Consider the following 164,022-nt stretch of genomic DNA (forward strand, 5'->3'; position numbering starts at 1 on the left):
ATTTTTTAATATCAATAATATATAAGACATATCACATTAAAAAAACCAAAAGCACATTGATGCTTTGTGACCATTCTCAACACACTATTATGTTAAAAATAATACAAAAAATTACTATCACTATACCGCCTTATGATTTACTAAATTCACATTACAAAAGGCTTTAAAATTATGAATATATAATGCTGATAAAATATTTTTCTAGATTTAAAAGCCAATGTTCATATATTTTTTATGATTAACGTGTTTGACCACACAATATATTTTAATCCTAAAAAATCATCTACAAGAAACATAACAAATAAATACTAGCTACAAACTAAATATCACATTAAAACCCAAATACTAAACCAGAATAAGGAGTTTAGAATGAGTAATGAAACAAAAATAGTCTCAGCCAATAATGGTGATTCAAATAATAGTGCAAAGCTTGGTTTATTAGCATTAATCGCAATTGTAGTTGGTTCAATGCTCGGTGGTGGGGTATTTAGCTTGCCACAAAATACTGCAGAATCATCTGCTGTTGGTCCAGTCATTATCGCGTGGTTAATTGCAGGCATTGGCATATATTTTATTGCTAACTCATTCCGCTTGTTATCAGATTTAAGACCTGATTTACAAGCTGGTGTTTATATGTATGCTCAAGAAGGATTTGGTTCATTTATTGGGTTTAACGTTGCTTGGGGTTATTGGTTAATGACCTGCTTCGGAAACGTCGCATTTGCAATTATTTTAATGGATGCATTTAATGAGTTTTTCCCTGGTGTCTTTACAGGAGGTAATAACCTAACCTCCATTATTTGTGGTTCAGTTCTTATTTGGGGTTATAACTTTTTAGTACTTTCAGGTACTCGCGTTGCAGGTGCAATTAATACCATTGGTACAATTGCTAAATTAGTTCCTTTAATTCTTTTCGTCCTAATTTTAGGATTCCTGATTAACTACACACAATTATTTAATAACTTCTGGGGAACTGATCCTGCTATTACAGTTAGCAGTACAGATTCCACACCTGTATCACTAATGACACAAATTCTTGCACCAATGACCGTTACACTTTGGGCATTTATTGGTGTTGAAGGCGCCGTTGTACTTTCAGGCAGAGCAAAGAAAAAATCGGATGTAGGTAAAGCAACTTTAATCGGATTTATCCTTGCATTAATTATTTATATTTTACTTTCATTATTACCTTTTGGCGCTATGCCTCAAACAGAACTAGCTCAAGTAGCTAACCCTTCAACTGCAGGTGTTTTACAATCTCTAGTTGGTGACTGGGGCAACTGGCTCATGAGTGTTGGGCTTATCATCTCTGTATTAGCAGGCTGGTTAGCATGGACAATGCTTTGTGCTGAAATTCCAATGGCAGCAGGTCAAAATGGCGCATTTCCAAAAGCATTTGCTAAAACCAATAAAAAACATGCTGCATCTGTATCGTTATGGGTCAGTAGTTTTGTTATGCAAGCAGCAATGTTATTGGTTTATTTTTCAAATAACGCTTGGGAAACGATGTACAACATTAGTGCGTTAATGGTAGTACCCGCTTATTTCACAACAACATTATTCATGGCAAAAATTTGCCTAAATAAACAGTATGATCAATACGCTCAATCAGGTAAAAAACTTGCACTATGGAGCGGAATTCTAGGTGCTTTATTCTGTGCATTTATTTTATATGCTAGTGACTTTAAATATGTTGCTTTAATTCCAGTATTACTGACTTGTGGTCTACCAGTATATATATGGTCTAGAAAAGAAAAGCATGATGGTCAACCAATATTTAATAGTCGAGAAAAATGGTATTTATTGATTTTACTCGGACTAGATTTACTTATTTTACTATTATTTTTCACGACAGATATTTTTAAATAATTGATTTTAGTTGCCTTGATTTATATCAAGGCAACTTATATTCAAAGGACAATCATATGAAAATAAGAAATATTGTAGTAGCTACATGTATCATTGGATTTACATGCCATATATCTGCTGAAGAATTTGTTAAAAATGGTTCTGTAAATTACACCCAAACCTTCTACGGAAACGCCGGTTCTTACAAAACCGCGACATCACACCCTTCTATCACCCTCAGCTATAACTTTGCTCCAAAATGGAATATACAATTAGAGTGGGATAGAACATGGAATATGTACAATTATACAGGAGCTACAAACCAGCAAGATAATAGTTACAGTGCTCCAGAACTTAGCTTAACCAATAATTATGGAACTTTGAGTAATTCCAAAGTGAACTGGTCAACAACATTAACAGCTAAATATGAAAATGATTATGATCATATTGACCAAACATTTATCATGGCACAAACTAGCTTTGATTTTTCAGACTATATTCCTAAAAAGAAATATTTCAATATGACTCAATTGGCAATAATGCCAATGTATTACTACGGCTGGAATACAACTGGTCCATCAGGTCACACCAATACTGCTGTTTTAAGCCTACAAACCGACACACAATTTACCTCTAATCTTTCATGGGCATTTAATGCCTATGGTATTCGCAGTTGGAATCAGGGTAATTCTTTTGTTACCAACCCTAATGATAAAAATGAAACAGCAAATTATTTTATGATTATTTCATATTTAGATTATGGAAAAGAAATTTATAAATTTAATGATAAAGCATCATTAGACTTTAATTTCATAACAGGATTTGATCCTTGGATTTCTTCTAATAAACATACTACTGTTCAACCTTTTCTTGTGGGTGAAGAAATGTATGAATGGTTAAGCCCGACCATTTTAAATGGTACTTATCATAATACTTTTACTTTTTTTGCATTACCTCAAATTGAATTCAATTATGAAGTATCAAAAAACTTATCTCTCAATATGTTTGTTCAAACAAAATATTCAAATCAAATGTGGGGAGATAATGAAAAAGGTTGGAAATTTCAACCCCAAGGTGGTTTTGGTATTACCCATAATTTTTAAAAAAATATTATTAATTCCCAAAAAAATATCAGGTAATAAAATAGTATTACCTGATATTTTATTACTTATCTAAAATCAAAAAACTAAATCACCAATATCCCTTTAAAAAATAATGACAAAACCACCACATCCAAAATTAATAATACTCCAACACTATATTTTTCAAATGTTGTGAATATCTGTTTATTAGATTGTGCTTTCTTAGCCCATATAAACAAAGGTAAACCAAGAGTAAGTAATAATGGTGTTAATGCAACATAACGAATATCACTGGCATACAGCATAAATCCACAAAAAACTATACTAATTACACTTGTGATAATTGCGATAATTCTACCTGTTGTAAAATATTTATTTGCTAACGTAGGATGTACACTCATTTTGAATAAGTATGCAGCCGATGCAAAATAAGCAGGCAAAACAGTAATTGCAGAAATTGCCAATAAAGTTAACCAAGCATTTTTTGAAAAATAAATCAGTAATACCACAGCCTGCATAATAAAACTGCTCACCCATAACGATACAGAAGCAGCTTCATTTTCATTTTTCTTTGCAAATGATTTTGGAAATGTTCCGTCCTTAGCCGCAATCATTGGTACTTCAGCACAAATCATCGTCCATGCCAACCAACTTGCTAAAATTGAAACAAGAACCCCAATATTAATGAGCCATTCTCCCCAATCACCCGTGATAGACTTCAATACCCCTGCTGTCGAGGGTGTGGCAATTTGACTTAATACATGCTGTGACAAAACACCAAATGGTAATATAGAAACTAAGATACAAATACTTAAAGAAATCATAAAACCAATAAAAGTGGCTTTACTAATATCCTTTTTATTTTTCGCTCGATCTGATAATGCTACGGCACTTTCTACACCAATAAAACACCACAATGCGACATCTAGCGGTTCAATGACTTGTTTTACAATAGGTCCCAATTGCCTTGAGCCATCGACCGTCTCTGCTCCCCAGATATTTGTTGTAAACTGTGTCCAACTTAATGAAAAAAGCACGAAAAAAACAAAGATAACTAGTGGAATCATTTTTGCAAATGTGCCAACCAAGTTAATTGATCCAGCAACTTTAGTACCCGACAATACTAAAAAGTTAAACCCCCAAATTAATATTGAAGCACCAATTAAAGATGGAATATTGTTTCCACCCTTAAAATCACCAGGTAAAAAATAATTTAATACGTCCATCACCATAATAGCAAATGCCACATTACTAAACATGGTCATAAACCAATATCCCCAACCTGACATAAATGCGGTAAAGGGTCCAAATCCCTCACGTGCATACATATAAATACCAGAGGGTAAATCCGATCTTACGTTTGATAAAGTCATAAATGTTCTTGCAATGAAGAACATACCAAACCCACAAATTAACCACGCAATAAGAACAGGTGCTAAAGCAGAGTTAGCAGCCATATTTTGAGGTAAACCGTCTACTCCACTTCCAATCATAGAACTGACGACAATTGCAGTTAAAGCTACTAACCCTAATTTTTTTCTACTCTCAGAATCTTTATCAGACATTGCCTGCCTCTCCTTTAATTCTCTTTTTATCTAATTTTTATATGACTTATTAATATTAGCACTCATCAATGAAATTAGCGAACCCATAAAAATAAAATAAATCTTTTTCAGAAATTAATGAATTTAATTTGCATAAAATATAACAACTTAAGCACCACAATAAATCAAAAAACTCCATTTATTTTTTTAATGACTAACACCCTTTATTACACAAAAAAAACTTATTAAATTTAATTTAAAAAATTTTTCTTACGTTAAAATTAAATCAAACATCAATAAAGAATATCTAAATAATTAATTTATTTCAAAATAACACATCAACAAATTTAGCACAGTTCAAAATAAATCTTTTTTAAATAAGAAAATGATTTTATAATTATAAATATGCACTATATTTCCACAGGATTATAATATTCATGGTAGATCAGGCAAACAAACACAAAAATAGCCCAGAGATCTTAAACTCTCCCTCTGAGCCTAACTATTGGTTTCCTTCTGAACCAGATATTGATAATAAAATCGCACAAGGCTTAACTGCATTTTTACCTTTAGATGACGCTTTTTTAAGTATTGCGACTCGATTACATTTGATTTCTAAAGCTCAACATTACATTGATTTGCAATATTATATTTGGGCAGACGATGAGCTTGGACACTTACTTCTTTCTGAGCTTCTTAAAGCCGCTAATCGTGGGATACACATTCGACTACTAATCGATGATCAAAACGGTACTCAACTTGATTCTAGTTTAGAACAACTGGTTACCCACCCAAATTTTTCTATCAAATTTTATAATCCCTATAAATTCAGAAAAGTACGCACAATAGACTTCCTATATCGGGCACTTCAAGTAAACCGTCGTATGCACAATAAACTTATTATTGTAGATGGTGAGATTGCTGTTACAGGTGGACGAAATATTAGCCGTCAGTATTTTGATGCGAGTGATAAATCTGAATTTACTGATTTCGATGTTTTATTTTATGGCTCTACAGTTACAGATGCTAATCAATTATTTCTAAACTTCTGGAACGATGAGTTAAGTTGCCCCGTTGAAAAATATTTAAAATCAGGCTCAGTAATTGGTCTACAACAATTAAATATTAGATATGAGCAAGAAAGTCTCGTAAAAACATCAGATAAAGAAAAACTCTTTCATGCTGAAAAATTACTTAGAGAATATCATTTAGCCAAACACCCCATCCGTTGGGCTAAAGCTCATTTTATTGGTGACACTCCCGACAAAACTCGAAATAAAGCAAAAAAAGAGGATCTTTTATTTACAAAATTTGTAAATATGATGGGCATGCCAAAACAGCATTTCCAACTCGTTTCAGCATATTTCATTCCAACTAACTTCGGTGTAAATCAATTAACGAATATTAAAGAATCACAAGCTAGTGTTCGTATTCTTACCAATTCATATGTAGCCAATAATGTTCCCATTGTGCATGCTTTTTATCAAAAATATAGAAAGAAACTTTTAACTTCCAATATCAAACTTTACGAGTTAAAACCCTTTATTCAACAAAAAAAGCGGACATGGTATGAAGTGATCACTGGCAATGTCATTCCTGCTAAAAACAAAAATAGCTCTTGTTTACATGCCAAGTTTTTTTATATTGATCATAAAGTCTTTATCGGATCATTTAATTTCGACCCAAGATCAACATCTTTAAATACCGAGGTTGGTTTAGTTATTGAATCTGAAAGCTTACAACAAGACATTCATGAATCATTAACTCAATTATTACCGCGTATCGCTTATGAACTAAAACTTAATGAACATGGAAAAATTATTTGGGTTGAACATCAAGATGATGGTAACGTGGTAATTCATGAATATGAACCAGAGACAACTTCATTTCAAAGATTCATGATTAAAGTAACCTCACTCCTACCAATAGAGTGGATAATGTAATAACTTAAGCCTATTGAAGATGCTATGTGATATATCTTTATTATGTAAAGATATATTTTTCTAAAATATTTAAGCTTAATTTCAGTTAGAGTTTTACAGCTTTTTTAAAATAAAAAGGGATCAAGTACTCACTTAGCAAAGTCTTAATATGATAAAAGTAAGTAAGTTTTTGATGTTGGAATAATTAGACACAATTAATCTATTTTAAATTTTATTTTTAAATAAATAAAATGGATTACCTTAATAATGCACAAGCACAATATGAACGAATCTGCATCGCCACACACTAAAAAACAGAAAGGAAAAATTCCTGACAATTGGGTGGGTTGTGAACAATGCGATACGATTAGTCTTAAAGAAACATTGGACAAAAACGAAACTGCATATTGCCCATGCTGTGGAGCATTATTATATCAAAAAGCCAAATCACTACCGTATATTTTAGCTTTGACATTAACAGCACTTATCGTTTTTATCATCGCAAATAGCTTTCCTATTGTGATGGTTGAGCTTCAAGGAATTAGTGTTGAAACAACACTTTTAGGTGCAGTAATTGCGATGTTTAAAATAGACAAAGCTTTTGTTGGTGTTCTTATTTTGATAACTACATTTATTGTTCCTCTCTTAAATATTTGTTTGTTGTTGTATGTTTTAAATACAGTTTCCACTTTAAAACGTCGACCAAAATTTTTAGTTCAAACTATGCGACTCCTTTATCTATTAAAAACATGGGCAATGATTGAAGTATTCCTTATTGGCGTTCTTGTAGCTTTGGTTAAATTGGTTGGTATGGTCGTTGTCGTACCAGGCATTGGATTATGGGCATTTGCTATTTTAAGTGTATTGATGGTCATGATATCTTCAATACAATTACAAAATATTTGGGATGAAATTGATCGGAGTTTATTGAAATGATCAATGAAATAAACGCTCATCAAAAAGAAAAAAACGTAGAACTTAATGACATAACTTATCCGCGAGCAGATGACTTTAATTTACTCATTTGCCCGTGTTGTGGACATTTAAATACACGAACATCTAAAGATAATACTGCAGTAGAAAAATGTACGCGATGCAACATTAAACTGCATCACCGCAAGCCAAATAGTCTCTCGAAAACTTTTGCATTGACCATTGCTGCAAGTATTTTATATATTCCAGCTAATGCTCTGCCAATGACCATTACAGAATCATTATTTGGTACTCAAAAAGATACAATCCTCACAGGAGTGATTTATTTTTGGCAAAGTGGTGACTATTTTGTTGCAGTTGTTATTTTTTGTGCCAGTATTTTTATTCCCTTATTAAAGCTACTCATTTTATACTTTTTAATCTTTGTCATTTTTTTACAGAAAAAACGACATTTACAATTTTCACCTACAACATGTGCCAAACTTTATCGTGTCGTAGAACTTGTAGGTCGATGGTCAATGATTGATGTATTTGTCGTTGCGCTATTAACGGCATTAATACAAATACAGTCACTTGCCACTATTTTTGCAGGCCCAGGGGCTGTCGCGTTTGCAGCCGTGGTGGTTTTAACTTTGTTAGCATCTTTAAGTTTTGAACCTCGCGTAATTTGGGATAATTATTATGCGAATAAAAAAACAGATTAAGAGTAGTAAAAGTGCATGAATTTTGTTCTATTAAACACTGTGCATTCTAATTTTTATTAAACTGACTTGAGAAGATTGGATGATATGTCTGAAAATATAACACCGTCGGAACATGCTGATTCAAATTCACAGGATTCAACAAATCCTGAGCATCAGATTTTGCCTAAACCTAATAAGAAAAAAGGCAAATGGAAAATTTCATTGATTTGGTTAGTGCCAATTATTGCACTTTTGGTTGCACTTTCATTAGCACTTAAAGCTTATTTAAGTATTGGACCGACCATTGAAGTTTCATTTCGTTCAGCAGAGGGCTTAGTTGCAGGTAAAACTGCAGTCCAGTTTCGTCAGGTGAATATTGGTTTAGTCCGTAAAATTAAACTATCTAAAGATTTATCACATGTCATTGCTCAAATTGAGTTAACTAGAGATGCTCAAAATTTTGCCTCAACAGATTCAAAATTTTGGGTCGTTCGCCCACGAATAGGCACAAATGGTATTTCAGGCATTAATACGCTACTTTCTGGTGTTTATATTGAAGTTGAAGGTGGAAAGGTAAATAAGCACAAAACAGAGTTTGTTGGGCTTGAATCCCCTCCTGTCATTTCTTCTGATGTACCAGGTAAGACATTTTTCTTAAACGCGAATGATTTAGGTTCACTCGATATTGGCTCACCAATTTATTATCGTCGTATTAATGTCGGTCAAATAGCTGGATATCAACTTTCCAAAGATGGTACACAAGTTGAATTACAAATCTTTGTAAAAGCTCCTTATGATAAATTTGTGACGAAAAATGTACGCTTCTGGCAAGCAAGTGGTATAGATGTAAGTCTAAATGCCTCTGGATTCAATTTAAAAACACAGTCATTGGCAAGTATTGCCGCTGGAGGAATCGCTTTTGGTTATCCAAAAGGTGTCGTTCCTACAACTCTCGCAACAGACAAAAAAACCTTTACATTATGGGATTCACAAGCTGATGCTTTGAAAAATCCAGATGGTAAAGGCTATCCAATTGTGATGTATTTTGATCAATCACTACGCGGTTTAAGTACAGGCGCCCCAATTGACTTTATGGGTATTGAAATTGGTGATGTCACTTCTATTAATGCAGAGTTTACAGATCAACATAAACAAATACGCATGCGAGTAGATGCCATGATTTATCCATCACGCTTAGCAGATGGTCAAGAATTAAATCCACATGGCGAAATATTTAAATCCTTTATTCAAGAAGGATGGCGTGCGCAAATTCGTACGGGAAATATTTTAACTGGTCAGAACTATATCGCATTTGGTCAATTCCCAAGCGCTAAATATGTCGGATTAAAATTACTTGAAAATGGTAAAACTGAAGTGCCAACTATGCCACCTGAATTAAGTAATCTTCAATCTCAAGTTTCTGTCATTGCAGATAAATTAAGTAAATTCCCATTAAATGAAATTGGCAGTGATGTACGTAAAACATTACAAAGTCTAAATGCAACAATTAACTCTACAGAAAGATTAATCAATCAATTAGATGGCAAAGTTGCACCAGATATGCAGGCAACATTAAATGAATTGCGGAAAACACTTCGTTCTTCAGAATCTATTTTATCGAGCGATGCACCAATGCAACAAGATATACGTCGTGCTGTACAGCAAATCACACGTGCTGCATCATCTGTAGAGCTTATGGCTGACTATATTGAGCAACACCCTGAATCACTCATTCGTGGTAAAAAATCGGAGCCAAAAAATGCAAATTAAGCTTTGTTTTAATCCTACAGATATTCAGAAAAAGGCTAAGACTTATATAAAGGCTTATCAATCCAATAGCTTGCGATTTTTGAGTAAAGCTATGCTCGGGCTTGGAGTTGTCTTGTTGGTAAGCGGATGCAGTCGCTCCGTCGACCCTAACTTTTACAGCCTTACCCCCCAAATGACACCATTGCTCAACTCGAATGTTAAATTAATTCAAGTCATGCCTGTCACATTACCTGAGCGTTTAAATACACCACTAATGGTTCTACAAAAAAATGATGGAAAAACCTACATACTCGATAATCAACGTTGGTCATCTAATTTAAATGATGAACTACAAAGTGTTCTATCTGCGGGATTACAACAAAAACTTGGTGCTATTGATGTTTATAACACAGGACTTACTGGTGGAAAGGTATCGTATCTAATTGCACCTGAGTTTTCTCGGTTTGATATTGTTGAAGATGCCCAGAATCAGAAAACTCATATTGAAGTCATTTCAGCATGGGTTGTTAAGCGCAAAGAACCTGTATCCAACTCACTATCATCCACAGAGACTTCCAGTGACAATCAACAATTAAATTGCCACATGAGTTTCAGTAGTCCTGTTAGTGGGAAATCACAAAATTTTGTGAATATTGTGGCAACGTATCAAGATTCATTAAATCGCGTGGTTGATGCAATTGCGATGTCTACCATCGCTTTAGAAGCAAAAAAAACACCGAAGATAAGTGGGATTGTTTGTTCATCATGAATATTGATTCCACCGCATAAAACTACTAGGCTTCTTAATCAATATATTTTTTGAATAAAGAAGCCTACCCCTAAATTGCTTAAAACAGCTGATTCCCCCTATTCATTCGTATTGACGAATAGAGGTATAATATTCCCATATCCTATGGTTTTTAGTGCTATATAAAGGCATAGCAAAAATAACATTAGGTTTGACTACTTAATTTTGACAATCTCATTATTTCAATACAATAAATATCAACAAATTATACTTTATAACAACTTATTTACAGTTCAATCTTTAAGCGAAATAAAAGGCATGCTAGCATAGGCTTAAATTGAACAACAATAAACCTCTATGTATATAATCACCATACTTACCATATTTTTTATTAGTTTTTTATACACATATTACCGTGGTAAAGAAAAGTTAAAAATATCTCGTCAACTATTTGATCATTCAACTTTTTTTGCACCAATAAATATTTTTATGACAAAGTTTTCAAAACTACCAAACCATCCGTTTTTTGATACTGAGTCATTTCCTGAACTAAAACCTTTAAAAGATAATTGGCAAATAATTCGGGAAGAAGCAATTCAATTGCAGGCGCAAATTAAAGCAACAGATCAAAATAATGATGCAGGTTTCAATACATTTTTTAAACGTGGATGGAAACGTTTTTATCTTAAATGGTATCAAGAAAGCCACCCTTCAGCACAACAACTATGCCCAAAGACAACAGCATTACTTGAAAGCATTCCATCAGTAAAAGCGGCTATGTTCGCTGAATTACCGTCAGGAAGCTATTTAGGTAAACATAGAGATCCGTATGCTGGTTCTGTTCGTTACCATTTAGGCTTAGTAACCCCAAATGATGACCGCTGTTTTATTGAGGTTGATCAAGAACGTTACTCTTGGCGCGATGGTGAAGCAACCTTATTTGATGAAACCTTTGTACATTGGGCTCACAATGATACTGATAAGACTCGAATTATTTTATTTTGTGATATTGAGCGTCCAATGAAATGGGCTTGGGCACAACAATGTAATTATTGGTTTGGTCGTCATGTTATGGCAGCAGCTCGTTCGCCCAATAACGATCAAGACCAGACAGGCTTTATTAATAAAATTTTCAAATATTTTTACGCCATTCATCAATATGGACGGAAAATTAAAGCTGTGAATAGAACTAAATACTACATTTACAAATGGATTATGTTTGCTCTTATTCTTGCTCTTATTTTTATCCCTAGTTTTTTGTAATTTAGTGTATTCACTGACTATTTCTATAAAAAATAAAACTTAAGCCTTAAAAAAAGCATGTGTAGCTAAAACTACACATGCTTTTTTAGTATTATTTTTTAAATCTTTCGCTTAAGAGCAAATTTAATCAGATGAAGTAAAACAAAAAAATGGTGCGCTCAGCGTGCATCTAATTTAAATCATAAATATATGTTTTTAATAAAGTTAAATGCCGTTATTAATTCATGTAACGCAAACTGTAACGCAACAAATAAAATCACCTTTTATTTTTTGCATAAGGGAATCGTATTCACGCCACAAATTTCGGAAATTTAATTTTGGTACCCTCACTAATGAAGGTACCATATCGATATATTCCTCGTTATGGTTATTCAGGCCAAGCATCACTCAATCGTTTTGCATCAATTGCGTGCTTGTCAGCTTGTTCTGCCACGTATTGATATTTTCCAATGCACTCTTTGAGTATGTCACTGTTGGTATTGGCGTACTCAATGATGGTTTCTTTGGTAGCTGTGGACATACGACTTGTGGCTGTATCGATTTTTTTTGACATGCGCTCAATAGTGGACTTAGCGCTATTGCTATCAGTAATGATGTTCTTGAGACTTTCACTGTAATATTTCTCCGCTTCAAGTAATTGCTCTGTCCAAATTTTCTCTTGTTCACGCGCTTCAGCTTTGGCTTTTTCAGTTGCCGCCTGAGCTTCTGCAACTTCTGTTTTGTATTTAGCATCAAGTAATTGATAGTCTGTTTTCCAAGCCGATGCACGCCAAGTTTGTACGCCACCAAAAATAGATAGAATTAAAACTATGGCAAGCAAGGCAATAATGATTGCTTGATAAAACTTATTGATAAAATTCTGAATAAATAGTTTCATTGCGCCCCCATGCATTTACTATGTCGTTCAACTTGTCGGGCCCACACCCCATAGCAGTTGTTAGATCGAATTGAGCAATCACGCTTTGCAACATACTTATATTTAAGTAATGAATCGCAAGCCTGTTTGTATTTCCCTGCTTTTAAGTTCTTTAGCATTGAAGATTGAGACCATGCACCTGTGCCGTACTGATAAGTAAAATCCATGTAAACGTCATATTCAGTCTGTGAAATTGGCACGTTTAAAATGGTTTTATTAAATCGCTGCGCGTCTTTATCTATATGAGCTTTCAGGTATTCAAATGCCTGTTTGCGTGTGATTGCAGGATCAGACATTTTGACTTTGATGCCATTTGGGTAAACCGTGGTACCGTTCCCGATTGTGGGAACATCACCTTTTACTGGAATGATTGGTTTGGGTGTAAATCCCTCCTTTACCGCAGTGGCTTGAACTTGTTGTTCACTTACACCAGATATAAAAAAACCGCCCAATGAGGCGGCTAGTGTTGATCCAATGACGAAATATTTAGTCTTGTTTTGCATTGCACAAACCCTCTAATTTTTTCATTTCTAGTTGATGTAGTGCTTCTTCACGCTGATCTTTGCGTTTTTGAAATTGACGGTTTGAAAGGAAGTTCATTAAGCTAATAAGCAAACCTGCTATACCAATCCCAACACCGATTAAAAACCCCCAATCCCATGTAGCAAACCATGATGCGATTGTGAGGCCTGTACCTGCTGTAGTTGCTATCGGTCCCGAAACATCTGCTACTTGTGTTGCATGCGACATTGCGCCCCCTAAATTTTTGGTAATAAAAAACCCTGCATTTGCAGGGTGGTTAAAAAGTCATACACAATTCCCAAAACACATCAATTTCTAAATCTGTTCTTTTCAACATGTCACGCATAACGCCAATGCTTTGATCATTACGATCAAAATAGCCAGCGTCTTTAAAGCCAAGCATTGTGAGTTCACGTGTGTATTCATCATCAATTAACATAATTTGGGCTTCAATGTCTGATGATTTATAACCATATTCAAGCATTCCACGCATAAATTGATAACGTGTGAGTTTTGGATATTGTGAACGTTTATACGCAAGTTTTTCTTCTTCAGAGCGTGGGTCAATCCAATCTGTGCCGTTCCATTCTGTATGAAAAATCGATAGCTTAGGAGTTTCAATTTGAAGAATTTCATCTTTTGACATCAAGCGATATTCGTTCAAATCAATCCAATCACCAACAACAACCCCATCATCAAAATAACGTATTTCTGACAAATCATTTCTAATAAGCTTTTGCATTAACCAAACTCCGAAGCAATTGTTATATAACCACCACTGTAGACATCGAAGCGGTATGTCCCACCCGCTGGAACAGGAGCTACAACTGTTAAACAACTTGTTGTTGCACCGCCATCGTATTTACCGCCTCCCCAATTCACACCATTTACAATGACAAAGCCTTCCGCATTTTGGTTACCTGTGTCACCAAAAGATACAGAAACGAATATAAGCCTACTCGTTGGATTGGTGTACGTAACACCTGGTACTCTTTCAGTTGTTACTGATCTTACGCTTTGAAAAATACCAAAAGTGTTTTGAAACAACCATTCGAGATTCGTACTTTGAGAATAAACGTTAGCTGCTGTTAAATTTCCGAGAGAATAAGCATCACCTGTATTACCGTTAAACCCCCAGCGATCAACACCGTCCATTGATATTACTAGACGCTTCCCTTTATTTTGAATGCCAAACACACTAACACCTGGATCATCAAGCGCAATACCACCGCCCCACGCTCCACGGACTCTAATCGGGTATGATGGATAATCAAATTCTGAGAGAGCTCTTTTATCTATCCATTGACTTTCTGTATATGTATTTCTTGTGGACAACCCTGCTTTTTCATCTTGCAGTTTTTTACCCTGTTTTGCAGATAAAGGCTTGGTTTCATCATTCGTTGTTAAGTTGTCAATGATTTCACTACGAGCAATCGGGTCTAAGTCAATAACTTCATTAATCTTGCTTGTAATTGAATGAAATAACCAATTGAACCACTGTCTTGCTGGCTTTAAGAGGACTGGAAAACCATCTGTAAGTGTTAAATCATCTGTATTTTTTTGCCCATCCCGAGCAAATTCCTGTAGCTTTTCAATAGGCATGCTTATTCCTCAATAATTAATTTCACACCCGATGGGAGCGGGAAAAATAATTGGACTAAAATCTTGTGTGTGTTGGTAAATTGCGTAGCTAAATTAATAAAGCTAACTGTCATATCTTCGTTATCAATCACCTTGAATTGGTCGTGATTTAGTACAAGTTTAAGAATTTCTTTTGTTTCAATAAGACATCCTGTGCTTTTGTTTTTTAGTATCTTGGCTTTTATTAAACGCCTGAGCATTTCCCCTTTTGGGATTAGACCACCTACCCCTGTTTGTCCAGACTCTCTAAAAAAACCACCCACAAGTGGATCATCCGTCTCACCAAATGTCAGAGAGTTTTCTTGATCAATGAAGCCAAAATATTCCTCGATTGCCGCACCTGGAATCATTAGCGGTGTGCCTGTCCATCTTGCTAGTGTTTCAAGGTATGGATCATCCGCATTATCAACATCGTATTTGGAATTTAGTGTTGCTAGAAAATTAAAAAAGCCCACCATTGGTGAGCTTACTTCTTCTAGCATTTTCATAAATTTTTCTTTATGCCGATGCTGACTCGTAATTAGTTTTGTGTAGTCGTTGACCGATTTCTCATCCATTTACAACCTCAATAGCAATCGAGCTTTCATCTGAGAATGCAACACATCCAAATGGCAATATGTAATCACCTGCAATCTGAACACCATCCACAACAATGGATATACTTTCAATCTCATAAGACGTGCTTTCCTCTGATCCGTAAAGATTGGCTACACCAATGATTTTGTTAATCGTAATTTTATCGCCAATATCTAATGCATTTGTGTATGACGCAAGATTGCTTGCTATTTTTGAACCAGTATCGGAGCTATAAGAGTCTGTAGAAAGTATCTCAACACGGTACGAAATCTGCTTAATTTCAGGTCGATACAACTTAACTATTTTTGAGTCACCATACGGACCAATAACTGTAACGCTTGTGTTGCCATGCCAAGCACAACCCATATTTTTTTTAACCGCCATTAACTCTGCAATTTCTTGAGCATCTCCGCCTGAAACAATAATACACACTGATTTTGGTTGTAATCCATTTACATCAACTTGCGATTCATCATTCTCGAATGCTTTACATCGAGTGACATTATCCAAAGCTAAAATTGCACCACATAATGCATCGGTTTGTGATGATGCAGCGTTTTGCGTTGATAGTGCTTGTCGCTGTCTTAGCTTGGTATCACTTTCAATATCTTGACCCATTGAAGATGATGCAGGATTTGTAACAAACAACCAGCCACGAGTTGGGGTGGTAATAGTTGTAATGCTATTTGTTTGGGAAAATATTGCACCTGCTTGTGATGCCTTAGCTGTAACAGTGATTTGACCATCTGATGGTATTGTCACCAAAGCTGGTAAATTCCACTTACTTCCGCTTTTATCAGATGCAATACCGTTACGAATTGCTGTGCCTGGTGTACCCGTAACTAACAAATCTGCGGTTGAAAATGTCGCTAACGATTGCTTAATGCCGTTAATTTTCACATTCCGTACAAGTGCATCTTTTAGTGCTGTTTTGGGGTTAAATGAGTTATAAACCTGCACACATGCTGAACCAACATTTGCAAACTCTAAAGCTAAAACACCAAGGAATTGACCATCTAAGCTATCAGCTTCCAAGTAAACATCATCACCATAAATAGCGCGATACTTATCTTTTAAATATGCAATGATCTGGTCATACGTTGGTGCCGTCACGCCATTTTCATTCACGATGGGCGCTATTGTTGTAAGTGTCATTCATAGTCCCCTGTAATATCTGCCTGCCCATATATTGTGTTTACAGCCATACTTGCTTGAAGTTTTCGCTTGCTGGAATCAAGTTGACTGCTAAAGTTTTCAATACTTAAAACACCTTGTGTCTCAAGCACTCGTTGCCTTATTGTGAGTTCGTAAAGGTTTGAAGATCGCTTACCTAATACAGCTTGCGACCATCCAGTACCCTCGCTTTTATCTGCAAACCATTCACCAAGCCAAAGTTGCAAGCGTGTATCTATTGCTTGTGCTACAGCTTCAACATTATTGATATGAAAATCATTTAAATTATTACCAAAGCTGTAATCGTTATTCTCATCATGTTTTCTATATCGCATAAAAAAACCATCTTTCGATGGCCCTCATTATTTTGGAATGTTGGTATCACTACCACCTGACTGCACACCGCCATGCTTGTGGTTAAATAAGCTAATTGTCTTAGCCAATACATCGGATAGTGATTTAATAATCCCATCTACAGTTAATGTACTTTTCATTTCTACAGGATGATAAAATACCGACTTTGTACCGATGAAATTAATCACCCCATCAGGCGTGATCTGAATTTTACAGGTATTAGCATCGTTTCTTATTTCAAGACTATCAGTTGAAATTCCGCTAATTTTATTCTTCTGACTTTGCGGTTTAAAGAATGCAAAACCATCTGATAAGTCATGTTTTCGAGTATCGAAAGGATTTTGAATACCGCCTTGTTGCCACCACACATCAATGTTTCGATCCGCAAAACTCACTAAGCATTCGTCACCCTGTTTAATCGGATGAGTAATTGTGAATCCGCCTGCACATGGGAACATTACTGGCACATCAAGAAACATTGGGAGTTCAACCAATTCAATCTCACCGCTTGGTAGATTAATTGGAATCTTAATGGTTGATTGAACATCTACCGTGACTGCATCGGGATTGTACTTAACAACTTCACACGGCAAACAAGTCCAAAGGTTTGTTAGCTCAGCCTGAATCGCATCTTTGATAATTTGCAGTAAATCAGGTGAGCGTTCATTATTGGTTAAAGCCATTTAATCCACCGCTGAAATAGATATACCTGTCGTTGGCACTGCTGCGCCAATTGCTGTGCATGACATAACCGAGTACCAATCATTGCCACGAGTATCGCCATTATGCTCAATCGCTTGAATCACAAAAATACCCTCTGCATTGGACGCTGTTTTAGGATTCTTAAAAACTTGATCCTTGCCTTGTGAATCATAATCAATGTCATATTGCTGACTTTGCAAAGTAGACATATCAATTCGTATTCGCCCCATTCTTTTTAAGCTTGGATTGAGTAGGCATTTTACATTTAAGCCTTCGCTTGTAAGTTCGGGTAATCCGACAATGCCTGTGGTTGGTGTGATAATTTGAATCGGCTCTATTGAATATTTATCTGCATCAATTGATCGAAGAACATCATCCGACCAATCAAAAGTCACATTATTCTCTTTGCCAATTTTTTGGATGTAACCACCCAAAGAACCAAACAATACACGACCTCTTGGGTATGCTTGTTCGCTTAGCTTTACAGTTTCTCCGACATCCATACCACTTTTTTGTGCTTCAGCAATTAAAACTTGTCCCATTTCATCAACTGTGGTTCCTGATGGCACACACTGATTCACAATTACTTCGTTTTGGACTTTATCACCCGATATAGCAAGAACACACAAATAAGTATCTGTTGCATTTTCACGACCACGGCGATATTGAAATACTCGACCCTTAAAGATGGTTTGGAGTGGATCAACCCCATAACTACACTCAATAATTACTGTGGTGTTAAGATTGGAGTTATCTACACCTGCCAATAAATTCATTGTCTTATCTGAAAGATTGTAAATGTAAACTTGTGCTGCTTTAGGCTGAGTTGCAGTTGCTTGGCTTACTTGGAATACACAGCGGAACTCTGATAAATCTAGTGCGGATTCAGCATCCTTATCAACTTGAATTGTTAATCTAAAATTACGTTGCCATTGCAATGTCATTCAAAAGGCTCCCAATATAATTTTATATTCCGACCTAAATCACTAAAAGCTTGAGATTCATCTTTATTTGCATTTAAGGAATAGAAAGCACCTTTTAAAATATGTTGATATTGCCCTAATAAATTAATGCCTTGACACATCAAAAGACTGCCAATTAATACGTTTTCAGAAGTATCAAGCACATCAAAAAACCAAGCATCTATGCGATAAATAAACCGTAATTTGTACTGTTTACCACCAAGAGAAATATTAAATTTCTGATTTTGTGATGTGAGTGGAATTTCATATAAAGCCATAACTCACCTTTTATTTAAGTGGATTTCCAAGAGTGTAAGCACCACCCTGTTCTGCTACTCCTGTGAGCTTGCCTAACATTGATGTTTCTACTGGTTTTGGTTGTACTGTTCCATTATCCGCAACACCTGATGTTTCAGCAGGGTTTGCTTGATTTTCCACAGCAACGACGGTTTGAGAGGTTTTAACAAGAATAATTTTCTTAAAGTGAATCTCAACCATCAATGCATTTTCGCTTGTTAAATCAGTCGTTACAGACAAGGACTTAATTAGCATATTTGTGTATAGCCGCTTGCCTGTCATCACGATCAATGGAACGGCTGAACTTTGAAGTTTCTGCAATGTTTCATAAACAATCACAAGACTTAAATCACCACCGAGCGCAGTATTACCAACCAACCCCTCTAATCTTCCTGCGCTTTCCGACCACCCCACTTTTACTTTTAGCTCTGGTGGTTTTTTGAATGCATGGTCGTTAATTGGTGCACCAACTTCTGTTGGATGTTCTGTGATTTCCATTTCATCTGTGTGCTTTTCTTCAACCGTTACATCTGCGAACAACCCCATGATTGTTCGACCTTGCCCTGCAAGCAATAAAGATCCAACGCTTTCCACACCCGGTATGCTTCCAACATTCCCAAGTGCACTCGATAAAACTGAGGTAATCGTCATTTTTACTTTTCCTTGGGTAATAAAAAACCTCCCGGAGGAGGTTTATTGATTTACAATTATTTTATTTTTCTTTATCACTATCTGTTATTTCTTCTTCAGCTTTTTCATGGCCTATTGTTTTCTGTAAAAACATTATAACAGCCATTGCGATAATCAAGCCCAAGCAAGTACTACTTTGAATTTTCATGCCCAACCATGCAAACCCAAAAGATGCTAGTAGCAACAATACCATTGAAGCAAAAGCAAACCACTGACCTCTTGACTTAATATCTATCTCTCTTGATCTTGCTACATTAAGTGAGTCTTGCTCCCTAATATTTGCTTCATCAACAGATTCAGATCTAGTTAGATTTCTCTCTATAAACTCAAGCTCTTTTCGCTTAACTTCTATTTCAAATTTCTGCTGCTCATGTATAAGATTGAATATTTCACGAGCTGATCCTGGTAGAGTTTTTTCATAAGATTCTAAAAAATCAGGAGGTAGATATGGTGTTTTTATGGATTGAAATGAAGCTTCAACCCTGTGACGTGAATAGTCTTTTTCAATACTTATAGGTGTTACTTTTTGATCGGGGTTTATATCTATATCCAAATTAGGTAGATTTTTAATATCGCCAGTCAATTTTCAACCCTTAATCATTTCGCAATATTATGTTCAAGCTCATAGGTATTTCCTGCTTTCTTCATATATGAACCCACAGTAACCCACGCTGAAGCACTATCAATAGTTGAAACACGAGTATCAACTTTTGGTGTTTTTGCTTCTGAAATAAAATTAGCTTTATGTTTAGTTTGTTTTGGTATCACATTAAAAGCTGAACACATACCTTCAATAAAAGCACTTGTGCGTCTCATGATGTTTCTCCTTAGACAAAAACACCCTATTCATCGGCTGATGCTAGGGTTATCCACAACTATATTGACAATTACATCATATGTCAATGACATTTACCTACCATACCAATGCTTAAATGGCGACCTTTTTTCATAATTATTTTCCTTAAGTATTGATATAATTGATCCTTGGATACATTGTTAATTTTTATTAATTCTTTCATTGCTTAACATAAAATATATATTTACCTTATGTATAAGGATTTAACCATGAAAAAACTACTACTTATCTCAGCTTTATTGTTTAGTGGTGGATATAAAAAAGCACCCTAGGGTGCTTTTTTAACTTTGAACATCCCATCTTCTGCGAGTTTTTGTATTTGATTTAAACACTTACCATCATCAGCAGGCTTATCACCACAGTTGTTGTAAAAATCCTTCAAATTACCTTTTGGCACAGTCTCTACTGCCTCGTATATCTGAGACATTATTGCTGCACCATTATTATTTAGCGTATTAATATCAATGTTATCAAATATCTCCAAAGACACTAAATTATAATATTTTTCCAAGGTTGTGCAGTTTTTTGACCCCAAGGTTATTCCGTTGTAAGCAAATTGATAACAAACGAATTCAAATTGCTGTCCTCGCTTCAACCCTTGGACATCTTCAATATCAAAACCTAAAGCCTCAAATTGATCACCATAACCAGCAACAAAAGATACAATAGGTTTGTTATTTCTATCAGCTTTTACACTGTGGACAACCCCTTTTAATAAGGTTGGAACTTTATTATATTTATTTGATGCGTCATAAATATTCCGATCAAATTCATGAATAATAAGATGTGGGGCATAAAAATCTTTTGAAATTAATTTATCTCGATTTGAGTACGAAGACCAATCTAATAATGAATCCCCACCCTCAACCCATGTTTTCAAATCATTAAAATATAAAAACCTTAAAAGATTATTTTCCATATTATCTTTTGCACAAGCCATTGAAGATATGACTACCAATATCACAGTAAATATAATTTTTTTCATTCAAAATACTCAATTATTTTCTTAAAATTATCATAAATCAAACAACAAACACACCCTTAGCACCCCTTGCCATGATTGCTAAATCATTCTCCTGCTGACGCTTCACGGCGTTAGCGGATTCCATTGGGCTTGATACGCCATTTAATGTCATATCGGTTTTAAAGCTTTGATGGATTGTCAGATTTGAAGCCGTAATGTTTGAGTTGGCAATTTGCGACTTGTGAGGGTTACCACTTGGAACACTTGAGTTTTCAGCAAGCCTTGTCAGGTCTTTGGAGTTGATTGGTAGTGTATTGCTTGTTGATGATGATACGCGCCCAGGTAATGAAATATAATAAGCCTTCGGTTTTTTCCAAGCATCAGCAGATGGTGTGCCATGAACATGAATAGCATTGCCCGCACCATATACTTGACCTGATACCCTAGCTTGTTTCTCCACCTCTTTAACCCATTTTTTGGTATTAGCACTAGCTTCTTTCAAGAAGTTGGGATTCGCATAAGAGATATTATCCCCGACACTAGATGCCTTTCCATTTGCTCTGTCAGCGAGATACTGACGTACAAAAGTCTCCATTTTTTTAGAAACCCTTTTCATTGGCACTTTATCGACACTACCATAAGCACTCTTCCTTGGTGTATTGATATCAGAAAAAGCCCATTCTTGATTTGCAACATCTTTAACAGAACTACCAAATTTTCCTGATGCAACTCGATTTAAGATGGTATCAACAACACCTGCTGCCTGATTTTCAAAGTTTTTACCCTTTAAAGATGGAACAACCTCAGTTGAGGCAACCTTCATAATCCGAACAATATCCTCTTCAGATAACTCTAGTTTTTTACCAGCACCACTAGCCACTCCCTTAACCCCATCATTCACAGCTTTAACAGTACCAACTGTAGCTTCGACAGCCTTCTTCGTAGCATCACCACCTGTGAGCTTTTTAATACCCTCTGCAACCGGTTCAATGATTTTTCGAGAGGTGAAATCAACTACTGAATCATAAGTACCTTCACCTAAACTCCAATCGAGTGCAGCTTTGGTTAAGTTTTGAATCCACTGAATCAACTCTTTAATTTTTTCTACTGCAAAATCAATCTCCTCAGTCCACTTAGACCAATCAATGAGTGATTTTCCACCTTCCTTCCAAGTTCGATAATCATCCCACAGCAAGCCAATTGCAGCAGCTAAAGCTAAAACAATACCTATTGGTGATGCTAGGAATGCTAAACGCAACATTTTAACCAAGCCAATTAGCGACTTTAATGCTGGTATGAACTTAAACAACAGTCCAAATACCTTAATAAAACCTCCAAATACAACTGCTAACATTGCGAAACGCAAACCAACTGCTAAACCTTGCTTAATCTCAGGGTTCAATTGGCTAAAAGCAGATATACCGGCTCTAACAAGTTGATTGAGTAAACGTAAAATAGGGATTAAAGCCTTACCTGCTTGCATCACAATGACTTGAAAGCCTGTCTTTGTCATCATGGTTAAATCACGATACTCAGACATGAACTCATTGCCTGATTTGGCAAGGTCGTCATTCATTCCAAGTTCTTTTTGAATCTTTTGGTATTTCTCCATGTTCGCCATGAATTTACCATCACGCATTGCAAGCAACGTATTTTGGTCGATACCGAGTGAGCTTGCATAAGCATTGGCTTGATATGCAGGCATTTTAGATAAAACACCACTTAGGTCTTTCATCATTTCAACACGGTCACGCATCTCGCCATTTGCGTTACGAGTGCTTACGCCTAGTCCTTGGATTTGGCTTTCATAACCTGGTGAATTACGCATCTTTTCAGCAAGCGATTCAAGTGAACCTATAGCACCCTCTGCACTACCGCCTAATTGAGCGATAGCATTGCCGTATGCATTGATATTAGTAACACTTGCACCAATACGCTGAGAAGAATAATAGAGCTTATCTAGCTCACTTGCTGTTTGTCTTACCGCAACTACCGCACCTGTTGCTAGAGCTAGTAAAGCACCCTTTAATGCTGTTGCTTTTAACTCTAAACCATTCATAGCACCTTGCATTTGATTCAAGCCTGAATTGTCAGTTTTAAATCCTAATGCGACCATGAAGTCACGAATCACACCTGCTTGTGCCATGAGAGTACCTATCTAATTATTAATTTTTTACGAGCATGATTTAACAATTGCTATGGTGAACACTGTTATTAAGCCAGCTAAACTACCAATCACCAGTGAAATTGATTTTCCCCAAGCCATGATGATGGCTACTTTTCCTGTATCTTGTTCACTCATCTTTGCTACTTTTATGTTTCTTATATTCAAGATATGTTTTAAAAAACTGCGGAGACTGCCAGGCAAATATGCAAACAATCACAGCTAGTAACAAAAACACTAATCGCCACATAGAAATATCTGCTGTCATTTTTAGTATTCCATTCAAACCTATGATAAAATCACCCATGTAATATGTTTTCCTCTTGTTCTGCTCTGTTCAACTGGAAACAAAAAAGCCAAGAATTTGCCGTTCTTGGCTTTTTGCTTTTATGGGTTTATTAAACCCAACCTCTTTCATCAAAAGTATTGGAACGAGTTCCAAGCTTTATGCATAAAAAAACCGAGACATTAATTCTCGGTCATTCGTTTGTTAGATTTCATTATTCACAATTGCAGAAATATTTTTACTAGGTCGCATTGTAAAAATCACTTAATACAAGACTATTTCTTACTCTGCTTTTCCTTCTCTTGATGAATTAAATACTCATTATCTGCAATCACATCCAAAGCATCATTCATCAAAGCGATATCAGCTAAATCAAGCTTGCCATTTTTCAATGATTCAAACTTACACATGCCTTTTACACATGGACGCATGAGCCAATCCATACCATCATCAGGCAAATTTTTATAATTTATTCTTGGGCTGTCTTGATGCTCGATGCCTTCGTAAGCAACCCTTGAATAAAATTTCCCAAGTTTGTACGAACCACCGCAACAATAAGTGGCAGGATTTGTCCCATCTCCATGTCATCAAACATGATTGTTTGACCACGGCAAACCACAGCGCCATTACGTTTTACAACAGACAAACACTTATAGGTAATGTAATTCACATCATCCTCAGGCATGTTTGCAAATGCTTCCATGAGTGGCATTAAGGCTTCTGTAAGCGGTTCGAGTTCTGAAATTTCAGCATTATCACCAGCTTCAATTGCTTTCAGTGTTTCATCTAAATCACCTTTAGCAATTTCAGAGATAATTGGCATGATTGTTGGAACAATAGGTGCGATTTTGCGAGATACATGAAGTTGATCGAGCGCATTTAAGCGCCCAACCGTGTAATCATGGCCATTAATATTTAATTTTTCCATGGTTTACCTTTTAACTATATGTGCCAAGCTTAGAATCAATTTTTATAGCATCAAAAATCCATTCAACCGTAGAACCATCTTTTGCATTCGTATAGTCAGGGGCTTTTTTGAATGCACATTTCGTAGCAGTGTAGTTATCACCTGAGCCACTGTGATTCATTGTGATTGTGTTTTTCCCCCACTTTGTTGTCGAGGACTGCTGAATGTTGTAAAGATTCATCAACTTTGCATTTGTTGGTGAGGTTTTGAGTAAACGAATGGTCACTTGACCTGATTTATCACAGTGCAGTGAGTGCATACCCTCACCATCCGCACCAATGGTCATCGTATTCTTATCACCAGCCATTGCGAAGGTAATACCTTCGTCAGCAATCGCAGCACCGTAACCAATATCTACAACACCATCATCACTTGTTAGGGTGCATGCTGTGTCCATAAAACTATAAGCTGTCATGAAATTCCCCTTATCGGTTTACCGAAACAATGACATCAGCGAAATGCGTAGCACCTGCCAATTTTGTTGCAATTTGGAACACTGGCGCTTTACGTGCCTCACGTTCTGATTGTGCTTGACCATTCAAGCTGTTAGCAAAAACATAGTATGCTTTAGTTAGGTAATCACCTGTTTCAAGCGACCCAAAACTATCACCATTCCACTGACCTTCACCCAACAAGCCATTTGTTACACCTTGCTCACATGCACGTTCTAGAACGCCACATTGACGATTCACACCTGCAGGTGTTTGAGGGATTTTGGTTGTGCTCGTGTAGTACAAATTCCAAAGTGCTGTTTCGAGATGATTTTGTAACCAATCCAAACCATGAATCTCATCAAAGAATGAACCATCACACATCACACCTTCTTGAAGGATGGCTGTGTCATTATTGTATTTGGCAAACACGTTACAGTTTTTAGCTGCTAGAGCTTTCGCTTCGCGTGTTTTTAAATCTTCCGCAGCAATACCTGGTAGTTGTTTAAACTTCAGAGTGATTGTTGTGTTTGTGCCCATAAAGTTGACACTAAATGCACGACCAAACATCGATGCTGCAGCGTAAGGATTATCGCTAGAGAAAATTGTGAATGTACGGCGATAGTTTTTGTTTTTAAGCAAATAAGCTGTATCTGTGGTGCTCAACCCATCCAGAGTAGCTTCTTGTTGAGTTGTGTAACCAAACATGCGTACTGGATCAGAAGCTTCAATAATAGCTGCAACCGAATCGGCTTCTTGTGAAGTTAAATCTGCTGCAATAGTTAATCCGTACCATTTAAGCGACTCAAGACACTCATTCACCACTTCAGCAATGGTTTCAGGTGTTTCACTCTCTTTATCCCAATAACCAATGTAAAGTGTGCGAGGTTTTGGAGCTTGACCAAAATAAGCCAAGGCCGCCTGATACTCAGGATCATCAACACCGTAATCATCACCAACTTCGGTAATGCTTGAATACTCACGCATACGTTCAATGGTATCAATGACACCACTTGTTGTGCCTAAAATCAGCAATGAACCAAACGAACGTGGTCCTGCCGCCAAAGCTGCTAGAGAAATACTAACATTGACGACACTGGAAACAGGTAATGTCATTAAAGACTACTCCTAGTTAATTTTAATTTCGAAATCTTGAAAGGTTTTAATCAGGTGGGCTTCTTTGGTTTTTCTACTAAAAACAGCCGTTACATCAAACCGATGAACATATTGCTCGTTGATCTTGTCAGGAGCTGTAAGCACCCTCCCAACCTCAACAAACTTAATCCCATGCTTGGAAACCTGATCCATGTTTTGTGGAATTGCCAAACCATCAATAAACCGCTTTGCATACATCTGGCCATTAGGACCATAGAAAGATAAAAAAACCTCAAGTCGTTCATGGCGAATTGAGGTTTGATTTTCCGATTGCTCGAAGTATGGTCCATCATCAGGTGTTTGGTTTTGAACTGCAAAAGCTACCCAATCTTGAGTGATTTTTGGTATTGATGGTGGTTCAGTTTGAAATCGAGGTCTTACCCACTTACCCAATAGACCAGTTACACCAACAATTAATCCCTGCAAAATATCTTCAAGTAACTGATCATTTGGTACAGCTTCGCCATCAGGCAGCAAATATCCACCTGTTTCAGAAGTATTCATAGTTAGCCTGTGATTGGTTTAATAGTGCAGACTGCTTTAACAAAGCCACGACCGTAATGCAGATTAGGTAAAACCTGAATCACGATATAAGTTTGACCACGCCATACAACCTCATCCGCTTGATGATTTGCATCACCTGCAGTCAAAGCAAAGCGTGTGTGCAAATTGATTGCACCCTTGATGATTGTTCCATCAGGTTGGCGGTCTAAGTTAATACCATTGTTTGTTGTTACAACTGCATTAAACGGATGGTTAGTTTCTGTCTTAATGGGTCGCCCATTATCACCAACATCCACAAGGGTTCGCTTGCAAACCAATCCCTTTTCCATGAAATCAGGGTCTAATAAAACATCACTTACATCTAAGCCTGCCATTACTCACCTGTTTTCTTTATGGCATAGGTTACGGATCGCCTTAATTGACCTGTATCTATTAATGGGTTTATGCCTTTTCGACCTCTTGCAAGTCGCATTTTTTTTGTTACTTCAGATAAAGGCTCAAAGTGACCACTTGTAAAATAAGCGCGTACAGTATTTTGAGCAATCATGCCTGCAGTATTTAAATGACGATTCACCAAAGCAACATTTCCCTTTAAAGCAGCATCAGCCGCCTTGGTAAGATGCATTGCTGTTTGGTCTTGGCAACTTTCAACACCTGGTACCAAAAAAGGTCGAGGTGGTAAATTCATACTTGGTGAGCCTGTTTCTTGAATATAGCCAATTTGAGCATTAGTCATATCCGAATCAGAACGAGCCTCACCGTGTGGAATCCCCACCAAGACCTCTTGTGATGTTAGTGTATCAATTGCTTCAAAGATGGACGCTAATCCACCTCCCGACATTGCGACACTCATAACTGAATACCACCTGCACCAACCATCATCATAAGTTGATAGAATTGAATACCATAGGTCGTTTGGTTCCAATGACCTGCATCGGCATTTAAAACACTCGATACATCCATCGACTTAGAAACACCATCAATAGACTTAGAGGTTTCATTTCCAACAACCTTGCCACCAATGCCACCCACATCAACAAAAGCCATATCACGAGCATATAGCGTCAAATAATGAGCCACATAAAATGTGAGCCCATCATCTAATAAATCATCCCAACGGCTTTCAGGTAACAGCTTGGCTCCAAGTTTTAAATAAAAATTGAATTGCGCTGATGGAAATTGATCCATATCGGCAAACATTGGCATGTTCTGCCGAAAGGTTGATTCATCTAACATTACTTAGCCTTTGTATTTGCTTTAGTTTCTTGCTGAGTTAAATCAAGCTGAGTGTCTGCGCTTTTCTGTTCAGCTTGAGCTTTTTCCAATTCAGCAATTTTTGCAGCATCAGCTTTAGCTTGTTTTTCCAATGCTGTGATTTTTTTAGTTGCTTCATCCGATTGATCTATAAGTGCTTCATGCTCAACCTTTAGAGCATCATAAGCATCTTGTAGTTCTTTGTTAGCAGCATCAGATGCTGTGATTTCTTGTGAATGTTCCTTTACAAACCAATGATCAGCAATTTCGTCCGAAACCTCCTGCAAACCTGCAGGAAGTTTTACTGTTTTTTGCTGACCATGCTCATCTTTACCAAGATTCACTGTGAGTTCTTTTGATAATAAAATTTGAGGCATGGCCTACTCCTTATAGTCCATCAGCGTAGTAAGCAGTTTCAGGGTAAACCCATTCCACTGCACCGATACGACCAAAGTAAGTCGTCAATTGGCGTAAATCACGATATTCAAGTGGGGTGCGCTGTAACGGCACTAATGGCATACGAACACGGTTTTCAGACTGTGTATAAACCATCATACGGTCTTTCCCTGCAACACCGCGCCCAACAGCCCACTTAGAAGGAACAATATCCAAAGGCTTTCCATTTACAGACATTGCAAGGCAGTTGATTTTTAGAAATTCAAGAATTGAAATATTACCAGCATCACTTACAACACGGCTTGTTAACAAACCAAATTGTTGTGGAGGTAAAAGTAATTTGTCAGGACATACCGCAAAACCTGAAGCAACCCAAGCGTTGTTCAACACAAGGTTTACATCATCAAGGATTTGCTGTGGTGTAGCAGTCGCCCAAGAAGCATTGACGTTTGTTGCACCCACTTTGCTTGAGTTGAATAAACCTTCAAGACCCAATTGAGAATCACCGATATAAACCTGCTCATCTACATCCATGTTGTATTTAAGCGTCAGACCTGCATGTTTCTGAGCATCAACAGGACGACCAACCTTTTGAGCAGATTCAAGCTCAGGAAGTGTGAAGCCGATCTGCATAGCCCAAAGTGTTAATGGTGTTGCAGTTTTACCAATGTCTAAAGCAATACCCTGAATAGCATCAGTGTTTTTACCCACCCAAGATTTGCCATTACCAGATGGACCACCTGCAGCGGCAAAAGTAGAATTGGTGAAAGATGAGGTTTCATCAGCAATCGATACATCAGAACGCAAATGAATATCACGCGACCATGTAACCGACGCTAATGGTTCATGCATTGTTTGGTCTAAGCGTTCAAGTTCACCAACTAAAAATGCACCTGAGCTATCAACTGTGCGTTGGTCAAAAGTAAGCATCTGGTCTTTCGTACGCGCACGAACAGGCGACCCCATTGCCACAGCTTGAGCAAGTGTTGATGCAATAAGTAATTTACTCATATCTTATTTTTCCCTAGACATAAAAAAAGACGCTTAAAGCGCCCAGATCTACGTCAATTTAATTTTTAAATGTTGTAAGAAATTTCTACATTGCCTGATGCATCTGCTGTATGCATAAAGATAGCATTCACTTCAATTGTGTTTGCACCATCTGCAACTGCTTCAATACCACCGATAGGCTTAATGTCTGTGCCTGCTGTGATACGTGCGTAAACCTTACCACCTGCTTTTGCTGTACCAGCATTCACTTTTACTGTCATGTAGCCACGGCGTAAAACATCATTAAAGCCTTTCGCTGGTACCGCAACACCCAAAGCATTAGTTGCTGATTGTGTCGGGTATGAGCGAACAATAAGACCATAAACAGCAGTATCACCTGCGCCAAGTGGAGCAAATTTACCGTCAGCATTTAATTTGCCAAACAAGCCAAAACCAGCGAAGCCTGCAACAGCGTCATGAGCTTCAATGGTTGAGTGTGATTTGCGAGATACATCACCTGCAATGCCTGATGGCATGCGGTATAAGAATGCGTTACCCATTATTTTTTACTCCAGAAAGCTTGGTTTTTAGCGTTAATGTCGGCAGGTGTTGGAGCTGAGCGACCAAAATCACGAGTCGTCACACCCGTACGAACACCTTTTAAATTGTTTTGTTGCTTAATAAGCTCAGATGCACCAACGAATGCAGCATCAATTGTGTATGCAGGCAATGCATCAATATTTGCATTAGCACCACCAACGAAAGGACCAATTGTCTTAACACCATCGGCAGTCGCGTAAGCCTGTTTTAAAGCATTACGTTTTGCTGTGTTAGCAACTTTACCAATATCTTTTGATGCCGAATCAAGTGTCGGTAGCTTAAGACCGGGTGCGAGAATTTCAGCGCGAGAGCGCAAGTCTTGAAGTGAATCACCTGTGTAAGTTGTACCCACATCGGCTTTTTCTGCTTTTTCGGCTTCAAGAATGTCGTCTTCGGTTTTTTCAGGATCAATGTCTTCATCGCCTGTTTTACTGTCTTCGTCATCATCTTCAGTTTTCTTTTCAGGATCATCTGAATCTTTGGTTTTTTTCTTTTCCAAAGCCTCAAGACGAGAATCCATTGTTTTCATGAACTGACGCATTTCTTTTTGGAATTGACTATCAGCAGTTTTGCTTTTGCCTTCATCCTCATCGTCATCTTCAGTTTTAAGATCAGGCTCCTGATCTTCCACAGCCTTAGCCAATTTCTCAGCTTCATCTGAATCTTTTGTTTTTACCAAATTACGGATGCGATCCGCAAAACTTAGCTTTTTAGGCATTTGTTTATCTCCAATTGAGCAACGTGAACCACACCGCCCTTTGTCTACTAATGCAACGTGATTACCAATAATGTTGCTCTGTGTGCCCTTGCCTTTGCTAACCTCTGTATAGTCAGCATCGTAGCCAAGAGAAATTTGTACTTTTCCGCCCTGAATCGCCTCAATCGCGTCTTTGTCTTGAACAAGTAAGTCAGCAATCAAGAGATGATCTTCAATACCTTCGCCACGACGAACATTTTGTGCCACGCCTTTTGACAATTCTTTCCAGTTGTCAGGTGTTACCCAATCATCAGGATGATCATTTGTGATTGGCTTGCCTTCAAAACTCGCCATTGTTTGAGAGCTAAATAAATCATCATCACCACGAGTAATAACAATTAAACCTGCATCAGCTGTAACTGGTACTTCACCTTCACCATATAAAAGCGAACCAGTACAAGCCAAAGGAACATCACGACACAGTAAATAACCTTCTGGTGTTATTTCACGTGTTTTCCCAAGCTTTCCAACGGTATAAAAGTTTGACCGGTCTTTAGTTTGCCGATCTTTTGTTTTCTTTTTAAACATGATTCACCTTTAAATAGGCAATAAAAAACCACCTCTCGGTGGTTATTCTTCAGGGATAACTGGTTCGGGATAACATCGGCAATTCCAAATGCAACCTGCATGTGCTCGAATACCTGACTTTTCATCAGCAATTGGTGGGCTATCCCATCTCCAATACTTCCCATTCAATTCTTTATGTCTGTCACGTACATCAGCATCTTCAGCACTTCGCCAAATGTAACCCTCACTTCCAAGCGCTTCCGCTCTTGCTTGGGTGAATATGGTTGACGCTCTTGATACCTCAGTGCGAGCAATTGTATTAGCTCTTGCCTTGGTGACTTGACCTGTCGCCATGATCAGACCTGATATTTCATCAGCTCGACCACCCTCAATGATTGCTCGGATAGATAAATCTTGAATACGTTGTGCGGCTTCAAGTGGTAGCGATGTAATGAGACTGGTTTGCTCAGCAATAAGTTTTTGCATCACCATACCAACATCGGTCTCACGTACCTCTCGACGAACCCCGACAGACATATCTTTTGAATATTCAAGCCATGTACGCTCATCACGTAAAGCAATATCCATAATGATTTTGGATGAAGCGTTCTTCGCCCAAATATCAAGTGAATCAGCATACTGTCTAAGCGCAATTACGATTGCAGGGTAAACAGTCTCATCAGTTACATCAAAACCCTTAACGATTGAATCAATATGGCTGGCAATCTGCCTTAACTGCCTGCCATATTTCTTCTCAACCTTACGCGCTCGGTTCGGTGTGTGTCTCATAAGTTGAGCACCTGCTTCCACCAATGGAGATAAAGCTGAATCAGTATTTTTGGCACTTCAAATAAACTATTCATAACTCTCACCAACTCTCGGCTTCGGTACCTTATCATCTGACGATTCAATGTCATCATCTGTAATACTTGAGTAAATTCCTGTAATTTCACTAGATTGACGTAATTCTTTCATTGCTGCTTGAGTTGAAATTAATCCCTGTTCTTCAGCTTTACAGATAGAATCCGTAATCTTCACGGCGATATCAGCTTTCTGCACATCGTCAATTTGCCACAATGAAGCAAAATCAAAGGTGAATGATTCAGGTAATGGCTTACCAAGCACAGACAATGAAACAACCTGTAAGAGTGTTCCCAATGCTGTACGCATGCGACGTTCTTGTTGTTGGTTGATATTGTCGTAGTAGTTGCTTAAATCCGATTCACCTGTTGCATTCATACCACTTGGTGACTGACCAAATAAACGAACAAGTGGAATTTGTGAAGCACCTGACAACTGTTGACCAAACTGTAATAAAACCGCATCAAGCCCTGCAAAGGAATAAGAATGTGTTGCAAACTCATCATCTGCATCCATGAGAGTTAAGCCCTCATTGGATTGCCATAATCGAATCTGCTCGATCTGCTTTACCAAACCCTCGAAAGCCTTACCACCTGCAGCAATAATTGCTCGTAAGCCTTTTACTTTGTATGTGCGTAAATGAGCTTTATAGACAAGCTGTGCAACACCTGTAGTTGTACTATCAAAAGCCACCAAGCGATCTAATAAACGCTCAATGACTGACTGCCCCCAAAGGTTTTCAGTGATTTTCTGCCAATATGGTAAATCCACACCATCAATGCGAATTACGCGAGAGTAGTGAATCTTTTGGTTAGATAATCCCAATGAATCAGCAATCACATCGTAGTATTTAGGCTTACCAAAATCAGGACCATAATCGGTTACTAAGTCTTGAAGTGTCGGCAATACAAGCCAGCGATCTAAAACCATCAATCCTTTGAATTGATCTTTACCAACCGTATTCACATCAAGTGGAGTACTAACGTCTTGACCATCAATAAGCATGACAGCAATAGCACCACCATAAAGGCGACCCCACTTAATAGTGTTTGTTAGTTCGTTCCAAATCTCTAAGCGATCCATTTCCTGCTGAATAACTTCTGAATCTTTAGGCTCTAAACCACGTAAATTGATACCCTCTCGAGTCATATCCTCAGCAACAACATCAACAACCTGACCAACCAACCAACTTGAGCGATACATAGCTTCAAGCTTTAATCGATCTCGACTGAGAAAATAAAAACCATAAGTTGATTGATCATGCTGGCTTCCTGCGCCCAAGCCGAGTCGTGCAGCAAAGTTTTGAAAACTATCTGCGGTAAAGTTTTTTAAAAGTTTCATTTCTTATCTCGGTTAGAGCCTAGACCAAACACCAGTACCACCACGAGCCATAATGTAACCATCTAGCGAATAACGTAATGCATCGATACCGTGGTTCCATTTATCTACAATGATTGGTAAGACTTCGTCTGTAAGCCTGTCTTTCTTGTATGAGTAGTTTCTAAATTCTTCAAGAATCTTTACGCATCGAGGGTGAACAACAATTCGATCAAACCCTTTAAGGTGGGCAATTCCATCCTCAACCGATCCATGCCACTTTTCAGCAGCGGAAATTGAAAAGCCTTGTCGAACTAAATAACTAATCGTTTCTGGTCGTGAGCAATCACCTTTGATTGGCCATCCTCTTGAGTCAGGAATAGCATCATAAAACTGCGCCATTTCATCTAACTCAACGCCCACGCCAAATGCTTCATATTCAATGTATAAAGTGTTATCAATCGCAAAGGATCGAATCAAGGTACTTGGATCATTTGCAAATCCAAAGTCTGCACCAAAGAATAAGCGCTCGGCAGATTTCCAAAGCTCATCGCTAAATTCATCAACTGCGTATTTATTTCTAAAGATTTGAGCTTCAGACAATTCAAGATAATCACCCTCCCAAATCCAACGATATGTTGAATCATCAAGGTTTTTTTGATCTTGGCGACGTTCAATTTCCAATACATCAGGGAACCAAGGATTGTCGGAGTAATTCATCTCACAACCAATACCAATCAATTCACCTGTCATATCATCAAAAATTTGCTCATGTCTAAAACGCTGACTGGTTGCGCTGTCTCGTCTTTCAGGGTTCCAAGTAATCCAAACCTCTGAATCATCTTCACGAACCGTAGGCAATAACTTGCGCCATGCCATTTCACTTACTGTTTCAGCTTCATCTACCCAGCACAGCAAAATACGTGCTTTAGATTTAATGCTATCTAAGTTGTGCCTTAGACCAGCAAATCCATAGCTCACACGGCGATTCTTGGTACGAATAAAGTTTTCACCCATTTCGTAATAATCATTCAAAAATGGTACTGAGCGTATAGCTTGTTTGATTTCCTCCATTGAGGAATCAGAGAGTGAATTTAAATGCTCACGAGCACCAAGAATCAAACCACTTACACCTGCTTCGGCATACATATAACCCTTGATAGCAGACATAAGAGCAAATGTTCTTGTCTTACCTGAACCACGACCACCCCATGATGATCTATAACGAACACTTGGTGTGCTGAATAACGGTATCAACTTAGGCGGTAATTCAATCTGTACCTTTGACATGTGGTGCCACCAGTTCAATTACAGTAGGCTTGTTAAGTGATTCACCTTTACTTGTATGATCTATCTCTTGCTTCGTCACACGACCATCAGTTTCTTGAAATGCTTGTTTAAGAATATTCTGCTTCATAATTCTATTCTTACCCCAATCGTCATACATTTTTTGCAATTCACGTAATCGGAATGCTTTATTGGCTATTGGGATGTCTTCAACATTTTCTCGAAAGTCTTTACGAGTTTGCTCAAATAAATCTTTTAATTTTTTACTGAGATTACGACCTGCAACCTTGGTTGGATCATAAAGTGCAACCTGTTGCCGTGTGATTTCAATCTTATAATCTTGCTTTACAGCTTCTACTACTTGTTGAGGGGTTTCAAAGCATGCAAGAGACTGAACTATAAACATTTTCACAGGCTCTTTTAGTGCTGCCATAAACACCCCTCTGTATAGCTACGTATAGCAAGGTAGATAAAAATTAAGCCAACTTCAATAAACACGTACCGCATGCATGAGCAATTTTAGCTTTACCAATTGTTGGACCATCATTTGCAAGCTCTACCATTTTTTGAACGTCAGCCGATGCACCGTAACGTTGGATAACACCGTGAAATTCTTCAACATCATGACCACGTAAGAATAATTTAGGCTCACCCATTGAGTTATATTCAAACTCACCTGTTTCTTTATGTTTTTTATGCCCAATGTGATAAAGCTCATGCTCGACCAATGCACAAAAATCAACATCACTCATTATCTGGCATACACGAGCATCCAAAGTAATAATGTATTTAGGCACATCACCAAACCAGTCAATCAATTGAAGTTCTTGCCGATCCTTACGCCAACCACCAACGTTAATCATTACACGTTCAGTTTGTCCTAATACCCGACGATCTTTTGCTTCACATCTTGTATATGCCCATAAAAATGAAATATCGGGAGGCTGAAAAGATAAAAGATGCTCATGATCAGGATTATGTAATTCGCCCCATGGTTCTAAAAATTTTTCTTTTATCCATGGCCATAAATCATTGTTTGCAGGCTCAAAATGAAGCAATCCACCACTTTCAATAAATTCTTCATCTTCTACATCAGTATTTTGACAATCTTGAATAGGTGGATATGGTCGCTTCATTGCAATAACGCCCTTAAGTTTCTTACACGATTCTTAAATTCTGTAATTTTGGAATCAACAACTATCATTTCATCTCTGGTCATTAATCCACGAGATAGGTTTTGGTATTTCTCGATTTCATCTGACAGGGTTTTAATATTCTTCTTCGCTTCTACGATATCAACCATAAAGCACCTATTTAAGTTTTCGCCCTTGTCGAGCATATAAGCGACGTTTCTTTTGGCTTACTCGATTTGGCTTTGATTTATGTATTTTTCGAAAGGTTCTGCGCACAGTTTTTGAAAATTCATCAACACTATTTGCACCAACTTCCATGCTTGAACCGCCAAACCCAAAAGCACCTGCTAATGCAGCAATAACACTTCGTAAACTCATTCGCATACTTACCACCAATCAAAAAAGAAAAAGCCCCACCAATAACTAAGTATTCGATGGGGCTTCATGTGCCGTAATCCGTTCGGCTAGGGCTACCAAACTAATGCTTGGTGGCAAGGGTTTTTCAAACAATAAAATTCAATCTAATCTAAATTTCAGGCAATAAAAAACCCCGAGATTAGTCGGGGCTGGTGATAAATATATGTATCTCTCCCAAAATACACATACAAGCAATACCTTATTCTTATTGCAAACCAATATAACAAACTATCAATCACTTTTAATTAGCAAAAGATATCAATAAAATTCATCTTTCGATAAGCAAAAAAATACCTGCGGTCATGGCTGAGCAGGCATATAAACTTAAATTTTTAAAGCCCACCTTTCGATGAGCTTTTTAACTTTGGTCAAACCGTAATACGACCAGTATAGAAAAACTATACCTTAGTTTCCGTTATTATGGAATACTTATGCGCGCATTTCTTTGTAAGTATTTTTTTTATACTTTTCAATCGCCTTGGATGCTTCATCAATTGCTGATTCAATCGCCAGCGTCATTAGGTTTTCATAAGGTTTCCAAGTTTTTCTGTAATTCTCAGCAGTCATCTGCATAGAATTAATACCTGCATAATGCAATCGACCTTTTGCGGTGTAGTTGTCTTCTAAATCGGGATTCAGGGCAAAATCAATAACCATTCGGGCAATCAAGTAAGCAAGATGTTCTATTTTGATTTGTTCAGGCTGACGCTTTTTATCTAGAGCAGCATTTTTAATCATAATATCTGCAAGATGCTTACGCACAATCTCGTAATCACTCTCACATTTACCATCAAATACAACAACTGAAGTTACAGACTTAGCTAATTGACTTTCCATTGATGCAATTGCACCTAAACGATCTTGATAGTCCAAAGGTTTCTCTCCTGTACCGTGAACAGAAGGCTCATAATTTGCCGCCTTAGCTGTAATACCAAACATCAACCATTCAAAATTTGAAAACTTTTCCAAAGCAACACTTCCGACATTCATCCCTACACCCCTAATTTCGCCACATAAATAATTAATTTTGGTTCTTTCCCTTTTGGCAACTCTCGAATCGCCAAATCTTTTACTTGTCTATCATCCAAAATCAGACCGCATTTTGATAAAGAATCGAGTATTGGCTTAAGCATGTTGTCTAAGTCCCTTACTTTCGCATCACACGGCGCAAATTGGACGTTTACACTTACTTGACCACCAAACCCCAATGGATTAATAAAACGCTTCATAACAGCCGTAAAATGCTTTGCACGCAGGCTTAATCTTTTCCGCCCTTTCCCTGAATCCAACCAGTAGTTATTCACTGACGGTGGAACAATTTCGATTTCACATTTCAAAAGGTCATTTTCGAACAATCCGTCACTCGCAAAGCCTTTGATTAAATGCGCAGGTATCTTTGGTGCAGGATCAGGATTGCGTTTCTTCTTCGGTGCAGGCTTACCTACACCTTGAAGCTTTCTGACCTCTGCAACGGTCATCCGCATGAATCACCTCGCAAAAACTTATAAAACCGATACCGATTGAGCACATATACATCAAGCTCTGCATTTTCTAAGCACTCCTTTGCCACTCTAATCATTGCAGGCACACCACCAATAAAAATTACCAATGGAGATAACAAGAGGGCTAAAACACGAACTGGAAATCGTATGCGTCTGTAAATATAAATATCGCTATTCTGTGGATCATCTATAACTTCGTAGTAAGTTAAAAACTTAACTCTTTTAAAAAGGTTCTTGTGTTGAGCCATGGTTAGTTTGATTTTTTGTTTACTCACGCTCACCTCGCAAGGCTTTTATGTCATCTTTCAAACAACGGATCATAGCCATTTGCAGGAAATCAAAGTTGCGTCTACGATCTTCTTCCACATAACTAAGATCACCTTCTAGCATGTCCAGTGTTTTAGCGATCCGCTTCTCCAGCTCCTCGATTTTGGCTTGTTGATAACCGATATATCTGCGCTGATTTATGGTTTCTGTATTCAAAGCAATACCAACTTGTTTTGCTTCAGCATATTCAGCATGCTTTTCACTAAAAGCCACATAAGCCATCTGCACTGGCAATACTCGATAAACATCACCATCTTTGCTAAACAAGTTATCACCATGAATGAAACGCATATTTGTGTAGAAGTCTTGATGGATAAACCATTGTTCAAACTCACCCACCGCACACCTCCCCATCAACCCCATACCAAAGTCCATCATCAAAACAATCAGCTAATTCATTCGCTTCTGATCTTGTTTTCACTTGATCAATGAGATGCCAATAACCACCACAGTAATAACCAACACACCAAGTTCTATTAATTCTGCGAACCTTATGCATTCTTGCAAACTGACGTTTAGCCACCGCACACCTCCAATCTTTTACCTGCTTGAATTTCTTGTGGTGTGGCGTGTCTGATTCTAGGGGGCTTCCAGCAAAAACCTTTAAAATCCAACCACACACCACCGTTTTTATAAACACCAAGTACAGTCCATATAATTGTGTTTTTCGGATGTGTTTTTATGACCTTATCCCCAACCTCAAAAATATTATGCTCTCTGCGGTATTGAAGTAGGGCTTTACGTATCATTTCAGCAGTAACCGCAATACAACATTGAAGAACAGAATTTTGTTCTTTTAATTCAAGCTCATGCTTAGATTTTTCATACCCACCCAACTGTTCAATTAAATCAATCTTCATTCGCTTCCCATCCCTGCTCCAACAACAATTCTTCTTCCAAGTCGTGATTTGTCATGATGCACGCTCCTTTCTCATACGCTCAGATCTGCGTAGTGCTGACGCCTTATTGCATGAAAAACAACTTGCAGTACTTGTATATTTAAGTGTTGAGCCACAAGCTCGACATGGTTCACCGTGATAGTGTTTTAAGCCTTTTTCTCTCGCCTCATTTCGTGCGATTACGTTTGGTTTGTTATTTCTAGCGTGGGCACTTGCAACCGATGCAGACATGATTGATCGCATTTTTTTACCAATAACCAAGTTATGCGACTCACCCGAATAACCACGCGGTAATGTTTGAATCACACCACCAGCTTTTAAGAACTTTTCAACTTCAGCGCTCAAAGCTTGCGATTCTATTTGTTTGGTTGTAATGCTCATGATGTACCCCCAACTCTTGAATCTTCTTGAATACCCACAAAACGACAAATATCTAAACGGTCTGCAACTCGCGCAATTCCCTTTTTGCCGTGACGGTTTTTCCCAACAATGATTTCAGTAATGCCTGTAGGCTCATCGTCATTAGGATTTACTACTGGATGTACTAATAAAATTTGGTCTGCATCCTGCTCAATCTGACCTGATTCTTTTAGATCGCTTGGTTTTGGACGCTTACCCTTTTCCGATTCACGATTAAGCTGTGCAAGTGCAATCACAGGACAATCAAACTCTTTCGCCATAGCTTTCAAATCACGGCTAATTGAACTCACTTCCTGATAGCGGTCTTTCTTGCTTGGATCACGTACAAGCTGTAAGTAATCAACGATGATGCAACCTAATTTTTTATAATTGCGCTTTGCTTTACGTGCATACGAGTGAATTTCAGAGATCGTTGGCTTTTGCTTATCCTCAACATGAATCTTTAATTTCCCTAATCGCTCTTGAGCATCCACGAACAAATGTGTTTCGTTTTCAAGTTCAGCATTATGAATATGCGAGAAAGGAATCTGTGATACAGCAGAGATACAACGGTTAGTGAATGTCTCAACATCCATTTCAGCAGATACAACCAATACAGCCTCTTGGAACTGCATAGCTGTTTGAATCGCTACCATTTGAGCCAAAGTAGATTTACCTGAACCAGGACGACCACCTATCACACAAAAGTGACCTTTCTGGATCGTTCCGACCAAGTTATCCAAATGAGGAAGGTTGAACTTCACACCTACAAATTGCTTAGTTGCTTTCGCTTGTGCTTTTTGAATCAGTTGTTCACCTGAGCGCTTCACTGCTTCTTCAAATGTAAAACTTGTTTTTTCAGCCTTATCGCTTGTTGATCCTTGGCTTAGAATGTTTTCCGCAGCGTTATGAATATCAGTAACCGATAAGTCTTTAGCGACTTCCTGAATACTGCGACCCATCACTTCGACTTCACGATGGTTTTTAAACTTCACCAACTCAGCAACATAGCTTTCAAGGTTGTAAAAACTTGATGGAGCTTCTGCCATCATCTGCATAAGGTATTCAGTTGCATCGAATAATGTATTTTCTTGATTGAGTTGTTGTTCAACCATCAAAACATCATAAGGCTTGTTTTTATCAGCAAGGCTTACAATTGCTTTGTAAATATCCTGATGCTTGTTTGCATGAAAACAATCTGTTGTTAAGTCACCCATTACAGTTTCATAAGAATTTTGAACTGTCATCAGTGCTGCTAATACACATTGCTCGATTGAGATATTGTGAATATTGCTCATTACCAATCCCCCATGACCGCAGTGAAGTTTTGAGGGATGGTTGGTTGTTTTGCTTGTGGATTTTCTAATTGCTCAATCTGGCTGTTTGCTTCTGACCAATTCCAAGTAGCCTTAAAAGATTCCCAGCCTTTGAACACGATTATTTGAAATACACGCTCATTTGAAAGTTGTGCTTCAGTCGCTTGGTTGAAGATGATCTTCAAAGAACGCTCAGTAATGGTTTTACGTTTCTTGTTTTTAAGATCAATAAACTCTTGAGCTGTTTGTTCAGATACATCATTTTCAATTAAGAATTTCTTAGGAGAGAATTTGTGTGCTTTAGGAGCGTCAGCACCTAAATTAATATCTGTAGTATTCTCTGTAGTATTCTCTGTATTAGATTGCAGGTTTTGTGCATTCTTGTTTGCAGGTTTAGCACATTCTAGTTTGTAGGTTTCCTGCATTCTAGTTTGTAAGTTTCCTGCAAACTGTGAAGAATCAAGGCTTTCAGAGTATTCAATCAATGCTTTATATAGGTTTTCACGTTCAACGCAAAAGAAAACTCGACACGGAACACCCTGCTTTTTCTCTTTAATGAAATTAAGCTCTAGTAGTTTTTTACGAGCATTTTCTTGCTCGGTTCTTGTTAGCCCTGTTTCCTGAGTCCACTCAGTTTGGGTCTTATAAATCCACCCATCTGCATCTTTAGTGCGAGCAGTCCAGTACACCAACTGAGAAAGCATTAGTGCACCATTGATTCCACAACCAATAAATACATAATGTTTATTAAAAGCGATTGGTTGATCGTTCATAGCTTCAATTAATCTGATCATTGAAATTGATTGATTCATGCATCACCTCGCATGAAAACAAGTAAGTCGTGCTTTGCTTTCGCAGTATTCGACATGTTTTCCAAATTAGGAGCTTTAATGCTCGCTCTAAGAGCTATTTCCAAAAGTTGGATTTTTTGAGCAAGTAATCGCTCTTGATATGTAGGCTTTTTCAAGCTTCCTCCAAGTTGTTCACTTGGTTTTATTTGTGTTAGAGTATTCATGTTCAATTCCTACCGTATTTTGAACGAACGACCACTTCTAGTTCGCGCTGAAAGTGGTTTTTTAATATCCTAATTTTTCTTTCTGACCACTGATTTCGTCATGGAATAAATCATCCACAGACTCAATTCGACTCATCCAGCTTTTTGACATCACAAGCAGAGCCTCTACTCGCGACTTATCAATGCTTTGATATTCTTTAGGGACAATCTTCAAACCAAGGCAACTCAATAGCTCGCAAAGAGTTTCAATTTCCGTCAAACCATTGGTTTTCTTATCGTTTTTCATTCGGGATACAGTGCTTGGATCAACACCAATTTGTGTTGCAATCTCACTGTTGTTTCCTGTTGCAAGGGCTTGCAATATTCTTGAAACGTCATTTCTAGCGCTTGCAGACAATTCAATAGATACTTTGCTCATGGTTACTCTCCTAGGCGGTTAAAGCTTGAAGATTAGCTTTAACCATTCCGTTTGTTTTAAGTTGCAATAGAGCTTGGGTTTCAACACAAATCCCCTTTTTTCGCCACTTACTAACAGCACCCTTGGTATATCCAATTTTGCGAGCAAGCTCGGTATCTGTCTTGGTCCCGTAATGCTGTTTTAATTCATCAACAGTCATGGTCTACCTTTGTAAACTAATAGTTTCCATTAGTAAACCATAAGTTTATCCACAAATCAATAGAGCTGTTTACTATAGGAAACATTAGAAGGGGATTTTTATGGCCACTATTAGCGACAGAATTATTCAAAGAATGAAAGATCTTAAAGTTCGTCAGGTTGATATTGTTGAAGCAACTGGAGCAACTAAGGGTGCTGTTTCTAAATGGGTTGCAGGAACCAATGTACCTAAAGCAGAATTCCTGCCTGCTTTGTCATCTATTTTAAAAGCATCACAAACGTGGTTGCTAACTGGTGAGCAAGCAAATAATTTCAACATGCAAGAGTTCATGCATAAACATAAGTTAAATACAAAAAATGAATCCTCATTTGATACTCAGGATATTCAATCCCCATTTATTGTTGATTATGAAGATGATGGTCAATTTATTTGGATAGATGTTGTCGAGGCTAATTTTTCATGTGGAACAGGTGAATCAATTGAGTTTCACTTTGATGTTATTAATGGAAAACAGCCATTCCTCCCCAACTTTTTCTATAAAAAAGGAATTGATGCAAAAAATGTAAAAATTATAAAAGCCAAAGGCGACAGCATGGATGATTTTATTCACGATGGAGATTTAGTTGGGATTGATATGTCTCAGACTGAAATTATAGATGGTGAAATTTATGCCTTCTATTTTGAAGGTGAAGGCATGATTAAACAAATATTTAAAGAAGAAGGTGGAAAACTAACACTTCATAGTCTTAATCCTAAATATAGAGATCGTGAAGTTTCAGAACAAAATGGCTTAAATTTTAAAATTATGGGCCGTCAATTTTGGCGAGCTGGGTAATTAAAGCCCAAAAGAAAAGAGAAAATAATGATAGCAACACTCAACAAATCCAAAACTGCACTCACAATTAATCGCCAAGAATTTAAATTAGCTTTAGAAAAAATCAGTGCAGGGATTGATAAGCAGATAGCCCAACTTAAGAAGGCTAAACAAGGGTATGACGCTAAGGAAATGGCGCAAGAGACCATCAATGAGTTGAATATCTTTGAAGCAATTATAGAGGGATTTAACGAAGCAGAAGGCACTAGTTTAAAGCTAGCAGACATCACCAACCTTGAAACGGCTCAAGGATGGATTGATGAGTTTTTGGAGAAGTATTCTGGGGATTGATTGGGTAAACACCCCCACTTTGTGGGGTTTTATTCACTTAAGACGTACTTACTATAAATTCAATCAAGGTGAATACTTTGAAACAAATATTTCTAGCACTTATTACAATCACGCTTATCACTTCCGCTCACGCCAAAAGAGTAACTTGCAAAAGCTTTACGACCCAACAAGAAGCACAAAAATACTATGAGCAACGCAAAAAGTCAGGTCAATCTGGTTGGAAAAGTTTAGATCGTGATGGGGATGGAAAGGCATGTGATTGCCTTCCAGGTGGTAATGGAAAGCATTGTCCTAAATCTAAAAAATAATTAGGAAAATTAAATGTCAGAAAAAATTATATTAACAGATATATCTATCGATGATGTTATTGATTTTAGAAGTTGTTCTCATTTTAAAAACATCTTAAACATAAAACCCAATATCCCAGATAGAAAGGGATTGACTTGTGATTCCTATCTATACGATGTGACTATTTTATTTATTTCTACGACCGTGCCTAGTGTTGTGCTTAATTTGTTGAGCAGCTGGATATATGACAAATACAAAGAAAATAGAATAAAGAAACCAATGATAAATGGTATCGAAATAGATATAGAAAACATTACTCCCGAAGAAATCCTTGCCATATTTACTAAAGATAAGCATGTTGACCCACGTGAAGATGATGCCTAATAAGAATCGTTTTTTATTAGTTATTTTGTGCATTGTAATACTACCTCTTTTAAAAAACGCTAGACGCTAACCAAACCCAAACAAAGGAGAGAATTTTGGATAGAAATCTTCAAAATAAAATATTAACTCTTGCGAATAACGCTCATCCTGAGTCAATCGCACCAAATAAACAGAATGGCTTGAGTCTGCTAGATAAAAAATCATTAGCTTCGACTCTCATATACCTAGAAGAGCTTGGCTTAATTAAGCCAAGCTCTGTAATCGTTAGTGGTGGTAGTTATCAGTTCCAGTCTATTGATATAACGTATAAAGGGCAGGATTTTTTAGCTGATGATGGTGGTTTATCTGCGATACTAAATGTCGTCACAGTTAGATTTGAAACCGAAACATTAAAAGCTATTCTTAATACTAAAATCAACCAATCGGATTTAAGCCAAGAGCAAAAGCAGTCAATGACTCTTGCACTCGAAGAGCTTCCTGCCGAGTCCATAAAACACCTGACCATGAAACTACTGGATGAGTGTGTTGATAATCTACCGGGTGCAATGACTCTAATTGGAACGTGGTTGAATTCTTTCTAATAAATTTTAAATACATATTTCCACCATCAAGAAGAAATATATCTGAATCTATTTCCATCTCAGTATAAATGCCGGGATGCTTACCATTTAAATGAAAACTTAAACATTTTAATTGATTCATAAAAATACCTTAACTGTGAACCCGACACAGTCCTTACAAGAGATCGGGTGGAGAAGAAAATGGATATGATATCTGTTCACTCAAGTGCAATAAGTGCTATTGGATATGATGTGAATACACGACAACTTGGGGTAAAGTTTCATAACAATCCTATTGTGTATACTTTTTACAATGTTCCTTTTCAGGTATACAACGAATTAATGGCATCTCCATCTAAGGGTTTTTACTACCACCAACACATCGAGGGGAACTACAGAGGTTAATACCTAGGATATTTGCAATTTTATTAGTCTTCTCTAGGTATTCCTTGTGATTAATTCGCCAATGCATTTCATCTGGCTGAGCGTTCACATCATCTGTGGTGATGGTATTGTGACTTGAGCTTAATGCTAATTGAATATCTATCAGCATTTCTCGAATATCTTCCAATTCTAGTTTGGTTACATCCATAACAAACTCCATCCAACCCACCCAGTGTGGGTTTTCTTTTGTCTATTAAAGCATAAAAGTTTCCATAATTAAAAATAAGTTTCCTTTTGGCGACTTTATTATTGACAATAAGGTTTCCTTTGGTAAACTAAACCTCGTAAACAACAAAAAAGCACACCGACCTTGGAAATCATGTGTGCTTTGCAAATTTTGCGAGGTAAGTATGAAACAGAACACCCCTAATGGTCAAGAGATCAAATCTCTACAAGAGAACCATAACGAATTTCTAGTTGTGATTAAAGATGCATTCGGTTTCTTAGCTATCACAGCAATCTTCTTCTTTTTATCACTTGTGTTCTTCAAGGGTATGACTGATGAACCACGTCCGCCAGTGGCGGTTGAGCGAGGTGTGAAATGAATGCATCTACCAAATTCGCTGAATTCCTCAGCCGTGAACCAAATGGTGATATGCGTATGCGCCTTGGTCACACAGTTTATGTTCAAAAAGGCTTTAAGTTTTACACGGAAGTAAACGGTGAATTAATCCGTATTCCTCTTGAAACATTGGTTGCTAAATCTTGGATTCAAAGAAACTTTGAAGCTGAAAAAGCATTTCAGCGTCGCAAACAATTAGCAATCGATCTTCAACGATCTCATATCCCTTCTCGCGAACGTAAAGCTTATAAACGTCGTATGGGTTGGGTTGGCGCTCACTAAGGGGAATCATCATGGCTTTAAATATTATTACTCCTGCTCAAATCATAACTGTAAATGCAATTAAGCTTTATTTTTATGGTGATCCAGGCATGTATAAAACCACGCTTGGTATGACTGGAAATAAAGCACTCATTATTGATGCTGACAAGGGTGCATATCGAACTGGTGCTAATCGTCGTGCAGATGTTGTTGTTGCTGAACGCTGGAATGATATTGCAAATATAACTACAGAAGATTTGGAAGGCTACCAAACTGTTGTTTTTGACACTATTGGGCGTGTGCTTGATTTAATTAAAGCTCACCTTGCTAATGATAGAAAGAATACAAAAGGTGATGGTTCTCTCAAACTCAATGTGCAAGGCGTTGCTAACACAATGTTTAGTACCTTTGTTAATAAAATCATTACAAGTGGTCGTGATGTAGTTTTCATTGCTCATGCCACCGAAGATAAAAATGACAATCTAACGCTTATTCGTCCAGACCTTGGTGGTAAAAATCGTCAAGAAATCTATCGACTATGCGATGCAATGGCTTACCTATGTTTGGAAACAAATAACCAAGGTAAACAGCAACGTGTTTTAAAGTTTAGCTCTCAAGAAGGTTATCACTCTAAAGATGCTGGTGCTCTTGGTGATGTTCCAGTACCTGATTTGCGCTTAAGTCAAAACAGTAACTTTCTAGGCAATTTGATAGATAGTGTTAAGGAAACATTAAACACAATGACACCTGAACAACAGGAGGTTCAGAAATTAAAACTAGAGTGGGAACAATGGGAAAAGTCATGCATGGAAGCTAAATTTCCTAGCGATTTTAATGCTCTTATATCTGAGCTTAAACAAGAACATCCAAACTTTAAAAACATGTGGGATTGCATGAAGCACTATGCATATCAACTCAATTTCACATACAACAAACAAAGTACCAAGTGGATTGAAATTGAAATTGTTTCATCAACGATTTCAGAACAGCAACGCGACGAACTACAAGATCTATTAGCTCAACATGGTATCGATGTGATGACGTTCTGTGAAAACAATGGAGTTGACAGCCTAATAAGTATCGAAGCTCAACATTTTGAAGCCGTTAAAGCTGATGTAATCAAACAAGGACAAGGGAAAGCTGTTGCATGAACACAGTAATTTTAGATACAGAAACTCATTCCATAAATGGTTATCCAATCGAAATCGCTTATGCACCCTGCTCTTTTGAGCAAGGTGTATTGGTGGTAAATCAAGACTTGGTATTTGATGAATACTTCTCTTGTCCTGAACCAATCTCTTTAGGTGCCATGGCTGTTCATCACATTTTGGCAAGTGATATTGCTGAAAAGCCAAGTTATGAATCTTTCCGCTTACCGTCGGGTGTGGAATTTATGATTGGCCATAATATCGATTATGACATTCAAGCAGTAAAGCTTTGTGATTCTTCACTCAATGTAAAAGGTATATGCACATTAGCCTTGGCTCGTATGGTTTGGAAAAATTTAGACTCTCATACGCTTGGTGCTTTGTATTACCACGTTATGGAAGATCAAGAGACTGCACGTAAACATCTTCGCCATGCACACAATGCAAAAGCCGACATCTATTTTACTGGTGTGATTTTACAAGCTCTTGTTTCTGATCTAGGCATTAAAGATATGAACTCTCTTTATTTAATGTCTGAATCTGCTCGAATCCCAAAAGTTATCGGATTTGGTAAGCATAAAGGTACCGCATTAAAGGACTTAGATAAAAGCTATGTGACTTGGCTACTTAAACAAGACAACGTAGACAAATATTTGCGCAAAGCATTGGAGGCACTATGAACACTCCTAAATTATACATCTGGACATATAAGGCAAAAGTTCAAGGCGGTCGTGGTTTTATCCGTGGCCGTGTTGAGGCTCCAAACGGCTTTCAAGCTGAACAGGCAATTAAACGTAACAACCTAATGGTTGATGCAGTTTTAAACGTGAAAATTGATCGTTCTGTGAATGCTCGTTTGTATGCTTTTGAACCGTGGCAGGAGCTTGCAGCATGACACAAAAACGAATTATTAAAAGTAAGAACGCCTTAGGTTTAAAAATTTGGCTTGGATATCTTGGCTACAAAATCACAAGTTTGGCAGGTCAAGGCTTCACAGCTCGTCTTGAAGATAAAGCACTTCAAAAGAAGATTAAGAAGCAACATCACTATGTATTGGTGACGGATGCTTTGGGTGGTAATAGTGCGGCTCATGAATTAGGTGCTGAATATGAAATGCACCTGCGTAGTCCTGAAATCACAGATGAAACACAAAACAAATTAATGAAATTGGCGAAGGTGGCTTAAATGAGCTTTGAATACATAAACAAGTCATACGGTGTGAATGCCTGCCTTGGTCGTCGAGTTATTGTTGATAGCGAAGCTGGTGTAATTATTGGTGCTAATGGTGCTCATCTTAAAGTTAATTTTGATAACACAAAAGCAAGCGATTATTCGTATTGCCACCCAACATGGAGGGTTGAATACCTTGGAATGGGTAAGATTCGAAAATTAACACAAGGACAAAAGCGGTATCAAGAATATCTAGATGCTGACACTTGTTGCACATTTGCCGAGTGGTTAGGCGTAGACAAAGCATCAAAAGAACGTCGTGAATGGCTTAAACAATATGAGGTGGCGTGATGGATATTCAAAGACAGGCTTTTGGAACAATACCTGAAATTGCAGAGCTTTATGCGGTGTGCAAGAAAAGAGACTTAACCATATCAGAGCGTGAATTTTTAAAAGGTGCTCGATGTGCTTGGCAACAAGCCCAAAAAGTGGCTGTGCCTGAGGGGGTTGTGGTTGTGCCGAGAGAGCCAACTTATGAAATGGTTTTAAAGGCATCATCTTCTGATGATATTCATGAGATGCAATTGATAGCAGAACAGTACAAAGCCATGATCGAAGCACAGGAGCAAGTGGGATGAGCACAAGAAAAATTAAATCCGCTCTAAATAAAAAAGGCATTCCATTTATTAAAATTGAATGGGTTCGTGGCAATTCTGAATGTGAAAGTGAGTGGTTTATTGAATTCACTGAAGGTACAAAGCGTGATTTGCTTGAAGCTTCAAAAAAAGATGGTGAAGGCGAATTAACTAAAGATAATTTTAGTTATCCAGGTGGTAATTCTGAATGCGTCATGGAATTCATAGATGAGCTGCCTAGTTTAAAAGGAGCCAACAAATGACTGAATATAAAATTGGCGACACTATTACAGCAAAATTCACCCCTGCTTTTCAGGACGAAACTGTTGTCGTTGGTGTGATTCGTGAGTTCAAGGGTGAAATGATTTGCTGTAATCAGGTTGGTACAAACAAACCTTTCTTCTGTCTTGCTGAAGAAGTGATAAAGGAAAAGATTAATGACTGAAATTCAAAAAAACATTGCTGTAGCGAATTTCATCATTGATGAGCTTCATAAAGATAAGCCGTTTGTTTTGAAGTTGGATGTTGAGCAGCGTACATCATTCTTTCAGTTAGTGGATGGCTTAAAAAAAGATTTAAAAATTAACGTCCGTGCCCATGGCTGTGATGTTTTGATTGAAGATAGTGTGGCAGATCAGATTTACCACATGCTTTCTTCTTATATCGCAAAGCATGATTTGCCTGAAAGTGTGGTTGAGAGTTTGGGAGAAGTTTCATGAAAGTTGCGAAATTTATTGCTTATAAGGGTTGGGATTGGGCCAAAGAATTAACAATAAAACATGAAAATTGCTATATGCCTAAGACTTTTAATTATTGGTCAAACAAATTGCAAGACTTTGTTTTATGTACGAAATACGCTTCATTTGAGATGAGTGAACTCAAGCAATACGTTGACGCTTGGGAGTTAACGCAAGTTCATGGTTTAGAGCAATCGAAAGAAATTGTTAAAAATGCTCCAAGCGATGATCATTTTTATTCTTGGACTCTTGGTAATTCAGGTGTTAAAGACAAAACGGTGAATATTGGTAAGCTTAGAAAGGCCATCACCCTAGTTGGGGAAGTGGAAAGTTTAAAGGAGGAAGGTTGATGAGCAAAGAAGCCTTGCACGGAGAAGAAGACCGTCTTTTAAAAACAAGTGAAGTTTCTGAAATGGTTGGTATGACACGTGTAACAATTTCAAAATCAATGGAGCTTGGTCAATTCCCTGAACCTGATTGGACAAGCCCTAGCGGTTATAAACATTGGTGGAAATCAACAATTTATAGTCACTTTAATAAAAAAACAGCCCTCGCATCATGAGGGCTTCTTTTCTTCAAAGGTAATATTTTTGGAGGATGCATATTGAGTTTTTAGCTCATCACAATAATCAGACCACCTTTGCATCATCGCTTTACGCTTATCCAGATGTTTGGTTCGGTTGTATGCCCTACCATGCATATCTCTTACTTGATGGGCAAGCTGTTGCTCAATAATATCAAGCGGAAATTCTAAAATTTCATCTAATAAAGTACGCGCAATCGCTCGAAAGCCATGCCCTGTCATATCTTCTTTACTGTACCCCATGCGACGAAGTGCCATATTTATAGACATATCAGAGATGGGCCTATTTTTGTCGGAACGTGATGGAAATACAAAATCAGAATTGTTTGTAAAATTATAAGCTTCTTTCAGGATTACTAATGCTTGTGTAGATAATGGAACTATATGATCAAGCCCAGTTTTTGAAGATGTTTTAGATGGCGTGTATGACCAAGTTGCATTTTCAAAATCAATATCTGACCATTTAGCATTACGAAGCTCACCGATACGAACAAAAACCAATGGTGCGAGTTGTAACGCAAATTTTACGTGCACAAGTTGCGATTCATAATTATCAATGTCAAAAAGCAATCGCGCAAAATCAAATGGATCTGTTAGTGCTGGGTAGTGGTTTTTTTCTCTTTGTGTGATTGTGCCTGACAAGTCTTGAGCTATATCCCTATCACATAATCCCATTTTTACCGCAAAACGAAATACTTGCGATGCTTTTGATCGAATACGCATTGCTGATTCAATAAAGCCTTTGTTTTCATCTTTTTCAATAACTTTTGCTAAATCTCTTGGTGTTATATCAGAAATAGGCATATTTCCAAGATCACGATAAAGTTTCTCAAAAATACGGTCATTCCTAATTACTGTTGCTGCAGCCAATCTCTGTTTGCTTTTAAATAATTCTGATACAGATTTGAAAGTTGCCTGCTGTTTTAGTCTTTCTTTTTCCTCTACGCCCTGCTTTTCAGATTGTGGGTCTTTGCCTTCAGTTAATAAAGCACGAAATTGATCACGATATTCGCGTGCTTTCGCTAATGAAATTTGCGGATAAGCACCTATCGACATTGTGTTTCTTTTTTTTGTGACTGGTCGCGTGTAATCGAAACGCCACATAATTGAGCCATTTTTGCGAATTAGAAGATTCAATCCTGCACCATCTGACAATCGAACGTCTGTTTTTAAGCCATTGGGATTGTTAGATTTTATATCTCGGAGGAATGCTTTTATTTTGCTGTCAGTAAGCGAAATTACTTGTTTTGGCATTTTTTGCGTTACACCTATGAGTACAAATTCATTCTGTAACGCAACCTGTAATGCATCAATGCGTTACAACTTTGAATTACTTTAAACAACTTTATACAGGTTTTTTATTCTAAACCCAAGGTGAACAACAAGTTTATACAGCTTTTTGCAAGTTTTAATATAGTAAATGGTGCGCTCAGCGGGACTCGAACCCACGCCACAGGCTTCGGAGACCTGTACTCTATCCAGTTGAGCTATGAGCGCGCGACGCACATCATAACAAAAAAAATCAAAAGATAAAGCAACTATATAGATAGCCCCCAATTTACTGCTTACTGTTTATACAATGTTCACATAATACAACGCAGTATTTCATTCTTCATCTTGGTTTCTGAATCAAGATCACTCACAATATGCTTAATACTGACCAAGTGAGAAATATATGTCTGATGCATTAGTGCTTAAAGACCTATCTAAAACCTATAAAAATGGGTTTCAGGCATTAAAAGGTGTAAATCTAACTGTACCTGAAGGTGAATTTTATGCACTTTTAGGGCCTAATGGTGCGGGTAAATCAACGACTATTAGCATTATTAGTTCTTTAACAAAGAAAACATCAGGCACAGTAGAAATTTTTGGTCACAATTTAGATACGCATCCATCTCAAGCCAAACAATGTTTAGGGATCGTACCTCAAGAATTCAACTTTGGTCATTTTGAAAAAACCTTTGATATTTTAGTTACTCAAGCAGGTTACTACGGCATTCCTAAAAAAACAGCCGAACAACGAGCTGAAGAATATTTAGAAAAATTAGGCCTATGGGATAAACGTGCAGTCCAAGCACGTATGCTCTCTGGCGGTATGAAACGTCGTCTTATGATTGCCCGTGCCATGATGCATAATCCTAAACTGCTTATTTTAGATGAACCTACTGCTGGTGTAGATATTGAATTAAGACGTTCAATGTGGGATTTCCTCACAGAAATGAATGACAAAGGCACATCTATTATTCTTACCACACATTATTTAGAAGAAGCTGAAATGTTGTGCCGTCAAATTGCCATTATTGACCGTGGTATGATTAAAGAAGATACCTCTATGAAGAACTTCTTAAATCAACTCAATGAAGAATCATTTATTTTTGATTTAACACAACCTATTCAAGCCCCAACTTTAGATATTATTGGTGTGCGTTTTAATTTAATCGATCCACTAACACTTGAAGTCACAATGGATAAAGCTCATAGCTTAAATGATCTATTCCAGTTACTAGAGTCGCAATGTATTCAGGTTCGTAGTATGCGTAATAAATCGAATCGTCTTGAAGAACTATTTGTCAAAATGGTCGAAAAAAATCTTGATGGAGCAGCGCAATAATGAATTTCACTCAACTTAGAGTTGCGCTTTATACGCTTGTCCATAAAGAAATTCGACGCTTTATGCGTATTTGGCCACAAACGCTGTTACCACCTGCTATTACCATGAGCCTTTATTTTGTTATTTTCGGAAACTTAGTGGGTTCACGAATTGGGCAAATGGGCGGCTTTAGCTATATGCAGTTTATTGTACCCGGCTTAATTATGATGGCTGTAATCACCAATAGTTATTCCAACGTATCTTCCAGCTTCTTTAGTGCAAAGTTTCAAAAAAGTATTGAAGAGCTGATCATGAGCCCTGTTCCTCTACATGCCATTTTATGGGGCTATGTATTAGGTGGTGTGTGTCGTGGTGTTCTCGTTGGTATTATTGTAACGGCAATGAGTTTATTTTTTACTGACCTTTATATTACCAATTGGTTTGTAACTATATATACAGTACTAATCACTTCATTTTTATTTGCATTAGGTGGTTTCATTAACGCTGTTTATGCCAAATCATTTGATGATATTTCAATTATTCCAACCTTTGTTCTTACACCACTTACCTACTTAGGTGGCGTATTTTATGCTATTTCGGCACTTAGTCCATTTTGGCAAAATTTATCTTTAATTAACCCTATTGTGTATATGGTCAATGCATTTCGCTACGGTATTTTGGGTCATAGCGATGTCAATGTTGGACTATCTTTAACAGTTATTACTTTATTCTGTGCAGTGCTATACGGCATTGCATACTATTTACTTTCTCGTGGTTCAGGAATGCGTGAATAATGAGCGTAGAAAAATCTTTATTAGGTAAAGACACTAATTACCCAACAGAATATCAACCCGATATTTTATTTCCAATCTCTCGTGAACAAGCACGTGAGTCTTATAGTCATATCAATCATATTCGTCAGGGTAAAGATTGGTGGCATGTATTTGAAATTTCATGGCTCAATGCACATGGAATTCCACAAGTTGCTATTGGTCGTTTAACACTGCCTGCATCTTCGCCAAACTTAATCGAATCGAAATCTTTAAAGCTCTACTTTAATAGTATGAACTTTACTAAATTCGATTCCAAAGAAGCATTTATTACCACTGTCGAAAAAGATTTATCTGCTGCTGCTGAAGCCGAAGTTACAATTGACCTATTTGATGCCAATGATTTAGACATTGCACAACCTGAAGGCATTTGTATTGATGATCTAATGCCTGAGCGTTTAGAAAATCACCCTGACTCTTCTTTACTCAAACTTGATGATTCAAATGAAGATATAGAAGTTCATTTGTATTCACATTTATTAAGAAGTAACTGCCCAGTCACTGGACAACCCGATTGGGGTACTGTATTTATACGTTTCAAGGGTAAAAAGCCATGTTATAAAAGTATCTTGGCTTATATTATTTCTTATCGCCAACATAATGGTTTCCACGAACAATGTGTGGAACAAATGTTTGCTGATATTTGGCAAAACCTTAGCCCTGAAAAGCTAATGGTTTATGCAACATATACTCGTCGTGGTGGTTTAGACATCAATCCATGCCGTGTATCTGATTTAACATGGATGCCTCGCCCAATTCGATTGGCGCGACAGTAAAATAAACAACATTGAGGTTGAACAACTATGCCATTTTTTGGATTTATTCCATCTAAAGAACTTTTAGACAGCATTGAAATTGCCCAGCAAAAAAGAAACTCAAGTGAGCCTCTTTATCCACTTCGTGATAAAACAGCCTTACTTATTAATGATGAAATCATTGATGCTATTTTAACTGAGCTTGTTCGTCTCTTTCCACAAAGTGACAAACGTGATACCGCTGAAAAATTGGCTGGTTATATCAAATCTTCCGTTGCAGTTTTACTAAAGCAGCTTATGAGCAAAGCTTCGAATGATGTGGTTAAACAATCGATCGAGTTTTCATATAAAAGCTTATTTAAAGATGCTCAAGGTAATCTCCGTGTTGGTGAAAACTTAGATGCAAACTTAGTTACAAACTTAAAGATGACATTTTCAGAAATTAAAGCAGGAAATGATGTAAATAAAGCGGCTTTAGCTGAACTCTATAAACAGTTTGCTGATGCTACTGTGCGTCACTTTATGATTGATTTTAATAAAACTTTAGATTTGGGCATGATTAAACGCAAAGCTTCAGATATTGGTGCCTCCGCTGTAACCAAAGCTGTTCATATTGCAACGGATAAAATCTTCTTAAACCTAACGAAAGATGAGTTACGTATTCTTGCAGAATATCATGACACTTTATTTCACAATTAATTGTCTATTAACTCTCGAAACACAAAAAAACCTAGCACTGCTAGGTTTTTTTGTATCAATATTTATAGATTCATTATTCATCATCACTTTCATGTGCTAGCATCCAAAACATTACAATTAATCCTATATTTAGCTATGTCATCAGACATTCAATATAAGTTTTTGCGCTATTCGCCTCGTAATGGTTTAGGCAATTCTAATAAATTATCTATATTTCAGCGTCTCCATTTAGATCCATGGTTATGCTTATTCATTTCGCTGACCGCATTATTAGGATTTATTACTTTATATAGTGCATCTGGCGAAAATGTTCTTATGCTCTCTAAGCAAATGATGAGCTTTGGTATTGGCTTTATTGTCATGATTTCGCTTGCACAAATTCAACCCAAAGTTTACGAGGCTTTTACTCCCTTCTTCTATCTATTTGGCTTAATTGCTTTAGGATTAGTTTTTGTCATTGGCGAAGTGCGTATGGGCGCACAACGATGGATTGACATCCCCGGTTTCGGAAGTGTTCAACCAAGTGAATTTATGAAAATTGCAATGCCTATGATGGCAGCTTGGTTTGTTTCAAGACGTGGTTTACCACCTTCTTTTTTACGTATTATTTTTACTTTAATTCTTATTGTTTTACCCTTTTTAATGATTGCCAAACAACCCGATCTTGGGACATCTGCCCTTGTATTAGCAAGCGGTGTTTTTGTCTTATTTTTAAGTGGATTATCTTGGCGTTTAATTGCTTTTGCAGGAACAACCGTTGCTATAGTTATTCCTTTTTTCTGGGAGTTTTTATTACACGATTATCAAAAAAAACGTGTGATGACTTTATTTAATCCTGAAGCAGATGCCTTAGGTTCTGGATGGAACATTATTCAATCAAAAATTGCAATTGGCTCAGGTGGATTTTCAGGTAAAGGTTTTTTATCGGGTACGCAATCGCATTTACATTATTTACCCGAAGGACATACCGATTTTATTATTGCAGCCTTCTCAGAAGAGTTTGGTTTTATTGGTATTATGATTTTAATGCTACTTTATTTTGCAATTATTGTAAGAACCATGCAAATTAGTATGCTTTCACTCGATAATTACGGAAAATTGCTATCAGGTGGCTTAGGACTAGCCTTTTTCGTTTATGTTTTTGTGAATGCAGGCATGGTTAGCGGTATATTACCTGTTACAGGTATTCCTCTACCATTTATGAGTTATGGTGGTACAGCAATTATTACCTTAATGGCATCCTTTGGCATCGTCATGTCAATCTATACACACAGATAGTACGCTTGGAACTTAGTATTTATGTCTACCCTAAAATTCTATAAAAAAATAATATATTTACCATTAATACTTGGTTCATTTTCAATGACGAGTTTTTGTCATGCCAATGACTTTAAATCAACACCCGAATACCAGAACTTTAAACAAAAAACCATGCAAAAGTATGGACTTTCCGAAGTACAAGTCGACTGGGCAATGGATGGTGCTAAGAACCTCCCAAATATTATTAATATCATGAATCGCCCAGGTGAAAGCAAACCATGGTATTCCTATAAAACTAATTTCTTGTCTGAAGGCACAATTCGACGTGGAGTAAGTTTTAAAAATCAATATGCAGATACCTTAAATAGAGCCGAACAGCAATTTGGTGTGCCACAATCGATCATTTTAGGTATTTTAGGTGTTGAAACAGGTTATGGATCGAATAAAGGATCTTTTGTTACCCGCGATGCCTTAGCGACCTTAGGTTTTGGCTATGAAAGACGCGCTCAATATTTCCAAGATGAATTAGCCGCACTGATTGCTTGGTCATATAAAGATGGTGTTACAGCCAACTCAATTGTAGGTTCGTATGCTGGTGCTGTTGGCTATCCCCAATTTATGCCAAGTAACATCCCTATTTTTGGCGTAGATTATGACAACAACGGACATGTCGACTTAAGAAACTCAGCGGTAGATGCAATTGGTTCAATTGCTAACTACCTTGCTCAAAATGGTTGGCAACGTGATCAACCCATTGCATTCCAAGCTCGATACACAGGAAATGATCCAGATTCCATTATTGCAAAAGATTTAACACAACCAGTTCCCTATGGTGTATTAAAAACTCAAGGTATTTCACCATTAAATCCCTTAGTCAAAATTGATGACCTCGACTTAGTCAATGTCATCCAACTACAAGAAAGCCACGGACCCATTTATTACATTACTTACCCAAACTTTCAGGTCATTACAACTTATAACAGAAGTCGTATGTATGCCACAGCACTGTGGCTTTTAGGTACAGAAGTTGCTGGTCGATAAGACCAGCTTTTTAATCGAACTAACAAAAGTCAATAATTTTATTTAACTTATTGATTATTTTTTAATCATATTATACACTCTGTTACATATTTGTTTATTTATTAATCAAAAAAACACACTTTTTAGACTTTTTACAACTATTTTAAACCTCAGACTAGACACATTTATATCTGGATGAATATTATCCTACTCGTCAAATGTAGTTGCAAAAGTGAAAAAATTGGCATCATTTCTGCATTTTCAATAGATCAAACTGTTGAAATAACTTAAAAAATGCCTAGGAGTTTAATCAATAATGCATTCTTCGCTAAAATCTTTAATTGCTGCCTCGACGGTCTTATTTACATTAAGCCAGTCTCAAGCAGAAATGGTGCAATCGTCATCATTGATGAATAGCACTGAAAATTCAGGTTTAGCTGCGCGTGTCTTAAATAAAGATACTCAAAACTTTAACTCACACCTTTCAAATTTAAATAGCCTTTCAATCACTGAGCGTTCTGCCGACAAAATCCGTCGTCAAACAATTGCTGCGAAAATTGAAATTCCAGCAGAAGAGCCTTCTGTGATTGAAAAGTTAAATACAGTTGCATCAAACACTGTTCGTAAATTCAGCCAAACAGGTGTTGCTTCTTGGTACGGTCGTCAATTTCACGGTCGTAAAACTGCAAGTGGCGAAACTTTCGATATGAATGCTATGACTGCAGCGCATCGTACACTACCTTTGAACTGTTATATTCGTGTTACAAATAACTCAACAGGCAAAAGTGTTGTTGTTAAAGTAAACGATCGTGGTCCATTCCATGGTAACCGTGTTCTTGATTTATCTTACGGTGCAGCAAAACAACTTGGCTTCACAAATGCAGGTCAAGCAAAAGTAAGTATCGAACGTGTTGCTGGTCCAAATTCTTAATTTTTTTTACTGCAAACAACATTTGATAAAAAGCCACGATTTACGTGGCTTTTTTTATATTTATAATATTTAGGTAATCTATCAAGCCAAAAACCCATCAAAATTCTTCACAGTTGCTCATTTTTCGAAGTTTTTTATTTTTTTGCTACCTAACTAGCATAATAATAAAAAACAGCTTAAATTACGCAAAATAGAGCACATTTAACTTTTTATATTTTTCTCAATCTATTTTACCGTTTTTCCAGCATGTTTTAACCATCCATCAGGATGCTTTTTGCGTGGATCATGATGTGTCCAATGTATCACCCCACCCTTTTGTGAATACTCATATTCACCAAAAAATTCAACCCGATCTCCCTTTTTTAAATTTGATAATCGTGATGCCAAATCAATATTATGTGCAACCAATATCGTTTGACCATTTTCCAACTCTAAAATGAATTTTTGATGTCTTGATCCCTCATTATCATCAGGCAATATAGCAATAACTCTCCCTGCACCTTCAACCTGTATATTGCTCAACTTATTGTTAAACGCATGCTCAATAATACGAGTTCCATTTTGCTCTACAGCGGAACTACCTTGTAATGTATTTGGCTCGATGTTACTTTCCTGTAATGCTGTTTTAGAAACAGTATTACTTTGTTGAGCATCTAATCCAAAATACGCAGCAACTAAAATTGCAATTACACCACCAATCGTTAAATTTGTTTTATTAGCCATAATAATTCCTTAATTTTTCTTTATTTTAAGCATAAAAAAAGCCCCCTAAGGGGGCTTTTTTTAAATAATCTACTTATTCAGTAAAATTATTTAGCAGCAGCTTGAGCAGCAGCAACTTCTTCAGCAAAGCTCATTTCAGCTTTTTTCTCGATACCTTCACCAACTTCGAAACGAACAAAGTTAGCAACTGTAGTACCAGTAGCTTTAAGAACTTCTGCAACTTTCTTGTCGTTGTCAATTACGTACATTTGACGCTCAAGAACAACTTCGTTCAAGTATTTCTCAACTGAACCAGTTACCATTTTTTCAACGATGTTCGCTGGCTTACCAGACTCAATCGCTTTAGCTTCTGCAATTTCTTTCTCTTTAGCGATAAGCTCAGCAGAAACACCTTCAGCATTTACAGCAACAGGGTTGAATGCAGCAATGTGCATAGCCAAACCTTTACCTGTTGCAGCATCACCAGCAAATGATACAACTACACCGATTTTTAAACCGTGTTTGTAAACTGCAAGGTTGTCGCCTTCAACGATAGTTGCACGACGAACTTGGATGTTTTCACCAATTTTTTGAACAAGCGCGATACGAGCTTCTTCAACAGTAGTGCCATCTTCAAGTTTAAGTTCAGCAATTTGAGCAGCATCAGTTACGCCAGCAGCAAGAGCAGCAGCAGCAACTTTAGCAGAGAAACCAGCAAAGTTTTCGTCTTTAGCAACGAAGTCAGTTTGGCAGTTTACTTCTAAAAGAAGTGCTTTGTTACCGTCTTGAGCAATCGTGATTGCACCGTCAGCAGCAATGTTACCAGCTTTTTTAGCTGCTTTTGCTTGACCAGATTTACGAAGGTTATCAATCGCTAATTCGACGTCACCACCAGCTTCTGTCAAAGCTTTTTTACATTCCATCATTGCAAGACCAGTACGATCACGCAGTTCTTTAACCATGCTTGCAGTAATAGCAGTCATGAGAATCTCCTAAATTCGGTAGAAAATGAATTCTTTTTAGAACAGAAACGGCCCAAAGGTATCCTATGGGCCGTCTGCATACATAACGCTTAGTTTGCCACGATCACATGTCGCAAAAATGACAAGCCTGCGTCAAACGCATTAAGCCTCAGAAGCAGGAGCTTCTTGAGTTTTAGCTTGTGCATTTGCTTGTGATTGAGCATATTCTTTACCAGCAAGAATAGCATCAGCCATAGCAGAAGCATAAAGTGTTACTGCACGGATCGCATCATCGTTACCAGGAATAACGTAGTCTACGTTGTCTGGGTTAGAGTTTGTATCAACGATACCAATTACAGGAATACCAAGGTTTTTAGCTTCTTTGATTGCAATTGCTTCGTGATCAACGTCGATTACGAATAATGCATCAGGTAAACCACCCATGTTTTTAACGCCGCCAAGACCGCGTTCAAGTTTTTCCATTTCACGAGTACGTTCTAAAGCTTCACGTTTAGTAAGCTTAAGGAAAGTACCATCTTCAGATTGAGCTTGAAGGTCTTTTAGACGGTTGATTGACTGACGAAGAGTTTTCCAGTTAGTCAACATACCACCTAACCAACGGTGATCAACGTATGGTTGACCAGCGCGTTGAGCTTGTTCACGAATGATCGCAGAAGCAGCACGCTTAGTACCAACGAACAATACTTTGTTCTTTTTGCTAGCTAAGTTGTTAACAAAGTTCAAAGCATCGTTTAACGCAGGAACAGTGTGCTCAAGGTTGATGATGTGAATCTTGTTACGTGCACCAAAGATGTATTCACGCATTTTTGGATTCCAAAAACGTGTTTGGTGACCAAAGTGCGCGCCAGCTTGAAGAAGGTCGCGCATGCTTACGTTGTAATCTGCCATTTTCTTTACCTTAATGTTTGGGTTAGGCCTCCATATATCCGCATTCTCCACCTTTTTAAAAGGCACCCAGAGATATGTGTCGATATATGTGCGGATTTTATTGCCCCATCGCACAAAGCCCGTGAAATTAATTCACGAAAAAGCATTTGATAAAATGGGCGGCTATTTATACCATAGTCACATATAAATTTCCAAAAGTTTTTAAAGATCATGAGCAATACTTACGAAGCACCACGTCGTTTAATTAAGTCTGCAGAAGATATCGAAAAGATGCGAGTTGCGGGACGACTAGCGGCTGAAGTCTTGGATATGATCAAACCGCATATTGTTCCGGGTGTTACCACTCTTGAACTTGATACGATTTGTCATGATTATATTGTTAATAAACAAGATGCTATTCCTGCTTGCTTAGGATATGGCGCTGCTCCAGGACGCCCTGCTTTTCAGCACGTAATTTGTACATCTGTAAACCATGTTGTTTGTCATGGTATTCCATCTGAAGCGAAAAAACTGAAAAAAGGCGATATCTTAAATATTGACGTAACGGTCATTAAAGATGGTTTCCACGGCGACACCAACATGATGTATATCGTGGGTGGTGAAACTACAATTTTAGCAAATCGCCTCTGTAAAGTTGCACAAGAAGCACTGTACCGCGGTATGGCTGTAGTTAAACCTGGTGCAACCATGGGTGATATTGGTCATGCTATTCAAAAATATGTTGAATCTGAACGTTTCAGCGTTGTACGTGAATACTGCGGTCATGGTATTGGTACAACTTTCCATGATGAGCCACAAGTACTTCATTATGGTCAACCAGACACAGGTATGATTTTAGAAGAAGGCATGACATTTACCATTGAACCAATGGTAAATGCTGGTGTATGGCAAACTAAACTTCTTGGTGATAAATGGACGGTTGTAACGAAAGACCATAAACTTTCAGCACAATATGAACACACATTACTTGTTACCAAAGATGGCGTAGAAGTATTAACTGCTCGCCCTGAAGAAGATTTATCTCGTTTTCAAAAGTAATTTCAAAACTTACTTTTTAAATATTAATTTGGCTACTTTCGAGTAGCCATTTTTATAACTAAATTTTATTGATAACTCAAATATATGTGATTACTAAAACATCATAATTCACCTATCATTATGTTTACAAAAGCTTATGGATCCAAGCATGTCGAACAGTAAATTTTCCACACCTCTCATCTACATGTTGATTGGTAGTGCCATTATTTTGGCACTATCTTTAGGTGTCAGACATGCTTTTGGTCTTTATTTAGTCCCTATGAGCGATGAATTTGCTTGGGGACACAATGTCTTCAGTTTAGCCATTGCCATGCAAAACCTTATTTGGGGAGCTGCTCAACCATTTACTGGCGCACTAGCAGACAAGTACGGTAGTAAAATTGTGGTTGCTGTGGGTGGATTCCTTTATGCCGTTGGCTTATTGCTAATGTCCATAAGCTCAACAGGTTTATTACTCAATTTAAGTGCAGGTTTGATTTTAGGTTTAGCACTTTCCGCAACTTCTTTCTCTGTTTTACTTTCAGCAGTTGGTCGTGCTGCACCTCCTGAAAAACGTAGTTTAGCTATGGGGATTGCTAGTGCAGCAGGTTCATTTGGTCAATTTATTATGCTGCCATCTACCCTGTTACTTTTACAAAATATTGGTTGGTCGGCTGCTTTAGTTGTAAGTGCAATTTTAATTGCTTTAATTGTTCCTCTTGCACTTATGCTTAATGCACCTGCGTATCAAGATCCAAATGCTCAACCCTCTACAGCACCCGCTTTAAGCTTTAAACAAGTACTTATCATTGCAAAAAACCACAAGCCCTTTTGGTTCTTAGCTCTCGGTTTTTTAGTTTGTGGTTTCCAAGTCGTTTTCATTGGTATTCATCTACCTGGTTATTTGATTGATCATGGATTTAATGCAACAACAGGTACAATCTTTTTAGCTCTTGTTGGCTTATTCAATATTGTAGGTACTTACAGCGCTGGATGGCTTGGTGGAAAGTATTCAAAACCTATGCTTCTGATGTGGCTCTACGGATTGCGAGGTATTGCAATAATTGCTTTCTTATTGTTGCCATTAAGCGTATGGACAGTTTACGCATTTGGTATCATTATGGGCTTATTATGGTTATCTACCGTACCGCTCACCAATGGTATTGTTGCCAATATGTTTGGTATTAAGTACTTATCTATGCTTAGTGGTATTGTATTCTTTACCCACCAAATTGGCTCATTCTTTGGTGGATGGCTAGGTGGTGTAAACCATGATATGACTGGCAATTACAATATGATTTGGATGTTCTCAATTGCATTAAGTGTGGTCGGTGTCATCGTACATTTTTGGGTGAATGAGGAAAATATTATTCATGACTAACCCTATATTATTCAAATTCTGTATCGGTACCATAATCATTGCTTTTATGATTATGGCTATCGTGTTATGGCTTAAAACACCTCTGTTATTTGAGTATTTCAATCAAGCTTTTTGCGCACATTAAGCGATACTTTATTTAAATCTACTTGTTTTCAATATATCTTCATAAACCACTCAAAATAATTAAAGAGACCGTTTTTAATCCTTATATACAATCAATTCTATTCATTTGTCATTATTATTTCATCTATAACAAGATATGCTACGAAACTCAAAACGCCTACATAAGTGACGGATTAATTTAGAAAATGAATCGGCCTCATTTCACCCCTTCGTATCTACAACTGTTTTGGGTTTTTCTAAAACTAGGCTGTACTTCCTTTGGTGGACCTGCTGCACATTTAGTATTTTTCCATAACATCTTTGTGAAAAAATTAGCATGGATCGATCCTCAACACTATGCTCAACTAGTTGCACTTGGGCAAATTTTACCAGGTCCAACAAGTAGTCAAGTGGGTATTGCTATTGGTTATAGTTTGAAGGGTTATAGTGGTGCAATAATTTCCTGGCTCGGATTTACACTCCCCTCTGCAATTTTAATGTGTAGTGCTGCATTTTTAGGGCTTGAATATCAAACCTATCTTACAACTCATGTTTTTCACGTTGTTCAGCTAATTGTACTTGCTATTGTGATATGGGCTTTTTGGCAGATGCTACAAAGTTTTTGCCACACTATTGCACAATACATACTCATGTTATTCACAACTTTATTTGTTTATTTTTCTACATTTCCAGCAAATCAAATAAGTGCTTTAATTTTTTGCGCGTTAATCAGTTATTTTTTCCTAAAAACCAAAACATTAACAAATAACCCAAAAGATCAACAACTTCATACTCAAAAAAAGAAAAACTTTAACTACCTTTGGTTAATTCTTTTTATTTTACCCATACTTGTGCTTCCCACTTTAAATAGTCAAAATTTATTCATACAAAGTTTTCAAAATTTTTACTCTAACGCCTCTTTTGTATTTGGGGGTGGTCATATTATTTTACCTTTACTACATCAAAGCTTTGTAGAAAGTCAGCTTATTGACTCCACAAATTTTGACTTAGGTTATGCCCTTGTTCAGCTTATGCCTGGTCCTCTGTTTAGCTTTGCAAGCTATCTTGGTACTTTTTTAGCATTCACACCTTATCCTCTATTCAATGCACTCTTAGCAACTATTGCAATTTTTCTACCTTCGTTTTTCCTTATATTTGGCTGCTTACCATATTGGTCACGATTGATGAATAACGACAAATTATTACAAACTATTGCCGGATTAAATGCAGCAGTTGTTGGTTTACTTCTTTGTTTAACCGTACAAATGAGTGAAAAATATGTTTCACATTTTTTTGATATTATTTTCATCTGTGTTGTTATATTTTTACTCAAAAGCAAACTTCCCATCTGGTTAAGTTTAATTGGTAGCTTTATCGTCTACCTATTTATGCTTAACCACGCGTTCTAGCAATAAAAAACCGCATATTAAATGCGGTTTTTTATGCTATTCATATTTTAAAATTAGAACAGACGATTCATACCATTTAATGTCGCTACACGATACGCTTCCGCCATCGTTGGATAGTTAAATGTCGTTTCTACGAAGTACTTAATCGTATTGTTCGGGCTATTCATTACAGCCTGACCAATGTGAATAATTTCCGCAGCATTGTTACCAAAGCAATGTACACCTAAAATTTCTAAAGTATCACGATGGAATAAGATTTTAAGCTCACCCACTGTATCACCCGTAATCTGTGCACGTGCTAAATAACGGAAAGATGCTTGCCCCACTTCATACGGAATTTTTTCTTCAGTAAGCTGTTGTTCAGTTTTACCAATAGAAGAAATTTCAGGAATTGTATAAATACCAGTAGGAATTGAAGTAACAGGCTTAAGACCTTCTTCACCGCTCATATTACCGCCCGCGTTACGACCTTGGTCATACGCAGCAGAAGCAAGAGATGGCCAGCCAATAACATCACCAGCAGCATAAATGTTTTCAACTTCTGTTTGATACTTATCATTTACAGTCAATTGACCACGGCTATTTGGTGTTAAACCTACATTTTCAAGACCTAAACCATCGGTATTCCCCGAACGACCGTTACACCATAAAATAGCATCGGCTTTAATTTTTTTACCACTTTGCAAATACATCACAACGTGATCATCATGTGTTTCCAAATGATCAATTTGTTCGTTATGACGAATCAATACGCCTTGTTCACGCAAGTGATAAGACAAAGCATCTGAAATTTCATCATCTAAATAGCTTAGAAGTTTCGGCTGAGTATTAATCAAATCTACTTTATGATCTAAACCAATAAAGATAGAGGCATATTCACAACCAATTACACCCGCACCATAAATAATGATTTTTTGAATTGAAAAATCAAGATCAAGAATCTTATCTGAATCAAATACACGTGGATGATTAAAGTCTAAACCTGCTGGGCGGTATGGACGTGAACCTGTTGCAATAACAAGTTGTTTAAAAACAATTGTTTCTGTAATGCCATCAGGACTAAACACAAGTACAGTATTTTTATCCTGAACATAAGCACGACCATGATAAATATCAATTTTATTACGATCATAAAAACGTGAGTGCGTATCAACTTGTTGTTGAATAACTTTATGTGCATTACGCAATACTTGTTTCATAGTGAATTGTTTCCAATCACCTACTTTTTGAAACATTGGATCACGTTGATAACGAATGACGCTAGAAACCGTTTGACGCAAAGCTTTACTTGGAATAGTACCTACGTGTGTACAGTTACCACCCAATTGCTCACGCATATCTACAATTGCAACACGCTTGCCAGATTTAGCAAGTTTCATCGCAGCGCCTTCACCCGCAGGGCCCGAACCGAGAACTACTGCATCGTATTTAACGAAATTCCCACTAACGACCTCTTTTTTACGTGGCATTCAACGCTCCTTAATCAAATTTATCTGTAAATCATATCTATATTATGACTGATATTATTTCAAATTGGTGTATTTAGCACACATATATTATGTGATAACAACATTTATTAAATGAATATTGTTTTCCCCCTATTTAAGATGAACTTCGCTATAATAGGAAAGCTAAATTTTTAAAGATTTCCCCCCTATTAAAACAGTGGAAAAGTTGCATATGTCTGAAAACCGTAAACCAGAACAGGGTGTAAAACTCCGTGGCGCAGAAAAAGTCGCTCGTATACCTGTAAAAGTTATCCCTACGGTTGAAACACCACGAAAGCCAGATTGGATTCGTGTAAAAATGGCTGCGCCTGATGAAGTTCAACGTATAAAAACAACTTTGCGTGCTCAAAAACTTCATACCGTTTGTGAAGAAGCTGCTTGCCCAAATTTACCAGAATGCTTTGGTGGTGGTACTGCAACCTTTATGATTATGGGTGATATTTGTACTCGTCGTTGTCCATTCTGTGATGTTGCTCATGGTCGTCCAAATGCCTTAGATGCAGATGAACCACGCCACATGGCAGAAACGATTGCCAATCTTGGTTTAAAATATGCAGTAATTACATCTGTAGACCGTGATGACTTACGTGATGGTGGCGCACAACACTTTGTAGATTGTATTAAAGAAGCACGTGCATTAAGTCCTAAAACATTATTAGAAATTTTAGTACCTGACTTCCGTGGTCGTATGGATATTGCATTACGCATTATGACGGAATGCCCTCCTGATGTTTTCAACCACAACATTGAAACTGTACCACGCCTTTATAAAGCAATGCGTCCAGGTTCAGATTACCAACACTCTTTAAATTTACTCAAAATGTTTAAAGAATATTGCCCAGATGTTCCTACAAAATGTGGCTTAATGGTCGGTATTGGTGAAACTGAAGAAGAAGTACTTTCTCTATTAGATGATCTACACGCACATGGCGTTGACTACGTCACTATTGGTCAATACCTACAACCATCTAAAGAACATGCACCAATCGATCGCTTTGTAACACCTGAGGAATTTGAGCGTTACACTGCACATGGTCAAAAACTTGGTTTCCGCAATATTTGGGCAGCACCAATGGTTCGCTCTAGTTACTTTGCAGACCGCCAATATTATGGTGAACCTGTACCAAATGTCCGTCGCAAAGCAGATCCCGCTAAAAAAATTACAGTTCAAGCAATTGAAGCTTAAACAGAATACAATTAAAAAGCCCTCATAATGAGGGCTTTTTAATACTTACAACTTTAAGATTCTGAAGAAAAATCCAAAGTAGATATATTATCTCTTCACACTATTAATTGTCACAAGACACATTAAGATTTAGTTCCAATGTATATTAAAGTTGTAATAAAATTCCTTAACTTCAAATCGAATTGAATACCCCAATTGAGTTAAATCTGAAGACAACCGATGGATTTCAGCCAATTGAAGATGCTTTGGCAATACTGTAAATACAGCTGTATTACCTTGTTTCGCATTATCTTCAATCAATTGTGCTAAACGTTGTTTATAGGTTGCCATATCATAGTTCACACTTTGTACAAATGATCTAGCTTTTTCAGCATTTATAAAACTCACCATTTTTTCTTCTTCATCGTAAATTGAATTGATATGGAATCATATTTTTTGATCATTTTTTAAACAAGTTTAAGTCTGTAATTCCATGTTACGCTTTTTTAAAAATGTAATTAGTAAATAAAATAATTTTGAACCTATATTTGACTCATTAAATATCAAACACCTACAGAACAATGAACACATAAAAATTTTAGTCATTTGTTGGAGAATAAATCATAAAATTTCAAGAATAGGTTCTTGTAACATTATTAACATTTGTTTACATAGTCATTGATCCAATGACAAGAAATCACCTTTAATTCAAAAGATAAAAATCACAAAAAAAATAAACCCCAAATAAACAACCCTTTATTTAAATTAGAAAATAATAAAAACATATTCAATATATAAACAATAATTGTTATCATTATCATTATATATTCCAAAACTCAGTGCTATCAAACTTAACTTATGACTAGTTCTAAAATAGATACCCTATCTGCGACACCTATCACCAGGAAAGCATTCGCAAAACCGAAAGAAAAACAGTCCACTCTATTCTATCGTTTAATGATTTTTTATCGCTTTGCACTAGCACTTATAGGGGGCTACGTGATCTCAATGCTCTCGGCAATTGTGATTGCAGAAGTTTTTACTGCAGACCGTGGTAGTGCTGCTATGGGAGCAACAATTGTTGCTTTCCTTCTTTGGACAGCTGCATTTATTTGGGTTTTCATGATCAATAAAACCCTAAAAGCAAGTTTAGGGATTATTTTACCTAGTCTTATTTTGTTTGTTATTTACAAATTATTAGGAAATTAAAATGCGCGTAGATGGCAAACAAGAAGGCCCTCGCCAATCAATGTCTTGGCTTCACACATGGGCGAGTCTTATTTTAGGTTGGTTACTTTACGCAATATTTGTAACTGGTACGCTGAGCTTTTTCCAAAATGAAATTACAGTATGGATGAAACCTGAGTTTCATCAATCTGTGCCTCAATCGACTCAAGTACAACAAACACAAGTTGCACTCAATTATTTGCAAAAAAACCATCCTGATGCGTCGGCATGGAGTATTCAACTCCCCAATTCACGCCAAAATACAACTACATTAGTTGTTCGAAAACAAGGGGAAGATCCACGCGCAAGACGTGGCGGTACACGCATTACAATTGATAGTGTAACAGGGCAAACTTTAGAAGCGCGTGAAACGCGTGGTGGCAATTTCCTATACCGTTTTCATTTTGAACTTTATGGTATGCCACGTACATGGTCACGCTGGATTGTGGGTATTGCAACTTTACTGATGTTCGTTGCTATTATTAGTGGCGTAATTACGCATAAAAAAATCTTTAAAGATTTCTTCACATTCCGTTCAGGCAAAGGTCAACGCTCTTGGTTGGATGCACACAATGCAACGGCTGTATTAGCACTTCCCTTCCACATTATGATTACTTTTAGTGGATTGTTATTGCTACTTTTCACCATTATGCCTTGGGGGATAGAACGGGTTTATGAAGGTAGAGGGCAATTTCTACAAGATCAAAACAGAGCTTTAGTTCAAGAAAACAATAGGACTGCTGAAAGATCTCAGCAAAGTGATACCAAAGAATCTAGATCTTCTGAAGCTTCTGTAGATAAAAACCAACAAGCAAATACAGAACGTACTCAAGGTGCTGAACGCAGTGAAAACCGTCGTGGTCGTGAGAAAAAAGAAACGCAACCTGCAGAGCTAACAAATGTTGCTCCAATTTTGGCTTATGCTCAACAAGAATGGAAAAACAACCCTATTGGGACAATCAGCATTATTGCGCCAAATACCAATACAGCTAAAATTGAACTTCGTGCTTTAAATGGTGAAAGCGTTGCTTACCGTAATATTTATGCAAGTTTACAGTTTGACGGTGTTACAGGTAAAAATATAACTGATGATTCAAGCACCTTAAAAAATCCAAATATCCCAATGGGTATTTATAATATTTTCACGACTTTACATGAAGCTCGTGGTGTAGATATTGCGCTTCGTTGGTTGCTGTTTTTATCGGGTATTGTAGGTTCTGTTATGGTCGCTACAGGTTTAATTCTGTGGTGTGTCAAACGCGCACCTCAACAGCAAAAACAAGGCTATAAATCTTTTGGTTTCCGCTTAGTTGAAGTTACTAATATTGCAGCAATTATTGGTTTACCTATTGCGTGTGCTGCTTACTTCTATGCCAATCGTTTTATTCCTGCTGACATGGATATGCGTTTAAATTGGGAAATCCGCACTTTCTTTGTGGTTTGGTTACTTACTTTAATTTATCCAGTTTTCCGTAGTTCACGTCAGGCTTGGTTAGAACTATTAGCTTTAGCAACCGTATTATTCGCATTCCTTCCTATTTTAAACTTTATGACTGGCGGTCAAGCACTTTGGAATAGTATTGCTTATGGTCAGTGGGTTATTGCGAGCTTTGACTTAGCAATGTGGGTACTTGCCATTGTTTTTGCATGTTCATATTACAAAGTCAAAAAACATCCAACTATTCCTACTAAAAAAACCAAGAAACAGGAGATTTCAGCATGATCTTTTTCTTCTGTGTTTGGGCAATATCTGCACTAGGATTTTTTGGCTTAGCAAGTTCAATATCTAAACATCAAAAGCAATATTTCAATAAAGAACTTAGCATCAGCCAAAGTCGTATCGCTACGCTTTTAGGTTGGTGTGGCTTAATCATTAGCCTTGAAATTTGTCTATCATTAGGCAAGCCGAGTAATAATGTAAGTTATTGGTTTGGTGTTCTAACTCTATCTGCTTTAAGTGTAGGCTTATCTACAAGTTATTATGCACAACATTTTAAAAAGTTCATTATTGCTTTAAGTTTAATCTTTATTGTTACAGCTTTGCTTATTGTATTTTAAACATTGGTTAAAGCTTGATTCAATTTCAGTTATACTGTTTAAGCCAATCTTCGGATTGGCTTTTTCATTTTATTGTTACTGTTTTTAATTTTTCTGATGGAAGTATTATGCCTAAACGTCTCTCGATTCCTGATGCTTTAGCAAATCGTGCCTTAGCTGGTAATGCCAATGCTCAATTTGAAGTTGCTGAGCTTTATATGCAAAGCGAGCATGATGATGACATTCTACTTGCTGAAGAATGGGCACTCAAAGCTGCTGAAAATGGTCAAGTAGAAGCGATGTATTGGCTAGGTGAAGGCTATACCGTATATGCAAAAGACTTAGCAGAAGAAGATCCAGAAGATTCTAAAGCACACTTTGAATTAGGCTACTACTGGCTAAGTAAAGCCAATATGCAAAAACATCCTGCTGCAACTTTAGAACTTGCAAGCTACTACCGTCGCGGTGATGTCATTGAAAAAGATGTAGAGAAATCTATAAAGTTAGTCACTCAAGCTGCTGAATTGGGTGAAGTTCAAGCAATGCGTGATTTAGCATTTATTTATGCAAATGCTTTAGGCACAGATGCCAATGAAGAAAAAGCTGATTTCTGGACAAATAAAGCCAATGAAGCTGAACAAAAGTAATAAAAAGCCCATCCTTTAGATGGGCTTTTTATTTATATTTTATTTAAGTATTAACATCAACAATGATCACTTGCTGACAAATTCCTTCTACTTTACGTTGTTGCTCAAAGACTTGTGCAGGCATTGCATCAAAACTATCAAAGAAACAAATTTCAGATTCATTAATATCATAAACAAGTGAATGATTTCCCAAGCCTTCTAAAGTGTCGTAATACACAATGACAAATTTATTTTGTTCAAATGCTTGCTGAATATCAGCATAAGAAATTGTACTTTGAATAGGTAGATTCAACTGTTCAGCTTCGACATAACTTCGCTTTTCTTGTTCTTGTAAATCTGGATCTTCATCTGTAAAAAACTGAACATTGTAGCCAAACTTTTTTAAACCTACAGCCAAACCTATTGTTGTAGAACCATATTCTGAATCGTATCCACATACATCAATAAGTTGTTGAACTTCAGCATCTATACCCAAATGTTGTAGCAACATCCATACTGCATAAATGCCACCATTCGCTTCAAGATTTGCCAATTCTTCAGGTATTTCTACTGACATGTGTAATATCCAAAATATGATTATTTTTATAATAAATTACAAACGATAAATAGAGCTATATCTTATTACAAATATGTTTCTTTTGATTAATAATACAAGCTACTTTCACTTAAATTACCAATAGATAATAAGTTTATATCCAAATAAAAGATTTAAAATAACATCATCAAGTAATGAGATTGAAAAGCTTTTGATCGATTAACAGCTGAACAGAAGTGAAAATTAATAATATTTTTTTGAAAAACTTGGAACGATTTTCGAATCCAAGTACAATACCTCTCTAGTCGAGGGGTGCTGCGACGTTTCACAGGTACTAAATGTGGAATTGCTAGGCTCGACCATCGGTCAAACATTCGTTTTGATCAACAACGGCATCCGCGAACATAATGATCATTTTTTTATTTTTAATTAAGGAGATCGTGATGAACGCGGTTAATGCTTCATTTACAGATTATAAAGTTGCCGACATCTCTCTAGCTGACTACGGCCGTAAAGAAATTAAACTTGCAGAAGCTGAAATGCCAGCACTTATGGGTTTACGTAAGCGCTATGCTGCGGCTAAACCACTTGCTGGTGCCAAAATTCTTGGCTGTATCCACATGACAATTCAAACTGCTGTTTTAATTGAAACATTAGTTGAACTAGGCGCAGAAGTTCGTTGGACTTCATGCAACATTTTCTCTACTCAAGACCACGCTGCTGCTGCAATTGCTGCTGCTGGTATTCCTGTTTTTGCTTGGAAAGGCGAAACTGAAGAAGAATACATGTGGTGTTTAGAACAACAAATTAATGTAAATGGTACTCCTTGGGATGCCAACATGATTCTTGATGATGGTGGTGATTTAACACTACTTGCTCATGAAAAATACCCAGAAGTAATTGCAAAAATTCACGGTGTAACTGAAGAAACAACAACAGGTGTTCAGCGTCTGTATGAAATGTTACGTGATGGCACTTTAAAAGTACCTGCAATCAACGTAAACGATTCTGTTACTAAGTCTAAAAACGACAACAAATACGGTTGCCGTCACTCTCTAAACGATGCAATCAAACGTGGTACAGATATGCTTTTATCTGGTCGTCGTGCGCTTGTAATTGGTTACGGTGACGTAGGTAAAGGTTCTGCACAATCTCTTCGTCAAGAAGGCATGATTGTACGTGTAACTGAAGTTGATCCAATCTGTGCAATGCAAGCATGCATGGACGGTTACGAAGTTGTATCTCCATACAAAAATGGCGTTCAAACAGGTAAAAAAGAAGATGTAAACCTTGATCTTCTTCAAAACACCGACTTAATCGTAACCACTACAGGTAACTACCACGTTTGTGATTCAGCAATGCTTGATTCATTAAAAGCGGGTGCAGTTGTTTGTAACATCGGTCACTTCGACACTGAAATTGATACCAACTACTTACGTGGTTACAAGTGGGTTGAAGTGAAGCCACAAGTTCACCAAGTGTATCGTTCAGAAAGCGAAAACGATTATTTAATCCTTTTATCTGAAGGTCGTTTGGTAAACCTTGGTAATGCAACTGGTCACCCATCACGTATTATGGATGGTTCTTTTGCCAACCAAGTATTGGGTCAAATGCACTTGTTCGCTGAGAAATTTGCTGATCTTCCTGAAGATCAAAAAGCTGCAAAAATCCGTGTAGAGCTTATTCCTAAGAAATTAGACGAAGAAGTTGCTGCTGCAATGGTTGTAGGTTTTGGCGGTGTTCTTACTCAATTAACTCAAGAACAAGCTGACTACTTAGGCGTAGCTGTTGAAGGCCCATTCAAAGCTGAAGCTTATAAATACTAAGTTTTAAGTTCCCCCTCACCCTAGTCTTCTCCCTGAGCCATATATGGTGCAAGAGAGGGTTAGGGAGAGGTCTAAATAAAAAAGTATTTATAAAAAAGGATTTGCGCATGTCTAAACAAATTCCAATCTCGTTTGAGTTTTTTCCGACTAAAACAGATGTAGGTGCAGAAAAACTTCGTGTTGTTCATCAAGAATTACAACTACTAAAGCCAGAGTTTTTTTCTGTAACTTATGGTGCAGGCGGTTCTACTCGTGAACGTACTTTAGCTGCAATTAATGACTTTAACGGCAAAGGCACACCTGTTGCCCCTCACCTTTCATGTATTGGTGATGATAAAGCTCGTATTGCAGAACTTCTTGATTTGTATAAATCTCAAGGCATTGACCGTATTGTTGCACTTCGTGGTGACTTACCATCAGGTCAAGTCGGTCTTGGCGAGTTACCTTATGCTCAAGATTTAGTTCGTTTTATTCGTGAACATTCAGGTGATCACTTCCAAATTGAAGTTGCGGCCTATCCTGAAATGCATCCTCAAGCAGATAGTTTTGATTTAGATATCAAACGCTTCTGCGAAAAAGCTAATGCAGGTGCAAACGCAGCACTTACACAATTCTTCTTTAATCCAGATGCATATTTCTACTTTGTAGATCGCATTCAAAAAGAAGGTGTAAATATTCCTGTTGCGCCAGGTATTATGCCTATTACCAATGCAAGCAACTTAATTCGCTTTGCAGATAGTACAGGTGCTGAAATTCCACGTTGGATTCGTAAGCAGCTCGCAACTTATGGTGATGATACTGCAAGTATTAAAGCTTTCGGTCATGAAGTAATTGTTAAACTGTGCGAACGTCTTATTGAAGGTGGTGCACCAAGCTTGCACTTCTACACTATGAATACAACTGATCCTACACGTCAACTTGTGAAAGACCTCGGTCTAGCATAAGCATTAAAAACTTCTTTTAAGCATTATTTTTTCATTGATAATTCAACCTTAAAAGAAGTTCTTATTTTCCAATTTTGAGAGAAACACTTTAAATGCCACGTTTTTTTATTGAAGCTGAATTAGCAGTAGATAACACCATTGAATTGACTGAAACAGTATTTCATCACTGGGTTAAAGTGTTGCGCGCTCAAGTTGGAGAACAAGCAATCTTGTTTAACGGACAAGGTGGTGAATATCTTGTTGAACTGACTGAAGTTGCAAAAAAATCAGCTTCTGTTTTTATTAAATCATTCAATGCCGACAACCGTACACCTAAATTTAAAGCCCTACTCGGTCAAGTAATGAGTAAGGGAGATCGTATGGATTATGCGATTCAAAAAGCAGTAGAATTAGGTGTTTCTGAAATTCAATTACTTACATCTGAACGCTGTGAAATGCGTTTAAAGTACGATCGCGATCAGAAAAAAATTGATCACTGGCAAGGAATTGCAATTGCAGCATGCGAACAATGCGGTTTGAATATTGTTCCTAAAATTCTTGCTCCTCTTAGCTTAGAACAATGGCTTGATAACGAGCTTCCAACAACAAAACTTGTATTAGCTCCCAATAAAGATGAAGTAAATGTTCTAAAAGATGCAACGCCTGATATCGCTCTACTTATTGGCCCTGAAGGCGGGTTGAGTGAAGCTGAAATTACACTTTCAAATACGAAAGGCTTTGTAAATTGGTGCATTGGTGAGCGTGTTTTGCGTACAGAAACAGCACCTGTTGTTGCTTTATCGATCTTAAATTTTAATTTAACTGAATATTCACATTAAATACTTTAATTAATATTGATTTTTCAATTAATTAAAACTACTCTCGTATTAGTCATTAAAAATTTTATTTATTAATTCGACATAGGAAATTAAGCTACGATACCTCGTAGTTAAATGGTTTATTTCATGGCAGAAATACAAGATTCCCCTCAGGATCAATACCTTTACACGACTCAAATATCTAATACTATTCATGCATTTAGATACTTTTTGATGAGTATTTTTGCCATTTGTTTATTTATTCATTTTATTTATAACTTTTTTTATTATTCATCATACCACTTAAATTTTTGGATGATTTTAACCGAAACATTTATCGGGCTAAATTTATTCCTTTTATTTCAGTATTTTAAATCTGAACAATATTCCTTTAAAATTGCCGACTATTGGATTCACTTTGTTTGCTTTTCCACAGGCATTGCAGTTGCGTTAGGAATTTATCTTTTATATTCACATATTCCTGAATTAACCACTGAATTTCATGCCATTGAGACGATAATTTTAGTCACACTTTTAGTTATTTCTTGCTTATTAATTGCGATTACTTTCTTAACTCAACGCATACGCTATTTCCTACTTTTCTTCTTTCCTATCATTATTCCCTTTACCATTTTAGAATCTTCAATTATTCTCGATGAATATCCTTTATTCTTCTTTACTACAAATTTCACGTTGATTATGCTCGTTATTTGTGCTTATGTTTCTGCACATATACAACAACATTTAATTAAATCAAGCTTTAAAAATAAACAACTTGTACAAGCCGCTGAATCTCAAGTTGAAATAACTGAACGACTAAACGAGAAACTAAATATCGAGATGAAACGCTCCCAAGAAGCCAGTCTAAAGTTGCAAAATTATTCTCAAACGCTCGAAGAAAAAATTAAAGAACGTACAATAGATTTAGAGAATATTCATCGCGACTTAAAAAACAAGCAAACCAACCTTGTGCTTGCGCATGAAATTGCGGGCTTAATTCCTTGGGATTGGAATATTACCAATCGAAAAATCACATTCACTGATAAATTAAACAGAACACATCTTAAAAACTCAGATTTACATCGCGCAAAACTTTTAAGCCTTATTCACCCTGATGATTTAAACCACTTTAAAACTGAAATGCGTTTGCATTTACGTGGTATTACAGAGCGCTTTGAAGCGACATATCGTATTAAAAGATTTGATGATAAATGGTGTTGGGTACACGATATTGGCAGTGTAATTTTACGCGACCCGAACTCTAAACTCCCTTTGCACATGGTTGGCATCCGACGTGACATTCATCAAGAACGCCAAGATCAAGAGCGTTTAAAACTCACAGCAAGTGTACTACGACAAGCGGCTGAGGGAATTGTCATTTTGGATGAAGATTTCAAATATGTTGAAATTAATCCATTTTTTGAAGATATTACAGGTTTTAATCGTGACCAAATTATTGGAAAACATATCTTTGATATCACTGAAAACTACAAGGCAAAACAAAGAAGTAACCACAATAAAGTCATCACTGAGATTATGCAACATGGCATTTATGATGGTGAAACTGTCGAGAAGTTTTTATCGGGTAAAAAGATTGCCATACGTTTTCATATCAATGCTGTAAAAGATGAACAAAACAGAACCATTAACTATATTTGTATTATTTCTGACTTAACTGAGCATAAACGCCAAGAACAGCGCTTATCTTATTTAGAAAACTACGACACACTCACCGATTTACCCAATCGACTGTATTATCACGAGCATCTTCATCAATATTTAATGAATCAGCAAGACTCTATTCAACATCTTGCAATTCTTCGTGTAAATATTGATAGATTCCGTCCAATTAATGAATATTTAAATAATAGCGGTGGTGATGAGCTTTTACGTCAATTTTCACAGCATTTAAGATTAGCCACACCAGAGGCTCTCATTGTTGCTCACTTAAGCAGTGATAATTTTGCAATTGTTTATGAAGTTTCACATATTCGCCCATCAATTAAAGAGCACTGTGATCGAATTACTAAAGCACTTCACACACCTTTTATTTTAAATGGCGAAGAACACTTAATTACAATTTCTATTGGTATTGCACTCTACCCTGAACATGGTCGTCAGATTGATTATTTAAACAACTGTGCAGAACAAGCTCTATTTGAAGCGAAACGCTTAGGTGGTAACACCATAAAATCGTACTCAACTGAAATCAGCAAATTAACCGATGATAGTGTTCAACTAGAACGTGAATTACGACATGCAATTCTCAACGATGAGTTGACCGTCTACTACCAACCTAAAGTATATTTCTCAGATCATAAAATCCAAGGATTTGAAGCACTAGTTAGATGGCAACATCCAACAAAAGGTGTTATTTCACCCAATACTTTTATTCCAATTGCAGAACAAACCAGTCTTATTTCTGAAATTGGTCAAATTGTCATTACAAAAACAGCACAGCAGATTCAAATCTGGAAAAACATGGGATATGAAAATATTCGCGTGTCATTTAATGTCGCTGCACAACAACTCCATCGTGGAAACTTAATCAGTACAATTGATGGTGTGATCAGCAAATACCAAATTTCAGGTCAAAACTTAGAACTAGAGCTAACAGAATCATCGTTATTAGAAAACTCATGTGCGATGAAAACAACATTAGAAGAAATTAGAAAACGTAATATTCAAATTTCATTGGATGACTTTGGAACAGGATACTCTTCACTATCTTATTTAACAGACTTCCCAATTGATATTCTAAAAATTGATAAAAGTTTCGTGTCCAAAATTGGACAACATAAACAAGAAGCAGTCATTAGTGCTATCGTGACTATGGGTAAAGCTATGGGAATGATTATTGTTGCTGAAGGAATTGAAACCACAGATCAGCTTAATTTCTTAAATAATCTGAACTGCCATTTAGCTCAAGGTTACCTATTTTCAAAACCATTGACGAGCCATGATGCAACAGATTTTTTAAAATCAAACAGTACATCTTCCAAACATCTTTGTTAATCCGGTCATATCTATTATCTCCTCAAGAATGCATGAATTTTGAGCTTCTTTGTCTGTCCGAAAAGTTCAACTAATGATATATTCCTAAAGGAAGGCACATATCCGCTAGATGTACTAGCAATAATGTAAGAAAAGAGATAAAGATGGACGATCAATCATTAAAGCAGCAAGCTTTGTATTACCACGAATTTCCTACCCCAGGAAAAATCAGCGTTACGCCAAGTAAACAACTTATTAACCAGCATGATTTAGCACTTGCTTATTCACCTGGTGTTGCTGCACCGTGTCTAGAAATTGAAAAAGATCCATCAAAAGCAGCTTTATATACAGCTCGCGGAAACCTTGTTGCCGTTGTCAGTAACGGTACTGCAGTACTCGGTTTAGGTAATATTGGACCTTTAGCATCTAAACCTGTTATGGAAGGTAAAGGTGTTCTTTTCAAAAAATTTGCTGGCGTCGATGTTTTTGACATTGAAATTGCAGAAAATGATCCAGATAAAATTGTAGATATTGTGGCTGCATTAGAGCCTACTTTTGGTGGTATTAACCTTGAAGATATCAAGGCACCAGAGTGCTTCTACATTGAACAAAAACTACGTGAACGCATGAACATTCCTGTGTTCCATGATGACCAACACGGCACTTCAATTATTGTTGGTTCTGCATTATTAAATGCACTTCAATTAAACGGCAAAAAAATTGATGAAATCAAAATTATTGCTTCAGGTGCAGGTGCTGCTGCCCTTTCTTGCTTAAACTTACTTTGTGCACTTGGCGCGAAGAAAGAAAATATCATTGTTGCCGATTCACGTGGTTTATTGACGACTCAACGTCAAGGTCTAGATGAATCTAAGAAAGCATACGTACAAGACATCGAAGGCACTCAACTTGCCGATGTGATGGAAGGTGCAGATATGTTCCTTGGTCTGTCTGCTGCAGGTATCTTAACCAAAGAAATGGTTAAGTTAATGGCTAAAGATCCGATCATCTTCGCTCTAGCAAACCCAGATCCTGAAATTTTACCTGAACATGCACATGAAGCACGTTCTGATGTCATTATGGCAACAGGTCGTTCTGACTATCCAAACCAAGTAAACAATGCGCTTTGCTTCCCATACATCTTCCGTGGTGCACTTGATGTTGGTGCAACAACAATCAATGAAGAAATGAAGATTGCATGTGTACATGCAATTGCACGTATGGCACATGTTGAAGCAGATGCTGCATCTTATGGTGAAAAATCTGCATCATTTGGTCGTGATTATTTAATTCCACGCCCACTTGATCAACGCTTAATTCTTGAAATTGCACCTGCAATTGCTCAAGCAGCAATGGATTCTGGTGTAGCAACACGTCCAATTGAAGACTTTGCGCATTATCGTCAACGCTTGTCTGAGTTTGTTTATAACTCTGCATTCATGATGAAACCTATCTTTGCTCAAGCAAAAACAGATCCTAAGCGTATTGCTTATGCTGAAGGTGAAGATTTACGTGTACTTCGTGCAGTTCAAATTGCAGTAGATGAAGGCTTAGCAACACCTATTCTTGTAGGTCGTACGGCTGTTATTGAAGCAAATATTAAGAAATTAGGCTTACGTCTTGAACATGGTGTAAACATCACCATTGTTGATCAAGAAAAAAATCCTGATTATGAAAAATTTGCAGATGATTACTACACAATTATGCAACGCAAAGGTGTAACACCTGAGTATGCTCAGCGTGAAACACGTCGTCGTTCTACTCTTATTGCTGCAATGTTAGTTAAGCATGGCTTAGCTGATGGTATGTTATGTGGTACGTATTCTAGCTACGACATTCATTTAGACTTCGTTCGTAACATCATTGGCTTAAAAGAAGGTCGCAAAAACTTCTTTACGCTAAATGCGTTAATGCTTGAAGATCGTAACTTATTTATTGCAGATACTTACGTAAATACAAACCCGACTGCTGAACAACTTGCTGAAATGACTATTTTAGCAGCTGAAGAAGTACGTCGTTTTGGTATTACACCACGCATTGCTCTTCTTTCGCATTCAAGCTTCGGTTCAGATCAAAATGATCCAAGCGCACAAAAAATGCGTAAAGTATTTGAAATTTTGAGTGAAATTGCACCAGAACTTAAAGTTGAAGGTGAAATGCACGGTGATGCTGCACTTGATGAAAACATTCGTCATTTCGCATTCCCTAACTCAAGCTTCAAAGGCTCAGCAAACTTACTTATTATGCCAAACCTTGATGCTGCTAACATTTCATTTAACTTATTGAAATCGACTTCTGGCAACAACGTAACAATTGGCCCTATTCTTTTAGGTGCTGCAAAACCAGCTCATATTTTAACGCCAACGGCAACAACTCGTCGTGTTGTGAATATGACTGCTTTGACTGTTGCTGAAATTCAAGAAAACGAAAAAGAAGTGCTATAAATCTGTCTGTAAAGACCGCTTTTTAGACTTGAGAAAACCTCTATTCTGTTGCATGATGGCTTCAAGAATAGAGGTTTTTTCATGCAAGTTTATTTAGTAGGCGGTGCTGTTCGAGATCATTTACTCGATTACCCCTATCACGAAAAAGATTATGTCGTTGTTGGTGCAACGCCAGAACAACTTATTGCCTCAGGCTATCAACCCGTAGGTAAAGATTTCCCTGTTTTTTTACACCCAGAAACTAAAGACGAATATGCGCTAGCCCGTACAGAACGTAAATCTGGACATGGTTATCATGGGTTTTCATTTTATACAGATCCAAGTGTGACACTTGAGGAAGACCTAATTCGTCGAGATTTAACCATTAATGCAATTGCAATGGATGATGACGGAAAAATCTACGATCCTTATGGCGGTCAACAAGATTTAAACAATAAAATTTTACGCCATGTTTCAAATGCTTTTGTTGAAGATCCTTTACGTGTTCTTCGCATTGCGCGTTTTGCTGCACGTTATAAAGCTTTAGGGTTTAGTGTTGCGCCTGAAACATTAGCACTTATGCAGCAGCTTTCCGAATCTGGTGAATTAGAAGCTTTAACGCCTGAACGTGTATGGAAAGAAACTTCTCGTGCACTTATGGAAGATCATGCAGATGAATATTTTGAAGTTCTCCGTTCGTGTGGTGCCTTAAAGGTTTTATTCCCTGAAATAGATGCGCTTTACGGTATTCCTCAGCGTCCTGAATATCATCCTGAAATAGATTGTGGTGTTCATACTATGATGTCTTTACAACAAGCATGTAAGGCAAATTATAGTTTAGATGTACGCTTTGCCGTTTTGGTTCATGACTTAGGCAAAGCACTTACCCCTAAAGATGAATTACCACGTCATATCATGCATGAAGAGCGCGGTATTAAACCTGTTACAGAAGTATGTGATCGCTTAAAAGTATCAACAAATACCAAGCAACTTGCACTTGCTGTGTGTAAAGAGCATTTAAAATGTCATCAGGCTTTAACCTTAAAGCCTGGTACTTTATGGCGTTTGTTGCAGCGCTTAGATGTGCTACGTCGTCCTGAACGCGTGGAAGCTTTTGTTCAAGCATGTGAATGTGATTCTCGTGGTCGTTTAGGCTTAGAAAACCGTGAATACCCACAAGCTCAATATATTTTAGATGCCATTCAAGTGGTTCGTAGCATTAAAGCGCAAGATTTACCTGCCGATGTTAAAGGGCAAGAAATTGGTGAGATGTTGATTGAACGTCGCATTCATGCCATTGCTGAACTTAAACATCAATATGCGGAAAATGCATAATAAAAAAGCCCCAATTGGGGCTTTTTTATTTAAATAGAGTATAAAAATAATTATTTATACTTTTCATCTATATTGACCAACCACATCTTAAATTTAGGTTCTAACAAATACTTAAGAGAATGCATCCATGTTTTTCAATAACTGAAAATGGAGTTTAAGTTACAATCTTCATAACCAAATTCAACCCCACAATATTCACAGATATCATACGTAGGAGATTTTCCATCCTCCCCCACAGATAATATTCTTCATCATAAAAACCACATATTCGACAAGTATGTAAAATTAAACTCACGATATATTTGCAGGGAATGTAATCACTTTTTCAAGCTTCATTTGCTCCGTTGCCACCATCAATAAACGATCTACACCCAAAGCAATACCTGAACATTCAGGCATATTCGGTAATGCAGCAAGCAAATATTCATCAATTGGCATCACATGTAAACCTAGCTTCTCACGCTCTACATTATCTGCTTCAAAACGTGAACGAAGTACATCTGCATCAATAAGTTCATCATAGGCATTGGCAAGTTCTAAACCTTCAATATAAAGCTCGAAACGTGCAGCAACCAATTCCCCATCTTCATCGACTTTAGTTTTTGCTAAAGATGCTAATTCAGGTGGAAAATCGGTTAAAAAAACAGGCGTATCAAAACCTAAACTTGGCTCTACAAAATGCGAGAACAATAAATCGATATATCCTAAACGGTCATCACCTAAATCTAAATTTAATCCAACACGATTACAGCAATCTTTCAGTTCTTTTAAGCTCGCTTGTAAAGGATTCAAATCTAAACGATCCATAAATGCATGCTTATAACTTAAAATGGTTGGACGAACATCACCAAAGCGTTGTTTCAAAGTCACATTTAAAAGATCGGTCACTTCAAACATTAACTCTTTTAAGCTCATATTCGGTCTATACCATTCCAACATGGTAAATTCACTATTGTGTTTACGACCATGCTCATCATCACGAAAGACTTTGCAAATTTGATAGATAGAACCTACCCCACTTGCCAATAAACGCTTCATGGCAAATTCAGGTGAAGTCTGCAAATAATGCGTTTGCTTTTTACCTTGCACATGACGCTGTGCTTGTACAGAAGCCAGATAAACATCTGTAACACCTGCTTGAGACAATATAGGCGTTTCAACTTCTAATACATCACGCTCAGCAAAAAACTGACGAATTTGTGCATACATTTTTGCACGCGCACGAATAGCGGAAATATCACAGGTCGGTTGATATTGAATGTCTAACTGACTCATGCTTTTGGTCCTCCATGTGCTGCCCATTCACGGCGTAGCGGATAAGTTTTACGTAAATGATCAAATGCTTTTTGATCTACTTTTCCATTTTTTAAACATGCACGTAGGTTTTGATCATCTCGTGAAATATCATAAATTTCAGATAAATGTTTTACCAAAACGTCTTTTAAATTTTGATTTTGGAAAAGCTGTTCACACACTGGAAGCTGCGTTTCAAACTGCTTATTTGGAATATAATTAAACTCTTGGCAAAATGCATCGTAAATCATTTGTGTACCGCGTGCTTTGCCTTCTAAGCTATAGCCTGCAATATGCGGTGTGACTAAAGTGACTAACTTTAAGAGTTCTTCTGAAATTTCAGGTTCATGTTCAAAAACATCTAAAACAACTTTACGTTGAGTCTTTTGAATATCTTCAATTAAAGCTGCTTCTTCAACTACAGGGCCACGCGCAGAGTTAATTAAAATACTATTTGGTTTCATTTGCGCCAAAGCGGCTGAATTTATTAAATGATAAGTTGGATGTTCACCATATTGGGTTAAAGGCACATGAATTGAAATCGCATCGGCTTGTTGTAATAAGATATTTAAATCGACCTGATTAATCTGTTCACGCGTTTCAAATGGGTCAAATGCAATGACATTCCAACCCAGTAATTTAGCCATAACAGCCAAGCGCGAACCTACATTACCTAAACCAATAATACCTAAAGTAAAGTTTCCATTTGCTTGAATAAGTTCGGGTTGAAGCTTTAATAGTGCAGTAATCACATATTCTACAACAGCTTGCGCATTACACCCTGCTGCATTTGACCACGTAATTCCTTGTTGTTCTATAAGTGGAATATCGAGGTGATCTGTACCAATGGTCGCACTGCCAACAAATTTAAGGGCTGTATTATAAATAAGGTCTTCATTCACTTGAGTGACTGAACGCACTAATAAAGCTTCTGCATCTTTCACATCTACATGTGTCAAAGTACGTCCAGCTTTGTGTTGAATATCACCAAATTCAGAAAAAAAATAGTCGGTGAATGCCAGATTTTCATCTGCAACGATTTTCATAATGCCATCCAATTGTGTCATGGCATTATGATACCGTTTGGTTGAAGCATTGACTATGAAAAGTCGCTTTCTAAGCACCTATTCATATCATAAAATATAGCTATTAATATTATTTAAGTGAAATATAACCCATCAAATAAGACAAAATTTATGTAAATTTTACGGTTATATTTTTCAAAATTACTACGGATATCATTATCTTATTTTTCACATTAATGTTATGCGTTCACTCATATAAAAAACATTAAATATAATTAAATATAATTAAATATTTTACTGTTGCATAAAATGATAACTTCACATGTAAAAAATGATAAGAAGCACTAAAAAACCTACAAGATAATAACCAAATGCTCGAAAGGGATAAAACTTAGTAACACTCAAATCTCAAAAATTAATGTTAGGTTTTTCACATGAAATTAAATAAATTATTAGCCGTAACTTCTTTAGCATTGGCACTTCCGGTAGTTGCTATTGCAGCACCAACAATTACCTTTCAAGGGGAAGTAACGGATCAAACCTGTAAAGCAACAATCAATGGTCAAACGGACTCTACTGTTCTACTTCCAACTGTACCAGTAACTGAGCTTTCTGCTGCTGGCATGAAAACAGGCTTAACGCCTTTTACAATTAGCATTCAAGACTGCCAGCCAGCCGCAACATCACTTGATATTTCAACTAAGTTTCTAGGTCACAATGTGACATCTAACGGAAACCTAGGTAATTTAGCAACGGCAAATCCTGCCGATAACGTTTCCATTCAATTAACAGCAAATGCCGACGGAACAAGACCCGTTACACTTAATGGTATTACTTCTGTACCTGGCTTAGTGTTAGATGCTAATGCTACTTCTGCAACACACCAATTCGGTGCTCAATACTATGCAGAAGATACTGCAACTGCTGGTGCTGTAACAGCTGTAGCTGAATACACTCTTAGCTATAACTAAGAAAAAACTTAAATAAAACAAGTTCAATATCACAACAATTTCTCTGCTATTGCAACTATTCAATAGCAGACTTTTTCCATTTAAATTTCCTCTAATTTCACCGAGTTTACTAATGAAACTGACTTCTACATTCAAAATGTATCTTAGTGCTCTTATTTTTTTTTGTAGCGCGAGTACATCCACTTATGCAGCTGTCATCATGACTGGTACCCGTATTATTTTCCCTGCAAATCAAAATGAAAAAACAATACATCTTCAAAACAAAGACAATGTACCTAATATTGTTCAAATTTGGATAGATGAGGGAAATGAAGCCTCAACACCTGATAATACAAGTGCACCCTTTGTTGTGAACCCACAAATTTTTAAAATCGCACCAAATCAAGGTCAAATAATAAGACTAATATTCACAGGTAATAAATCAATACTCCCAGCTGATCGTGAAAGCATTTTTTATTTTAATTTTTCAGAGATTCCTGCTTCTAAAACTACAAATACAGATAAAAACAAACTAATGGTGGTTTTTAAAAATCGCTTAAAAATTTTATATCGTCCACAACGTTTGGCTATTCAATCACATGAAATTGCAAGTTTATTAAGTTACTCCATTAACAATCAATCTACAAAAATAAATGTAAAAAATAACAGCCCATATTATGCAAATATTGCTGAGCTAAGCATAAGTTTAAATGGAAAAAAAAGCGTAATACAGAAAAATACCATGGTTGCACCTTTTAGTAATGGTGAATGGAATCTTCCAGTAAAAAATGTAAATCCCTCACATGTAAAAGTAAGCATAAATCTCATTAACGATTACGGCGTAATTACAAATAATGAGCTAAAGGCTCAATCGGAGTGATGCAATGCGCGCAATTCCTTTTGTATGTACTCAGGACTTTCCTCACATACCAATAATACTCGGATTAATTACTATTTTACCTACATCAACAATTGCTAGTACTTTAGCTGATGTTATAGCTCCAATATACAAAGAATCTATGTCATCCGACAAAGCTATAACAGCACCTCAGAGAGAGACTACTCAGATAAACAAAGAAGAACATAATACAGAAAATGATTTTGTATTCGATAGCGCATTTTTTCGTGGTTCCAATATAAATCAAACAACACTTTTACGATTAAGTGAAGGTAGAGAAATTAGTGCTGGAGATTACAAAGTTGATATTTTCATTAATAATCAATTCATAGAAAAAGCAAATATAAAGTTTATTGAAACCGATCATAATAAAGTTCAACCGTGTTTTAAACTTGCACAACTTGAACGTGCTTCAATCTTAGTTAAATCCTCAGATAGTCTAGACACATGTCAAACATTAGAACAAGCTATTGGCAGTGGTAGTACACAATTTGATGTATCACGCTTACGACTAGATTTAAGTATTCCACAAAGTTTAATTAAGCAAACACCCAGAGGCTATGTTCCACCTTCTCAATTAGATGATGGTGAAACTATTGGCTTTATTAATTACTATGCGAACTATTTTTATAGTAACTATGAAAATTATGGTAAGAACTTTAAACAAGATTCAACCTATTTGTCCTTAAATGGCGGCATTAACTTTGGGAAATGGCAATTTCGTCAACAATCTAGTTTAACCAACAATAACCAAGGTACTGAATGGAATAATATTCGTAGCTATTTTAAAAGACCAATTCCATCCATTCAAAGTGAGTTAAGAGCTGGACAACTAACATCTTCAGGTCGTTTTTTTTCAGGATTAAGTTTTAATGGGATTAACTTAAGTACCGATGACAGAATGCTACCAGACTCCGTGCGTGGCTATGCACCTATTGTACAAGGTATAGCAAAAACTACTGCTAAAGTGACTATTCTACAAAATGGTCGTGAACTTTATCAAACTACTGTCGCACCTGGACCATTTAAAATTGCCGACTTATATCCAACAAGTTATAACGGCGATATCGACGTTGTCGTCATGGAATCGGATGGTTCTAAATCTGAATTCAGAGTCCCCTTTTCGGCTGTACCTGAATCTGTTCGTCAGGGTGCTTTTAAATATAATTTTGACATTGGTCGTACTCGTGACATTGGTGAAGACACAAACTTTACAAACATTACAACTCAATACGGTTTAAACAATCAAATTACGCTAAACAATGGTTTTCGATTTGCCCAAGATTATCAAGCTATTATGATGGGTACAGCCTATACCAATTTTATTGGTGCTTTTGGTGCTGAAGTTACCTATTCAAGAACAAAATTTGAAAATGACAATACTTTGCAAGGTTGGATGTTTGGCGCAAATTACAGCAAAACATTTCAAGCTACAAATACAACCGTTGCCTTAGCTGGTTATAGATTTTCAACCGAGGGTTATCGTGATTTATCCGATGTCATTGCATTACGTAAATCCATAAAAGATGGTACACCATTTCAATCTGCAACGTATCAAGAACGCTCTCGTGCAACACTAACCTTAAACCAATCATTAAATCAGTTTGGCACATTATTTATTTCAGGCTCTGCATCCCAATATAGAGATGAGAAATCGAATGATTTACAGCTACAAGTAGGTTATGGAAAAACGCTCAGTAATGGCATTACTCTGAACTTCACGCTTTCTAGACAAAAAATTGCGTATCAATATTCCAATGAATATTATCCAAATAAAAACTACACACAGTTCAATCAACAAAGTAATACAACTTTGGGTTTATCCGTTAATTTTCCATTACAAAAAACAAAATCTATTCGTGACTTAACACTGAATTATACCCAAAGTGATGCTGAGAAAAATTATCAAGCTACAATACATGGTGATATCGAAAAAATTAAAGATTTAAGCTACAACATCGGTATTAATTACGATGATCAAACCAATATTAATGTTTGGACAGGTGGTCTAAATAAACGTTTTGATTATTTAAATACCTCTGTCTATGTATCAAAAGGGAATAACTACTGGCAAGGCTCCGCTAATGCTCAAGGTGCCTTAGCAATACATAGTGGTGGAATTACTTTTGGCCCATATTTAAGTGACACTTTTGCATTAATTAAAGCCAAAGGTGCAAGTGTACTAAATGCCCAAGGAACTAAAATTAATCGCTTTGGATATGCTCTTATTCCTGCCCTAACACCTTATCGTTATAACACTATTGCTCTCAATCCTGAAGGAATGTCTGCACATACAGAGCTCGCTTCTGGTGACACTAAAATCGCACCCTATGCAGGTTCAAGTGTGAAAATCAATTTTGATACTTATCAAGGATACCCAGTACTGGTTCACGGTGTATTTGAAGATGGTTCAAATATTCCTTTTGGTTCGGAAGTATTTAATGAAGATGGTGAAAATATTGGACTAGCTGGACAAAATGGACAAATCTATTTCCGTGCAAACAAACATCAAGGAAAAATTCAGGTCACTTTGAGTACTGATGAAAATGATCAATGTTTAATACATTACACCATTCCACAATCTCAGTTAGATGCACCTTTAATACGCTTAAATGAAACATGTAAGGTCGAGAAACAATAATGCGCTATTTCATAAAATTATCCATTTTACTTATCTCACTTTTTGCTGTTTCAATATCTTATGCTCGCTGTACTCGAACACAATACCTTGATGCAGGTGACAGTTACGCAGCTGCGCTAAATTTTGGCACACTAAACTTGAGTTCAGCTTATTTACAACCAATAGGCACTGTACTTGGACATATTGTTATACCAACCACTCACCGAGCTGTAGCACCAGCGACAACCATTTGGACATGTGATGAAGCAGACTTACCCAATATTTACTTTCTTGTTGCGACAAATGGTGATGAACCTTTTGGTGGTCATGTCGAAACAGGAGCCATCGATAACTTAGCTGGAGTATATGCTACATGGTGGCAATATGTAGGTTTAAAACAAGAAATGGATGGTGTTGTTTTTTCTAGATATTGGAAACGTGTTCCTATAAAAAATTATTTATTAGAGGGCGGTAAAATTAAAATCCGCCTCATGGATATTCCTCCCTTAGAAGCCACTTTATATCGTATTAGCTCACTTCCTTCTTATTCTAGAGGTTCATTTTGCAATACAATGATGATTGATCGTGGCTCATATAAAAGTGGTAAATTATCTGGAACAAATATTACGTCATCTTGCAACCAACCAAGTGGCTACATTCAACTAGGTGGTACAAGTAGTGTTTCATTCGCATGGATACCAGATAAAGAAGGTGCCGACAGTAATACTAGTTTTTATTTTTTTGCCGCTTATGGTATGGCATTTGGGCTAAATACAAGTACAAGCACACTTAGCCAAGCAGCAACTTGTGTCGCTAGAAATGCAACACCTATAGTCAACCTTCCACCAATTTCAACAGTAGAGTTACGTAATGGTTTACGCTCCGTTGCCAATTTTAATGTAGAAATTGAATGTAGTAACTCTGCTATTTCTGGCACAAATACCGATCAAGTTGCAATTGGCTTTCAGCCATCAAACAAGGCATACGATAATGCTCAAAAATTAGGTCTAATTAATGCAAATGGTTCTGTGAATTATCTAGTTGATGATAACTATGGTAGTTCACAATCTACGGAGGGTGTCGGCATTCGACTTGAAAACCCAAGTACAAATACCAAAATGCATTTTCTAAACCAATATGCCATTTCTGGTGGTGGAGCAAATGCTGGTTGGTATCCTATTTTTGAAGGAAATCCATCTCAACTTGGTTCACAAAATTCTGGCTACACCAACTATATGCAACAGTACAGTGCTGTATTAGAAAAACTGCCTAATATAGATATGCCAAAAGCCGGAACGATAAAATCACGTGCAACAGTTGTGGTAAAAGTGCAATGAAAAAAATAATCATGTATTTACTTATAGGGCTACTGAATTGTATTACATTAAATTCTAGCCAGGCAGGTTTATTAGCATCAGCTTCACGTGTGATTTTTCATGAAAACAATAATGAAAAATCACTCATGTTAACCAATACGAATGATTATCCTATCATTAGTCAAATTTGGGTGGATGACGGATTTACAGGTCCAGAATACCCAAATGTACCTTTTGCTATAGTTCCTTCGGCATTAAAGCTTGCCCCAAAGGAAATCAAAGGCATACGTATACTATATAATGGTATGAGCTTACCCAAAGATCGCGAATCGATGTTTTGGCTTAATCTATATGAAATTCCATCTACAAAAAAAGATTCAATTCCAAATAACTATTTAACCTTAGCAATGAATACTCAACTCAAAATTTTTTATCGACCTAAAAATTTGAAAACAGAGTCTATTAATCATCTTCAAGAAAAAATTCAATATCAACTACTAAAAGATCAAGAAAAGTGGGTTTTAAAAATAAAAAATCCGAGCCCTTATTTTCTTAATTTTACAGGCTTAGATATCTCAAATGAATACTCAAAATCTAAAATTACCAATGAGCTAGATAATGCATTAGCACCTTTTTCTGAAAAATCTTATCAGTTTGAAAATAATAATTTTATTAAGCTTGAAGAAAACAGACTTCAGTACAACTTAATTGATGACTACGGTTTCGCAGTACATTTCAATGTTAATTTATAATATATTTAATTAAAAATCATTATTTTATCTAAATTTAACTCACGCCATTGCATTGGGCTATAACCCGTTTTAGCTTTAAATGCACGATTAAATGAAGTCTGCTCTTTGTAGCCCAGTAAATCTGCAATTTCAACAATTGTAAGACTATTACTTTGCAAATATTGTTTTGCTAACAGAATTCTAGTGTTGTTCAGCATCGTTTTAAAACATAATTGATGTTCTTTCAATGTACTTTGCAAGGCTCTAGGTGTTACATCTAAATATTCAGCCACAGTGCTAACTTTAGGACTCTGCTCGCTAATTGCCTTAATAATTGCTCTATTTACATTATCTAAAAATGACATTTTTTTTGGTAAATCTTTAATAATACTATCGGCTTGTTTTGCTAGAATATTAAATAGCATAGGATCATACGTATGCAATTGCATTTCCATAAGCTCTTTAGACAAGACTAAGGTTGTACGCTCCGCATTAAAAATTACAGGACAATTAAAATAATTTTCATATATCTTTGGCTTTTTAGGAGGTGGAATAGCAAGCTCTACACTTATAAAAATCTGATCAGAAGAAGTTTTACGCGTTAACTGTAATATCCGTTGATACATGATAGCAACTTGAAACTCTTCTGAAATTTCAGTCTCTCGTTGATAAAGCCCCACTTTATAATAGGCAGGTAACTCCCATGAAACTACAACCGTATCATCCTTAAAAAACAACTGCTTAGGCGTAAAGTCATACCATAACACAGTATAGTGTTTTGGATAACGAATATACTCAATTAAACTTTTGCATGTCGCAGCCATATATGCAGTAATACCAATATGACTAGCATTCACTTGCTTAGCAATCTCGAGCCCTATGCCTTCTTTTTTATAGCACAAATCAACATTTTTTAATTTTTTAAACCAACGATAAAGCGGAATACGCTCTTCAAAATGATAATAATGATGTACAGGAGGTTTTAGATTTTCGTGAACACAAAATTCTTCTAGCAGCCGAACCATGCCACTACAAACACTCTTCGTTTTTAAAAACGATTGCATAAAACCCCCAAAAAACTTCCACTGATTTTTTAATTGAATTATTAATTAATAAAAAGCTTTAAAAACACCAGAATTCAAAGCAACTTTCATAAAATGACCCAATCCATACACAAAGAACAAACTATTTATAATTTATTACAACTAAACAATATCGTTGTATTTGCTTTGTAATACTAAATAAAAGATTTTTATTTTTATTGTTTAATTATTAATATTTTTTTACCATTACTTATCTACCCACTTCTTAACTCATTCAATTTTAATTCAAAAAAAACGAGGCATATTGCCTCGCTTATGACCTAAAGCTTATTATTTCCCTTCAACATCGAGGAAAATTTTAGGATCAACTGTATTACCGTATAAAGGTTTTAAAGTTTCATCGTAAATTTTCTGAATTTCACCTGTATCACGTAAATGTTTTATTTCCGTATTCAACCAATTCAATAATTCGACATTGCCTTTTTTCACAGCAGGTGCAATAAAACCTTCATTACCAATTTGCGGAATACCAACAATAAAATTTGGATTTTGAGCAGCCCAAGCCAACGCATAAGTACTATCTTGTGAAATTGCATCACCTCGACCATCTTTTAGTGCGTTAAAAGCATCTGTATTTTGTTCAAATTTCAACAATTTCACTTTAGGATAATTTTTTGTGAAATAACTGTCCGAACTTGAACCTTTATTAACAATTAATGTTTTATTTTCTAAATCTGCAACAGAATTAATTGGGTTTTTCTTTGGCGATGCAATCCCTAAAGATGCTTTCAAATATGGTTCTGCAAAATCTACAACCTCCTTACGTTCAGGTGTTACAGAAAAACTTGCAAACACGACATCTACTTTGTTTGACTTTAAAAACTCAACACGATTTGCCGCTTCGGTGACCACATATTCAATTTTATTTTCATCGCCTAATAAGTCTTTAGCAATATGCTTAGCAACAGCAATATCAAAACCTTGATTTTTTCCTTGGCTATCGACATAACCAAATGGAGGATTATCTGCAAAAACAGCCACACGAATCACATCATTCTTTTTAATTTGTTCGATGCTAGATGTTTGTGAATCTTGCGTGTTTTCGTTATTACCACATGCCGTTAAACCAATTGCTGAAAGCGTTAAACCTGTAGCAAAGATAAGTGATTTTTTAGATATCATTTTAATTTCCTATTCTATTAATAACTTAAAATATTTAAGAACGCCTTAGCACGTTCTGTTTCAGGCTGTTTAAAAAATACATCTGGTGATGCTTCTTCAATAATGTTGCCTTTATCCATAAAAATAATTCTGTCTGCGACCTTTTGAGCAAAACCCATTTCATGGGTCACAATTAACATTGTCATTCCTTCTTGAGCCAAACCCAAAACCACCTCCAAAACCTCACGCACCATTTCAGGATCTAGTGCAGCAGTAATTTCATCCATCAACATGACTTTAGGTTGCATTACCAATGAGCGTACAATGGCAATACGCTGTTTTTGCCCACCCGATAAATTACGTGGATAATCCAATTTTCGATCAAACAACCCAACACGTTTTAATAATGCATCAGCAAATTTTTCTGCCTCTGCTCTTTCACGTTTTTGTGCTTTTAGTGGCCCCAATAAAATATTATCAATCACGTTCATGTGACCGAATAATTCATAATTTTGGAAAACCATACCAATATCTTGACGTACTGCTGTCCAAGCAAGATCTTTCCCTAAAACACCGACATGTTCTAAACGTATTTCTCCAGCTTGAATATCTTCCAGACCATTTAAACAACGTAATAAAGTGCTTTTACCACAGCCCGATGGACCAAGAATAACAACCACCTCACCTTGCTGAACATTCAAATTAATGCCTTTTAAAATCTGGGTATCGCCAAAGCTTTTTTTAAGATCTTTAATTTCTAATAACGACATTTTTATTCCCAAACCTTTTCTAAATAACGTGATAGTAATGACAATGGATAGCAAATTAAAAAATATAAAATAAAGATCAAACCATAAATCCAAAGTGCGGCATTGGGTTCGACCAATAATGAGTTTTCAATAATTTGTTGCCCTACTTTCAAAACTTCAATTACACCAATTAGCACTGCTAAGGAGCTTGTTTTTACCATGCGTGTAAAGAGGTTAATCACCCCTGGGGTAATTCGCTTCAAACTTTGAGGAAATATCACATTAAATAACACTTGAGTTTGGCTTAAACCTAGAGCTAAAGCAGAATCACGCTGATGTTTATCAATAGAGCTTATGCCTGCACGAACTAAATCGCCCATTTCTGCTGTGCCCCATAAAACAAAGACAAAAATACAGACCCAAAATGATGAAAACTGCCAATTAAACCAAGTTGCAAAGCCAAAATAGAAAACAAATAACAAGACGAGAATTGGAATAATTCGAAATACTTCAAGATAAATACGGCATATAATTTTGATGAAGATATTTTTGGAGCTCATGATTACACCAAAAATCGTACCAAGAACTGCTGATAAAATTACTGAAATAAATGCAATTTGAACCGTTTGCCAAAGTCCTAAAAAAATACGCTCTAGGTGACTAGGCTGAAATAAATACTCAAGCCCCATGACTCACCTTTTTACTTCGATATTCCAAATAGCTTGTGAATGCGGACATAGGTAATAAAATAATGAGATATGCACACACCAATAGAAATAAGGCTTCAGTTGTTTTGTAATCCATACCTATTAAGTCTTTGGTCACAAACAATAGCTCTACAATTGCAATTGCACTTAAAATTGAGCTTTCTTTAATAAGAAATAAACAGTTTGCCCCAATGGCAGGAATCGACACACTCATTGCCTGAGGGAAAGTTACATAACGAAAAACCTGTACAGGCTTTAACCCAATACTTTTAGCAGAATCAATTTGCCCTTTTGACACCGATTGTAAACCTGCACGGAATACTTCTGCCATATAACTTCCACCTAAGAAAGTCAGACCAATAATGCCACAAGCAAAACCATCAATTTTAATGCCTATTTTAGGTAAGCCGTAATACAGAAAAAATAGTTGAATCAAGAGCGGCGTATTTCTAGACAACTCTATATAAATAGTAGTAAGCGTATGAAATACAGGAATTTTATATGTTACAAATATGCTTGCAATGAGCCCAACCAAAATAGAAAGAGCAATACTAATCACTGAAATTTCAAGCGTAGTGATTGTTGCCGAATAAAATTGTGGCAACACGCTTTGTATGTAAAGCCAATCCAAAGGGAACATCTCAAAGTGAATAAGAAATATGTTTAGAAATCTAAACTTGGCTATTTTATTCGACAGCTATATCACTAAAAAACAATATAAACATATAAGCTTTTCTAAAAAAACTATTTAACAATATTTCAAAATATTAATTAATAAGAGCTTTTGTAAACTTATTTCTCTTTAGGTAAAATTACATTTCAAGCTGTATCTATCACTTTAATAAAATTATTAAATTTCATTGTTTTATAAAAATTAAAATCTTTATTTTTACAGAAACATTGTCAACTCATCAGTTTTCAACCATTAAACCGAATATCTTATAAAACGCTAAAGTCTGAATAATATATGTTCACATTACTATGCTTAGAGTTCAAAGTCTTATTGTGCAATATACCTAGGTGAATGACTGTTCTAATGTCAAAGCTTAATCAAAAATATTTTTCTAATCTTTATTACAGGTATAAAAAAAGCCCTGATATTATCAGGGCTTTTTGAATTTGGCGGAAGCGGTGAGATTCGAACTCACGGAGGGGGTAAACCCTCGTCGGTTTTCAAGACCGGTGCATTAAACCGCTCTGCCACGCTTCCATGTGCGCCATAATACGGAGCTTTTTACATTATGACAAGAGAAAAAAACACCTAAAGCATTCAAATGAATATTGTTTCACCAAAATAACAAAAAAACCTTATAGTTTGGCTGCTAATTCAGCACCTTCACGTATTGCACGCTTAGCATCTAGCTCTCCTGCAAGCTTTGCACCACCAATAACATGATAATTCGCTAACGTATTTTCACCATCTGTCGGCATAATTTCCTTTACAGACTCTTGTCCCGCACAAACAACCACGGTATCCACACGCAAAAGTTGATCTTGCCCTGCTGTTTCAATCCACAAACCTTCATCTGTAATAGATTTATATTGAACTCCGCGTAACATACGTACATTGTTTTTCTTTAATTGTGCTCTATGTACCCAGCCTGATGTTTTACCCAATCCCGCACCCAACGGTGACGTTTTCCGTTGTAATAAATAAATTTCACGTATAGGTGGGTCAATTTCAGCGCGTACCGTACCACCTTCCGTTATATAGTTCGGATTTGGATCTACACCCCACTCACGTTGCCATTCATGTAAAGGTTGCGGTTGTGCTTGATGTGGTGGTTTCAGTAAAAATTCTGAAATATCAAAACCAATCCCTCCTGCACCAATCACTGCAACTTTATAACCCACTTCTGCGCCACGCAAAACTTCTGCATAAGAAAGTACTTGTGGTAAATCACTCCCTTCAATTTTTAATGCGCGTGGCACAACACCTGTTGCAACAACAACATCATCAAATCCTTCACGTTCTAATTGTTCACGGTTCACTTTTGTATTTAAACGCAGTTCAACACCTGTTTTTTCAAGTTGAACTTTAAAATAACGAATAGTTTCGTGAAATTCTTCTTTACCTGGTACAACTTTCGCTAAATTAAACTGACCACCCACATCTGCACTTGCTTCAAATAACGTAACTTGATGACCTCTGCTTGCTGCCACTGTTGCCGCAGACATACCTGCAACGCCTCCACCCACTACAGCAATTCGCTTTGGTTTTTTCGTTTTTAAATAAACCAATTCTGTTTCGTATGCCGCTTGTGGATTCACCAAACAACTAACACGCTGATTTTTAAATGTATGATCTAAACATGCTTGGTTACAGGCAATACAGGTATTAATTTCATCTACACGATTGGTCGCTGTTTTATTTACCCAAAATGGATCTGCTAATAAAGGTCGTGCCATTTGAATCATATCGGCCTTACCTGAAGAAATAATGTCTTCAGCCGTTTCAGGCATATTAATTCGGTTTGATGCAATGACAGGGATATCTACATGTTTTTTCACTTCTGCCGTGTAATCGACAAATGCTGCACGTGGTACAGAAGTTACGATAGTTGGAATACGTGCTTCATGCCAGCCTATACCTGTATTAAGTAAGGTAATTCCTGCTTCTTCTAATGCTTTTGCTACAGTGATGACTTCATCCATGGTATTGCCATCGTGAACCAAATCGAGCAATGACAATCGGAAGCAAATAATAAATTTATCACCCACTTCTTTACGAATGGCTTTTACAACTTCTACAGCAAAGCGCATACGATTTTCTATTGCACCGCCCCATTGGTCTTCTCGCTGGTTTACATGTCGACTAAGAAATTGATTCAGTAAATAGCCTTCTGAACCCATAATTTCCACACCATCGTAACCTGCTTTTTTAGCTAGATTTGCTGAATTTGCATAATCTTTGATTGTGCTAAGAATCGTTCTTTCACTCATTTTTCGTGGTTTAAATGGTGAAATAGGTGATTTTATTGCACTTGATGACACGACAAAGGGTTGATAGCCATAGCGTCCTGCATGCAGTATTTGTAATAATATTTTTGCACCATGCTTATGTACGGCACGTGTGACGAGTCTATGTGGTACAACATCACCCAAGGTATTCATAGTACCGCCCGCAGGAAGTAACCAACCTTGTCTATTGGGTGAAATTCCACCTGTAATAATTAAGCCTACACCGCCTTTTGCACGTTCACCAAAGTATGCTGCTAGTTTTGGGTAGTTATAAAATCGGTCTTCCAAGCCCGAGTGCATTGAACCCATGACAACTCGGTTTTTAATGGTGGTAAAACCTAAATCTAGTGGTTTTAAAATGTTTGCATAGCTAGTTGTCATGTGGCGTTCCTTTTTAATTTTGGCTTTGCAACTTGTTGCATAATACTTTAGCTGATTTTTCTTTTTTGTTTATGACATTTTTATGCAAATCTGTGAATGTTCGGTCAATTAGAATTAAAACGCCAAAAAGCTCCTTACCTCTATCAGATGAAAAATATATTCCTCAAGAAAAATATGAAGTCATTTCATAACTACCTCTCCCTAACCCTCTCCTATTAGGAGAGGGAATTTACATTGTAAATCTAAGAAATAAAAAAAAGCGTAGCTTTCGCTACGCTAGAGATAGGGCTTTACCACTTTATCGTTATTATAACTTTTGCATTATTTCCAATTTTTCAATTTAGAAGTATGACCAATCCCCACATTAAAACTGTTTGTAGGGTCAAGTTTTTGGTAATGCGTTTTCAACGCAGGCTTTGCCACATATAAATGCCCCACATTATGCTCAGCAGGATATTCCGCGCCACGATCATCCAACAACTTCCACATTTCATGTTCCATTACTAAAGGATCAACACCTTTTTTCACAATATAATCTTGATGGAATACATGGCATAAGAAATGACCGTAATACAGTTTATGAAGGATTTTCTCATCCATCTCTTTTGGCAAAGTTTCAATCCATTGGCGATCATTACGGCGTAACGCAATATCAAGCGCGACAATATCTTCAACTTCTCTCAAATGCGTATCACGGTAACGAATTGCCGCACCTGCCACCGCAAAACGGTGTAAAAATGCTTTACGTCCTTCATCCGCATCACACAAAAAGAAGTTACCTGTTGTATTTGTTTTAAAGTAATTTTCAAAGTACTTCTGTACAAGTTCAACATCCTGATTTTCAATACGAAGAACCAAGTGATGCTCGTATAAATCACGGAATTCATTCATACGTTTTGGTAAATGAGATGGTAAAAACTTCGTCACCAATTGTAGAATTTTATCGCTTAAACCACGTAAACCAAATTTCTGTAAATGACCATCTATCTTATCTTTCATTGCAAATGCAGCCGGCACTTTTGCCGTACCAAATTTTTCAATGAACATAAATGTGTCTTTGCCGTACTCTGCGCCAATATCGTAGGCAACTCGATGAATATACTCACCTGCAATAGGTACATTCGGTAAATCTTTCAATAAAAAACGACGGATTTCAGTCAAATCATCGTGTGAATTTGTACCCACATAAAAAACTTGGCTCGGAATTTTCTCAAAGGTATCTAAACGAACTGCAAATACGCATACTTTCCCTGCCGAACCCGAAGCCTCAAATAAACGTGTTGGATCTGCATTAAAACGTGCAGGTGTGTCTTCATCTACCTGACGCACATCATGTGAATAATGCTGATCCGATGCACAGCGATGTTCTTCTTGTTTCACATCTGTTGATGTGTATTTTTGATGCTGTAGATTTTTTAAAATTTCTTCAGGCGTATCCCCTAAATGAATACCCAAATGGTTGATAAGTTCTAATTGTCCATCATCATTCACGCGTGCATATAAAGCGAGTTCTGTATAAGCAGGTCCACGGCGTACCAAAGCACCACCCGAGTTATTACACACACCGCCAAGCACCGATGCACCAATGCATGACGAACCAATTACTGAATGCGGCTCACGGTTATAGGTTGCAAGTTCTTTTTCTAAAGCATCAAGCGTTGCACCAGGTAAACAAACCACTTGTTTACCGTCTTGAATCACTTGAATTCCAGCTAAACGACGTGTACTTAAAAGCAATACAGGACGATCATATTCTCCAAATGGCGTAGAACCACCTGTTAAACCTGTATTTGCTGCCTGCATAATCACAATAAAATCCGCTTCTACTGCGATTTGAAGTACTTTCCATTGTTCTACCAATGAACCTGGTGCTACAACCGCAAAAACCTCACCCGAACCATAACGTCTCCCCTGACGATATAAACGTGTATCACTGTCATCAGTTAATACATGTTGCTTACCTACAACATCAATTAATTTTTGTAGGGATTGCTGTTGGTTTTGAATCACAGACATACTCAGATTCCTTGAAGACTCTTTACAGTACAATAGGCTTTGATGGGATATGTTTTAGCTCATTCAATCATATTTAAAATGAATACGATTGAATGACAAATGCAATGCCGCTTTTACCGAAATAAAAGCAACGATTATCTAGTTCGTAGAAAGTAAGGTCTTAACCTGCTAACTCACGATCCAACTTCACTAAACAGTCAGATGTAATATCAGCAATCGTTTTTGCACCTGTGAGTGTCATTGCAACACGCATTTCTTTATCCATCAGTTCTAGTAAGTTACTTACGCCTTCACCGCCTGCTGCACCTAAAGCATAAACAAATGCACGACCTAACATACAAGTATCCGCACCCATCGCAAGCATACGCACAACGTCTAAACCGTTACGAATGCCTGAATCTGCAAGAATTTTAATATCGCCTTTTACAGCATCGGCAATTGGAGGTAATGCACGTGCAGAAGATAAAACACCATCCAGCTGACGACCACCATGGTTTGAAACCACAATACCATCGGCACCAAAACGTACAGCATCTTTGGCATCTTCAGGGTCTAAAATCCCTTTAATGACCATTGGACCATCCCAAAATTCACGAATCCACTCTAGGTCTTTCCATGAAATTGATGGATCAAAGTTATTGCCCAACCAACCAATATAGTCTTCCAAACCTGTTGGTTTACCTAAGTATTTTGAAATATTACCTAGGTCATGCGGGCGCCCCATCATCCCTACATTCCATGCCCAATGTGGGTGAAAGCAAGATTGCATATAACGACGCATTGCTGCATTTGGGCCACTCATACCTGAATGTGCATCGCGGTAGCGTGCACCTGGTACTGGCATATCCACCGTAAATACCAATGTAGAACAACCTGCTGCTTTTGCACGTTCCAAGGCATTTTTCATAAACCCGCGATCACGTAGTACATAAAGTTGGAACCACATTGGACGGTTAATTGCAGGTGCAACTTCTTCAATTGGACACACAGATACAGTAGATAAAGTAAATGGAATACCTTTTTTATCTGCTGCTACCGCTGCTTGAACCTCACCACGACGTGCATACATTCCTGTTAAACCCACAGGCGATAATGCAACAGGCATCGAAAGCGTTTCATCAAACAATTGTGTTTCAAGACTTAGCTCTGACATGTCATTGAGTACACGCTGTCTAAGTGCAATTTTTGATAAATCTTCTACATTACGCTTTAGAGTATATTCCGCGTATGCACCGCCATCGATGTAATGGAATAAAAATGGTGGCAAACGACGTCTTGCGGCTTCACGATAATCGTTCGCAGAAGAAATAATCATAATCTTATGTCCTATTTAATCGACTGGCACGTTGACGACGAGCTTCTTCTTCATCAATCATACGTACCCGTTGAACTACAAATTCGATGTGTCCACAAACTGCTTTACGAGCAGCTTCTGGATCTTGGCGTTCAATTGCATCCATCACCTGAAAGTGTTGGTCATACAAAAGCTCAAAATGGCGTGGCGTGCTATAAACTTTACGTCGACCTAACATCACGTTGTATTGCAATAAGTCAAAAATTCCGCGCATCATTTGAATGAGCACTAAATTATGTGAAGCTTCTGCAATAGCTAAATGAAAGTTCGCATCAGCAATAGCAGATTGAGCATCATCACCTAAGGTTTGAAAATGATGAATTTGCTCAAAACAATGACGAATATTTGCAAGATCTTCTGGTGTCGCACGTTGTGCAGCATACCAAGCCGTCCCACCTTCAAGCACCATTCTGGCTTCCTGCACATCTGTTCGATATTCAGGATCTTGATTCATTAAAGTTGTGAGTGGCTCAACAATTAAATTGTGTGACCAATTCACAGGGAGCTGTTGTAAATAATTACCCGCCCCAACTTTACTGACCAATACGCCAGATGCCACCAATTGCTGAATTGCTTCGCGTAGCGAACTGCGAGAAACACCAAGCTTCTCGCATAATTTACGTTCAGCAGGTAAACGCTCTCCAACCTGCATGTTGTTTTCTTCTATTAACAAACGCAGACTTTGCATAACTTTGTTGGAGACTTTCATTTATGATCCTCAATTACCTATCATGGAATCATCCATGGGAACACATAAGCTTGTAGAGTGATAATAATACCGATCATCACAGTGAACGTTATACTGTGTTTCACTGTAAAACGGAATAAATCAGACTCTTTACCAACAAGACCTACAGCCGCACAAGCAATTGCGATAGATTGAGGAGAAATCATTTTTCCTGTTACGCCACCACTCGTATTCGCAGCAACAAGTAATACTTCAGGCACACCAATTTGTTGAGCTGTCGTTGCTTGGAGTGCAGAGAACAAGGCATTTGCAGATGTATCTGAACCTGTTAAGAACACGCCAATCCAACCTAAGAATGGTGAGAAAAATGTAAATGCTTGACCTGTATGTGCAAGTGCCAATGCGAGCGTTGCAGACATACCTGAATAGTTCGCAATAAAGGCAAATGACAACACCATACCAATTGAATAAATAGGTGTTTTAAGTTCACCGACAGTTTCACCAAAAGTTTTTACAGCATCACTCGGCTTCATTTTTAAATAAATAATGGTGATGATTGCAGCAATCATAATTGCTGTACCTGTTGCAGATAACCAGTCAAATTTATAAATGGCATCGTAATCAGTTACATCTGCAACAACAGGTGGCATTTTTTGAATCATTTGATGTAAAAATGGCACTTTAATAGAGATAACAAAATCATTTAAAGGACCACCTTTTACAAATAAATCCTTAAATGGTTTGATACTCCACACAGTAACCATTGCAGTCAGTACAGCAAATGGAGACCATGCTTTTATAATTTGACCTACTGAATAGGTTTTACGTGCAGCTTCAGCAACCGCCACATCTACCTGAGAATCGTGATCTTCAAAACGGAAGATATGCTTGGGTTTCCAACACTTAAGAAGTATCGTTAAACTTACTAATGATGCAATTGCCGCTGTAATATCTGGAAGTTCTGGACCAACAAAGTTAGATGTTAAATATTGAGCAAGTGCAAACGATCCACCACCCACAAAAATTGCAGGCCATGTTTCTTTAACACCGCGCCATCCATCCATAATTGCCATGATCCAAATCAATACAATTGGCACCATGAATGGTAATTGACGACCCACCATTTGGCTGATTTCCATTGTATCTACACCAGAAACCTGACCCGCAACAATAATTGGAATACCCATTGCGCCAAATGCAACAGGAGCTGTATTCACAATCAAGCACAATCCTGCGGCATATAACGGTTTAAATCCTAAACCCACTAAAAGAGCGGCTGTAATTGCAACTGGCGCACCAAAGCCTGCTGCACCTTCTAAGAAAGTACCAAATGCAAAACCGACCAATAGCATCTGTAAACGCTGATCTTCAGTGATCGATAAAATAGAAGAACGAATAATATCGAACTGCCCTGTTTTCACCGAAATTTTATAAAGAAACAATGCACCGATAATAATCCATGCAATTGGCCATAAACCGTATAAAAAACCATAAACAAGTGAAGCGAAAGCCATTTGCGAAGGCATGCCATACGCAAATAAAGAAACAAGTAAAGCTAAAACCACTGTAATTGTTCCAGCAACGCTACCTTTCATACGAAAAACAGCAAGTGCCAAAAAGAAAAATACAATTGGAATTAATGCGACAATACTTGAAATCCAAATATTGCCCATCGGGTCATAAATCTGTTGCCAATTTTGAAGCATTGTCATCTCCTTGAAATGCTTTTGCGTGTTTGCAATCAAAATGGACGTCGTTCAATCGATGACATTGGTCTGACCAATAATAGTTTACCTAAGAATTATTACTGGATATTTTTGCCACAATGGTAATTTCTGTTTCTTTTAAGATCAATATTAAATTTAAATTATATTATTGGTCATACCAATATTGACGCTATTTTTATTTTTATAGCAACTTTTATCAAACAGCATAAAAAATCAAATTATTGTTTTTATTAATTTTATTTCAAATAGGAATTATTCTCACTACATGTCATAAACTTTAGTCTAACCCATATAAAAAGAACAAAAACTCAGTAAAATATTGGTACTAATTTCAACCTTTTGTAGAGCAATGCTTACTAAAATACGCTCTTTAATAAAACCCTCTCATAATAAATATCCTCAATAAACAACATCATAAAAATAAAAGTCACCACTCATAAAAAATCTTTAGATTTTTTTAAAAATTCCTTTTTTTGCGAATCCAAGCTGTTTTAAAGGTGCTACAATATGTAGATAAAGATTCTCCTTGGCCACCAAATATGGTGCCTGTTTTAGAAAGTTAGGATTAACAATGACTGACAATGCAACTATCTTGCAGAATGTACCAGTAGGCAAAAAAGTTGGTATCGCCTTTTCTGGTGGTCTAGATACTTCAGCAGCTCTTTTGTGGATGAAACAAAAAGGTGCAGAACCTTATGCTTATACAGCAAACTTAGGTCAACCAGATGAAGATGACTACGATGCCATCCCTAAGAAAGCAGAAGCTTATGGCGCTGTAAAAGCACGCTTAGTTGATTGCCGCTTACAACTTGCATTAGAAGGTATTGCTGCAATTCAATGTGGCGCGTTCCATATTTCTACAGGTGGCGTTCCATACTTCAACACAACACCTTTAGGTCGTGCAGTAACAGGTACTATGCTTGTTACAGCAATGAAAGAAGATGACGTAAACATCTGGGGCGATGGCTCAACTTATAAAGGTAACGACATTGAGCGTTTCTACCGTTATGGTCTTTTAACTAACCCTGCGCTTAAAATTTACAAGCCGTGGTTAGATCAAACCTTTATTGATGAGCTTGGCGGCCGTGCAGAAATGTCACAGTTCCTCATCGACAACGGTTTTGACTACAAAATGTCAAAAGAGAAAGCATACTCAACAGATTCAAACATGTTAGGTGCAACTCACGAAGCAAAAGATCTTGAATACCTGAATGCGGGTATCAAAATCGTAGACCCAATCATGGGCGTTGCGTTCTGGAAAGACGAAGTTGAAATCAAACCTGAAGAAGTATCTATTACTTTTGAAGAAGGTTTCCCTGTTGCAATCAACGGTCAACGTATCGAAGATCCAGTAGAGTTTATTCTTGAAGCGAACCGTATCGGTGGTCGTCATGGTTTAGGTATGTCTGACCAAATCGAAAACCGTATTATCGAAGCTAAATCTCGTGGTATTTACGAAGCTCCGGGTATGGCACTTCTTCACATCGCTTATGAGCGTCTTGTGACAGGTATTCATAACGAAGATACAATCGAACAATACCGTATTAATGGTTTACGTTTAGGTCGTCTTCTTTACCAAGGTCGTTGGTTCGATTCTCAAGCGCTTATGCTTCGTGAAACTGCTCAACGCTGGGTAGCTAAAGCTGTAACAGGTACAGTTACTTTAGAACTTCGTCGTGGTAATGATTACACAATCATGAACACTGAATCTGAAAACCTCACATACGAAGCTGAACGCTTAACTATGGAAAAAGGTGATTCAATGTTCTCTCCAATGGATCGTATTGGTCAATTGACTATGCGTAACTTGGATATTACAGATACTCGCGCTAAATTAGGTATTTATACAAATACTGGTTTATTGGCTGTAGGTACAGGTTCTGCTGTTCCTCAACTAAAAGACAAAAACAAATAAGTTTGTTTAATGTCAAAAAAACCGCTCCTATGAGCGGTTTTTTTATGTGTGATTTACTATTAATCCACTAAAAATAAATCCAATATATACATCTCAAAACCATCAACTTCTCTTTTAAAATAAAAAAATTATCACAAACACAAAAGAAATTTTAATTGCTTAAATTACACTCAAAAAATTAGCAAATATTTACTTAAATCTATCTCTTTATTCATTTTTGCGGTTACCAATTTAACCCTATTTCGATTATCATTTATTTTATTTTTTAGTAAGAATTATTTTGAATACGATAACCTTGCTTCAGCCTGATGATTGGCATGCTCATTTACGTGATGGACTCGCTTTAGAACGTACAGTACCCGATCTTGCAAAACAATTTTCTCGTGCAATCTGCATGCCCAACTTAGTTCCACCCGTTAAAACAGTGGAGGAAGCGGAAGCATATCGTAGTCGTATTATGGCACATGTGCCTGAAGGGATTGAATTTGACCCTCGTATGGTGCTGTACTTTACAGATCAAACTTCACCAAAAGAAATCTTAAAAATTAAGAAATCTGAACATGTAAATGCCATCAAACTCTATCCTGCTGGCGCAACCACCAATTCAGATAACGGTGTAAGCGACATTAGCAAAGTTTATTCGGTTATTGAACAACTTGAAAAACATCAAGTTCCATTGCTATTGCATGGCGAAGTAACACACAATCATGTTGATATTTTTGATCGTGAGAAACGCTTCTTAGATGAAGTACTTTCACCACTCATGAAACAATTTCCTGGTTTAAAACTTGTTTTAGAACACATTACAACAAGTGAGGCTGCAAACTTTGTTTTAGAGCACGACCGTAATGTTGCTGCCACTATTACACCTCAGCACTTATTGTTTAATCGTAATGACATGCTTGTTGGCGGTGTTAAACCACATTTTTATTGCTTGCCAATTTTAAAGCGCCAAACACATCAGCAAACACTATTAGAAGTGGCAACAAGTGGGAATCCTAAGTTTTTCTTAGGAACGGATAGCGCCCCTCACTCTAAAAATGCTAAAGAGAATGCATGTGGTTGTGCAGGATGTTATAGTGCGCCTACTGCTATTGAACTTTATGCTCAAGCCTTCGATCAAGTTGGTAAAATTGATCGATTAGAAGGTTTTGCTAGCCATTTCGGTGCAGACTTCTATGGTCTTCCACGCAATACCAACACCATTACATTGGTAAAAGAAGACCAAATTATCCCTGAAAGTTTAGACTATTTGGATGGTGAAAAAATTGTCCCTCTTTATGCGGGCAAAACGATCCAATGGAGAAAATTGTGACAGACGAAACTCTACCAATCATTGGTCAGCGTTTCCGTGGCTTCCTACCTGTTGTTGTCGATGTAGAAACAGCAGGTTTCAATTCACAGACCGATGCATTATTAGAAATCGCAGCTATTCCCATTATTTACAATGCGGAAGGTCAATTTGTTCCGGGTGAAGCGTATCACGCACACATTAACCCATTTGAAGGTGCAAATTTAGACCGTAGATCTTTAGACTTTATTGGTATAGATCCATTCAACCCTATGCGCGTTGCAATGGCTGAAGATGAAAAGTCTGCATTAAAGCGTATTTTTAAAGCTGTAAATGAAGTACGTCGCCAACAGAACTGCACGCATGCTGTTTTAGTTGGACATAATGCACATTTCGATTTAGGTTTTGTACAAGCAGCTATTGCACGTACAGGAACAAAAAACCAAAACCCATTCCACAGTTTTTCTGTGTTTGATACAGTTACTTTAAGTGCTGTAATGTTTGGTCAAACCGTTCTTGCAAAATCTTGCATTCAAGCGGGTATTGAATTTGATGGTAAAGAAGCACACTCTGCTCTTTATGACACTCAAAAAACGGCTGAACTTTTCTGCTTTATTTTGAATAAACTTGCTCCACATTTAGCAGATACGCTTTTTACAGAACAATAATCTATCCAAATTTAAAAACCTCCCGACCATTAATATGTTTTTTATCTAAACAATATTGATCGTTTGGGAGGTTTTTTATATGTACTAATTATATACGTCTAACAACAAAATCAAGCTTCATATAAAAAAACAATAAATAAAATCGGTTTTTCATATTGTAAATAATTCTCATTTGCATTGATTTTGTTTATTTATTTAATGATAATCACTCTCATTGTTATTTTAATTATTTATCCCCTATGTCATTTTCTCGTAACCCGCTTAGCTTTGCTATATTTTCTATTCTTAGCACTTCAATTTACGCTGAATCTATAACAGACACATTAGATAAAAACACTCCCCAAACATCAGTTACCTTAAATACTATTTCATTAAAAGCAGAAAATGAAAATGAAGTGGGAAAAACCATATATACAAAAGAACAGTTACAAAATATGCCCAATGGCAAAAAAACAATTGCCGAGTTTTTAAAAACAAATACCAATGTACAATTTCAAAGAGATGCTTTAAGTAGTGCAGATCAAGCATCTCTTTCGCCCGAAAAAATATCTATTAATGGTGCAAAATTTTACGACAATAAATTTATTGTCAATGGTGTGAATACTAGCAACACTCTAGATCCCGTTGGTCGTGCAGACAATTATCTATATGGTGCACCTAGCCAAGCACAAACAGCCAATATCAATACTGATCTACTTTGTGAATTAGAAGTTATTGACAGCAATGCCAGTGCTGAACATGGTGATTTTATGGGAGGAGTTATTTCCGCAAAAACATGTGCCCCAAAATCAGAAATTGGTAAAGTTCATGGTACTTTGAGTTATGACTATACAACTGATGCTTGGTCACGTTTCAATTATGTAGATCAACAAGAGTATGATGATTCAGAAGAAATCCCGACAACAATATCAACTAATAAATACCATAAAGAATATGTAACACAAGGAATTAGCGCTAACTTATACACGCGGCTCAATGAGCAATTTGGCATAAATGCTATTTTTAGCCGCCGTACTTCCGACTTACCATTAACTAGTTTATTTAACCCTAAAAAAGAACTCGATACTCAACAAAAGAATGAGAATATTGGTTTTACACTTTATTACACCCCATCAAAAAATCATAACTTCCAATTTGGTATTGAAAATTATCAATATGATAAAAATGGATTTATGACTCGTAGTATAAATTCAGATTACAATCTTGTTACAAAAACCAATACCTTTAGAATTGGAGCTACACACAAACTAGATCGAGCAACAATAGAACAAAATTTAAACTACAGAAATTCCGAATATCAACGTCAACAAGCACAAGATTATTATGTTCTATGGACACGTTTAGAAGGTTCAAAAGACTGGTTAGATAATTCAACATCACAATTTGATGGTAATGTTGGTGGCGACATTAAAACCATGCAGAGCAGTTTAAATTACGATATCAAAGCAAGTTTTTTACCATTACAATGGGGAGAAACACAACACACATTTAAAACAGGTATTAACTATCAACATAATAAAGCCTCTTTAGAACGTGAAAGCAGTTATGCGCAATTTACTGGTCGAAAGATGCAAAATGGCTTAGTTTGTGCTACCGGTGATATTTTATGTACATCAGTACTTAACAATAATAACATTGAAGGACAATACATCACCTCTGGCCAGTATTATCAAGCTGGAAAGTATGATGTACGCCAAGACAAAGGTGCTATTTTTCTAGAAGACAAAATAAATTGGAAAAATTTTACAGGTATTCTTGGTGTTCGAGCTGATTATGAAAGCTTAACTTCTAATTTAAATATTGCTCCTCGCAGTTATTTTGAATACAAACCCTTTTCAAATGAATTACTAAAAATCGGTACAGGTTTTAATCGCTATTATGGTGTAACCTATTTAAATACAGAACTTGATTATACTGGTTATGAAGGTCGAGGGAATTTAACTCGCTCAACAACCAATTATAATACTAATTGGGATTCTGAGAATAATTATGGCTGGGTTTACAAAGCTAATAGTAATGTTGGTGGTGTCGCACCAACTGACCTTAATACACCTTATAGTGATGAAAAATTATTTGCAGTTGGAACACAATTTAATAATATTGCCTTAGGTTTTAAATGGGTCAATCGCGAATTCAATGACCAAATTCGCACTAGTGCAACAACACCACGTATCTTTACCAATCAATATGGTGGTACAGCAGATACATATACTATCAGCTTGTCAAATATCACACCGTTTCGATTTGGAAATACTCGACATAAATTAAATCTAGGACTTAGCTTTGTAAAGCAAGATACATATACACCAAGTTATAGCTCAACCGATACAGATAATGATAAATATGTCTACCTAAATGGCAAGGTTTATGTTTTCGGAGAACTACCAACTAAAGATGCTCCATTTACAGCAAGGTTGAATTGGTTAATTGAAGGAACTAATCTTCCATGGAAACTAGACAACTTTTTCTACTATCGTTCACCAACAACATACAACATGAAAACAACTGAAAAAATTACAGTAGGTGAACATAAAGATATTGCCATTTATACAGCAGAAAAATTTTCGAGCAAATTTAACTGGGACGCACGATTAACTTACGATTGGGCTATAAAAAAAGACCAGCAACTAAGTTTTGGTATCACGGTAAATAATATTTTAAACAAGCATAACAAAGCGACCGACAGTGATGGTATATTATATTCTGAAGAAGGGCGTCGCTTCATTGCCGATATTACCTTTAAGTTTTAATCTGAATTAAAGAGCCTTTGAGGCTCTTTTCTTTTTTATCATTCATTCAAATCACCTACTCATTCATCATCAGAAAAACCTGATTTACGTGATTATTAACGCTTCTTATACTCAAATAACACTCTTCACCCCTCTCCTCAATTATGCAATCTCCCTCTCGATCGTCTCAGCACAAGCCTGCTGACGATAGCTCCCCTATGCTTAAACGCGCTATGACCTCACGTCACCTAATCATGTTGTCATTAGGCGGTGCAATTGGTACTGGCTTATTTATGGGTTCAGGACAAGTTATTTCCCAGGCTGGACCTCTTGGTGCTGTGCTTGCCTATATTATTGGTGGCTTAATTGCCTATATGGTGATGCTCTGCCTAGGTGAACTTGCAGTTCATCTCCCTGTATCTGGATCTTTTGGTGCATTTGCAACTAACTATATTGGTCCTGGTACAGGTTATATGGTCTCTTGGATGTACTGGCTAGGTTGGTCGGCAACCCTCGGAACAGAATTCACAGCAGCAGCAATCCTCATGCAAGAATGGTTTCCTCAAACATCCGTCTGGTTATGGACACTCATTTTTGCAACTGGCGTACTTATTTCAAACTTAAGCTCAACACGTACATTTGCAGAATCTGAATTTTGGTTATCATTTATTAAAGTAGCAACCGTGCTTTTATTTATTATTCTTGGTTTTGCTTGTATTTTTGGTGTTATTCCATTTCAAGGATATGAATCAGCACCACTTTTTAGCAACTTAACCGAACATGGTTGGCTACCTAATGGTCTAATTCCTCTTTTCACAACACTATTAATTGTAAACTTTGCATTTAATGGTACAGAGATGATTGGTATTGCCGCAGGTGAAACTGAAAATCCAGAAAAAAATATTCCTAAAGCTATCCATGCTGCAGTTTGGCGTTTAATTATTTTCTTTGTAGGTACCATTATTGTTATTAGTTCACTACTAACCTACACCAGTACAGGATTACAAGTCGGTGGTCATGGTGGTTTAAGCAGTAGCCCTTTCGTTTCTGTATTCACTCAAATGGGAATTCCATACGCTGAAGACTTTATTCGTTTTGTGATTATTACTGCATTATTATCGACTGCAAACTCAGGTTTATATGCCGCATCACGTATGATGTGGGCACTTTCCGCTCAGAAACAATTACCTCAAATTTTCTCAAAATTATCTAAATCTGGTATTCCTGTTTTAGCTGTTTTAGTCACAATGATTGGTGGCTTACCTGGCTTATTATCTGAACAATTTGGTGCAGATGTCATCTTTAAAAACCTCATGGGAGTTGCCGCATTTACCATGGTTATTGTGTGGATGAGTATTTGCTGGAGTCAATTTAATTTCCGTCGCCAATGGTTAAAGCAAGGTCACAGTATTACTGAATTAAAATTCCGTACTCCTTTGTTTCCACTTGTACCGATTGTAGGTTTTGCATGTTGCACATTAACAGGCTTAAGTATGGCTGCAGATCCTGAAATGCTTTCAGGCTTTATTGGTTGCCTAATTTTTATGAGTCTATGCTATGTCGCATATTATGGGCTATATCATAAGAAAGTTTAAAATATTAAGCGCAATTTTCGAATTGCGCTTTTTTCAAAAAAACTACTTATCTACTGGTCTAAATAAGCATATAAATTAATTCACTTTTAAAATATTTACCAAAAATTATACAAACAGATTATTTTTAGCCAAATAACGAGATTTGTCGTTTGACACTCTGTTTAAAACCCCATAATATAGCCATCACCTCAAAACGTCCCTATCGTCTAGAGGCCTAGGACATCGCCCTTTCACGGCGGTAACCGGGGTTCGAATCCCCGTAGGGACGCCATATATCGCATCATGCGATCACTCGTTATACAAAATTCTTATAATTTAATTGCAGATTTGTAGTTTTTCACTACAATGGATCGCTTCTTTTATCTACTTTCTAAAATCCTATGCACTCATCTCCGAATGATGCTTCGCATCAGGGCAATTCTGCGCCTTTAAAACGCGCTATGAGTACTCGACATCTTGTTATGATTTCACTTGGCGGTGCAATCGGAACAGGCCTATTTTTAGGGTCGGGTGAAGTCATTGCACAAACGGGGCCAGTAGGTGCCATTATTGCTTATTTCCTAGGTGGTATTATCGCATATATGGTAATGCTATGCTTAGGAGAGCTTGCCGTACACATGCCTGAATCAGGTTCTTTTGGCGCTTATGCAAAACGCTATATTGGACCAGGCACAGGCTATACCATCACATGGTTATATTGGCTAACATGGTCAGTAACCCTTGGAACTGAATTTACCGCTGCTGCACTTTTAATGCAGGAATGGTTCCCTGACAGTTCAATGTGGATGTGGACACTTATTTTTGGTGTTTTCGTGTTTACTCTCAACATGATTTCAACCAAATGGTTTGCTGAATCTGAATTTTGGCTAGCTCTAATTAAAGTTATTACCGTTGTTGCTTTTATTCTTTTAGGTTTACTCGCAATTTTTGGTCTACTTGATTATCGCGGTTTTGAATCAGCTCCTCTTTTCACAAACTTAACCGCTCAAGGCTTTTTCCCTGAAGGTCTATTCCCTATTTTCACAACAATGCTTATTGTTAACTTTGCCTTTTCAGGTACAGAGTTAATTGGTGTTGCTGCAGGTGAAACTAAAGACCCTGCGAAAAATGTGCCTAAAGCAATTAATACTGCTATTTTCCGCCTATTAATTTTCTTTGTAGGTACAATTATTGTTGTAACCTCACTACTACCTCATCAAGAAGCGGGTTTAAATGCGGAAGGTGTAAGTAGCAGTCCATTCGTAACAGTATTCCAGCACATTGGTATTCCTTATGCAGAAGATATTATTCGTTTCGTAATTATTACGGCACTATTATCTGCTGCGAACTCTGGTTTATTTGCTGCATCTCGTATGATGTGGTCACTTTCATATAAAAAACAGCTTCCTGCTGTATTTTCAAAAGTGAATAAACGAGGTATTCCATATGTGGCTGTTATTGTGACCATGATTGGTGGTTTACCAGGTTTGCTTTCTGAACAATTTGCGCCTGAAACAATTTTCACCAATTTACTTGGTATTGCAGCATTTACAATGGTAGTCGTTTGGATGAGCATTTGCTTAAGCCAATTCAATTTCCGACGTGAATGGTATAAATCAGGACGCACAAAAGAAGAATTAGGCTTTGCTGCCCCATTTTTCCCAATAGTGCCAATTTTAGGTTTTATATTCTGCTTTATTACCTGTGTAAGTATGGTCTTTGATCCATCATTGCAAATCAGTTTCTTTGGCTGTTTAGCATTTATCGGTCTTTGTTACGTAAGTTACTATACGCTTTACCACAATAAGTCTGAATAACAATGAAAAAGAGCAACTTCAGTTGCTCTTTTTTTATGATACTAAAAATAATATTAAAAACTTTTTAAAGCTTAAATTTCTTTCTCTTTTCAATTTTTAGCCTTTTTTGTATATTTAAACTCAATAATGTCGATAAATTATCCATTCGATTACATTACACATTTATTTTATAGAAAAGCGTTTGACACCCTACTCATTTCACCCTAATATACGCCCACCTCTGAAACGTCCCTATCGTCTAGAGGCCTAGGACATCGCCCTTTCACGGCGGTAACCGGGGTTCGAATCCCCGTAGGGACGCCAATTTTCAGAAGTACATTTTATTAAGTCCCTATCGTCTAGAGGCCTAGGACATCGCCCTTTCACGGCGGTAACCGGGGTTCGAATCCCCGTAGGGACGCCATTACTTAAAGTACAAAGTAACGGTTTTAAAATTTATCTTCTGTACTGTCCCTATCGTCTAGAGGCCTAGGACATCGCCCTTTCACGGCGGTAACCGGGGTTCGAATCCCCGTAGGGACGCCACATTCAAGATGGAAACATCTTATAAAAAAGCCCAAGCATTTAAGACTTGGGCTTTTTTTTGCCTATATTTTTATTTACATGGCATGCACTATTTTTGAATAATAAATAAAACAGAGATTTATCATTATGCACATTCAATTATTTCATTTACCCAACTCTAGATCTCAACGAATAATATGGTTATTAGAAGAACTTAAATTAGAATATGAAATTACCCTGTGTACTACACACGTAAATGATTTAGGATTCGAACAACTCAAAAAATTAGATATAACAGCAAAATTTCCAACTGTTCAAATTACAAATCAACAAGAAAAATTTATTTTGAAAGAATCCACAGCAATTATGGAATATTTAATTTTTTATTCACAAAACACGAATAACAACATGCAACTGCATAATCACAATCATCATTATTACTATTGGAAAAATTTCTCTGAAGCGACATTACTACCTGATTTAGTTTTAAAGCAAGTATTTCATCAAATTATGATTCAATCGCCTTTCTTATTCAGACTTGTTCCTAAAATAATAAAATATGCTTTTGATCAAGCTTATTTGAATCCCGTACTCAAACAACATATACAAGCGATTGATCTTCATTTAGCAAAACATCACTGGTTTGCAGGAGATCAATTCACCATCGCAGATATATTACTGTGGTTTCCTGTTCTTACTTATGTCACTACCTTAGAGTCTTGTAATAGTTTCCCTCATATTGAGGCTTATCTTGAAAACATTAATCAACGTCCTGCTTTTCAAAGAAGCCTAAAAAAAGGTCAATGGTCTCAAAAGGTGTTTAATGATTATTGGAAATCATCTTGGTGATTATTTAATACTGACTTGCAGCAATTAACTCACGTGTATATTCAGTTTTAGGCTGACTAAATAATTGTTCTGTTTCTTGAAACTCCATCACTTGAGCATGATGTAAAACAAGCACTTTCTGACATAATGCACGCACAACTTTTAAATCATGGCTAATAAAGATATAGCTCATACCTTCTTCACGCTGTAAGCGTCGTAGAAGCTCCACTACGGCTTTTTGAGTGGTTCTATCTAATGCAGATGTAGGCTCATCCAAAATAAGCAATTTAGGCCTTAAAACCAAAGCTCGCGCCAATGCAATACGCTGTCTTTGCCCACCAGATAGCTCATGCGGATAACGGGACTTAAAAGAAACAGGTAATTCAACTTTTTCTAAAGCCTGATCAACACGCTGTAAAATGTCTGTAGCGGACATTTTTTTTAGATATAACCCTTCAGATATAATTTGCTCTACATTTAAACGTGGATTTAAACTACTGAAAGGATCTTGAAAAACGATCTGAAAATATTCACGCAAAGGGCGTAATTGTTTTTCTTTAAGTACATTTAAATCATGTCCAAGTAGATGTATTTGCCCTTCACTTTCAATTAGGCGAGCCACTGCCAAGGCTAATGAACTTTTACCTGAACCACTTTCCCCAACTACTCCAATCGACTCACCTTGTAAAACCGTTAAATCCAAAGCCTCTACAGCAGTTACATAATCTTTCACACGATTAAGTAAGCCTTGTTTAATAGGAAACTTGACCTCCAAACGGTTTAACAGCAGTAACTCATTCTGTGCTTCAATTTTTAGAGCTTGACCAAAATCTTGTTCGAGTAGTGTCTGGGTATACCATGTTTGTGGAAAGTTAAATATTTGTTCTACCGAGTTTTGCTCTTCTACTTGACCTTGATTCATCACCACAACATCATCAGCATATCGATGTACTAGATTTAAATCATGACTTATTAAAATCATCGCCATATTGCGTGATTGTTGCAACGATTTTAGTAAATTTAAAATCTGGGCTTGTAAACTAACATCTAAAGCAGTCGTGGGCTCATCGGCAATTAAAATTTCAGGATCTTGAGCCAATGCCATCGCAATCATGACACGTTGCCTTTGACCACCTGAAAGCTCATGTGGGTAGCGTTTTAGCTTTTCTATAGGCTTAGGTATACCAACATCGTCTAATAGCGCTAAAACACGTGATTTAACCTGTTCTTTACCTAATCCATTCAGAAGCAGAGTTTCACCAATGATCTTTTCCACTGTGTGTAATGGATTCAAGGCAGTCATCGGTTCTTGAAAAATCATCGCAATTTTTTTGCCACGAATATTTCTAAATTGCGTATCCGATAACTCTAAAAGATTCTGCTTTTCAAAAATGACCTTTCCAGAAACATCTAAACTTGAAGATAACAATCCTAAAAGAGCTAAACTACTAATCGACTTGCCTGAACCGCTTTCCCCCACTATGGCTAAAGTTTTTCCTGCATGAAGCTTAAAGTTCAGATCTTCAACTAAAATGTACTCTTGACGTTGAATCTTTAAATGTTCAACTTGTAACAAGCATGGAGAATTATTGACGTCTTGGATCAAATGCATCGCGAGTCGCCTCTCCAATATAAATTAAAAGTGATAACACAATAGCCAGGGTAAAAAAGCCCGAAAGTGCAAGCCAAGGTGCTGTTAAATTATTTTTACCTTGTAGTAATAACTCGCCCAAAGATGCTGTTCCTGGTGGCAAACCATAACCTAGAAAATCCAATGCAGTTAAAGCCGTAATATTTGCAGTGAGCATAAGCGGTAATTGAGACAAACTTGAGCTCATAGCATTGGGTAAAATATGTCTAAACATAATCGTTCGATCATTTACCCCTAAGCTTCGTGCAGAACGTACATAATCAAAATTTCGGGCACGTAAAAACTCTGCCCGAACCAGTCCTACTAAAGCAGTCCATCCAAATAGCAACATAATGACAAAGAGCCAATAAATACTTGGGCTAAACATACTGACTAAAATCATCACCATGAATAACATAGGTAAACCGCCCCACACTTCTAAAATGCGCTGACCAATTAAATCGATCCATCCACCGTAATAGCCTTGAATTGCCCCCACAATAATACCCAAAATTGCAGAAGCAAAGGTCAAAGCAAAACCAAATAATAGCGACACTCTTAAACCATACAAAATACGGGCAAGTACATCACGACCTTGGTCATCTGTTCCGAGCCAATTTTGTGCTGAAGGTGGCGACGGCACAGGTACTGCCAAATCTAAATTCGGTGACTGATAAGAAAACTTAATAATGGGCCATATAGCCCAGCCGTTTTCAGCAATTAACTCTTTTACTACAGGATCTTTATATTCTGTCTCTGTCTCAAATATCCCACCAAATGTAGTTTCAGGATAATCTTTAAATACAGGGAAATAATAGGATTCATCATATTTCACAAGTAATGGCTTATCATTTGCGATAAATTCTGCACAAAGTGAAAAGAAGAAAATCACTAAGAACATTATAAGGCAGCTAAAACCTAACTTATTGGCTTTAAATTTAGCAATACGTTCACGCATTAAAGGAGACATTAACGATCTCCTCTAGATTCAAAATTAATTCTCGGATCAATCACTTGATAAAGTACATCACTCAACAAGCGCAACAATAATCCTAATAAGGTAAATAAAAACAGCGTACCAAAAATAACAGGATAATCTCGCTGAACAATTGCCTCAAATCCCAACAAACCCAAACCATCTAGATTGAAAATAATTTCAATAAATAGGTTCCCCACAAAAAAGATACCAATGAGTGCTTCAGGTAAGCCTGCAATAACAATAAGCATAGCATTGCGAAATACATGCCCATACAACACACGGCGTTCAGTTAATCCTTTCGAACGAGCAGCGAGTACATATTGCTTACTTAACTCTTCCATAAAAGAATATTTCGTTAAGTAAGTTAAGCCTGCAAAACCACCAATCACCATTGCCAATAAAGGCAAAGTCATATGCCAAAAATAATCAGTAATTTTTTCAAAGAAACCCAATTGTTGAAAGTTTTCAGACACCAAACCTTGCAAAGGAAACCATTGCAAATATGTTCCACCTGCAAAAAATACAATAAGCAATAAAGCAAAAGCAAAAGCAGGAATGGCATAACCAATTGCCAACAACATAGAAGTCGATTTATCGAATAGCATCCCGTGTTGTTTGGCTTTTTTAATACCTAAAGGAATGGAAATTAAATAAATGAGCAAAGTGCTCCACAAGCCCAAGGACAACGATACTGGTAGCTTTTCCCACAACAGTTGAGTGACAGGTTTATCTTTAAAAAAACTCGTGCCAAAATCAAACTGCATATAACTTTTTAACATCATCCAAAAGCGCTCAGGTGCAGGCTTATCGAAACCATATTGTGCTTCGATTTTTTTCACCATTTCATCGCTTAGCCCTTTTGTTCCTTGATATGTACTCGACTGTGAAGCAGTTTCACCTGTAGATGTATTTCCCATACCTTGAAATGACTCTGCTTTTTGAATAGCTTGCTCAACAGGGCCACCAGGTGCAATTTGAATAACTACAAAATTAATCAATAAAATAAAAAAAAGCGTCGGAATAATCAGTAACAGTCGTTTTAAAATATAGCTACCCATATATGCTCCCCAATTCGACTTTTACTGCTTACGCAAATACTGTGTCACTTTCTTGGCTTTTTCAGGATTACTCCACCAATAATCGACACCTATATTTAATTTTGGTTTTATTTTAGGTTGTTCGTACATATTCCAATATGCCAACCAATTTTCACCTTTACCATAAGTCAAAATTTGATAATAACCTGAACGTAATAAGCGATCTAAAACTTTGGTGCGAATAATCAATTGCTCTCGATTTGGCGCATTAATCACAAGTTGAATCGCTTCATCAATCACAGGATTTCTAATACCAGCATAATTATAGTTTCCAGTCTCATTGGCGGCTTTACTCCCCCAAAATTGTGCTTGTTCATTGCCTGGATTTAATGACTGCGGCATAGCATTTGTAGTCATATCAAAGTCAAAACGACGCATACGCTCAATATATTGAGGCACATCAATTTGTCGAACATTCACAGTAATTCCCAAGCGTTTTAAGTTACGCACATAAGGCATCAATGTCCGTTGTAAACTATCTTGGAATATTAAAAACTCAAATTGGATCGGCTGACCTGAATGGTCTAATAGCACCCCATTTTTATAGCGATAACCTGCTTTTAAAAGTAATTCACGTGCTTTTAATAAATTATTTCGATTAAAGCCACTTGCATCGGAAACGGGAGCTTTCCAAACATTCAAAACACCCTGCTTTTGAATTGGATCCAATTTTGCAAGCATTGGTTTTAAGATATTCATTTCCGCAGGTGATGGCACACCCTTCGCTTCAAGCTCACTGTTAGAAAAATAGCTCGGTAAACGCTTATATTGCCCATAAAACAAAGCTTTGTTTTGCCATTCAAAATCATAGGCGTAACTTAATGCTTGGCGAAAACGTATATCATTAAATGGTTTTTTTCGCGTATTAAATACAAAACTCTGCGTGGTAATGGGGTTTTGATGCTTAAATGCTTTTTGTATCACCATACCTGCTTTTACCGCAGGAAATTGATAACCAGTTACCCATTTACGTGCCATGTATTCTTCATGATATGTGTATTGCCCCGATTTAAATCCCTCAAATGCCACATCTAAATTGCGGTAATAGACATATTTAATATGGTCAAAATTATATCGACCTTTATTTACAGCAATATCTTTTGCCCAATAGTTCGGATTCCGCTTATAACGAATACTTCGCCCTGCATCAATATGATCAATAATATAAGGCCCTGAACCCAAAATAGGTTGCATCGTGAGCTTCGTAAAATCTCGTTTCTGCCAATCTTTTTTAGAGTAAATAGGAAGCGATGCCAAAATTAGAGGCATTTCTGAATTACTTGCAGATTTAAAGGTCATCTTCACTTGATGTTTCGACAACACTTCTGTTTGTGCCAAATCTGCAATATACATTTGCAAACCGGGGTTCGACTTTGCTTGATAAGTATCAAAAGTAAATTTCACATCTACAGCTGTAAGCGGACTACCATCACTAAATTTTGCTTTAGGGTTTAAATGATAAATCACATATTGAGTCTGCTTAGGATCAAAAGTCACTTTTTCCGCAAGTAATGGATACATCACTCCCGGCTCATCCATTGAACTTTTCATCAATGAATCGAAAACATAATCGATTCCCTCTACAGCGCTCCCCTTACCATTCATAGCATTTAAGTTATCGAAGGTTTCTTTCCCCGAGAGGCTAATATACCCCCCTTTAGGTGCATGAGGATTTGCATAAGGCATTGCCGATAAGCCTGCATATTTTGGCTGATTATGTATGGCAATATAAGAAGTGGTCTGCAATGCAGACCACCCATATTGAGTCAAAATCATCAGACTCGTAGCAAAACATAAATGTTTTAGCCAATGTTGTGCCATATAGGTGGACTTCCTTTACATATTTGGAACTTTAATCACCTGTCCAATACGAAGTGCAGCACTTGGTTGCATATCATTCATTTCAGCCAGCGTTTTTGTATCCGTACTATAACGATTTGCAAGCCCAATTAAAGTATCACCACGTTTTACCGTATAAGACACTACTAATTTAGGAATATTAATTGACTGTCCTACACGCAACCCTGCTTTTGGACTTAAATCATTTAAAGCTGCAAGCTCAGAAACACTCATCCCCACACGATTTGCAATCGCATTTAAAGACTCACCTGACTTCACTGTATATTTTTCGGTGTTCTTAGATGATGCTGAGTTTTTCTTAGCTGACTCTGCACTTGACGTATCGACTTTCGATATTGCACGCTCACCGTCAAGCTTTAAGCGTTGACCAACACGTAAACCAGCATTTGCACTTAAGTCATTAAAATCGGCTAATTCAGCAATTTGTAAATCAAACTTACGTGCAACACTACTTAAGGTATCACCTGATTGAACCACATAGGTTTCAGGCTTCTTCGAAGATGCAGTTTCAACTTTACTTGATGCTTTCGTTGTTGACTTCGGCTCATCACCTGTCAATTTCAACTTTTGACCAACACGTAAATTGGTATTACGGTTAATACCATTCACATTAGCAATATAATCAATTTCTAAATCATACTTATTTGAAATTGCAGATAAAGAATCCCCTGATTGCACGGTATAAGTATCAGGAACATTGCTACCCGCTGGAACTTTTAATGTTTGCCCTGCTTGTAAGCCTTTATTTAGCGCAATGCTATTTAAACTTGCCAACTCAGCAAGACTAATTTTGGACTGCGAAGCAATACTATACAAAGTATCACCACGCTGAACGGTATAATTCTCAACTTTATAGCTTGGCGTAGATGTTGCAGATTCACCCTTAGCATTTGTTGATTTATCATCTGCTTTATCATTAGAAGCAACTTCATTGATTGGGACATTAATTTTTTGTCCTACCATTAAGTTACTGCTCGATGTTAAACCCGTCGTTAAATCTGCTAATTCCTGATTCGACAATGCATAACGATCTGCAATCAGTTTTAAATACTCACCACGTTTAACAGTATATGTTTTTGTCTTAATTTTTGCTGTTGCACGTTTAGCACCATCATCTTTTAAAGATAATTTTTGCCCAACACGCAAGTTACTTGTAGTCGTTAAATCATTAAAATCTGCAAGTTGTTTTACGCTTAAACCAAACTGAGCAGCGACTGAAGTTAAAGAATCATTGGCTTGAACCGTATAGACCTCTGGTTGTTTCGGTTTCGCTTCTTCAACAGGTTTAGCATCGTACAAATAAATAGTTGTACCCGCATATAAAGTTGCGTTTGGATCAATTTGGTTCCATTTTGCAACATCACGCCAATTCACACCATTTTTTAATGCAATTGTCGCTAATGTGTCACCCGAAATCACATTATATGTGCTGCGTTTACCTTTAGGTGCTACAACAACAACTTCAGAATCCGTTTTAATATAATTTTTACCAGCATTACGTTTTGCATCTTCTGAATCTGGTTTTGTATTATCCGCTACTGCTTTTGGATATGAGAAACCTTTCGTTAACTCTTTCCCTTCTTGCTCTGCAACAGATAAACTCGTCTGAATTGCTGTTAACTTAATTTTTCCATCATACGGATCTACAATTTCTGTTCCCGCAGGTGCAAGACGTTTAAGTTCCGCGATCACTTGATCTTGCTCAGCTTGCGATGCAACAGGTTTAAGAACATCATCTATTTTTTGAGTCGATTCTTCAGCTTTTAATGCTGCTGTAATTTTTTCACGCTCAGCTGCTGAAATTGGTGGCTCAAGATTCACTTGCTTTACATTCACTGCAGGTGTAACAGCAACAGGAATACGTGGTGCACTTGGAATATCTGCATTATTAGCAAATGATGCCAAGGCATTTGATCCTCTTGGTGTAACCGCTAAAGGCGTTGAAACTTTGCTACTTGCTGTTAATACTGGTGCTGTTGCCACAGGCGTTGCAACTTTTGCCACCGAAGTTTTAGATGCAACTGAAGTTTGTAAAGCTGGTGGGGTTGGCTTAGTAGGAGAAACAGTAGTAGATGTATTCTTATTTGACGATGCTAACCATGTACTTGAAGATGAACTCGTGCCACTTAGTTTTTTTAATTTCGCATCGACTGATGGACTCACGTCCGCTGGAATTAAAATACGCATTGGGCTTTCACTATCAATACGCTCACCACGATGCCCTGGATTCAGTGCATATAGCTCTGCTCTACTTAATCCTGTTAATGCAGAGATATCATTTAAATTTGCAGTACCTACACTCACTTCTCTAAAGTGTGGACGGTTTGCAATTGGCGGTAAACTCACACCATATTTATGTGGATTTTTAACAATTTGTGCCACAGCCATAAAACGAGGCACGTAATACATTGTTTCTTGTGGTAATTTCAATGACCAATAATCTGTAGGTAAGCCTGCAGCTTTGTTACGATTAATAGCTTGCTGAACACGTCCAGGGCCTGCATTGTAAGCGGCTAAAGCAAGCTCCCATGAACCAAACTGATTATATAAACCACTTAAAAATTCGTATGCTGCACGTGTAGATTCAACAACATCACGTCGACCATCATACATACTTGTTTGTTTTAAACCATAAATACGACCCGTGCTTGGAATAAACTGCCACAAGCCTGCTGCAGCTGCACTACTTGTTGCTGCTGGATCATATGAACTTTCAATAATCGGAAGTAAAGCAAGCTCTGTAGGAATCCCACGACGTTCAGCTTCTTTGACTGTGTGATATAAATAACGTGAAGCACGTGCGCTCAAGCGATCAATATACGGCTGACGCGACATAAACCAACTACGCTGTGCATCGATTCGTGGATTCCATTGGTCTGTATCCATTTTATAACCAACGCTCATGCGCTTCCAAACATCACCATGTTTTAAAATAAGTAAGCGGTCACCTTCTACTGCACGCATATCTGTTGCAGATAACAAATCTTCTAATGAATCTAAACTATTTGCATCTAAATAACCGCCACCTAATTGTTTTGACTTAGATGACCCACTTGCACTTTGAGAGGATGCACATCCTGTCATTAATCCTAAAGCAACAAGTGCAGATCCAACTGCTGTAATTTTAAATATTGATGGTACTGTCGGTTGCCACATGAGTGTGGTTGGTTTATACATAAGAAATCCAAACATCGTATAAATTATTTTTAATATAGACATTGTAGTGAAGCATCTCTGCGACACAAGGCTATAATTTAATGCTATTTATGCATAAATGTTACAAGAAATTAAAAAATTAAGATTTAAAAGACTTAATCGGTCAATTTGCGATATACAATAGCACTGTTTTTGTTTCACTCAAATTTTTTGGAAATGACTTATGTCTCAATCAATCACACTTTATGTAGATGGTGCATGTCGTGGCAATCCTGGCTTAGGTGGTTGGGGAGCATATATTATTGATGGTCAAGAAGAGCGTAAAATTTGTGGTGGCGAAGACCATACAACAAACAACCGTATGGAATTAACTGCTGCCATCGAAGGTATTCTTGCATGCCCTTCTGATGCTAAATTAATTATTTGGACAGATTCTAATTATGTCAAACAAGGCATTACAGAGTGGATTCACGGTTGGAAAAAAAAGAACTGGAAAGACGTAAAAAACCCCGATCTTTGGAAAAAACTCGATGCAACCTGTCAGGGTCGTGAAATTGAGTGGAATTGGATTAAAGGTCACGCTGGTCATGCAGGAAATGAAATGGCAGATCAACTTGCAAACCAAGGTGCAGATGAAACTGCAAAAAAGTTAAATACCCCAGATTCAGATAAAAAAAAAGCTGAAAATGACTGGCTTCTAGATGACCCTTTTGGCTTTGATTTAGCCGAAGATGAAATTGATGAGTCTGAAGAACTTCTTGAAGAACCAAATCTTGTAGTTGAGGCAGAGGCTATAGATGAGTCAAATGAAGTCTTTATAGAAAATAAAGTCAACTCGAAAACTCATCCACAAATTGTCATTACACCTGCAACATTAGAAGCTCAGGGTCCTCGCCAACTTATTCTAGATACAGAAACAACTGGTTTCTATTTCCAAGATACCGACCGTATTATTGAAGTAGGCGCAATTGAAATGATTAACCGTAAACTTACGGGAAGTTCAATTCACATCTACATCAACCCAGAAAAAGAAGTCGGTGAATCTGAGAATATTCACGGTATTTCTGATGAATTTTTAAAAGATAAACCTAAGTATGCCGAAATTGCGGATGTCTTATACGACTATCTAAAAGGTGCAGAAATTATTGCCCATAACGCAACATTCGATATGAACTTCTTAAATATGGAGTTCGAACGTGTTGGTTTAGGTAAGCTTTCTGATGTCTGTGAAGTCACAGATACTTTGGCAATGGCAAAGAATAAACATCCAGGTCAAAAAAACTCCCTCGATGCTTTAGTTCGTCGTTATGAAATTCCAGCACGTGATCGTACTTTCCACGGTGCCTTACTCGATGCTGAAATTCTGTCTGATGTCTATTTAGCAATGACTGGTGGGCAGGTATCTTTTGATATTGATGCTCTTTCTAGTACAGAGGTTCTAGATGGTGAATCTGCTCGCCGTGAAGTCGAAATTCAACTTTCTGCCATATTACCATCTGAAGATGAACTAGCAGCACATGAGAATTGGGTCAAAGAATATGAGAAAAAACATGGCGAGCCTTGCCTTTTTGCAAAATAATATTTAAACGGATGTTTGTTTTTTTATTTAAAACTTGAATACTTAAGTTATAGTAAGTAATAAATATTTTGCTCATTTTGAGCATCCGAAATACAGCTATAACTTAGGATAGGTGCAGATAGATGTCTTACCAAACCTCAATACACTTTGACCCAACTGCATTACTTATAATTAAAAATGAAGTGGACAACTATATTTCACAAGTTGAAACTGCAGTAAGCACTTTAGTGGAAGATGAAACTTTACCTTTTGGTATTGATGATGCTTTATTACAGCTAGAACAATGTGCTCAAGTATTAAACCTCATTGGCATGAACAATCTTGCAAAAACAGCGAAATACTCTGCTGAATTAATGCGTAAGATTATGGCAAATCCAAGCGCAATTAACACTCAAGAAATTGTTGCCTTAAGTGAAGGCACAAACATGTTGAAGCGCTATATTGAATTTATCTGCCTACGTGAAGTTAAAATTCCACAATTTTTACTGAGCACATTAAACCGTTTAGAAATTGCTTTAGGCAAAACAGTCACTCAAGAAGGTTATCAAGTTGATAAATTCCTAGGTGACATTACACCTGATTTTGAGTTGCCTCAGGCACCTTCTCTAGAGAAATCTCAATACGTACATCGCCTATACAAATTTGCTTTAAATAGACTACTTAAACGAGAAGAAACTCTTTTAGATTTACAAGCAATTAAAATAGTGGGTGCTTATTTAGCAAATCTTTCTCAAGAGCTTCCAAGTAAACAATATTGGAGTTTGGTTCATTACGTTTTCGAAAATATTGATCAACTCATTATTAACGAACCACGTCTACGTACCTTCATTGAAATAGAAACTAATATTCGTCAATTCTTTGACACTCCTGAACGGTTTAAAGCAAATTTAAGTCATTTATCTAATATTTTAAGTTTAGCGATTAGCCAAGAAAATGCGACATCACAGCACATTCGTGATCAACTAAATATTGGCGACCAACTTTTAACAGACTTACAACTTCAAGTCTTTAGTCGTCATTTATATGGTCCAGACTACGATACTATTCATACGATTACTCAATTAGTATCTACTGAAATGGCGCAGTTACGTATTGATATTGAATATAACTATCAATCAATGAGCCCTGAAAAAACATTGGAGTTGCAAACTAAAATTCAAGACATTGCAAATATCTTCCATGTCTTAAATCTTGATGATGCGTACACATCTTTAAGCATTCAAGCAAAAGAATTAAAGAATTCAGAGCTGTTAAAAGATGAAAGTTTTGCTCAAAAACTGATGAATGAGCTGCTTTCTGCAATGAATGCCATTGGTATTTTGGAGCGTCATCACACTTCTAGCCGTTTACAGCTTCGTGTAAACAACAAAAATATTGCGCTTGATCGTTTGGATGATGCACATGCAACATTACTCAATGAAGCAAAATTAACAATTGATTTAATCACCTTATGCTTAGAACAGCATCTTAAAGATCAAGAATTAGAACCTCTTGCTATTATTCCTGCAAAATTGGAAGAAGTTGCAGGTGCTCTTCTGTTCTTAAATGTTGTGACAGGTCAAACAGCTTTAAAAAATGCTGCTCATTTTGTTGCAGCACAAATTAATGCTCAAAAGCCACTTTCTCCAGAAGATACGCACTCAATTTTTGATACCTTAGCAAGTGCTGACATACTTATCGAAAATTTAAAAAACAAACAACCTGTTTTACAGTCAATGTTTGATGTAGCATTAGCAAGTAGCGAAAAACTTAAATCTGTAGCCTAATGACTCAATTATCACTTGCATATATTTTCCATCAACAACAACTTCTTGTAGATGAAAATTTTCAACTCCCTAAAGTTGAAAAGCTTGCAAGTGATTTAAGTTTTAGCACGGGTGATCAAGTGATTGCCCGTGACCTTCAAGACAATGAAGCTATTCCAAATGGCTTACAACTTGTTCCAATTCGTCAACTCCTTCAGTTTTGGAATACTCAACAATTCGAGCAAGCCAGTCGAGCAATTCAACTTTTAGAGTGGCGTCGAAATCATAAATTTTGTAGTCATTGTGGTGAAAAAACCGAAGTCCACTCGACTGAATTCGCAATGATTTGCCCTGCTTGTCGTTACCATCAATACCCGCGCGTTCAACCTTGTGTAATTACAGTCATTACACGTGGAGAAAATGAAATTTTGCTTGCCAAAAATGCAAAAAACAAAAGCAACATGTATGGTTTAATTGCAGGATTTGTTGAAGTGGGTGAAACTCTTGAAGATGCAGTTCGTCGTGAAACTGAAGAAGAAGTCGGCTTAAAACTTAAAAATATCCAATATTTAGCAAGCCAACCTTGGCCATTTCCAAGCAATTTAATGATTGCCTTTAAAGCAGAATATGCAGATGGCAATCTGCTCTTACAAGAAGAAGAAATTAGCGATGCTCAATTTTTTAAATTTGATGCACTGCCTGAAATTCCATTTAAAGGTAGTATTGCACATGCCATGATTATGCATGTAACTCAAGGTTTAAAAGTTGCTGATGACACCAAAGACTGGCTTTAAACCCCTCTTCATTCGAGCTTTAAGATTCAATTAAAGCTCGATCCAACACCTTCATAATTTCAGATTTCGTTTTATAAAAACGACTAAAAATACTAGAAACAGATCCCATTAAAGTAACATGACCTGTTTTGGGAATAATCACCATTTCACTATGATTACCCAACTCTTTGAGTCTCTGATCAAAATCAGTTGCATTACTTAAATGTACAATTGTGTCATTTTCGGCAATAAATAAATAATGCTGAATATCATTCGACTCTACAAAATAATATGGCATCACATTTTGATAAGGCTCTTCCTGATCAAAGGCATCTGCACATAATGGATCACCCTTATAATCGAAATGATATGGCCCAGCCAATCCAACCAAAGCCTTGATATTCATTTTGCAACGAATATCATAAGTTTGTGGATGATAAACAGCTGACATAACATTAAATGCGCCTGCTGAATGCCCCATCAATACAACACTTTGTGTTGAAATATTTAACTTTTCTTGATGTAAATCCAAATAATTTAACGCAAGACTTAAATCATCAATATAAATAGGGAAAATATGTTGTGGTGCTAAATTATAATTAATAATAACAACATCAAAGCCTTCTTTTGCAAAAGCCTCTCCTACAAAGCGATAATCTTTTTTATCCCCATGCGACCACGCACCACCATGAACAAATACAAGAAGTGGTCTATTTTTTCTAGGTGATGCAGTTTGATATAAATCTAAGCGATGACGAGCTGCTAAACCATAAGCAATATTTTCACGTATTGAATAACCTTTTTTAGGCGTAAGCCGATTTAGAGCATAGCTACCAACATCATAAATTCGAAACTCTTCATAGATATATTTCAAATTTGTTGTTTGTACTTTTAGCTTTTTTAGCAAAGGTTCAACATTATTGAGCATTTGGATCAATCGCAACAGGTGTTTGTACTGCAGGTTGAATTAACATATTAGCATTTGAGGAAGCTTTGTCTGTAGTATCAATGAGTGTCACAATTTTCGTTACATTCCCCACTTGTTGAAGCACTTGATTTAAATCCGTTGCTTCAGCCGTACTCAAACGCCCCATAACATAAAGAACACCATCTTCGGTATGAATACGTACTTTACTGTCAGATACCACCGGTGCTTTCATAATTAGCCCACGTGTGTTTGCAGTAACCGTTGTATCTTGCATAATTGTTGAATAACCAATTTGATTACCCACCGTAATATAGTTATGCACAGTTTTTACATCACTCATTGCTCGAACATTATCTTCAGCAAGTTGTTTTAAGTTCTGATCTGGCACCTGCCCCGTTAAAAGAACATTGCTATGAAAACTTTCAATATTCACACGAGATTGTTTAAAGCGAGAATCAAGTTTATATAAATTAATTTTTGCAGTACGCTCAATTGAATTATCAATAAAGACTTGTCCTAGTGATCTTGCGCCACTTTCAGTGCCTACAGGTGCTGTACCTGTACCACCAGAAATAAAACTTGCACAGCCAGATAAGCTTGCAACACAGAGCATGGTTATTGCAATACGATTCAACACTCGGCAAGACTCCTTATTCAATATTCTATCTTTATTTAGTATTCAAACATTTAACAATGTCTTAACTTGTGTTCAAAGATTAATAAACTCTGAATCAAAAGTAAAAGCATTTTCTATCCAATTCAGATCATACGTGAAATGTGAAAAGTCATGCTGTACAGTTTTTGCAAATTGTTGTTTAAAATCAAAACAAATTACATCAAATCTACAATACAAGTCACTCATTTCAGGATATTTATCTAAGTATACAAGTGCTGTTTTTATAATTTTCATTTGTTTAGCGATAGACACAACTTCTGAAGACTGACCATATTGTGTTTTTGAACGAGCCTTCACTTCAACAAATATCAAGTCTTGAGCATTCCTAATGATTAAATCGATTTCTCCAAATCTAGAATGATAATTTTGATGAAGAATTTGAAACCCTTGATCTATTAAGAATAAAGCAGCCTGACGCTCTGCCCAATCACCTAATTTTGATTTATCTTTATTTATATTTTTCATTTTATTGATGTTGTTTTTAAATGTTTATGATTCAAGCAATAAAGAAGAAGATCTGGTTTGCTTCGCCATTGATACTCTAATTTCGGGTAGAATAGCGGATTCTTCGTTACGATGATACACAATTATCGCGACATCAGCACACCCATTGGAGATTGAATATGAGTGCTCAGTTATACGTTGTAGCCACACCAATTGGGCATTTAGATGACATTACTTATCGTGCTATTGAAGTTCTAAAATCGGTAAAGCTTATTGCAGCCGAAGACACACGTACATCTGCTAAATTACTTAAACACTTTGGTATTAACACGCCATTAACCGCATGCCATGACCACAATGAAAGTGAAAAAGTAAATCACCTTGTTGATCGTTTATTAGCGGGTGAAAATATGGCGCTCATTAGTGATGCAGGTACACCGCTCATTAGTGACCCTGGTTTTAAATTTGTTCGTGCGGCTCAAGCCAAAGGCATTCAAGTTATTCCTGTACCTGGCGCATGTGCTGCTATTGCTGCTTTAAGTGCCGTAGGCTTACCAAGCGATCGTTTCAGTTTTGAAGGTTTCTTACCCTCTAAACAATCTCAGCGTTTACTTCATCTAAATCGATTAAAAGATGAAACTCAAACCATGATCATTTATGAAGCGCCTCACCGTATTTTAGAATGTGTGAAAGATATGGCTGATGTTTTTGGTGCAGATCGCCCTGTTGGTTTTGCTCGTGAAATTACCAAAACATTTGAAACCATCAAAAAAATGACTTTAGGTGAATTGGTTGAGTTTATTTCAAGTGATTCAAACCAACAAAAAGGTGAAATTGTTTTAGTTATTGGTGGTGCAAGTGAAGAAAAAGATATGGAGCAAGAGAAGCTTGATCAACTCCTAACTCGCTTACTACAAGATTTATCTGTAAAGGCTGCATCCCAACTTGCTGCAGATTTAACAGGCATTAAGAAGAAAGTTGCTTACCAACGTGCTTTAGAACTTACAAACAAAGTCGAATAATTTTTGGCAAAGCTAAAAAAACCCATGAACTTTAATTTCATGGGTTTTTTTATTTAATCTTTTGCAGACTCATCTGGTGGAACTTCTGTAATTTTCCCACCACGTGCAAGAAATGCAGCAACTTCATCTTCCAAAGACTGACGCTGTTTTAACTTCGCTGTAATAGTCAATGTTTCCGCTTCAGTTACATCTGTATCTGTTGCTTTTTCATCTCCATCTGTTGCACCTTTTTCGGCAGCATCAGCTTCATCATCATCGACAGCAGAGTCTTCTACATCATCATAATCATTCATATCAGTCATTTTCATATCCCCACATTTCGTGCATTCAACAACCAAATTTATTGGTGATGATTTACGAAGAAATTTAGCAATCTCTTCGCATTTCGCATAGAGTCAAATATCGGAAAATGGTCTATTTTTTGATCAAATTGGTAATTTTTTATTAACAACCGATTAAAAAATAGCTAATTAATATTAGACACTGTAACGCGTGTTCTTAAGTAACTGTAAACCATTGGCCTGTGCCATAAATGCATCTTTTAAGGCAACTTGATTCTCAACTTGTTTTAAGCCGAAATTACGAGCCCAAACAATTGGAGAAAATGTTGTTGTTTCCAACCACCCAATAGCAGACATGCTATGCATCATTGCATCATTTTGACCTTTACGTAGATGTTCGTAACGCTTCAGTGTTTGTTCATGCGCCCAAACACCACGTTGATGATCATGTAAAAGTACATCACATAGCACCGCTGCATCTAAACAACCAATGTTTACACCCTGACCTGCAAGCGGATGAATCACATGAGCAGCATCACCAATAATTGCTAAACCATCTTTTACATATCGCTTAGCGGCACGAGCTTTCAGTGGAAATTTAGCGCGTGGTGTTGCTTCTAAAACTTCACCCAACATGTGATGGCTTTCGCGCGTTAATAACGCTTTAAAATCATCATCATTTAATGCTGAATATTCATCTGCATAATCGTCTGGTAATGTCCAAACAATCGACTGCCAATAACCATCTTGTTCGACGTTTAAACTTGCCATTGGCAAAAATGCCAAAGGACCCGTTTCTAAGAAAATTTGTCGAGCAACATGTTGATGTGGCTTCGCTGTGCGAATAGCACATGTCACGCCTGCTTGTTTGTAATCTAAAATATCTAAATCAATAAATGCTTGATCACGTACAAATGAGTTTGCACCATCGGCACCAATTAACAATTTGGTTTTTAGCGTTGTACCATCTGCAAGTTCGACATGCCAAACACCCACACCCTGCTCAATACGTGCAACTTTTACTTGCGTTCTGTAATCAGTCACTTGCTCTAGCATTTTTTGCTGAATGGCTAAATTCAAAATACTTGGTTCAACCATTGAACCTAAAGCATGATCTATACTTGGCGTATTCTCAGATTGTTCGCCAAAATTAATTTCACCATAACCATTTTTATTCCACACTTGCATACCACTGTATGGCATTTGACGTGCAAGTTGATCCCATACACCTGCGGTTTTAAGCAAATGAATAGTCGCTTGGCTTAAAGCTAAAACACGTGGATTTGCGACAGCTAACGTTTTTTCAGCATCTAAAATGGGTGCTGCATCTAAAACAGTGGCTTGCACACCACCTTTAGCAAGAAGTAATGCAGTTAAACCACCAACTAAACCACCACCAATAATAACAACATCTAAAACTTTGTCTGTTTGGCTCATGCTTTTAACCCCATTGCATAGTTTGCAACTAACGGCTTAATGCCTGGAATAAGGTCAAATGCAAGTAATCCTGTATTACGAATAAGCTTTAAGAATGGGTTTTGATTACTAAAACCACGTACAACCGAATCACAGAATTTAATCACACGTTGCTGATCGGTTAAACGTGACTTTTCATAATCTAAGAGCATAGACGGCTCACCAAGATCTTCCGATTTAGCCAATTGCTCTGTTAAATAACGCACCAATACATAAGCATCACGCATGCAAAGATTAAAACCTTGTCCTGCAACAGGATGAATGGTGTGAGCAGCATTACCCATTAACACAACACGCCCTACTGCCTGCTTCTCTGCTAAAACTTGAGATAATGGGAAACAGAAACGCTTACCTGTTTTTTCAAATTTACCTGCACGGTCGCCATAAGTTTCTTGCAAAGCATCTAGGAAGTGTTGATCATTTTCATCGCCCAACCACTCACCTTCTGTGCCTTTTTTCACTGGCCAAACCACTGAACGGCGATATTCTCCAGGTAAAGGTAGTAATGCTAAAGGTCCTAAATGACTAAAACGCTCGAAGCCTACATGATCATGAGGTTTTGATGTTTGAACAGTGGTTACAATCGCAACTTGGTCATAATCATGCACAGATGCTCCGACACCTAAAGCTTTACGGCAAAATGAATCTCGACCATCGGCAGCAATGACTAGTTTCGCTGTAAGTGATAATTTTTCGCCCGAACGCTCTGCCTCTATATGTGCTTCATCTTCATTTTGAGTTAATGATGTTACTTGTACACCATCAATAAGTTCAATCAGTGGCTCTTTTTGGACTTCTGTAAGTAACACACGACCAAGCCATGCATTTTCAATCACTTGCCCAAAGCTTTCTACTTTTTCTTGTTCTGCTTTTAAACGCGCCTTACCAAAACTGCCTTGTTCTGTAATGTGAACTTGTAAAATAGGTGTTGCATGTTCTTGTAAAGATTCCCATAAACCCAGTTCTTGATAAATTTGTACACTACGGCGTGAGAGAGCGCTGTTTCGTGCATCAAAACTTGAGTGATATGGGGCAAGATTTGCATCTTCATAATTTGGATATTTAATGGCTTCAAGCAGTTTTACTGCAATGTTTTGTTTCGCCAACATGAGGGATAAACTTAGCCCCACCATACCACCACCAACAATAATGATTTCTTGTTGCATGCTTGTACCCTTCTTATGCAGTTTTCGAGGTTTTGGCTCGAAAGACCTAAAATCTTTAATGGATTTTATATTACCTGAAAGCAGTTTTTATTTACATCATAAAGCCATAATCTATTACAGACTTTTAAGCTTAATTAAGATTTACCCACTCTTGATAACACCTCACTTATTGTTGGCATCGTTGGACCATTTTCTTTAGCCAATAAGCCCGTTTCACTTCTGCTAAATAATGACTGTAAAACAATGTCTCTTGAAGATTTATCAATTTCACTATCATGTGTTAATGATAAATATAAATAAGTCAGTTGCTCCCTTTCCTGAGCATCTCTCATTAAATGAAAAGAACTAAATGTCATTCGTGATAAGACCCTCATAAGATATGCAAACATTGCAACCAAAGAGGCAAACATTAATACACCTTGAACCGATGTAATTTGTAGTGGCATTGATTTACCACTAAACCAAAGCGTTAATAAAATTGCGAATACAAAAATGCCTAGTATTGTGAACAAAACAAGTGCTCTTGCCCAATTCGTACCATGTTTTTCATAACGTACAGCTGCTTTATTCCAATAAGTTGCTGGTCCTTCAAGCTTTAATTTTTCTTTATATACAGCTTCTAACTCCTCAATTTTTGCTTGGTATGCTGTATGCATTTTCTAATTCCGAAACCTTTGTATTCCAGTTTGATAAGTTTGTATCAAATACATTATTTTGTTGCTTTAATTTCCTTTCCCCTAATTTTTGTTGAACCCTATACAATTTCTTAGATGCATTTTTTGTGTTTTCCTCCCAAATATTAAAATCATTTTTAAATACTTCTACTTCTCCAAATAGTTCATCTTGTGAATTCTGAAAATGTTCTCTAATTTTTGATAACGATTTCTTTTCACTATTTCTTCTTTTAACTAAGTCAATATCAGCATTTTGATATTCATAAGCTTTGAGATACCCCTTAAAGTAATCCTGATTACCAACATTACCTGTATTTTTACTCAAAATATATTCTAAAAATGCATTAGCGATCGTTAAATTTTCTTTTTTGATAATCGCTAAATAATGTTTTGTTATAGCTTGTTTACTATACGACCATTGCGAACCAGCCCAATTAAAATACTGCTCTATTCTCTGTAACTTTTCTTCTATTTCTTTTTCAAATAGATCTTTAGTGTTTAACATTCTTTCAAGTATATTGATAGGCTCACTCAGATTATTATAAAAATTTAGATATTGCTTATCACCTGAATCATATCGCTCAATATTAAATTCTTCCCAAAACTCATATTCCTGCTGTAGGAATTTCAATAAATTTCTAGCACTAGTAAATTCTTGTGACCAACCTGTTGCGTCACCAAACTCAAACTGAATTTTGTAATCCATAAATCCCCCAATTTATAAAAAGAATCTAAGTATATAAACACAAAAAGCCGATCATTATTAGATCGGCTTTTATTTAATTAAAACAATACTATTACGACATCAACGCTTCAATTTCTTCTACAGTCTTCACCACATTCTTAGTTAAAACGAGTGGACCATTTTTCGTAGCAACAACATCATCTTCAATACGAATGCCTATGCCACGCCATTTTCCATCAACAGTTTCATCATCAGGTGCAATATACAAACCTGGCTCAACAGTAACCACCATACCTTCTTCATAAGTACGCCAATCACCATCTAACTTATATGCACCTACATCATGTACATCCATACCTAGCCAATGTCCTGTGCCATGCATATAAAACTGACGATAACCTTCACTTGCAATAATTTGATCTAAATCACCTTTCATAATACCCAAATCAAGTAAACCCTGAACTAGAATTCTGACAGCAATAAAATGAGGCTCTTTATATGAATGACCAATACGTACAGCATCAATAGCTGCAATTTGCGACTCTAAAACAATATTATATAAAGCTTTCTGTTCACGACTAAACTTACCATTTACAGGAAAAGTACGAGTAATGTCAGATGCATAAAGTTGATATTCACATGCTGCATCTATCAGTACTAAGTCACCATCTTTTAGTTCTTGATCATTTTCTACATAATGCAAAATGCAGGCATTTTCACCACCACCCACAATGCTGTTATACGATGGTACACAGCCATTTTGACCAAATACATAATTGAGTTCAGCTTCTAACGCATATTCCATCATACCGGGTTTAACGGCTTGCATAGCACGTGTATGTGCTTCAGCACTAATATCAGATGCAATTTGCATAAGCTCAATTTCATCTGCCGATTTATGCAAACGCATTTCACCTACAATACGATCTAGTTGAATAATACGTGCAGGTGCATCTAAACCACCACGTTGTTGTTCTTCAGCTTTTTTCATCCATTGGGTTACACGCACATCGAAATCGGATTGATGCCCAATACGATAAAAAACTTTATCTTTATTAATTAACTTATCAATAATTTCTGAATCTAGCAGATCTATTGCAAAGGCTTCATCTGCTTCATATTCATCTATAGCACCATCAATACCTGCACGATAACCGTTCCAAATTTCCATTTCACGATTACGTTCACGACAGAATAAGCTATATGTATAACCTTCCTCTTCTGTGTCGAAGGTTTCAATGACCGCAACCGCTTCAGGTTCAGCAAAACCTGTTAAATAAAAGAAACTACTGTCTGCACGAAACTTATAATCGGCATCACGATTTCTCATAACAGCAGGACTCGTTGCAATAATGGCAATACTGCGTAATCCCATTTCGCCCGCTAAGATATCACGACGATCTTGAAAGTGTGCTTGTGTCAATTTCTTCATTTACAATAACTTCTTTTTAATTTTTGATATATTTTGTTGCAATTAAATTCATATTTAAATTTGTGGTAAAAATATGAAAAATCATGCAACAAAATACCTTAAAACATGTTGAATTAACTTGGACGATTTGGCGTAAACATTTCCACTACGTTCGTAGCATCTAATGTTTTTGTCTGTCCATTTTTAGTTGGAAAATGTTGTAACAATGGTGTTTCTTCAATGGCTACTTTTTTACGACCCATTGCTAAACTAACAGGAATTAAACGCACAAACTCATATAACTCTTGATAGCTTTCTTCACCTTCATCGTCATCATCTGAATCTTCAAACTCAACAGCAGCAACATCTTGAAGGTTTTCAATAAGTTCTTGCTCATCTGCACGAATATGTCCAGATGCTAAGCCAAAACCTAATACAACGCCTGCACACCAATCTGCTAAGGCTTGTACACGCTCAGATAATGCGTGTTCATCATCCGGTAACATAGGTAAATAGTCGAGTTCATCTTCAGATAAAGCATGTGCTACATCTTCACCTTCCGTTTCAAGAACTTCTAAAGCCTCTGGACTAAGCTCTGGAACTTCTAAAGTTTCAAGAATTTTAGTCCACTCTTCACGTGTCGGTGCCTGTGTAATACACACAATTCCTGTCAATAAACCATGTAATTCACTTGGGCTAGAAATCTCTTCAATACCCTTAAAATTAAGGTCCCAATCTGACCAACCTGAAATATCGTCTTGCATTCGTTTATCCAATCTCTATACTTCTTATATATTACCTTTGTTTGCAATACTGTGCGACTACGATATGTTAGAAGAATTACAGCGTCTACAAACGCATGTTCGTGTTCTTAAAACACGACTCGCTGAATTTGAATCTGAGAATCAGGCTTTATCTAATGCTCAGCTACTTTCAAATCAACAGCATAATGCTCAAATTGAGCAAAAGAATGGGGCTTTAGAGAGTAAAGAAGAAGAGGTTAAAAACCTGACTCATCAACTAAACTCGTCTCAAACACAATTAAAACAACTCAATGATGATGCAACAACGCTTGCAGATCGTTATAGCCGTTTAGAAAAAAGCTGCACAGATTTAAAAAATCGTTTTCAAGAAATTCTTGCTGAGCGCAATGAATTACGTGTTGTGAAAGAGAAATTGCAAAATGAGCAACGTCATTCACACCAAGAAATTCAAGCTTTGAAAAATGAGCGTGATCGTTTATTACAAAAAAATGAGCATGCAAAAGCAAAAGTAGAAGCGATTATTCAACGTCTTTCTATTTTAGGTACAGCGCAAGATCAACACGCACAAGAAATTCAGCAACTTGCCCATCCATCCGATGCAAGTGAGGAAGCATAAATGAGCGAACAAATACCTATAGATCTTAAAGTTTTAGGTCATAGCTTTCGTTTAGCAACTACAGTTGATAAACAAGGAGAGTTAGAACGTGCAGCAGATTTACTGAATGAAAAATACAATGATTTTCGTCGTAAAGCTCCACGTATGGAACCAAGTAAACTCACCATCATGGTTGCCTTGGAACTCATGCAAGAAGTATTGGCAATGAATAAAACCATTCAAGAATATGAACATTGCGAACGCTTACTTTCTACTATTTTAGAAGATGTGAAAGAATTTTCTGAATAATATGAAATGTTGCATAAAGACTATGCAATTGAAACGTATGTTTACATCAATAAAGCCCGTTTAGTTTAACCAACGGGCTTTATTCGTTATAATGAACTTACTCTGAGATGTTCGCCAGTAAGTCTATATCCCTGCCGATACTTATATCTCCGGATGCGTTCTGCATATTTAGAGTGTATGCCTGTCTTCGTACAGGAAACCCAGCAAGTATGCGTCGTGTCCACCTTGAACTCATCGGGTTCAGGGTAACGACATGCAGCGGCATTTTCGGAGCCTTATTCAATAATTATTATTTCGCAATTTAAAAGAACCCCCTAAACTTTCAGCCCAATCTCTCTTTATCTATTTCAACTTTCTACTCAATCACATTGAAACATGCATTAAAGAATGCAATAAACTTGAAAAATTAACTGCTGTTTGACTGTGATAATCTTTGGTATGTGCTAAGCCAATACTTGTACTGGTACGATTATCTTTTAAATATCGATATTTAATTCCATTTATTTTAAGTTGTTGTGTAGATGATGGAACCAAAGAAACCCCTAAACCCGCGGCAATTAAAGATAAAATGGAAACAATTTGAGGTGCATTGTATTTCAAATTAGGGGTAAAACCACTCAAATGACACGCTCGTAAAATAGAATCATGTAAACCCGGACTAATTTGATCGGGTGATGTTATAAATATTTCATTTTTTAACGTACTTAACTCAATTGTATCCTCAGCACATGGATAATCTTCAGGTAAAACTGCCACCAAATTTTCATCAAGTAAATGCTGAATCACTAAATTAGCTGTAGGCTTTTCAGGAATACGTACAATTGCTAAATCAATTTCATTTTTAAGTAAACTTTCAAATAATAATAGGCTATTAGCTTCTTTTAAACTTAAAGATACATGCGGATATTGTTCTTGAAACAAATAAATGGCTTGTGGAATAAGAGAATTTAAAATACACGTTCCTGTATAGCCAAGTCGTAGCTCTCCAATATTTCCACTTCCTGTAAGTTTTGTCTGCTGTATAGCCTGTTGTAATAATTGCTCAATAGGTAAAATTTCTTTTAAAAATGTGTGCCCTGCTTCCGTTAATTCTGCACCATGAATACTTCTATAAAATAATTCTATCCCTATTTCTTGTTCTAAATTTTTAATTTGCATACTCAGCGGAGGCTGATTAATACCTAGCTTTTTCGCAGCCTTAGTAAAACTTTTTTCTTCAGCAACTGCTTTAAAATAACGTAGATGACGGATATCCATATCTTTAATATATGCTTAACGTGTATCTCATATATTATACATATACAAATATCATTGGTAACCTGTGCGAATAGACCATCGAGTTGTAGGTTATTTAAAAAGCTCCAATGTTACAAAGATTTATGCTTCAGCTACAGGAAAAAATAATCTTCCCAATTTCCTTATACTCTATTTTTTTTATTGGTCTTGCTCAAATTTTTATCTGGGGTGGCTCCTTTTTTCTTTTAGCTGTTTTTTCTCGGCCCATCATGCAAGAAATGGGATGGGGACGAGAAATCATTTATGGGGGTTTATCTACAGGATTATTAGTTTCCGCTCTCGTTTTAACTTACTTAGGTCATTTATTTAGATATTTTCAAGCCAAAAACATTTTAGCTTTTAGTGGCTTTGCCATAGCTATAGGCCTAGTAACTTTGGCATATAGCTCAACACTTTGGGGCTTTTATTCTGCATGGATAATCATTGGTGTAGGAATGGCGTTAGGCTTATATGACACCTTATTTGCTGTATTTGGTCACTATTTTGGACTTAATGCAAAAAAACTTATTGTCGCACTGACTTTAATTTCAGGTTTTTGTACCACCATTGTTTGGCCACTTCAGGTCTATTTGATCTCTTTAATTGGATGGCGAGATGCTCTACTTGTTTGGGCTGTTTTACTCTTTATTTTTATTGCTCCCATCTATTACTTCTGTTTACCAACCACACCAATATCTGCTCTACAAAACACTAAAAAACCAATAAAAAATAAGCTTAGTCTAAACCCTAAAGTCTATTATTTAATGTCCACAATTTTTATGTTTTCCTCAATTATTATGACCATTGTGTCCATTCAATTAATTGATATTTTACAAGAAATAGGAATGACTTTAGTTGCAGCTATTGCTGTCAGCGCACTACTTGGACCAAGTCAAATTGTCTCTAGAATTTTTGATATTATGATGAAAGTAAATCATCCTATTCATTCATTACTAGTATCGGTATGTTTAGTAAGTCTTGGACTTCTGCTTTTAACTATTAATTCAAAATATGCAGCGATTGGTATTATGATTTATGGTGCAGGTAATGGATTAAGATCAATTATTCGTGGAACCCTGCCCCTCGTTTTAGTACCTAAAGATCAATACCCTTTACTCATGGGGAAACTAGCAGCCCCATCTGTATTAGCGCAAGCATTTACGCCTTTCATTGCAGGATATATTATGGATAAATATCACGTAACTTGGTTATTAACTATTACTGTGATACTTGCTATGTTAAATATAATATTCTCAGCCTTATTAATGAGAAAAATAAAATATTCTTAAAATTTTTCCTATCGACTTTATATAATCTCCCTCTTATACATCACGGCTTAAAGCATATAAAAAAAGCTCACAATTTGTGAGCTTTAAACTATCTAATACAATAAATACAACTTACAAAGAGTAATTTAAACCACTTCGACTTGACCTACGTGATGATAAGCACGATCAAAATAAACTAAACTTTCATTCTGTTGACTCTTTTTAATAGCAACAACACGGCACATGAAAACACTATGTGTGCCTACTTCTTGAATCTGATCAATCTCACAGTCAAAACTCACCAAGGCATCTTCTAAAATAGGTGAACCCGTTTCTAATGTTGTCCAAGCCCCTAATTTAAAGCGCTCCTCTGAATTCAATTTACTTGATGCAAATGCGCCTGAAATTTTTTCATGCTGTGCACCCAATACATTGACGCTTAATCTTTTATTTTCAACAAAATGTGAATGTGAACGAGAAGCTTGATTCATACAAACTAATAATGTCGGTGGTGTGTCTGTCACACTGCATACAGCAGAAGCAGTAAATCCATGAAGACCTGATTCACCCTCTGTAGTGATTACATTTACTGCTGTTGTTAACAAAGACATTGCATTTCTATAGTCTGTTGCTTCAATCATCTCTTTAATCCTAAATCGAGCTTTCGATTTTCATTCATATAAAGGGAGACAACATCCCCCTTTATTCATACCTAAACCAATGGTTACTGTGCCGATAATTCTTTACGAATAATTTCTGCACCCGCACTTAAAGCATTTAACTTGCCACGTGCAACATCACGAGATAAAGGAGCCATACCACAGTTTGTAGATGGATAAAGCTTATCTGCATCTACAAATTGAAGTGCTTTACGTAAAGTGTTTGCAACTTCTTCTGCTGTTTCAATTTGATTTGTAGCTACATCAATAGCACCAACCATCACTTTCTTACCACGAATTAATTCAATTAACTCCATGGGTACATGTGAATTCTGACATTCTAAAGAAACGATATCAATTTTCGATTTCTGAAGCTTAGGAAAGGCTTCTTCATATTGACGCCATTCTGAGCCTAAGGTCTTTTTCCAATCTGTATTGGCTTTAATACCATAACCATAACAAATATGAACTGCAGTTTCGCATTTTAAACCTTCAAGCGCACGTTCTAACGTTGCAACACCCCAATCATTAACTTCATCAAAAAACACATTAAATGCAGGTTCATCGAACTGAATAATATCTACACCTGCTGCTTCTAACTCCAATGCTTCTTGATTTAAAATTTTAGCAAATTCCCAAGCCAGTTTTTCACGGCTTTTGTAATGACCATCGTATAGCGTATCAATCATGGTCATTGGACCTGGGAGCGCCCATTTAATTGGCTGATTGGTTTGACTACGCAAAAATTTAGCATCATCAACAAATACAGGTTTTTTACGAGATACCGCCCCGACCACGCTCGGAACGCTTGCATCATAACGATTTCGAATTCGGACTGTTTCACGATTTTCAAAATCTACACCTTCTAGATGTTCAATGAATGTCGTTACAAAATGCTGACGAGTTTGTTCGCCATCACTCACAATGTTAATGCCTGCATGTACTTGTTCTTGCAAAGATAAACGTAGCGCATCTTGCTTTGCTTCAAGTAGTTGTTCTCCGTCTAGCTTCCAAGGAGACCAAAGTTTTTCAGGTTCAGCAAGCCATGAAGGCTTTGGCAAACTACCTGCTGTTGATGTTGGAAGTAAAATTTGGGGTTGTACAAGTGCCATGTCTAATCTTCTTTCTTTAAATCCGTGAATATTCGTGATGTATTAAGCAGCGTTGTCTACTGTAAAGTTTGCAGCCCATTCATTTAGAATGTCTTTATATGGGTTTATGAAGTTTTCTTCTGTCCATTTGCCCTGTTTTACAGCCAATTGACCACGTTCAACACGATCATAAACAACACGCGTTAAAGAATAATCTCCATAACTGAGGCTTGGCTGATACACCACACCTGCTGGTGAATTCGTATTGTAAATTTCAGGACGATAAATTCTTTGGAAGCTTTCCATCGTACTAATTGCACTAATTAGTTCAAAATCTGTGTAATCTCTTAATAGATCACCTGCAAAATAAAAAGCTAAAGGTGCATTACCATTTTCAGGTTTGAAATAACGAACTTTTAAGCCCATTTTTGCAAAGTAGTCATCTGTGCGTGAATAGTCGTCATTGGTATATTCCACACCTAAAATAGGATGCACATTCGCAGTGCGATAATACGTTTTGGTTGTTGAAACACTCAGGCAAATTACAGGTTGTTTGCTAAACTCAGCTTTAAAGACTTCTGAATTCACAAGATGTTGATATAGCTTGCCGTGTAAATCACCAAAATCTTCAGGCTTTTCATTAAATTTACAACCCAATGATGGCAATACCACACTGAAATCATAATCACGAACATAAGAAGAGAAACTATTACCAATCATGCCTTCAATGCGTTCATTGGTTTGATGATCTGTAATCGTACTTTTTAACGTTTCAATAAATGGAAAAGTTTGACCATTACCTTCAATATCAATTTCCGCAGAAATAATATCAATTTCAAGTGAATAACGATCACCCTTTGGATTATCGACAGTTGCTAAACTATTGAAACGGTTATTAATCATTGCAAGTGTACGGCGTAAATTTTCCTGACGACTTTCACCACGTGCCAAATTGGCAAAATTTGTGGTTAAACGTGTATTGTTTGCTGGCTCATAATTTTCATCAAAACGAATACGTTTAATTGAACACTCAAATTTATGACTCATGAAGATTCACCCTAAATTTTTATAAAAAGCTAAATTTCTGTATGCACTTATTTAAGCCTGAATCCAAAGATGAGTAAAACGATATAAATTCAATAAAAAGTGAATTTTATTCATGTTATGATTTTTTAGACATTCTTCTAATGTTATGAATCAATCAGAATCATGCAAAAAAAAGCTCCATGCATAAAAATAGAGCTTTATAAAAAATGGATTTTTTCAACACAATCAATTCGTAATCGTTTTAATCCAAGCGCTAGGATGTTGATCAAAACCAATTTTGGCGTAATACGTTGTTGCCTGAGGTGCAGCTAAAAGAATAATTTTACAGTTTGGCTCTAACTGCTCCGATGTTAATTCAATCAATCTTTTACCAATTCCATATTTTTGAAATTCTTCAGAAACTGCCAAATCGGATAAATAGCAACAAAAATGAAAATCTGTAACAGATCTTGAAATACCAATCAATCTCTTTTCAGCCCATGCAGACACTATTAAATTAGAGTGTTTCAACATACCTTTTATACACTCAATATCATGAATGGGACGCCTTTCACCCAATGAGGTTTGATTTAATAAATCGATATATTCCTTTGCTGTAATTTCCGTATTTACTTTATAAATAATACGATTCTGAGTGGTATTCATAGATCTTTAAAACCTTAAGAACTTAATATCAATATAACCTAAAACATAAATATCCAATGACTTTAAACTGAACCATCATGACTTAAATATTGAACAACTTCGCCTTATATTGCTTGCATCATGAATCTATTTCATCTCAAGATTAAAAGAAATCATCTTATTTCCTCATTTTTAACAATTTAAATATCTAAAATAGACCGTTCAGATTTAAATAGCCTCACATCAATTATGTCTAACAAACTTGAACGACAAAAATTAATGCTCCCGCAAGGTCATCAAAAGTTACTCCTTCACTCTTGCTGTGCCCCATGCTCTGGTGAGGTCATGGAAACACTCATTGAATCTGGTATCGACTTTTCTATATTTTTTTATAATCCGAATATCCATCCTGTTAAAGAATATGAAATTCGAAAAGAAGAAAATATTCGATTTGCAGAAAAGCATAATATTCCATTTATAGATTGCGACTATGACACAGACAACTGGTTCGATCGTGCCAAAGGCATGGAAAATGAACCTGAAAAAGGGATTCGCTGCACTATGTGCTTCGATATGCGTTTTGAACGTACTGCATTATATGCTGCTGAAAATGGTTTTAGCTTAATAAGTAGCTCTTTAGGTATTTCTCGTTGGAAGAATATGCAACAGATTAATGATTGTGGTCATCGCTCTGCTTCACATTATGATGGTATTACCTATTGGGATTACAACTGGCGTAAACATGGTGGTGCTGTGCGTATGCTTGAAATTAGTAAAAAAGAACAATTTTATCAGCAAGAATATTGTGGTTGTGTGTATTCACTGCGAGATACCAACCGCTGGCGCAAAAACCAAGGGCGTGACCGTATAAAACTTGGCGTTAAATTTTATTCAAATGTTATGGATGATGAATAGAAAACATCCTAAGGTTTTCATCATAGTTTCTCTGTGCTAGAATTCGCGCCCTTTATATAGCTTATCTTTTAAGCTTATTGGAACTTTTTTGAATGAAATAATCTTTAAATGATTCTTTTCTCATTTTGTCTATTTCATATTTTCCAATTTTAATTCATCTCCCTCTGTTTTTTAACGAGAATACTTTTTGTTATCTCGTTAAAAGGCATATAAGTTACGTAGAAAATAATGTCTCAACCTCAAATATCCAAACTTACTTGGACTGCTTTGTTATTCCCTTTTGCTTTAGTTTTATTCGAATTTGCTGTTTATCTGGGCAATGACTTAGTACAGCCTGCAATGCTTGGCGTTACCCGCGATTTTGGTGTAAGTAGCAGTTGGGCTCCTTCATCCATGTCTTATTATTTATTGGGTGGCGGTTGTTTAGCTTGGCTCATGGGTCCTTTATCTGACCGCATTGGACGTAAAAAAGTATTACTTGCAGGTGCACTTTTCTTTAGTGTCATGTGCTTACTTATTTTATTAACTCAAAATATTCAGAGCTTTTTAGGTTTACGCTTTTTACAAGGTATTGGTTTAACCGTTATTAGTGCCGTTGGTTATGCTGCTATTCAAGAAAATTTTGAAGAACGTAGCGCCATTAAAGTTATGGCACTTATGGGAAATATGACGCTATTTGCACCATTACTTGGTCCTATTATTGGCGCATTCTTAATTGAACATGTGTCTTGGCATTGGGGCTTTGTGGGCATTTCAATTCTATCTTTATTGGGATGGCTTGGTCTTAAAATTGCGATGCCAAATGATCAAAAAAGCAATTTAACACAGCAACCCTTAAGCCATATTTGGAGTGACTTTAAGAAAGTTTATAAGAATAAACAATTCCTAATTATGACGCTTTCTTTACCTTTAGCCTCATTACCTATCATGATGTGGATTGCATTATCTCCCGTTATGCTCGTTGAAAAATTTGGCTTTAGTGGTTTTCAATATGGGCTTGCACAAATTCCTGTATTAGGTGCATTAATTCTAGGCAGTGTAATTTTAATGAAAGTGGTAGATCGCTATCGTTTAGGTCAAACGGTTCTTATCGGTTTACCTATTATGCTCATTGGTGCACTTATTATTTTAGTTGGCTTATTTATTCCGCAACTGACCATTTGGACTTTAATTATTGGTATGACATTAATGAGCTTTGGTGAAGGTATTTGTTTTTCTGTTTTATACCGCCTAGCAATGATGTCTTCTGATGTATCTAAAGGAACTGTTGCTTCTGCAATGTCTATGATGATGATGTTTACTTATTTCACAGTGCTTGAAGTCTCTCGACACTTATATGAAACGTACAACATCTTAGCATTCAGCTTATGTAGCCTTGCTTTAATCTTGATTTGGTTTACTTTCCCTCGTGCTATGTTGAAAAAAATTATGCAGACACGCGCAGAAAAAGGTGAGTTTTAAATAATAGATAGATTCAAAATAAAGTGATCCTATCTATTTAATTTACCTAAAAACTAAACATACCAATTTTTCCAAGAACTGGTTCCACGTACGTCAAGAGGTACTGTTGGAATCAGTTTTTCTTTTAGAATTTGAGTTTGGTCTACTGCTTTAGCAAGTCGTGCTTTCACCGAATGAATACATTCACGATCTCCAAACTCACATAAATCTAAACTTGTACCTCCACAAGGTCCATTGGCTAATCCTTTTGGACAAGTTTCAGGACAAATATATAAAGTTTCACCTAAACGACATTGTCCGCAACTTTCACATCCAACCACACTATGTTTTGTAAGATGTTCCGTTTTCATTAAAACTTTGGTGGCTGTTTTACTCCCCCAAAATGGCGCATTAAATACAAACTTACCAAGCCCTTTTCCAGCTTTAGATTCAAATAAGGCGGCATGCATTAAGTGTAATTGTTGATATTTAATTTTTTCAGCAGTACTTACTGATCGAGAAAAATATTTCACCTCAGGCTTAAACTCTTCGCCTGATTTTATCTGCCAAAATTCATTCCAAAGTAATTCAAGTTCCTCTAATGCTAAACAACGATATTGATCTATATAGCTTTCTAATAACTTTTGCTCTTCTGGTTTATGACATGCAGATAAATGTACACCAGCAAAACCTAATTGCTCGCAGATCAAAATTTGTAAAGCACAACGTATATAAGCATTATTCGTCTGCCCTATTTGCTTTTCACGTTCTAAAACTTTGAGCATATGTGAACTAATCACAATGCCTGCAACCTTATTTCTAACCATAAACTTAGCACGCACCAAAGTAAGCGGCATGACACAAGCCAGTAATTTTTGTGAATAGTGATGTTGCTTTAAAAATGCTTGTGCCTGTTGTAAAGCTGTTATGTCATAACCAAGTTGAGTAATGACATAATCTGCACCTGCTTTTAATTTTTTATGTAATTTTAAATATTGTGCATCACGCTCAGCTTCAGCATATTTAAATGGATTAAAAGCTACACCAATATTTAATCCACTTTGTTTTTTTGCAGCCATGACTGCGTTTACAGACTCTAAGTACCGACTCCGAACAGTTCCATTTTCACCCGTTTTATGCTCTTTTAACTTATCACCTGAAAGCAATAATAGGTTTTGAATATTTTCTGCTTTAGCCTGCTGTAAAAAGCGCTCAAAGTCTTTTATATCACGACCTTTTCCCGAAAAATGAATGACCTTTTCAATCTCATTTGAATAGTTTTTACTTGCTTCTAATGGCGAAATATCATGATCTGAATGCACTCGATCTGCCAATGTCATAACAACAGGATATCCTGAAAATATTGTTTTAGTTGGATACGTCTCTGTTAATGTGGTGAGATATTCTACAAGTACACAAAATTGGTTTTTTTGAAAATAGGAAGAAAGTTGTGACATAAAAAACGCAGTATCACTATCAAAATATATATACTGGGAATTATAAATCAATTTAATTTAAGCACCACTTAAAACATACTAAATGAACAATTTGAAAAACAAAATCTTTACATTGAAACAATCCATATTCCAAACAAACAGTATGAATAAAAATATTAAACCTCTTTCATAAACCTAAAGAACAAGTTTCATTTTAATATCAAAAAATTATGTTCATTCAAACATAAAAAAAGCCCCCAAATACGGAGGCTTTTCTAGATAAATTTTAACCTGGGTAAATACCACGTTCTTTACGTGCACGTAAAATACGCTCACACGCCAAGATATAAGCTGCTGTACGCATAGTGCATTTGTTATCCGCCGCACAGTTCCACACATCTGCAACCGCTTGAATCATGAGCTTATCAAGACGTTCATTAATTTCAGCCTCGCTCCAGAAGAAGCTCGCCATGTCTTGAACCCACTCGAAGTAACTTACCGTTACACCACCAGCATTACAAATTACATCAGGCACAACAACAATGTTACGGCTAACTAAAATATCATCAGCTTCTGGATAAGTTGGACCATTTGCACCTTCTAGAATCATTTTAGCTTTTAAACGCTGTGCACGTTCAACCGTAATTTGACCTTCTAATGCAGCAGGAATAATGATATCTGCATCAACATCCCAGAAATCTTCATTATCAATTTGCTTAGCACCTTCAAAGCCTAATACACCTTGAGTTGCAGCAACGTGAGCATGCAAGCTTGGTAAATCAATACCATCAGCATTAAAAATGGTACCCGTATGATCTTGAATACATACGATTTTAGATTTGTATTCGCTAAACAAGTTAGCAGCTTCACTACCTACGTTACCAAAACCTTGAACAGATACCTTGGCACCATCCAAGTTTAAGCCAATTTTTTTCGCAATTTCGTAACCTGTAATAAATACACCACGACCTGTCGCTTTTACGCGCCCTAGTGAACCACCAAGGTGAACAGGTTTACCTGTAACAACACCCGTTACAGTATGACCTTGACCAGATGAATACGTATCCATGATCCAACCCATTACATTTGGGTTTGTGCCTACATCTGGAGCAGGAATATCTTTTTGAGGTCCAATAATATGACTAATTTCACTTGTATAACGACGTGTTAAACGCTCTAATTCACGTGGAGATAATGTACGTGGATCGACACGGATACCACCTTTAGCACCACCAAATGGCAAGTTCACTACAGCTGTTTTAATGGTCATCCACGCTGAAAGCGCCATAACTTCATTTATTTCTACGTCTGGATGATAACGAATACCACCTTTACCTGGACCACGTGAAAGGTTATGTTGAACACGGTAACCTTCGAAATGACGGATAGAACCATCATCCATAATAATTGGTACATCAACAATTAAAGCACGCTTAGGACGCTTTAATGTATCAACATATTTTGCAAGATCTTCACTTAAATATGGCGCAACACGATCAACTTGTTCTAAAAATGTTTTCCAAGGACCATGTTCTGCATTTGCGTACGAGAGATTAGACATTTATATTCCTTTTATGAATTTATTGAGTTCCTTATTAGACACTCTTTAAATTTCTTAACATTAGTTTTAATCAAAAATTATTTTTGTATTCAATTATGCAACAGAGTATGCAATTTTTTGATTGTAACAAAACTCGATCATATACTGTGCAAAATTTAATAATTGTTTTTTCAAGTCAAAGCTTGAATGTTACAACTATTTAAAAATACTTAATAATTTTAACTTAAAACTACTGCGCTTACAGTTGCGCGAAGTATAACAAAAGCTTCTAAATATTGAGTAATTGAGTACAATTCAACAATTTTCTTAACAATTTGTTACTTTCGTTTTTTAATTAGAATTGATAAATCACCCTCTATTTTCTTCATTTTTTATTTAACAGCATGAACAATCAATCAATTAATTTTACTTTAGATTCATAGAAATGCTTGCTATCTTGCAACACAATTTAAATGATTGAGATTTACTATGCATATTAGTGAGCAAATTGTTCTTGTTACAGGTGGTGCCCGTGGACTAGGTTTAGCAATTACCGAAACATTAATTGCTGAAGGTGCCCGCGTTGTTGTTAACTATTATACAAGCAAAACCAAAGCAGAATTTTTAGTAGAAAAATACCCTCAACAAGTTTTCATATATCAAGCAGATATTACTCAAAAAGATCAAGTTCAAGATTTATTCACTGCTGCCAAAACACATTTTGGAACAGCAATTACGTCTATTATAAATAATGCCTTAGTTCACTTTGAATTTAATGGCGATCTCCGACCTCAAGTAGAAGATCTCACAGCAGATCTCATGACGCTGCAATTTAATGGTGCTGTACTTGCAGCATTAAATACGACTCAAGCGGCATTGACCGATATGAAACAAGCTAATTTTGGACGTATTATTAATATTGGGACAAATCTCGTGCAAAACCCAGTTGTTCCCTATCATGATTATACTGTTGCAAAATCGGCTTTACTTGCATTCACAAGAACCGCTGCACAAGATTTAGGTCAATATGGTATTAACGTAAATATGCTTTCAGGTGGGTTATTACAAAAAACTGATGCAAGTCAATCTACACCAGACTTTGTATTTGACTTAATTGCTTCATCAACACCATTAAAAAGAGTGATCACACCTCAAGAATTTGCTTCTGCAATTATGATGTTTTTATCACCCTATTCACGTGCAATTACAGGTCAGAACTTAATTGTAGATGGTGGATTAGTGAAAGGATAAAATTTGTATTTACATTCATTTTTTAAACAAACAGTAAATATCAAATAATTTAGGGTGAAAAAACAAATATAATAAACTCACCCTATTCTTCATTAATGATTCAAAAATGCGACTTTTGAGCTTTGTCTGTATCACCTTTATTCTGACAGGCTGTATGGGAACATCAAAAGAGATTAAAAATGCGGAATCTCTTTTAATACAGTTTCAATGCACAAATATTGAAAGTGCTCAAATTCCACATAATTCAATAAATTCTTATTATGAACAGTCGCTTTATTCATCTAAACAAAAAGCTCAAACCTATATAGAGAGCTATAAACATGGTGATAAGCTATTTAATATTTCATTAAATGAAGTTGTAGAACAACAATATATTCTTTATAAAGAAGCCTGCCAAAGCCTAGGTGGTGTAACAAAAAAAATAATTGAGCAAGAATAATATTTCAAGCAAGTTAATACGAATATATAACCTGCTAAAAGTATTTTTCTATCCATTATTATTCAGAAATATAACGCTGATCGACACTAAAGTCTTCTGGAAACTTAGCGTGAATATTTGAATAAAAATCCATAATCTCCCTCATATCTTTATCCATATCACCCGATGGATAGACAATTTTACCAACGCCTGTTTTCTTATTTTTATAATCCATATATGCCAAAGCAATTGGCACATTGGCATTTAAAGCAACATGATAAAAACCTGTTTTCCATTTTTCTTGTTTAGCTCGAGTTGCTTCAGGCGTAACTAACATTACAAGTTTAGGATGCGTCTTAAAGAGGTCTGTCATAACTTGAACCATACTTAAGCGCTCTTGTCCTGCCTCTTTTGGACGACGATCAATTCCAATTCCACCCATTGCTCGAACAAAAGGACCAAATGGAAGTTTCATATAACTGTCTTTAATTGTTAAACGAACATTCACACCCAACGCTTTCAATGCTAATCGCGCATAAAGTGCATCCCAATTACTTGTATGTGGTGCTGCAATCATGACACATTGATCTAAATCTAAAGGCCAATGGTTATCAATTTTCCATCCCAAAGTATGAAGACTTCTTTCAGCTAACTTCTCAAACATAAATAAAATACAGATGTAAAAAATTTGGAAGATTGTATCAGTTTAATTAGAAAATAATATTTAATAAAAAGTAATTATTTATAACAATCTTCGCTACATCCTTATCAGTTTTTATAAACTAAATTTAATAAAGTGAATATAAAATATATATTGAATATCATCATAATTTAATCATAATGATATGGAATATAATGGAAAAATACACCAATATTAATTATTTTCAAACACAACACTAAATAGATTCTTCACCAAGTTAAAACATCACACTATATTCACGTAACTAAAGCATATTCGCTTTAATTTTTATCTTCACAACATTAGGTGGTTATATGAAAAAAACAGCCCTTGTTCTTTCAATCCTCAGCATGTCACTTATGGCTTGTAGCAAACCAAACACTGAAACGACTACTGAAACAACCGCAGTAAGTGAAACTACAGTCGTTCAATCTGTTGAAGCCTCAGCTCCTGCAAGTTCTGAACCCGTAAGCGGATCAGCTGAAATCTCACTCGACTGGGATGGTGACTATAAAGGCTCACTTCCATGTGCCGATTGCGATGGAATTAAAACCAAACTCGAATTAAACAAAGATAAAACCTTTGAAATTTCTCGTGAATATTTAGGTCTTAAAAACACCGAGCAAAAATCAAAAGCCAAAGGTTCTTTTACTTTTGATGCTAAAAATCCATCTATTATTGTATTAGGTGCGCCTGAAAACAAAAAAGTTTTCATTGGTGAAAACTATGTTCAATTCTTAGATGAAGATGGCAATAAAATTACAGGTCCTATGGCTGACCTGTATATTTTGAAAAAAGATTAATTTTTACCTAAAAAAAACCCTGCATAAGCAGGGTTTTTTTTAGAATCATTTGGGTAGATTAACCACCAAATTGGTTCATTGTGTTTTTAGCATCATCATGTGCTTTAAGTGCGTTGTCACCAGAGAAGATTTCTTTGTGATCATCACCGATGTCTGAACCTGCCATTGCTTGGTGTTTAACACAAGCGATACCACCGCGGATTTCTTTACGCTGTACACCAGCAACATAAGCCAACATACCTTCAGTACCGAAGTAACCTTGAGCAAGCTCATGAGTAGAAAGCGCAGCTGTGTGGTAAGTTGGAAGTGTGATCAAGTGATGGAACACACCCGCTTCACGAGAAGCATCTGCTTGGAATGTACGTACTTTTTCATCAGCATCAGCAGCTAATTCAGTTGCATCGTACTCAGCGCTCATTAATTTAGCACGGTCGTAAGCAGAAACGTCTTTACCTTCAGCAACCCAACGGTCGTAAGCTTGTTGACGGAAGTTTAACGTCCAGTTGAATGATGGAGAGTTGTTATAAACAAGTTTCGCATTTGGAACTGTTTCTTTAACACGGTTTACCATGTGAGCAATTTCATCAACGTTTGGAGTCGCAGTTTCGATCCAAAGAAGGTCAGCACCGTTTTGTAAGCTAGACACACAGTCAAGTACAACGCGGTCAATTTGAGTACCTTCACGGAATTGGTACAAGCCAGAAGCTAAACGCTTAGGACGATGTAATTTACCGTTACGTTTGATAAGAATTTCGTCTTCTTGAGCATCAGCAATGTCAATTTCAACTGTGTCTAAGTAGCTGATGTATTGAGAAGCAATGTCACCTGGTTCTTTAACTACTGGGATTTTTTGAGTTAAATCAGCGCCTTCAGAGTCAGTACGTGCAACGATGATACCGTCATCAAGACCCATTTCTAAGAATGCATAACGTAATGCATGGATTTTAGCGATGAAGTCTTCGTGTGGAACAGTTACTTTACCAGCTTGGTGACCACATTGTTTCGCGTCAGATACTTGGTTTTCGATTTGAAGTGCACAAGCACCCGCTTCGATCATTTTTTTAGCAAGTAAGTAAGTTGCTTCTTCGTTACCGAAACCAGCATCGATATCTGCAATAATTGGCACAACGTGAGTTTGGAAACCATCGATTTGTGCAGTGATTTCAGCAGCTTTAGCAGTATCACCAGCTTCTTGCGCTTTTTTAAGCGAACGGAAAAGATCGTTTAATTCTTTAGCGTCAGCTTGACGTAAGAATGTGTAGATTTCTTCGATTAGAGCAGGAACTGAAGTTTTTTCGTGCATAGATTGGTCTGGTAAAGGACCGAATTCAGAGCGAAGTGCAGCAACCATCCAACCAGAAAGGTAGATATAACGGCGTTCAGTTGTACCGAAGTATTTTTTGTTCGCAATCATTTTTTGTTGTGCAATGAAACCATGCCAGCAACCTAATGATTGAGTGTATTTGCTAGAGTCAGCATCATAAGCAGCCATATCACGACGCATAATTGCAGCTGTGTATTTCGCGATATCTAAACCAGTTTTAAAACGGTTTTGTAATTGCATACGCGCAGCATCTTCAGGAGAGATGTCTGCCCAAGTGTTACCGAATTTTGCTTTTAATTCGCGGATTGCATCAATCGCTGTTTGATATGTAGTCATGATATTTTACCCTGTATATAATTTTAGGATTTTTCAACTGAAATCTAAACTCGCTTTTAGGCTGTTTATTTTTCAATCGCTTTCTTGCTATGAATACAGATTAGATTGACTGAAAAAATTAATCCAATATTATCCGAGAATCTTCGCTATTTATTTAAAAAATACATAGATTAAAGTCTAAATATAATCACACCAAAAACACATAAATATATGTATTTATTAAACATTTATTATTCTGCAATTGCCTTTATTTTAAACAAATTGTCTATTTTTTAATTATTCGACTTAAGTCTGCCCTCTATATTAAATGTGAAAAATTGACTTTTTTGACAGCACAATTTGCATTAAATGCCATTTTTAGATGCTGATTATTATTTCTTGTTTTAAGACATTCATTTTCAAAATAAATACTTCTTCAATTTTTATATTTAATCGTTCTCTATTATTTGATTCTGCCTTTTTACAATAAAATGTATCTAAAAAATATGGCTTCAATATTCTATAAAACAAATACAAATCTCTATTTATAGATCATTAATCCGTTGTTTTTTCCATCATATTTTCTACACAAGCCTTGCTCCTTATGGCATAATCATAATAATTTCTTGATTTTATCTTCGGTATTTCTTGTATGAATCTAGAGCGGGTAGATCTTAATCTTCTTATTTATCTTGATGTACTATTACGCGAAAAAAATGTAACTCGTGCTGCAGAACAATTGGGCGTTACTCAACCTGCTATGAGTAATATTTTACGTAGATTACGCAATTTATTTAACGACCCTCTACTCATTCGCTCATCTGAAGGAATGACGCCAACCGAACGTGCGTTAGAACTTCAGCCACGTATTCGTGATGCCTTGTCTGACTTATCGATGATTTTGGAACCTCGTACGGAGTTCCGTCCTTATACATCGAATCGTGTTTTTCGCATCATGACTTCAGATTATGCCGAAGCAACACTAGTTCCCCGCCTAGTAAAAGCTTTGCGTTCTGAAGCTCCCAATGTCGTGCTCGACTTTTTAACACCAAGTGATGTGTCTTATCGTGACATGGAACAAGGCAAAGTCGATTTAGCCATTAATAGATTTAATGAAATTCCTCAAAGTTTCCATCAAGTTTTAGTTTGGCGTGATAGCTTCTCTTGCTTATTAAATCAAAAGCACCCTGCTGCAACCAATCTAAACTTAAAAAGCTATTTAGATGCACAACATATTTGGGTGTCTAAAACAGGTATGGGCGTTGGCTTTGGTGTGAATCCTGAAAAACAAGCTGGCTTAGGCTGGATTGATCAAGCCTTAGAGCGTATTGGTCAAAAACGTAAAATTTCAGTATTTACACGTCATTATCAAATGCCTGCTCTTTTAGCTTCAAATGTAGACTTAATTGCAACTTTGCCTACTCGTATTGCAAGCTTACAATCGAATAGTCAAAACTTATTAATTAAAGATCCTCCTTTTTATATTCCCGAATTTGAATTAAAAATGGCATGGTGTCCTTTACTTCATCATCATCCTGCACATCGTTGGTTACGCCAGCTGATATTATATGTTGCTCGCCAAATGATCGAAGAAGAGAATCGTGAGTTTTTATTAAATAACACTCAAAATTCTACATATTAATTTTTTATTTATAAGTTCTTATTTATTAAGATTATCCTTTATGAACCTGAGTTAATATTTTTATATGAGCTCAGGTTAAATTATGTTAAAAATATTCATAATAATGATGATCCACAGGTGGATTCGTGAACCTTTTTCAGAATATCGTAATCATCGTCATACTTATTACAGGTGCTGGCTTCCTTGCCTTGACTGAAATCGCACTTGCTGGTGCGCGAAAAGTTAAACTAAAAATTCTAGCTGAAGCTGGAGATTCTCGTGCTCAACGAGTGCTTGATCTACAAGCAAACTCAGCCGATTTTTTTGCAGCCTCTCAAATTGGTTTAAATGCTGTCGCAATTCTTGGTGGTATTTTAGGTGAAGGGGCATTTCGTCCTTATATTTTAGAATTTGTTACTCGCTTCTATTCTGGCCCTTGGGCTGAAAGTATCAGCTTTACGCTTTCTTTCACTTTAGTGACATCATTATTTATTTTATTTGCCGATTTAATGCCAAAACGCTTAGCAATGATTGCACCTGAAAAAATTGCTGTTGCGGTTATTGATCCAATTCAAATCTTTATTAAAGTTTGCAAACCCCTTGCTTGGTTAATCAATATGATTGCCAATATGCTATTCCGCTTATTTAAAGTGAATACCACACGTGATGACAATATTACTTTTGATGATATTTCAGCAGTAATGGACGCAGGTGCTCAAGCAGGCGTATTACAAAAACAAGAACATCACTTCATTGAAAACGTATTTGAACTTGAAGAGCGTAACGTCCCTTCAAGTATGACTACACGTGAAAACGTCGTTTTCTTTACATTAAAAGAATCTGAAGAAAGTATTCGTCAAAAACTTGCTGAATTTCCCTATTCTAAATTTTTAGTATGTAGTGAAAACATCGATGATGTGATTGGTTATGTAGATGCAAAAGATATTCTTGTTCGTATCCTCAATAATCAATCTTTATTACAACTGAACGAAAATACCATTCGTAATGTTCTCACTATTCCAGACACTTTAACGCTATCAGAATTACTTGACCGTTTCCGCTCAAGTAAAGAAAAGTTTGCTGTAGTGATTAATGAATATGCACTTGTTGTAGGTGTTATTACACTTTCCGACATTATGATTACCGTAATGGGCGATTGGGTTACACCAATTGAAGCCGAACAGCAAATTATTAAACGTGATGAAAACTCATGGTTAATTGATGGGAGCACACCCATTGAAGACATTAAACATGCACTTGAAATTGATGAAATGCCAGATGATGAAAACTATGAAACGCTTGCTGGCTTTATGATGTATAGCTTACGAAAAATTCCTCGCCCTGCCGATTTTGTATCTTATGCAGGTTTCAAATTTGAAGTTGTAGATGTAGATCACTTTAAAATTGACCAACTATTGGTAACGCGTTTAAACGAAAATCCAGAGCCAACTTTAGAAGAATCAGATTAATCTGATTCTTCTTTTTTCAGAATTAAACAATTTAAACTTTATCTTTGCAAATCCATTCTAAAAATTAAATTCAGCAATAAATACTGTATATCACTTTTTAAATTACATTCTATTACTTTTATTTACACCTACTCACACTTTATATTCCAATTTACTTCATCTTTTCTTTTTAATGACCCTCAACTCTTTGCCCTATAAGCAACACACCAAAAAATACCCAAAAAATCACATTACAAAAAGTAAATATAAAACCAATCACCATTTTACTTATGCTTTATGACGAACAAATAACAAAATTTTTACCAACAATATAATTCAAAGGATTGAAAATAATGCTAACCATACTTGGGCTAAGTATGATTATGTGCTTCATGTACTTAATCATGTCTAGACGCCTAACTCCACTTGTTGCCCTTACATTAATTCCCGTTTTATTTGCACTAATTGCATACGGTTTAAGCTTTTTTGTTGATGGACTAGATAATATCCAAATCAATGAAATTGGTGAAATGATGCTAGAAGGCGTCAAAAAACTTGCACCAACAGGTGTCATGTTACTTTTTGCGATTCTATATTTTGCAATCATGATTGACACAGGTTTATTTGACCCTTCTGTAAAATGGATTTTACGCCTTGTAAAAGGTGATCCATTAAAAGTGGTCATGGGTACCATTACCTTAACCTTAATAGTGTCTTTAGATGGCGATGGTTCTACCACCTACATGATCTGTGTCGCTGCCATGCTACCTTTATATAAGCGCTTAGGTATGAGTCCACTTATCATGGCATGTTTAATGATGCTTGCCAGCGGTATTATGAATTTAACACCTTGGGGTGGCCCTACTGCTCGTGCAGCAAGTGCACTACATGTAGACCCAAGTGATGTCTTTGTTCCAATGATTCTGCCAATGATTTGTTCAATTTTCTGGCTATATTTCGTTGGTTTCATGTATGGTCGTATGGAGCGTAAACGCTTAGGTATTGTTGAATTAGATGTTAGTCATGGTGACTCTATTCGTATTTCAACTAACCCTGAAGCAAACCGTGCACATTTACGTTGGTTCAATACTCTATTAACTGTTGCACTAATGGCATCATTAATTTATGGCATTTTACCAATGTCTATTCTGTTCATGATTGCACTCAGTATTGCACTTGTTGTGAACTATAAAGACATCGACATGCAAAAAGCTCTCATTGCTAACCATGCTGGTAGTGCATTAAATGTTGTAGGTATTATTTTTGCTGCAGGTATTTTTACTGGTATTTTAGCAGGCACAGGTATGGTCGATGCCATGTCTAAGGAATTAGTCGCAATTATTCCAGATAGCATGGGACCATTCCTAGCTCCAATTACTGCCATTATTAGTATGCCACTAACCTTCTTTATGTCGAATGATGCATTTTACTATGGCGTACTCCCTGTTCTTGCAGAAGCAGCGATTCATTATGGTATTAGTCCTGTAGAAATGGCTCGTGCTTCTATTGTAGGACAACCTGTACACCTATTATCACCTCTTGTTCCATCCACTTACTTACTTGTTGGCTTAGCAGGAATTGAGTTTGGTGCACATCAAAAGTTCACCATTAAATGGGCAATTATTACTTGTTTAGTTATGCTTGCTGCTGCACTTATATTTGGTGTATTCCCACTATATTCAACACTTGGTTAATACATTGAACATAAAAAAAGCACCCTCAGGTGCTTTTTTTATTACTATTCAACGCAGCAAAATTATTTACTTAACAAAGCATCTAAAACTGCTTGGTAGTGAATTGTAATATCATCTTCTAAAATTGTATAAGCATTGTCGAACTGAACCATTGGCCAGCCTTCTTTCCAAAATGGGAAAATATTGTGCAAATCGTGAGTCACAATTGCATCTTCACGCACAATAGCTTGAGCAACTTGCGACAACACTTGTGCTGTTTCCGCACCATCAATTGCTAAATAGTCAATTCCACGTACTTTCAAAATACGAATACGGTCTTTTTTATAACGAATTTTTTTCGCCTGACCTTCGTTTAAACCTAAAGCCAAAGTTACCGCTTCAACAAAACGTTCTTCAAATGCTGTATGTAATGCTACAAGCGCTTGTTTATGTGCTTCTTGACGACCTGCTTTACCGCCATTACGAATAATCTCTTTTGCTTCTGTATTGAGCTCATCGTTTTTCATGGATTGTAAAATATCTACAATTTCGATATCGCTTAAAGATTCAGGAGATTGGTCAGTCATGAAATGCCTTTGGACTAATAAATAGATAAAGTCGTATTTTCGCATAAATCATCATGGAAATATATCTTCAAACCGATACCGTATCTTTTCATTTAATTTTACCAATAAAAAACCACCGTAAATACGGTGGCTTTTTTGATTGAAGATTAAAATAATCTAAAATTTATAGAACTTCGACAACCACTTTACCAATATGCTCACCAGTATCCATACATGCATGTGCATCTTGAATTTGATCGAACTTAAATGTTTTATAAATCATTGGTAAGCATTCGCCTTTTGCCCAAAGTGGTGCAACATGTTGTTTTAAACCTTGAGCAATTTCAGCTTTTTCTTCGGTATTACGTGCACGCATTGTTGAACCTGTAATGGTCAAGCGCTTCATCATAATTTGCCCAAGCTTCACATCTTTAGCTTTTGCACCGCCTAAAAATGCAATATAAACCAAGCGACCATCACGGCGTAAAAGGTTTAAATTTTGTGCTAAATATGGTGCACCTACAATATCTAAAATAACATCAACACCATGCTCATTATTTGCTTCATTAATCACTTGCTCAAAATCTTGAGTTTTGTAGTTAATGGCTGTAGTGATTTCTGAAAGTACTTTTACTTTTTCGTCCGAACCCACAGTTGCAAATGTTTTCATACCTAAGGCATTACATAGCATAAGTGCCGTTGTACCAATACCACTTGTACCACCATGAATAAGCACAGTCTCACCTGCTTTGGCTTTACCCATTTGGAATACATTCGCCCAAACTGTAAAAAAGGTTTCAGGAATGGCAGCTGCTTGAACATAACTTACATTGTCGGGAATGTTTAAAGTTTGGCTTTCGGGTACAACACAATATTCTGCATAACCACCACCATTTGTCAGACCACAAACTTTATCACCCACTTTAAATAAAGTGACATTAGCACCAACGGCAACAATTTCACCAGCCACTTCTAACCCAGGTACAGGTGTAACGCCTTTCGGCATTGGATATAAACCTTGACGTTGTAAAATATCAGGACGATTAATACCAAAAGCATGAACTTTAACAAGTACTTCATCTGCTTTAACTGTTGGAATTGCTACAGTTTCGTAGGCTAGTTTATCTACACCGCCTGGTTCTGTAATAATGACTTGTTGCATGCTTGCTTGAGACATATTCTTTCCCTAATTCACTTATTTCATTCGTTCATCTAACGCTATTTGAACATAGATATATATTCAAATGAAGTCTATTCTCACTATGGTCTAGCACTTATTATTTTGACCACTTTAAACATTGCACAGCACTTTAAAATTAATGAGATATCTTTTGTGAATTTTCACAAGAAGCTTTCATTTTTTCATGTTCATTTGGCGGCATGGGTGCTGTCATCATCGACCTATATTGCATACATTCTAGTGTTTCTACATTTTGTTCTTTCTGTACTACGGTGGCGCATGAAGCTAAGCCTATACAACTTCCAACAATTAAATATTTCATTCGTATATCACGTTCAGAATAGTTTTAACCCCATTATGAACCACCATGAATAGATCTTTTGTTGCTTAAATTTTACAATTTGCTTTTATCAATAAAATTAAATAAAAACTTTCGTACCAAAGGTAAAACCACCAAAATGAGTGGAAATGCCAATAACCATGACATGACCCAAGCATGCATCCATATTGATAAAAAATTATCTGGCAAGCCAATGTTTCGAATCATGTTGTAGCATGAAATTGCGCCACTCATAATACCTGAAAGTATTAATGGCATAAGCCATGTCATGTGTTTGGGGTGAAATTTTGGGAGATTATTTGTCATATTTAACCTATTCAGTGGGTTTGTTCGGCAGTCTTAATGGTTTGCTTCATGCTTTGCATAAATTCAATAAATTGCGGTAAAAATGCTTTAAAAAGTGGATGTTGTTTATTTTCCAATAGCGTTTCACCAAATAGCTTTAGCCCTAGCGCAAATGCTTTGGCTTTTTCATCTTCTAGCAAATTACCTTTTTGAATATGTTCTAAAACTTTGAACAAATCGTCATGGTTATAGGCTGTAAATTGCAATGCTTCTGTATAGGTAGATGGATTACCTTGTGCATCTTCAATGTGTTTTACGGTAATTTCATATTTGTGCTGTTTCATCATTCCTCCTATAAATCTGCAATATCTTTTGCAGATTTTTCAATAATTTTTGCTATTTTTGCAATTTGATTAGCATTCAAATCTGTATGCAAAATTTTGGTTTTTAATGATGCTTTTATTTGATCCATTGCATTTTTAATAGCAATGAATTGCTCATTGTTTTGAATTTGATTTCGGGTATTTAAACGCAACAGTATTTTTTCTATGTTTGGTTTTTGCGCTTGTAGGTGTTCTATACCTTTTGAGTTGATGTGATATTGCTTTCGATCATCTTCTCTTAAATGAACTTCTGTATAGCCTTGTTCTTCTAAGTAGTTAATGGTTGGGAAAATTGTGCCTGTGCTTGGTTTGTAGTTCCCACCCACAAGTGTAGAAATGTCTTTGATGATGTCGTAGCTGTATTTTGGCTGTTGTGAAATGAAGTGTAGAACCAATAGTTTCATTTCACCTGTTTCAAACAAGCGTTTTCTAGGTTTTTCTATTGATTCGATCAATGAGGTTTTAGGCATAGTAAGATATATCTTAAATTAATTAAGATGTATCTTATCACACAAATTTTATTTTTTTAATTCTAATTTTATTTGGCGATTCAATAATAATATTAACTACCTCTTTAAGTGTGCAATTTTCATTGAACCAAAATTTCAATTTTTTACTTTTAATAGGTCTTATCCTAACTGAACCATTTTTATTAGCGCACCGATCTATTTTAGCTATTTCAAGCGGTTCAATATTATCACCGACATATATACCAATTTCACTTTCATGATTTCCTAAGGCTTTGTTGCACAAACCTAGCATGGAAGGCTTATTCAGCAATATAATTTCAAAATGAATAAACCTGCCCCTAAAATCTATCGTACAACCAATTGGTCATCCTATAATCGAGCCTTAATCAACCGGGGTAATATTTCCATTTGGTTTGATCCAAAGACCCAGTGGTATGCACAATCACAAGGCAAGCAAGGTCGAAATCAGACCTACTCCGATACAGCGATTCAATGCTGCTTAATGATCAAATCTCTATTTCGACTCTCTTTACGTATGGTCACAGGTTTTGTTCAAAGTCTGATTAAACTCTCTGGATTAGATTGGACAGCGCCGGATTACACTACGCTTTGCAGAAGACAAAAACATATTGATATTGCGATTAGCTATGAAAAAAGTAGTGATGGTCTGCATCTACTCGTAGACTCTACTGGTTTGAAGTTTCTAGGTGAAGGTGAATGGAAATGCAAGAAACATGGGGCTGAATATCGTCGTCAATGGCGTAAGCTGCATATTGCTATAGATGCTAAAACTCTTCAAATACGTGCTGTACAGCTCACTACAAATGATGTTGGTGATTCTCAAGTACTTGAAGATTTACTTTCTCAAATTCCCTTGGATGAGAAAATTGATTCTGTTTATACAGATGGTGCTTATGACACAAAGCATTGCCGACAAGTCATTTTAGATCGAGATGCACATGCGATCATTCCACCGAGGAAAAATGCAAAGCCTTGGAAAGATCAGCAAGCGAGGTCTATCGAGCGGAACGAGTTATTAAAGACAGTCAAACGTCTAGGTAGATCGCTTTGGAAAAAGTGGTCTGGTTATCACCGTCGGAGTTTGGTTGAAACGAAGATGCATTGCATCAAATTATTAGGCGATAAATTAACAGCAAGGAGTTTTCCTAGTCAGGTGAATGAGATCCACGCACGCATGGCAGTCTTGAATAAATTCACAGAATTAGGTCGTCCTCATACCCAAGTTGTCTCTTAAATTTGGCTCACCTAGGGGAGCTCAGCCTTTCAAGCCTTTATGCAACAAAGCC

Annotated in this window: 176 protein-coding genes, 6 tRNA genes and 1 other RNA gene; 81 read left to right on the forward strand and 102 right to left on the reverse strand. The window is 36.6% G+C overall.

The window, feature by feature from the left end; translation table 11 throughout:
* Positions 1-369: 369 nt before the first annotated feature.
* Together AC5YDH_RS03670 and AC5YDH_RS03675 are read left to right on the forward strand one after the other, a co-directional pair.
* Positions 370-1,869 (forward strand): basic amino acid/polyamine antiporter, encoded by a 1,500-nt coding sequence (locus AC5YDH_RS03670; RefSeq protein WP_496116943.1) that lies wholly within the window; start codon positions 370-372, stop codon positions 1,867-1,869.
* Between the two features lie 56 nt (positions 1,870-1,925).
* Positions 1,926-2,951 carry a FomA family porin-like outer membrane protein gene (locus AC5YDH_RS03675; RefSeq protein ID WP_496116944.1) on the forward strand — a complete coding sequence of 342 codons (1,026 nt, stop codon included), beginning with the start codon at positions 1,926-1,928 and terminating at the stop codon, positions 2,949-2,951.
* An 83-nt stretch (positions 2,952-3,034) separates the two neighbouring features.
* Here AC5YDH_RS03675 and AC5YDH_RS03680 read toward each other — a convergent pair whose 3' ends face one another.
* A complete protein-coding gene (locus tag AC5YDH_RS03680; protein ID WP_496116945.1) occupies positions 3,035-4,495 on the reverse strand; it encodes a basic amino acid/polyamine antiporter in 1,461 nt (486 codons plus the stop codon).
* A gap of 416 nt (positions 4,496-4,911) precedes the next feature.
* Here AC5YDH_RS03680 and AC5YDH_RS03685 point away from each other — a divergent pair, with 416 nt between their 5' ends.
* The 6 genes from AC5YDH_RS03685 to lpxO all read left to right on the forward strand — a co-directional run bounded on the left by AC5YDH_RS03685 (position 4,912) and on the right by lpxO (position 11,772).
* Positions 4,912-6,417 carry a phospholipase D family protein gene (locus AC5YDH_RS03685; protein ID WP_496116946.1) on the forward strand — a complete coding sequence of 502 codons (1,506 nt, stop codon included), beginning with the start codon at positions 4,912-4,914 and terminating at the stop codon, positions 6,415-6,417.
* Positions 6,418-6,663: 246 nt separating this feature from the next.
* Positions 6,664-7,332, forward strand: coding sequence for a paraquat-inducible protein A (locus AC5YDH_RS03690; RefSeq protein ID WP_496116947.1), 669 nt, complete (start codon positions 6,664-6,666; stop codon positions 7,330-7,332).
* Positions 7,329-8,033, forward strand: coding sequence for a paraquat-inducible protein A (locus tag AC5YDH_RS03695; protein ID WP_496116948.1), 705 nt, complete (start codon positions 7,329-7,331; stop codon positions 8,031-8,033). The genes AC5YDH_RS03690 and AC5YDH_RS03695 overlap by 4 nt, the downstream gene beginning before the upstream one ends.
* A gap of 84 nt (positions 8,034-8,117) precedes the next feature.
* The gene (locus AC5YDH_RS03700) at positions 8,118-9,782 is read left to right on the forward strand and encodes a PqiB family protein (protein WP_496116949.1); all 1,665 of its coding nucleotides are present in this window, start codon (positions 8,118-8,120) and stop codon (positions 9,780-9,782) included.
* A 91-nt stretch (positions 9,783-9,873) separates the two neighbouring features.
* Complete coding sequence (locus AC5YDH_RS03705) at positions 9,874-10,530, forward strand: PqiC family protein (protein WP_496116950.1); 657 nt, start codon at positions 9,874-9,876, stop codon at positions 10,528-10,530.
* A 336-nt stretch (positions 10,531-10,866) separates the two neighbouring features.
* A complete protein-coding gene (gene lpxO / locus AC5YDH_RS03710; protein ID WP_496116951.1) occupies positions 10,867-11,772 on the forward strand; it encodes a lipid A hydroxylase LpxO in 906 nt (301 codons plus the stop codon).
* A 367-nt stretch (positions 11,773-12,139) separates the two neighbouring features.
* On the opposite strand, the gene AC5YDH_RS03715 is transcribed toward lpxO, so the two are convergent.
* The 49 genes from AC5YDH_RS03715 to AC5YDH_RS03955 all read right to left on the reverse strand — a co-directional run bounded on the left by AC5YDH_RS03715 (position 12,140) and on the right by AC5YDH_RS03955 (position 42,526).
* Positions 12,140-12,649, reverse strand: a complete 510-nt coding sequence (locus AC5YDH_RS03715) for a hypothetical protein (RefSeq protein ID WP_496116952.1) — start codon at positions 12,647-12,649, stop codon at positions 12,140-12,142.
* Positions 12,646-13,191 (reverse strand): glycoside hydrolase family protein, encoded by a 546-nt coding sequence (locus AC5YDH_RS03720; RefSeq protein ID WP_496116953.1) that lies wholly within the window; start codon positions 13,189-13,191, stop codon positions 12,646-12,648. Before AC5YDH_RS03720 ends, AC5YDH_RS03715 begins: the two co-directional genes overlap by 4 nt.
* Positions 13,175-13,438, reverse strand: a complete 264-nt coding sequence (locus AC5YDH_RS03725; RefSeq protein WP_496116954.1) for a hypothetical protein — start codon at positions 13,436-13,438, stop codon at positions 13,175-13,177. The genes AC5YDH_RS03720 and AC5YDH_RS03725 overlap by 17 nt, the downstream gene beginning before the upstream one ends.
* Positions 13,439-13,487: 49 nt before the next feature.
* Positions 13,488-13,952, reverse strand: coding sequence for a hypothetical protein (locus AC5YDH_RS03730; RefSeq protein WP_496116955.1), 465 nt, complete (start codon positions 13,950-13,952; stop codon positions 13,488-13,490).
* The gene (locus tag AC5YDH_RS03735; RefSeq protein ID WP_496116956.1) at positions 13,952-14,812 is read right to left on the reverse strand and encodes a hypothetical protein; all 861 of its coding nucleotides are present in this window, start codon (positions 14,810-14,812) and stop codon (positions 13,952-13,954) included. Before AC5YDH_RS03735 ends, AC5YDH_RS03730 begins: the two co-directional genes overlap by 1 nt.
* Before the next feature lie 2 nt (positions 14,813-14,814).
* Positions 14,815-15,408: a baseplate wedge 1 family protein gene (locus AC5YDH_RS03740; RefSeq protein WP_496116957.1), complete on the reverse strand. Its 594-nt coding sequence runs from the start codon at positions 15,406-15,408 to the stop codon at positions 14,815-14,817.
* A complete protein-coding gene (locus AC5YDH_RS03745; RefSeq protein ID WP_496116958.1) occupies positions 15,401-16,582 on the reverse strand; it encodes a baseplate J/gp47 family protein in 1,182 nt (393 codons plus the stop codon). The genes AC5YDH_RS03740 and AC5YDH_RS03745 overlap by 8 nt, the downstream gene beginning before the upstream one ends.
* A complete protein-coding gene (locus AC5YDH_RS03750) occupies positions 16,579-16,935 on the reverse strand; it encodes a contractile injection system sheath initiator (RefSeq protein WP_496116959.1) in 357 nt (118 codons plus the stop codon). The genes AC5YDH_RS03745 and AC5YDH_RS03750 overlap by 4 nt, the downstream gene beginning before the upstream one ends.
* 27 nt (positions 16,936-16,962) lie before the next feature.
* Positions 16,963-17,637, reverse strand: coding sequence for a Gp138 family membrane-puncturing spike protein (locus AC5YDH_RS03755; RefSeq protein ID WP_496116960.1), 675 nt, complete (start codon positions 17,635-17,637; stop codon positions 16,963-16,965).
* On the reverse strand, positions 17,638-18,600 hold the full coding sequence (locus AC5YDH_RS03760; RefSeq protein ID WP_496116961.1) for a baseplate hub protein: 963 nt from the start codon (positions 18,598-18,600) through the stop codon (positions 17,638-17,640).
* Positions 18,597-18,896, reverse strand: a complete 300-nt coding sequence (locus AC5YDH_RS03765; protein WP_496116962.1) for a phage baseplate plug family protein — start codon at positions 18,894-18,896, stop codon at positions 18,597-18,599. Before AC5YDH_RS03765 ends, AC5YDH_RS03760 begins: the two co-directional genes overlap by 4 nt.
* A 10-nt stretch (positions 18,897-18,906) precedes the next feature.
* Entirely contained in the window at positions 18,907-19,566 is a 660-nt protein-coding gene (locus AC5YDH_RS03770) for a phage baseplate protein (protein WP_496116963.1), read from the reverse strand.
* A 61-nt stretch (positions 19,567-19,627) separates the two neighbouring features.
* Positions 19,628-20,188 (reverse strand): DUF2335 domain-containing protein, encoded by a 561-nt coding sequence (locus AC5YDH_RS03775; protein ID WP_496116964.1) that lies wholly within the window; start codon positions 20,186-20,188, stop codon positions 19,628-19,630.
* A 14-nt stretch (positions 20,189-20,202) separates the two neighbouring features.
* Positions 20,203-20,421, reverse strand: coding sequence for a hypothetical protein (locus AC5YDH_RS03780; RefSeq protein ID WP_496116965.1), 219 nt, complete (start codon positions 20,419-20,421; stop codon positions 20,203-20,205).
* 308 nt (positions 20,422-20,729) lie between these two features.
* Positions 20,730-21,446, reverse strand: a complete 717-nt coding sequence (locus AC5YDH_RS03785; protein WP_496116966.1) for a hypothetical protein — start codon at positions 21,444-21,446, stop codon at positions 20,730-20,732.
* 37 nt (positions 21,447-21,483) lie between these two features.
* Positions 21,484-23,571, reverse strand: a complete 2,088-nt coding sequence (locus AC5YDH_RS03790) for a phage tail tape measure protein (protein WP_496116967.1) — start codon at positions 23,569-23,571, stop codon at positions 21,484-21,486.
* Between the two features lie 27 nt (positions 23,572-23,598).
* Complete coding sequence (locus tag AC5YDH_RS03795) at positions 23,599-23,727, reverse strand: hypothetical protein (protein WP_496116968.1); 129 nt, start codon at positions 23,725-23,727, stop codon at positions 23,599-23,601.
* A complete protein-coding gene (locus AC5YDH_RS03800; RefSeq protein ID WP_496116969.1) occupies positions 23,720-23,896 on the reverse strand; it encodes a hypothetical protein in 177 nt (58 codons plus the stop codon). The genes AC5YDH_RS03795 and AC5YDH_RS03800 overlap by 8 nt, the downstream gene beginning before the upstream one ends.
* 254 nt (positions 23,897-24,150) lie before the next feature.
* Positions 24,151-24,306: a DUF6889 family protein gene (locus AC5YDH_RS03805; protein ID WP_496116970.1), complete on the reverse strand. Its 156-nt coding sequence runs from the start codon at positions 24,304-24,306 to the stop codon at positions 24,151-24,153.
* A gap of 38 nt (positions 24,307-24,344) precedes the next feature.
* The gene (locus AC5YDH_RS03810) at positions 24,345-24,803 is read right to left on the reverse strand and encodes a phage tail assembly chaperone (protein WP_496116971.1); all 459 of its coding nucleotides are present in this window, start codon (positions 24,801-24,803) and stop codon (positions 24,345-24,347) included.
* Between the two features lie 10 nt (positions 24,804-24,813).
* Entirely contained in the window at positions 24,814-25,257 is a 444-nt protein-coding gene (locus AC5YDH_RS03815; RefSeq protein ID WP_496116972.1) for a phage structural protein, read from the reverse strand.
* Between the two features lie 10 nt (positions 25,258-25,267).
* Positions 25,268-26,389 (reverse strand): DUF3383 family protein, encoded by a 1,122-nt coding sequence (locus AC5YDH_RS03820; RefSeq protein ID WP_496116973.1) that lies wholly within the window; start codon positions 26,387-26,389, stop codon positions 25,268-25,270.
* 12 nt (positions 26,390-26,401) lie between these two features.
* On the reverse strand, positions 26,402-26,932 hold the full coding sequence (locus tag AC5YDH_RS03825) for a phage neck terminator protein (RefSeq protein ID WP_496116974.1): 531 nt from the start codon (positions 26,930-26,932) through the stop codon (positions 26,402-26,404).
* A 2-nt stretch (positions 26,933-26,934) separates the two neighbouring features.
* Positions 26,935-27,306 carry a hypothetical protein gene (locus tag AC5YDH_RS03830; RefSeq protein ID WP_496116975.1) on the reverse strand — a complete coding sequence of 124 codons (372 nt, stop codon included), beginning with the start codon at positions 27,304-27,306 and terminating at the stop codon, positions 26,935-26,937.
* Positions 27,306-27,785 carry a hypothetical protein gene (locus AC5YDH_RS03835; RefSeq protein WP_496116976.1) on the reverse strand — a complete coding sequence of 160 codons (480 nt, stop codon included), beginning with the start codon at positions 27,783-27,785 and terminating at the stop codon, positions 27,306-27,308. The genes AC5YDH_RS03830 and AC5YDH_RS03835 overlap by 1 nt, the downstream gene beginning before the upstream one ends.
* The gene (locus AC5YDH_RS03840) at positions 27,782-28,168 is read right to left on the reverse strand and encodes a DUF4054 domain-containing protein (RefSeq protein WP_496116977.1); all 387 of its coding nucleotides are present in this window, start codon (positions 28,166-28,168) and stop codon (positions 27,782-27,784) included. The genes AC5YDH_RS03835 and AC5YDH_RS03840 overlap by 4 nt, the downstream gene beginning before the upstream one ends.
* Positions 28,168-28,563, reverse strand: coding sequence for an STY1053 family phage-associated protein (locus AC5YDH_RS03845; RefSeq protein ID WP_496116978.1), 396 nt, complete (start codon positions 28,561-28,563; stop codon positions 28,168-28,170). The genes AC5YDH_RS03840 and AC5YDH_RS03845 overlap by 1 nt, the downstream gene beginning before the upstream one ends.
* A 10-nt stretch (positions 28,564-28,573) precedes the next feature.
* A complete protein-coding gene (locus AC5YDH_RS03850; RefSeq protein WP_496116979.1) occupies positions 28,574-29,593 on the reverse strand; it encodes a DUF2184 domain-containing protein in 1,020 nt (339 codons plus the stop codon).
* 65 nt (positions 29,594-29,658) lie between these two features.
* Entirely contained in the window at positions 29,659-30,132 is a 474-nt protein-coding gene (locus tag AC5YDH_RS03855) for a structural cement protein Gp24 (protein WP_496116980.1), read from the reverse strand.
* A complete protein-coding gene (locus tag AC5YDH_RS03860) occupies positions 30,132-31,457 on the reverse strand; it encodes a DUF2213 domain-containing protein (protein WP_496116981.1) in 1,326 nt (441 codons plus the stop codon). The genes AC5YDH_RS03855 and AC5YDH_RS03860 overlap by 1 nt, the downstream gene beginning before the upstream one ends.
* A 42-nt stretch (positions 31,458-31,499) precedes the next feature.
* A complete protein-coding gene (locus AC5YDH_RS03865; RefSeq protein ID WP_496116982.1) occupies positions 31,500-32,225 on the reverse strand; it encodes a phage head morphogenesis protein in 726 nt (241 codons plus the stop codon).
* Positions 32,226-32,291: 66 nt separating this feature from the next.
* Positions 32,292-33,638, reverse strand: coding sequence for a DUF1073 domain-containing protein (locus AC5YDH_RS03870; protein WP_496116983.1), 1,347 nt, complete (start codon positions 33,636-33,638; stop codon positions 32,292-32,294).
* Between the two features lie 12 nt (positions 33,639-33,650).
* Positions 33,651-34,904, reverse strand: a complete 1,254-nt coding sequence (locus AC5YDH_RS03875; protein ID WP_496116984.1) for a PBSX family phage terminase large subunit — start codon at positions 34,902-34,904, stop codon at positions 33,651-33,653.
* A complete protein-coding gene (locus tag AC5YDH_RS03880; protein ID WP_496116985.1) occupies positions 34,885-35,334 on the reverse strand; it encodes a DUF2280 domain-containing protein in 450 nt (149 codons plus the stop codon). Before AC5YDH_RS03880 ends, AC5YDH_RS03875 begins: the two co-directional genes overlap by 20 nt.
* 43 nt (positions 35,335-35,377) lie before the next feature.
* The gene (locus AC5YDH_RS03885) at positions 35,378-36,037 is read right to left on the reverse strand and encodes a putative metallopeptidase (RefSeq protein ID WP_496116986.1); all 660 of its coding nucleotides are present in this window, start codon (positions 36,035-36,037) and stop codon (positions 35,378-35,380) included.
* Entirely contained in the window at positions 36,034-36,204 is a 171-nt protein-coding gene (locus AC5YDH_RS03890; RefSeq protein ID WP_496116987.1) for a hypothetical protein, read from the reverse strand. Before AC5YDH_RS03890 ends, AC5YDH_RS03885 begins: the two co-directional genes overlap by 4 nt.
* 7 nt (positions 36,205-36,211) lie before the next feature.
* Positions 36,212-36,418 (reverse strand): hypothetical protein, encoded by a 207-nt coding sequence (locus AC5YDH_RS03895; RefSeq protein WP_496116988.1) that lies wholly within the window; start codon positions 36,416-36,418, stop codon positions 36,212-36,214.
* 462 nt (positions 36,419-36,880) lie between these two features.
* A complete protein-coding gene (locus tag AC5YDH_RS03900; protein ID WP_496116989.1) occupies positions 36,881-37,441 on the reverse strand; it encodes a hypothetical protein in 561 nt (186 codons plus the stop codon).
* 2 nt (positions 37,442-37,443) lie between these two features.
* Positions 37,444-37,929, reverse strand: a complete 486-nt coding sequence (locus AC5YDH_RS03905) for a RusA family crossover junction endodeoxyribonuclease (protein ID WP_496116990.1) — start codon at positions 37,927-37,929, stop codon at positions 37,444-37,446.
* Positions 37,926-38,228 carry a hypothetical protein gene (locus AC5YDH_RS03910; RefSeq protein ID WP_496116991.1) on the reverse strand — a complete coding sequence of 101 codons (303 nt, stop codon included), beginning with the start codon at positions 38,226-38,228 and terminating at the stop codon, positions 37,926-37,928. Before AC5YDH_RS03910 ends, AC5YDH_RS03905 begins: the two co-directional genes overlap by 4 nt.
* Entirely contained in the window at positions 38,221-38,619 is a 399-nt protein-coding gene (locus tag AC5YDH_RS03915) for a hypothetical protein (RefSeq protein WP_496117175.1), read from the reverse strand. The genes AC5YDH_RS03910 and AC5YDH_RS03915 overlap by 8 nt, the downstream gene beginning before the upstream one ends.
* Positions 38,612-38,803 (reverse strand): hypothetical protein, encoded by a 192-nt coding sequence (locus tag AC5YDH_RS03920; protein WP_496116992.1) that lies wholly within the window; start codon positions 38,801-38,803, stop codon positions 38,612-38,614. Before AC5YDH_RS03920 ends, AC5YDH_RS03915 begins: the two co-directional genes overlap by 8 nt.
* Positions 38,796-39,140: a hypothetical protein gene (locus AC5YDH_RS03925; RefSeq protein ID WP_496116993.1), complete on the reverse strand. Its 345-nt coding sequence runs from the start codon at positions 39,138-39,140 to the stop codon at positions 38,796-38,798. The genes AC5YDH_RS03920 and AC5YDH_RS03925 overlap by 8 nt, the downstream gene beginning before the upstream one ends.
* Positions 39,141-39,191: 51 nt before the next feature.
* Positions 39,192-39,560 carry a hypothetical protein gene (locus AC5YDH_RS03930; RefSeq protein WP_496116994.1) on the reverse strand — a complete coding sequence of 123 codons (369 nt, stop codon included), beginning with the start codon at positions 39,558-39,560 and terminating at the stop codon, positions 39,192-39,194.
* Entirely contained in the window at positions 39,557-40,876 is a 1,320-nt protein-coding gene (locus tag AC5YDH_RS03935; protein ID WP_496116995.1) for a replicative DNA helicase, read from the reverse strand. The genes AC5YDH_RS03930 and AC5YDH_RS03935 overlap by 4 nt, the downstream gene beginning before the upstream one ends.
* Positions 40,876-41,706 (reverse strand): DNA-binding protein, encoded by an 831-nt coding sequence (locus tag AC5YDH_RS03940; protein ID WP_496116996.1) that lies wholly within the window; start codon positions 41,704-41,706, stop codon positions 40,876-40,878. Before AC5YDH_RS03940 ends, AC5YDH_RS03935 begins: the two co-directional genes overlap by 1 nt.
* On the reverse strand, positions 41,703-41,909 hold the full coding sequence (locus tag AC5YDH_RS03945; protein ID WP_163123665.1) for a hypothetical protein: 207 nt from the start codon (positions 41,907-41,909) through the stop codon (positions 41,703-41,705). Before AC5YDH_RS03945 ends, AC5YDH_RS03940 begins: the two co-directional genes overlap by 4 nt.
* A 61-nt stretch (positions 41,910-41,970) precedes the next feature.
* Positions 41,971-42,327, reverse strand: coding sequence for a helix-turn-helix domain-containing protein (locus AC5YDH_RS03950; RefSeq protein ID WP_496116997.1), 357 nt, complete (start codon positions 42,325-42,327; stop codon positions 41,971-41,973).
* 10 nt (positions 42,328-42,337) lie between these two features.
* Positions 42,338-42,526, reverse strand: coding sequence for a hypothetical protein (locus AC5YDH_RS03955; RefSeq protein ID WP_496116998.1), 189 nt, complete (start codon positions 42,524-42,526; stop codon positions 42,338-42,340).
* A gap of 100 nt (positions 42,527-42,626) precedes the next feature.
* On the opposite strand from AC5YDH_RS03955, the gene AC5YDH_RS03960 reads away from it, so the two are divergent.
* From AC5YDH_RS03960 to AC5YDH_RS03985, 6 genes are all read left to right on the forward strand, one after another.
* Entirely contained in the window at positions 42,627-43,361 is a 735-nt protein-coding gene (locus AC5YDH_RS03960; RefSeq protein ID WP_496116999.1) for a S24 family peptidase, read from the forward strand.
* Between the two features lie 27 nt (positions 43,362-43,388).
* The gene (locus AC5YDH_RS03965) at positions 43,389-43,691 is read left to right on the forward strand and encodes a hypothetical protein (RefSeq protein ID WP_496117000.1); all 303 of its coding nucleotides are present in this window, start codon (positions 43,389-43,391) and stop codon (positions 43,689-43,691) included.
* A 101-nt stretch (positions 43,692-43,792) separates the two neighbouring features.
* Positions 43,793-43,999 (forward strand): excalibur calcium-binding domain-containing protein, encoded by a 207-nt coding sequence (locus AC5YDH_RS03970; RefSeq protein WP_496117177.1) that lies wholly within the window; start codon positions 43,793-43,795, stop codon positions 43,997-43,999.
* A gap of 13 nt (positions 44,000-44,012) precedes the next feature.
* Positions 44,013-44,363: a hypothetical protein gene (locus tag AC5YDH_RS03975; RefSeq protein WP_496117001.1), complete on the forward strand. Its 351-nt coding sequence runs from the start codon at positions 44,013-44,015 to the stop codon at positions 44,361-44,363.
* Between the two features lie 95 nt (positions 44,364-44,458).
* The gene (locus tag AC5YDH_RS03980; RefSeq protein WP_496117002.1) at positions 44,459-44,944 is read left to right on the forward strand and encodes a hypothetical protein; all 486 of its coding nucleotides are present in this window, start codon (positions 44,459-44,461) and stop codon (positions 44,942-44,944) included.
* A gap of 186 nt (positions 44,945-45,130) precedes the next feature.
* Positions 45,131-45,328 (forward strand): KTSC domain-containing protein, encoded by a 198-nt coding sequence (locus AC5YDH_RS03985; RefSeq protein WP_496117179.1) that lies wholly within the window; start codon positions 45,131-45,133, stop codon positions 45,326-45,328.
* Here AC5YDH_RS03985 and AC5YDH_RS03990 read toward each other — a convergent pair.
* Complete coding sequence (locus AC5YDH_RS03990) at positions 45,279-45,515, reverse strand: hypothetical protein (RefSeq protein WP_496117185.1); 237 nt, start codon at positions 45,513-45,515, stop codon at positions 45,279-45,281. The genes AC5YDH_RS03985 and AC5YDH_RS03990 overlap by 50 nt on opposite strands.
* Positions 45,516-45,717: 202 nt before the next feature.
* Here AC5YDH_RS03990 and AC5YDH_RS03995 point away from each other — a divergent pair, with 202 nt between their 5' ends.
* From AC5YDH_RS03995 to AC5YDH_RS04055, 13 genes are read left to right on the forward strand one after another with little or no spacing between them, the layout of a single operon-like run.
* Positions 45,718-45,912 carry a hypothetical protein gene (locus tag AC5YDH_RS03995; RefSeq protein WP_496117003.1) on the forward strand — a complete coding sequence of 65 codons (195 nt, stop codon included), beginning with the start codon at positions 45,718-45,720 and terminating at the stop codon, positions 45,910-45,912.
* On the forward strand, positions 45,909-46,211 hold the full coding sequence (locus AC5YDH_RS04000) for a hypothetical protein (protein WP_496117004.1): 303 nt from the start codon (positions 45,909-45,911) through the stop codon (positions 46,209-46,211). The genes AC5YDH_RS03995 and AC5YDH_RS04000 overlap by 4 nt, the downstream gene beginning before the upstream one ends.
* 11 nt (positions 46,212-46,222) lie before the next feature.
* Positions 46,223-47,341, forward strand: a complete 1,119-nt coding sequence (locus AC5YDH_RS04005; RefSeq protein ID WP_496117005.1) for an ATP-binding protein — start codon at positions 46,223-46,225, stop codon at positions 47,339-47,341.
* Positions 47,338-48,018 carry a 3'-5' exonuclease gene (locus AC5YDH_RS04010; protein WP_496117006.1) on the forward strand — a complete coding sequence of 227 codons (681 nt, stop codon included), beginning with the start codon at positions 47,338-47,340 and terminating at the stop codon, positions 48,016-48,018. The genes AC5YDH_RS04005 and AC5YDH_RS04010 overlap by 4 nt, the downstream gene beginning before the upstream one ends.
* Positions 48,015-48,233, forward strand: a complete 219-nt coding sequence (locus AC5YDH_RS04015; RefSeq protein ID WP_154771544.1) for a hypothetical protein — start codon at positions 48,015-48,017, stop codon at positions 48,231-48,233. The genes AC5YDH_RS04010 and AC5YDH_RS04015 overlap by 4 nt, the downstream gene beginning before the upstream one ends.
* Entirely contained in the window at positions 48,230-48,523 is a 294-nt protein-coding gene (locus AC5YDH_RS04020) for a response regulator (RefSeq protein WP_496117007.1), read from the forward strand. The genes AC5YDH_RS04015 and AC5YDH_RS04020 overlap by 4 nt, the downstream gene beginning before the upstream one ends.
* A complete protein-coding gene (locus AC5YDH_RS04025; protein ID WP_496117008.1) occupies positions 48,524-48,859 on the forward strand; it encodes a hypothetical protein in 336 nt (111 codons plus the stop codon).
* Positions 48,859-49,146 carry a hypothetical protein gene (locus AC5YDH_RS04030; protein ID WP_496117009.1) on the forward strand — a complete coding sequence of 96 codons (288 nt, stop codon included), beginning with the start codon at positions 48,859-48,861 and terminating at the stop codon, positions 49,144-49,146. Before AC5YDH_RS04025 ends, AC5YDH_RS04030 begins: the two co-directional genes overlap by 1 nt.
* Positions 49,143-49,406, forward strand: a complete 264-nt coding sequence (locus tag AC5YDH_RS04035; protein WP_496117010.1) for a hypothetical protein — start codon at positions 49,143-49,145, stop codon at positions 49,404-49,406. Before AC5YDH_RS04030 ends, AC5YDH_RS04035 begins: the two co-directional genes overlap by 4 nt.
* A complete protein-coding gene (locus AC5YDH_RS04040; RefSeq protein ID WP_496117011.1) occupies positions 49,403-49,588 on the forward strand; it encodes a hypothetical protein in 186 nt (61 codons plus the stop codon). Before AC5YDH_RS04035 ends, AC5YDH_RS04040 begins: the two co-directional genes overlap by 4 nt.
* The gene (locus AC5YDH_RS04045; RefSeq protein ID WP_496117012.1) at positions 49,581-49,862 is read left to right on the forward strand and encodes a hypothetical protein; all 282 of its coding nucleotides are present in this window, start codon (positions 49,581-49,583) and stop codon (positions 49,860-49,862) included. The genes AC5YDH_RS04040 and AC5YDH_RS04045 overlap by 8 nt, the downstream gene beginning before the upstream one ends.
* Positions 49,859-50,230: a hypothetical protein gene (locus tag AC5YDH_RS04050; RefSeq protein WP_496117013.1), complete on the forward strand. Its 372-nt coding sequence runs from the start codon at positions 49,859-49,861 to the stop codon at positions 50,228-50,230. The genes AC5YDH_RS04045 and AC5YDH_RS04050 overlap by 4 nt, the downstream gene beginning before the upstream one ends.
* On the forward strand, positions 50,230-50,442 hold the full coding sequence (locus AC5YDH_RS04055) for an AlpA family phage regulatory protein (RefSeq protein WP_496117014.1): 213 nt from the start codon (positions 50,230-50,232) through the stop codon (positions 50,440-50,442). Before AC5YDH_RS04050 ends, AC5YDH_RS04055 begins: the two co-directional genes overlap by 1 nt.
* Here AC5YDH_RS04055 and AC5YDH_RS04060 read toward each other — a convergent pair.
* Together AC5YDH_RS04060 and AC5YDH_RS04065 are read right to left on the reverse strand one after the other, a co-directional pair.
* Complete coding sequence (locus AC5YDH_RS04060; protein ID WP_496117015.1) at positions 50,437-51,717, reverse strand: tyrosine-type recombinase/integrase; 1,281 nt, start codon at positions 51,715-51,717, stop codon at positions 50,437-50,439. The genes AC5YDH_RS04055 and AC5YDH_RS04060 overlap by 6 nt on opposite strands.
* A gap of 167 nt (positions 51,718-51,884) precedes the next feature.
* Positions 51,885-51,960, reverse strand: a tRNA-Arg gene (locus AC5YDH_RS04065).
* A 178-nt stretch (positions 51,961-52,138) separates the two neighbouring features.
* Between AC5YDH_RS04065 and AC5YDH_RS04070 the strand changes: the two genes are divergently transcribed.
* The 7 genes from AC5YDH_RS04070 (at position 52,139) to AC5YDH_RS04100 (ending at position 58,548) form a co-directional block, all read left to right on the forward strand.
* A complete protein-coding gene (locus AC5YDH_RS04070) occupies positions 52,139-53,074 on the forward strand; it encodes an ABC transporter ATP-binding protein (protein WP_496117016.1) in 936 nt (311 codons plus the stop codon).
* On the forward strand, positions 53,074-53,847 hold the full coding sequence (locus AC5YDH_RS04075) for an ABC transporter permease (protein WP_496117017.1): 774 nt from the start codon (positions 53,074-53,076) through the stop codon (positions 53,845-53,847). Before AC5YDH_RS04070 ends, AC5YDH_RS04075 begins: the two co-directional genes overlap by 1 nt.
* Entirely contained in the window at positions 53,847-54,659 is an 813-nt protein-coding gene (gene queF, locus AC5YDH_RS04080) for an NADPH-dependent 7-cyano-7-deazaguanine reductase QueF (protein ID WP_496117018.1), read from the forward strand. Before AC5YDH_RS04075 ends, queF begins: the two co-directional genes overlap by 1 nt.
* A gap of 27 nt (positions 54,660-54,686) precedes the next feature.
* Positions 54,687-55,337: a hypothetical protein gene (locus AC5YDH_RS04085; protein ID WP_496117019.1), complete on the forward strand. Its 651-nt coding sequence runs from the start codon at positions 54,687-54,689 to the stop codon at positions 55,335-55,337.
* A 135-nt stretch (positions 55,338-55,472) separates the two neighbouring features.
* Positions 55,473-56,615 carry a rod shape-determining protein RodA gene (gene rodA / locus AC5YDH_RS04090; protein ID WP_496117020.1) on the forward strand — a complete coding sequence of 381 codons (1,143 nt, stop codon included), beginning with the start codon at positions 55,473-55,475 and terminating at the stop codon, positions 56,613-56,615.
* Positions 56,616-56,636: 21 nt separating this feature from the next.
* Positions 56,637-57,638 (forward strand): lytic murein transglycosylase B, encoded by a 1,002-nt coding sequence (gene mltB / locus AC5YDH_RS04095; protein WP_496117021.1) that lies wholly within the window; start codon positions 56,637-56,639, stop codon positions 57,636-57,638.
* Positions 57,639-57,933: 295 nt separating this feature from the next.
* The gene (locus tag AC5YDH_RS04100) at positions 57,934-58,548 is read left to right on the forward strand and encodes a septal ring lytic transglycosylase RlpA family protein (RefSeq protein WP_496117022.1); all 615 of its coding nucleotides are present in this window, start codon (positions 57,934-57,936) and stop codon (positions 58,546-58,548) included.
* A gap of 225 nt (positions 58,549-58,773) precedes the next feature.
* On the opposite strand, the gene AC5YDH_RS04105 is transcribed toward AC5YDH_RS04100, so the two are convergent.
* The 3 genes from AC5YDH_RS04105 to rpsB form a co-directional block, all read right to left on the reverse strand.
* Positions 58,774-59,271 (reverse strand): DUF3465 domain-containing protein, encoded by a 498-nt coding sequence (locus AC5YDH_RS04105; RefSeq protein ID WP_496117023.1) that lies wholly within the window; start codon positions 59,269-59,271, stop codon positions 58,774-58,776.
* Positions 59,272-59,357: 86 nt separating this feature from the next.
* Positions 59,358-60,233, reverse strand: a complete 876-nt coding sequence (gene tsf / locus AC5YDH_RS04110) for a translation elongation factor Ts (RefSeq protein WP_496117024.1) — start codon at positions 60,231-60,233, stop codon at positions 59,358-59,360.
* A 141-nt stretch (positions 60,234-60,374) separates the two neighbouring features.
* Entirely contained in the window at positions 60,375-61,121 is a 747-nt protein-coding gene (gene rpsB, locus AC5YDH_RS04115; protein WP_496117025.1) for a 30S ribosomal protein S2, read from the reverse strand.
* A gap of 210 nt (positions 61,122-61,331) precedes the next feature.
* On the opposite strand from rpsB, the gene map reads away from it, so the two are divergent.
* From map to chrA, 3 genes are all read left to right on the forward strand, one after another.
* Positions 61,332-62,159: a type I methionyl aminopeptidase gene (gene map, locus AC5YDH_RS04120; RefSeq protein ID WP_496117026.1), complete on the forward strand. Its 828-nt coding sequence runs from the start codon at positions 61,332-61,334 to the stop codon at positions 62,157-62,159.
* A 148-nt stretch (positions 62,160-62,307) separates the two neighbouring features.
* Positions 62,308-63,519, forward strand: coding sequence for an MFS transporter (locus AC5YDH_RS04125; protein WP_496117027.1), 1,212 nt, complete (start codon positions 62,308-62,310; stop codon positions 63,517-63,519).
* Between the two features lie 308 nt (positions 63,520-63,827).
* Complete coding sequence (gene chrA, locus AC5YDH_RS04130) at positions 63,828-65,030, forward strand: chromate efflux transporter (RefSeq protein WP_496117028.1); 1,203 nt, start codon at positions 63,828-63,830, stop codon at positions 65,028-65,030.
* 53 nt (positions 65,031-65,083) lie between these two features.
* Here the strand turns inward: chrA and sthA are convergent, their stop codons facing one another.
* Complete coding sequence (gene sthA, locus AC5YDH_RS04135; RefSeq protein ID WP_496117029.1) at positions 65,084-66,499, reverse strand: Si-specific NAD(P)(+) transhydrogenase; 1,416 nt, start codon at positions 66,497-66,499, stop codon at positions 65,084-65,086.
* Between the two features lie 211 nt (positions 66,500-66,710).
* Here sthA and lipA point away from each other — a divergent pair, with 211 nt between their 5' ends.
* Complete coding sequence (gene lipA, locus AC5YDH_RS04140) at positions 66,711-67,724, forward strand: lipoyl synthase (protein WP_496117030.1); 1,014 nt, start codon at positions 66,711-66,713, stop codon at positions 67,722-67,724.
* Positions 67,725-67,853: 129 nt separating this feature from the next.
* Here the strand turns inward: lipA and AC5YDH_RS04145 are convergent, their stop codons facing one another.
* On the reverse strand, positions 67,854-68,054 hold the full coding sequence (locus AC5YDH_RS04145; protein ID WP_496117181.1) for a hypothetical protein: 201 nt from the start codon (positions 68,052-68,054) through the stop codon (positions 67,854-67,856).
* Positions 68,055-68,561: 507 nt separating this feature from the next.
* Between AC5YDH_RS04145 and AC5YDH_RS04150 the strand changes: the two genes are divergently transcribed.
* The 4 genes from AC5YDH_RS04150 to AC5YDH_RS04165 all read left to right on the forward strand — a co-directional run bounded on the left by AC5YDH_RS04150 (position 68,562) and on the right by AC5YDH_RS04165 (position 71,614).
* Positions 68,562-68,912: a hypothetical protein gene (locus AC5YDH_RS04150; RefSeq protein WP_496117031.1), complete on the forward strand. Its 351-nt coding sequence runs from the start codon at positions 68,562-68,564 to the stop codon at positions 68,910-68,912.
* A gap of 1 nt (position 68,913) precedes the next feature.
* Positions 68,914-70,653: a PepSY-associated TM helix domain-containing protein gene (locus AC5YDH_RS04155; RefSeq protein WP_496117032.1), complete on the forward strand. Its 1,740-nt coding sequence runs from the start codon at positions 68,914-68,916 to the stop codon at positions 70,651-70,653.
* Positions 70,650-70,988: a DUF3325 domain-containing protein gene (locus tag AC5YDH_RS04160; protein WP_496117033.1), complete on the forward strand. Its 339-nt coding sequence runs from the start codon at positions 70,650-70,652 to the stop codon at positions 70,986-70,988. The genes AC5YDH_RS04155 and AC5YDH_RS04160 overlap by 4 nt, the downstream gene beginning before the upstream one ends.
* A gap of 107 nt (positions 70,989-71,095) precedes the next feature.
* Positions 71,096-71,614 carry a tetratricopeptide repeat protein gene (locus AC5YDH_RS04165; RefSeq protein WP_496117034.1) on the forward strand — a complete coding sequence of 173 codons (519 nt, stop codon included), beginning with the start codon at positions 71,096-71,098 and terminating at the stop codon, positions 71,612-71,614.
* 43 nt (positions 71,615-71,657) lie between these two features.
* Here the strand turns inward: AC5YDH_RS04165 and AC5YDH_RS04170 are convergent, their stop codons facing one another.
* The gene (locus tag AC5YDH_RS04170) at positions 71,658-72,170 is read right to left on the reverse strand and encodes a peptidase C39 (RefSeq protein ID WP_496117035.1); all 513 of its coding nucleotides are present in this window, start codon (positions 72,168-72,170) and stop codon (positions 71,658-71,660) included.
* A 422-nt stretch (positions 72,171-72,592) separates the two neighbouring features.
* Between AC5YDH_RS04170 and ahcY the strand changes: the two genes are divergently transcribed.
* From ahcY to AC5YDH_RS04200, 6 genes are all read left to right on the forward strand, one after another.
* The gene (gene ahcY, locus AC5YDH_RS04175) at positions 72,593-73,975 is read left to right on the forward strand and encodes an adenosylhomocysteinase (protein WP_496117036.1); all 1,383 of its coding nucleotides are present in this window, start codon (positions 72,593-72,595) and stop codon (positions 73,973-73,975) included.
* A gap of 107 nt (positions 73,976-74,082) precedes the next feature.
* On the forward strand, positions 74,083-74,919 hold the full coding sequence (metF, locus tag AC5YDH_RS04180) for a methylenetetrahydrofolate reductase [NAD(P)H] (protein WP_496117037.1): 837 nt from the start codon (positions 74,083-74,085) through the stop codon (positions 74,917-74,919).
* Positions 74,920-75,011: 92 nt separating this feature from the next.
* Positions 75,012-75,737 carry a 16S rRNA (uracil(1498)-N(3))-methyltransferase gene (locus AC5YDH_RS04185; protein WP_496117038.1) on the forward strand — a complete coding sequence of 242 codons (726 nt, stop codon included), beginning with the start codon at positions 75,012-75,014 and terminating at the stop codon, positions 75,735-75,737.
* Between the two features lie 126 nt (positions 75,738-75,863).
* Positions 75,864-78,731, forward strand: coding sequence for an EAL domain-containing protein (locus tag AC5YDH_RS04190; protein WP_496117040.1), 2,868 nt, complete (start codon positions 75,864-75,866; stop codon positions 78,729-78,731).
* A 143-nt stretch (positions 78,732-78,874) separates the two neighbouring features.
* Entirely contained in the window at positions 78,875-81,154 is a 2,280-nt protein-coding gene (locus AC5YDH_RS04195) for an NADP-dependent malic enzyme (RefSeq protein WP_496117042.1), read from the forward strand.
* 81 nt (positions 81,155-81,235) lie between these two features.
* Entirely contained in the window at positions 81,236-82,468 is a 1,233-nt protein-coding gene (locus AC5YDH_RS04200) for a multifunctional CCA addition/repair protein (RefSeq protein WP_496117044.1), read from the forward strand.
* Positions 82,469-82,759: 291 nt separating this feature from the next.
* Here the strand turns inward: AC5YDH_RS04200 and epmA are convergent, their stop codons facing one another.
* On the reverse strand, positions 82,760-83,743 hold the full coding sequence (gene epmA / locus AC5YDH_RS04205) for an EF-P lysine aminoacylase EpmA (RefSeq protein WP_496117046.1): 984 nt from the start codon (positions 83,741-83,743) through the stop codon (positions 82,760-82,762).
* On the reverse strand, positions 83,740-84,807 hold the full coding sequence (locus AC5YDH_RS04210; RefSeq protein WP_496117048.1) for a 4-phosphoerythronate dehydrogenase: 1,068 nt from the start codon (positions 84,805-84,807) through the stop codon (positions 83,740-83,742). Before AC5YDH_RS04210 ends, epmA begins: the two co-directional genes overlap by 4 nt.
* Positions 84,808-85,220: 413 nt before the next feature.
* Here AC5YDH_RS04210 and AC5YDH_RS04215 point away from each other — a divergent pair, with 413 nt between their 5' ends.
* The 5 genes from AC5YDH_RS04215 to AC5YDH_RS04235 all read left to right on the forward strand — a co-directional run bounded on the left by AC5YDH_RS04215 (position 85,221) and on the right by AC5YDH_RS04235 (position 91,322).
* Positions 85,221-85,757 carry a fimbrial protein gene (locus tag AC5YDH_RS04215; RefSeq protein WP_496117050.1) on the forward strand — a complete coding sequence of 179 codons (537 nt, stop codon included), beginning with the start codon at positions 85,221-85,223 and terminating at the stop codon, positions 85,755-85,757.
* Between the two features lie 199 nt (positions 85,758-85,956).
* Positions 85,957-86,616, forward strand: coding sequence for a fimbrial biogenesis chaperone (locus AC5YDH_RS04220; protein ID WP_496117052.1), 660 nt, complete (start codon positions 85,957-85,959; stop codon positions 86,614-86,616).
* A 4-nt stretch (positions 86,617-86,620) separates the two neighbouring features.
* On the forward strand, positions 86,621-89,275 hold the full coding sequence (locus AC5YDH_RS04225) for a fimbria/pilus outer membrane usher protein (RefSeq protein WP_496117054.1): 2,655 nt from the start codon (positions 86,621-86,623) through the stop codon (positions 89,273-89,275).
* Positions 89,275-90,591: a fimbrial protein gene (locus AC5YDH_RS04230; RefSeq protein WP_496117056.1), complete on the forward strand. Its 1,317-nt coding sequence runs from the start codon at positions 89,275-89,277 to the stop codon at positions 90,589-90,591. The genes AC5YDH_RS04225 and AC5YDH_RS04230 overlap by 1 nt, the downstream gene beginning before the upstream one ends.
* A complete protein-coding gene (locus tag AC5YDH_RS04235; protein WP_496117058.1) occupies positions 90,588-91,322 on the forward strand; it encodes a fimbrial biogenesis chaperone in 735 nt (244 codons plus the stop codon). Before AC5YDH_RS04230 ends, AC5YDH_RS04235 begins: the two co-directional genes overlap by 4 nt.
* Before the next feature lie 5 nt (positions 91,323-91,327).
* Here the strand turns inward: AC5YDH_RS04235 and AC5YDH_RS04240 are convergent, their stop codons facing one another.
* The 11 genes from AC5YDH_RS04240 to lldP form a co-directional block, all read right to left on the reverse strand.
* Positions 91,328-92,365 (reverse strand): AraC family transcriptional regulator, encoded by a 1,038-nt coding sequence (locus AC5YDH_RS04240; RefSeq protein WP_496117060.1) that lies wholly within the window; start codon positions 92,363-92,365, stop codon positions 91,328-91,330.
* A 309-nt stretch (positions 92,366-92,674) separates the two neighbouring features.
* The gene (locus AC5YDH_RS04245) at positions 92,675-93,526 is read right to left on the reverse strand and encodes a transporter substrate-binding domain-containing protein (RefSeq protein ID WP_496117062.1); all 852 of its coding nucleotides are present in this window, start codon (positions 93,524-93,526) and stop codon (positions 92,675-92,677) included.
* Between the two features lie 17 nt (positions 93,527-93,543).
* The gene (locus AC5YDH_RS04250) at positions 93,544-94,275 is read right to left on the reverse strand and encodes an amino acid ABC transporter ATP-binding protein (protein WP_496117064.1); all 732 of its coding nucleotides are present in this window, start codon (positions 94,273-94,275) and stop codon (positions 93,544-93,546) included.
* Positions 94,276-94,277: 2 nt separating this feature from the next.
* Complete coding sequence (locus AC5YDH_RS04255; protein ID WP_496117066.1) at positions 94,278-94,943, reverse strand: amino acid ABC transporter permease; 666 nt, start codon at positions 94,941-94,943, stop codon at positions 94,278-94,280.
* Positions 94,933-95,592, reverse strand: a complete 660-nt coding sequence (locus AC5YDH_RS04260; RefSeq protein WP_496117068.1) for an amino acid ABC transporter permease — start codon at positions 95,590-95,592, stop codon at positions 94,933-94,935. The genes AC5YDH_RS04255 and AC5YDH_RS04260 overlap by 11 nt, the downstream gene beginning before the upstream one ends.
* A gap of 489 nt (positions 95,593-96,081) precedes the next feature.
* Positions 96,082-96,171: transfer RNA gene (locus AC5YDH_RS04265), tRNA-Ser, on the reverse strand.
* Between the two features lie 98 nt (positions 96,172-96,269).
* Positions 96,270-98,303 carry an oxidoreductase gene (locus AC5YDH_RS04270; RefSeq protein WP_496117070.1) on the reverse strand — a complete coding sequence of 678 codons (2,034 nt, stop codon included), beginning with the start codon at positions 98,301-98,303 and terminating at the stop codon, positions 96,270-96,272.
* Between the two features lie 321 nt (positions 98,304-98,624).
* Positions 98,625-100,319, reverse strand: a complete 1,695-nt coding sequence (gene dld / locus AC5YDH_RS04275; RefSeq protein WP_496117072.1) for a D-lactate dehydrogenase — start codon at positions 100,317-100,319, stop codon at positions 98,625-98,627.
* 160 nt (positions 100,320-100,479) lie between these two features.
* Positions 100,480-101,634 (reverse strand): FMN-dependent L-lactate dehydrogenase LldD, encoded by a 1,155-nt coding sequence (gene lldD / locus AC5YDH_RS04280; protein WP_496117073.1) that lies wholly within the window; start codon positions 101,632-101,634, stop codon positions 100,480-100,482.
* 4 nt (positions 101,635-101,638) lie between these two features.
* Entirely contained in the window at positions 101,639-102,382 is a 744-nt protein-coding gene (lldR, locus tag AC5YDH_RS04285) for a transcriptional regulator LldR (RefSeq protein ID WP_496117075.1), read from the reverse strand.
* A gap of 20 nt (positions 102,383-102,402) precedes the next feature.
* Positions 102,403-104,073: an L-lactate permease gene (lldP, locus tag AC5YDH_RS04290; protein ID WP_496117077.1), complete on the reverse strand. Its 1,671-nt coding sequence runs from the start codon at positions 104,071-104,073 to the stop codon at positions 102,403-102,405.
* 586 nt (positions 104,074-104,659) lie between these two features.
* Between lldP and argG the strand changes: the two genes are divergently transcribed.
* From argG to AC5YDH_RS04345, 11 genes are all read left to right on the forward strand, one after another.
* Positions 104,660-106,003, forward strand: a complete 1,344-nt coding sequence (gene argG / locus AC5YDH_RS04295) for an argininosuccinate synthase (RefSeq protein ID WP_496117079.1) — start codon at positions 104,660-104,662, stop codon at positions 106,001-106,003.
* A gap of 280 nt (positions 106,004-106,283) precedes the next feature.
* Positions 106,284-107,318, forward strand: a complete 1,035-nt coding sequence (pyrC, locus tag AC5YDH_RS04300; RefSeq protein WP_496117081.1) for a dihydroorotase — start codon at positions 106,284-106,286, stop codon at positions 107,316-107,318.
* A complete protein-coding gene (gene rnt, locus AC5YDH_RS04305; RefSeq protein WP_496117083.1) occupies positions 107,303-107,962 on the forward strand; it encodes a ribonuclease T in 660 nt (219 codons plus the stop codon). Before pyrC ends, rnt begins: the two co-directional genes overlap by 16 nt.
* Before the next feature lie 239 nt (positions 107,963-108,201).
* Complete coding sequence (locus AC5YDH_RS04310; RefSeq protein ID WP_496117085.1) at positions 108,202-110,712, forward strand: TonB-dependent receptor plug domain-containing protein; 2,511 nt, start codon at positions 108,202-108,204, stop codon at positions 110,710-110,712.
* Positions 110,713-110,855: 143 nt separating this feature from the next.
* Positions 110,856-112,286: an amino acid permease gene (locus AC5YDH_RS04315; protein WP_496117087.1), complete on the forward strand. Its 1,431-nt coding sequence runs from the start codon at positions 110,856-110,858 to the stop codon at positions 112,284-112,286.
* A 195-nt stretch (positions 112,287-112,481) separates the two neighbouring features.
* Positions 112,482-112,557, forward strand: a tRNA-Glu gene (locus AC5YDH_RS04320).
* A gap of 109 nt (positions 112,558-112,666) precedes the next feature.
* On the forward strand, positions 112,667-114,082 hold the full coding sequence (locus tag AC5YDH_RS04325) for an amino acid permease (protein ID WP_496117089.1): 1,416 nt from the start codon (positions 112,667-112,669) through the stop codon (positions 114,080-114,082).
* A 227-nt stretch (positions 114,083-114,309) separates the two neighbouring features.
* A tRNA-Glu gene (locus tag AC5YDH_RS04330) sits at positions 114,310-114,385 on the forward strand.
* 24 nt (positions 114,386-114,409) lie between these two features.
* A tRNA-Glu gene (locus tag AC5YDH_RS04335) sits at positions 114,410-114,485 on the forward strand.
* Between the two features lie 46 nt (positions 114,486-114,531).
* A tRNA-Glu gene (locus tag AC5YDH_RS04340) sits at positions 114,532-114,607 on the forward strand.
* 126 nt (positions 114,608-114,733) lie between these two features.
* Positions 114,734-115,435, forward strand: a complete 702-nt coding sequence (locus tag AC5YDH_RS04345; RefSeq protein ID WP_496117091.1) for a glutathione binding-like protein — start codon at positions 114,734-114,736, stop codon at positions 115,433-115,435.
* A gap of 4 nt (positions 115,436-115,439) precedes the next feature.
* Here AC5YDH_RS04345 and AC5YDH_RS04350 read toward each other — a convergent pair whose 3' ends face one another.
* From AC5YDH_RS04350 to AC5YDH_RS04370, 5 genes are read right to left on the reverse strand one after another with little or no spacing between them, the layout of a single operon-like run.
* Positions 115,440-117,026 carry an ABC transporter ATP-binding protein gene (locus AC5YDH_RS04350; RefSeq protein ID WP_496117093.1) on the reverse strand — a complete coding sequence of 529 codons (1,587 nt, stop codon included), beginning with the start codon at positions 117,024-117,026 and terminating at the stop codon, positions 115,440-115,442.
* Positions 117,001-118,014, reverse strand: a complete 1,014-nt coding sequence (locus AC5YDH_RS04355) for an ABC transporter permease (protein ID WP_496117095.1) — start codon at positions 118,012-118,014, stop codon at positions 117,001-117,003. The genes AC5YDH_RS04350 and AC5YDH_RS04355 overlap by 26 nt, the downstream gene beginning before the upstream one ends.
* Positions 118,014-119,081 carry a microcin C ABC transporter permease YejB gene (locus tag AC5YDH_RS04360; protein WP_496117097.1) on the reverse strand — a complete coding sequence of 356 codons (1,068 nt, stop codon included), beginning with the start codon at positions 119,079-119,081 and terminating at the stop codon, positions 118,014-118,016. Before AC5YDH_RS04360 ends, AC5YDH_RS04355 begins: the two co-directional genes overlap by 1 nt.
* A gap of 21 nt (positions 119,082-119,102) precedes the next feature.
* Complete coding sequence (locus AC5YDH_RS04365) at positions 119,103-120,896, reverse strand: extracellular solute-binding protein (protein ID WP_496117183.1); 1,794 nt, start codon at positions 120,894-120,896, stop codon at positions 119,103-119,105.
* Positions 120,897-120,956: 60 nt separating this feature from the next.
* Positions 120,957-124,157 (reverse strand): LysM peptidoglycan-binding domain-containing protein, encoded by a 3,201-nt coding sequence (locus tag AC5YDH_RS04370; protein ID WP_496117099.1) that lies wholly within the window; start codon positions 124,155-124,157, stop codon positions 120,957-120,959.
* Between the two features lie 202 nt (positions 124,158-124,359).
* Between AC5YDH_RS04370 and dnaQ the strand changes: the two genes are divergently transcribed.
* The 3 genes from dnaQ to nudC all read left to right on the forward strand — a co-directional run bounded on the left by dnaQ (position 124,360) and on the right by nudC (position 128,254).
* Positions 124,360-125,715, forward strand: a complete 1,356-nt coding sequence (gene dnaQ / locus AC5YDH_RS04375; RefSeq protein ID WP_496117101.1) for a DNA polymerase III subunit epsilon — start codon at positions 124,360-124,362, stop codon at positions 125,713-125,715.
* A 122-nt stretch (positions 125,716-125,837) separates the two neighbouring features.
* Entirely contained in the window at positions 125,838-127,481 is a 1,644-nt protein-coding gene (locus tag AC5YDH_RS04380) for a chemotaxis protein (protein WP_496117103.1), read from the forward strand.
* Positions 127,481-128,254 carry an NAD(+) diphosphatase gene (gene nudC, locus AC5YDH_RS04385; RefSeq protein WP_496117105.1) on the forward strand — a complete coding sequence of 258 codons (774 nt, stop codon included), beginning with the start codon at positions 127,481-127,483 and terminating at the stop codon, positions 128,252-128,254. Before AC5YDH_RS04380 ends, nudC begins: the two co-directional genes overlap by 1 nt.
* Before the next feature lie 19 nt (positions 128,255-128,273).
* Here the strand turns inward: nudC and AC5YDH_RS04390 are convergent, their stop codons facing one another.
* The 3 genes from AC5YDH_RS04390 to AC5YDH_RS04400 form a co-directional block, all read right to left on the reverse strand.
* A complete protein-coding gene (locus AC5YDH_RS04390; RefSeq protein ID WP_496117107.1) occupies positions 128,274-129,161 on the reverse strand; it encodes an alpha/beta hydrolase in 888 nt (295 codons plus the stop codon).
* Complete coding sequence (locus AC5YDH_RS04395) at positions 129,151-129,798, reverse strand: BON domain-containing protein (RefSeq protein WP_496117109.1); 648 nt, start codon at positions 129,796-129,798, stop codon at positions 129,151-129,153. The genes AC5YDH_RS04390 and AC5YDH_RS04395 overlap by 11 nt, the downstream gene beginning before the upstream one ends.
* A gap of 72 nt (positions 129,799-129,870) precedes the next feature.
* Positions 129,871-130,302 carry a YraN family protein gene (locus tag AC5YDH_RS04400; RefSeq protein ID WP_496117111.1) on the reverse strand — a complete coding sequence of 144 codons (432 nt, stop codon included), beginning with the start codon at positions 130,300-130,302 and terminating at the stop codon, positions 129,871-129,873.
* 158 nt (positions 130,303-130,460) lie between these two features.
* On the opposite strand from AC5YDH_RS04400, the gene rsmI reads away from it, so the two are divergent.
* Complete coding sequence (gene rsmI / locus AC5YDH_RS04405; protein WP_496117113.1) at positions 130,461-131,303, forward strand: 16S rRNA (cytidine(1402)-2'-O)-methyltransferase; 843 nt, start codon at positions 130,461-130,463, stop codon at positions 131,301-131,303.
* A gap of 53 nt (positions 131,304-131,356) precedes the next feature.
* On the opposite strand, the gene AC5YDH_RS04410 is transcribed toward rsmI, so the two are convergent.
* The 7 genes from AC5YDH_RS04410 to AC5YDH_RS04440 form a co-directional block, all read right to left on the reverse strand.
* Positions 131,357-131,605, reverse strand: a complete 249-nt coding sequence (locus AC5YDH_RS04410; RefSeq protein ID WP_496117115.1) for a hypothetical protein — start codon at positions 131,603-131,605, stop codon at positions 131,357-131,359.
* A 174-nt stretch (positions 131,606-131,779) separates the two neighbouring features.
* On the reverse strand, positions 131,780-133,021 hold the full coding sequence (locus AC5YDH_RS04415; RefSeq protein ID WP_496117117.1) for an FAD-dependent monooxygenase: 1,242 nt from the start codon (positions 133,019-133,021) through the stop codon (positions 131,780-131,782).
* Positions 133,018-134,226 carry a 2-octaprenyl-6-methoxyphenyl hydroxylase gene (ubiH, locus tag AC5YDH_RS04420; protein WP_496117119.1) on the reverse strand — a complete coding sequence of 403 codons (1,209 nt, stop codon included), beginning with the start codon at positions 134,224-134,226 and terminating at the stop codon, positions 133,018-133,020. Before ubiH ends, AC5YDH_RS04415 begins: the two co-directional genes overlap by 4 nt.
* A gap of 134 nt (positions 134,227-134,360) precedes the next feature.
* Entirely contained in the window at positions 134,361-134,882 is a 522-nt protein-coding gene (locus AC5YDH_RS04425) for a DUF6161 domain-containing protein (RefSeq protein WP_496117121.1), read from the reverse strand.
* Positions 134,854-135,606, reverse strand: a complete 753-nt coding sequence (locus tag AC5YDH_RS04430; protein WP_496117123.1) for a hypothetical protein — start codon at positions 135,604-135,606, stop codon at positions 134,854-134,856. The genes AC5YDH_RS04425 and AC5YDH_RS04430 overlap by 29 nt, the downstream gene beginning before the upstream one ends.
* 91 nt (positions 135,607-135,697) lie before the next feature.
* A complete protein-coding gene (pepP, locus tag AC5YDH_RS04435; RefSeq protein ID WP_496117125.1) occupies positions 135,698-137,017 on the reverse strand; it encodes a Xaa-Pro aminopeptidase in 1,320 nt (439 codons plus the stop codon).
* A 113-nt stretch (positions 137,018-137,130) separates the two neighbouring features.
* Complete coding sequence (locus AC5YDH_RS04440; protein ID WP_496117126.1) at positions 137,131-137,760, reverse strand: UPF0149 family protein; 630 nt, start codon at positions 137,758-137,760, stop codon at positions 137,131-137,133.
* A 64-nt stretch (positions 137,761-137,824) separates the two neighbouring features.
* Between AC5YDH_RS04440 and AC5YDH_RS04445 the strand changes: the two genes are divergently transcribed.
* The 3 genes from AC5YDH_RS04445 to ssrS all read left to right on the forward strand — a co-directional run bounded on the left by AC5YDH_RS04445 (position 137,825) and on the right by ssrS (position 138,942).
* The gene (locus AC5YDH_RS04445; RefSeq protein ID WP_496117128.1) at positions 137,825-138,376 is read left to right on the forward strand and encodes a hypothetical protein; all 552 of its coding nucleotides are present in this window, start codon (positions 137,825-137,827) and stop codon (positions 138,374-138,376) included.
* A complete protein-coding gene (locus tag AC5YDH_RS04450; RefSeq protein ID WP_496117130.1) occupies positions 138,377-138,664 on the forward strand; it encodes a cell division protein ZapA in 288 nt (95 codons plus the stop codon).
* Between the two features lie 96 nt (positions 138,665-138,760).
* A non-coding RNA gene (ssrS, locus tag AC5YDH_RS04455) (6S RNA) lies at positions 138,761-138,942 on the forward strand.
* Positions 138,943-139,027: 85 nt separating this feature from the next.
* On the opposite strand, the gene AC5YDH_RS04460 is transcribed toward ssrS, so the two are convergent.
* On the reverse strand, positions 139,028-139,921 hold the full coding sequence (locus tag AC5YDH_RS04460; RefSeq protein WP_496117132.1) for a LysR family transcriptional regulator: 894 nt from the start codon (positions 139,919-139,921) through the stop codon (positions 139,028-139,030).
* A gap of 122 nt (positions 139,922-140,043) precedes the next feature.
* Here AC5YDH_RS04460 and AC5YDH_RS04465 point away from each other — a divergent pair, with 122 nt between their 5' ends.
* The gene (locus AC5YDH_RS04465; protein ID WP_496117134.1) at positions 140,044-141,228 is read left to right on the forward strand and encodes an MFS transporter; all 1,185 of its coding nucleotides are present in this window, start codon (positions 140,044-140,046) and stop codon (positions 141,226-141,228) included.
* 125 nt (positions 141,229-141,353) lie between these two features.
* On the opposite strand, the gene AC5YDH_RS04470 is transcribed toward AC5YDH_RS04465, so the two are convergent.
* The 4 genes from AC5YDH_RS04470 to AC5YDH_RS04485 all read right to left on the reverse strand — a co-directional run bounded on the left by AC5YDH_RS04470 (position 141,354) and on the right by AC5YDH_RS04485 (position 144,649).
* Positions 141,354-141,848, reverse strand: coding sequence for a flavin reductase (locus AC5YDH_RS04470; RefSeq protein WP_496117135.1), 495 nt, complete (start codon positions 141,846-141,848; stop codon positions 141,354-141,356).
* 83 nt (positions 141,849-141,931) lie between these two features.
* The gene (locus AC5YDH_RS04475; RefSeq protein ID WP_496117137.1) at positions 141,932-142,978 is read right to left on the reverse strand and encodes a methionine synthase; all 1,047 of its coding nucleotides are present in this window, start codon (positions 142,976-142,978) and stop codon (positions 141,932-141,934) included.
* Between the two features lie 42 nt (positions 142,979-143,020).
* Positions 143,021-144,004 (reverse strand): putative oxygenase MesX, encoded by a 984-nt coding sequence (locus tag AC5YDH_RS04480; protein WP_496117139.1) that lies wholly within the window; start codon positions 144,002-144,004, stop codon positions 143,021-143,023.
* Between the two features lie 225 nt (positions 144,005-144,229).
* Positions 144,230-144,649 (reverse strand): GNAT family N-acetyltransferase, encoded by a 420-nt coding sequence (locus tag AC5YDH_RS04485; RefSeq protein ID WP_496117141.1) that lies wholly within the window; start codon positions 144,647-144,649, stop codon positions 144,230-144,232.
* A 228-nt stretch (positions 144,650-144,877) separates the two neighbouring features.
* Between AC5YDH_RS04485 and AC5YDH_RS04490 the strand changes: the two genes are divergently transcribed.
* Positions 144,878-145,543, forward strand: coding sequence for an epoxyqueuosine reductase QueH (locus AC5YDH_RS04490; RefSeq protein WP_496117143.1), 666 nt, complete (start codon positions 144,878-144,880; stop codon positions 145,541-145,543).
* Positions 145,544-145,771: 228 nt separating this feature from the next.
* Positions 145,772-147,004 (forward strand): MFS transporter, encoded by a 1,233-nt coding sequence (locus tag AC5YDH_RS04495; protein WP_496117145.1) that lies wholly within the window; start codon positions 145,772-145,774, stop codon positions 147,002-147,004.
* A gap of 53 nt (positions 147,005-147,057) precedes the next feature.
* On the opposite strand, the gene AC5YDH_RS04500 is transcribed toward AC5YDH_RS04495, so the two are convergent.
* Together AC5YDH_RS04500 and AC5YDH_RS04505 are read right to left on the reverse strand one after the other, a co-directional pair.
* A complete protein-coding gene (locus tag AC5YDH_RS04500; RefSeq protein ID WP_496117147.1) occupies positions 147,058-148,440 on the reverse strand; it encodes a methylenetetrahydrofolate reductase C-terminal domain-containing protein in 1,383 nt (460 codons plus the stop codon).
* Between the two features lie 265 nt (positions 148,441-148,705).
* The gene (locus AC5YDH_RS04505) at positions 148,706-149,980 is read right to left on the reverse strand and encodes a Glu/Leu/Phe/Val family dehydrogenase (protein WP_496117149.1); all 1,275 of its coding nucleotides are present in this window, start codon (positions 149,978-149,980) and stop codon (positions 148,706-148,708) included.
* A 468-nt stretch (positions 149,981-150,448) separates the two neighbouring features.
* On the opposite strand from AC5YDH_RS04505, the gene AC5YDH_RS04510 reads away from it, so the two are divergent.
* Together AC5YDH_RS04510 and AC5YDH_RS04515 are read left to right on the forward strand one after the other, a co-directional pair.
* Positions 150,449-151,210 carry a 3-oxoacyl-ACP reductase gene (locus tag AC5YDH_RS04510; protein WP_496117151.1) on the forward strand — a complete coding sequence of 254 codons (762 nt, stop codon included), beginning with the start codon at positions 150,449-150,451 and terminating at the stop codon, positions 151,208-151,210.
* A gap of 106 nt (positions 151,211-151,316) precedes the next feature.
* Positions 151,317-151,649, forward strand: a complete 333-nt coding sequence (locus AC5YDH_RS04515; protein WP_496117153.1) for a hypothetical protein — start codon at positions 151,317-151,319, stop codon at positions 151,647-151,649.
* Between the two features lie 58 nt (positions 151,650-151,707).
* On the opposite strand, the gene AC5YDH_RS04520 is transcribed toward AC5YDH_RS04515, so the two are convergent.
* On the reverse strand, positions 151,708-152,292 hold the full coding sequence (locus AC5YDH_RS04520; protein WP_496117155.1) for a 1-acyl-sn-glycerol-3-phosphate acyltransferase: 585 nt from the start codon (positions 152,290-152,292) through the stop codon (positions 151,708-151,710).
* A gap of 329 nt (positions 152,293-152,621) precedes the next feature.
* On the opposite strand from AC5YDH_RS04520, the gene AC5YDH_RS04525 reads away from it, so the two are divergent.
* Entirely contained in the window at positions 152,622-153,110 is a 489-nt protein-coding gene (locus AC5YDH_RS04525; RefSeq protein ID WP_496117157.1) for a copper resistance protein NlpE, read from the forward strand.
* Positions 153,111-153,168: 58 nt separating this feature from the next.
* On the opposite strand, the gene AC5YDH_RS04530 is transcribed toward AC5YDH_RS04525, so the two are convergent.
* The gene (locus AC5YDH_RS04530; RefSeq protein WP_496117158.1) at positions 153,169-154,770 is read right to left on the reverse strand and encodes an isocitrate lyase; all 1,602 of its coding nucleotides are present in this window, start codon (positions 154,768-154,770) and stop codon (positions 153,169-153,171) included.
* A 631-nt stretch (positions 154,771-155,401) separates the two neighbouring features.
* Here AC5YDH_RS04530 and AC5YDH_RS04535 point away from each other — a divergent pair.
* The 3 genes from AC5YDH_RS04535 (at position 155,402) to AC5YDH_RS04545 (ending at position 159,512) form a co-directional block, all read left to right on the forward strand.
* Entirely contained in the window at positions 155,402-156,391 is a 990-nt protein-coding gene (locus AC5YDH_RS04535) for a LysR family transcriptional regulator (RefSeq protein WP_496117160.1), read from the forward strand.
* 125 nt (positions 156,392-156,516) lie between these two features.
* Positions 156,517-157,839 carry a polyamine export protein PaeA gene (gene paeA, locus AC5YDH_RS04540; protein WP_496117161.1) on the forward strand — a complete coding sequence of 441 codons (1,323 nt, stop codon included), beginning with the start codon at positions 156,517-156,519 and terminating at the stop codon, positions 157,837-157,839.
* 332 nt (positions 157,840-158,171) lie between these two features.
* Positions 158,172-159,512 carry a CitMHS family transporter gene (locus AC5YDH_RS04545; RefSeq protein ID WP_496117163.1) on the forward strand — a complete coding sequence of 447 codons (1,341 nt, stop codon included), beginning with the start codon at positions 158,172-158,174 and terminating at the stop codon, positions 159,510-159,512.
* Between the two features lie 62 nt (positions 159,513-159,574).
* Here AC5YDH_RS04545 and AC5YDH_RS04550 read toward each other — a convergent pair whose 3' ends face one another.
* From AC5YDH_RS04550 to AC5YDH_RS04575, 6 genes are all read right to left on the reverse strand, one after another.
* A complete protein-coding gene (locus AC5YDH_RS04550) occupies positions 159,575-160,078 on the reverse strand; it encodes a hypothetical protein (protein WP_496117164.1) in 504 nt (167 codons plus the stop codon).
* A 163-nt stretch (positions 160,079-160,241) separates the two neighbouring features.
* A complete protein-coding gene (locus AC5YDH_RS04555) occupies positions 160,242-161,234 on the reverse strand; it encodes an NAD(P)H-quinone oxidoreductase (RefSeq protein WP_496117165.1) in 993 nt (330 codons plus the stop codon).
* A gap of 397 nt (positions 161,235-161,631) precedes the next feature.
* On the reverse strand, positions 161,632-161,883 hold the full coding sequence (locus AC5YDH_RS04560; RefSeq protein ID WP_496117167.1) for a DUF2798 domain-containing protein: 252 nt from the start codon (positions 161,881-161,883) through the stop codon (positions 161,632-161,634).
* 11 nt (positions 161,884-161,894) lie between these two features.
* Entirely contained in the window at positions 161,895-162,206 is a 312-nt protein-coding gene (locus AC5YDH_RS04565) for a DUF3861 domain-containing protein (RefSeq protein WP_496117169.1), read from the reverse strand.
* 8 nt (positions 162,207-162,214) lie between these two features.
* Positions 162,215-162,715, reverse strand: coding sequence for a PadR family transcriptional regulator (locus tag AC5YDH_RS04570; RefSeq protein WP_496117171.1), 501 nt, complete (start codon positions 162,713-162,715; stop codon positions 162,215-162,217).
* Positions 162,716-162,752: 37 nt separating this feature from the next.
* Complete coding sequence (locus AC5YDH_RS04575; protein ID WP_496117173.1) at positions 162,753-163,025, reverse strand: hypothetical protein; 273 nt, start codon at positions 163,023-163,025, stop codon at positions 162,753-162,755.
* A 12-nt stretch (positions 163,026-163,037) separates the two neighbouring features.
* Between AC5YDH_RS04575 and AC5YDH_RS04580 the strand changes: the two genes are divergently transcribed.
* Complete coding sequence (locus AC5YDH_RS04580) at positions 163,038-163,970, forward strand: IS5 family transposase (RefSeq protein WP_496116183.1); 933 nt, start codon at positions 163,038-163,040, stop codon at positions 163,968-163,970.
* Positions 163,971-164,022: the final 52 nt, after the last annotated feature.

The organism is Acinetobacter sp. FY683, from assembly GCF_059515885.1.

Coding starts and splice junctions, on each gene's coding strand:
- metF (WP_496117037.1), top strand. CDS start 74,083: ATGTCTAAACAAATTCCAATCTCGTTTGAGTTTTTTCCGACTAAAACA.
- AC5YDH_RS04270 (WP_496117070.1), bottom strand. CDS start 98,303: ATGACAACTAGCTATGCAAACATTTTAAAACCACTAGATTTAGGTTTT.
- AC5YDH_RS03865 (WP_496116982.1), bottom strand. CDS start 32,225: ATGAGACACACACCGAACCGAGCGCGTAAGGTTGAGAAGAAATATGGC.
- AC5YDH_RS04170 (WP_496117035.1), bottom strand. CDS start 72,170: ATGTCAGTAGAAATACCTGAAGAATTGGCAAATCTTGAAGCGAATGGT.
- AC5YDH_RS04125 (WP_496117027.1), top strand. CDS start 62,308: ATGTCGAACAGTAAATTTTCCACACCTCTCATCTACATGTTGATTGGT.
- AC5YDH_RS03930 (WP_496116994.1), bottom strand. CDS start 39,560: ATGAGCATTACAACCAAACAAATAGAATCGCAAGCTTTGAGCGCTGAA.
- AC5YDH_RS04525 (WP_496117157.1), top strand. CDS start 152,622: ATGAAAAAAACAGCCCTTGTTCTTTCAATCCTCAGCATGTCACTTATG.
- AC5YDH_RS03855 (WP_496116980.1), bottom strand. CDS start 30,132: ATGGGTAACGCATTCTTATACCGCATGCCATCAGGCATTGCAGGTGAT.
- AC5YDH_RS04465 (WP_496117134.1), top strand. CDS start 140,044: ATGCTTCAGCTACAGGAAAAAATAATCTTCCCAATTTCCTTATACTCT.
- AC5YDH_RS04570 (WP_496117171.1), bottom strand. CDS start 162,715: ATGCCTAAAACCTCATTGATCGAATCAATAGAAAAACCTAGAAAACGC.
- AC5YDH_RS03830 (WP_496116975.1), bottom strand. CDS start 27,306: ATGGCAGGCTTAGATGTAAGTGATGTTTTATTAGACCCTGATTTCATG.
- AC5YDH_RS03960 (WP_496116999.1), top strand. CDS start 42,627: ATGGCCACTATTAGCGACAGAATTATTCAAAGAATGAAAGATCTTAAA.
- AC5YDH_RS04440 (WP_496117126.1), bottom strand. CDS start 137,760: ATGCAAGACGATATTTCAGGTTGGTCAGATTGGGACCTTAATTTTAAG.
- AC5YDH_RS04230 (WP_496117056.1), top strand. CDS start 89,275: ATGCGCTATTTCATAAAATTATCCATTTTACTTATCTCACTTTTTGCT.
- ubiH (WP_496117119.1), bottom strand. CDS start 134,226: ATGCAACAAGAAATCATTATTGTTGGTGGTGGTATGGTGGGGCTAAGT.
- AC5YDH_RS03755 (WP_496116960.1), bottom strand. CDS start 17,637: ATGGCTTTAACCAATAATGAACGCTCACCTGATTTACTGCAAATTATC.
- AC5YDH_RS04415 (WP_496117117.1), bottom strand. CDS start 133,021: ATGAGCCAAACAGACAAAGTTTTAGATGTTGTTATTATTGGTGGTGGT.
- AC5YDH_RS03925 (WP_496116993.1), bottom strand. CDS start 39,140: ATGAAGATTGATTTAATTGAACAGTTGGGTGGGTATGAAAAATCTAAG.
- AC5YDH_RS04070 (WP_496117016.1), top strand. CDS start 52,139: ATGTCTGATGCATTAGTGCTTAAAGACCTATCTAAAACCTATAAAAAT.
- AC5YDH_RS04015 (WP_154771544.1), top strand. CDS start 48,015: ATGAACACTCCTAAATTATACATCTGGACATATAAGGCAAAAGTTCAA.
- AC5YDH_RS04060 (WP_496117015.1), bottom strand. CDS start 51,717: ATGCCAAAACAAGTAATTTCGCTTACTGACAGCAAAATAAAAGCATTC.
- lpxO (WP_496116951.1), top strand. CDS start 10,867: ATGTATATAATCACCATACTTACCATATTTTTTATTAGTTTTTTATAC.
- AC5YDH_RS03990 (WP_496117185.1), bottom strand. CDS start 45,515: ATGGATGTAACCAAACTAGAATTGGAAGATATTCGAGAAATGCTGATA.
- AC5YDH_RS03940 (WP_496116996.1), bottom strand. CDS start 41,706: ATGAATCAATCAATTTCAATGATCAGATTAATTGAAGCTATGAACGAT.
- AC5YDH_RS03905 (WP_496116990.1), bottom strand. CDS start 37,929: ATGACCGTTGCAGAGGTCAGAAAGCTTCAAGGTGTAGGTAAGCCTGCA.
- AC5YDH_RS04200 (WP_496117044.1), top strand. CDS start 81,236: ATGCAAGTTTATTTAGTAGGCGGTGCTGTTCGAGATCATTTACTCGAT.
- AC5YDH_RS04030 (WP_496117009.1), top strand. CDS start 48,859: ATGGATATTCAAAGACAGGCTTTTGGAACAATACCTGAAATTGCAGAG.
- AC5YDH_RS04210 (WP_496117048.1), bottom strand. CDS start 84,807: ATGAAAATCGTTGCAGATGAAAATCTGGCATTCACCGACTATTTTTTT.
- AC5YDH_RS03725 (WP_496116954.1), bottom strand. CDS start 13,438: ATGTCGCATGCAACACAAGTAGCAGATGTTTCGGGACCGATAGCAACT.
- AC5YDH_RS03720 (WP_496116953.1), bottom strand. CDS start 13,191: ATGCAAAACAAGACTAAATATTTCGTCATTGGATCAACACTAGCCGCC.
- argG (WP_496117079.1), top strand. CDS start 104,660: ATGACTGACAATGCAACTATCTTGCAGAATGTACCAGTAGGCAAAAAA.
- AC5YDH_RS04380 (WP_496117103.1), top strand. CDS start 125,838: ATGTCTTACCAAACCTCAATACACTTTGACCCAACTGCATTACTTATA.
- AC5YDH_RS04470 (WP_496117135.1), bottom strand. CDS start 141,848: ATGATTGAAGCAACAGACTATAGAAATGCAATGTCTTTGTTAACAACA.
- lipA (WP_496117030.1), top strand. CDS start 66,711: ATGTCTGAAAACCGTAAACCAGAACAGGGTGTAAAACTCCGTGGCGCA.
- AC5YDH_RS04445 (WP_496117128.1), top strand. CDS start 137,825: ATGTTAGAAGAATTACAGCGTCTACAAACGCATGTTCGTGTTCTTAAA.
- AC5YDH_RS03680 (WP_496116945.1), bottom strand. CDS start 4,495: ATGTCTGATAAAGATTCTGAGAGTAGAAAAAAATTAGGGTTAGTAGCT.
- AC5YDH_RS04355 (WP_496117095.1), bottom strand. CDS start 118,014: ATGTCTCCTTTAATGCGTGAACGTATTGCTAAATTTAAAGCCAATAAG.
- AC5YDH_RS04050 (WP_496117013.1), top strand. CDS start 49,859: ATGAAAGTTGCGAAATTTATTGCTTATAAGGGTTGGGATTGGGCCAAA.
- AC5YDH_RS04505 (WP_496117149.1), bottom strand. CDS start 149,980: ATGTCTAATCTCTCGTACGCAAATGCAGAACATGGTCCTTGGAAAACA.
- AC5YDH_RS04490 (WP_496117143.1), top strand. CDS start 144,878: ATGTCTAACAAACTTGAACGACAAAAATTAATGCTCCCGCAAGGTCAT.
- dnaQ (WP_496117101.1), top strand. CDS start 124,360: ATGTCTCAATCAATCACACTTTATGTAGATGGTGCATGTCGTGGCAAT.
- AC5YDH_RS03695 (WP_496116948.1), top strand. CDS start 7,329: ATGATCAATGAAATAAACGCTCATCAAAAAGAAAAAAACGTAGAACTT.
- AC5YDH_RS04100 (WP_496117022.1), top strand. CDS start 57,934: ATGCATTCTTCGCTAAAATCTTTAATTGCTGCCTCGACGGTCTTATTT.
- tsf (WP_496117024.1), bottom strand. CDS start 60,233: ATGACTGCTATTACTGCAAGCATGGTTAAAGAACTGCGTGATCGTACT.
- AC5YDH_RS03735 (WP_496116956.1), bottom strand. CDS start 14,812: ATGCCTATTGAAAAGCTACAGGAATTTGCTCGGGATGGGCAAAAAAAT.
- AC5YDH_RS04530 (WP_496117158.1), bottom strand. CDS start 154,770: ATGACTACATATCAAACAGCGATTGATGCAATCCGCGAATTAAAAGCA.
- AC5YDH_RS03700 (WP_496116949.1), top strand. CDS start 8,118: ATGTCTGAAAATATAACACCGTCGGAACATGCTGATTCAAATTCACAG.
- AC5YDH_RS04325 (WP_496117089.1), top strand. CDS start 112,667: ATGCACTCATCTCCGAATGATGCTTCGCATCAGGGCAATTCTGCGCCT.
- mltB (WP_496117021.1), top strand. CDS start 56,637: ATGTCTACCCTAAAATTCTATAAAAAAATAATATATTTACCATTAATA.
- epmA (WP_496117046.1), bottom strand. CDS start 83,743: ATGAGTCAGTTAGACATTCAATATCAACCGACCTGTGATATTTCCGCT.
- AC5YDH_RS04535 (WP_496117160.1), top strand. CDS start 155,402: ATGAATCTAGAGCGGGTAGATCTTAATCTTCTTATTTATCTTGATGTA.
- AC5YDH_RS04500 (WP_496117147.1), bottom strand. CDS start 148,440: ATGTCACAACTTTCTTCCTATTTTCAAAAAAACCAATTTTGTGTACTT.
- AC5YDH_RS04400 (WP_496117111.1), bottom strand. CDS start 130,302: ATGAAAAATATAAATAAAGATAAATCAAAATTAGGTGATTGGGCAGAG.
- AC5YDH_RS04480 (WP_496117139.1), bottom strand. CDS start 144,004: ATGAGTCATAAATTTGAGTGTTCAATTAAACGTATTCGTTTTGATGAA.
- AC5YDH_RS03965 (WP_496117000.1), top strand. CDS start 43,389: ATGATAGCAACACTCAACAAATCCAAAACTGCACTCACAATTAATCGC.
- sthA (WP_496117029.1), bottom strand. CDS start 66,499: ATGCCACGTAAAAAAGAGGTCGTTAGTGGGAATTTCGTTAAATACGAT.
- lldR (WP_496117075.1), bottom strand. CDS start 102,382: ATGAAAGTCTCCAACAAAGTTATGCAAAGTCTGCGTTTGTTAATAGAA.
- AC5YDH_RS03785 (WP_496116966.1), bottom strand. CDS start 21,446: ATGAAAAAAATTATATTTACTGTGATATTGGTAGTCATATCTTCAATG.
- AC5YDH_RS03870 (WP_496116983.1), bottom strand. CDS start 33,638: ATGAAACTTTTAAAAAACTTTACCGCAGATAGTTTTCAAAACTTTGCT.
- AC5YDH_RS03975 (WP_496117001.1), top strand. CDS start 44,013: ATGTCAGAAAAAATTATATTAACAGATATATCTATCGATGATGTTATT.
- AC5YDH_RS04410 (WP_496117115.1), bottom strand. CDS start 131,605: ATGACTGATATGAATGATTATGATGATGTAGAAGACTCTGCTGTCGAT.
- AC5YDH_RS04565 (WP_496117169.1), bottom strand. CDS start 162,206: ATGAAACAGCACAAATATGAAATTACCGTAAAACACATTGAAGATGCA.
- AC5YDH_RS03795 (WP_496116968.1), bottom strand. CDS start 23,727: ATGAGTGAACAAGATACAGGAAAAGTAGCCATCATCATGGCTTGGGGA.
- AC5YDH_RS03985 (WP_496117179.1), top strand. CDS start 45,131: ATGATATCTGTTCACTCAAGTGCAATAAGTGCTATTGGATATGATGTG.
- AC5YDH_RS04450 (WP_496117130.1), top strand. CDS start 138,377: ATGAGCGAACAAATACCTATAGATCTTAAAGTTTTAGGTCATAGCTTT.
- rnt (WP_496117083.1), top strand. CDS start 107,303: ATGGAGAAAATTGTGACAGACGAAACTCTACCAATCATTGGTCAGCGT.
- AC5YDH_RS04005 (WP_496117005.1), top strand. CDS start 46,223: ATGGCTTTAAATATTATTACTCCTGCTCAAATCATAACTGTAAATGCA.
- AC5YDH_RS04515 (WP_496117153.1), top strand. CDS start 151,317: ATGCGACTTTTGAGCTTTGTCTGTATCACCTTTATTCTGACAGGCTGT.
- AC5YDH_RS04425 (WP_496117121.1), bottom strand. CDS start 134,882: ATGCATACAGCATACCAAGCAAAAATTGAGGAGTTAGAAGCTGTATAT.
- lldP (WP_496117077.1), bottom strand. CDS start 104,073: ATGACAATGCTTCAAAATTGGCAACAGATTTATGACCCGATGGGCAAT.
- dld (WP_496117072.1), bottom strand. CDS start 100,319: ATGTCTGTGATTCAAAACCAACAGCAATCCCTACAAAAATTAATTGAT.
- AC5YDH_RS04020 (WP_496117007.1), top strand. CDS start 48,230: ATGACACAAAAACGAATTATTAAAAGTAAGAACGCCTTAGGTTTAAAA.
- AC5YDH_RS03760 (WP_496116961.1), bottom strand. CDS start 18,600: ATGACATTGCAATGGCAACGTAATTTTAGATTAACAATTCAAGTTGAT.
- AC5YDH_RS04360 (WP_496117097.1), bottom strand. CDS start 119,081: ATGGGTAGCTATATTTTAAAACGACTGTTACTGATTATTCCGACGCTT.
- AC5YDH_RS04145 (WP_496117181.1), bottom strand. CDS start 68,054: ATGGCAACCTATAAACAACGTTTAGCACAATTGATTGAAGATAATGCG.
- AC5YDH_RS04000 (WP_496117004.1), top strand. CDS start 45,909: ATGAATGCATCTACCAAATTCGCTGAATTCCTCAGCCGTGAACCAAAT.
- AC5YDH_RS04150 (WP_496117031.1), top strand. CDS start 68,562: ATGACTAGTTCTAAAATAGATACCCTATCTGCGACACCTATCACCAGG.
- AC5YDH_RS03815 (WP_496116972.1), bottom strand. CDS start 25,257: ATGACAGCTTATAGTTTTATGGACACAGCATGCACCCTAACAAGTGAT.
- AC5YDH_RS04010 (WP_496117006.1), top strand. CDS start 47,338: ATGAACACAGTAATTTTAGATACAGAAACTCATTCCATAAATGGTTAT.
- pepP (WP_496117125.1), bottom strand. CDS start 137,017: ATGAAGAAATTGACACAAGCACACTTTCAAGATCGTCGTGATATCTTA.
- chrA (WP_496117028.1), top strand. CDS start 63,828: ATGAATCGGCCTCATTTCACCCCTTCGTATCTACAACTGTTTTGGGTT.
- AC5YDH_RS04105 (WP_496117023.1), bottom strand. CDS start 59,271: ATGGCTAATAAAACAAATTTAACGATTGGTGGTGTAATTGCAATTTTA.
- AC5YDH_RS04475 (WP_496117137.1), bottom strand. CDS start 142,978: ATGGCACTTGTACAACCCCAAATTTTACTTCCAACATCAACAGCAGGT.
- AC5YDH_RS04495 (WP_496117145.1), top strand. CDS start 145,772: ATGTCTCAACCTCAAATATCCAAACTTACTTGGACTGCTTTGTTATTC.
- AC5YDH_RS03740 (WP_496116957.1), bottom strand. CDS start 15,408: ATGGATGAGAAATCGGTCAACGACTACACAAAACTAATTACGAGTCAG.
- AC5YDH_RS03745 (WP_496116958.1), bottom strand. CDS start 16,582: ATGACACTTACAACAATAGCGCCCATCGTGAATGAAAATGGCGTGACG.
- AC5YDH_RS04225 (WP_496117054.1), top strand. CDS start 86,621: ATGCGCGCAATTCCTTTTGTATGTACTCAGGACTTTCCTCACATACCA.
- AC5YDH_RS04310 (WP_496117085.1), top strand. CDS start 108,202: ATGTCATTTTCTCGTAACCCGCTTAGCTTTGCTATATTTTCTATTCTT.
- AC5YDH_RS04195 (WP_496117042.1), top strand. CDS start 78,875: ATGGACGATCAATCATTAAAGCAGCAAGCTTTGTATTACCACGAATTT.
- AC5YDH_RS04350 (WP_496117093.1), bottom strand. CDS start 117,026: ATGCATTTGATCCAAGACGTCAATAATTCTCCATGCTTGTTACAAGTT.
- AC5YDH_RS04250 (WP_496117064.1), bottom strand. CDS start 94,275: ATGTCGTTATTAGAAATTAAAGATCTTAAAAAAAGCTTTGGCGATACC.
- AC5YDH_RS03820 (WP_496116973.1), bottom strand. CDS start 26,389: ATGACATTACCTGTTTCCAGTGTCGTCAATGTTAGTATTTCTCTAGCA.
- AC5YDH_RS03895 (WP_496116988.1), bottom strand. CDS start 36,418: ATGCGAATGAGTTTACGAAGTGTTATTGCTGCATTAGCAGGTGCTTTT.
- AC5YDH_RS03770 (WP_496116963.1), bottom strand. CDS start 19,566: ATGACGATTACCTCAGTTTTATCGAGTGCACTTGGGAATGTTGGAAGC.
- AC5YDH_RS04075 (WP_496117017.1), top strand. CDS start 53,074: ATGAATTTCACTCAACTTAGAGTTGCGCTTTATACGCTTGTCCATAAA.
- AC5YDH_RS03875 (WP_496116984.1), bottom strand. CDS start 34,904: ATGTCAAAGGTACAGATTGAATTACCGCCTAAGTTGATACCGTTATTC.
- AC5YDH_RS03900 (WP_496116989.1), bottom strand. CDS start 37,441: ATGAATGTCGGAAGTGTTGCTTTGGAAAAGTTTTCAAATTTTGAATGG.
- AC5YDH_RS04035 (WP_496117010.1), top strand. CDS start 49,143: ATGAGCACAAGAAAAATTAAATCCGCTCTAAATAAAAAAGGCATTCCA.
- AC5YDH_RS04560 (WP_496117167.1), bottom strand. CDS start 161,883: ATGACAAATAATCTCCCAAAATTTCACCCCAAACACATGACATGGCTT.
- AC5YDH_RS03765 (WP_496116962.1), bottom strand. CDS start 18,896: ATGGCTTTATATGAAATTCCACTCACATCACAAAATCAGAAATTTAAT.
- nudC (WP_496117105.1), top strand. CDS start 127,481: ATGACTCAATTATCACTTGCATATATTTTCCATCAACAACAACTTCTT.
- AC5YDH_RS03715 (WP_496116952.1), bottom strand. CDS start 12,649: ATGAAACTATTTATTCAGAATTTTATCAATAAGTTTTATCAAGCAATC.
- AC5YDH_RS04545 (WP_496117163.1), top strand. CDS start 158,172: ATGCTAACCATACTTGGGCTAAGTATGATTATGTGCTTCATGTACTTA.
- AC5YDH_RS03835 (WP_496116976.1), bottom strand. CDS start 27,785: ATGAGTGTCGCAATGTCGGGAGGTGGATTAGCGTCCATCTTTGAAGCA.
- AC5YDH_RS03790 (WP_496116967.1), bottom strand. CDS start 23,571: ATGGCACAAGCAGGTGTGATTCGTGACTTCATGGTCGCATTAGGATTT.
- AC5YDH_RS04390 (WP_496117107.1), bottom strand. CDS start 129,161: ATGCTCAATAATGTTGAACCTTTGCTAAAAAAGCTAAAAGTACAAACA.
- queF (WP_496117018.1), top strand. CDS start 53,847: ATGAGCGTAGAAAAATCTTTATTAGGTAAAGACACTAATTACCCAACA.
- AC5YDH_RS04190 (WP_496117040.1), top strand. CDS start 75,864: ATGGCAGAAATACAAGATTCCCCTCAGGATCAATACCTTTACACGACT.
- AC5YDH_RS03825 (WP_496116974.1), bottom strand. CDS start 26,932: ATGAATACTTCTGAAACAGGTGGATATTTGCTGCCTGATGGCGAAGCT.
- AC5YDH_RS04485 (WP_496117141.1), bottom strand. CDS start 144,649: ATGAATACCACTCAGAATCGTATTATTTATAAAGTAAATACGGAAATT.
- AC5YDH_RS04165 (WP_496117034.1), top strand. CDS start 71,096: ATGCCTAAACGTCTCTCGATTCCTGATGCTTTAGCAAATCGTGCCTTA.
- AC5YDH_RS04520 (WP_496117155.1), bottom strand. CDS start 152,292: ATGTTTGAGAAGTTAGCTGAAAGAAGTCTTCATACTTTGGGATGGAAA.
- AC5YDH_RS04365 (WP_496117183.1), bottom strand. CDS start 120,896: ATGATTTTGACTCAATATGGGTGGTCTGCATTGCAGACCACTTCTTAT.
- AC5YDH_RS04025 (WP_496117008.1), top strand. CDS start 48,524: ATGAGCTTTGAATACATAAACAAGTCATACGGTGTGAATGCCTGCCTT.
- AC5YDH_RS04510 (WP_496117151.1), top strand. CDS start 150,449: ATGCATATTAGTGAGCAAATTGTTCTTGTTACAGGTGGTGCCCGTGGA.
- AC5YDH_RS04370 (WP_496117099.1), bottom strand. CDS start 124,157: ATGTATAAACCAACCACACTCATGTGGCAACCGACAGTACCATCAATA.
- AC5YDH_RS03890 (WP_496116987.1), bottom strand. CDS start 36,204: ATGGTTGATATCGTAGAAGCGAAGAAGAATATTAAAACCCTGTCAGAT.
- AC5YDH_RS03810 (WP_496116971.1), bottom strand. CDS start 24,803: ATGGAAAAATTAAATATTAATGGCCATGATTACACGGTTGGGCGCTTA.
- rsmI (WP_496117113.1), top strand. CDS start 130,461: ATGAGTGCTCAGTTATACGTTGTAGCCACACCAATTGGGCATTTAGAT.
- AC5YDH_RS03850 (WP_496116979.1), bottom strand. CDS start 29,593: ATGAGTAAATTACTTATTGCATCAACACTTGCTCAAGCTGTGGCAATG.
- AC5YDH_RS04580 (WP_496116183.1), top strand. CDS start 163,038: ATGAATAAACCTGCCCCTAAAATCTATCGTACAACCAATTGGTCATCC.
- AC5YDH_RS03690 (WP_496116947.1), top strand. CDS start 6,664: ATGCACAAGCACAATATGAACGAATCTGCATCGCCACACACTAAAAAA.
- AC5YDH_RS04255 (WP_496117066.1), bottom strand. CDS start 94,943: ATGGGGCTTGAGTATTTATTTCAGCCTAGTCACCTAGAGCGTATTTTT.
- AC5YDH_RS03945 (WP_163123665.1), bottom strand. CDS start 41,909: ATGAATACTCTAACACAAATAAAACCAAGTGAACAACTTGGAGGAAGC.
- AC5YDH_RS03805 (WP_496116970.1), bottom strand. CDS start 24,306: ATGCGTCCATGTGTAAAAGGCATGTGTAAGTTTGAATCATTGAAAAAT.
- AC5YDH_RS04155 (WP_496117032.1), top strand. CDS start 68,914: ATGCGCGTAGATGGCAAACAAGAAGGCCCTCGCCAATCAATGTCTTGG.
- AC5YDH_RS04235 (WP_496117058.1), top strand. CDS start 90,588: ATGAAAAAAATAATCATGTATTTACTTATAGGGCTACTGAATTGTATT.
- AC5YDH_RS04315 (WP_496117087.1), top strand. CDS start 110,856: ATGCAATCTCCCTCTCGATCGTCTCAGCACAAGCCTGCTGACGATAGC.
- AC5YDH_RS03675 (WP_496116944.1), top strand. CDS start 1,926: ATGAAAATAAGAAATATTGTAGTAGCTACATGTATCATTGGATTTACA.
- AC5YDH_RS04550 (WP_496117164.1), bottom strand. CDS start 160,078: ATGACTGACCAATCTCCTGAATCTTTAAGCGATATCGAAATTGTAGAT.
- AC5YDH_RS04040 (WP_496117011.1), top strand. CDS start 49,403: ATGACTGAATATAAAATTGGCGACACTATTACAGCAAAATTCACCCCT.
- AC5YDH_RS03860 (WP_496116981.1), bottom strand. CDS start 31,457: ATGTTTAAAAAGAAAACAAAAGATCGGCAAACTAAAGACCGGTCAAAC.
- AC5YDH_RS03880 (WP_496116985.1), bottom strand. CDS start 35,334: ATGGCAGCACTAAAAGAGCCTGTGAAAATGTTTATAGTTCAGTCTCTT.
- AC5YDH_RS04220 (WP_496117052.1), top strand. CDS start 85,957: ATGACTGGTACCCGTATTATTTTCCCTGCAAATCAAAATGAAAAAACA.
- AC5YDH_RS04185 (WP_496117038.1), top strand. CDS start 75,012: ATGCCACGTTTTTTTATTGAAGCTGAATTAGCAGTAGATAACACCATT.
- AC5YDH_RS04160 (WP_496117033.1), top strand. CDS start 70,650: ATGATCTTTTTCTTCTGTGTTTGGGCAATATCTGCACTAGGATTTTTT.
- AC5YDH_RS04215 (WP_496117050.1), top strand. CDS start 85,221: ATGAAATTAAATAAATTATTAGCCGTAACTTCTTTAGCATTGGCACTT.
- AC5YDH_RS03955 (WP_496116998.1), bottom strand. CDS start 42,526: ATGACTGTTGATGAATTAAAACAGCATTACGGGACCAAGACAGATACC.
- AC5YDH_RS03800 (WP_496116969.1), bottom strand. CDS start 23,896: ATGGGTGATTTTATCATAGGTTTGAATGGAATACTAAAAATGACAGCA.
- lldD (WP_496117073.1), bottom strand. CDS start 101,634: ATGATTATTTCTTCTGCGAACGATTATCGTGAAGCCGCAAGACGTCGT.
- AC5YDH_RS03705 (WP_496116950.1), top strand. CDS start 9,874: ATGCTCGGGCTTGGAGTTGTCTTGTTGGTAAGCGGATGCAGTCGCTCC.
- AC5YDH_RS03840 (WP_496116977.1), bottom strand. CDS start 28,168: ATGTTAGATGAATCAACCTTTCGGCAGAACATGCCAATGTTTGCCGAT.
- map (WP_496117026.1), top strand. CDS start 61,332: ATGAGCAATACTTACGAAGCACCACGTCGTTTAATTAAGTCTGCAGAA.
- AC5YDH_RS04245 (WP_496117062.1), bottom strand. CDS start 93,526: ATGATATCTAAAAAATCACTTATCTTTGCTACAGGTTTAACGCTTTCA.
- AC5YDH_RS03780 (WP_496116965.1), bottom strand. CDS start 20,421: ATGAGACGCACAAGTGCTTTTATTGAAGGTATGTGTTCAGCTTTTAAT.
- AC5YDH_RS03670 (WP_496116943.1), top strand. CDS start 370: ATGAGTAATGAAACAAAAATAGTCTCAGCCAATAATGGTGATTCAAAT.
- rpsB (WP_496117025.1), bottom strand. CDS start 61,121: ATGGCAGATTACAACGTAAGCATGCGCGACCTTCTTCAAGCTGGCGCG.
- AC5YDH_RS03995 (WP_496117003.1), top strand. CDS start 45,718: ATGAAACAGAACACCCCTAATGGTCAAGAGATCAAATCTCTACAAGAG.
- AC5YDH_RS04240 (WP_496117060.1), bottom strand. CDS start 92,365: ATGCAATCGTTTTTAAAAACGAAGAGTGTTTGTAGTGGCATGGTTCGG.
- AC5YDH_RS04460 (WP_496117132.1), bottom strand. CDS start 139,921: ATGGATATCCGTCATCTACGTTATTTTAAAGCAGTTGCTGAAGAAAAA.
- AC5YDH_RS03685 (WP_496116946.1), top strand. CDS start 4,912: ATGGTAGATCAGGCAAACAAACACAAAAATAGCCCAGAGATCTTAAAC.
- AC5YDH_RS04045 (WP_496117012.1), top strand. CDS start 49,581: ATGACTGAAATTCAAAAAAACATTGCTGTAGCGAATTTCATCATTGAT.
- AC5YDH_RS04085 (WP_496117019.1), top strand. CDS start 54,687: ATGCCATTTTTTGGATTTATTCCATCTAAAGAACTTTTAGACAGCATT.
- AC5YDH_RS03885 (WP_496116986.1), bottom strand. CDS start 36,037: ATGAAGCGACCATATCCACCTATTCAAGATTGTCAAAATACTGATGTA.
- AC5YDH_RS04430 (WP_496117123.1), bottom strand. CDS start 135,606: ATGGATTACAAAATTCAGTTTGAGTTTGGTGACGCAACAGGTTGGTCA.
- AC5YDH_RS04555 (WP_496117165.1), bottom strand. CDS start 161,234: ATGTCTCAAGCAAGCATGCAACAAGTCATTATTACAGAACCAGGCGGT.
- rodA (WP_496117020.1), top strand. CDS start 55,473: ATGTCATCAGACATTCAATATAAGTTTTTGCGCTATTCGCCTCGTAAT.
- ahcY (WP_496117036.1), top strand. CDS start 72,593: ATGAACGCGGTTAATGCTTCATTTACAGATTATAAAGTTGCCGACATC.
- AC5YDH_RS03845 (WP_496116978.1), bottom strand. CDS start 28,563: ATGCCTCAAATTTTATTATCAAAAGAACTCACAGTGAATCTTGGTAAA.
- AC5YDH_RS03730 (WP_496116955.1), bottom strand. CDS start 13,952: ATGCAAAAGCTTATTAGAAATGATTTGTCAGAAATACGTTATTTTGAT.
- AC5YDH_RS03950 (WP_496116997.1), bottom strand. CDS start 42,327: ATGAGCAAAGTATCTATTGAATTGTCTGCAAGCGCTAGAAATGACGTT.
- AC5YDH_RS03750 (WP_496116959.1), bottom strand. CDS start 16,935: ATGCGATATAGAAAACATGATGAGAATAACGATTACAGCTTTGGTAAT.
- AC5YDH_RS04055 (WP_496117014.1), top strand. CDS start 50,230: ATGAGCAAAGAAGCCTTGCACGGAGAAGAAGACCGTCTTTTAAAAACA.
- AC5YDH_RS04345 (WP_496117091.1), top strand. CDS start 114,734: ATGCACATTCAATTATTTCATTTACCCAACTCTAGATCTCAACGAATA.
- AC5YDH_RS03935 (WP_496116995.1), bottom strand. CDS start 40,876: ATGAGCAATATTCACAATATCTCAATCGAGCAATGTGTATTAGCAGCA.